The 225362-nt window shown below is 50.1% G+C and carries 275 protein-coding genes, 5 tRNA genes and 1 pseudogene (2 of these 281 cut by a window edge); 142 read left to right on the plus strand and 139 right to left on the minus strand.

The features are described from left to right. Nucleotides 1–2174, minus strand: the 5' portion of a protein-coding gene (locus ABI361_00985; GenBank protein MEO9319225.1) for a plastocyanin/azurin family copper-binding protein. The gene continues 979 nt to the left of window position 1, outside the view; only the first 2174 of its 3153 coding nucleotides appear in the window; it begins with the start codon at nucleotides 2172–2174; its stop codon lies beyond the left edge, outside the window. 1472 nt (nucleotides 2175–3646) lie between these two features. Here ABI361_00985 and ABI361_00990 point away from each other — a divergent pair. Next, the gene (locus ABI361_00990) at nucleotides 3647–3868 is read left to right on the plus strand and encodes a hypothetical protein (GenBank protein ID MEO9319226.1); all 222 of its coding nucleotides are present in this window, start codon (nucleotides 3647–3649) and stop codon (nucleotides 3866–3868) included. Nucleotides 3869–3894: 26 nt separating this feature from the next. Here the strand turns inward: ABI361_00990 and ABI361_00995 are convergent, their stop codons facing one another. The 7 genes from ABI361_00995 to ABI361_01025 all read right to left on the minus strand — a co-directional run bounded on the left by ABI361_00995 (nucleotide 3895) and on the right by ABI361_01025 (nucleotide 8641). Further along, nucleotides 3895–4221 carry a hypothetical protein gene (locus tag ABI361_00995; GenBank protein ID MEO9319227.1) on the minus strand — a complete coding sequence of 109 codons (327 nt, stop codon included), beginning with the start codon at nucleotides 4219–4221 and terminating at the stop codon, nucleotides 3895–3897. 466 nt (nucleotides 4222–4687) lie between these two features. Beyond that, nucleotides 4688–5854, minus strand: a complete 1167-nt coding sequence (locus ABI361_01000; protein MEO9319228.1) for a hypothetical protein — start codon at nucleotides 5852–5854, stop codon at nucleotides 4688–4690. 188 nt (nucleotides 5855–6042) lie between these two features. After that, nucleotides 6043–6261, minus strand: coding sequence for a hypothetical protein (locus ABI361_01005; GenBank protein MEO9319229.1), 219 nt, complete (start codon nucleotides 6259–6261; stop codon nucleotides 6043–6045). Between the two features lie 56 nt (nucleotides 6262–6317). Further along, nucleotides 6318–6473 carry a hypothetical protein gene (locus ABI361_01010; protein ID MEO9319230.1) on the minus strand — a complete coding sequence of 52 codons (156 nt, stop codon included), beginning with the start codon at nucleotides 6471–6473 and terminating at the stop codon, nucleotides 6318–6320. A 128-nt stretch (nucleotides 6474–6601) separates the two neighbouring features. Continuing rightward, nucleotides 6602–7948: a site-specific integrase gene (locus ABI361_01015; GenBank protein ID MEO9319231.1), complete on the minus strand. Its 1347-nt coding sequence runs from the start codon at nucleotides 7946–7948 to the stop codon at nucleotides 6602–6604. 63 nt (nucleotides 7949–8011) lie between these two features. Further along, nucleotides 8012–8086: transfer RNA gene (locus ABI361_01020), tRNA-Arg, on the minus strand. A 75-nt stretch (nucleotides 8087–8161) separates the two neighbouring features. Then, on the minus strand, nucleotides 8162–8641 hold the full coding sequence (locus tag ABI361_01025; GenBank protein MEO9319232.1) for a hypothetical protein: 480 nt from the start codon (nucleotides 8639–8641) through the stop codon (nucleotides 8162–8164). A gap of 254 nt (nucleotides 8642–8895) precedes the next feature. On the opposite strand from ABI361_01025, the gene ABI361_01030 reads away from it, so the two are divergent. The 6 genes from ABI361_01030 to ABI361_01055 all read left to right on the plus strand — a co-directional run bounded on the left by ABI361_01030 (nucleotide 8896) and on the right by ABI361_01055 (nucleotide 12578). Continuing rightward, nucleotides 8896–9672, plus strand: a complete 777-nt coding sequence (locus ABI361_01030) for a chromosome segregation protein ScpA (GenBank protein ID MEO9319233.1) — start codon at nucleotides 8896–8898, stop codon at nucleotides 9670–9672. 58 nt (nucleotides 9673–9730) lie between these two features. Then, nucleotides 9731–10273, plus strand: a complete 543-nt coding sequence (locus ABI361_01035; GenBank protein ID MEO9319234.1) for an SMC-Scp complex subunit ScpB — start codon at nucleotides 9731–9733, stop codon at nucleotides 10271–10273. A 25-nt stretch (nucleotides 10274–10298) separates the two neighbouring features. Beyond that, nucleotides 10299–10697, plus strand: coding sequence for a 30S ribosomal protein S8e (locus ABI361_01040; protein MEO9319235.1), 399 nt, complete (start codon nucleotides 10299–10301; stop codon nucleotides 10695–10697). A gap of 56 nt (nucleotides 10698–10753) precedes the next feature. After that, on the plus strand, nucleotides 10754–11077 hold the full coding sequence (locus ABI361_01045) for a signal recognition particle subunit SRP19/SEC65 family protein (protein ID MEO9319236.1): 324 nt from the start codon (nucleotides 10754–10756) through the stop codon (nucleotides 11075–11077). Nucleotides 11078–11202: 125 nt separating this feature from the next. Further along, nucleotides 11203–11481 (plus strand): Gar1/Naf1 family protein, encoded by a 279-nt coding sequence (locus ABI361_01050; GenBank protein ID MEO9319237.1) that lies wholly within the window; start codon nucleotides 11203–11205, stop codon nucleotides 11479–11481. Nucleotides 11482–11492: 11 nt separating this feature from the next. Beyond that, nucleotides 11493–12578: a TFIIB-type zinc ribbon-containing protein gene (locus tag ABI361_01055; GenBank protein ID MEO9319238.1), complete on the plus strand. Its 1086-nt coding sequence runs from the start codon at nucleotides 11493–11495 to the stop codon at nucleotides 12576–12578. A 63-nt stretch (nucleotides 12579–12641) separates the two neighbouring features. On the opposite strand, the gene ABI361_01060 is transcribed toward ABI361_01055, so the two are convergent. Continuing rightward, nucleotides 12642–12848 carry a hypothetical protein gene (locus tag ABI361_01060; GenBank protein MEO9319239.1) on the minus strand — a complete coding sequence of 69 codons (207 nt, stop codon included), beginning with the start codon at nucleotides 12846–12848 and terminating at the stop codon, nucleotides 12642–12644. Nucleotides 12849–13016: 168 nt separating this feature from the next. Between ABI361_01060 and ABI361_01065 the strand changes: the two genes are divergently transcribed. The 5 genes from ABI361_01065 (at nucleotide 13017) to ABI361_01085 (ending at nucleotide 17813) form a co-directional block, all read left to right on the plus strand. After that, the gene (locus ABI361_01065; GenBank protein MEO9319240.1) at nucleotides 13017–13277 is read left to right on the plus strand and encodes a winged helix-turn-helix domain-containing protein; all 261 of its coding nucleotides are present in this window, start codon (nucleotides 13017–13019) and stop codon (nucleotides 13275–13277) included. Between the two features lie 162 nt (nucleotides 13278–13439). Beyond that, nucleotides 13440–14732 (plus strand): alkaline phosphatase family protein, encoded by a 1293-nt coding sequence (locus tag ABI361_01070; protein ID MEO9319241.1) that lies wholly within the window; start codon nucleotides 13440–13442, stop codon nucleotides 14730–14732. 81 nt (nucleotides 14733–14813) lie between these two features. Next, nucleotides 14814–15845: a DUF4921 family protein gene (locus tag ABI361_01075; GenBank protein MEO9319242.1), complete on the plus strand. Its 1032-nt coding sequence runs from the start codon at nucleotides 14814–14816 to the stop codon at nucleotides 15843–15845. 58 nt (nucleotides 15846–15903) lie between these two features. Then, nucleotides 15904–16350 carry a hypothetical protein gene (locus tag ABI361_01080; protein MEO9319243.1) on the plus strand — a complete coding sequence of 149 codons (447 nt, stop codon included), beginning with the start codon at nucleotides 15904–15906 and terminating at the stop codon, nucleotides 16348–16350. Then, on the plus strand, nucleotides 16347–17813 hold the full coding sequence (locus ABI361_01085) for a UDP-N-acetylglucosamine 2-epimerase (GenBank protein ID MEO9319244.1): 1467 nt from the start codon (nucleotides 16347–16349) through the stop codon (nucleotides 17811–17813). The genes ABI361_01080 and ABI361_01085 overlap by 4 nt, the downstream gene beginning before the upstream one ends. A 33-nt stretch (nucleotides 17814–17846) precedes the next feature. Here ABI361_01085 and ABI361_01090 read toward each other — a convergent pair whose 3' ends face one another. From ABI361_01090 to ABI361_01105, 4 genes are read right to left on the minus strand one after another with little or no spacing between them, the layout of a single operon-like run. Beyond that, nucleotides 17847–19157, minus strand: coding sequence for a putative sugar nucleotidyl transferase (locus tag ABI361_01090; GenBank protein ID MEO9319245.1), 1311 nt, complete (start codon nucleotides 19155–19157; stop codon nucleotides 17847–17849). After that, nucleotides 19154–19858: a nucleotidyltransferase family protein gene (locus tag ABI361_01095; protein MEO9319246.1), complete on the minus strand. Its 705-nt coding sequence runs from the start codon at nucleotides 19856–19858 to the stop codon at nucleotides 19154–19156. The genes ABI361_01090 and ABI361_01095 overlap by 4 nt, the downstream gene beginning before the upstream one ends. A gap of 50 nt (nucleotides 19859–19908) precedes the next feature. Further along, nucleotides 19909–21249, minus strand: a complete 1341-nt coding sequence (gene thiD, locus ABI361_01100; GenBank protein ID MEO9319247.1) for a bifunctional hydroxymethylpyrimidine kinase/phosphomethylpyrimidine kinase — start codon at nucleotides 21247–21249, stop codon at nucleotides 19909–19911. A 39-nt stretch (nucleotides 21250–21288) separates the two neighbouring features. Continuing rightward, nucleotides 21289–21438 carry a hypothetical protein gene (locus ABI361_01105; GenBank protein ID MEO9319248.1) on the minus strand — a complete coding sequence of 50 codons (150 nt, stop codon included), beginning with the start codon at nucleotides 21436–21438 and terminating at the stop codon, nucleotides 21289–21291. 160 nt (nucleotides 21439–21598) lie between these two features. Here ABI361_01105 and ABI361_01110 point away from each other — a divergent pair, with 160 nt between their 5' ends. The 4 genes from ABI361_01110 to ABI361_01125 all read left to right on the plus strand — a co-directional run bounded on the left by ABI361_01110 (nucleotide 21599) and on the right by ABI361_01125 (nucleotide 26183). Beyond that, nucleotides 21599–22891 carry a cytosine permease gene (locus ABI361_01110; protein MEO9319249.1) on the plus strand — a complete coding sequence of 431 codons (1293 nt, stop codon included), beginning with the start codon at nucleotides 21599–21601 and terminating at the stop codon, nucleotides 22889–22891. Nucleotides 22892–22979: 88 nt separating this feature from the next. Continuing rightward, nucleotides 22980–24083 (plus strand): ATP-grasp domain-containing protein, encoded by a 1104-nt coding sequence (locus ABI361_01115; GenBank protein ID MEO9319250.1) that lies wholly within the window; start codon nucleotides 22980–22982, stop codon nucleotides 24081–24083. Nucleotides 24084–24093: 10 nt separating this feature from the next. Further along, nucleotides 24094–25023 carry a succinate--CoA ligase subunit alpha gene (sucD, locus tag ABI361_01120; GenBank protein MEO9319251.1) on the plus strand — a complete coding sequence of 310 codons (930 nt, stop codon included), beginning with the start codon at nucleotides 24094–24096 and terminating at the stop codon, nucleotides 25021–25023. A 314-nt stretch (nucleotides 25024–25337) separates the two neighbouring features. Then, entirely contained in the window at nucleotides 25338–26183 is an 846-nt protein-coding gene (locus ABI361_01125) for a hypothetical protein (protein ID MEO9319252.1), read from the plus strand. Here ABI361_01125 and ABI361_01130 read toward each other — a convergent pair. Beyond that, on the minus strand, nucleotides 26164–27378 hold the full coding sequence (locus ABI361_01130; protein ID MEO9319253.1) for a glycosyltransferase: 1215 nt from the start codon (nucleotides 27376–27378) through the stop codon (nucleotides 26164–26166). The genes ABI361_01125 and ABI361_01130 overlap by 20 nt on opposite strands. A 138-nt stretch (nucleotides 27379–27516) precedes the next feature. On the opposite strand from ABI361_01130, the gene ABI361_01135 reads away from it, so the two are divergent. Then, on the plus strand, nucleotides 27517–28566 hold the full coding sequence (locus ABI361_01135; protein MEO9319254.1) for a hypothetical protein: 1050 nt from the start codon (nucleotides 27517–27519) through the stop codon (nucleotides 28564–28566). Nucleotides 28567–28660: 94 nt separating this feature from the next. On the opposite strand, the gene ABI361_01140 is transcribed toward ABI361_01135, so the two are convergent. After that, nucleotides 28661–28855 carry a hypothetical protein gene (locus ABI361_01140; GenBank protein MEO9319255.1) on the minus strand — a complete coding sequence of 65 codons (195 nt, stop codon included), beginning with the start codon at nucleotides 28853–28855 and terminating at the stop codon, nucleotides 28661–28663. 238 nt (nucleotides 28856–29093) lie between these two features. On the opposite strand from ABI361_01140, the gene ABI361_01145 reads away from it, so the two are divergent. Then, entirely contained in the window at nucleotides 29094–29384 is a 291-nt protein-coding gene (locus ABI361_01145) for a UPF0147 family protein (protein ID MEO9319256.1), read from the plus strand. Between the two features lie 247 nt (nucleotides 29385–29631). Here the strand turns inward: ABI361_01145 and ABI361_01150 are convergent, their stop codons facing one another. The 3 genes from ABI361_01150 to ABI361_01160 form a co-directional block, all read right to left on the minus strand. Then, entirely contained in the window at nucleotides 29632–31698 is a 2067-nt protein-coding gene (locus tag ABI361_01150; protein ID MEO9319257.1) for a beta-CASP ribonuclease aCPSF1, read from the minus strand. Nucleotides 31699–31860: 162 nt separating this feature from the next. Next, the gene (locus ABI361_01155; protein MEO9319258.1) at nucleotides 31861–33087 is read right to left on the minus strand and encodes a site-2 protease family protein; all 1227 of its coding nucleotides are present in this window, start codon (nucleotides 33085–33087) and stop codon (nucleotides 31861–31863) included. A 53-nt stretch (nucleotides 33088–33140) separates the two neighbouring features. Continuing rightward, complete coding sequence (locus ABI361_01160) at nucleotides 33141–33461, minus strand: hypothetical protein (GenBank protein MEO9319259.1); 321 nt, start codon at nucleotides 33459–33461, stop codon at nucleotides 33141–33143. Nucleotides 33462–33581: 120 nt separating this feature from the next. Here ABI361_01160 and ABI361_01165 point away from each other — a divergent pair, with 120 nt between their 5' ends. Both ABI361_01165 and ABI361_01170 read left to right on the plus strand, forming a co-directional pair. Then, nucleotides 33582–34532, plus strand: coding sequence for an ABC transporter ATP-binding protein (locus tag ABI361_01165; GenBank protein ID MEO9319260.1), 951 nt, complete (start codon nucleotides 33582–33584; stop codon nucleotides 34530–34532). Beyond that, complete coding sequence (locus tag ABI361_01170; protein ID MEO9319261.1) at nucleotides 34525–35283, plus strand: ABC transporter permease; 759 nt, start codon at nucleotides 34525–34527, stop codon at nucleotides 35281–35283. The genes ABI361_01165 and ABI361_01170 overlap by 8 nt, the downstream gene beginning before the upstream one ends. On the opposite strand, the gene ABI361_01175 is transcribed toward ABI361_01170, so the two are convergent. After that, nucleotides 35284–35374: transfer RNA gene (locus tag ABI361_01175), tRNA-Thr, on the minus strand. Between the two features lie 147 nt (nucleotides 35375–35521). Here ABI361_01175 and purS point away from each other — a divergent pair. Continuing rightward, complete coding sequence (purS, locus tag ABI361_01180) at nucleotides 35522–35797, plus strand: phosphoribosylformylglycinamidine synthase subunit PurS (protein ID MEO9319262.1); 276 nt, start codon at nucleotides 35522–35524, stop codon at nucleotides 35795–35797. A 33-nt stretch (nucleotides 35798–35830) separates the two neighbouring features. Here purS and ABI361_01185 read toward each other — a convergent pair whose 3' ends face one another. Beyond that, nucleotides 35831–36286 carry a CBS domain-containing protein gene (locus ABI361_01185; GenBank protein ID MEO9319263.1) on the minus strand — a complete coding sequence of 152 codons (456 nt, stop codon included), beginning with the start codon at nucleotides 36284–36286 and terminating at the stop codon, nucleotides 35831–35833. 140 nt (nucleotides 36287–36426) lie between these two features. On the opposite strand from ABI361_01185, the gene purQ reads away from it, so the two are divergent. The 8 genes from purQ (at nucleotide 36427) to ABI361_01225 (ending at nucleotide 43875) form a co-directional block, all read left to right on the plus strand. Next, nucleotides 36427–37116: a phosphoribosylformylglycinamidine synthase subunit PurQ gene (gene purQ, locus ABI361_01190; protein MEO9319264.1), complete on the plus strand. Its 690-nt coding sequence runs from the start codon at nucleotides 36427–36429 to the stop codon at nucleotides 37114–37116. Nucleotides 37117–37118: 2 nt separating this feature from the next. Next, complete coding sequence (purL, locus tag ABI361_01195; protein MEO9319265.1) at nucleotides 37119–39287, plus strand: phosphoribosylformylglycinamidine synthase subunit PurL; 2169 nt, start codon at nucleotides 37119–37121, stop codon at nucleotides 39285–39287. Between the two features lie 153 nt (nucleotides 39288–39440). Next, a complete protein-coding gene (gene purF / locus ABI361_01200) occupies nucleotides 39441–40877 on the plus strand; it encodes an amidophosphoribosyltransferase (GenBank protein ID MEO9319266.1) in 1437 nt (478 codons plus the stop codon). Nucleotides 40878–40930: 53 nt separating this feature from the next. Then, nucleotides 40931–41302, plus strand: coding sequence for a hypothetical protein (locus ABI361_01205; protein MEO9319267.1), 372 nt, complete (start codon nucleotides 40931–40933; stop codon nucleotides 41300–41302). 148 nt (nucleotides 41303–41450) lie between these two features. Beyond that, nucleotides 41451–41879 (plus strand): CoA-binding protein, encoded by a 429-nt coding sequence (locus ABI361_01210; protein MEO9319268.1) that lies wholly within the window; start codon nucleotides 41451–41453, stop codon nucleotides 41877–41879. 51 nt (nucleotides 41880–41930) lie between these two features. Next, on the plus strand, nucleotides 41931–42278 hold the full coding sequence (locus ABI361_01215) for a hypothetical protein (protein ID MEO9319269.1): 348 nt from the start codon (nucleotides 41931–41933) through the stop codon (nucleotides 42276–42278). Between the two features lie 120 nt (nucleotides 42279–42398). After that, nucleotides 42399–43610, plus strand: coding sequence for a redox-regulated ATPase YchF (locus ABI361_01220; GenBank protein MEO9319270.1), 1212 nt, complete (start codon nucleotides 42399–42401; stop codon nucleotides 43608–43610). A gap of 94 nt (nucleotides 43611–43704) precedes the next feature. Continuing rightward, on the plus strand, nucleotides 43705–43875 hold the full coding sequence (locus ABI361_01225) for a hypothetical protein (GenBank protein ID MEO9319271.1): 171 nt from the start codon (nucleotides 43705–43707) through the stop codon (nucleotides 43873–43875). A gap of 7 nt (nucleotides 43876–43882) precedes the next feature. On the opposite strand, the gene ABI361_01230 is transcribed toward ABI361_01225, so the two are convergent. Further along, nucleotides 43883–44149 carry a winged helix-turn-helix domain-containing protein gene (locus ABI361_01230; GenBank protein MEO9319272.1) on the minus strand — a complete coding sequence of 89 codons (267 nt, stop codon included), beginning with the start codon at nucleotides 44147–44149 and terminating at the stop codon, nucleotides 43883–43885. A gap of 140 nt (nucleotides 44150–44289) precedes the next feature. On the opposite strand from ABI361_01230, the gene ABI361_01235 reads away from it, so the two are divergent. Continuing rightward, entirely contained in the window at nucleotides 44290–45303 is a 1014-nt protein-coding gene (locus tag ABI361_01235) for a biotin--[acetyl-CoA-carboxylase] ligase (GenBank protein MEO9319273.1), read from the plus strand. Here ABI361_01235 and ABI361_01240 read toward each other — a convergent pair. Then, nucleotides 45275–46747: a DUF4147 domain-containing protein gene (locus ABI361_01240; GenBank protein MEO9319274.1), complete on the minus strand. Its 1473-nt coding sequence runs from the start codon at nucleotides 46745–46747 to the stop codon at nucleotides 45275–45277. The genes ABI361_01235 and ABI361_01240 overlap by 29 nt on opposite strands. Before the next feature lie 345 nt (nucleotides 46748–47092). On the opposite strand from ABI361_01240, the gene ABI361_01245 reads away from it, so the two are divergent. The 5 genes from ABI361_01245 (at nucleotide 47093) to ABI361_01265 (ending at nucleotide 50657) form a co-directional block, all read left to right on the plus strand. Beyond that, nucleotides 47093–47446, plus strand: coding sequence for a hypothetical protein (locus ABI361_01245; protein MEO9319275.1), 354 nt, complete (start codon nucleotides 47093–47095; stop codon nucleotides 47444–47446). A 124-nt stretch (nucleotides 47447–47570) separates the two neighbouring features. Further along, a complete protein-coding gene (locus ABI361_01250; protein MEO9319276.1) occupies nucleotides 47571–47987 on the plus strand; it encodes a DUF2203 domain-containing protein in 417 nt (138 codons plus the stop codon). Between the two features lie 93 nt (nucleotides 47988–48080). Beyond that, entirely contained in the window at nucleotides 48081–48359 is a 279-nt protein-coding gene (locus ABI361_01255; GenBank protein MEO9319277.1) for a hypothetical protein, read from the plus strand. 151 nt (nucleotides 48360–48510) lie between these two features. Beyond that, complete coding sequence (locus ABI361_01260; protein MEO9319278.1) at nucleotides 48511–49392, plus strand: prenyltransferase; 882 nt, start codon at nucleotides 48511–48513, stop codon at nucleotides 49390–49392. Nucleotides 49393–49505: 113 nt separating this feature from the next. Continuing rightward, nucleotides 49506–50657 (plus strand): aldo/keto reductase, encoded by a 1152-nt coding sequence (locus ABI361_01265; protein MEO9319279.1) that lies wholly within the window; start codon nucleotides 49506–49508, stop codon nucleotides 50655–50657. Between the two features lie 6 nt (nucleotides 50658–50663). On the opposite strand, the gene ABI361_01270 is transcribed toward ABI361_01265, so the two are convergent. The 5 genes from ABI361_01270 to ABI361_01290 form a co-directional block, all read right to left on the minus strand. After that, nucleotides 50664–51554: a tetratricopeptide repeat protein gene (locus ABI361_01270; protein ID MEO9319280.1), complete on the minus strand. Its 891-nt coding sequence runs from the start codon at nucleotides 51552–51554 to the stop codon at nucleotides 50664–50666. Nucleotides 51555–51735: 181 nt separating this feature from the next. Next, nucleotides 51736–52311, minus strand: a complete 576-nt coding sequence (locus ABI361_01275; GenBank protein ID MEO9319281.1) for a gamma-glutamyl-gamma-aminobutyrate hydrolase family protein — start codon at nucleotides 52309–52311, stop codon at nucleotides 51736–51738. Then, nucleotides 52308–55112 (minus strand): UPF0182 family protein, encoded by a 2805-nt coding sequence (locus ABI361_01280; protein ID MEO9319282.1) that lies wholly within the window; start codon nucleotides 55110–55112, stop codon nucleotides 52308–52310. Before ABI361_01280 ends, ABI361_01275 begins: the two co-directional genes overlap by 4 nt. Nucleotides 55113–55533: 421 nt before the next feature. Continuing rightward, entirely contained in the window at nucleotides 55534–56709 is a 1176-nt protein-coding gene (locus tag ABI361_01285; GenBank protein MEO9319283.1) for a DNA primase small subunit domain-containing protein, read from the minus strand. Next, nucleotides 56706–57725, minus strand: coding sequence for a DNA primase (locus tag ABI361_01290; protein MEO9319284.1), 1020 nt, complete (start codon nucleotides 57723–57725; stop codon nucleotides 56706–56708). Before ABI361_01290 ends, ABI361_01285 begins: the two co-directional genes overlap by 4 nt. Before the next feature lie 76 nt (nucleotides 57726–57801). Between ABI361_01290 and ABI361_01295 the strand changes: the two genes are divergently transcribed. Next, nucleotides 57802–58668 (plus strand): deoxyribonuclease IV, encoded by an 867-nt coding sequence (locus ABI361_01295; GenBank protein ID MEO9319285.1) that lies wholly within the window; start codon nucleotides 57802–57804, stop codon nucleotides 58666–58668. A gap of 31 nt (nucleotides 58669–58699) precedes the next feature. Here ABI361_01295 and ABI361_01300 read toward each other — a convergent pair whose 3' ends face one another. Further along, nucleotides 58700–59017 carry a hypothetical protein gene (locus ABI361_01300; protein ID MEO9319286.1) on the minus strand — a complete coding sequence of 106 codons (318 nt, stop codon included), beginning with the start codon at nucleotides 59015–59017 and terminating at the stop codon, nucleotides 58700–58702. 473 nt (nucleotides 59018–59490) lie between these two features. Here ABI361_01300 and ABI361_01305 point away from each other — a divergent pair, with 473 nt between their 5' ends. Continuing rightward, nucleotides 59491–60273: a 2-amino-3,7-dideoxy-D-threo-hept-6-ulosonate synthase gene (locus ABI361_01305; protein ID MEO9319287.1), complete on the plus strand. Its 783-nt coding sequence runs from the start codon at nucleotides 59491–59493 to the stop codon at nucleotides 60271–60273. Next, a complete protein-coding gene (locus tag ABI361_01310) occupies nucleotides 60266–61333 on the plus strand; it encodes a 3-dehydroquinate synthase II (GenBank protein MEO9319288.1) in 1068 nt (355 codons plus the stop codon). The genes ABI361_01305 and ABI361_01310 overlap by 8 nt, the downstream gene beginning before the upstream one ends. A 39-nt stretch (nucleotides 61334–61372) precedes the next feature. Here ABI361_01310 and ABI361_01315 read toward each other — a convergent pair whose 3' ends face one another. Next, nucleotides 61373–61603 carry a hypothetical protein gene (locus tag ABI361_01315; GenBank protein MEO9319289.1) on the minus strand — a complete coding sequence of 77 codons (231 nt, stop codon included), beginning with the start codon at nucleotides 61601–61603 and terminating at the stop codon, nucleotides 61373–61375. 489 nt (nucleotides 61604–62092) lie between these two features. Further along, complete coding sequence (locus ABI361_01320; GenBank protein MEO9319290.1) at nucleotides 62093–62647, minus strand: dihydrofolate reductase family protein; 555 nt, start codon at nucleotides 62645–62647, stop codon at nucleotides 62093–62095. 478 nt (nucleotides 62648–63125) lie between these two features. Here ABI361_01320 and ABI361_01325 point away from each other — a divergent pair, with 478 nt between their 5' ends. Continuing rightward, a complete protein-coding gene (locus ABI361_01325; GenBank protein MEO9319291.1) occupies nucleotides 63126–63971 on the plus strand; it encodes a site-specific DNA-methyltransferase in 846 nt (281 codons plus the stop codon). 100 nt (nucleotides 63972–64071) lie between these two features. Here ABI361_01325 and ABI361_01330 read toward each other — a convergent pair whose 3' ends face one another. After that, on the minus strand, nucleotides 64072–64416 hold the full coding sequence (locus tag ABI361_01330) for a hypothetical protein (GenBank protein MEO9319292.1): 345 nt from the start codon (nucleotides 64414–64416) through the stop codon (nucleotides 64072–64074). A gap of 119 nt (nucleotides 64417–64535) precedes the next feature. Continuing rightward, nucleotides 64536–64751 carry a hypothetical protein gene (locus ABI361_01335; protein MEO9319293.1) on the minus strand — a complete coding sequence of 72 codons (216 nt, stop codon included), beginning with the start codon at nucleotides 64749–64751 and terminating at the stop codon, nucleotides 64536–64538. A 273-nt stretch (nucleotides 64752–65024) separates the two neighbouring features. On the opposite strand from ABI361_01335, the gene aroD reads away from it, so the two are divergent. The 8 genes from aroD to ABI361_01375 are packed head-to-tail and all read left to right on the plus strand — an operon-like array spanning nucleotide 65025 to nucleotide 72546. Next, on the plus strand, nucleotides 65025–65726 hold the full coding sequence (aroD, locus tag ABI361_01340) for a type I 3-dehydroquinate dehydratase (GenBank protein MEO9319294.1): 702 nt from the start codon (nucleotides 65025–65027) through the stop codon (nucleotides 65724–65726). Between the two features lie 10 nt (nucleotides 65727–65736). Continuing rightward, nucleotides 65737–66630, plus strand: coding sequence for a shikimate dehydrogenase (aroE, locus tag ABI361_01345; protein ID MEO9319295.1), 894 nt, complete (start codon nucleotides 65737–65739; stop codon nucleotides 66628–66630). Next, on the plus strand, nucleotides 66627–67496 hold the full coding sequence (locus ABI361_01350; protein ID MEO9319296.1) for a shikimate kinase: 870 nt from the start codon (nucleotides 66627–66629) through the stop codon (nucleotides 67494–67496). Before aroE ends, ABI361_01350 begins: the two co-directional genes overlap by 4 nt. Further along, nucleotides 67489–68793 (plus strand): 3-phosphoshikimate 1-carboxyvinyltransferase, encoded by a 1305-nt coding sequence (gene aroA / locus ABI361_01355; protein ID MEO9319297.1) that lies wholly within the window; start codon nucleotides 67489–67491, stop codon nucleotides 68791–68793. Before ABI361_01350 ends, aroA begins: the two co-directional genes overlap by 8 nt. A gap of 59 nt (nucleotides 68794–68852) precedes the next feature. Next, a complete protein-coding gene (gene aroC, locus ABI361_01360) occupies nucleotides 68853–69950 on the plus strand; it encodes a chorismate synthase (GenBank protein MEO9319298.1) in 1098 nt (365 codons plus the stop codon). A 29-nt stretch (nucleotides 69951–69979) separates the two neighbouring features. Continuing rightward, nucleotides 69980–71374 (plus strand): aminotransferase class I/II-fold pyridoxal phosphate-dependent enzyme, encoded by a 1395-nt coding sequence (locus ABI361_01365; GenBank protein MEO9319299.1) that lies wholly within the window; start codon nucleotides 69980–69982, stop codon nucleotides 71372–71374. Nucleotides 71375–71383: 9 nt separating this feature from the next. Continuing rightward, nucleotides 71384–72274, plus strand: a complete 891-nt coding sequence (locus ABI361_01370; GenBank protein ID MEO9319300.1) for a prephenate dehydrogenase/arogenate dehydrogenase family protein — start codon at nucleotides 71384–71386, stop codon at nucleotides 72272–72274. A 23-nt stretch (nucleotides 72275–72297) separates the two neighbouring features. Next, nucleotides 72298–72546, plus strand: coding sequence for a hypothetical protein (locus tag ABI361_01375; GenBank protein MEO9319301.1), 249 nt, complete (start codon nucleotides 72298–72300; stop codon nucleotides 72544–72546). Here the strand turns inward: ABI361_01375 and ABI361_01380 are convergent. Beyond that, nucleotides 72540–72866, minus strand: a complete 327-nt coding sequence (locus ABI361_01380) for a hypothetical protein (protein MEO9319302.1) — start codon at nucleotides 72864–72866, stop codon at nucleotides 72540–72542. The genes ABI361_01375 and ABI361_01380 overlap by 7 nt on opposite strands. Before the next feature lie 55 nt (nucleotides 72867–72921). On the opposite strand from ABI361_01380, the gene ABI361_01385 reads away from it, so the two are divergent. Together ABI361_01385 and ABI361_01390 are read left to right on the plus strand one after the other, a co-directional pair. Continuing rightward, nucleotides 72922–73554 carry a hypothetical protein gene (locus ABI361_01385; protein ID MEO9319303.1) on the plus strand — a complete coding sequence of 211 codons (633 nt, stop codon included), beginning with the start codon at nucleotides 72922–72924 and terminating at the stop codon, nucleotides 73552–73554. 39 nt (nucleotides 73555–73593) lie between these two features. After that, the gene (locus ABI361_01390) at nucleotides 73594–73761 is read left to right on the plus strand and encodes a hypothetical protein (GenBank protein MEO9319304.1); all 168 of its coding nucleotides are present in this window, start codon (nucleotides 73594–73596) and stop codon (nucleotides 73759–73761) included. Nucleotides 73762–73839: 78 nt separating this feature from the next. Here the strand turns inward: ABI361_01390 and ABI361_01395 are convergent, their stop codons facing one another. Continuing rightward, complete coding sequence (locus ABI361_01395) at nucleotides 73840–74376, minus strand: hypothetical protein (GenBank protein MEO9319305.1); 537 nt, start codon at nucleotides 74374–74376, stop codon at nucleotides 73840–73842. A 121-nt stretch (nucleotides 74377–74497) separates the two neighbouring features. On the opposite strand from ABI361_01395, the gene ABI361_01400 reads away from it, so the two are divergent. Both ABI361_01400 and ABI361_01405 read left to right on the plus strand, forming a co-directional pair. Further along, a complete protein-coding gene (locus ABI361_01400; protein ID MEO9319306.1) occupies nucleotides 74498–74923 on the plus strand; it encodes a J domain-containing protein in 426 nt (141 codons plus the stop codon). Nucleotides 74924–75263: 340 nt separating this feature from the next. Then, nucleotides 75264–75560, plus strand: a complete 297-nt coding sequence (locus tag ABI361_01405) for a V-type ATP synthase subunit F (GenBank protein ID MEO9319307.1) — start codon at nucleotides 75264–75266, stop codon at nucleotides 75558–75560. 4 nt (nucleotides 75561–75564) lie between these two features. On the opposite strand, the gene ABI361_01410 is transcribed toward ABI361_01405, so the two are convergent. From ABI361_01410 to ABI361_01435, 6 genes are all read right to left on the minus strand, one after another. Continuing rightward, entirely contained in the window at nucleotides 75565–75897 is a 333-nt protein-coding gene (locus ABI361_01410) for a hypothetical protein (protein MEO9319308.1), read from the minus strand. Between the two features lie 134 nt (nucleotides 75898–76031). After that, the gene (wecB, locus tag ABI361_01415) at nucleotides 76032–77093 is read right to left on the minus strand and encodes a UDP-N-acetylglucosamine 2-epimerase (non-hydrolyzing) (GenBank protein MEO9319309.1); all 1062 of its coding nucleotides are present in this window, start codon (nucleotides 77091–77093) and stop codon (nucleotides 76032–76034) included. Nucleotides 77094–77140: 47 nt separating this feature from the next. Continuing rightward, the gene (locus tag ABI361_01420) at nucleotides 77141–78514 is read right to left on the minus strand and encodes a glycosyltransferase (GenBank protein MEO9319310.1); all 1374 of its coding nucleotides are present in this window, start codon (nucleotides 78512–78514) and stop codon (nucleotides 77141–77143) included. Nucleotides 78515–78672: 158 nt separating this feature from the next. Further along, nucleotides 78673–79119: a hypothetical protein gene (locus tag ABI361_01425; GenBank protein ID MEO9319311.1), complete on the minus strand. Its 447-nt coding sequence runs from the start codon at nucleotides 79117–79119 to the stop codon at nucleotides 78673–78675. 127 nt (nucleotides 79120–79246) lie between these two features. Continuing rightward, nucleotides 79247–80137, minus strand: a complete 891-nt coding sequence (locus ABI361_01430) for an LpxD N-terminal domain-containing protein (protein ID MEO9319312.1) — start codon at nucleotides 80135–80137, stop codon at nucleotides 79247–79249. A gap of 207 nt (nucleotides 80138–80344) precedes the next feature. Further along, complete coding sequence (locus tag ABI361_01435; protein MEO9319313.1) at nucleotides 80345–81025, minus strand: hypothetical protein; 681 nt, start codon at nucleotides 81023–81025, stop codon at nucleotides 80345–80347. A 187-nt stretch (nucleotides 81026–81212) separates the two neighbouring features. Between ABI361_01435 and ABI361_01440 the strand changes: the two genes are divergently transcribed. Further along, nucleotides 81213–81809 (plus strand): CDP-alcohol phosphatidyltransferase family protein, encoded by a 597-nt coding sequence (locus ABI361_01440; protein MEO9319314.1) that lies wholly within the window; start codon nucleotides 81213–81215, stop codon nucleotides 81807–81809. On the opposite strand, the gene ABI361_01445 is transcribed toward ABI361_01440, so the two are convergent. Further along, nucleotides 81802–82089: a 30S ribosomal protein S26e gene (locus ABI361_01445; GenBank protein MEO9319315.1), complete on the minus strand. Its 288-nt coding sequence runs from the start codon at nucleotides 82087–82089 to the stop codon at nucleotides 81802–81804. The genes ABI361_01440 and ABI361_01445 overlap by 8 nt on opposite strands. A 436-nt stretch (nucleotides 82090–82525) precedes the next feature. Between ABI361_01445 and ABI361_01450 the strand changes: the two genes are divergently transcribed. Then, nucleotides 82526–83440: a PfkB family carbohydrate kinase gene (locus ABI361_01450; GenBank protein ID MEO9319316.1), complete on the plus strand. Its 915-nt coding sequence runs from the start codon at nucleotides 82526–82528 to the stop codon at nucleotides 83438–83440. Between the two features lie 43 nt (nucleotides 83441–83483). After that, a complete protein-coding gene (locus ABI361_01455; protein ID MEO9319317.1) occupies nucleotides 83484–84488 on the plus strand; it encodes a sugar kinase in 1005 nt (334 codons plus the stop codon). Here ABI361_01455 and ABI361_01460 read toward each other — a convergent pair. Continuing rightward, on the minus strand, nucleotides 84485–86164 hold the full coding sequence (locus ABI361_01460; protein ID MEO9319318.1) for a CTP synthase: 1680 nt from the start codon (nucleotides 86162–86164) through the stop codon (nucleotides 84485–84487). The two genes, ABI361_01455 and ABI361_01460, sit on opposite strands and share 4 nt — an antisense overlap. 91 nt (nucleotides 86165–86255) lie before the next feature. Between ABI361_01460 and ABI361_01465 the strand changes: the two genes are divergently transcribed. After that, on the plus strand, nucleotides 86256–86633 hold the full coding sequence (locus ABI361_01465; protein ID MEO9319319.1) for a hypothetical protein: 378 nt from the start codon (nucleotides 86256–86258) through the stop codon (nucleotides 86631–86633). Here ABI361_01465 and ABI361_01470 read toward each other — a convergent pair. Next, complete coding sequence (locus ABI361_01470; GenBank protein MEO9319320.1) at nucleotides 86624–86911, minus strand: hypothetical protein; 288 nt, start codon at nucleotides 86909–86911, stop codon at nucleotides 86624–86626. The genes ABI361_01465 and ABI361_01470 overlap by 10 nt on opposite strands. Next, on the minus strand, nucleotides 86901–88118 hold the full coding sequence (locus tag ABI361_01475) for an AAA family ATPase (protein MEO9319321.1): 1218 nt from the start codon (nucleotides 88116–88118) through the stop codon (nucleotides 86901–86903). The genes ABI361_01470 and ABI361_01475 overlap by 11 nt, the downstream gene beginning before the upstream one ends. A gap of 68 nt (nucleotides 88119–88186) precedes the next feature. On the opposite strand from ABI361_01475, the gene ABI361_01480 reads away from it, so the two are divergent. The 6 genes from ABI361_01480 (at nucleotide 88187) to ABI361_01505 (ending at nucleotide 92415) form a co-directional block, all read left to right on the plus strand. Then, on the plus strand, nucleotides 88187–88987 hold the full coding sequence (locus ABI361_01480) for an indole-3-glycerol-phosphate synthase (protein MEO9319322.1): 801 nt from the start codon (nucleotides 88187–88189) through the stop codon (nucleotides 88985–88987). Between the two features lie 34 nt (nucleotides 88988–89021). Further along, complete coding sequence (gene trpB / locus ABI361_01485) at nucleotides 89022–90245, plus strand: tryptophan synthase subunit beta (protein MEO9319323.1); 1224 nt, start codon at nucleotides 89022–89024, stop codon at nucleotides 90243–90245. 7 nt (nucleotides 90246–90252) lie between these two features. Then, nucleotides 90253–91050, plus strand: a complete 798-nt coding sequence (gene trpA / locus ABI361_01490) for a tryptophan synthase subunit alpha (protein MEO9319324.1) — start codon at nucleotides 90253–90255, stop codon at nucleotides 91048–91050. A 65-nt stretch (nucleotides 91051–91115) separates the two neighbouring features. After that, nucleotides 91116–91934 carry a hypothetical protein gene (locus ABI361_01495; GenBank protein ID MEO9319325.1) on the plus strand — a complete coding sequence of 273 codons (819 nt, stop codon included), beginning with the start codon at nucleotides 91116–91118 and terminating at the stop codon, nucleotides 91932–91934. A 60-nt stretch (nucleotides 91935–91994) separates the two neighbouring features. Next, nucleotides 91995–92144 (plus strand): hypothetical protein, encoded by a 150-nt coding sequence (locus tag ABI361_01500; GenBank protein ID MEO9319326.1) that lies wholly within the window; start codon nucleotides 91995–91997, stop codon nucleotides 92142–92144. After that, nucleotides 92128–92415 (plus strand): hypothetical protein, encoded by a 288-nt coding sequence (locus tag ABI361_01505; protein ID MEO9319327.1) that lies wholly within the window; start codon nucleotides 92128–92130, stop codon nucleotides 92413–92415. Before ABI361_01500 ends, ABI361_01505 begins: the two co-directional genes overlap by 17 nt. Before the next feature lie 45 nt (nucleotides 92416–92460). Here ABI361_01505 and ABI361_01510 read toward each other — a convergent pair whose 3' ends face one another. Then, nucleotides 92461–92790, minus strand: coding sequence for a hypothetical protein (locus ABI361_01510; protein MEO9319328.1), 330 nt, complete (start codon nucleotides 92788–92790; stop codon nucleotides 92461–92463). 64 nt (nucleotides 92791–92854) lie between these two features. After that, nucleotides 92855–93709 (minus strand): hypothetical protein, encoded by an 855-nt coding sequence (locus ABI361_01515; protein MEO9319329.1) that lies wholly within the window; start codon nucleotides 93707–93709, stop codon nucleotides 92855–92857. A 303-nt stretch (nucleotides 93710–94012) separates the two neighbouring features. On the opposite strand from ABI361_01515, the pseudogene ABI361_01520 reads away from it, so the two are divergent. After that, nucleotides 94013–94150: pseudogene (locus ABI361_01520) on the plus strand (DUF5679 domain-containing protein). A gap of 203 nt (nucleotides 94151–94353) precedes the next feature. Then, nucleotides 94354–95376: a DNA repair and recombination protein RadA gene (gene radA / locus ABI361_01525; GenBank protein MEO9319330.1), complete on the plus strand. Its 1023-nt coding sequence runs from the start codon at nucleotides 94354–94356 to the stop codon at nucleotides 95374–95376. Here the strand turns inward: radA and trpD are convergent. Continuing rightward, nucleotides 95373–96452: an anthranilate phosphoribosyltransferase gene (gene trpD, locus ABI361_01530; GenBank protein MEO9319331.1), complete on the minus strand. Its 1080-nt coding sequence runs from the start codon at nucleotides 96450–96452 to the stop codon at nucleotides 95373–95375. The two genes, radA and trpD, sit on opposite strands and share 4 nt — an antisense overlap. Further along, nucleotides 96449–97036, minus strand: coding sequence for an aminodeoxychorismate/anthranilate synthase component II (locus ABI361_01535; protein MEO9319332.1), 588 nt, complete (start codon nucleotides 97034–97036; stop codon nucleotides 96449–96451). The genes trpD and ABI361_01535 overlap by 4 nt, the downstream gene beginning before the upstream one ends. Nucleotides 97037–97231: 195 nt before the next feature. On the opposite strand from ABI361_01535, the gene ABI361_01540 reads away from it, so the two are divergent. Together ABI361_01540 and ABI361_01545 are read left to right on the plus strand one after the other, a co-directional pair. Further along, nucleotides 97232–98275 carry a type II glyceraldehyde-3-phosphate dehydrogenase gene (locus ABI361_01540; GenBank protein MEO9319333.1) on the plus strand — a complete coding sequence of 348 codons (1044 nt, stop codon included), beginning with the start codon at nucleotides 97232–97234 and terminating at the stop codon, nucleotides 98273–98275. A gap of 94 nt (nucleotides 98276–98369) precedes the next feature. Then, nucleotides 98370–98507, plus strand: coding sequence for a hypothetical protein (locus tag ABI361_01545; GenBank protein ID MEO9319334.1), 138 nt, complete (start codon nucleotides 98370–98372; stop codon nucleotides 98505–98507). A 4-nt stretch (nucleotides 98508–98511) separates the two neighbouring features. Here the strand turns inward: ABI361_01545 and ABI361_01550 are convergent, their stop codons facing one another. Then, complete coding sequence (locus ABI361_01550; GenBank protein ID MEO9319335.1) at nucleotides 98512–99063, minus strand: CBS domain-containing protein; 552 nt, start codon at nucleotides 99061–99063, stop codon at nucleotides 98512–98514. 173 nt (nucleotides 99064–99236) lie between these two features. On the opposite strand from ABI361_01550, the gene prf1 reads away from it, so the two are divergent. The 3 genes from prf1 (at nucleotide 99237) to ABI361_01565 (ending at nucleotide 103035) form a co-directional block, all read left to right on the plus strand. Further along, the gene (prf1, locus tag ABI361_01555) at nucleotides 99237–100514 is read left to right on the plus strand and encodes a peptide chain release factor aRF-1 (GenBank protein ID MEO9319336.1); all 1278 of its coding nucleotides are present in this window, start codon (nucleotides 99237–99239) and stop codon (nucleotides 100512–100514) included. Nucleotides 100515–100748: 234 nt separating this feature from the next. After that, the gene (locus ABI361_01560) at nucleotides 100749–102335 is read left to right on the plus strand and encodes an ATP-binding protein (protein ID MEO9319337.1); all 1587 of its coding nucleotides are present in this window, start codon (nucleotides 100749–100751) and stop codon (nucleotides 102333–102335) included. Nucleotides 102336–102429: 94 nt separating this feature from the next. Continuing rightward, the gene (locus ABI361_01565; GenBank protein ID MEO9319338.1) at nucleotides 102430–103035 is read left to right on the plus strand and encodes a proteasome subunit beta; all 606 of its coding nucleotides are present in this window, start codon (nucleotides 102430–102432) and stop codon (nucleotides 103033–103035) included. Here the strand turns inward: ABI361_01565 and ABI361_01570 are convergent. Next, nucleotides 103022–103513, minus strand: a complete 492-nt coding sequence (locus tag ABI361_01570) for a PUA domain-containing protein (protein MEO9319339.1) — start codon at nucleotides 103511–103513, stop codon at nucleotides 103022–103024. The genes ABI361_01565 and ABI361_01570 overlap by 14 nt on opposite strands. A gap of 88 nt (nucleotides 103514–103601) precedes the next feature. Continuing rightward, nucleotides 103602–104615 carry a homoserine dehydrogenase gene (locus ABI361_01575; GenBank protein MEO9319340.1) on the minus strand — a complete coding sequence of 338 codons (1014 nt, stop codon included), beginning with the start codon at nucleotides 104613–104615 and terminating at the stop codon, nucleotides 103602–103604. A gap of 167 nt (nucleotides 104616–104782) precedes the next feature. On the opposite strand from ABI361_01575, the gene ABI361_01580 reads away from it, so the two are divergent. Then, nucleotides 104783–105544, plus strand: coding sequence for a sulfite exporter TauE/SafE family protein (locus ABI361_01580; protein ID MEO9319341.1), 762 nt, complete (start codon nucleotides 104783–104785; stop codon nucleotides 105542–105544). A gap of 69 nt (nucleotides 105545–105613) precedes the next feature. Here ABI361_01580 and ABI361_01585 read toward each other — a convergent pair whose 3' ends face one another. From ABI361_01585 to purK, 5 genes are read right to left on the minus strand one after another with little or no spacing between them, the layout of a single operon-like run. Continuing rightward, nucleotides 105614–107428, minus strand: coding sequence for an SDR family NAD(P)-dependent oxidoreductase (locus ABI361_01585; protein ID MEO9319342.1), 1815 nt, complete (start codon nucleotides 107426–107428; stop codon nucleotides 105614–105616). A 53-nt stretch (nucleotides 107429–107481) separates the two neighbouring features. After that, nucleotides 107482–107883, minus strand: a complete 402-nt coding sequence (locus tag ABI361_01590) for a hypothetical protein (GenBank protein MEO9319343.1) — start codon at nucleotides 107881–107883, stop codon at nucleotides 107482–107484. Between the two features lie 6 nt (nucleotides 107884–107889). Next, a complete protein-coding gene (locus ABI361_01595; GenBank protein ID MEO9319344.1) occupies nucleotides 107890–108192 on the minus strand; it encodes a hypothetical protein in 303 nt (100 codons plus the stop codon). Between the two features lie 33 nt (nucleotides 108193–108225). Further along, on the minus strand, nucleotides 108226–108753 hold the full coding sequence (gene purE, locus ABI361_01600) for a 5-(carboxyamino)imidazole ribonucleotide mutase (protein ID MEO9319345.1): 528 nt from the start codon (nucleotides 108751–108753) through the stop codon (nucleotides 108226–108228). Between the two features lies 1 nt (nucleotide 108754). After that, nucleotides 108755–109948 (minus strand): 5-(carboxyamino)imidazole ribonucleotide synthase, encoded by a 1194-nt coding sequence (purK, locus tag ABI361_01605; protein MEO9319346.1) that lies wholly within the window; start codon nucleotides 109946–109948, stop codon nucleotides 108755–108757. A 133-nt stretch (nucleotides 109949–110081) separates the two neighbouring features. Between purK and purC the strand changes: the two genes are divergently transcribed. Together purC and ABI361_01615 are read left to right on the plus strand one after the other, a co-directional pair. Further along, a complete protein-coding gene (gene purC, locus ABI361_01610) occupies nucleotides 110082–110915 on the plus strand; it encodes a phosphoribosylaminoimidazolesuccinocarboxamide synthase (protein MEO9319347.1) in 834 nt (277 codons plus the stop codon). A 284-nt stretch (nucleotides 110916–111199) separates the two neighbouring features. Next, nucleotides 111200–111793, plus strand: coding sequence for a winged helix-turn-helix domain-containing protein (locus tag ABI361_01615; protein MEO9319348.1), 594 nt, complete (start codon nucleotides 111200–111202; stop codon nucleotides 111791–111793). Nucleotides 111794–112092: 299 nt separating this feature from the next. Here ABI361_01615 and ABI361_01620 read toward each other — a convergent pair whose 3' ends face one another. Next, nucleotides 112093–112512: a DUF371 domain-containing protein gene (locus ABI361_01620; GenBank protein MEO9319349.1), complete on the minus strand. Its 420-nt coding sequence runs from the start codon at nucleotides 112510–112512 to the stop codon at nucleotides 112093–112095. A gap of 98 nt (nucleotides 112513–112610) precedes the next feature. Between ABI361_01620 and psmA the strand changes: the two genes are divergently transcribed. The 20 genes from psmA (at nucleotide 112611) to ABI361_01720 (ending at nucleotide 123692) form a co-directional block, all read left to right on the plus strand. Continuing rightward, nucleotides 112611–113348, plus strand: coding sequence for an archaeal proteasome endopeptidase complex subunit alpha (gene psmA / locus ABI361_01625; GenBank protein ID MEO9319350.1), 738 nt, complete (start codon nucleotides 112611–112613; stop codon nucleotides 113346–113348). Nucleotides 113349–113493: 145 nt separating this feature from the next. Next, nucleotides 113494–114156 (plus strand): TlpA family protein disulfide reductase, encoded by a 663-nt coding sequence (locus ABI361_01630; protein MEO9319351.1) that lies wholly within the window; start codon nucleotides 113494–113496, stop codon nucleotides 114154–114156. 2 nt (nucleotides 114157–114158) lie between these two features. Next, entirely contained in the window at nucleotides 114159–115037 is an 879-nt protein-coding gene (locus ABI361_01635; protein ID MEO9319352.1) for an RNA methyltransferase, read from the plus strand. A 42-nt stretch (nucleotides 115038–115079) separates the two neighbouring features. Then, nucleotides 115080–116084, plus strand: a complete 1005-nt coding sequence (locus tag ABI361_01640) for a 50S ribosomal protein L3 (protein ID MEO9319353.1) — start codon at nucleotides 115080–115082, stop codon at nucleotides 116082–116084. After that, nucleotides 116081–116905 carry a 50S ribosomal protein L4 gene (rplD, locus tag ABI361_01645; GenBank protein ID MEO9319354.1) on the plus strand — a complete coding sequence of 275 codons (825 nt, stop codon included), beginning with the start codon at nucleotides 116081–116083 and terminating at the stop codon, nucleotides 116903–116905. The genes ABI361_01640 and rplD overlap by 4 nt, the downstream gene beginning before the upstream one ends. Further along, nucleotides 116902–117240, plus strand: coding sequence for a 50S ribosomal protein L23 (gene rplW / locus ABI361_01650; GenBank protein MEO9319355.1), 339 nt, complete (start codon nucleotides 116902–116904; stop codon nucleotides 117238–117240). Before rplD ends, rplW begins: the two co-directional genes overlap by 4 nt. A gap of 63 nt (nucleotides 117241–117303) precedes the next feature. After that, entirely contained in the window at nucleotides 117304–117711 is a 408-nt protein-coding gene (locus tag ABI361_01655) for a 30S ribosomal protein S19 (protein ID MEO9319356.1), read from the plus strand. Nucleotides 117712–117716: 5 nt separating this feature from the next. Beyond that, nucleotides 117717–118193 (plus strand): 50S ribosomal protein L22, encoded by a 477-nt coding sequence (locus ABI361_01660; GenBank protein MEO9319357.1) that lies wholly within the window; start codon nucleotides 117717–117719, stop codon nucleotides 118191–118193. Continuing rightward, nucleotides 118190–118897 carry a 30S ribosomal protein S3 gene (locus ABI361_01665; GenBank protein MEO9319358.1) on the plus strand — a complete coding sequence of 236 codons (708 nt, stop codon included), beginning with the start codon at nucleotides 118190–118192 and terminating at the stop codon, nucleotides 118895–118897. Before ABI361_01660 ends, ABI361_01665 begins: the two co-directional genes overlap by 4 nt. Continuing rightward, nucleotides 118884–119093 carry a 50S ribosomal protein L29 gene (gene rpmC / locus ABI361_01670; GenBank protein ID MEO9319359.1) on the plus strand — a complete coding sequence of 70 codons (210 nt, stop codon included), beginning with the start codon at nucleotides 118884–118886 and terminating at the stop codon, nucleotides 119091–119093. The genes ABI361_01665 and rpmC overlap by 14 nt, the downstream gene beginning before the upstream one ends. A 301-nt stretch (nucleotides 119094–119394) precedes the next feature. Next, on the plus strand, nucleotides 119395–119736 hold the full coding sequence (locus ABI361_01675; GenBank protein ID MEO9319360.1) for a 30S ribosomal protein S17: 342 nt from the start codon (nucleotides 119395–119397) through the stop codon (nucleotides 119734–119736). Further along, the gene (locus ABI361_01680; protein MEO9319361.1) at nucleotides 119720–120160 is read left to right on the plus strand and encodes a 50S ribosomal protein L14; all 441 of its coding nucleotides are present in this window, start codon (nucleotides 119720–119722) and stop codon (nucleotides 120158–120160) included. Before ABI361_01675 ends, ABI361_01680 begins: the two co-directional genes overlap by 17 nt. Nucleotides 120161–120172: 12 nt before the next feature. Beyond that, the gene (gene rplX / locus ABI361_01685; GenBank protein MEO9319362.1) at nucleotides 120173–120556 is read left to right on the plus strand and encodes a 50S ribosomal protein L24; all 384 of its coding nucleotides are present in this window, start codon (nucleotides 120173–120175) and stop codon (nucleotides 120554–120556) included. Nucleotides 120557–120558: 2 nt separating this feature from the next. Continuing rightward, entirely contained in the window at nucleotides 120559–121272 is a 714-nt protein-coding gene (locus ABI361_01690; protein ID MEO9319363.1) for a S4 domain-containing protein, read from the plus strand. 4 nt (nucleotides 121273–121276) lie between these two features. Further along, nucleotides 121277–121816, plus strand: coding sequence for a 50S ribosomal protein L5 (locus tag ABI361_01695; GenBank protein ID MEO9319364.1), 540 nt, complete (start codon nucleotides 121277–121279; stop codon nucleotides 121814–121816). Continuing rightward, on the plus strand, nucleotides 121816–121995 hold the full coding sequence (locus ABI361_01700) for a 30S ribosomal protein S14 (protein ID MEO9319365.1): 180 nt from the start codon (nucleotides 121816–121818) through the stop codon (nucleotides 121993–121995). The genes ABI361_01695 and ABI361_01700 overlap by 1 nt, the downstream gene beginning before the upstream one ends. 14 nt (nucleotides 121996–122009) lie before the next feature. After that, nucleotides 122010–122402: a 30S ribosomal protein S8 gene (locus ABI361_01705; GenBank protein ID MEO9319366.1), complete on the plus strand. Its 393-nt coding sequence runs from the start codon at nucleotides 122010–122012 to the stop codon at nucleotides 122400–122402. Then, on the plus strand, nucleotides 122386–122949 hold the full coding sequence (locus ABI361_01710) for a 50S ribosomal protein L6 (protein ID MEO9319367.1): 564 nt from the start codon (nucleotides 122386–122388) through the stop codon (nucleotides 122947–122949). Before ABI361_01705 ends, ABI361_01710 begins: the two co-directional genes overlap by 17 nt. A gap of 68 nt (nucleotides 122950–123017) precedes the next feature. Continuing rightward, a tRNA-Asn gene (locus ABI361_01715) sits at nucleotides 123018–123126 on the plus strand. A gap of 104 nt (nucleotides 123127–123230) precedes the next feature. Further along, nucleotides 123231–123692 (plus strand): hypothetical protein, encoded by a 462-nt coding sequence (locus ABI361_01720; protein ID MEO9319368.1) that lies wholly within the window; start codon nucleotides 123231–123233, stop codon nucleotides 123690–123692. Between the two features lie 57 nt (nucleotides 123693–123749). Here the strand turns inward: ABI361_01720 and ABI361_01725 are convergent, their stop codons facing one another. The 6 genes from ABI361_01725 to ABI361_01750 form a co-directional block, all read right to left on the minus strand. Continuing rightward, nucleotides 123750–124109, minus strand: a complete 360-nt coding sequence (locus tag ABI361_01725) for a hypothetical protein (protein ID MEO9319369.1) — start codon at nucleotides 124107–124109, stop codon at nucleotides 123750–123752. Nucleotides 124110–124142: 33 nt separating this feature from the next. Then, nucleotides 124143–124379, minus strand: a complete 237-nt coding sequence (locus tag ABI361_01730; GenBank protein ID MEO9319370.1) for a hypothetical protein — start codon at nucleotides 124377–124379, stop codon at nucleotides 124143–124145. A 121-nt stretch (nucleotides 124380–124500) separates the two neighbouring features. After that, a complete protein-coding gene (locus ABI361_01735) occupies nucleotides 124501–125607 on the minus strand; it encodes a thiolase family protein (protein ID MEO9319371.1) in 1107 nt (368 codons plus the stop codon). Next, nucleotides 125595–126584, minus strand: a complete 990-nt coding sequence (locus ABI361_01740) for an LLM class flavin-dependent oxidoreductase (protein MEO9319372.1) — start codon at nucleotides 126582–126584, stop codon at nucleotides 125595–125597. Before ABI361_01740 ends, ABI361_01735 begins: the two co-directional genes overlap by 13 nt. Then, complete coding sequence (locus tag ABI361_01745; GenBank protein MEO9319373.1) at nucleotides 126581–127264, minus strand: nucleotidyltransferase family protein; 684 nt, start codon at nucleotides 127262–127264, stop codon at nucleotides 126581–126583. The genes ABI361_01740 and ABI361_01745 overlap by 4 nt, the downstream gene beginning before the upstream one ends. Nucleotides 127265–127451: 187 nt before the next feature. After that, nucleotides 127452–127883: a hypothetical protein gene (locus tag ABI361_01750; protein ID MEO9319374.1), complete on the minus strand. Its 432-nt coding sequence runs from the start codon at nucleotides 127881–127883 to the stop codon at nucleotides 127452–127454. A 60-nt stretch (nucleotides 127884–127943) separates the two neighbouring features. Between ABI361_01750 and ABI361_01755 the strand changes: the two genes are divergently transcribed. After that, nucleotides 127944–128486 carry a hypothetical protein gene (locus ABI361_01755; protein ID MEO9319375.1) on the plus strand — a complete coding sequence of 181 codons (543 nt, stop codon included), beginning with the start codon at nucleotides 127944–127946 and terminating at the stop codon, nucleotides 128484–128486. Here the strand turns inward: ABI361_01755 and bioD are convergent. Continuing rightward, complete coding sequence (gene bioD, locus ABI361_01760) at nucleotides 128466–129170, minus strand: dethiobiotin synthase (GenBank protein MEO9319376.1); 705 nt, start codon at nucleotides 129168–129170, stop codon at nucleotides 128466–128468. The two genes, ABI361_01755 and bioD, sit on opposite strands and share 21 nt — an antisense overlap. A 40-nt stretch (nucleotides 129171–129210) precedes the next feature. On the opposite strand from bioD, the gene bioA reads away from it, so the two are divergent. Next, nucleotides 129211–130557, plus strand: coding sequence for an adenosylmethionine--8-amino-7-oxononanoate transaminase (bioA, locus tag ABI361_01765; protein MEO9319377.1), 1347 nt, complete (start codon nucleotides 129211–129213; stop codon nucleotides 130555–130557). A 2-nt stretch (nucleotides 130558–130559) separates the two neighbouring features. Here the strand turns inward: bioA and ABI361_01770 are convergent, their stop codons facing one another. After that, the gene (locus ABI361_01770; protein ID MEO9319378.1) at nucleotides 130560–131261 is read right to left on the minus strand and encodes a recombinase family protein; all 702 of its coding nucleotides are present in this window, start codon (nucleotides 131259–131261) and stop codon (nucleotides 130560–130562) included. A 326-nt stretch (nucleotides 131262–131587) separates the two neighbouring features. Here ABI361_01770 and bioB point away from each other — a divergent pair, with 326 nt between their 5' ends. The 3 genes from bioB to ABI361_01785 all read left to right on the plus strand — a co-directional run bounded on the left by bioB (nucleotide 131588) and on the right by ABI361_01785 (nucleotide 134115). Continuing rightward, nucleotides 131588–132562 (plus strand): biotin synthase BioB, encoded by a 975-nt coding sequence (gene bioB / locus ABI361_01775; protein MEO9319379.1) that lies wholly within the window; start codon nucleotides 131588–131590, stop codon nucleotides 132560–132562. Then, on the plus strand, nucleotides 132543–133712 hold the full coding sequence (locus ABI361_01780; protein ID MEO9319380.1) for an 8-amino-7-oxononanoate synthase: 1170 nt from the start codon (nucleotides 132543–132545) through the stop codon (nucleotides 133710–133712). Before bioB ends, ABI361_01780 begins: the two co-directional genes overlap by 20 nt. 70 nt (nucleotides 133713–133782) lie before the next feature. Continuing rightward, nucleotides 133783–134115, plus strand: coding sequence for a hypothetical protein (locus ABI361_01785; GenBank protein MEO9319381.1), 333 nt, complete (start codon nucleotides 133783–133785; stop codon nucleotides 134113–134115). Between the two features lie 6 nt (nucleotides 134116–134121). Here ABI361_01785 and ABI361_01790 read toward each other — a convergent pair whose 3' ends face one another. Further along, nucleotides 134122–134766, minus strand: a complete 645-nt coding sequence (locus ABI361_01790) for a Snf7 family protein (GenBank protein ID MEO9319382.1) — start codon at nucleotides 134764–134766, stop codon at nucleotides 134122–134124. A 202-nt stretch (nucleotides 134767–134968) separates the two neighbouring features. On the opposite strand from ABI361_01790, the gene ABI361_01795 reads away from it, so the two are divergent. Both ABI361_01795 and thrC read left to right on the plus strand, forming a co-directional pair. After that, nucleotides 134969–135235, plus strand: coding sequence for a hypothetical protein (locus tag ABI361_01795; protein ID MEO9319383.1), 267 nt, complete (start codon nucleotides 134969–134971; stop codon nucleotides 135233–135235). Between the two features lie 49 nt (nucleotides 135236–135284). Then, on the plus strand, nucleotides 135285–136625 hold the full coding sequence (gene thrC / locus ABI361_01800) for a threonine synthase (GenBank protein MEO9319384.1): 1341 nt from the start codon (nucleotides 135285–135287) through the stop codon (nucleotides 136623–136625). 247 nt (nucleotides 136626–136872) lie between these two features. On the opposite strand, the gene ABI361_01805 is transcribed toward thrC, so the two are convergent. The 3 genes from ABI361_01805 to ABI361_01815 form a co-directional block, all read right to left on the minus strand. Further along, nucleotides 136873–138279 carry an anthranilate synthase component I family protein gene (locus tag ABI361_01805; protein ID MEO9319385.1) on the minus strand — a complete coding sequence of 469 codons (1407 nt, stop codon included), beginning with the start codon at nucleotides 138277–138279 and terminating at the stop codon, nucleotides 136873–136875. Nucleotides 138280–138603: 324 nt separating this feature from the next. Continuing rightward, on the minus strand, nucleotides 138604–140292 hold the full coding sequence (gene ilvD, locus ABI361_01810) for a dihydroxy-acid dehydratase (GenBank protein ID MEO9319386.1): 1689 nt from the start codon (nucleotides 140290–140292) through the stop codon (nucleotides 138604–138606). 49 nt (nucleotides 140293–140341) lie between these two features. Continuing rightward, nucleotides 140342–140530, minus strand: a complete 189-nt coding sequence (locus tag ABI361_01815) for a hypothetical protein (GenBank protein MEO9319387.1) — start codon at nucleotides 140528–140530, stop codon at nucleotides 140342–140344. A gap of 106 nt (nucleotides 140531–140636) precedes the next feature. On the opposite strand from ABI361_01815, the gene ABI361_01820 reads away from it, so the two are divergent. After that, complete coding sequence (locus ABI361_01820) at nucleotides 140637–141071, plus strand: HIT family protein (protein MEO9319388.1); 435 nt, start codon at nucleotides 140637–140639, stop codon at nucleotides 141069–141071. Nucleotides 141072–141393: 322 nt separating this feature from the next. Beyond that, nucleotides 141394–141723: a hypothetical protein gene (locus tag ABI361_01825; GenBank protein ID MEO9319389.1), complete on the plus strand. Its 330-nt coding sequence runs from the start codon at nucleotides 141394–141396 to the stop codon at nucleotides 141721–141723. 30 nt (nucleotides 141724–141753) lie between these two features. On the opposite strand, the gene ABI361_01830 is transcribed toward ABI361_01825, so the two are convergent. The 8 genes from ABI361_01830 to ABI361_01865 form a co-directional block, all read right to left on the minus strand. Next, nucleotides 141754–141996, minus strand: coding sequence for a hypothetical protein (locus ABI361_01830; GenBank protein MEO9319390.1), 243 nt, complete (start codon nucleotides 141994–141996; stop codon nucleotides 141754–141756). A gap of 115 nt (nucleotides 141997–142111) precedes the next feature. Further along, entirely contained in the window at nucleotides 142112–142654 is a 543-nt protein-coding gene (endA, locus tag ABI361_01835) for a tRNA-intron lyase (GenBank protein ID MEO9319391.1), read from the minus strand. Between the two features lie 3 nt (nucleotides 142655–142657). Then, on the minus strand, nucleotides 142658–143311 hold the full coding sequence (locus ABI361_01840; protein ID MEO9319392.1) for a DUF47 family protein: 654 nt from the start codon (nucleotides 143309–143311) through the stop codon (nucleotides 142658–142660). 72 nt (nucleotides 143312–143383) lie between these two features. Continuing rightward, nucleotides 143384–144265, minus strand: coding sequence for a radical SAM protein (locus ABI361_01845; GenBank protein MEO9319393.1), 882 nt, complete (start codon nucleotides 144263–144265; stop codon nucleotides 143384–143386). A gap of 234 nt (nucleotides 144266–144499) precedes the next feature. Continuing rightward, on the minus strand, nucleotides 144500–144817 hold the full coding sequence (locus ABI361_01850; protein MEO9319394.1) for a hypothetical protein: 318 nt from the start codon (nucleotides 144815–144817) through the stop codon (nucleotides 144500–144502). Beyond that, nucleotides 144807–145208, minus strand: a complete 402-nt coding sequence (locus ABI361_01855; GenBank protein ID MEO9319395.1) for a hypothetical protein — start codon at nucleotides 145206–145208, stop codon at nucleotides 144807–144809. The genes ABI361_01850 and ABI361_01855 overlap by 11 nt, the downstream gene beginning before the upstream one ends. Before the next feature lie 158 nt (nucleotides 145209–145366). Beyond that, a complete protein-coding gene (locus ABI361_01860) occupies nucleotides 145367–145813 on the minus strand; it encodes an RNA-binding domain-containing protein (GenBank protein ID MEO9319396.1) in 447 nt (148 codons plus the stop codon). Between the two features lie 46 nt (nucleotides 145814–145859). Next, a complete protein-coding gene (locus tag ABI361_01865) occupies nucleotides 145860–146579 on the minus strand; it encodes a 40S ribosomal protein S3a/S1 (protein ID MEO9319397.1) in 720 nt (239 codons plus the stop codon). A gap of 163 nt (nucleotides 146580–146742) precedes the next feature. On the opposite strand from ABI361_01865, the gene ABI361_01870 reads away from it, so the two are divergent. Next, complete coding sequence (locus ABI361_01870; GenBank protein MEO9319398.1) at nucleotides 146743–147171, plus strand: hypothetical protein; 429 nt, start codon at nucleotides 146743–146745, stop codon at nucleotides 147169–147171. Between the two features lie 239 nt (nucleotides 147172–147410). Here ABI361_01870 and serS read toward each other — a convergent pair whose 3' ends face one another. From serS to ABI361_01885, 3 genes are all read right to left on the minus strand, one after another. Next, nucleotides 147411–148691: a serine--tRNA ligase gene (gene serS / locus ABI361_01875; protein MEO9319399.1), complete on the minus strand. Its 1281-nt coding sequence runs from the start codon at nucleotides 148689–148691 to the stop codon at nucleotides 147411–147413. 243 nt (nucleotides 148692–148934) lie between these two features. Then, entirely contained in the window at nucleotides 148935–150320 is a 1386-nt protein-coding gene (locus ABI361_01880; protein MEO9319400.1) for a DHH family phosphoesterase, read from the minus strand. A 72-nt stretch (nucleotides 150321–150392) separates the two neighbouring features. After that, nucleotides 150393–150842 carry a 30S ribosomal protein S15 gene (locus ABI361_01885; GenBank protein ID MEO9319401.1) on the minus strand — a complete coding sequence of 150 codons (450 nt, stop codon included), beginning with the start codon at nucleotides 150840–150842 and terminating at the stop codon, nucleotides 150393–150395. A gap of 168 nt (nucleotides 150843–151010) precedes the next feature. On the opposite strand from ABI361_01885, the gene ABI361_01890 reads away from it, so the two are divergent. Then, nucleotides 151011–151388 carry a hypothetical protein gene (locus ABI361_01890; GenBank protein MEO9319402.1) on the plus strand — a complete coding sequence of 126 codons (378 nt, stop codon included), beginning with the start codon at nucleotides 151011–151013 and terminating at the stop codon, nucleotides 151386–151388. A gap of 96 nt (nucleotides 151389–151484) precedes the next feature. Continuing rightward, complete coding sequence (locus ABI361_01895; GenBank protein MEO9319403.1) at nucleotides 151485–151730, plus strand: hypothetical protein; 246 nt, start codon at nucleotides 151485–151487, stop codon at nucleotides 151728–151730. Nucleotides 151731–151785: 55 nt separating this feature from the next. Here the strand turns inward: ABI361_01895 and ABI361_01900 are convergent, their stop codons facing one another. Then, nucleotides 151786–152955, minus strand: coding sequence for a glycosyltransferase (locus tag ABI361_01900; protein MEO9319404.1), 1170 nt, complete (start codon nucleotides 152953–152955; stop codon nucleotides 151786–151788). A gap of 25 nt (nucleotides 152956–152980) precedes the next feature. Continuing rightward, nucleotides 152981–153622, minus strand: a complete 642-nt coding sequence (locus tag ABI361_01905) for a TIGR00296 family protein (GenBank protein MEO9319405.1) — start codon at nucleotides 153620–153622, stop codon at nucleotides 152981–152983. A 360-nt stretch (nucleotides 153623–153982) separates the two neighbouring features. On the opposite strand from ABI361_01905, the gene ABI361_01910 reads away from it, so the two are divergent. Continuing rightward, nucleotides 153983–154843 (plus strand): oxaloacetate decarboxylase, encoded by an 861-nt coding sequence (locus tag ABI361_01910; GenBank protein ID MEO9319406.1) that lies wholly within the window; start codon nucleotides 153983–153985, stop codon nucleotides 154841–154843. Nucleotides 154844–154865: 22 nt separating this feature from the next. On the opposite strand, the gene ABI361_01915 is transcribed toward ABI361_01910, so the two are convergent. After that, nucleotides 154866–156287 (minus strand): hypothetical protein, encoded by a 1422-nt coding sequence (locus tag ABI361_01915; GenBank protein ID MEO9319407.1) that lies wholly within the window; start codon nucleotides 156285–156287, stop codon nucleotides 154866–154868. A 133-nt stretch (nucleotides 156288–156420) separates the two neighbouring features. On the opposite strand from ABI361_01915, the gene ABI361_01920 reads away from it, so the two are divergent. Then, nucleotides 156421–156603, plus strand: a complete 183-nt coding sequence (locus tag ABI361_01920; protein ID MEO9319408.1) for a hypothetical protein — start codon at nucleotides 156421–156423, stop codon at nucleotides 156601–156603. 7 nt (nucleotides 156604–156610) lie between these two features. On the opposite strand, the gene ABI361_01925 is transcribed toward ABI361_01920, so the two are convergent. The 4 genes from ABI361_01925 to cobO all read right to left on the minus strand — a co-directional run bounded on the left by ABI361_01925 (nucleotide 156611) and on the right by cobO (nucleotide 159081). Further along, nucleotides 156611–157099, minus strand: coding sequence for an acyl-CoA thioesterase (locus ABI361_01925; GenBank protein MEO9319409.1), 489 nt, complete (start codon nucleotides 157097–157099; stop codon nucleotides 156611–156613). A 23-nt stretch (nucleotides 157100–157122) separates the two neighbouring features. Beyond that, nucleotides 157123–158100, minus strand: a complete 978-nt coding sequence (locus ABI361_01930; protein ID MEO9319410.1) for an NAD(P)/FAD-dependent oxidoreductase — start codon at nucleotides 158098–158100, stop codon at nucleotides 157123–157125. A 92-nt stretch (nucleotides 158101–158192) separates the two neighbouring features. Next, nucleotides 158193–158366 (minus strand): RNA-protein complex protein Nop10, encoded by a 174-nt coding sequence (locus ABI361_01935; GenBank protein MEO9319411.1) that lies wholly within the window; start codon nucleotides 158364–158366, stop codon nucleotides 158193–158195. A gap of 172 nt (nucleotides 158367–158538) precedes the next feature. Further along, a complete protein-coding gene (cobO, locus tag ABI361_01940) occupies nucleotides 158539–159081 on the minus strand; it encodes a cob(I)yrinic acid a,c-diamide adenosyltransferase (protein ID MEO9319412.1) in 543 nt (180 codons plus the stop codon). An 82-nt stretch (nucleotides 159082–159163) separates the two neighbouring features. Between cobO and ABI361_01945 the strand changes: the two genes are divergently transcribed. Then, entirely contained in the window at nucleotides 159164–160561 is a 1398-nt protein-coding gene (locus tag ABI361_01945) for a cobyrinate a,c-diamide synthase (protein ID MEO9319413.1), read from the plus strand. Between the two features lie 10 nt (nucleotides 160562–160571). Here the strand turns inward: ABI361_01945 and ABI361_01950 are convergent, their stop codons facing one another. The 6 genes from ABI361_01950 to ABI361_01975 all read right to left on the minus strand — a co-directional run bounded on the left by ABI361_01950 (nucleotide 160572) and on the right by ABI361_01975 (nucleotide 165886). After that, nucleotides 160572–161249 (minus strand): precorrin-8X methylmutase, encoded by a 678-nt coding sequence (locus tag ABI361_01950; GenBank protein ID MEO9319414.1) that lies wholly within the window; start codon nucleotides 161247–161249, stop codon nucleotides 160572–160574. After that, nucleotides 161233–161997, minus strand: a complete 765-nt coding sequence (locus ABI361_01955; protein MEO9319415.1) for a CbiX/SirB N-terminal domain-containing protein — start codon at nucleotides 161995–161997, stop codon at nucleotides 161233–161235. The genes ABI361_01950 and ABI361_01955 overlap by 17 nt, the downstream gene beginning before the upstream one ends. 49 nt (nucleotides 161998–162046) lie before the next feature. Beyond that, entirely contained in the window at nucleotides 162047–163051 is a 1005-nt protein-coding gene (locus tag ABI361_01960; protein ID MEO9319416.1) for a cobalamin biosynthesis protein, read from the minus strand. A gap of 140 nt (nucleotides 163052–163191) precedes the next feature. Next, nucleotides 163192–164355 (minus strand): cobalt-precorrin-5B (C(1))-methyltransferase, encoded by a 1164-nt coding sequence (locus ABI361_01965; protein ID MEO9319417.1) that lies wholly within the window; start codon nucleotides 164353–164355, stop codon nucleotides 163192–163194. A gap of 102 nt (nucleotides 164356–164457) precedes the next feature. Continuing rightward, nucleotides 164458–165612, minus strand: a complete 1155-nt coding sequence (gene metK / locus ABI361_01970) for a methionine adenosyltransferase (GenBank protein ID MEO9319418.1) — start codon at nucleotides 165610–165612, stop codon at nucleotides 164458–164460. Between the two features lie 25 nt (nucleotides 165613–165637). Next, on the minus strand, nucleotides 165638–165886 hold the full coding sequence (locus tag ABI361_01975) for a U6 snRNA-associated Sm-like protein LSm6 (GenBank protein MEO9319419.1): 249 nt from the start codon (nucleotides 165884–165886) through the stop codon (nucleotides 165638–165640). Nucleotides 165887–165987: 101 nt separating this feature from the next. Here ABI361_01975 and ABI361_01980 point away from each other — a divergent pair, with 101 nt between their 5' ends. Continuing rightward, on the plus strand, nucleotides 165988–166668 hold the full coding sequence (locus ABI361_01980; protein MEO9319420.1) for a hypothetical protein: 681 nt from the start codon (nucleotides 165988–165990) through the stop codon (nucleotides 166666–166668). Between the two features lie 31 nt (nucleotides 166669–166699). Continuing rightward, entirely contained in the window at nucleotides 166700–167875 is a 1176-nt protein-coding gene (locus ABI361_01985; GenBank protein MEO9319421.1) for a glycosyltransferase family 2 protein, read from the plus strand. A gap of 60 nt (nucleotides 167876–167935) precedes the next feature. On the opposite strand, the gene ABI361_01990 is transcribed toward ABI361_01985, so the two are convergent. Beyond that, complete coding sequence (locus ABI361_01990; GenBank protein MEO9319422.1) at nucleotides 167936–168922, minus strand: hypothetical protein; 987 nt, start codon at nucleotides 168920–168922, stop codon at nucleotides 167936–167938. 115 nt (nucleotides 168923–169037) lie between these two features. Between ABI361_01990 and ABI361_01995 the strand changes: the two genes are divergently transcribed. Then, nucleotides 169038–169367 (plus strand): dUTPase, encoded by a 330-nt coding sequence (locus tag ABI361_01995; protein ID MEO9319423.1) that lies wholly within the window; start codon nucleotides 169038–169040, stop codon nucleotides 169365–169367. Here ABI361_01995 and ABI361_02000 read toward each other — a convergent pair. Together ABI361_02000 and ABI361_02005 are read right to left on the minus strand one after the other, a co-directional pair. Further along, on the minus strand, nucleotides 169356–169781 hold the full coding sequence (locus ABI361_02000; GenBank protein MEO9319424.1) for a tetrahydromethanopterin S-methyltransferase subunit A: 426 nt from the start codon (nucleotides 169779–169781) through the stop codon (nucleotides 169356–169358). The two genes, ABI361_01995 and ABI361_02000, sit on opposite strands and share 12 nt — an antisense overlap. A gap of 65 nt (nucleotides 169782–169846) precedes the next feature. Continuing rightward, nucleotides 169847–170245, minus strand: coding sequence for a pyridoxamine 5'-phosphate oxidase family protein (locus tag ABI361_02005; GenBank protein MEO9319425.1), 399 nt, complete (start codon nucleotides 170243–170245; stop codon nucleotides 169847–169849). A 77-nt stretch (nucleotides 170246–170322) separates the two neighbouring features. Here ABI361_02005 and ABI361_02010 point away from each other — a divergent pair, with 77 nt between their 5' ends. Beyond that, a complete protein-coding gene (locus tag ABI361_02010) occupies nucleotides 170323–170463 on the plus strand; it encodes a hypothetical protein (GenBank protein ID MEO9319426.1) in 141 nt (46 codons plus the stop codon). A 141-nt stretch (nucleotides 170464–170604) separates the two neighbouring features. Next, nucleotides 170605–170796, plus strand: a complete 192-nt coding sequence (locus ABI361_02015) for a hypothetical protein (protein ID MEO9319427.1) — start codon at nucleotides 170605–170607, stop codon at nucleotides 170794–170796. Here the strand turns inward: ABI361_02015 and ABI361_02020 are convergent. Then, nucleotides 170793–171392, minus strand: a complete 600-nt coding sequence (locus ABI361_02020; protein ID MEO9319428.1) for a hypothetical protein — start codon at nucleotides 171390–171392, stop codon at nucleotides 170793–170795. The genes ABI361_02015 and ABI361_02020 overlap by 4 nt on opposite strands. A gap of 695 nt (nucleotides 171393–172087) precedes the next feature. Here ABI361_02020 and ABI361_02025 point away from each other — a divergent pair. Further along, nucleotides 172088–172306: a hypothetical protein gene (locus ABI361_02025; protein ID MEO9319429.1), complete on the plus strand. Its 219-nt coding sequence runs from the start codon at nucleotides 172088–172090 to the stop codon at nucleotides 172304–172306. A gap of 380 nt (nucleotides 172307–172686) precedes the next feature. On the opposite strand, the gene ABI361_02030 is transcribed toward ABI361_02025, so the two are convergent. Genes ABI361_02030 through ABI361_02045 form a run of 4 tightly spaced genes read right to left on the minus strand, consistent with a single transcriptional unit; the run spans nucleotide 172687 to nucleotide 173884 of the window. Continuing rightward, the gene (locus tag ABI361_02030; protein MEO9319430.1) at nucleotides 172687–173049 is read right to left on the minus strand and encodes a hypothetical protein; all 363 of its coding nucleotides are present in this window, start codon (nucleotides 173047–173049) and stop codon (nucleotides 172687–172689) included. Nucleotides 173050–173054: 5 nt separating this feature from the next. Then, the gene (locus ABI361_02035; GenBank protein ID MEO9319431.1) at nucleotides 173055–173525 is read right to left on the minus strand and encodes a hypothetical protein; all 471 of its coding nucleotides are present in this window, start codon (nucleotides 173523–173525) and stop codon (nucleotides 173055–173057) included. After that, a complete protein-coding gene (locus ABI361_02040; GenBank protein ID MEO9319432.1) occupies nucleotides 173522–173674 on the minus strand; it encodes a hypothetical protein in 153 nt (50 codons plus the stop codon). Before ABI361_02040 ends, ABI361_02035 begins: the two co-directional genes overlap by 4 nt. Next, nucleotides 173675–173884, minus strand: a complete 210-nt coding sequence (locus tag ABI361_02045) for a hypothetical protein (GenBank protein ID MEO9319433.1) — start codon at nucleotides 173882–173884, stop codon at nucleotides 173675–173677. Nucleotides 173885–173939: 55 nt separating this feature from the next. Between ABI361_02045 and ABI361_02050 the strand changes: the two genes are divergently transcribed. Continuing rightward, nucleotides 173940–174164 (plus strand): DUF2080 family transposase-associated protein, encoded by a 225-nt coding sequence (locus ABI361_02050; protein ID MEO9319434.1) that lies wholly within the window; start codon nucleotides 173940–173942, stop codon nucleotides 174162–174164. Between the two features lie 7 nt (nucleotides 174165–174171). Beyond that, a complete protein-coding gene (locus ABI361_02055; GenBank protein ID MEO9319435.1) occupies nucleotides 174172–174765 on the plus strand; it encodes a hypothetical protein in 594 nt (197 codons plus the stop codon). Nucleotides 174766–174833: 68 nt separating this feature from the next. Here the strand turns inward: ABI361_02055 and ABI361_02060 are convergent. The 15 genes from ABI361_02060 to ABI361_02130 form a co-directional block, all read right to left on the minus strand. Next, a tRNA-Phe gene (locus ABI361_02060) sits at nucleotides 174834–174940 on the minus strand. A 437-nt stretch (nucleotides 174941–175377) separates the two neighbouring features. Then, a complete protein-coding gene (locus tag ABI361_02065) occupies nucleotides 175378–175713 on the minus strand; it encodes a hypothetical protein (protein MEO9319436.1) in 336 nt (111 codons plus the stop codon). A 9-nt stretch (nucleotides 175714–175722) separates the two neighbouring features. Then, a complete protein-coding gene (locus ABI361_02070; GenBank protein ID MEO9319437.1) occupies nucleotides 175723–176166 on the minus strand; it encodes a hypothetical protein in 444 nt (147 codons plus the stop codon). An 8-nt stretch (nucleotides 176167–176174) separates the two neighbouring features. Beyond that, nucleotides 176175–176633 (minus strand): hypothetical protein, encoded by a 459-nt coding sequence (locus ABI361_02075; GenBank protein ID MEO9319438.1) that lies wholly within the window; start codon nucleotides 176631–176633, stop codon nucleotides 176175–176177. After that, nucleotides 176634–176996, minus strand: a complete 363-nt coding sequence (locus ABI361_02080) for a hypothetical protein (GenBank protein MEO9319439.1) — start codon at nucleotides 176994–176996, stop codon at nucleotides 176634–176636. After that, nucleotides 176993–177214: a hypothetical protein gene (locus ABI361_02085; GenBank protein ID MEO9319440.1), complete on the minus strand. Its 222-nt coding sequence runs from the start codon at nucleotides 177212–177214 to the stop codon at nucleotides 176993–176995. The genes ABI361_02080 and ABI361_02085 overlap by 4 nt, the downstream gene beginning before the upstream one ends. A 3-nt stretch (nucleotides 177215–177217) precedes the next feature. Further along, nucleotides 177218–177835, minus strand: coding sequence for a hypothetical protein (locus ABI361_02090; GenBank protein ID MEO9319441.1), 618 nt, complete (start codon nucleotides 177833–177835; stop codon nucleotides 177218–177220). Between the two features lie 55 nt (nucleotides 177836–177890). Further along, the gene (locus ABI361_02095; GenBank protein ID MEO9319442.1) at nucleotides 177891–178265 is read right to left on the minus strand and encodes a hypothetical protein; all 375 of its coding nucleotides are present in this window, start codon (nucleotides 178263–178265) and stop codon (nucleotides 177891–177893) included. Continuing rightward, nucleotides 178265–178771, minus strand: coding sequence for a hypothetical protein (locus ABI361_02100; GenBank protein ID MEO9319443.1), 507 nt, complete (start codon nucleotides 178769–178771; stop codon nucleotides 178265–178267). The genes ABI361_02095 and ABI361_02100 overlap by 1 nt, the downstream gene beginning before the upstream one ends. Next, entirely contained in the window at nucleotides 178753–179850 is a 1098-nt protein-coding gene (locus ABI361_02105; GenBank protein MEO9319444.1) for a hypothetical protein, read from the minus strand. The genes ABI361_02100 and ABI361_02105 overlap by 19 nt, the downstream gene beginning before the upstream one ends. Then, a complete protein-coding gene (locus ABI361_02110) occupies nucleotides 179847–180278 on the minus strand; it encodes a hypothetical protein (protein ID MEO9319445.1) in 432 nt (143 codons plus the stop codon). Before ABI361_02110 ends, ABI361_02105 begins: the two co-directional genes overlap by 4 nt. Beyond that, nucleotides 180275–180502 (minus strand): UBP-type zinc finger domain-containing protein, encoded by a 228-nt coding sequence (locus ABI361_02115; protein MEO9319446.1) that lies wholly within the window; start codon nucleotides 180500–180502, stop codon nucleotides 180275–180277. The genes ABI361_02110 and ABI361_02115 overlap by 4 nt, the downstream gene beginning before the upstream one ends. Next, nucleotides 180502–182154, minus strand: a complete 1653-nt coding sequence (locus ABI361_02120; GenBank protein MEO9319447.1) for a hypothetical protein — start codon at nucleotides 182152–182154, stop codon at nucleotides 180502–180504. Before ABI361_02120 ends, ABI361_02115 begins: the two co-directional genes overlap by 1 nt. Next, entirely contained in the window at nucleotides 182154–182480 is a 327-nt protein-coding gene (locus ABI361_02125) for a hypothetical protein (GenBank protein MEO9319448.1), read from the minus strand. Before ABI361_02125 ends, ABI361_02120 begins: the two co-directional genes overlap by 1 nt. A gap of 181 nt (nucleotides 182481–182661) precedes the next feature. After that, the gene (locus ABI361_02130) at nucleotides 182662–183102 is read right to left on the minus strand and encodes a hypothetical protein (GenBank protein MEO9319449.1); all 441 of its coding nucleotides are present in this window, start codon (nucleotides 183100–183102) and stop codon (nucleotides 182662–182664) included. A gap of 217 nt (nucleotides 183103–183319) precedes the next feature. Between ABI361_02130 and ABI361_02135 the strand changes: the two genes are divergently transcribed. Continuing rightward, nucleotides 183320–183982, plus strand: coding sequence for a hypothetical protein (locus ABI361_02135; GenBank protein ID MEO9319450.1), 663 nt, complete (start codon nucleotides 183320–183322; stop codon nucleotides 183980–183982). 233 nt (nucleotides 183983–184215) lie between these two features. On the opposite strand, the gene ABI361_02140 is transcribed toward ABI361_02135, so the two are convergent. The 3 genes from ABI361_02140 to ABI361_02150 form a co-directional block, all read right to left on the minus strand. Further along, complete coding sequence (locus tag ABI361_02140) at nucleotides 184216–184818, minus strand: hypothetical protein (GenBank protein MEO9319451.1); 603 nt, start codon at nucleotides 184816–184818, stop codon at nucleotides 184216–184218. A gap of 61 nt (nucleotides 184819–184879) precedes the next feature. Next, nucleotides 184880–185062 (minus strand): hypothetical protein, encoded by a 183-nt coding sequence (locus ABI361_02145; protein MEO9319452.1) that lies wholly within the window; start codon nucleotides 185060–185062, stop codon nucleotides 184880–184882. Nucleotides 185063–185122: 60 nt separating this feature from the next. Next, complete coding sequence (locus ABI361_02150; protein ID MEO9319453.1) at nucleotides 185123–186547, minus strand: site-specific integrase; 1425 nt, start codon at nucleotides 186545–186547, stop codon at nucleotides 185123–185125. Nucleotides 186548–186644: 97 nt separating this feature from the next. Between ABI361_02150 and ABI361_02155 the strand changes: the two genes are divergently transcribed. After that, complete coding sequence (locus ABI361_02155; protein MEO9319454.1) at nucleotides 186645–187046, plus strand: VOC family protein; 402 nt, start codon at nucleotides 186645–186647, stop codon at nucleotides 187044–187046. Nucleotides 187047–187064: 18 nt separating this feature from the next. On the opposite strand, the gene ABI361_02160 is transcribed toward ABI361_02155, so the two are convergent. The 5 genes from ABI361_02160 to ABI361_02180 form a co-directional block, all read right to left on the minus strand. Then, nucleotides 187065–187850: a methyltransferase gene (locus ABI361_02160; GenBank protein ID MEO9319455.1), complete on the minus strand. Its 786-nt coding sequence runs from the start codon at nucleotides 187848–187850 to the stop codon at nucleotides 187065–187067. A 992-nt stretch (nucleotides 187851–188842) separates the two neighbouring features. Beyond that, nucleotides 188843–189109, minus strand: a complete 267-nt coding sequence (locus ABI361_02165) for a hypothetical protein (protein ID MEO9319456.1) — start codon at nucleotides 189107–189109, stop codon at nucleotides 188843–188845. Nucleotides 189110–189160: 51 nt separating this feature from the next. Beyond that, nucleotides 189161–189667: a DUF359 domain-containing protein gene (locus ABI361_02170; GenBank protein MEO9319457.1), complete on the minus strand. Its 507-nt coding sequence runs from the start codon at nucleotides 189665–189667 to the stop codon at nucleotides 189161–189163. Between the two features lie 17 nt (nucleotides 189668–189684). After that, a complete protein-coding gene (locus ABI361_02175; protein ID MEO9319458.1) occupies nucleotides 189685–190785 on the minus strand; it encodes an Mrp/NBP35 family ATP-binding protein in 1101 nt (366 codons plus the stop codon). A gap of 123 nt (nucleotides 190786–190908) precedes the next feature. Beyond that, on the minus strand, nucleotides 190909–191838 hold the full coding sequence (locus tag ABI361_02180) for a TFIIB-type zinc ribbon-containing protein (protein MEO9319459.1): 930 nt from the start codon (nucleotides 191836–191838) through the stop codon (nucleotides 190909–190911). Nucleotides 191839–191981: 143 nt separating this feature from the next. Between ABI361_02180 and ABI361_02185 the strand changes: the two genes are divergently transcribed. The 4 genes from ABI361_02185 (at nucleotide 191982) to nadC (ending at nucleotide 194289) form a co-directional block, all read left to right on the plus strand. After that, entirely contained in the window at nucleotides 191982–192533 is a 552-nt protein-coding gene (locus ABI361_02185; protein MEO9319460.1) for a hypothetical protein, read from the plus strand. 74 nt (nucleotides 192534–192607) lie between these two features. After that, nucleotides 192608–193231 (plus strand): DNA-directed RNA polymerase, encoded by a 624-nt coding sequence (locus tag ABI361_02190; GenBank protein ID MEO9319461.1) that lies wholly within the window; start codon nucleotides 192608–192610, stop codon nucleotides 193229–193231. Continuing rightward, on the plus strand, nucleotides 193231–193419 hold the full coding sequence (gene spt4, locus ABI361_02195) for a transcription elongation factor subunit Spt4 (GenBank protein MEO9319462.1): 189 nt from the start codon (nucleotides 193231–193233) through the stop codon (nucleotides 193417–193419). The genes ABI361_02190 and spt4 overlap by 1 nt, the downstream gene beginning before the upstream one ends. Nucleotides 193420–193440: 21 nt before the next feature. Further along, on the plus strand, nucleotides 193441–194289 hold the full coding sequence (gene nadC, locus ABI361_02200; protein ID MEO9319463.1) for a carboxylating nicotinate-nucleotide diphosphorylase: 849 nt from the start codon (nucleotides 193441–193443) through the stop codon (nucleotides 194287–194289). Here nadC and nadA read toward each other — a convergent pair. After that, nucleotides 194286–195236, minus strand: a complete 951-nt coding sequence (gene nadA / locus ABI361_02205; GenBank protein MEO9319464.1) for a quinolinate synthase NadA — start codon at nucleotides 195234–195236, stop codon at nucleotides 194286–194288. The two genes, nadC and nadA, sit on opposite strands and share 4 nt — an antisense overlap. A 183-nt stretch (nucleotides 195237–195419) precedes the next feature. On the opposite strand from nadA, the gene ABI361_02210 reads away from it, so the two are divergent. The 3 genes from ABI361_02210 to ABI361_02220 all read left to right on the plus strand — a co-directional run bounded on the left by ABI361_02210 (nucleotide 195420) and on the right by ABI361_02220 (nucleotide 197243). Then, entirely contained in the window at nucleotides 195420–195605 is a 186-nt protein-coding gene (locus ABI361_02210; protein ID MEO9319465.1) for a 30S ribosomal protein S30e, read from the plus strand. A 27-nt stretch (nucleotides 195606–195632) separates the two neighbouring features. After that, nucleotides 195633–196460 (plus strand): aspartate dehydrogenase, encoded by an 828-nt coding sequence (locus ABI361_02215; GenBank protein ID MEO9319466.1) that lies wholly within the window; start codon nucleotides 195633–195635, stop codon nucleotides 196458–196460. 468 nt (nucleotides 196461–196928) lie between these two features. Continuing rightward, the gene (locus ABI361_02220; GenBank protein MEO9319467.1) at nucleotides 196929–197243 is read left to right on the plus strand and encodes a cupredoxin domain-containing protein; all 315 of its coding nucleotides are present in this window, start codon (nucleotides 196929–196931) and stop codon (nucleotides 197241–197243) included. A gap of 24 nt (nucleotides 197244–197267) precedes the next feature. Here the strand turns inward: ABI361_02220 and ABI361_02225 are convergent, their stop codons facing one another. Then, entirely contained in the window at nucleotides 197268–198389 is a 1122-nt protein-coding gene (locus tag ABI361_02225; GenBank protein MEO9319468.1) for a GTP-binding protein, read from the minus strand. A 112-nt stretch (nucleotides 198390–198501) separates the two neighbouring features. Here ABI361_02225 and ABI361_02230 point away from each other — a divergent pair. Continuing rightward, nucleotides 198502–198577: transfer RNA gene (locus ABI361_02230), tRNA-Glu, on the plus strand. A 460-nt stretch (nucleotides 198578–199037) separates the two neighbouring features. On the opposite strand, the gene ABI361_02235 is transcribed toward ABI361_02230, so the two are convergent. Then, the gene (locus ABI361_02235) at nucleotides 199038–199442 is read right to left on the minus strand and encodes a DUF6659 family protein (GenBank protein MEO9319469.1); all 405 of its coding nucleotides are present in this window, start codon (nucleotides 199440–199442) and stop codon (nucleotides 199038–199040) included. Between the two features lie 237 nt (nucleotides 199443–199679). Next, complete coding sequence (gene endA / locus ABI361_02240) at nucleotides 199680–200279, minus strand: tRNA-intron lyase (protein MEO9319470.1); 600 nt, start codon at nucleotides 200277–200279, stop codon at nucleotides 199680–199682. 56 nt (nucleotides 200280–200335) lie between these two features. Between endA (ABI361_02240) and ABI361_02245 the strand changes: the two genes are divergently transcribed. Further along, a complete protein-coding gene (locus tag ABI361_02245; GenBank protein ID MEO9319471.1) occupies nucleotides 200336–200857 on the plus strand; it encodes a 50S ribosomal protein L16 in 522 nt (173 codons plus the stop codon). On the opposite strand, the gene ABI361_02250 is transcribed toward ABI361_02245, so the two are convergent. Continuing rightward, the gene (locus ABI361_02250; GenBank protein MEO9319472.1) at nucleotides 200858–201472 is read right to left on the minus strand and encodes a DUF929 family protein; all 615 of its coding nucleotides are present in this window, start codon (nucleotides 201470–201472) and stop codon (nucleotides 200858–200860) included. It abuts the gene before it with no gap. A 40-nt stretch (nucleotides 201473–201512) separates the two neighbouring features. Beyond that, complete coding sequence (locus tag ABI361_02255; GenBank protein ID MEO9319473.1) at nucleotides 201513–202187, minus strand: hypothetical protein; 675 nt, start codon at nucleotides 202185–202187, stop codon at nucleotides 201513–201515. A 99-nt stretch (nucleotides 202188–202286) separates the two neighbouring features. Here ABI361_02255 and ABI361_02260 point away from each other — a divergent pair, with 99 nt between their 5' ends. Further along, the gene (locus ABI361_02260; GenBank protein MEO9319474.1) at nucleotides 202287–203486 is read left to right on the plus strand and encodes a phosphoglycerate kinase; all 1200 of its coding nucleotides are present in this window, start codon (nucleotides 202287–202289) and stop codon (nucleotides 203484–203486) included. On the opposite strand, the gene ABI361_02265 is transcribed toward ABI361_02260, so the two are convergent. Next, entirely contained in the window at nucleotides 203483–205108 is a 1626-nt protein-coding gene (locus tag ABI361_02265; GenBank protein ID MEO9319475.1) for a hypothetical protein, read from the minus strand. The genes ABI361_02260 and ABI361_02265 overlap by 4 nt on opposite strands. 120 nt (nucleotides 205109–205228) lie before the next feature. On the opposite strand from ABI361_02265, the gene ABI361_02270 reads away from it, so the two are divergent. Continuing rightward, a complete protein-coding gene (locus ABI361_02270) occupies nucleotides 205229–206128 on the plus strand; it encodes a DMT family transporter (GenBank protein ID MEO9319476.1) in 900 nt (299 codons plus the stop codon). Here the strand turns inward: ABI361_02270 and pth2 are convergent. Next, nucleotides 206125–206478 (minus strand): peptidyl-tRNA hydrolase Pth2, encoded by a 354-nt coding sequence (gene pth2, locus ABI361_02275; protein ID MEO9319477.1) that lies wholly within the window; start codon nucleotides 206476–206478, stop codon nucleotides 206125–206127. The genes ABI361_02270 and pth2 overlap by 4 nt on opposite strands. A gap of 10 nt (nucleotides 206479–206488) precedes the next feature. Here pth2 and ABI361_02280 point away from each other — a divergent pair, with 10 nt between their 5' ends. Genes ABI361_02280 through ABI361_02295 form a run of 4 tightly spaced genes read left to right on the plus strand, consistent with a single transcriptional unit; the run spans nucleotide 206489 to nucleotide 210443 of the window. After that, nucleotides 206489–207733 carry an NAD(P)/FAD-dependent oxidoreductase gene (locus ABI361_02280; GenBank protein ID MEO9319478.1) on the plus strand — a complete coding sequence of 415 codons (1245 nt, stop codon included), beginning with the start codon at nucleotides 206489–206491 and terminating at the stop codon, nucleotides 207731–207733. A gap of 5 nt (nucleotides 207734–207738) precedes the next feature. Continuing rightward, nucleotides 207739–207918, plus strand: coding sequence for a zinc finger domain-containing protein (locus ABI361_02285; GenBank protein ID MEO9319479.1), 180 nt, complete (start codon nucleotides 207739–207741; stop codon nucleotides 207916–207918). 2 nt (nucleotides 207919–207920) lie between these two features. Then, a complete protein-coding gene (locus tag ABI361_02290) occupies nucleotides 207921–208202 on the plus strand; it encodes an elongation factor 1-beta (protein MEO9319480.1) in 282 nt (93 codons plus the stop codon). A gap of 45 nt (nucleotides 208203–208247) precedes the next feature. Then, the gene (locus ABI361_02295) at nucleotides 208248–210443 is read left to right on the plus strand and encodes a CDC48 family AAA ATPase (protein ID MEO9319481.1); all 2196 of its coding nucleotides are present in this window, start codon (nucleotides 208248–208250) and stop codon (nucleotides 210441–210443) included. 453 nt (nucleotides 210444–210896) lie between these two features. Here the strand turns inward: ABI361_02295 and ABI361_02300 are convergent, their stop codons facing one another. After that, nucleotides 210897–211781 carry a pentapeptide repeat-containing protein gene (locus tag ABI361_02300; GenBank protein MEO9319482.1) on the minus strand — a complete coding sequence of 295 codons (885 nt, stop codon included), beginning with the start codon at nucleotides 211779–211781 and terminating at the stop codon, nucleotides 210897–210899. 184 nt (nucleotides 211782–211965) lie between these two features. Between ABI361_02300 and ABI361_02305 the strand changes: the two genes are divergently transcribed. The 3 genes from ABI361_02305 (at nucleotide 211966) to ABI361_02315 (ending at nucleotide 213189) form a co-directional block, all read left to right on the plus strand. Next, nucleotides 211966–212238 (plus strand): hypothetical protein, encoded by a 273-nt coding sequence (locus ABI361_02305; protein MEO9319483.1) that lies wholly within the window; start codon nucleotides 211966–211968, stop codon nucleotides 212236–212238. A gap of 2 nt (nucleotides 212239–212240) precedes the next feature. Further along, nucleotides 212241–212657, plus strand: a complete 417-nt coding sequence (locus ABI361_02310; GenBank protein MEO9319484.1) for a hypothetical protein — start codon at nucleotides 212241–212243, stop codon at nucleotides 212655–212657. Nucleotides 212658–212997: 340 nt separating this feature from the next. Further along, nucleotides 212998–213189, plus strand: a complete 192-nt coding sequence (locus ABI361_02315; protein MEO9319485.1) for a hypothetical protein — start codon at nucleotides 212998–213000, stop codon at nucleotides 213187–213189. Nucleotides 213190–213196: 7 nt separating this feature from the next. On the opposite strand, the gene ABI361_02320 is transcribed toward ABI361_02315, so the two are convergent. From ABI361_02320 to ABI361_02330, 3 genes are all read right to left on the minus strand, one after another. Further along, nucleotides 213197–214096, minus strand: a complete 900-nt coding sequence (locus ABI361_02320; GenBank protein ID MEO9319486.1) for a heme o synthase — start codon at nucleotides 214094–214096, stop codon at nucleotides 213197–213199. A 53-nt stretch (nucleotides 214097–214149) separates the two neighbouring features. Then, nucleotides 214150–214455: a hypothetical protein gene (locus ABI361_02325; GenBank protein ID MEO9319487.1), complete on the minus strand. Its 306-nt coding sequence runs from the start codon at nucleotides 214453–214455 to the stop codon at nucleotides 214150–214152. Between the two features lie 201 nt (nucleotides 214456–214656). Next, the gene (locus ABI361_02330) at nucleotides 214657–214926 is read right to left on the minus strand and encodes a hypothetical protein (protein ID MEO9319488.1); all 270 of its coding nucleotides are present in this window, start codon (nucleotides 214924–214926) and stop codon (nucleotides 214657–214659) included. Between the two features lie 294 nt (nucleotides 214927–215220). Here ABI361_02330 and ABI361_02335 point away from each other — a divergent pair, with 294 nt between their 5' ends. Both ABI361_02335 and ABI361_02340 read left to right on the plus strand, forming a co-directional pair. Then, a complete protein-coding gene (locus ABI361_02335) occupies nucleotides 215221–216204 on the plus strand; it encodes a plastocyanin/azurin family copper-binding protein (protein ID MEO9319489.1) in 984 nt (327 codons plus the stop codon). Nucleotides 216205–216267: 63 nt separating this feature from the next. Further along, a complete protein-coding gene (locus ABI361_02340; GenBank protein ID MEO9319490.1) occupies nucleotides 216268–216657 on the plus strand; it encodes a M67 family metallopeptidase in 390 nt (129 codons plus the stop codon). 15 nt (nucleotides 216658–216672) lie between these two features. Here ABI361_02340 and aspS read toward each other — a convergent pair whose 3' ends face one another. Further along, the gene (gene aspS / locus ABI361_02345; protein ID MEO9319491.1) at nucleotides 216673–217968 is read right to left on the minus strand and encodes an aspartate--tRNA(Asn) ligase; all 1296 of its coding nucleotides are present in this window, start codon (nucleotides 217966–217968) and stop codon (nucleotides 216673–216675) included. Further along, on the minus strand, nucleotides 217965–218471 hold the full coding sequence (locus ABI361_02350; protein ID MEO9319492.1) for a hypothetical protein: 507 nt from the start codon (nucleotides 218469–218471) through the stop codon (nucleotides 217965–217967). Before ABI361_02350 ends, aspS begins: the two co-directional genes overlap by 4 nt. 94 nt (nucleotides 218472–218565) lie before the next feature. On the opposite strand from ABI361_02350, the gene ABI361_02355 reads away from it, so the two are divergent. Genes ABI361_02355 through artG form a run of 3 tightly spaced genes read left to right on the plus strand, consistent with a single transcriptional unit; the run spans nucleotide 218566 to nucleotide 222401 of the window. Next, a complete protein-coding gene (locus tag ABI361_02355) occupies nucleotides 218566–219567 on the plus strand; it encodes an ABC transporter ATP-binding protein (protein MEO9319493.1) in 1002 nt (333 codons plus the stop codon). Between the two features lie 33 nt (nucleotides 219568–219600). Next, nucleotides 219601–221328 carry an ATP-dependent DNA helicase gene (locus ABI361_02360; GenBank protein ID MEO9319494.1) on the plus strand — a complete coding sequence of 576 codons (1728 nt, stop codon included), beginning with the start codon at nucleotides 219601–219603 and terminating at the stop codon, nucleotides 221326–221328. A gap of 38 nt (nucleotides 221329–221366) precedes the next feature. Continuing rightward, complete coding sequence (artG, locus tag ABI361_02365) at nucleotides 221367–222401, plus strand: thaumarchaeosortase (protein MEO9319495.1); 1035 nt, start codon at nucleotides 221367–221369, stop codon at nucleotides 222399–222401. Between the two features lie 5 nt (nucleotides 222402–222406). Here the strand turns inward: artG and ABI361_02370 are convergent, their stop codons facing one another. Beyond that, nucleotides 222407–223549, minus strand: a complete 1143-nt coding sequence (locus ABI361_02370; GenBank protein ID MEO9319496.1) for a DNA polymerase IV — start codon at nucleotides 223547–223549, stop codon at nucleotides 222407–222409. A gap of 74 nt (nucleotides 223550–223623) precedes the next feature. On the opposite strand from ABI361_02370, the gene ABI361_02375 reads away from it, so the two are divergent. The 3 genes from ABI361_02375 to ABI361_02385 all read left to right on the plus strand — a co-directional run. Further along, the gene (locus ABI361_02375) at nucleotides 223624–223869 is read left to right on the plus strand and encodes a hypothetical protein (protein MEO9319497.1); all 246 of its coding nucleotides are present in this window, start codon (nucleotides 223624–223626) and stop codon (nucleotides 223867–223869) included. A 60-nt stretch (nucleotides 223870–223929) separates the two neighbouring features. After that, a complete protein-coding gene (locus tag ABI361_02380) occupies nucleotides 223930–224241 on the plus strand; it encodes a DNA-binding protein (GenBank protein ID MEO9319498.1) in 312 nt (103 codons plus the stop codon). 135 nt (nucleotides 224242–224376) lie between these two features. Next, nucleotides 224377–225362 carry the 5' portion of a radical SAM protein gene (locus ABI361_02385; GenBank protein ID MEO9319499.1) on the plus strand. 88 nt of this gene lie beyond the right edge of the window, so only the first 986 of its 1074 coding nucleotides appear in the window; the start codon lies at nucleotides 224377–224379; the stop codon falls past the right edge of the window.

Consider the following 225362-nt stretch of genomic DNA (forward strand, 5'->3'; position numbering starts at 1 on the left):
CTCGCATTCACAGGGTTTGGCGAGAATGCACTGCTTCCGAGGTTTTGTGCATTTTGGACGATAGAGACGTTTATCGTGTTGGAAGTAAACATACTTCCATCAAACCAGATTGTTCGTGAGGCAAGCCCTATTCCGTTGCTATCGAAAAGGCTGCCCGATGAAACAAGCGTGCTGCCCCAAGGAACAGGCGACGTTGGTGTTATCGGATTCGTTGTAATTCTTGCACCCCGAACTGTAATGATGGCAGTGCTAGTACTTACCGGTGACTCCGAATGGTCATGATAAGTAAATTGCAATTGATCGCCCGCTCTTAGACCATGCAGTGCAATTGGCACGTAGGCTTGGTTAAATGTAGACATGTTTAGGTTAGGACCGTTAAAGATACCCGTGTTGGGCCCGGTCTCTACAAAAACCATGCTGAGAGGCTGCGATGCAAAGCTGACCGGAGTTCCTGCGACAAGCAATGTTAGTGATGCCAAGCTGCCAAAACTCTGGGAGGGCATGAACTGCCCAATGTTCTCGGCTCCGGAGTTTGCAGTTGAAAATGCAACTACAAAGCTGTCCGCAACATCAGGATTTGTGTTTAGGTCGTTATCTGAAATTGTGAGATGGAATTGACCATTAATTCCCACTGTCGCGGCAGACGAAGTTAAGGTTCCGGCAGTGTGTGAGACAGTTGTTATCAGTCTAAAGATCTTGCCGTGAATGTCCGGGCTACCTTGAGGGTCGGTGTATGTTATTACTACATTGTTGTTAGCAGCCAGCGTAGTTGCATTGATGAAGATGCCTGTCGGACCAAGCGAAGGGTTATTGTTGACAAAAGAATCGCCTAAGGTTAGTTGAATCGGAATTTTATTATCTGTTAGGTTTGGAACAAAAATTCCAGAGTTTGCTCCTGTTTCTACCATTGGCACTGACGCAAAGTAGCCGGTGGATATTGGGCCCTTTCCAAGTGTATTAATGGTAATATTGACAAGGCTATTGAAAGAGTCTATTGATTTCGTGCTGATGTTTCTGTCAGGGTCTGTAATTTGTAGCGCAATTCCGTTTGGAATGCTCACGGGATTGTTAAGTGCCAATACGCCATCAGAGTTTTGCAATGTGATTGTCTGACTTGAAGTAACTGACGGGTTTGGTATTATTGCATTGTACGGTGCAGTGGCACTCGCTGGAACGTTAGAATAGACGTCAAAGTCATGCAATGTCAATACAGAAGTACTTGGGAATAATGCGCCCCTCAGGGTTCCGCCATTTGTCGGATTGACCACGCCCAAGTTGGCGCTGGTCACATTCAAAGCAAGGTCAAACGACCCGGAATTCTGCCCCTCTTCCACAAACAGAGCTCCTGTTAGGTTAAGCGTCCCACCAGTTGCGGTAACTATTGAGGGTGTGGCAGCAAAGCTATCAACAGAGGTCGGATCTATGTTGGCATCTTGGTCGTTAAGTGTTAGAATAACTCTGTTGCCGTCACCTGCTGATGATCTGTCTACTGATGCAATCACATTGGATTTCGAAAATTGCACCACACTTGTTTGTCCGCCGTAAGTAATTGTGATCGTGTCGCCGTCTCTGAGCGGTGCAGAGCTTGCGCTCAGCGGGAAGGAATATTCAGCTGGAATGCTTCCAAAACCAGCGGCCGCTTCAGTGGTGCTGCTGATGACTGGGTTTTGGCTAATTCTCACCATAATTGGTGAGCCTGCTGTGAATGACGGACTTGCTGGTTTGAATGGGCTGTTTGAAGTGGTCAGATAGAACTCGAATGTGCCTGATGTTCCAATGATTGGAACTGTAATGTCTTGCTCAAAGAGAGATGTTGAACCGCGCTTTACTGCTACGTGTGGTACGACTGAATCCGTAGCTGTATTTTTTGAAGTGTCCGTAATCAGGACTCTCTCCAAAGCAGGGCCATAGAACTGGCTGCTGCTAGTGGTGATTGTTACCGGACTGTGCGGAATGCATGGATTGCTAAGTATGGTGCCGGTGTTGTACTGGTTCTCATTTCCAAAGTCATTGACCGTGCCAGTTCCAGAAATTGTGCCTGCAGGATATGAGTTTCCGAAAAGCATGACGCATGGATGGGAAATGTCAGACGGATATCCCGCTTGACTATAGAAAGGATAGAAATAGTCGGAGCCGCCGCAGCTTGAAGAGAAGCATGATTCCTCCGTCTTCAATTTCATTTGACTAAATCCTTGATTATAGACACCAATGCCCGAAACGTAACTTTCCGGCCCAATCCCGTTTAGGGTAGGAGAATTTATTATCAGACTAGAGGGAAAGTTAGGGCTGCCATTTGGCCAGTCTGCCTTGTATGATAGTCCGTCATGGTCTGCATCTCCGCCGTTTTCACACGTGAGATAAAGCTGGAAGCAGGATGAATCATCATTATCTTGGTCGCCTGCTGAACCTAATTCTGTATGCCCTATTTCGAATGCTAAATTTACGTTGACCGATTCTGCAGTCCATGGTACGTAGTTTCCGGCAGCGGCCGTATTAAACTCAGGATGAAAATCGTAACTGCTTGCTACACAAGTTGACGGATTCGTGTGCATAAATCCACTTAACCCGCTAGTGGTAACAGTCGCCGCTACTGCGGTATTTTTGTCTAGAATTGTAATTTGCAGACCTGATGTAGTATCCTTCATTGTGATGAGTAATTGATCTCCGGGCTGCATTAGCATTGGATTAACCGAGTTAGCAGGCGTGAAATATTGGCCGGTAAATGGTTCGTAACAATTCGAATTCTCAGTAAAGCTATCAATAGTAGCTGCTGCCTCCCAACCGGCTGCCGGATTAAAGCTAGAGCGATTCGATGGGACAAAGGCACCACCGGGTGGATAGAACTGCAGTTCAAGGAAGGCAGATCCAGCCGTCAAACCATTACTATCGCTATCTGGTGTGCACGACCCAAATGGGTATGAGAATGGGTCGCACATTGCTAGACCAAGCCATATCGCAGTATGGAGCTGATAATTTGCGACTACACTGCCTGACACGGTCGGTTGCGGGTCGGTGGACGGCAAGATTAATGACCACTGCAGGTTATTTGCGGAGTTGGGCGCATTCGAGTAGAACTGAACCGACGGCTCATCATGACCAACATAATGACCGCTATCATTTCCCGCAACTGGATCAGCGCAGACGAGCGGATCATCGGGAAGATCGCCCTGTTGATTGTATCCATTACAATCTGGATAATATTCTGCTCTCTGGTTTGGACTGTTAGCACGAGGTTGAATTTGATGATAATCGTGTGGTTTAAGATCATGTAGCAGGGTGTTTTCAGGAGCGATTGATGTTAATGTGGCGCTTGGGAGCACGCCATCAGGCATCACAAGAGAGTTCTTGCTGAATGCATAGATTGGGACACAAACAGTTGAAGGCGCCAAGAGAAGACTGGCGGCTAATAGCCCTATGGCAATAGAGAGGAATGACCTAGAGGAGAATTCTATAAACACTTTACATATTACTTTGATAGTGGTATTTCTATCTTACCATCTCAATGAGCTCTTCGTGCAAAAATAATTGATATGCTTCACTTGTCTGCCGGTGGTAGGCACTTTACGAATAGCCTAGGCATACGGCAACCTATTTTACATAATTCATCCGTGGGTCTTTTTATACTTCCTTCGTTCCAGACCTAGCCATGGCCCAAGAGTCAGACAGTCGACCGCCAAAAGTATGCAAGCGAGTTTCTGTTGTAGTAGCATCAGAAAAGGATGCGAAGGAAATCGGGAAATGTGTTCTTAAATCCGGTGCCGCAGACTTTTTCAGCACAGAACCGACTCTCGTCATAGGCAAAGACAAGAAGGGAAAAGCGCTAATCAGTGAGGCAACACTAATGGCAATGAATCTCTGTGAGATCTAGCCTGCCTCCCGTTTGGAAGAGTCGATTTATGGCGACATAATAGACTCCAGAGCCTCGGTCGTGAGCAGCTGCGCAATCGGAATTTCCTTAATGTTAAGAGCTCTTTCGAACGCATTTATTGAGAGGGCGAACTGTAAAACTTTCGCACCATTCCGCCTTGACCTTGCATTGTGGTAGCCTTTCAAGACCTTTCGTAGGCCACTCCAGTTGGCAGCGACCGACATGCCATTGTACATTATTTCGTCCGCCCTGTGCCTCACGCCATCTTTATCAACATAACTTGAACCGGGGTTTGCCCTGTGAACGCTCCTAGCATTGGACTTTTGAATGGCAAGAAATTTGCTGTAACACATCCTGCATCGCTTTGTACTCCCTCTGCTAGCAACCTTGCCGCAATCTACGCAGTGGATGCGAGCCTTGAGCGGACCAAATCTTATGTTTGTTTGAATCCGGGCGTTGCACCTTCGACAAAACATTGATCTCTTTAGAATCAGGGTTAGGCAAAATGGGCATGGGTGCTTTCGCTTGTTGCCGAAGCTTGAGCCACTGAACAAATGATGCATGAGCAATATACTGAAGTGAACTTTAAAGTCTTTCTAGCCTTTTCAGGAATCACAAGCACCTAACCAGTTTACAAGACAAATCCGGAGCTGCCAAATCGTGACGTTTCCCGGTTTAGCAGCGAACGGCATACCGGTCTAGTACTATGCTAGCAGCTACCAAGTGTCTCAACGTACTCCGTGGCTGAACACGTATGAAAAGTGAAAGTACTTCAGAATCCGTATCAGCGGCTGAGGTTAGAAAAAGTTGGAGCTGTGTTCAAAACGTCATGAATTCTCTAATATCTGACTGCCCGCATGAGACATGCTTAGTGTTACCGCCGCCACTGACGCCATAGTAAAGGCTCTCAAGGCGAGGTTGATCAAGTGCAGATAACATTTGACGGCAGAATTTCTGCAACTTTCTATCGGCGTCGTCCGCAGCTATTCCGATGGCGTCGGAGATTGGCAAGTTCCTCGCCCTCATAGTCTCTTCCACCTCGAGTCGGAATGTCTTGATATTGTAGGGCATTATCTTCCCGTAGACCTTGAAAGAGGCTCCTAAGTAACTGAACTTAGCACCACCGGATGTCCAGCCCTTCGTCAATACCGGAAACCTGCTTTGAAGTTCAGACACCGGAGTCTTGTCGGCATCGAACATTACAAGTTCCCATTCACATACGTCAGAAAGCACCGCAACTCGACATTGATGCCTAAATTCATAAGCAGCCACCCCACACGAAGCAAAGAAGTCGACACTGCCTTCGCCGGTGCCCATGTCAAACGGCTTCTTGGAGCATTCTATGTACACCATGCATGTACCATTGGGCGAGACTACAAACTGGACGTGCCGGAATTCGTCAAGCTCGAACCTGAATTTCTTTTGTCTGTCAGATTCGGGCCATTGGATGGATTCATACTCTCCACGTGCGAGAGTGGCTTTAATGTGCACGTTATGGAGCTTTGAGCCCTCAACCAAGAAGAATTGAAAAAGAGTGTGAAGAACAGCCAGCCGTTCCTCGTTGCTGGGTTGTGTGCTGGCGGCATTAGGTTGTGGTGTGGTTTCTGAAATAATGGCTTCTGATTGGCCTTTTGAAAGAAAGTATTGAGAGTGACGGCCGGTCTTTTTTCCCTGAGACACTAGCAGGCCCTTCGATTGGCCTTGGTAAAGCAGCTGTCTTGCAGAGGCACTCGACTTGCCCATCGCTACTACGTCCGTCGTGATAATTCCTCTTCCTTCAGAAATTTCCAGTTCTGCTGCTTTGACAGCGATGCTCCTCAGCCCGTGGCTCAATCTGATTCTCGGATTCAGGCGCTCCCAAGCCCGGACACGATCACTGGCAGCCTCAATTCTTGTTTTTGATGTTTCGACGGCTAGCCCGGATTCTCCTTCCTCATTGTCGTCGAGAAGAGTGAGGCTGGGCGAACCATCAGAGTTGCTCGACACGCTCTCCACCTGCTAGTTCATCGAACTGCACCTCATCCAGCGGAAGCTCACCGCTCAAGAGGCGAATTATGCATGGGACGCAAAAGCCGGCATCTAGGCCGATTTTCATTAGCCAAAGGTGAGCGGTGACGGGGTTTAGGCAGCCGATCGATGCGCAATTGCTTGAAAAGTTGGGACTCGGCAAATTGTTACTCGAGGTAGTGGTAGTCAAGATCAGGTTCCGCTCCTTGGATGGACGTGTGCTTCCTAAGCAAGATCCCTTCAGGCTTCTGTTCCACATCGTAGATTGCCCCGTGATTGATGTTCAGAAAGTCAGCTGCGCTTTTTTCGATTTCAAGCAGACAATGCTTCCCGACTCTAATTGCCACTGCAGGAACTGATCTGTTTTTATGCGAGCTAGTGGACATTAGGTCGAGCCTCCTGCTTCAGGCATAAGGTTCGGGGCGGCAAATGCTGTTTGCAACTACACTTTGCCCCCTTTCTTTTCTAACTCGTCTATGACTTCATTTATGGCTGCGTCAACGCTGATGCGCAGAGCTGGCTTTTGGCGACTCAAAAGACGTGCCACGGTGGCCGGTGTAAGCTGCGCACGGACGAATCTTTCTGTACGTTCTTCCATCTGACGGCGACGCCCAGCTACGAGTATTTAAGGTCTAACGTACAAAATTGTACAAAGTCGAAGACCTCAGAGACAGATCCACGAGGGAAAATCATGCAAATGTTTTCGGCCGTGGAATTCTTATGAGTTCAAGTGCGGCTGGAACGACTCCTTGGATGTTTACGCTCAACTGTTTGTTCCCCCTTAGTCAGGAGAGACTGTTTAATTGCGTCAATGTCCAAGCCGCCGTCCTGAATTAGCCTGTATGTTTCAAACGCATCTTGCAGGGTTTCGAGCTTCTTGTTAAAGTCTGACTTCATGGTCTCGAGCTGCGTATGATAATAATTACTCGCCTCTTCGGCCTTGACCAGTGCCTTCTGGTTCGCCCCGAGTTGCTCGGAAAGGTCTTGGACTTTCTGTTCAACAGCTGCCTGAATGCGACTGTCTACCGCTTGCTCGATGTCGAGCCTGAGCTTGCTCTCGATCAATATGCTGAGGCTATCGGACACTTTGACGTAGTCACTTAGCAGTTCGCTCTCGGCTGGGCGATAGTATGAGTCGCTTATGCCGACACTATGGCCCATGAGGGTTTCGACATTAATCGGCTTCATTCCAGCTAACTCTGCCTTTGTCTTGAAGTATTTTCTGAACCCATGAACGCTGAATTCGTGTCTCCTCTCAGACCTCTCCCGCAATCCCAGTTGCTTCAGTAATCGATTGTAATACTTCCTGATGGAGCTCGGGCTCATTGCGATGACTCTATCCTTGGCGTCCTTTCTCTGGTATCTGGGCCGAACCGGGTCAAACTTGTCTCTAAACAAGGGACTTTCTGGCTTTAACTGCTCACCATTGCGCTCTCTAAATGCAAGATAAGCGTCCAATGACTCACACGCCTCTGCAGAAATAAAGGCAATGTATTGTTCCTCGTCGCCCCGATACACGACTAGTCTGCCCGCAACTGTAACGCCTTCCCTATTGATTTTGCTATAATCTCGGAGCTCAAAACCGTCGACGGCGCCTTCCCTCACCCCTGAGCTTACAAAGACCAGCGTAAGGGCCTTGCCTCGAATGTCGCTGTGGTTGACTATCTGTCTTACTTCCTCAGCGGTCGGGATTCTGTCGAGGGCATAGCGTCGGGCACGGGGCAAAATGCGTCTAATCTTCTTCCAGTTTAGAGATACGTCGTTCATGTCTAGTAGCAAGCGTATTGACTTGAGGGAACCACCTATGGTGGCGCCCGTGATTTCTTTGCTGTCAACCCTCTGTTTCATCGCAATGACATAGTTCATGATGGCCTTCTCTGCAAAACCTGAGTCGTTCTTGGCAGCCTCCACGAACTGGTCTGGATTCATTTTCACAGTAGTCAGAAAAGCAACAAGTCGCCGCTCGTACGGGTCAAGTGTCCACTTTGATCTTACGGCTTGACGAAAATTCTCATAAGCGGGGCCATAAAGAATACTGCGGTCTACCGCATTCTTTCTAGACTTTGCTTCCACGGCAATCCATAGAAAGTTCCAGTATATAGCTTTTGAGTCCTCAAAAAGAGGACAAAATCGTAGCGGGCCCAGAGGGACTCGAACCCTCGACCAACTGCTTCGCAGGCAGCCATTCTATCCAAGCTGAACTATGGGCCCAGATGTCAGAAAAACCAGCTGACCTCAATTAAAACCTAGGCAATTTTGTCAGCCTGCCCTTCAAAATAAGCAGCACTACATCCCCGCGGCCCGCATCGCAGCATCATAGTCGCCGCTGTAAGCATAGGATTTTGCAAAAAGGTTGACCGATAACTCGTACTCAGACTTGTCGTTGTTCAACAGAGCAAGCCTGAGATGATCATTGCTATCCTTCTCAGTCTGGATGGCTTTAACAAGCGAGTCCAACGCGGTTTTGTATTTTTCAGGTGGCTTGATGGCGTTAGCCCTGTCTATGAGTGCCTGGTACTGGGGGTCATAATTTGCGATCACCCCTGCCATCGTAGTGTTGTCGTACTGCTTTGTTCGCCACTTGGCTTCTTCGGCCTGATAATTGTGGGTAAGCGTAATGGCATCATTCGCTACCCTGTCGATTGACTGGACCAAATCATTGTTGGCGGAAACTCCCGCCTGGTAGATAGCCATCGCAGCGATGGCAACCGCAATGATTCCAAGTGCTCCTATAGTGATGAGACGGCTCACCGTCTTCTTCTTCAATGACCGTACTAACGGTTCGCTGCGACAAAATAAACTAAACGGATGATACAGGGAAAACTCGGGTAGCCCAGCTAGTATTTACAAATGATGCCGCTTGTGGTGCCAACTATTACCTTCAAGGGGACTTCGGGCTGTATTTTTGCTTAGAAAATCAGCCTTTTTGCCGCCGTGTGTAATGGATTTTACCCCAGGGGAAGGACATTCGCTTGCTATGGTATTTTAGTGGCAATCGCCCCCGCTAGACGGGATAGGGTTTGGCAGAGCCGGTACAGGATTCTCAGCAACTTGACACAAAAAAAAGCATATCCGAGCCGCCTCTCAACCTACTGTTTAACCCCTCCCTTCTTGTCCGGCGGAACAAGGACATATGGAGCATCGACGTAGTCGAGCTCTTGCGGCTTTTCCTGAGGCTGCTTGAGGCAAGCGGAAATAAAGACCTCCGGATTTGCGGAGTGGCGGCCCTGTCTTCCTCTATGATATACAGGCTGCAGGTCGAAAGCATCTTCGCTCTAGAAAAAATCGCCATGCAAAAGCAGGTAAATCCCGTGCAGGAAGGTGACATGCCGGTGCCACAGCTAAACGCACTTGAGGTGCCTTTCAGAATTGAGCCTTCCTACCCAGTTTCGGTTGACGAACTCCTAAAAGTTCTGGAACGGATGATCACAGAACTTGCCAGCCCCAAGCAAAGAAAGAGGCAGGTCGAGCTGGAGCCTGTCCAAACTTTTGACTTTGACAAGTACCTCGTAAAATTCGAGCAAATAATCCAGGGCTATGAGGACATGATTTTCGACATTGTCAGTGCCGACCAGAGCGTCAGGTTCAGCGCGCTGGTTGAAAAAATGGATGCCATAGAGCGCGCACGCTCATTTATTGCAATTTTGTACCTCGCTCTCAAGGGCAAGGTCGACTTGGTGCAGGAGGAAACTCCAGAGGACATAATGGTGATTTTTCACAAAGACTCGGTTTCTGACGCATTGCCCAGTGCTGAGGGTTCTTCAGATTCTGCCGGAGAAAATCCTCCGCGCTCCTAGCCTGGCGAGGTAATCCACACTGAGAGAATCACTTCCTGAGGAAGAGGTCTCGGCGCGCATAGAAGCTGCTCTTTATTCGGCCGGCAGGCCGCTGTCACTTGACGAACTCATCCGCGCTTCAGGCACAAATTCAAAGGAAAAGACTACAAGAAGCCTGGGTGAACTGATAAAGAAGGTGCGCACTTCATTCAAGGCAATAGAGCTTGCAACCCTAGACGACGGATCGTATGTTCTTCAGCTAAAGCCCGCATACTCTCCGGTAGTGCGCAAGTTCGCCCAACATCCTCTTGTTTCGGCGGCCGCGCTCAAGACCCTTTCTTATATCGCGTACGAACAGCCCGTGACTTCGAAACGGCTGGTGCAGATACGCGGAAGCCAGGTCTATACCCACATCAAGGAGCTTGAACAGCTAATGTTCGTTCAGCACGAAAACGTGGGGAGGCTCAAGGTCTACAGTACTACCCAGAAATTTCAAGGATACTTTGGGATTACCGACATGGGCGCAATTAAGAGCCAGCTGGTTGCGGGATCCAACAAGCAACAGCCAAAGAAACCGCCCGAGACCCCGAGTCCAAACCCTACCTCTTCAGAAAAGCCTTAATAGAGTACTGGCATTACGATTTCAAATGCGCAAGTCTATCGAGAACCTTGCCGGCCGCAAACTCACGGGCGGACGCAAAATAGCCTCAAGGGGCAGAAGAAAATTTGAGATTGACAGATACCCTAACGAGGCCGTCGTGGGTTCTACCAGTATTGTTACTCGCCGGGTAAGGGGTAGCAACGTCAAGGCCGCCTTCAAGACCGCCGAGTTTGCAAATGTTATAGATCATGAAGCGAAAAAAGTGACCAAGGCAAAGATCCTCCGAGTCACCAAGAACCCTGCAAACAGGGACTATGAACGTCGTGGCGTGGTTAGCAAGGGTGCGATAATCGAAACTGAAAGTGGATCGGCACGTGTTGTCTCAAGGCCAGGACAGAACGGAGTGGTAAATGCCGTTCTTGTAAAACAGTCAAAGAGCACGTGAGCTGACGAACCTCTCAAAATATTAATAAGCGCCTTCTCAACTGATGTCGGCGCCACTTGAAGGATTACGACCACGTTATTCTTTGGATAGATTATTTCAACAAGAATCTGAAGAGGAGGCAGGGTCGCAAGGTTAAACGCGACCAGGCAGTTTTCGATCCGACGCTCCAAGAGTTAACAGAGGCTGCAAAGGCAGCCGGCTTTCAGCCCGCCGACGACGAAATAAACGACAAGGCACGCTATCCTCGCAGGTCCTTCGTAAAGTCCGGCTACGTCATGGTTGCCAAGAGAGAGGGGCTAAAGAAATCCCAGGTTATCTCACTTGTCGCCGACAAAATGCAGCAGAGAAAGGCAAAGCAGCAGAAACAATCTTCACGTTAGATTGTCTGGTCCGGCTCGGGAGCCGGGTAGTTCTGTAGAAAAGTGCTAGAACTTGTTAATCGAAATGCAAACGTTATTTGACAGAAGCTAATGATAGCAAGTATCTAGCAACTGGTGCTACTGCAGTGGGGGAGATTGGGGAGGTAATGCATCTGGCAAAAAGTGGTAGACTGATCGTAAAAATCAGCCGGGAAGCATCGCCAAGGCCGGGCGAGCTGCTCGTTGACGGAAATGGAAAAAGGGTTGGAAGAATCACTGAACTTATGGGACCGTTGAACGCACCATACGCGTCAGTGATTTCCATGACAGACAAGACGAGCAGACTCGTCGGGTCTAAGGTTTTCAGCGGCGGGTTTGCAGAAAGGCGTAAGGCTCAGGGTTCGCCAAAGCGAAGGGCAAGGTAGGTAGGAACACATTGACGTCAGCGGAATATCATACTCAGTGTCCCGAGTGCAGCGAAAGCCTGGTACAGGACTACAGCAAGGGTGAATACATTTGCCAAGGCTGCGGCTACGTAGTCATGGATCAAATAGACGACTTTGGGCGCGAATCAAATTCAACCGATTTTGAGGAAAAGTCCAAAAGCACAAGGGCAAGCGGCTCTACTAGTTTTGCACTTCATGACTTTGGACTTCGTACCGAAATTGCGTTTGGTTCAAAGGATTATGCCGGCAAGGCAATCAACTCTCAAATGGCAGAGCAGATGCACAGCATTCGCAAGTGGCACGTGCGGAGTCGGATAATCTCGTCGAAGGAGCGGAGGCTCTCAAACGTTCTTGCAAAAATAAACGAGATTTGCTCTTTGATGTCTCTTCCCAAGTTAATTCTTGAGACGGCAGCGTTGTTGTATCGTAACTTTGAGACGAAATTCGACGCCAAGGGCAAGTCAATCTCTTGCATGGCGGCGGCAACGATATATCTCGCATGCAAGAAATGTTCTGTCGTAAGGTCGCTTGATGAAATTGTCGGCCACGCGGGTGGCGCGGAGCCCGAGCGGGCAACGATAAAACTGGCATCCAAATACTATCGCATAATGGTTATGGAAATGGGAGTCTTTACTGTCCCATCATCTCCAGCCTTAACGAATGTCGATGGGGAGAAAGGGAATATGGCCATGATTGCTCCGCTACAAAGACAGGGTCTTGCTTCCACGTCGGTTCCTACAGGTCAGTCACAGCAGTCAATGACAAATGCAATAGATCACTACATCTCAAAACTTGCAAACATGGCAAAGATCGACACCAAGGTGATGTGGCTTGCGATTGACCTCGCGCACAAGACAAACGACCATCTTCTCGCCGATGGTAAAGCTCCAAATGGGCTGGCTGCGGCGTATATCTACATCGCCGCGACGTTTCTTGGGGTGAACATACTCCAGCGCGACGTTTCGAGCCTCTCCGGGGTCACCGAGGTTACCATCCGCAACAGGTGCAAGGACCTGCTTTCGTGCTTCAAACTAACAGTAACGGTGAAACCGCAGTCAAAGCAGGCTCACTCGTAGGAAGCAAAGTCCAAGAGAAGGCCGCTCAAATCCTGCCCTTTTTTGATGGGCAGGACCATCCAACTATTTCCCATTTTCTTCATCGCTATGCGGCGGCGCGTCACTGTCGTGCTCGTTAGCGTCTTCTCGTCTTCTCCTCAGGCGGAGGTAAATCGCCGCCCCTATAAAGGCCAGCAAGAGTATCAGCAGCAGGAAGAACGTCGACTCGTCTTTGACGGTCCCCTTCGGCAAAATGGCATCCACTCCAAAACTTGGAATGCCTCGTATCATTGACCTTGGACGCTTAGTGAACTCCCAAATATTAGGTGTCGCTATTCAACCGCGTCGCGACCCTCAAGGGGCATGCAGATTCGCCCGCTCGCAGGCATTAAAAGTTCTCAACAATTGCATTGCACTGCATTCCTGTCTGATTTATAGGATTAGAGTCAAGACAAAAAAGTGCCGAGACCAATAGATAATGGCGACGAGAACAATTCGGGCTATAGGTCAAGGGATGAAATTGTCAAGGCCATCTTGATGGCCGCTCTAAACGGCTATGAAACCAGAATGACGATTATGCATTCAGCGTTTGTGACGCATGAAGTTGCAACAAAAGCGCTTGAGGAGCTGGTTTCCAGAGGGCTGCTTTTCGTTGTACCAAGCGGTGGAAGTCGATACAAGATTACAGAGCTTGGGCGCAAAATGCTAGAATCGTCTTAGCCGCACTTGGTAGGGAATACGCACCAGCAGCTAAATTATGACGGTGAGATAAAAAGGCTTGAGGACATCACATTTCAATCTTTGTCCTTTTCCCGCTCGATGTAACTTGTTCGTGTAAAAACGATGCCAAAAATTAAATTGTCGCGCTATACGATTTGAAACGTGAGTAATTCTTCCGTTAGGATTGTCTACGTTTTGCTAGACGGTATTGGAGATCTTCCCAACCCGAGCCTGAACGACCTGACCCCGCTCGAAGCTGCGCTGACTCCAAACCTCGACAAACTTGCGAGAAACGGCGCGACAGGCCGCGTAATAAGCGTAGGTAAAGGAATAGCTCCTCAATCCGACATCGCAGTGTTTAACATGCTTGGCTATAACTTCAAAGACGGCAGCTACGTCGGCAGGGGAGTAATCGAGTCGATAGGTTGCGACATTGACTTTAGGGACGGCGACCTCGCGCTGCGAGGCAATTTTGCGACAATCGATAACAATCGTAAGATTATTGACCGGCGCGCCGGGCGCGCAATCACAAAGGAAGAAGCGTCCTCCGTATGCAAGACACTTACCGAAGAGATAAAATTTCAAGACGAATCGGCCTCCGTAGAGCTGGAACCAACGGTGTCCCATCGCGTCGTTATCCGCCTGAGGAACACCAGACTGCGACTCTCTGACAAAATCTCTAACTCCGATCCAGCATATGACAAGGTCGATGGGATGGGGATCGCAAAGGACAGTACAGGCGAAATGTATGTCCAGAAGTCCAGCCCCCAGGACAGTACAAAAGAGGCGGCAGTAGCCGCAAAGATGCTAAATGAATTCACGGACCAGACGATAAGGATATTGAAAAAGCACCCCGTCAATTTGAAGCGGGAGGCGGCTGGGAAGAAAGCCATGAACTGCATACTGGCCCGGGACTCTGGCAACAGATTTCCTAACGTGAAGCCAATCGCCGAAATGCTTGGAATACGCATCGGGTGCATCGTGGATATGCCTGTCGAAGTCGGCATTGCAAAGGTGCTCAATATGAAAATGTTCAGGGCCGGTGACATTAACGACTACGTTGAGAAAGCCAAGGTCGCAGCAGAAATCCTCGACAGCATGGACGCCGTATACGTCCACATCAAGGGCCCCGATGAATTCGGACATGACGGCGACGCGAAAGGCAAGAAAAAGAACATCGAGGATATCGACGAGCGGTTCTTTGGAACGCTCCTTGATTCGCTCAATGGTCGCGATACCACCATAGTTGTATGCGGGGACCATTCCACTCCCTGTGTAAAGAAGGGACACAGCGATGATCCTATACCACTCCTCGTGTCCGGTCCGAGAGTAAAGCAGGACGGCAGCGCCAGATATACCGAAAAGTATGCAGCCAAGGGCAGCCTTGGCCTACTCATGGGCGCTTCGGTCCTTCCCACAGTTATAGGAATGGTTTCAAAACAGCCTGTAAACTAACACTATCTGAAACGGGCGAAACGGATCATTTCTGATGCAGAATCTTTATCTAAAGGCTCAAGATCCTCTCAAAGAGAGGGCATGGGGGATCTCCGTAAGGATTATTTTCTAGACCGGTTTGTAGTCGTTCCGTCCGCAGAAGCCAAGACAGAAGTTGCCAATGGTGAGACCTGTCCCTTCTGCCCCGGCAACGAATCATTGACGCAACCAGCTATACTTGCCTTAGTTGTCAAAGACGGCATGCTGAAAAGACTTTCTGACAGCGATGATGCCATCGTCGACGACTGGTCGGTGCGAGTGTTTCCCAGTTCGTCCCCCGTGGTCGAGTTAAAATCTGCCACGTCATACAGCGACAAGCCACTATACAGCGAGCCTGCATATGGCTACCACCAGGTGGTAGTTGCAACTCCTGACCACGAGCTGAGCCTGGCCCAGATTTCGGTCGAGCAAATGTCGAACGTATTGGTAGTTCTTCAGGACAGGGTCAGAAATCTCTACAACCAGAAGGGCGTGACCTACGTTTCGGTATACGTGAACAGCGGCAAGGCAGCAGGGGCTGTTTATCCGCATTCGCATCTGGACATCGTTACCTTTTCCACGATTCCGCCAATTATTGAAGCCGAGGCAGAAGGGTCTTACCGCTATTCAAACGAAAACGGAACATGTCCAGCGTGTAACATGATAACCGTGGAATCTAGCGGGCCGCGCCAAGTTCTCGCAACGGACCACTTTATTGCGATCTGTCCATGGGCGCCGACATTTCCCTACGAGTTTTGGATCTACCCCAAAAAGCACGTCACCTCATTTGGTAAAATCACACAAAAAGACATTAACGACCTGGCGATGATGCTCCGGGCGACTCTAGGGGGTCTGTCAAGGGCTCTCAAGAACCCTCCATACAACCTTGTATTCCACCTCTCTCCTGAAAAGAAGCACAGCAAGGAGATTCATTGGCACATCGAGGTATATCCCCAACTTGCCAACATTTCGGGTCTGGAAAGGGGCTTCGGGGTATTTGTAAACAGCGTCAAGCCTGAAAAAGCCGCTGACATTCTTGGTTCTGCTTCCCGCAGGGAACTAGCAGACCAAGTGCTCCCGCCCTCGAGCAGCTGACATTACCGAATCATATAATATATAATCGACGCCGGCTTGAGCCTTACAGCAGGTAATTATGAAGCTCGAGACATGGGCAGCTATCGCGGCGCTTGGGCTTGCGGCAATGTCCGCGGCAATCATGGTCTCCTTCTATTCCTTCTTGGTTGGACCTGACCACAAAGGTCCCAGCACGCAGGTCGATGCCGCGTCGCTAGTCGTGCAGGAAGTATCCATTTCTGCCATTCCCTGTTCAGTAATAGCCATTTTCGTCTTTTTCATGGGAAGAGGATATGGCAATGCCGGAGCCGGCATCCTTTTAGTCGCCACGGGCGCTGTAATGGCTGCCGGAATGGCCGCTGCTAACAGCCTTGTACCCCAGATACAGCATCAATATCTGCTTGGGGGCGTCCCGTACTTCCCGATAATATTTGTCGCAGTCGGCATAGTCATCATGGGTCTGGGCGCATACTTGATAGTGCTGTCCAAGCGTCGAAGGGCCCAGAGTCTCGAGGATCTTCGTTGAGCAAGGCAAACATAAAGTACAGCGAGTTGCAGATATCGCATCCGCAGCTTCCCGTACAGATCGCAGACGAACTGCTTTCCTCTGTTTTCGCCGACGCGCGGGACAAGAACAGCCCAATCTTGGCAGTGGTAACGGGAACAAAGCCCGATTTCTACAAGCAGGCACCTCTCGTTGTCGAGGCGCAAAAGGCAGGAGTTCCCGTGTTTGTAATAAACACTGGCCAGCATTTTGATGACACGCTCGGTTTTGGCATTAAGGAGTTCAGACTCGACGATCACATTGCCTGCAATCTGCAGATAAGAGGCGATCTGATGGAGAAGGCAAGCGAGCTAATCTTAAAGTTCGGAGCTTTTGGGCGCTATTGCAGGAAACGATTTGGCACCGGTGCATTGCTGCCGGTCGTGCACGGGGACACGCTGGTTGCAGGCATAGCTCCGCTTGCGTGGGTGTTTGGCATGGGCCAGAAGGTGGGACAAAACGAGGCAGGGCTCCGCTCCATGAGTCCGCAAATAATACGCACAGGGAACCTGAAAAAAGAGCCGACTCGTGCGGCGGTTGAGAAAATTGTGACCCAGCAGCTTGAAGGGCGATGGTTTCTTGCAAGGGAGGAGCCCTTCCCCGAGCAGATCGACACGTGGATCTGCTCTGCAGGGACCCAATTTTTCTTCGCGCCCACTATGGTAAACAGAGAAAATCTGATCCGTGAGGGCTACCCTGAAGACTTTATCCACGTTGTCGGCAACTCTGTGGTCGACGCAATCTACCAGAAGAGAAAGGAAGCACCGACAAAGAGCATCTTCGAAGTGTTTCCCCAACTTGACTCTGATGGGTGGATAAGGGTGGACATCCACCGCAGGGAGAATCTCACAAGGACTCGATTTGAGGCAATTGTAGGGGGAATCGAGGACTTTGTCCGAAAGACAGACCACAAAATAGTCCTTGTCATGTTAAATGCCATGGCATCCGCGCTTGAACAGTACGGCTTGCGCCACAGGCTTGACCTGCTCGCAGACGAGATTCCGCAGAGGTTTCTGATTACTCCGCTGTGGAAGGAATATGCTAACGTCATAGAATTTCTTGACAGCGGCAGATGCATTGCAGAGATGACTGATTCAGGTTCGTTGCAGGAGGAGCTCCTGTATTTTGAGGGGGTAAATTCCATGACAGTCCGACTCAACACGGACCGGCCCGAGACAATTTTTCAGGCCAAAAGCAACATACTCGTGCCTCCACTCAGCAGGTCTTGGGTCTTTGAGGTTGCCAAGAGAGTAATCGACAGCGGAGATAGCCTTGGCATAAAAACAAAGAGGAAACCTCCTCTCTATGGTAAGCCGGGGTCGGTTTCGAGAAAAATCATTAGCACCGTCCAGAAGGAGTTCGAGAATGGTGATGCGAACTTTTATCCCTGGTTACACCAGAGACTTGGCCTGTGGAAGGAACGTCAAGAACTGGACTACATGTAGCACCCCGTAGGTTGGGCTCGCAGGTTTGAGCGCCTAGGGTGACGCAAATTTTGCCTTGCGTACGCCAGCATCGCGCCGCTCCGCCGCTGTGTCTCTGAAAACCCTTGTAATCATGGCTTCATATGCCATGCTCATTGCTATGCTCCTGCGCGCCATCATTTTGCGCTGCGTTTCAATAGCCGAATCCAGTCTCAGCTCAACATCACTGGCTCCGATGCTCTTGCCCGCAATGGTAAAGCTCGGCACGTCGCCTGAGACCAGTCCATGCAGATGCGACGAGACGCCAATCAGTGACCCGCTGTAGATCAAGCACCCGATGGAGGTTTTTACCATGTCACCAAAGAACGAACCGAGTTTGTTCATGCCGGTGTTTGTTTTTGCACCGGCGGAGGTCATCTTGATATCGCCGTAGGTCATCTTGAGATCTGACGTCGTAGTCATCGCCCCGATGTTTGTCCAAGACCCGACGTAGGAGTGGCCGAGAAATCCCGTGTGCGCCTTGTTTGAATAGTCGCAGACAATAGAGTCCTCGACCTCGCCTGCTATCCTGCATTCCCTCCCGACATAGCACGAGGCCAGTACTGAGAACTGCTTCACCTGGGTCCCCTCGGATATAAAGGCCGGGCCGACAATCCTGGACGGTGAGATCTTTGCGCCCTTCTGTATCAAGACCGGGCCCTTTGAGCAATCAAGAACCGTGCCCTCCTCTAGCACCGCGGAACGGGACACAAGCGCGCCCCTTTCGCCCCTGACAACTATGCCCCGCGCTTTTGCCGCATCCGGACCGTTGTACCAGTCATAATTGCTTTCTGGCCTTTCTACCAATGCGCCGAGTTGTGACGAAAGCCGGTGCTCAAGGTCTTTGATTAACTCCCACGGCCGGAGAAGAATTTTTGGGGGATTCTTGGAGCCTTCATGCGAAATCACCTTGTCCACGCGCAGGCTTTTGGGCTTGACCCTTTTCCCCGCCGAGGCCGACGCCGCGACCTTTTCTCGGTCGGATGCTGACAGCCTGGCAACAAGAACTCTGTCATCGGCAGCTATCGCAAAAGTCCCCCGCATCTCGTTCAGGTGGGAGGCTTCGATTGAAGATGGCAGGACAGCAGAATGAACAAAAATAGTATCGTCATCTATCTTGGCTGGATTAACCTCAAAGTCGGGATGGCGCTCGGCTGTGACATCTCTCAGCGAGTCTCTGACAAGGAGTGTACTCGGAGGCTCTTCGTAAGATTCGAGAATGGATCTGCATGCTGTCTTGATGTCAAATAAGGCCGCCGTGTAAGAGAGTGGGGCAAAAGCAGCCCAGAGGTCGTCTTCGAAAATTGCTATCTTGGCCGGCATCATATCTTGCCTAGCCTGCTTACATACTGCTTGTAAGCATCCAGATATGATTTCTTGTCGCCGATGTCGACAAAGCCTGAATCGATTTTGAATCCCTTCACCGTCTTGTTCTGTGAAAGAGCCGCTCGTACTGCATCGTCCATTCCAAATGCACTCGACTGGGGAATCATTGAGAGGAACTCTGGCTGCATTACGTAGCATCCGATGTTGATAAGACCTTTTATCTCCGGCTTTTCACGCCATTCGGTGACCCTGTTCTTATCGTTAACGTCTATAAAGCCGTACTTGAGCCTCGTTGAATACTCGAGGAGAGCCATGGATATGAACGCCTTGTCTGCAATGTGTTCGTCAATCATTTTCTTTAGGCTAAACTCGTAAACGGAATCGCCGTATACGCAGACAAAAGGCTCGTCAATAAGTTTAGAGGCCGTCTTCAACTGCCCCGCCGTCGCCAGCGGTCTTTCTGAGCGGGCATATTCGATTGAAACGCCATGTCTCTTGCCGTCCTCGAAATAGTCCTCGATTGTTCTGTGCAGGTAGCTGACGCAGAGCACTATTTCCTTTATCCCGCCTGACTCCTTCATCCATTCGATGATATACTCGAGAAGTGGTTTGTTGCCCAGAGGCAACATCGGCTTTGGGATAAAGAATGTGTATGGTTGAAGCCTCGTTCCTAAGCCGCCTGCCAAAATTACGCCTTTCATGGAATACCAGAATGCTTCTCCTATCCGGGCATATATAACCTAGAACGGTGTTACACCGAATACATGGTTGATATCCTTGTTACCTTATCGACAACCTCGGCAGGGTTACTGCCAAAGACCATAGTCATGGCTTCCTTCCCAACGTCCCCCGTATGGTAAATGACGTCTGCTGCCGGAGTATCCGACAGCGCCGACCTAATCCCCCACGGGACGCTCGAGCCTTCCGCAGACTTGACCTCTCTCGGCTCAAGCTGTCTATCGTAACTGGCAACCCTGCAAGATGCCATGCACGCGTTTAAGACCTTGGAGTCAAACTTCATGTTTATAGCAGATCTCATCGTCGGATCGAACTTCATGTACTCGACTATCGCCGCTGCGACGTGCCTTGACTCTGCGAAATCAACGTCGGATACTGCAATGACCTCGGATCCTGCTCTGACTATCCTGCCCCTGACAGCCGCTACTTCTTGAACTTTGCTGGCCCCGGGCAACGCATATGCAAAGTTTGTCTGCGTTTCTGGAACCAGGCTCCCAAAACCCCTGATTTTTACCAGATTTCTGACTGCCGCGCGCAAGTCCCGTATCACATTGTATTTTTGAGCGTCGAGGTAAAGCGCAGCGAGGGGGTTTGTTACCGGCAGGCCGCTGCCTACGCGGGTCAAGTTCAGAAGCGCATCGTGAACGTACGAGTTCGCCGCCTTGCACGCCTTTTCGAGTGGCATTCCGCCTGCAATGAAGGCTGTAAGCGCGGCGGAAAAATTGCAGCCTGAACCGTGCGTTTCTCCTACTTCAATCCGCGGGTTTGAGAACAAGACTCGCCTGTTTTCCGAGGTTAAGAGCAGGTCAACTGCGTGGTCCTGTTCAAAATGACCACCTTTTACAATAACATTCCTTGCGCCCAGTGCCATTATTCGTTCTGCCGCCTTGACCGTGTCATCCTCACCGGAAATCCTGACACCTGACAAGTATTCTGCCTCGGCTCGGTTCGGAGTGATAGCAAACGACATTGGAATAATCGATTTTATGAAATCGCCCACCGCATCGGGACGAAGAAGTGGCGCTCCTGTTCCTGCTGACAGTATGGGGTCAACGACGAGTGGAAACCCGGCTCCAGCCAGCCCGTCAACTACCGCAGCGATTATTTCCTTGCTGTAAAGCATGCCTAATTTTGCCGCAGCCGGCGGCATATCCGTCAAGATCGAGACTAGCTGGCTCTTGACTACCTCGCCGGGAATTTCAAATATGCGCGATACCGAGACTGTGTTTTGGGAAGTTAGGGCGGTTATGACGGTGCAGCCGTGAAGTCCGAGGGCGGCGAATGTCTTCAGGTCGGCTTGAATTCCGGCTCCGGCGCCGGAGTCGCTGCCCGCTATCGATAGCGCAGTCTTCATGAGAAAAAGTGTTCACTGGATTGCATATTATCCCTTCTGCTAGAGCGCGCAATCGCAGAGACAGACATACTTGCCGCAGCAAAAGCATTCTATCGACTCGGCGTTGATCCTGGAACGCCGGTTGTGGGTTTCGCACATTACCGTCCTACCTTCAAATGAGCCGTCCAGAATTTCCTGCTGATATGCCATAACCCGAAAGTTCCAAACCAATCGTTAATCATGGTGGCAAGCTAATTTAGACAATGAAGGCAAATCCAGCTAGTCTGGAGGGATTAACCTGAATTGATTTTGATGCCTCCTGGAATTCCCTATACAACGAATATTAACGGTGAGGCTGACCGGCGATCCAGTGACTCTGATTAATCCTCCCGAATGGGGGATAGAGCCGGTTCCTAATGAACAGAAAAAGCTCAGAGGGCGGGATTACTTTATCCTCTGGTCGAGTCTTGGCGTGGGCCTGCTGGTTCTTTCGGCGGGGTCGTTTCTGGCTGATGCATCCATCACCGATGCGATTCTTGCTATCGTCGTGGGTTCTCTCGTTGGCTCGGCACTGTTGGCCTTGGCCGGCAAAATTGGGAGCGACGGAGGAATTCCTTCGCTTATTAGCATGAGACCATCGCTTGGCCTTCGCGGCACATACGTGCCTGCAATCCTGAATGTAATCCAGCTGGTCGGCTGGACTACTTTTGAGATCATGATAATGTCAAGGGCGGCGGACATCCTTACCGGCAAGTCCCTGCCATACTTTGCGTGGACAGCTATCTTTGGCATCATCACTGCGTTTCTGGGTATTATCGGCCCCCTTGCGGTGGCGCGCCAGTGGCTTGGCAAATTCGCGGTGTGGATCGCCTATGGGAGTTCTGCAGTCATTATCGCGAGCCTTGTCATGTCGGGGGCACCTGAACGCTTACTTGCTCACACCTCTCACAGCCTCTCGTTTTTTTCCGCTCTCGACCTCGTAATAGCGATGCCAGTGTCCTGGATGCCCTTGGCGGCAGATTACAACCGTTTTTCAAAGAGGAGCAAGGGTGCGTTTATGGGGACTATGGTCGGATTCGCAGTCACCAACATCCTGTTCTACTTTGGGGGCCTTCTCATCGGAAGCTCCGATGTGGTCGCAATAATAGTCTCAATTCAAGCAATCTTTTCCGGCTTTCTGATGCTTTTGCTGTTGGTTGACGAGGCGGACAACGCTTTTGCCGATGTCTACTCGGCAGCTTTGTCTACGCAGAATATTTTCCCAAAGGTCCTCCAAAAATATCTGGTAATCGGTTTTACCGCGTTGAGCGCAGCGTTGGCGACAATAATCACAATTGAGAATTACGAGACATTTCTTTTGCTCATAAGCGCCGTATTTGTTCCGCTCTTCGGTGTAGTCCTGAGCGACTACTACATACTAAAAAGAAAGTATACTCCTGACGCGATATACACGCAGAAGGGTGCTCCTACAAACCCGCGAGCGCTGATTGCTTGGTCGACCGGCGCGCTCCTGAGCCTCGTCTTATCTCCGCTGTCACCAATTTATGTCCCACAGCTCCCGCCGATAGGTGCTACTATTCCGAGCTTGGTGTCGGCATCGCTCATCTATGTGGTACTGATGAAAGCCTCGTTTAGAGGGCAATCAAGAATTGCCGCGCGCTGAGCACTACCCATTATCCGGTCCTTATTATGGATGAATTACTGATATGAATTATAAATAACCGGGAACAGTCTTTCGATACTGAATATTTATGAGACTGCTAGAGTATCAAGGGAAGGAACTCTTTAGCCAATATGGAATTAGAGTCCCCCGATCTTACCTTGCGAATTCATACGATGAGGCCAAAATAGGTGCTTCGAAATTAGGATTTCCGCTCGTACTGAAATCACAGTTGACCGTCGGCGGCCGCGGCAAGGCAGGCGCGATAGTCAAGTGCAAGAGCGAGCCGGATATGGCGACAAAATTCCAGGAGCTCCTTCACAAGGAGGTCAAAGGTGAGCTGCCGCGAGGCATACTGCTGGAGGAGATGGCGGAAATCAAAAGGGAGCTTTACGTTTCACTCTTTCTCAACAGGTCCAAGCGATGCTACTCGTTGATTGCGTCGGCTGAGGGAGGCGTCGAAATTGAGAGCACCGAAAACAAAGTGGTTATCGATGTCCCGATAGACGGCCTTACCCACGAAATCGCAGAAAATACCTCGTCCTCGCTGGGGCTGAAGGGACAAGAGTCAATAGCGTTCATAGACATGATAATGAAGCTCTCGAAACTGGCCACTGAAAAGGAGGCGGAACTTGCGGAAATTAACCCGGTGGCTGTCCTAGGCGACGGTTCGATGATAGCGCTAGACGCCAAGGTGATAATCGATGACAACTCGATGTTCCGGCACCCAGAGCTGAGAAAGTACGAGCATGTCAACGCACTCGAAAAGCAGGCCGAGCTGAGCGGCTTTTCGCTCGTCGAGCTTGGCGGAAATATTGCCATTATTGGAAACGGGGCGGGGCTTGTGATGTCGACCTTGGACATGGTGGCCGACGCCGGTGGGCAGGCTGGTGCATTCCTTGACTTTGGAGGCCGTGCCACAACCGAGACCATCTATGAGGCGCTAAAAGTGATTAGTCAGATAAACCACGTTAAGGTCATACTCGTAAACCTTTTTGGTGGCATAGTAAAGACAAGTCTCGTCGCCCAGGCAATACTTGATGCTTACAAGAATAACCTTCTAAACGTGCCGGTCTTTGCACGAATATCCGGCGCGGAATCTGAAAGAGCCAAGGAGATGCTTCAGGGAAGTAGGGCCCAACTCTATAATACGGTCGACGAAGCCATAACCGCCGCGGTGGCGTCCGCAAAGTAGGTGAATTGCAATGACAGAAACCATGGAAAAATCATTCGATATCTTTGACATCTTGGTGGGCTCGGAGAACGACGCGGACTTTGGAAAAAAGCCGGTAATAATCCAGGGAATTACAGGAAGTTACGGGTCCACCCACACCAGGTTGATGAAAGCTTACGGGACGAACGTGGTTGCTGGGGTTACACCTGGGAAGGGCGGACAGGACTTTGAGGGCGTACCTGTCTTTAACAGCGTCGCTGACGCAGTCAAACAGTCTAGAGCTCAAATATCCGGGATATTTGTCCCCGCGCCATACTTTTTGGCAGCTGCAAAGGAGGCACTCGAAGCTGGCATTAAACTTCTAGTTGCGATTCCCGAGCACGTCCCGATCCGTGACTCGATTATCGTGCTTGAGCTGGCCCGACAAAAGGGTGCCCGCATGGTGGGACCAAATACACCCGGCGTTATCGTGCCGGGAACAATGAAAGTGGGTATCATGCCCGCCCAGCCCTTCAAGCCTGGAAGCACTGTGGTTTTCTCCCGCAGCGGAACGCTGATGTATGAGGTTTCTTACAACCTGACAAACAACGGGTTTGGGCAGAAGCTGTGCCTTGGAATTGGCGGAGATCCGATAAACGGCACGAACCTGATTGAAGCATTTGACCTTGTGCGCGACAGAAAGGACGTTGAGTCTGTTGTAGTAGTGGGTGAGATTGGCGGAGACGCAGAGGAGCAACTAGCCGAGTATATCGTTCGAACGGGTTTTGAAAAGCCTGTGGTGGCCTATGTCGCGGGTCGAGCCGCACCAAAAGAGAAGCGCATGGGCCACGCTGGAGCGATCGTCTATGGAAACTATGGTTCCGCAGATTCCAAGGTGGCTAGCTATGGCAAGGCAGGCGTCCCGGTTGCAAAGAAGCCTGGCGAGGTTCCACAATTACTCCGCCAAAAGTTGCGAAAGTGAGCCGAGCGTTGCGGCACTTTCCAACCCGAGAGAAGGCAAGTAGCGTTCAGTTGTAAAAGTGAAACGCCAAGCCCCGCAAATTCTTAATACAGCGTCGCCGCTCTCAGGTTCAGGTGTCATCGACTGAAAAGAGGTTCTGTGACCGGTGCATGATGCGTACGGTACACGTAATCAACGAGGACCCTGGTACGATATACACCTACAAACGCCGGAGACTTTACGTGTGCAAGGAATGCGGTCGGTCCAGCTACAAAAGGGGATTAAGGCCAAGCGCCGAGTCCGTATACTGACACAGCAAAAATCGGTGCCCGGGCTTGGATAACTCTTGCAGCGTTGTTTCAGAATCCGTCCTTCGCGATATAGTCCTGCTCAAGCAGGACATGAACAGCAAACACGCAGTCAGGTCGCTTTTGAGAGAGGCCCTTCCCGTGCCTTCGACACAGTTCGGAGGCTTTAGCCAACAATCTCTGGATTTGATGCACACATTCCTGAAGGAGAATCCGATTTATTTTAGGCGGCATGATACTTTTCTCGCGGGCAATCATGCGACGATTTACGAAGGCGACAGCACGAATTTTCTTTTGGACAGCAAAAGACATGACGCCAGCTACCAGCCGTTCTATTCAACCTGGATGATTTCGGCCGCCATGCTAGCCAGAACAGCATTGGAGCTAGGCTTCGGTCAGATAGTAGATATCGGCTCGGGAGACGGCAGGCTCGCATTTGCAGGTACCCTTCTTGGCATCGAGTCTTACGGAGTGGAAATTGACCCCGGTCTCGCAGAGTTACAGCGCACGATTATGGCCAAGACCGGCGTGAGGTTTCAATGCTTTAACGATGACGCCACGGTGTTTGACTACTCGAAATCGAAAATGACAACACCGATGTTCTTTATTTCCGCACTGCCGGAATCCGGAGAAATGCTTGCGGACGCGATAATTCCGAGAGTGAAAGAAGAAATGCGAAACACGAAGGCCGGAGTTTGCTTTATGGGCGCCAGTTCGATACGCGCGCTGGCAAGGGACCACTCGATGTGGGGCTGGGGAGCCATGCTGACCAAGCACGGATTGGCATGGCTGAAAACAATTAATCTTCCCACGCAATGGACGCTCGACCAGCCGACGGGGACACCATACGTCTTTACGATGACAGCGCCTTAACGACCGTGGTCAACTCGAGGCTCGCCAGGGGTTGCCGTATTTCCTGCAGTGGCCTAACCGACGTCTCGGGTTCGATGTCGTAAATCTTGCCGATTATCCCTTTTATCCTGCTTTCATACTTGTCGACAGAGAATCTTTCCGCCCGGATAGACAGGTTGTTACGTTCGGAAAGGGGAGCGCGTAGAGCCCTGTCGATCGCTTCGACCGCGGAACCGAAATCGTCAAACCAGTACCTCTGAGGGACAAATTCCGTGTGGCCCCCGATTTTGTGCACAACCGGAATCATGCCCGCGCTCATTGCCTCAACGGTTGCAATCCCAAATGGTTCCCCGGGCAAAGGGTGAAGATATACACTAGTCGTCTTCATGAGATGCACCAGCCGGCTAAATTCCACGTTGCAGCATATTTCAACAAAGTCTGCCAGATCATACTTGGAAATCAGATTTCTGATGTAATTGAAATAACCCAAGCCTGCGGCCGACAAGTTGCCAACGATCGACATACCTTCAGCTACCTTTTTCTGCTTCATGAGCGCGGCAATATGGATCGCATTTTCAAGCCTCTTTGAGGGATGGAATCTTGAAACCACCAAGACGCGGTTTAGCCTATGCGCATCAGGGTCGCTAAGGGATTGAAACGCTCTAACATCCACGGGAGGCGGAAGCACCTCTGCGTCGACCTGAAAGCGCTGCGAAAGTGCGTTCTTGCTATACTGTGAGTTGGTAATTACCTTGGAATTTTCCAGCATCTGCACGTACTCGGCCTGCAGTTTTTCCCGGTACTTTGCTTTTGCACGGGGGCTGCATACCATCATGTTGTTCCGCAGGAACCTGTCGTATTCCTTGTCTTCCGACGCAATCAGAGGGCCTGCTATCGGGAAATGACAGTAGGTTATTGAATTGGCCGGCGTCATACCATGCTTGAAGTACGGGATCATATCTCCGTGCGTATTGATGTAAAGGTCCTCTGGCAGTCGCGGGCCAAAGCCGGTTATTAGCCTCAGAGTCCTTTGTCTTGAAACCTTACTCGAAAGGTCAACCCCGGAGGAATCAAGAATCTTTTGAAAGTCCGGACGCTCAGCGGTTTCAAGTGTTAGGTTAAATCCCAAGGAATGGACTGCAACTATAGTTGCGAGCGCGAGCCGCTCGCTTCCGCCTCGAGCATTTAGGCTTGAATGTATGATCCTAGCCTGCAAAACGATATTGGTGAGGCACTATGATAATTAAAGCAAACATAACAACCTGCAATTAATTCAATGAGGTAGATTCGTGTTGAAGATTAGTCTCAACCACAGGCAGTTTATATTGAGCGGCGGTAAAGTTGGGTAGTCTAGTTGACTAGCAGCAATCTGCTCACCATGATTGCATGGCTTGTCGAGCTCGTTATTGCGAGTTACTTCCTTTCGTCTGGCGCGGAGGTCCTGTCCAAAAGATACGGAGCTCGGTTTATCGGGCGCACCCTTTTGAGCGTCGCAACCACGCTCCCTGAAATTGCGATAGTAATCTACGCGTCCTCACAGGGTTCTTATGGAACCGCCATCGGTGCGGGACTCGGCAGCAACCTGCTAATGATGACGCTAGGTCTGTCCCTTATGCTGTTTGTGGCCACAACGCGACTTTCAAAGGCTCCACTAAAGGCCATAGACGTTTCAGCTTTTAGGCTTGACAAGATATTTCTTGTGATTACAGCGGTTGCGAGCGCGGCGCTTTTCTACGACGGTTATCGTTTGGTCGACGGGATAATATTTGCCGGACTGTTTGCAGCCTACGTCATACTTGCATTTAGGGAGCAGAAAATCGAGAACAGGAAGCGCCTTGTCGCAAGCACTTCCTCCCACAATGCGTCCCATGCAAGCAGCTCATCAATTCATTCCAGTGCAGTTGATACTTCCCACCTGGTCAAAGGCTTGATCGCTTTTGTTGGAGGTACAATTGGGGTCTTTATCGGAGCCGGGCCGTTTATCCACTCTCTTCAGGGCTATGCAGTAGACATTGGTATATCTGCAGTTATCTTGTCTGTGATTATCAGCCCTATCGCCGGCGAAATGCCTGAAAAGATTTCAATGATCCTGCTTGCAAGAAAGGGCGCCGCGGGAGCCTCCATCGCAGTCGCAAATGTTCTCGGATCTAAAATCATGAACAATACTCTCCTGCTAGCCGTCGCTGTGTTCGGGGCTGTTTTGCACAGCGGGCTTTCAGGACACATTCCGAACACGCCGACACTGACATATCAAATCGCCCTGGTGACTGCGGTTACACTGATCGCGGTCGTCCCATTACTGAAGAAGGAAATTGGAATCAGGGTCGCTATTTTCCTGGCAGCCCTTTACGCGGTCAGTATAGGAATTGAATTTGCCTTGCCGCAGGACCCGAACATTCGTTAGGATATTGCGACAAAGCCGCTCTTTTTCATAAAGGGCTTGTTTGGGCGATTATGCTCTATCAGCGAGTTGAACCCTGCCACTAAAATTTCCTATCCTAATTGGTGTCGGCTTGCTCGCGCCATTCTGAGATTACCGATTTTTCGTTATCATATTTCCTTCTCGTGACGTTGCCAAGCTCAACGGCCAGCTCTGCTTTCCCGCGGTTGTGTTCCGGCGAATCTGAATGCGCCTTTGCTTGGATGTCCTCAACAGAATGGCCGCAAATGTTGCATCTCAGTACTTCGGGCAATGAAGCACTGTAAAGCCGTCGCGATTTAAAAAACCTGCCGGCCTACAGCCCGGAAATGAGTGTCCTGTCGGGGAATCGATTCAAAAGTAGCATCTTCTCACCGGCCTTAAGCATTACCTGGACTTTGGGAAGCGTTCAGTTGAGAACCATCAGCCGAACGACACAAGATCTACAAAAACATTCAAAAGCGACTGGTTTGCTAACCAACGCTCATCTTCTGGAAGGATAGATTCGGGCCATGACATCTTCAAAAAAGGAACTAAAGGAAAAGGAGAACCAGGAAAGGTTATCAAGAGCAATCGAAACTCTGGACTCGATTACAAAAAATAACGACGTGCAGAAAAGCATCAGAAACATGATGAAAGAAGTCTTGACCGCGCTACGGGACGAGAAGGGGGGGACAGTCTCAGTACGAGCTGCAAACGCCATCAGCCTTCTGGACAGTGCCACGCAAAGCCCTCAGATGCAATCGCATATCCGGACAATGCTTTGGCAGGTCGTCTCGACCTTGGAGAGCATTCGCGAGTAACGTTCCGCTAGCAGAGGACGTAAGAAAAGGGAGTAGTATGCGCTAAAGTCACTTAATGCTCGTATTTTTCACCGGCTTGACCGGTGGAGGCATTTTTTCGAGTTTGTGGCTGGGATTAGCGAGATAATGACGAGAGGCTCCTTCTCCACTCAGTACTACGTTACAATTGATACACCTATAACGTATTGCCATCTAGTATGGTAATACGTAAGCAGGACAAGGCTAAAAATGCTGTGGAACGAATGGATTATCTTAGCTTCATTATTTCGCGGTTGTCCGGCACACTCGACCTTATGTTCAGTCTTGAATAAATGGCGCTTGCCACGTTCTCAGACTTCGTACGTTCGCCGTGGTTTACAAGGACGCGCTTTGGCTTGATGCGCTGGACAAAGCCTAGGATCTGGTTAAAATCACTATGCCCCGAAAAGCCGTCTATTTTTTGCGTTTGGCACCGCACTGGGACCACTTTGAGTTTTCCAGTCTTGTCCATCATGCTGACCTCGGACATTGCGCCGTCAAGCACGCGCCGGCCAAGGGTGCCGTTTATCTGGTAGGATACGAACATTATCTTGTTTTTCGGGCTCTGGGCCATCTCCTTAAAATATTCAACGGAAGGCCCGCCTTCAAGCATACCGGAGGTGGCCATTACAATAGAGGGGTTCTCGTCGTTCAGGACATCGTCCCGTTTGCCGTACCCGTTTACCACTGTAAAATATTCTGACTGGAACGGATTTATGCCCTGCGCAACCGACTTGCGGACGTCAGCGCCGAGGTAGTGAGCGTAGGACATGTGAATGGCGCTTGCCTCTGATATCATGCCCTCGATATAGATTGGCGATTCTATCAGGCGTCCTTCCTTCATCTCTTTGGCCATGACTAGCATGATCTCTTGAGCTCTGCCGACCGCAGGAACTGGAATCAGAACCTTGCCACCTTCCTTCAGGGTATTGTTGATGGAATCGGAAAAGTTTCGATAGACTTGCGATTGCTCCGGCATGACATCACCGCTGTTTCCGTAAGTACTTTCTGTAATCAGCGTCTCCACCCTAGGATAAGTCGAAACAGCAGAGTCTAAAAGCTGGGTTTTGGCAAACTTGTAATCCCCGGAATAGAGGATATTGTGAGCCCCGGAAATATTCAGATGAACTGTAGCACTTCCCATTATGTGACCTGCATTGCTGAGCGTTATTGTGATGTCGGGCGAAATGTCAGTCGGTTTTCCGTAGGGAACTGTGATACAGTGCTTTATCACTTCGCTCACGTCGCGTGACTCGTACGGGAGGTACGTGCCGTTGCTGTTCGCAATCTTGACCGAGTCCATTTGAAGGAGCGTCATCAGCGGAAGCGTAGGCTCGGTGCAATATACAGGCCCTCTGTACCCGTACTTGAAAAGCGCGGGAAGAAAGCCCTGATGGTCGATGTGTGCGTGCCCGATTACGATGGCATCCAGATCGTCAAGGTCAAAATCCAGCCAATCAATCCTTGGGTAGGCATTCAGTCCGCTCATCTCACCCGGGTTGATGCCGCAGTCAAGCATTACCTTGCTTTCCGGAGTAACTACAACAAAGCACGACCTGCCGACCTGTTTTACGCCACCTAGACAGAAGAGCATTACCTCCTCGCGGTTAGGTGCCCACTGTCTTCCGTCTCTTGCAGTTTCAAGGACCGATGCCTGGCTAAAAGCCACAGCAGAACCCCCGTCGTACCTCTGAACATCGCCAGCACCGTTGCCCACAACAAGCGATCCCCGAAAAACTCGTTTGCCAAGCTTCTGCAGGAACTCCGACCGCTCCTTGGCCGAGGACTTTAGGGTCGAGTGGATGATGTCGATGCTGCTGGACTTGATGTGTGGAGAACGCCGGGTATGCGCTATCCAGCCCGTCGTGTCCGCTATCTTTACAATGATGTCTGCCTGGATAGCCTCGGTCTTGTCGACCTCCAGGACGACTTCACCCGTTGCGTCGTCGCAAAAAACCGCCGAAACCTGAACGTCCTTTGGCAATAGCTTGACTATTGACTGGCGAGTCTGATCCTCTCCTAATCGGACCGTGGGGTCGGTCCTGACAATGAATCTCTTTTTCAGACTTTTTGACAGTGACGAAAGAAAATACGTAAGGTCGGTGAGGGCGAATTTCGGGTTCTTCGTGTAAAGGGCGATGTTTGGACCTTCGAATCTGACGTTTGAAATCTTTGCCTCGGGAGGAATTCCCCGCATAATGAACTGCGCGACATCTTCTTCCTTCTCGGTGGTCACTCGCCCAAACTTGTCCTCGCTCCTAGAGGTCTTGTCTGATGATTCTTTTCTATTCTGCAACTTTCATTAACCAGTCAGCCATGGCACATATTTTGAGGCTGGAGATAGAATATAACAATAACCATCCGCCCCAGCAGTGCGCAGAAGCCATCAATTTATTCGCTTTTCGTCTATAAGAGCTTATCTCTCGATCCGGGCCCGCTCGATGTGGAGCAATTGCCCTCAGCGCAGAAGATAGGGTACGGCAAATGATGCAGCCAATATGCCAAGTATCGCGTATCCTACAAGCGACTTGACTGTATTGGCCATAGCTTCGGAACGCGCTCTGCTCTCTATGAAAAAGCCATAGAGCTGCCCGCCATCGAGCGGACCTATTGGTAGAGCGTTGAATATCCCGACGTTGAAGTTGATAAACCACATCCAGAAAAACAGGTTTGACAGAGGAACAAATGCTGCACCTAAGGTGGGCGAAGTGAACTTGGACGCTAGTTCAGGCGAGAACGGGGCAATCCCTTGGTTCATAGTCGGAGGAACAAGCAATCTCAAAGGGTTAGTTGTAAACAGTGACTTGTAATCATCGAGAACTTTCTGAGGAAGTTGCGACACCATGACTCCGAGTATTCCTTTGCTTGGATCCGACTCGGCCGGCAGTTGTGCATTCTTGGTGTGCTGGATACCGTTGCCGTCTACCCACTGGATCTGCACCGTCCTCCCTAGATTTTGGTGGAGGGAATCGCTGAGGTCCTGGAAGGATTGTACTTTCTGGTTGCCTACCTGCTGGATGACGGAACTGTTTGTCATCCCAAGGTTATACGCAAGTTGGTCCTTGTTAACTTGAATCACGACCACGCCATAGGTCGGTGATGCAGAATTCAGTGGTACGGGAATGAGGGTGGATGTCACGAGATACAGCCCTATAAGTGAAATGCCCGCCAGGATCATGTTATTCATAGGGCCGGCGGTGAGCACCGCGCTTTTTTGCGAAAGCTTCACCCTCTTGAGCTCCTCTCTATCGATATTCACGAAGGCGCCTACCGGAATCCCCAGGAACAGGACAATTCCTGTCGAGTCAACCCTGATATTGTAGACGCGAGCAACAATCCCGTGCCCAGCTTCGTGAATTAGCATTGTTACAACCAGGGCAATCCATCCTTCAACGAGAGGAATGTAGGGATTCAGAACAGGAATCAGAAGGTTTGCCTGCGGACCTATCGTCCTGACATCCTGCCTTACTAATGAACTTGAAAAGATTACTGCCACTGATCCGACAATAAGAAAAATTGCCATTACGGTTATCAGAGGCATCGTGTAAATGTTGAACTTGGCATACGCGTGAGCTATAGGCGACTTTGCAACCCTGTCAAAGAACTTGAGGCCATATGGGGTGTGAACCAAGAAGATTATGTTCTTGATCGACTGAACCCTGACCTGTCCTTTTTGTGGCAGCAATTTCCCCTTAATACTCCTCTTTCTTTGTTTTAAATCATTCTGCGATAACTGTTCTAAATTCCAGTGCCTTCAACTTTCTGGATCTCGATTGAGACTTTGTCACCGACTTTTATCCCCATGTCTTGGTACTCTCTCATGCTCAGTTTTATCGTTGGCGAGTCGGTCATACCGCCGCCAAATCCCGGAATAGTGGCCATGATTTTTGGAAAATTCTTGGTGAGGTCCTCAAGGGAATTGAAGCCCGCGACGCCTGAGCCGAAGGGATTAACGGGTCTGTCTGGCTTGTACTCCTTGGGATCGTTAAATGTCACGTAAACATACGGCGATTGATCTGGAGATGCCTCTATCCGTGAAACAATGAACTCTCTTCTCATCTGTGCATTAAATCAGTCGCAAGGGGCTTATTTGTATATCGTCGAGGTCTACTGATGTTTCGACGGGCGGTCCGGCTAGCCTCGCAGGAATAATTCCAAGCCAGCCTCCAAACAGTCTAATTGGAGATTTGCAACTTTCAGTCCGTGGTCTGGGCCATAAATGCTGAAGCGGTCTCCAAACTTTACGGGGCCGGGGGAAAGCCTGCCCTTGACGGCGTCTCGCTCAAGGTTGAGCGCGGCAAGGTTTTCACGCTGCTCGGCCGAAATGGCGCAGGCAAGACCACGTTTGTGAGGATATGTGCGACGCAGCTGATGCCTACAAAAGGGACAGTAGATGTTCTGGGCTACGACGTTGTCAAGGAGGCGAAAAAGGTGCGTGAGCTTGTATCAATAGTTCCCCAGGAAGGCAGACCCTTGCGAGCACTTACACCTTGGGATCACGTCTACAACTGGCTCAAAATCAGGGGGATGGGGTCAGCGGAGGCACGCGAAAGAGCCGAATCAATCCTGAAGAGGTTGGAGCTTTACGAATCAAAAGACAAGCCGGCAATGAACCTCTCAGGCGGCATGAAGCAAAAGATACTGGTGTCGATGGCAATGGCCGTTGACGCCCAGATTCTCTTCCTTGACGAGCCAACTATAGGTCTCGATCCTGTCTCCCGCAGGCAGGTATGGGCGGCGATTAACAACTGGAAGAAAGAAGGGGGCTCCGTATTTCTTACGACTCACTACATGGACGAAGCAGAAATGCTTTCTGACCACATTGCGATAGTTGACAGGGGGCGGGTTGTCGCAAACGGCACCCTTGCAGATCTCCGAAAGACCATCCCACACAACACGCGCATCGATATTTCCAAAGACGGGATCAGCCAAGAGGCGCTGAAGGAGTACGGCTCGGTTGTCGATGTCGGCACGGGTGTCCTTAGGATCTTTGCTTTCGAGTCTGCGGCCAGGGAGATATCTGAACTGGCTATCAAGAGGAATCTGCGAATCAACATTTCGCCCGTTACGCTTGACGACGTCTTTGTTTCCCTTGTGGGATCGATGGAGGATCAAAACGGCAATGATTGAACGACCTCACTCGGCAATCCTTCCAATAAAACAGGCGCTGATTATCGCGCACATGACCGGCGTGCTATGGCTTCAGCGAAATCCAGTATCGCTCTTTTTCACGGCAATTAGCCCTTTCTCTCTTCTGTTCGTGCTGTTTGTTGTAAGCAACGGCCAATTTGTGCATTATGCGGTCGGAGGAAGCTTGGTAATGGCACTCGTAGGCTATGGCTTGTCGCTAGGTCAGGATATTTCTTTTTACAAGACAGAATACAAAATTCAAGACATCTTTGTCGCGTCCGAAGTCTCTCCACTGACCTACATGCTTGGACTTGCGCTCTCTGAGCTGCTGTTCGGCTTGCCTGCCCTTCTGGTACTTGCAGGGCTGGTTGTCTACTTCAGCGCTTCAATTGCCGGCATACCTCTGCTGATCGCGACCATCTTGTTAGTTTGGGGCTCGATGTCTGCGATGGGATTCTTTCTGTCTTCCCATATGCTTCACATGCGGAACGCAACGCAGGTCATCTCATTTGTCAATGTCGTTGTTGCCGTACTTCCTCCTGTATTTTATTCGATCAACTCAGTGCCCGAAATATTGAGGCCCCTTGCGTATGCAGTCCCTACTACACATGCTTCACTCATAATTCAGATGATCATGGGTCGCCCCGTTCCTTCAGAGTGGTCACCGTTATGGGGCATTGCAGTCCAGCTTGCGTATCTGATTGGATTCGTAGCCTTGGCCAAGACAAAAGCAATCTGGAGAGAGATGTAAAGGTCATGGTGGGATTCGGACCCACGACCTGCTGATTTCCTGATTAAGGTTATACAAGTCAGCCGCTCTGACCAGGCTGAGCTACATGACCTCGAGCAGAATCTTTCCGGCAGCATAATTAATCCTTTTGGGAAGACGGCAACTAGGGATTCTGATCCGGGAAGACCGCCAGTCATCCGGCCCCCTGAAAGTCAGGCCTCTCTGAACGTTTTTATCCAGCACAGGTCGCCGGTTCGGCATGGCTCGACCAAGCTTTCGGGTTCAGGTCGTAATTCAGAATAAACCATACCTAAGCGATCCCGAAGGTGAGACAATTCACAAGAACCTGATAATAAAGGGCGGATACACTTCTGTCAAGTCGGTCAGGAGTGCGAAGTTACTAGAGCTTGTGATCAGTTCGTCTTCAGAGAGCGAAGCAAAGGAGAAGGTCTCTGAGCTTTGTGAAGAACTGCGGATTTTCAACCCAGTTGTCAGCACCTGCAAGGTCACAGTGACAGGCAAGGTCAAGAACTAAGCTTGCCTGGCACCGATGAGGACCTGCGGGAATCTACTTGTCGTGGCTCATAGCCGCAACTACGCTGTCAAAGCCTTCTGAATCATGAATCGCACCCTCCAGAAGCAACGTAGTGCGAAGGTGCTTTGCCAGGTCGGTTACCGTAATAATGCCCACAATTTTGCCAGCTTCGATTATCGGGAGCCTTCTGATTTTGTGGTTTATCATTCGCTGGACGGCAACTTCGATGGGCGTTTCGGGGTCTGCAGTGGTGAGGACCGACGACATTATTTCTGAAACCTTTACTTTGGTCACGTCTTGCTCCTGAGCGCAAATTTTCTTTACAAAGTCACGCTCTGTGACTATACCAATGGGAGTGTCATCTTTTGCTACAAAGAGAGAACTAATTCCCTTTTCGGCCATGACTCGAGCGGCGTCAAACGCAGTCTTGGACTCGTCAATTGTGACTATCTCCTTGGTCATAATGTCGCGAACGACACCTGCAGCCATCGGTACCCCATGCCAGAATTAAGATAAAAACTTTGTAACGACGTCGGTTTCATGTAATATGCAGTTTCACTTCTAGGCCGGGCGCTTTGCCCCTGCGAACAAGATATTAATAAGACTTGGGAGGACTTTGGCTTGAACCGATGAAAATTGGCATCGCGGTATTTCCGGGAAGTAACTGCGACCGCGACGTCCATCACGTGCTAAATAAGGTAGTCGGGGTAAATGCCGAATTTGTTTGGCACACGCAGGAATCGCTTGCAGGATATGACGCTTTTATCATTCCGGGCGGATTTGCATACGGCGACCGGCTTCGTGCAGGCGTAATAGCTGCACACAGCCCCATCATGACTTCAATTAAGAAACTCGCCAAAGACGGGGTTCCTGTGCTTGGAATCTGCAATGGATTTCAAATTCTGGTTGAAGCCGGGCTGCTCCCCGGCGCGCTTATGATGAATTCTAATTTGCGGTTTGTTTGTGGCTGGACCAAGGTTCAGGTCGAAAACACGAAAACTCCTTTCACGTCTGCATTTGCGCCCAGACAGCAGTTTCCAATTCCCATCGCTCATGGAGAAGGCAGGTACGTTGTCGATACGTCGACTCTTCAACGGCTCAAACGCAAAAATCAGGTGGTACTCAGGTACGTAAACGCTGATCCGAATGGCTCGACAGATCTCATCGCTGCTGTCTGTAATGAAGAAACTAATGTAGTAGGCATGATGCCGCACCCCGAGCGTTCAAGCGAGTCTATTCTCTCGCCTAGCAAGTCCACCGATCCAGCGCTCATCTTCCGATCACTCTGTTCTAACCTATTGCCTGAGGTGCAGGGGTAGCCGTGACGCTGACGCACGCGGAGATGCAGGCTTTAGAGGAAAGATTGGGCAGGCCGGCAAACAATGTCGAACTTGAAATAGTCGGAGCGGAATGGTCGGAGCACTGCTCATACAAATCGTCAAAAAAGCAGCTGCGGCGACTTCCAACATCGGGCAGCAACGTCCTCATCGGTCCCGGGTACGACGCAGGCGTCCTTGACGTTGGAAACGGCTACGTGATAACGGTCCATATAGAGAGCCATAATCACCCTTCGGCAATCGAGCCCTTCGGGGGAGCCGCTACCGGAGTAGGCGGAGTCCTTCGGGACATCATGTCAATGGGCACCCGGCCCATAGCACTGCTAAACGCGCTGCGCTTCGGCCAGATTACTGACGACGTTGCCGACAATCGTTCCAAGGCCAAATGGCTTTTCCGTAATGTGGTCAGGGGCATTGCCGACTATGGGAATTGTATGGGCATACCGACTGTGGGAGGCGAAGTGGAATTCGACATATCGTTTTCGGACTATTGCCTGGTAGATGTCGCAGCCATCGGTTTTGGAAAAAAGGAAGAACTGATTCGTAACGGAGCGGCTGAGGGTGACCTGTTGATTCTGGCTGGGGGATCAACGGGAAGAGATGGGATACACGGGGCGTCCTTTGCGTCAAAGAATCTGGAAGAGGAAAACCGCTCGGCAGTCCAGATTCCTGACCCTTTTCTTGAAAAACTCGTATTGGAAGCCACTATGGAGGCAGTCTCTCTTGGTATTATCAAAACCTGCAAAGACCTTGGCGGCGGCGGCCTTGCATGCTGCCTCTCTGAGACCTCGGACTCTGTTGGTCTGGGCTTTGAGGTGGATTTGGAAAACGTCCACACGAGGGAAGCAGGAATGTCGCCCGCAGAGCTCATGATCTCAGAATCACAGGAGAGGATGTTGTTTATCATTGCCCCCAAATCCCTGGAGTCTCTGAAGAGGATTTTTCGAAAGTATGAACTAAAGCACTCCGTTATCGGCGCGGTGGCAAGCCATAAAGATCTAGTGGTGAGGTACAATGGAATCATTGTCGCAAGGATGCCATCGTCTGTAGTGGCGCACGCCCCCCTGCTTGACAGGCCATCAAGTGTTCCTGCCAAGTTTGTAAATTCATCTCGCGGTGTGCCGGGCCAGCCATCGGACTTGTCAAAACCGCTCTTATCACTCTTGGGCTCACTCTCAATTTCCAGCAAAAAATGGGTTTACAATCAGTTCGACAACGAGGTGGGTCTCAGAACGGTCCTCAAACCTGGCCAGTCCGATGCATCGGTACTGAGGCTTGATAATGGCAAACTCCTCGCGGTGAAGCTGGACGGAAACTCGAAGCATTGCTTCCTTGATCCTTACATTGGGACTATGGGCTGCCTTTCTGAGGGTTGCAGGAACGTAATTTGCACCGGCGCCGAACCTATAGGCGTCGTGGATCATCTCCAATTTGCGAATCCGGAAGACTCGGAAATTTTCTGGTCATTTACCCGAGCAGTCGACGCAATTGTCGAGTTCTGCAATTTTACCAAGATTCCCGTGGTTGGGGGGAAGGTGAGCCTGTACAATGAAACTCACTCGGGCCCTATCAAGCCGTCACCGGTCATAGGAACGCTGGGTCTAATCTCCGATCCGAGTTTTGTCACCAGCTCCGGCCTAAAGTCAGGGGATGTGGTCTTTTTGATAGGCGAAACTCTACCGGAGATGGGGGGTTCGGAATATTACGAGTCATATCACAAGTTTACGGGAGGAAATGTACCGGCAGTTGACCTCTACAAGGACCGCCGGAATGGAGCCGCGGTCAAATCGCTCATAGAGGGGCGCCTTATCAACTCCGCTCATGACTGTTCCAAAGGGGGTCTGGCAGTCGCCCTTTGCGAAATGGCGATCCAAGGATGCACAGGGATCAGCGCAGAGCTGGATACCGTGGCCGTCCACACTGAGAAACCTGATGAGTTGTTTTTTTCCGAGTCAAATTCTCGCTATCTGGTAGGAACGTCCGAGCCGCAAGAGGTAAGGAGGATTCTTGAAGATTCGGGACTGGCGTTTGCAGAGCTGGGAACGGCCTCCGGCAAGCACATCCGGCTTCAGCTCAGAGGCAATGAGATAACTAGTATTTCATTGTCAAGGGCTCAGAAGGCTTATGACTCGCTAGAAAAACTTGTTTCTTGAGCTGGAGGATATGTTTTTTATGTCATCCGTCTACTTAGCTTTGGAGAAGCGCGAATAATGAGTCCGTATATTTTTCTCCGCATGCTAAAATTCTCAAACCTGTTCAATGCATTCTGCTCAAACCCCTCTCTGCACTTCGGGAGAAGATGATTCTTGGTTCATGAAAATTGCGGCGTGGTGGGAGCGTTTTCCCGAACGGGGCAGAATGTTGTCCCGCTAGTCATTGACATGCTCCGGGCCTTGCAGCACAGGGGGCAGGAGGCCTGGGGCTTTGCCGTGCCGGGCAAGCAGCCATTCAAAAAGTTGGGACTTGTTTCTCAGCATGCGAGCGAGTTTCCAAGCATCGTTAAGCGATTTAGGTCCCATGCCGCGATAGGCCATGTTCGCTACTCGACTTTCGGGAGAAGTTCAATTGACAATGCCCAACCCCTAAAAGTAAAGGATCTGTGCATTGCGCACAACGGAACCATCGCAAATGTCGAGGAGCTGTCAGGCATGGTGGGCGGTTGCACCTTTACACCGCAGACCATGAGCGACACGCTTGTTGCGGCGCAGAGACTGGTGATGCATCTTACGGCAAAGCCAGACATGGCTGAGGCGATCAACATCCTGAAAGGCGAAATGATCGGCTCATTTTGTTTTACCTTTTTGACTGATGAAGCATCAGTTTATGCGGCCCGAGACACAAGAGGCTTCAGACCGCTGGTGCTTGGATACCATAAAGAAACAGATTCGTTTATGGTTGCTTCCGAATCTTGCGCGTTTGCGGCTATCGGCGCCCAGTTACAGCGTGATGTCGAGCCCGGGGAATTGTTGAAGCTAAACGACAACGGTGTCGAGAGCCGAAAATTCGCCATCGAGAAACAGCACGCCCACTGTGCTTTTGAATATACCTACTTCGCGCATCCCTCCAGCATAATGGAAGGCATAAGCATTTACGCTGCAAGGAAAAGAATGGGCCAGTTTCTAGCGAACAAGTTTCCCATCATGGACGCAGATGTCGTTGTTCCTGTCCCTGACTCGGCGCGTCCTGCAGCATTTGGATATGCTCAGGAACTAGGGCTTGTATTTGAAGAGGGTCTGTTGAAGAACAGATACAGCAAGAGAGGCTCCATGAGGAGTTTTATCGAACCGTACCAGGATACTAGGATCGAAATTAACCGCGAGATAATACCGATAAAACAGGTAATCGAAGGCAAACACGTCGTGGTAGTTGACGATAGCATCGTCCGAGGGACTAGTTCAGCCTCAATAATCAGAACTCTCAGGGCCGTGGGAGCGAAAAAAATCAGCCTAGTCGTGACCTATCCGCCCGTAAGGTATCCTTGCTACGCGGGAATCGACTTTCCATCCCAGGAGGAACTAATAGCGTTCCACCCTCAAAATGAATCAGAATCCAATACAGTGCTTGCCTCAAGGGTGGCGGCGGCGATCAGCGCTGATTATGTCGCATACAACGATACCAGCAACCTGGCAAGAGCGATAGGGCTGCCCGAAGACGAGCTGTGTTTTACATGCTCTACAGGCAATTACACAACACTTGGGGTCAAGCCCTCGTTCAAGTCGAGGGTAGAGATGAAGGGCGAATGACGCCTTCTACGTAAGCTTTCAACCTTAAATAATCTCAGACCTTATTGATACACGTGCGGACGACTTATATCGCGATTATCGCCGGGGGCATTGTGGCCACTGCGATATTGCTGATGGTATTATCGAACGCTCCAACCAAAGATTATTCGATAAGCGTTGATGCGCTCAAGGACAAGCAGAGTCTTTTCACCAACGCCCGGGTTCTGGTCACGAACACTGGCAGACTCCCACTGACAAATATCCTGGTCAACTATGGGAACAAGACCGAGCCTGCGGTTTCAGTGTTAAATCCGGGCGAGCAGCGGACATTCTCGCCTCCCGACGGCGTGCCTCTGGAATCCGTTACTGTCACAGCTGACCCCGGGATAAAGATCGTTCAACCTTACAGAGAACCCATAAAGCTGCCCGGCATGATAGGGTCCTGATGGGATTCAGGTCCTTTGGTACTCTATTGGCGCAGCGACTGCGCGACCAAGGACGAAGCAAATCCATTCATTGGTCAATTCAGCCGATTCGAAGAATTGCGAACACTCGAACTTTAATACGTGAGAAGACCAATTTCCGACTGGAGCAATGAGAACTGATTCACACTCGGATGAACAACTGAAGAACATCTACAAATCATACAATCGCATAGCCGTGGTTGGAATGTCAAAGAACGAGGAAAAGGCTGCTGGTTATGTCCCCCGATACCTCATGGCACAGGGCTACGCAGTTACTCCCGTGAATCCGACCGCCGACCAGATAATGGGCCACAAGTCCTTTCAAAAGGTTAGCCAGATACAGGATCGGGTAGATATTGTGGACATCTTTAGACCTTCAGACGATGTTCTTGAGGTGGTAAAGGATGCCGTGACGAAGCCCGGGATCAAACTCATCTGGATGCAAGAAGGCATCTACAACGAAGAGGCGGAAAAACTCGCCAAAAGCCACTCGATAGATGTTATTTACAACAGGTGCATGATGGCAGAGCACAAGAGGTTGTTTGCCGACCACGCTTGACTGAGATTTGATTATTAAGTTAAATCTGTGCCTAACGCAATGACCGCCGGTTTGGAAAAATCACCTCGCGACATATTCGGAGCTGCCAGGGAAGTCCTTTCGAAATCTGCAATTTCAGAAAACATGAAAATCAGATACGATGAGGAGAAAAAGGTTATCCGTATCTACGCTGAGGGCTCATCGGCGCTGGACCGTGCCTCCTCGGGGCTCTCCGAGGTGCTAGAGTTGTCTTATACGACCGCAGAGCACCACCCTTACTGGGCAGTCCTGTACCACTCCGCCGAGATCTGCAAGAGTATCCTGGACTCATGGGACGTCGAGCTTTCAAAGAGCAATATCGAGGAGATGGAATGGAGGATAGAAGAAATCAAGATGGCACTCGAAAGGGCTAAGCACTAGTGCTTATAGAGAATCAGTCAGCAAGTCGCCGTCGCGCCTGCTGATCCTGGACAGTGCTGTGACCTTGCCCCTCCAAAGCAGAGCAGAGTCTATAAATAACAAAAAGGACTCAGGGCATTCATGATAAAGATAGGACTGATAGGAAAGACAAATACCGGCAAGACTACTTTCTTTAATTCAGCGACCCTATCTTCAGCAGAAATTTCAAATTATCCGTTTACGACAAAGCAGCCAAACATTGGCAATGCTAACGCGATCTCGTTGTGCGTTCACAAAGAATTTAACGTCCAAGACCAGCCGAGAAACTCGCGATGCATTGACGGCTGGCGGTTTATTCCAATAGAACTTGTAGACCTCCCAGGACTGATAAAGGGCGCATGGGAGGGTAAGGGGCTCGGCAACCAATTCCTTTCGATTGCATCACAGTCTGATGCCCTGCTTCACATAGTAGATGCCTCTGGAAGCATCGATGCATCTGGCAAAATCGCAGAACCGGGCTCTGGTGATCCGGTTGCGGACGTCGGGGACATCGAGGAGGAGTTGGTGATGTGGTACGTGAAGCTCTTCGAGGCAAATCGTGACAAGATTTCACGAGCAATCGGGTCGGGCTCAGAGCTTGACTTGGCCATCACGGAAGTCTTTAGAGGTATAGGAGTAAAAGAATGGCATGTTCGACAAGCGTTGTCGGAAAACAAGCTCGAAGACAAGAAATTCGACGAATTTGATCAGGATCAGACAAAGAACTTTTGCTGGAGCCTGCGAGACATCTCAAAACCGACCTTGATAGTGGCAAACAAGGTGGACCTGCCCACCGCTACTGAAAATTTCAAGCGGTTGCAGGAGGAGTACCGTGACATGATAATAGTTCCCTCTAGTGCCGACGCAGAGCTCACGTTGAGGAGGGCGGAAAGCAAGGGCATAATACGTTATGTGCCAGGCGACGAAAGGTTCGAAATCAATGATACAACTGGCTTGAACGACAAGCAGAAATGGGCTCTTAACTTTATTCGAAAGGATATACTGGGCGAATACCTCAGAACTGGCGTGCAATTTGCAATCAACGTCGCGGTGTTTAAATTGCTAAAAATGAATGTTGTATATCCCGTCGCTGACTTGCAAAAGCTATCTGATAAGCACGGAAACGTTCTGCCTGACGTGTACCTGATGCGCTCAGGCTCAACCGTGGAGGACCTTGCTCGGGAGATCCATACTGACCTTGCAAAAGGCCTGCTGTATGCGCTTGACGGGCGTGACGGTCTCCGCCTTCCAGCAAGCTATCACCTAAAGGACAGAGACGTGCTGTCCATAGTGTCCGCGAGGAAGAAGAAATAATGGGGACAGGGGAAGGGGAGAATCGGGAATAAGTCGGGCGAACGCCGAACTTTTGTCGAAAATCCACGATATCTTGAGAAAAGAGCCTGGACGGATGTACTCAAAGGAAGAGATTCTAAATCTGCTAGCAGGACTAAACCGGGATTCGGACATCGAATCTATACTCGGCGAGCTTGAAGTAGCCAGCTCTACCAATGAAGCGCAAGCAGCTGTTTATTCAAAATGCCGGGGCGGGACAGTATATTACAAGTGGAACAAAGTCTGAGGCTACGCTATTCCCTTGAAAAAACAGCAATACTTCGAAGTGACATGTATACGGCAAGGTATTTCATACCTTTTTCCGTGGTCCGGTAAGCGATGTGCCGGTGCGACTCGTCGGAAAGCTCAGTCAGCAGCTTTTTCGACGATAAAAGCTGGATATACTGGCGCAGCTGACCAGTCGTCAGGTTTGCCTTTGTGAGCAGGCGCGTTTTTGTAATCCCGCCGTTGGCAGATTCTAGAATCGTTGCGATAATGTCCGATCTGCTGCGGTTCTTCACGGGCTCTAATCGTCGCCTGAGGTATAAATGACGTTCGAAGTGTCGGAATAGACGAGATGGTGGATCAATATTGATCATACTCGACTGCGCTACAATTACAAGAAGTTATTTACCGTTGCAAGCGTAAATGGTTTTAGCCGTTGGACAAGGCCTATGACCATTACGCGAAACTTGCCAAGGTACTCTCGGAAAACCGAGGTAAGTTTGTAACTTCAGAATTGATTTCCTCAAAAACGGGGATAGCCCGAGAGCAGCTTGCGAAGGAAATCAGCTTCCTTAGACGATATGGATACAAGATAGGCTACAGGTCCGACAATGGTTACAAACTACAAGCGGCTACTGATGAGCCTGTGCCGTGGGAGCTCGACAAGCTGCTGCGCACTCACCAGTTTGGCCGGAGCCTGCTAATTTACAAACAGGCGACGGGTTCAACCCAATCAGTCGCCAAACATCTTGCCGAGAGCAAGAACGCCCCCCACGGAACCGTGGTAATTGCAAAGCGGCAGACTTTGTCAGTGGGCAGGATGGGAAGAACTTGGTTTTCGCCAGAAGGCGGTCTTTGGCTTTCAATTGTCGTTAGACCAAAATTCAACGTTCCGGATAGCACGTTTTTGTCGCTTATGGCACCGGTTTCGATTTGCGCGGCACTTCGACAGGCCACTCTTCTGGATGTGACGCTCAAGTGGCCCAACGATCTGCTGATAGGGGGAAGAAAAGTCGCGGGAATTCTTATTGATATCAATCTGATGGGCGACGAAATCTCTTACGCCATCATAGGAATTGGGATAAACCTCAACTTTGCCTCGTCGGAGTTGATAAAAAGAATTGACCTTTCAGACTCAACCCAACCTACAACAATCCTAGACGAATCACACAAGGATACCAGTTTGCTGACCCTTGCAGCATCAGTCTTGAACCAAATGGAGAATGACTATCTGGAGCTTGAGCGCGACCTTGCATCCGAAACCAAGCCCGCCGTCTTGGAAAAATGGAAGAGTTTTGACCATACTCTCGGCAGGCGCGTCGAAGTTTCATACGGCAACAAAAAGACAAAGGGACTGGCTTTCGAAATTTCAGAGCATGGGTCCTTGATAGTAAAGCTGGGTGACGGATCCCTTCGAGAATTCAATTCAGGCACCTTGCGATTCGTGTGATCTTATTGGATTTCAAGTCAACCCTGCCGCGGGAGGGGCGGCTTGGCAACAAAATGACAGCTATATCATTGACGTTTGTCCCAGTCAGACCGGCTAACACCGTCGAACTAGTCTGTGACAACGCATCGTAGCTCCTGTGCGATTCGAGCATTCCCTGAAGGTCTACAGAATTTTTTTCCGCCGCTTGGAGGGTTTTGGCAGAAACAACGGCCCCCGCAGCGGGAGAATTACCGTCCTTTCCATCGGTGCCTACAAAGGCGCTGATTCCTGTAAAAGAGGGCCCGGCGCGGATGCAAAAAGCCAAGGCCGCCTCCTGGTTTCTGCCCCCTTTAGCCGCCCCAAAGTTGGAATGCAGCGTCACCGTGGTTTCGCCGCCTCCTACCATAGCGGCAGCCCGTCTCTGACCTGAAGCGATTGTCTGAGCTTTAAAGGCAAGCGATCTGCCAAGCTCGGCGGCTTCTCCGGTAATCCGAAACCTGTGAACCTTCTTGATTCCCGACACCTTCAAGAAGTTAATCGCTGATTCCACAGCAATTTCGTTCGAGCCGATTATGATGTTCGTGACCCTGGAAAATGCTTTGTCACCGGGCTTGGGCGTCTCGGGTATTTTTTTGTCGAGTCCAAGCTGGATGTGCCTGTTAACCGCATGCAGCCTGATGTTGTATTTTCTCAAGATTTTGCTGGCATCCAGAAAAGTGGACGGGTCCGGTTCGGTGGGTCCTGAAGCAATGTCTTGAAGCCGGTTTCCGACCACGTCTGAAATAATCAATGAGATAATTGGAACATTCTGTCTGATGTAAGAAACGAGCTGTCCCCCTTTGATTGCGGATAGATGCTTTCGTACAACGTTCATTTCCCTTATGGTCGCTCCGCTTGACAGGAGAAGTTTTGTCACTTGCTGCTTGACGGCAAGCGAAATGCCGGTTGCCGGGAGAGGCATCAATGCCGAAGCGCCACCGGATATCAAGACGATAATAAGGTCGCCCGCATCGGCCTTACGCAGAGTATCTGTTATTCTTCGGGTCCCCTGGATCCCGGCCCTGTTTGGTACTGGATGGCTAGCGTAAGTAACTTGAATCGGCCCGATGTACTTGCCCGTTGACCCCTTGGGTACCGTTATAGAGGCCTCTTCAATCCTCGTACCTAGCACATCGTACGCGCCCCGGTACATTTCGGCGGCAGCCTTGCCAGCGCCAACTATGTAGACGCGGCGGGGAAGCGGAAAAATGCGCACACAACCTCGGAGGTCGGTTATTGCTATTGATTTAGCTGTCACCCTGAGCGCAGATTTGACAAGTATTGCAGGTCTGACAGCCATGATTGCCTGCGAGACGCACCGGAGCACGATATCGGCGTCTTCTCCGTGGAAATCGTTCAATTCCGCGAGGTTCTTTATGAGTGCCCCTAGTTGGAGAGACCTACCTCCAGAGCCCACAGGCGCCATGCCCGGGGGTAAAGTCGAATGCTTGAAAAGGTTTCTGTGACAATTGGGTGAAGTGCCGAATTTTATGTTCCTGCAGCCCCGTCTGCTCTGTCACGTACACGAGGACCTAAATACTCCATGCAAACGGCAGTTGTCGAGTAATAAGCTACTTGCAGGTCGGATTAATGCCCTGAGGATTACCCGATCATTTGTGGTAAATTAGAGCCGTCATCCGCGGAGTTTTAAATTATCCGGAAACGGCAGCCCGCACTCCTTGCAGATCTTTCATTTTCAGGGAATATCAAACCGATTTTGGGAGCAAGAAGCTTAATGTTGGCAATTGGAACTAACAAACCCGATCGCTTCATGGTGAGGGATCTAAGGCTTCGTGGGAAATCCGGAACAAACGGGCTGATGTTTGTACCATATTATGGCCGCGCTCCGCGCGTATTCATTGCGAATTACAAGTCCTGGCGAGAATACCATAATGAGGGCAGGATAGCGGAAGTCGCCAGCTCGCTACTTAGCCACGAGACCCTCCACCTAACTTTGAACAAGTTCTCGCTGACGGCGTCTGAAAGGCTCGATAATTTGTTCGGTAGGTCAAATAACTGGGAGGCTTATTTCCACGGGCTGGGGGATCTGGATGAACGTTATCCCCGGTCACCGTTTCGGTCAAAGGGCAAGAATGCACGTCGTTCGTCCGCCCGCCGCCGGTGACGCAGCTGTAAGATCCATGTACAAATCTATCCGTCCTTTGTGTCCAGATATTTGCCATAGTAAACCGGGCTTTTTCAGTAAAGAGATAAATTATCTGGAAATTCTCCCGAGGTTCCGGTGACTAATGTTCGCCTTGTATACTCCTGAGAGTGCGAACAAGGCACTGCCTGATGTCAGGCGCATATTTAACAGAATAGTTGACGAGAACAAGCGGGTTATCCTGCTCCATAATGAGCTCCAGTCCATAATCGAATCGGGTAGCAAATTTGATCTGTTTCTTAAAAAGAAGGCAGAAATTAACAGCTCTATGAAGGCCCTCTACTCTGCCATCGAGGAGTTAGAAGGAAAAGGGGTGCTGATAAAGAGCATAGAGCAGGGTCTTGTCGACTTTCCATCTGTAAGGTTTGGTGAGGAAGTATGGCTATGCTGGAAATCAGGGGAAGAGTCAGTAAAATTCTGGCACGGCAAGGATGAGGGCTTTATGGGACGCAAGCCGCTTGGGAACAGCGGTTACTCTGACGACTTGGAAAAACTGCGGTAGCATAACATGCGTAGTACTTCAAACTGAACTTTGGTCGGGCCGAGCGGATATTCTATCGCTTCATATACCCGCCGCTACTATAGCTCGCATAATTTGGCTCCGCCCGTTGATGCCGCGGAATTTGACGCTCACAAGGAACCTACAGAAATCATTGTCCAGTTCCTTTGCAAGAACAGTGACAAGGGCTACTCTGCACAGGAAATTGCAGACGTCCTCGGTCTCGCCGAATCCGATGTTAGCAACTGCATGGTAAAGCTGGGTTTCAGCGACCTCGTCTCCAAAGTGACCGGGAGAAAGTTAGGCGCAAGAATTCAGGATGCGACGATCAACGGAACGATCTACTATAGATGCGTGACGACGAGCAAGAAATAACTCCTCGCCTTTTTGTACCGCAGATGCCCGACACGCCCCATCACAAATATGGGTTTCTGTTTTTGCTCCAAGACGCAATGATGGACCTTCCGCCAACTGGCGGATTAGACCGCAAAAGAAATACAAAGCATGAACAATATCGCGTAAGGAATTGCTGTCAAGCTGGCTCAGGGCAATACGGGTGCGGTTCCTTCTCGCCTCCATCATTGCCGTGGGCAACGGAATAGCGATCAGCTACTGGAAGACCGGTCACGTTGACCCTCTAAATGCAGCTCTTACGTTCGGTGGAGTAATGTGCCTTCACGCCAGCGTAGACCTGTTAAACGACTACTGGGACTATCGGCGGGGTATCGATCAGTTAACGACAAGAACCAAGTTTAGCGGAGGAACAGGGGTCCTGCCAGAAAAAATCCTGAGTCCCCGTTCAGTTTACTTGGCCGGCGTAGCCTTTCTGGTGCTTGGAGTCTTGGTAGGTGCATACTTTGTAATAATTAGAGGGCCTCTCGTAGCGATAATTCTGGCCTTTGCGGTTGTCTCTATCTACTTTTATTCCTCTAGCATCGTCAATGCTGGACTTGGTGAACTGTTTGTAGGGATAAAGGGCGCTCTAATCGTTATTGGAAGTTATTTTGTCCAGACTGGACACGTTGAGCCTGTATCAGTATTTGTTGGCGCGATTATCGGGCTGTTATCTTCCACGGTCCTGTTCATGAACTCTATACCCGATGCCAGTGCAGACAAAGCGAAGGGCCGACGCACATTGGTAATACTCGTGGGAACACAGAGGGCCACCTTATCGCTCCCCCTGTTCTTCATTCTGGTATATGTCCTCATAACGGCCGGCGTCCTGCTGGGGATTATGAAACCCTCTTCCGTAGTGGCGCTCGCATCATCCCCGATTGCCATTCTGGCCATCAAGAGACTGCGGCAGGCACGCATTGGAGACGCGGCGACTCTTGAGCCTGCAATGGCCTCGACTATCGCCTTTTCTCGTCTTACAGGGGTCCTACTGGCTGCCTCCTTTTTGATTTAACACGCTCGGACGCGACAGGCAATTCTTGAAAAGTTTATAGTCAGACGGCCGATATTTGCAACCACCAATCAAGCTTGCTTGATCGGAATAGTAACTGAGCTCTGGAAAATGAAATGACCAACTTTGTTTTGTTGAAAGGCGCGGCGTCTCCAACCGCCACCGTCCGGTTCGCGCGTGATGCGACGCAGAAAGGGATAGAGCCATCGCATTTCAGGCTGTTCGAAGGACTAACCCTGTCTTCCACCGGCGTCGGGACTTACCTTGGGGGAATGAGCAGTAGCGTCGACGAGCAGATGGAAAATGCCATCTTTGATTCTGTAAAGAGTGGCGCCTTCAATGTCATCGACACGGCAATAAATTATCGGGCAATGAAGTCAGAGAAGAGTATTGGCCGTGCGCTCGTTCGTCTAGCGGAGGCGGGAATAAGCCGAGACCAATTATTCATCTCAACAAAAAATGGCTACATCACAAATGACGCAGATTACGCATCAATCGGCCTGGACGAATATATCCGCAAGATGTACGTCGATAGCGAAGTCATTCACGAGGAAGACATAAGCCCGAGCTATCATGTAATGAAGCCGGAGTATATCGCAAGGTGCATCGACAAATCCTTGGCCAACCTTCACCTCGAATCGCTAGACCTTGTTTACATTCATAATTCGTTTGAGAGTTGGTCTGGCCATGTAGACAAGGAGACTTACTTTGACATGTTGACCGAGGTGTTTGAGTTACACGAGAAATATCGAGACGCGGGCAGGATAAGGTACTACGGCATGGCAACCTGGACATGCTTCAGGGTGCCTCGGTCATCGCAACAGTTCATTTCGATGGAAGAAGTAGTCCATGCTGCTCGCTCTGCTGGGGGCGAAAATCATGGTTTCAGATGCATCCAGCTGCCTTACAATCTCCTCTATAACGAAGCAGCGACTCTGCAGAACCAACCAGTGACCGGTGAAAACGAACTGCTCACGCCGCTGGATGCCGCAAAAAAACTTGGAATCGGATTGTTTGCCAGCGTACCTCTGATGCAGGGCAAGCTGCTTGAAGTCCCGCTCCCTGCCGACCCCCGGATGTTTCCTGCTTCTCCTGCCAGCGCGAAACTCGTACAGTTTGTACGCTCCAGCCCGGGTATAGTGTCCGCGCTCATTGGTCAAAAGAGCCCACAGCACGTTCAGGACAATTCTCAGATTGCGCGGCTCGCCCCGCTAGACGCGGGCGAATTTGCCAGGGCGCTCAAAATCGTTGGGGACAGCCGGGGATAGCCTTGACTATAATTGAGCGATGCTTGAGGTTACGGCAGCGGCGTCCCTGGCGTTGGGCAAATACTCCAGATACAACAACAGGTCTTTCTTCGCACCTTGGGCCTCACCCAACTCGATTTCACAGATGGCTCTGTTCTTGTATATCGGCGCGTATCGAGCAGGATTTATCGCGATTGCCTTTGAGTAGCTCTCCTCAGCCTTTCGATACTGTTTGTTCTTTAGGAAATAGTTGCCAAGCGCTCTGTAAGCCAGATAGTATCTAGGATTCATCTGGACTGCAGATTCGAAACAACTCACGGCTTCACTTGATCCATTTTGACTGTGAATAGAGCCTAGCAGGTACCAAATCAGCGGGTGGTCTTCGGTGCGCCCCTTTTCCAGCTTGGCCTTGGCCTCTTCTATGCTACCCCTCTGTAACATACTATCACATTCAAAGTAGAGGCTGCAGGAACCCGCGTATGGCAAATCGTCGCGCTCTACGATATTTCGGAGCTCATCCGGGATAATGATTATTGCTATATGGTTTTCCTGGGCCCACATATCCTCAAACTTTGACTCGGGAATTGCTCCATAGGTGTCGGGCTCCGGCACATACGTTAGTATCCTGCGGTCTGCGCTACTAAAACCCGAAATAACGTTGGCATGCTGGGCAGTATCCTGTATCCCTGGAAGGATAGCGATGGGAGGGATGCGCTGGTCTATCCGCTTTTTAAGGTTGGTCATGGAGCTCTCATAGATGTACCACCTCAGTCCGAGCGACTTGAGGTATTTCAGTCCAGAAAAAATATCATTCCTCTGCTCAGCCGCGGCCGCTTCGCCTATCTGCAAATCATAGCCCCAGTAGCTCGCCAACACCGTCAACACCAATGGCATCGGATCGCTTTCACTGGAGCTCACGATTGGTAACGAAAGAGTTTCACTTTGATGCGGCAATCCATGGGAAGAAATTCAACATCAAAATAAAATGCTTGTCATGCTGAGCCGCATTTCAGGCGATGAAAAGTCACTTACTTTTTCAAAAAATGGTTCGAATGCGGTCTGTGCCGCGAAGATCAGTCTCCAAGTGGGCACGGCCACTTTAGCCTGGCGCGTCAAGGGCTAGAAAATTCCGCATAAGTGCTTCGCCAACTACACCACTTTTTTCGGGATGAAACTGTGTGCCCCACATTGCCATGCGCTCGTCACAGAATATTTCGTATGGTGTCTGGTTTGAATTGGCAACTTGCATGAACCCCTGAGGCAGACGGGCCACACGAAATGCGTGGCTCTGGTATACACTGATGCTTTTTTCCATTCCGCGGGTTATAGGCGTGTCTGACGCGATGTTTATCTGCTCCAGCCCTCGAGACGGAGCGGGCATTCTAGTTACTGTCCCGCCCAAAGAGAGAGCAATAATTTCAGCACCGTAGCAGATTCCAAGGAGGCATTTCCGTCCCTCCTTGCACTGGCGGATGAAGCGGGAGTTGTGGGCATTAGTTTGAGCCGAACCAGACCTTCTCCCGGACAGGATAACTCGTTCGGCATACTCTATATGATTTGCTTGTACAAGATCGTACCGCATGCAATCTGCTTTTGCGCCAAGCTGATTCAGGAGCGACAATATATTCGGCGTAAAGGGAGAAAGATTGTCGACCACAAGGACGCCGCTACTCACCTGGCCAGAATCACCGTTACGTAATGGATTTCAGAAACGCCCTGGATCTCGGTTATCACTCCAAAATTTACGACCGTATCGCTGGTTTTCCACTCGTACACCCGTTTGGAGCCGAACTCTGATATGAAACTTGAGACCGTTGAGTTCAAATGTTCGAGTTCCTGCGTCGACCCGACATCAAGAGTGACGCGTGCCTCCTGGAACTGCGCAGGCGAAACGATTGCCGTAGGCTTGACCAACGTGACATTATCAGCCGCAAACAAATGTTCAACCAGCAGCAGCCGCGCTTGAACGGCCGACTCGTTGTTTGATGCGGGGATCGGCATGGAAGGCGTGGCGGCTGAACTGGGCGCTGACTTGTTCAAGAAATTCCGGAGCGCGTCGTCCAGAGTTTGGCCGATACCAACAATATTGGCAAACTGGGAAGTTGGAGCGCTTACAATGGCAACGCCTGCCAGCTGCTCTGCAGCCCCGGCTTGGCTGTCGCTTGTATATATGGGAAGGACATATGCGTAGAGGTTTTCCGACTTATACAGGGTGGCGTCGCCTACTTTTGGAGAGCCGGGAAGCTGGGACTTGAAGAGCTGGAAGTCCTTATCCTTGCCGAGCATCTGGCGTGCAGAATCCGGACTTATCAACGTCGAGTTGGATAAAGACGTGCTATTTGAATCGGAATAGAAGGTGAGGGTACCGAGACTGCTCAAATCACTAGAAACAGTGGCATATCCAACCACTCCCGAAGTGGGGGCGCTGCGTGATTGAACTAATTGTACCCCGACATATTTCGTTGAGTTTTGGCCGCCTGACAAGTCCATATAGTAATAAGAAGGCTGTTCGATACCGCCTGTTTCTTTCGGAATATCGTAGAATTGCTTTGAATCGACAAAGTCCTGTGGGTTGGTAACATGGAAAGTGTCGAACTTGCCCATTCGCCAGATAAACATCTCGGGAGGATACCGCAATTGCTTAGAAAGCCAGGCCGGCATTGATTGCTCGACGATTCCCGTGTCCTTATAGGTCTCGTAGAAAACATTAGAGTATTCGTCATTACCGGTTACGTATATCTTGATGCTGCCGCTATAAGCGTCGATTACTCCATATCCTATCAGACGGAGAGCAAAGCTTGATGCCCACGGGACGCGCGAGGTGTCGATGGGCATTATTAACGGCACAAGCCAATAGCTTTTAGAACCGTCTGTTACCGGGGTTACATCGATTTTCCTGAACTGGCTGCTGAGCGTGTCACCTATCTGGAACTCATAGATAAAGTAAGGAAACAATGTATCCATTCGTTGAAAGATATCCTTGTACCGAGTTATGTGGACGGTCTGTCCGGGGTAAGATAGAAGGAAATTGGGATCAAAGATCCATGTGAGGGGAGGAGACAGGTCTACCCCGCCGTTTGGATTGTACTGCACGCTGTCAGCTGCTGGTCCAGCGGACTGCGCAATCGGATATGCGGACCATGCTCTGCTAAAGATTCCGGAGTCCCCGCTCGGACCAAAGTAGACTTCCTTCTGCGGTGAAAGCTGCTCGGGACTTTCAGATCCTGTTCCGTTTGCCAAAGTGGCGCTGATTATGGGGATGCCTGCGTCGGAATGAGTGAGAGCTATATGATCGCTATACCACTTGTTTGGAAGATTGCTTTCCGAGGGTCTGACAGGCGTCGTGACCCCTGCCCAGAAGAGCGAGTTATTATTCCTTATAAGTTCGGAATCAATTACGGCTAGGTCTGCTCTCTGGCTCAGCGGTTCCTTCAATCGAGATAACGCCGCTTCCTTGTCCCAGAGAATTACCTTGCCCACTGTTGAAGCGAGGCTTCCGTTTGCTGCGGTTAGCATCGGATATGATGGCTGCGTGACGTTAGGATGAATTGACACCTGGTTAACGCCGTCCAGCTCTGCAAGGTACCTGTTAACGGAGATTTGTTGTGCTGCGTAAGGAACCCGTAGTGTTGAACTGTTTGCCCCCAGAAAAGAATCATTGACCACGACAATTATTCCCGCAACTGCAGTAATCGCTACCGCCGTTACAAATCTGGCGTACAGTTGGCGCCTGTCCGGATAAATAATTACGCGTGACCTTCTGGTGTCCAAAAGTCCAAAGGAGATAAATGCAATGCCTAACGCCAAGAATGCTGTAATGACGAAACGGGAGCTGGCGTCGAGATTGGTAGAGAATACAAGATTGAACATAATCCATAGAAAGGTAACTCCCGCAATCAGTTCTATTTTGGAGATATAGCCCAGGTACCTCGGCTTTCCCTGCGATGAGTCCACCAGGTATCGAGTGAACAAGTCAAGCGCCCCTCCGAGGCCCAGGTAGATCAACAGTCGAACTCCGAGTGCCGAGAAGACCAGCGGCAGGATCATGGTCAGCGGAAGCATCGCAGGGACGACCAGTGATCTACCAAGGTCAGATCCGTCCTGCACATCTGCAAATGGAAGGGAAAAAATCGGAACAAGGGCGTCTAGGTGTAACTCAGCTCCCTGAGAGGCGGCCTGGATAACCATTCCAAAGGCCGCATTTGCAAAGAGCGGTGCGAGCAGAATTATCTTTGTGACCTGCCACACCGCAAAACCCATTGGAGACATGGTGTACTCCGAGTACGTTCCCCTCCTCGTCTTTTCGAAATCGTTCCTCTTTAGGAAAGAAACTGCTACAAACAGGACGTACCATGTTATGGAGCGTCGATTACGCACGTCTAGCCGTACCAGCGCAATGGCCGCAAGGATGAGGCCGGAAATCAGCAAGAAGAAGAGGGGTTTTAGAAATAGAGCCCCAAATTCCTGAATATTCATGGCGAGATTTAGTGCTTGGGCGCTGACTGTGGCAAATATCAGAGAGCATATAGCAAGAATAGCAGCTATTCTGATTAGTCTGCCAAAACCGATCCGGTGTGACCGGTCCTCGCTATAGTTATCCCACAAATAATTGTCATGATCTTAAACTCCCTTTATTTCTTTCAGATGTCATCAGTGCCGGGCACATGAGCGCCTTGTTGAAGGAAAAAAAGTAGGCGCCTTCGCCTACTTCTTTACGGATTTCTTCTTTTTTGACGCGGCCATTTCTTCAAAGACTTCTACACCGTGGGGAAAACAAATACGAATATCACAAATGATTGACAAGGTGGTGGAATTTTGCATAGGAAAGCGAAGTTGAATAATCGTTGACTGGTACTAACATTGTGATTTATCATGTGCTGTTGCACAGTTTTACTTTCTAGGCTTCCAGCGTTGCAAGACCCTTGCAAATCAGGTAACATGCAGCGAACGCCGGGACCTCGGCCTTTTCTTTGCCGAGCTTGAAAGACATCCCCTTCAGCTTGAGTTTTACCGGTGCCCTTACCTGGATCCCTATTTTCGCGTCGCCTATTACGCAGGCCTTGGTGAAGGGATCAAAATCGGATAAATTGTCGCATCGAACCTTCGCTAGGCTGCTTTTGCTGTTAATGGATCCTGGCAGGCGAAAGATCCTATGAATGTCGGATGTCACTTGAGGGTCAATAATGGCTCTCTGTTTGTTGGCAGCTTCCTCAACACGGGTCTTCAGTCCTTCGTAACCCCCAAGATCCGTTATCCTGTGGGTGGTCTCCTTTGAGGATGCTTTGACGACTTTGAGCAACGCGTTAATACGCGCGGCCCAGCCGTATTGCATTTCGGGGGCAGATTGCCTGACTATGAAGCCTCTCTCGTCCCTCTTGGACTTTCTGACGCCCAGCACTTCGGGCATTAATCCGGTAGCCGAGATGTAGCCTGCAATTTCCATCCTTGCACGTGAGTCCAGGGTTTCAAAGTCCTGGCCTCCAGAAAGATGAACGTGGAAGCCATTGTTTCCTGAAAAGTAAACTGCAATATCATCTTCCGAGAAGCCAAATTCGCCGGTTAGAAAGTCTGTCAGTCTCCTAACGTGCGCTAGTGAGCCTCCGATGCATTTCGAGCAGGGAATCGACACTTTTTCTATACGACCCCCCGAACAGCTGACGCATGCTTGATCTGCTTTTTCCCCCGAAGGCGTCTCTTGAAATGTATCGCAGGCGGTGCAGTGGGTATAGGTATGGCTTTCCACACAGGGAAGATTCAGGTCTTTTCCGTCAATATCGAAAATTAGCGATGCCGAAATCCAGCCCTTTTGATCCATCGGTTGAGTCGGATGCAGGTAGCAAGAGTTAGAACAATAGATGTCCGAAGGAACCTCTCTTACAAGATACGCCTGCAGCTCACCCGCACTCCCAAAGGAAAGATGCCGCTTCATGCCGGGGCTTCCAAAGCCCGTAAAACCGAATTCCCTCTGTTGGAGCATTGACGGCAGTTCAAACTTACTAAATCCGCGGAAATAATACTCTCGGAATGCCGACCTGAGGAACTGCAAAATGTCCCGCGACTTATCTTGAGTCATGATTTTCTCCGTCCAAATTGGACCGGATTGATTATGCCGTCGCATGCAGGAATCGCAAAACACAGTGCTTCAATACGCAGCTTGTCGCACGACGGCACCGAGTACTTGGTACCGCTCCCCCTGGCTCCCGCAAGATGCTCGACCTGATAGCGGGTAATCTTTTCGTTGAAATCAGGAGCGTTTTGAAAAAGCTGCACTATCTCGTCCGTACCTCTTCCAATTGCCAGCATGTACGTGGCAAGCATCACTCGGGCCGCGTGCGATAGGTTTTCGCCTCTTCCCAGCGTCTCTACCGCGTGTTTTATGCAGGGAGGATAATCTACGACGGGGGATAACTTGTACTCGAAGCGAGGGGCAAAACGCTGGCGAAGCTCCGATGCCACTTGGCGAACATGGTCTGAGACTCCGCTGACATCCATTGCCCTTATGCGGTCGGCAATCAGCCCTATGAGCTCGGTTCGAATTATTCTGACAGCATCCTCGGCATCCAAAAGGACCATTCCCTTGGAGACGGGCCTGTTCACCAGTTTCCATTCGGGTTCGTGAAAGTGCGATGCGCGGCCAAGGTATGCGGGGATGGAAACAGCAAACAACTTCAGAGACGGCTCGAATGAAATTTTCAGATGAAACAAGTCTTCGAAAATCTTTGAAAGCAATGCCAACCTCAGGTCTTTATCGCTTTTCTTGATATCGGATACAAGAAATTCTTCGGCACGCCTTGCCTCTGCCAGCGCATACTTTTTCATCAGCGAGTCAATGCCTATCGCTCTGACAAGTATCAGCGAAATAAGAAACGAGGTAATTTCGACTTCATGCCTGTCCAGCTCTCTGAAAACTTCGCCGTCAGCCGCAGCCTCTATCCTTTTAACAGCTCTTGGCAAGATCTGTGAAATTTCAGGCCTATCGAGTTCTTCCCAGTTGAAGCCCGACTCCCGAATATAGGATCCTGCCTCGTCAATAAATGGGTATTTTGCAAGGTCTCCTGTACCCAGGCGCAACTGCGGCCGGCGTGACATGCCCAATTCTGACGCGCACGACTGCAATAAAACGCAATCGAAAGGATTTAAGAATTGCCCGAATAAGGCATCTCGATTGGGGAACCTGACAAAACTGGGCGTTCATGTCTCGGCCGCAGGTGGAATTTACAATTCGGTGGAAAAAGCAAAATCCTTAGGTTGTACTGCTTTTCAAATATTTACTAGAAGTCCGCGCGGCTGGCAGGCAAAAGACCTGGCACGCGCCGATATCGACCAGTTCAAATCGAGCCTCTCTGCCAGCGGGATCAGACGAGATGCGGTGGTCATACACATGCCGTATCTTCCGAACCTCTCGGCCCCCAGGGGGGACATTTATGAGAAGTCGGCATTGTCTCTGAAGCAGGAAGCGCAGCGGGCAAGCGAACTGGGGATTCCAAATCTAGTCATACATCTTGGCAGCCACATGGGCGCTGGAGAAAAGCAGGGAGTGAGCCAGTTGGTCGATGCCCTAAAGTCCGCAGCTGATTTTGTCTCTTCTAGGAGCGACCTTATATTCGTTTTAGAAAACGGTGCCGGACAGAAGAACAGGTTAGGATCGAGTTTTGAGGAACTGCGGTCGCTTCTGGACGCCCTTGGCGAACCGGGAAGGTTTGGCGTTTGCCTTGATACGTGCCATGCTTTCGCGGCCGGCTATGACCTCCGAACCCAAGAATCCGTCGAAAGAGTGATGGAGGAGTTCGACAGGACGGTTGGTCTTGACGCGATAAGGGTAATCCATCTTAACGACTCCAAGGGTGGCCTGGGTTCAAAACTCGATCGCCACGAGGATATCGGAAAAGGCAATATTGGATCCGAGGGGCTGGCAGCCTTTCTCGGCCACAAGGTCTGCGGATCCATACCAGTCATACTCGAGACTCCAAAACAAAATGAAGCAGATGATCGCCGAAATCTTACTGCAGTACTGAGACTAGCCGAATCATAGACCAAAATACGATTAGCAGATCTGCCGCCCCTTACTTTGGCGCAAGTTTATGCGAAATTATTGCCGCTGATGAGGGGTTGTATGTTATTGTGACGTTATCGCCCACGGAATACGTGCAGCCCTGAATCTGTCGTGGCCGCTCGTCCGACGGGGTTACGAGACATGTCTGGTCCGACTTCGAGGAAACTACGACTACTTCGCTCTTGGCCGACTGGAACAAGTCCTTGATTGGAAAGCCTTGGATAAATTGGATAAAGAAAATTGCTGCTGCAAACATCAGGCCAAACATGATCGCTAGTTTTCTCGTCGATATGCGCTCAAAACCGGACGAATCCGCGTCGTATGACATACGCCGGACAATCTAGGCTCTTCAGACTTGTAAAAACCTATTCACCGCTTTTCCTGCGATCGATTACAATGAACAATGCTATTCAACTGAGTGAATTTATAAGGTGATTGATTCTGCTAGTCTACGGGTAGCTATGGACCAGCAAGACGACAAACTTGTTCGTATCCAATCCTTGGTATTGGAGCAGCAACAGAATTCTTGCTCCAATTGCGGGATCGATTTTTCTAGCGACGATGTACCCCGGTTCCGCTACGTTCTCCCTCCTGACCAAGGTGGCGAAGTATCGGAGGACAACGTGGAAGCAGTCTGCTCAACTTGTTTTGAGGAGTCCGCAAGCGAACCACTGTAACGTGCCATCAGGATTTAACATTGGTTTTCAGAGCTATCTCCCGCCGGGCAATGCGAGCAGGGCTCTTCCCAAAATTGAAGAAAACAAGTTATAAGTAGGTGGAAGAAAAGTCCCCTTACACTTTATGGTTTTTGGAAGAGACGTTCGGCTCAGCAGGATTACTAGAAATGGCAAGATGTTATGCATTCCGATGGATCATGGCATAAGCAACGGCCCAATACGTGGAATCGAGGATGTTCATTCCATGATCGAACAATGTGTTCCTGCTGGCCTTACATCGATCCTCGTCAACAAGGGGATACTGAAGTCAATGCCAAGAGTTCCAGAAACCGGGCTCATTGTCCATTTCTCTGGGAGCACCTCATTGGGACCCGCGCCGAACAGGAAAGTTCTGATGGGCTCAGTCGAAGAGGCGATCAGGCTTGGCGCAGACGCCGTTTCGCTTCACATCAACATCGGTGCTAAGGAAGAGCCTGAAATGCTACAAAAGCTCGGCATGGTAGCTGACAAGTGTGATGAGTGGAGCGTACCGCTGGTTGCGATGATGTATCCTCGCGGTGAGAACATCAAGAACCCTCATGATCCAGAGATCGTAGCCCACACCGCCCGAATTGGGGCAGAATCCGGTGCAGATATCGTGAAGACCGTGTATACCGGCGACATAGAGTCATTTAAGAAGGTCATAAAGGGATGCCCTGTGCCTATCGTCATTGCGGGCGGTCCAAAAGCATCCACGGACAAGGAAATTCTGGAAATGTGCTTTGGAGCAATGTCGGCAGGGGCAAAGGGAGTTACTTTTGGCCGGAACATATTCCAGCATAAAAGACCACCCGCTATGGTCCGGGCGCTGTACCGAGTGATAATTGAGGGCAAGTCGGTAAGAGAAGGTATGAAGGAACTTGACTGATATCAGAAATCGTGAGCTAATCATACGACCAACGGTCTCAAAAGCAAGCCTGCCAAAATTTCTGGAAAGCATCAAGGCAAGGGGCATTGAGACTGTTCAGGCGGAGCCGAAGGTAGCATCCGCTGCAGGCCTCAAGAGCGTTTATGAGTCAAACGATGCGGACCTCATAATATGCAAGTCTGTCGACCAGGTCAAGCAGGCTCGGACACAGACAAAGATTCTGGGATACCTCAAAAAGGTGCTCAGCAACTCCGATATTGACGAGATTGACATGGCCGCATCGGCGGGGGCCCAGTTTATCATTGTTGACGCATCAGATTGGAAGATAATCCCGCTCGAAAACATTATCGCAAAACTTCACCGCTCCAAGACCAAAGTCTACACAACTGCCAGGAGTGCTACCGAAGTGGCAACAATGTTTGCCGTCCTTGAACTGGGCGTGGACGGCGTAATACTTGCGACCGATAGCGAAGACGAAATCGAGCGCGCACAGCAACAGATGACCAATGTCATCTTTCCTATCAAGCCTGCCAAGATAGTAGAGATCAAGGATGTTGGAACCGGCGAACGAGTCTGTGTTGACACTGCGTCCATGATGTCGATGGGCGAAGGTATGCTTGTCGGCAGCAAATCGAATTTCATGCTCCTTGTTCATAATGAGTCGGTAGGTTCTTCTTTTACTTCCCCTCGTCCTTTTCGTGTCAACGCCGGAGCGGTATACTGCTACACTATCACACCCGACGGCAAGACTCATTATCTTTCCGAGATCGAGTCTGGAAGCGAGGTGTGGATCGTAAATGCAGCTGGAGTTAGCCGAAAAGCAGTAGTAGGCAGGTCGAAAATAGAAACACGGCCATTGCGCCTTATAAGGGCGGAGATTGACGGCCAGTCAGGCACCGTGATTCTTCAGAATGCAGAGACTATCAGGCTCATGACAAAGGATGGCAAATTGCTCTCCGTCACGGAGCTAAAAGTGGGCGACACCGTGCTTGGCTATTCAAAGCCGGCTACCGGAAGGCACTTTGGCATGGAAGTCGACGAGTACATCGTCGAGAAATGAGTGTTCCACTCTACTCCGACGACCGGATTTGCATTCTCGCTAGTAGCCTCCTCTGGCAATGTTGGCATTTCTTATCTTGCGGTAATTGATTTTGCCGAGGAATAATTCAGAGAACCCAGAAGAAGGATCCTTTGGGATCGTGCTGTCGGCCTCGTATATCTCGAGCCTGATTTTCGCCCCTGACTCTCGGCACTTGTAGCATAATGTAAACTCCTCCGAGTCTGCATCAAGGGCGCTTCCACAAAGAGGGCATCTCCTCTGCGCTACCATCTCAACTTCACTTCCGTCTGAGCGAACCAGCTTAAAACAAGCGGCATGTAATATTAGCGTCATACGCGCTGTACTTTGAGGCTGTCACATAGCGCTTTTTTGCAGCGCAGCAGCTTATGCTAAGAGACGAGTTTAGCTGGTTCCTGACCCAGGAATGTAGTCCTCCTGAGGGTAACTTTCTCTTGGCAAAACCGCCGCTGCCAAAAGAAAAACACCCCCGGAGAAAGTATATGATTGTCCAGGGGGCTGCAACGTTTTTGCGACTATTAGGCAACTTAGGCTGCATATCGAAGAGGTCCATGAGCAGGATTCTTCGAAGGATGCTTCTGCTTGAAAAAAGCGGCCACTGCGCCCTCAACTGACTGCGAGACACCAGTCATTCTGGCAGGGGTTCGAAATGGAGTTCTGTCGAGAACGTGGGGTTTACCACCAAGGGCACTCTGCAGGTTAGAAGTCGCCAAGCTCTTGCGTGTAACAGCGCGACCATGTTCACTTGCGGCGGTAATGAAGAATGACTGACCCTGTGTCCAGCGGCAGCGCCTGTATGAGCTCGAGCTCGGTTCTGGCGACTCCAGCGCCAAACAGCCGTTTTCCATTGCCAAGCAGGTTAGACGTCACCATCAGATAATACTCATCAACCAAACCTTGGCGCATGAAACTTTTAGCCAGGCCCGCACCGCCGAAACTGTAAATCTCACCCTGTGTGACCGACTGCTTGAGCCCGCCTACAACTGCAGCAAGGTCGCCAGTGGCGACCTTGGCGTTCCATCCCAGGTCACCGGACATTGACCGGGAAACCACCGTCTTTGGCAGCCGATTCATTGCCTCAGTCTCTGGCCGGCCTGCTGCCGCCGATGATGTCCAATATGCCTTGTTAAACTCGAAGTTTATCCTGCCGTAGATCAGGTGACCAGCGTTCTTCAGATTATGGTCGATCCAAGCCCTAACCACCTCCGCCGACAACGGCGGCGGCACGAACTCGCCGTTCGGGCCCGTGGTATAACCATCGAGACTGATGAACATCGCCAAAACAAGTTTAGCCATGATGTATTCTCATTGCCAAATTGATTGTATAGCGCAACCAATTGCTGCTCGTGACTGCATTATTTAAGAGTACATTTCCCGCCTTGATTCCAATAGAATAACCGAATACAAGAATTTCATGCGAAGCCTTGCGAATGCACCGCACAGAACGAAATTACGCTCGGAATCACCAGTGTCCTGTGAACTGGTAACTCCCGAATGCAGCGCCCGAACACCCTAATGTATCCATTGCATTTCACCCGGTTTTTCTGCGGTGTAACAGAACTTAACGTTTGTTTGACAAGCAGCTTTGCTCTATATCGGCCGTCATTTCGGCTCCGATGGGGCCTCATGCTGGAACCAAAGGCGCGTCGCAACCAATATTTGCTAAAATCTATTTCCATGGGTTGTATATTACTTTAGAGTCACCAGAATATGGAGACGACCTACGACCATTCGCAAGAATACCATGCTAGCGCGGGAACAGGCAGTGAACCAATTGATTGTCGGAAATTGCAATGAAGTGCTGGGCCAACTTGAAGAAAACTCGGTTCAGCTCACAATTACCTCGCCTCCTTACCGGAACGCGATTGATTACCAATTGCATGCTTCCGGAAGCGGCGGATATTATCGGGGCAAATTGAAACTTGAGACCAATGATTATCTGGAAAATATGACAGAAATTTTTGGGGATTCGATTTACCGTGTCACGAAGCCAGGAGGCTACTGCTGCATAGTTATCGCCAATGAGGTTGTCAATGGGACCATCTTGCCCTTGCCTCACATGCTGCTATCCCGGCTGGTAGAGCCTTTCGGTAAATGGCAGCTCCATGAGGAGATTATTTGGCACAAGGTGACCGGCGGAACGAACAGGTATGGATCTTTTGTCATAAACCCATACCCAAAATATTACCGCGCAAACATTATGCATGAATTCATTTTAATCCTCAGAAAAGGGGAGGCGAGCACAGGGCGAACCCTTAGACAGGACGCACTTCCCGCTACCCATGAAGAGTGGACAAAAGAGATTGCCAATTCCGTGTGGCATATCGCGCCAGTCCCGCCGGGTTTCATCAAGCACCCCTGTCCCTTCCCTGAGGAAATACCCTACCGCCTAATGACACTCTACTCCTATGAAGGGGACGTTGTCCTCGATCCGTTCAACGGCAGTGGGCAAACGACAAAGGTGGCCCACCACATGGGCAGGAATTACCTGGGTATTGATGTTGTTCCCGAGTATGTAGAGTTGGCAAGGTCAAGGACCATGACGGAGCCGCTTCATATCCGAGGCGAGGCGCTGATTGCAAACTGGAAGAAGATTCGCTCACACTTTCACAACGGCTAGTCAATATGGTGGACACTCCTCGTAAAGTCAAAGGCTCTTATGAACACGTACCTCGTAAGTCAGGAGGACCGGGCAGGACAGTCTATGAACGGGCGGGTATTCATGTGGGTCGAGTATTGCGCTCACGGAGCAGCCTCCCAAGAGCCTTCTGCCTGAGGGCTGCCTCGATATAGATTGAATCGCAAGAATCGCAGACAGAATAAATGGCTGCGCTGTCCATGCTCGGAGTGGTTACCTCATGCCATCGGAGCTTCGACGAGCTCTTTGAGCATATTATGCATGCCGCCTTTCCTTCTAGCAGGCTTCCTGCAGGGCCGGTGTACATGCCGTACACCTCATAACCATCGCCCTCAAATCTCTTCCAGCTTTTGTCAAACTCGGATATTAAATTCGGACCGAACCCAAGTGAACTGAGACGGGCAACATGGTCATTTAGAGAGTCCAACCACGATCGGCTCTCATAAGGGCACTAATAACGATTCTGCAGGCAAGAAAACCATGCTACATACGTTTCCTTAAATTTCGGAATCGCAAATCAAGCAATGCCGTTGGAATGAAGCGGACCTACATGATCGCGCTAATAACGGTGGCAATCCTCGGTTCGACATTGATTATCCCCACCTTTGTAATCCCCGTGTCCTTGAAATTAGAAAAACTCGGGGCATGTTCGGGTTTTGGCTGTGCAGAAGATTCTTTTAAAAAGTGCGAGGATACCTGGTCAAAGAATTCCACGACGGCCTTTGATTTTGTGTCAAACGGACTTGGGGGACTGACGTGCATGTGGGGTCAATCCCGTCAATAGTGAGCGGCAAGAAGACTTGTCACATTTAATTATCCCGCATACAGCACGGTAGAGTAAATGTCTGCAGCAAGCAGCGGGTCGAAATCGCCACGCCAGTTTAAGTGCAGCACCTGTGGTAGAGTATTTAATTCTGCAGAGCAGCTCGAGTCCCACAAAAGGATGGACCATGGCTCCGCGAGTTCGCCGCCAGCGGGCGTCGGTTAGGATGAACTTGGCCTTCGTTGTGAATTGTATTTTGGTGCCATCGTAGCTTGTTTAAATTTGGAATCTGCGCTTCACTCGCTCCACAAACAATTGAGCAGCTCGAACGAGACAGTGCTCTGGCGCTTAGAACAGGTGCTGATTTTATTGAGATTCGGTTTGATTATCTGGACAGGGCGGAATTTGAGGCCTCCTTGAAACTGACGGAGTCATTCAAGTCAAGGTCTGTTTTTACCTTGAGGTCAAAAGCGCAGGGCGGGAGGTTCGAAGGGGACGAGGAAGAGCGCATTTCAATGCTTCAGGCAATGGCAGGCGTAAAGCCAATGCTGCTTGACATCGAACTTGATGCCCTGGAATCAAGCGATATTCTTGCTGACCTGGCGGAAAAATCTAACACCAGGATACTGGTTTCGTGGCATGATTTTGAAAAAACTCCAGCGGCCGAATCGCTCTTTAACGTGCTGACGAGGATGCGCGTCTTTGGCAACCATGTAAAGATAGTGACGATGGCGCAGAGCACCGAAGACTCGCTAAGTCTGCTTAGGCTGTATGACGTCGCTTCCGGACTATACCCAATATTCTTTGCCATGGGAGTACACGGCGTTTTGTCAAGAGTCCTGTGCACAATCATAGGATATGCGCCCTTCACCTATGCAAGCCTTGGTGATGCTGTTGCCCCCGGCCAGCTAACCGTGAAGCAAATGCGCGAGATTTACCTGAAAATAGAGAATGGAATGGCTAGACTTACGTAGATAAATTATATTGGCGGTATTCCGTGTCCCAACAGGCGGAGACAGCACGACATCAAAGTCAACTACTATCGCCAAGACATACTGCATTATTGGTGATCCAATAGATCACTCTCTGTCGCCAGGAATGCAAAACGCTGCATTTGCAGCACTTAACCTCAACTGCGTTTATATCGCATTTCGAGTCCCTGCGACAGAGCTAGCAGAATCTGTAGCGTCACTGCGTGCCTCCGGCATTGCGGGATTCAATATTACAATACCTCACAAGGTCGCGGTGGTAAAGTATCTCGATGCGCTTGACGACAGCGCGAAAAGCGCGGGCGCTGTTAATACTGTCAAGAGCAATTCAGGAGCATTTACCGGATACAATACTGACATTGACGGGTTTATCAAACCACTGCATGCCCGCCAGGTTGACTTTTCGGGCATGCGGATACTTCTTCTCGGGGCAGGGGGCGCAGCTAGGGCTGTAGTGGCTTCGTTGTCAAGGGAACAAAAAATAGCAGAACTCGCCATCGCGAACAGAGATCCGGACAAGGCTGAAAAGCTTGCCGAGTTTGGATCAAATTCTGGATTGCGCACGACAACATTGTCACTGCAGCAGGCCGGCCTGATGGCGCGAAATTCTGACCTCATAGTAAATGCAACAAGTATCGGCCTGAAAAACGAAAAAAGTTTGATAGAAGCACAGGATATCAGGAAGGGCTCAATAGTTTACGATATCGTTTATCGACCTGTTACCACGTCGCTGCTAGAAAACGCAAAAAAGGCGCAGGCCATAGTGGTGTATGGCTACGAGATGCTTATAGAGCAGGGTGCTCTGGCGTTTGAAATCTGGACGGGTCTTACCGCGCCAAGAAGCGTAATGAAGAAGAACCTGCTAGGCATTTTTGGGGAACCTGCATGAACAGAATCTCGGCGCAGGCGACGATGCACGGCGCCGTTTCCATCGTAAATGCCATTGGGGCAGGAAAAGGTTCGGCTCTTGGGATTTCTCTGCAAACTGTTGCAGAGGTCGCGGTGGAATTCGGAAAGGGACACTCGATTCGATTCCTTTCCGGAAAAACTAGCGATTTGCTCATAAATGCAATTGTGCGAAAGATCCTGCCACCTAGGCTGTTGAACGAAGGGGCAGTCACGGTGAGGGTGACATCTGAGATCCCAATAGGTTTTGGTCTCAAAAGTTCAAGCGCTGTGTCCAATGCGGTTGCACTTGCCTGTAGCAGACTTGCAAGCGATCAAACTGACGATTCTGCCGTTCTTGACGCAGCTGTGAGTGCCTCGCTTGAGGCCAAAGTCTCGATTACGGGCGCATACGATGACGCCTGTGCATGCTATTATGGAGGCATTGTCACGACCGATAATAGCAAGAGGGAGCTAATTCACCATTCTGACGGCCCGGACGATCTGTATGCGGTTATCCTGCTGCCCCGCAAAGCCAGCCGGGGCGAAGTTGCTAAACTGAAGGTTTTTTCAGATTTGTTTGAAGTTGCATCCGATCTTGCCATTGGAGGGGAATACTGGAAGGCGATGAGGCTGAACGGTACCCTCGTATCCGCAGCTCTGTCTACGGACTATTCTCCGACACTCAGGGCCCTTGAAGCGGGCGCACTTTCGGCCTCCGTCTCGGGCAACGGGCCCTCAACCGCGGCTATCGTCGATGCACAGACTCTGCCCGCGGTTAAGGCCGCCCTCTCGGAATTTGACGGCAGGGTTATCACCTCCAAAGTTAATAACCAGAAGGCGTCGGTTGAGCTGGTAGACAATGGTTAGCGTCCAGGTCTCGAGATCAAGCCTGAAAGGAAGCGTCAGGTGCCCTTCCAGCAAAAGCTACAGCCACAGGGCGATCGCCGTTGCCTCGCTTTGCCCCGGGAAATCGACCATACAAAATGCATTGCTTGCGCGAGACACGCTCGCAACGCTTGCGGGCTGCCGTTCATTTGGCGCTAGCATAACCCATAGTGATACGACTGTTACCGTGCAAGGTCATGAACGCCTCGACCTTCCTGAGAATGTGATTAATGCCGAAAATTCGGGGACCACGATTCGAATCCTTGCCGCAATGTCAGGATTGGCCTTGCCCGCTGGATATACCGTTCTCACAGGCGATGAAAGTCTGAGAAAAAGGCCGATGCTTCCGATTCTTCAGGCCCTAAATGAGCTTGGAGTGGAAGCATTTTCAACAAAGATGAATGGGCGACCGCCGTTGGTAATCAAGGGAGGCGGAATAAGAGGCGGCCATGCCGTAATTGATGGGAGCATATCCAGCCAGTTCATATCCGGGCTTTTAATCGCAGGCATCTACGCGGAACGGGAAATCGCTCTGGACATTGCGGGGAATTTAGTGTCGAGGCCCTATGTCCTGGCCACGATCGCCACTATGAAACGGTTCGGAGTAAGTATTGATGCAAGTGACGACCTGCTCCACTATAAGATAAAAAGCGGCAGATACAAGCCGACCTCGTTTGAAGTCCCGAGCGACTTTTCAACCGCAGCACTCCTTTTGGCCGCAGGCGCATTGGTTAGCGAAAGCCTCGTCATAGAGGGGCTTAATTTTGAACTGCCGCAAGGCGATGCGGCCATAATTGACATTCTTCAGAAGATGGGTTCGAATCTGAGAGTTGACAGGGCCAAAGGCAGAGTGTCTATTGAAAAGTCTGAGAAACTCGAAGGAGGGGAGTTTGACCTCGGCGATACCCCCGACCTTTTACCGGTGGTTTCAGTTCTCGCTCTAAAGTCAAGGTCTCCAGTGGCGATAAGAGGAGTTGCCCATGCTCGCGTGAAGGAGACTGACCGGGTCGCAAACATAGCGTTGGAACTTGCCAAACTCGGAGCGGATGTTTCGGAATACCCCGACGGGCTCTCCATCAAGGCACCCCCGACGCTCAGAAATGCCTCTCTAGAAGCTTATAACGATCACCGACTATTCATGGCGTTTACGATTGCTTCCATGCTCACCGACAAGTCGGTCGTGGCCGGCGCCGAATCCGTAGACGTGTCGTATCCAAACTTTATTTCCGACATGCATGAGCTTGGAGCAAATATCTCGCCCATGCCCGACCGAGAATAGCTTTTTGGGTAACACCCAAAGAGCCAAATACAGTTCAGGAGGACGGACAGAAGGAAGTCATGGTAACAGGGAGCATCATCGGCGAACGCTTTGTGACGCTCAGCTTTGGGGAGTCCCATGGCCGATGTGTCGGTGCAGTGGTTGATGGATGTCCCGCCGGCCTTCAGCTCTCCGCGAATGACATTCAAACTAACCTTGACCTGCGAAAGCCCGGGCAATCGGTTATTACAACCCAAAGAAAAGAAGAGGACCGAGTCGAAATACTTTCAGGGGTTTTTAAAGACCGAACCACTGGCGCTCCGATCTGCATGGTTATCTGGAACAAAGACGCCGATTCCCGTTCATACGAGCTCATTCGCGACACTCCTAGACCTGGACATGCCGACTATCCTGCTGAGGTCAAGTTTGGAGGTTTTGCCGATTATCGCGGTTCAGGCAGGTTCTCCGGAAGGCTTACTGCGACAATTGTGATGGGTGGTTCTATCGCAGCAAAACTTCTCAAAGACTCGCTTGGCATTCAGACTTTCGCATACACGACACAGATCGGAAAAATAAGAGCTGACAATATCACTGAAAACGGAATAGCGTCAAGATACTCAAACGAGGTAAGGTGTGCCGATCCTGAGGCGGCCGAGAAGATGAGGTCTGCTATACTTGAAGCGCGGCAAGAAGGGGATTCCCTTGGCGGCGTGATCGAATGCACAAGTACTGGTCTCCCGGTGGGTCTGGGTGAGCCTATCTTTTCCTCGCTTGAGGCCGACTTGAGCAAGGCATTGTTTGGCATTCCCGCTGTAAAAGCCGTGGAATTTGGCACTGGATTTGATGGTTCGGCCCGCAAGGGTTCCGAAAACAATGACACTTACTATATGCAAAAAGGCAGGGTTCTGACCCAAACTAACCACTCAGGAGGCATCCTGGGAGGGCTGTCAAACGGGATGCCATTGGTTCTCAGGGTCGGTTTCAAGCCTGCAGCCTCAATCGCCAAGAGCCAGCGCACGCTCAACACTAAGACAATGGAGCAGACGGAACTTAGAGTGCCCGGCCGTCACGATCCGTGCGTGGTTCCTCGTGCGCCTCCGGTGGTCGAGGCCGCAGTCTCCATGGTTCTCGCCGACCACGCACTCAGAGGAGGTTTCATCCCTCCAGTCCTAAAGTGAGAAATTATGAAGGTGTCGGTGTAGTCAGAGTGGCGAACCAGGAAAAAGAGGACGAACTCGAGCAATTGCGCCTGGAGATGAAAAGGGTTACCGAGGAAATACTCCACAAAGTCTCCCGGCGGATGAAGATAGCCGCGGAAATAGGAGCCGTCAAGGCGAAGCGGGGACTTGAAATCAAGGACGAGAAAGCGGAGGGCGAGATGAGGCAAGTTGTCAACAAGGTGGCCGACGAAATCGGCCTGGAGAGGACCTTTGCAAGCCGACTGCTCAACATTTTATTGACAGAATCAGAAGCCGTCCAATTTTCAAACCGGGCCCAAAGGAACGCTCCTAAACAGACTCACCTTGGCGTCTTCGCCCGGGCTAAGGCATTGGAGGCTGATGGCAGGAAAATCATCCATTTGGAAGTCGGCGAGCCTGACTTTGCGGCACCGGCTTCTGTTGGAGTAGCCCTTGGGGATTCCTTCAATTCAAGGCAATATCATTACACAGACGTCCAAGGAATCCCTAAACTCCGACGCGCCCTGGCTGACAAAATAAAAAGGCAAGAAGACCAGCTCATAATTACGCCGGGTGGGAGGTTTGCAGTCTTTGCTGCAATTGCCGGGCTTCTTCGGGAAGGAGACGAACTCATAATTACCGAGCCTGCATGGCCGGCCTATCGCGAGTGCGCGGAATTTGTCGGAGCCACGGTAAGATCGGTCAGGTCAAGTCTCGAGGACTGCTGGGCGCCGGACCCCGAGAAGATCGTCCAGCTAGTAAATCCCGCGACTAGAATGATCGTATTGAATTACCCAAACAATCCTACTGGCAAGGTACTCGATTCGGGATTGATGGATCGGCTCGTGTCCTTGGCCAGAAAGCATGGCCTGTATCTATTGAGCGATGAGGTCTACTCGGAGTACTCCTTCCGCCCGTTTGTCAGCGCACTGGACTATGATTACGATCGCATAATTGCAGTGTCTTCTTTCTCGAAGACCTATGCCATGACAGGATTTAGAATCGGCTACGCCTGCTCAAGCAGAGACGTTATTGCAGCCATGAAAAAAGTCCAGGCAATAGGGATAACCAGCGTGGCTGAGCCCATTCAAATTGCCGCCGCGGCAGCACTAAAGGAGGACGTCTCGCAAAATGCCAAGATTATGAAGCAGAGGCTGGATTATGTCTGCGAGCGTCTGGAAGGAATGAGGCTGAAGTTTGCAAAGCCCGAAGGCGGGATGTATGTATATGCCAAGCTTCCAGCCGGCCTCCGCGATGCTGATTTTGTTGAAATGCTTCTTGAAAATGGAGTGGCAGTAGCCCCAGGAAGTGGGTTTGGAGACGCATATGGCAATTTTATACGCATTTCAGCTTGTGCACCAATCGACGCGCTCAAGGGCGGGATGGACAAGCTGAACGATGTGCTTGAAACGGCGCACAATTGAGACAATGATATGAGCATCACTACTCGGAAGGGACAAATTTCCAAGGTTGCAGTAATCGGCGCCGCAGGCAGGATGGGCAAGTGGTTTGTCAGGTACCACGCCAACAGGGCTGCGGTCGTAAGTGCATTTGACATCAGAACCCCCGGTGGCTTTGATGCTTTTTCTAATGTCAGAGTGGCAACGCAGCTTGACAGATGCATTGAGGATTCTGATGCGATTGTAATTTGCGCCCCGGTGACCGCTATGCCGGAACTAATTCGAGAATGCGCGATGCTCGCCAAGAAAGGCGCCGTGCTCGCCGAAATTTCATCCGTAAAAAGACAGTCACATCTGGCTTTGAAGAAAATAAGGGGCGACATTGTGCCCCTTTGCTTGCATCCCATGTTCGGTCCGGCTGCAGGTGAAGCGGACCTGAAATGGATTCTAGTCCCGGTCAGAAATGGGCAAACTGAGATCCAGGTGGCAAGGAGCCTTTATCCTTCAATGAATATCGCACAGGTAAATACTTGGAAGGATCACGACCGAGCGATGGGCATCATTCTCGGCCTGACATACGCTGTCAACCTAGCCTTTGCCGATACCATCTCGAAGAGCGATCTCGGCCTCTTAAAGAGCCTCTCTGGAACCACCTTTGCAGTTCAGTCCATGCTGGCCGAGAGCATCGTGGCCGAAGAACCCGGGTTAATCGGTGCAGTCGTATCCTCGAATCCCGAGACACTGAAATATGTGAAGCAATTCTCAATGGCATTTGATGAGCTAAAAAGACATGTCGGGGACAGCGACCAAATCGTGTCAAGAGCAACCGCTCTCAACAAGAGGTTGAGTGAGTCACACTCACTTGAAAAGTCCTATGAACTCCTCTACAAAGTGGTTTCATTGCTCAAGCAAGCGAAAAATTAGCCTTGCAATCTTATTCAAGACCGATGACAGTCCGCTTTATGTACCGGGATCCATGGCTGAAACCGCTAGATGGATACACCGTCGAGTCGCAAAATTGCCCTTACTGTTCGAGCCTGTTCAAGGGAACAGAATTTGTAACGACCTGCGAGTTCTGCTCGATTGGCTACCTTCACACGCCATGCGCCGATTCACACATTGCTGATTCTCACAAGAAGGAGCTTTCAGAAAAGTGGAAGGACCACAGGGATAGGGCTTTGCACGATTTTCAATGACCTCTGTGTGCCCTTTCCGCAACCAGGACAAGCCGGTTATCATATTCAAACGCCAGGCTTTGCTGTTTCAGGAGCAGCCTAATCTCGTTTGCATGCTTTTCCATAATGGCAACGTTAATTTTGTTTACATGAATCTCTACCCTGACGTACTTTACGGGCTCATACTTGCCCTCAAAGAAGCCGTCAAACTCGATCAGTGACATACCACTGTACTGCGTCGCCATTTGCCTTATCACTTCAAGGTAGCCTTCAACCCTCGGCAGGTAGAATTTGACAGAGTGTCTTAGGGTCTTGACTCTGTATCCGCTTGATCGTCTCATTGTGTCAACTTTGTTTGCGCATCGACATTTTTAATCGTTGGATGGAATCTGCTCCATGGATGCATGCCAAAGGCAAAAAACCTTCTCGTTTAATGCGGGTTCATTCGAGCTCGACGACGGCACCGAACAGTTCTTGCGAGAACAAGAGGCCATAAGTTCCGATTTTGGTTCAGTAATTTACGTGGACGCAGAGCGCGCAGCTGCACTTTTCACCAGTCTTGTTACCGGCAGAAAGGAAACCGTCTCCCTCCACCATGAGAACGAATCTGCCGTCCGGGAACTGGAATTGCGAATTGCCGCGCTAACGGGTGAAAAAGCCGAGCTCGGAAACGATATTGCAGCATCTGAAGAACGACTAAAGCTCGCCAACAAGGAACTTGCAGCTCTTTCAACCATTGTACAAGAAAATGCCAATTCAATCCAGGCACTCAAAGACGAGATTGCCGCGCTGAAATTGCAGTCTAAAAGGCCGACCGAGAGTGCCAGTCCCCCTGTCGCCTCGTCGCCGGCAGACTCTTCCGGAAGACTACGCTTAGAACTGCAGTCTCTGCGCGTGCAGCATGCTGAAGCTATTTCGGCGCTCAAAGTTCTGGAGGGGGAGAATAATGAGCTTTACAAGGAGCTTGAGATACTCAGAAAACAGAACGTGGTGCCCCAAAAGGGCATGGCCTCTGTGGAACAACGTTAGCTTTTAAGACTTATATATCGAATAAAAAAATGTTGGAATATGGTCCAGAAAATGACAGCTGTTTGGCTAATCATTCTCACCATAATGGTGTGCGCTGCTGTCCCGGGCGTGTTAATTTTGTTGACCACTACGCCCCCTGCGACGCCTGCCAAGCTAATAGATGGCTACCTTATGGCCAAGGTCATCGCGCACTCGTTTCTGAACTGAGTGAATCCTATATTCGCCGACCGACCTTGACATTTGCCTCGGCATACCGAGGAGGCCTCATGAAAGACTGATCGGGATTCAGGTAGAGACAAAAAAGGACGCTAAAGACATGGCAACAATCGCGAGATTTGTCGCAAAGTGTAATGCGTACGAGTAGTTGACCCCGCTTTTAAGAAAAATCCTCTGATACAGAAATCCAATCGGCAGCAGCACGAGAGCGACATGGACCGCTACTCCCATTGCGATATGAAGAAATGCCCAAGCAACAACAAGTTTCTTTGATTTACGGAAATAGAGTTCTTCGAAATAGTTTACGTGTATCAGCATGTAGACCAGAGGCGGAACAAAAGGAAGTATTCCCATGATGCCTGCATCCGCATAGGGACCAAGGGCGATATTCCAGCCGAGCCAAGACCATCCTAGAACAGGAAGGCTGGCCAAGTACTGGGCCCCAAAAAGTACGTAGAGCGCCAAACCACCCACCGTCAGAGGAAGAAACTTCAGTGATTTCAAGCCCGATTTCATATTCTGGAGCCGTATCTTGGTCTCCTTTGCGAGGAAAACGGAAGGAACAACCGTAACCGCGTATATCGCGATCAGCAGAAGGGAATCCAATAAGGCCAAAACTACTCGGTCAAGCCCATATTAAATACAAACCCGGCTCCACTAGCCGCATCACACGCGAACGGCCTACCATCGAAAATCAATTAATATCTCGCCTATGCAAAGTACCGCGTTGCCCGATTACTATGCGGTACTCGGTCTCACCCCGGAGGCGACGTCGGATGACATCAAGAAGTCATTTAGGAGCTTGGCAATGAAGCATCACCCCGACAAAAACGGAAACTCTGAAGAATCGAGGCAGACATTCATGAAAATCGTGGAGGCTTATGAGGTGCTATCCGACGAAAACGCGCGAAAGAAATATGACAGCAAATCGAACAGATCCTGCGAACAACCGGCCTCAACGGCATGGGTGCCCCCTGCGGATTTCAACAGGGTTTATAGTTATGACCACATCAAGCGCCACCGCGTAGATTCTTCGGTTAAAGGAGGCATGTGGGATATTTCGGATGAGGCCAACTCGGGCATGTGGAAGGCCACCATGCTTTTGTTCGCGTGTCTTGGTGCAATCGTGCTTTACATAATATTGGTTCACTGACGCCTACGTCGATTTCTTTTGTGCTCTTCCTGACGCTGCTCCGCCTTGCCAAAAGTTGCATATTTCAATGCAAAAAAACCTCCAACGGCAAACCCCGGGATGGAAATAAAAATCATGGAGGTGCTCCTCGTCCCCAATGCCAAAAGAATTGCCAGCGCGGCGGAGACTAGACTGGCGACCATAAGAATCAGAACCTGTCCTTTTGTCGCTACCAACCAATTGTGGGTACCTGTCGCTGTATAATTCGCTTTCTGTCATACCTTGGTCTCCTTCCAACGGGGTAATGGCCGCACTTTGGATCTTCGCAAGAATTAATAGTCATGCTCGATCAACAGCACCCGTGCGTATTGTCGCTATTGGTAGCAGGGTCTTCGTTACCAGTTTTCAATTAGCGGGCGTCAAAGGGATAAAGGTGGAGTCCTCAAACGAAGCGCTCTCCGAGATCAATAAATTTGGTGAAAATAGTGGCGTTGGACTCGTGCTCCTAAGCGATGATATTGGCAAAGAGATCCGTCCTTCTTTGACTGCCCTTCGAACCAAGCGCCCAATTCCACTTATCTTCGAGCTGCCTGCTCCGGGAAGCAAGAAGGAAAAAGTGGATTATAGGGCCCTTCTGAAACAAATACTTGGGGTCTAGTCGTTTATTTCCATCCTTCAAAGAGGTCCAGAATTGAGCGACCCCTTTCGGTTATGACAAACGCGACCCGGGGTATCTGGTGCTGGTCTCTGATTATGCACTCTTTAATCATCTGACACTGTACTAGTTTGTTGATGACCCCTGACGCGTCCCGATAGCTTCCAAACCGTTTGCGGGTGAGCTTGTTCAGGGTGGTGCCGCCAGGCTCGTTTGCCACGCTCAGAACGTACAGAATGCTCTCTATTGTAATCCTTTTTCCCCGTAAAGGTCGAGCCCGGATGGACTTTGGGGTGGAGTGCGTGTCCTTGTCCGGAGTGGTAGATTGGCCTAATCCCAAACGAAACGAACTGAATGCGAACTGCTAGGCGGAAAAACCATCCGCCAATAAGAACTGAAAGATTCCTACAGTTTCGACCCCGGGGTCTAGGCCTCGACGATAAAGAAACGGAGCGAGCTCCGTACCAACTGCGTTCAGGCTACAAGACTCCTGATGACGGAGTGCATTTTGCGGGCCACCTCGTTGCCGTATGGGTGTGATGTTATCCTAACGTCCTTCATTCTGTCGACAACATGTGCAAGCGAGTCCCTCCGGTGAGGTGGGAACAGGACGTTTGCCTTCAGCAAAAGCGTTTCCCATCGCTCCGAAACGTGCCTCAAAGTGATACACGGTTTTCCGAGGACCACTGCCTCCTCCTGCACCCCTCCCGAGTCGGTCAGAACTAGCCGGGAATTCCGAAGCACGTGAAGAAATTCGGTGTAGCCTAATGACTCTATCGGTATGATATTTTCGGGAAGACTCAAGCCAAACCTGGAAAGACTCGACCTGGTTCGAGGGTGGACAGGAAACACAACCTTGTACTGCTTTATTCCTTCAAGATGCCGCAGCAACCTTACGAGAGTTTCGGGGTCGTCTACGTTCTCCTGCCTGTGAAGAGTGAGAAGAATATACTCGCTCGGCAGACTCTGGAGGGCATTGGTTTTGCCAGCGTCTGTCTCGGACAATTTCTTGCAAACGTCAACAATGAGATTTCCGCAGACCTGTACGTTCTCATTAATCCCTTCATACTGCAAGAACAATTTGGAAAGATCGGTAGGCGGCAAAAGGTGGTCTGAGAGCGAATCTATTTCTATCCTGGCTCGCTCTTCTGGGACTTGAAGGTCAAAGCACCTCAGCCCTGCCTCGATGTGGACTATCTTGCATCCAGCTTCAGCTGCGGCCCGCGCGCCGGCCAAGCTCGAATTGGTGTCACCATAAACTAGGACAAACCGCGGACGCGCATATCTGAAAAACTTTGTCATCTCAGCGGCAAGGGTAGGTATGTCGGACGTATCGAGGCGAAGGTCAAAGTCGGGCTTGACCCCAAGTTCCCTGAAAAATACATCTTTCATTTGCCCCGAAAAGTGCTGGCCGGTGTACAGCAATGCGTGTCCGATGTCGTCATTTCCAAGTGAACTGAGCAGTTCAGAAAGCTTGATAATTTCCGGCCTTGTGCCAGCCACGGTTACCACGTTGACGTTTTGTTCGACTTGCATGGCTTATCCCTAGCACTGCCAAAAGCAGGTATTGTATATCTGCGATATCATGCTACATCCCGCGCTATGTTCTGCACCTCTTCAGTTACAAACCCGTGCGAAGTCTTTGTGTTTGACCACGATTTTACACCAAAGGCTTTGATGAAACTCACGTACCAGTAGTTCGAGAAGGGGATAAGGAAAAGCGTTTGAGCAACAAGCGGCAGGCCCTTGCGACCATAGGACCTAAGCAGTGCAGCAGCCTGCAAAGAAATCGCCGTTATTGTCAACGCGGTCCATGTCTCTAGTGATAAAAATGAGTACGTGAATGGAAAGTATCCGAACAAGGCGTTGTAAAAGGCTGCAATGCCCGGAATCAAAAGCATCGCAAGTCCTGTAAAAGCTGACACGGGGCTGAGCCAGTAAACGAAGCCTATGATATCGCGCCGATCAGTAATCCGCATCTTCAGTAGCTGCAAGAAACCTTTTCCCCAGCGAGCCCTCTGTCTAAACATGATGTCAAGAGACGGGGGTTTTTCGTCGTAGTTGATGCACAGAGGAGCGAAGGAAATTCGATAACCGCTTCGAAGCAGCCTGAAGGTGAGCTCATAGTCGTCAACTAGGTGGTTCGCAAACATTCCAACCTTCAAAAGAGCAAGGCGCTTGATTATGTATCCAGTGCCTCCGAGTGGGGTCCTGCGTCCGAAAAAGTCCCTCAAGGTCATGTATGGGGTAGACCACAAGTCGCCTTCTAGGGACAACAACCTAGTCAGCAGGTTAAACCCGCGGTTGCTTGGGACGTACCTGCCCTGAACTGCAGCTGTCTTTTTGTCATTCTCCAGTAGCGGTATTGCATTTGCAATAAAATCGGCTGACAGAATGCCGTCCCCGTCCAGCACTAGAATGTATTCGCCTCTCGATTTCTGGACGCCGAAATTCAATGCGATTCCTTTACCTGCTTCGGCGGTGTCAAGTCGATAAGCGTGAACCCTGCCATCATTGACCGACTTGGCCTGCTCGAAAGTGAGGTCCGTACAGTTATGGCAAACCACTATGAGTTCAAGATTGTGATAGGTTTGGTCGAGGCAGTTGTTGATGGTGCGCTTTATGACACTTGCCTCGTTGCGCGCAGGTATGACTATCGTGCATAGAGGCCTGCGGATGAGATTAAGCGGGTTTGAATTGTACTCGCTTATTGCTCGCGCCTGGCGATTCTTTGTTTTGCCGTACACTGCCAGGTACACGATGAAAACGAAGATCAGCATTCCAAAATATAGCATATTGAAAGCGAGTAATGGTAGCGTGACAAGGGTGAGGTTTATTGTAGGATCTACAAGTGGCTGATCGCCTGAAATCTTGGGGTAAATTGTTGATCCCAGTACAGCAGCCCAAACGCATACAAGGGCAACGAGCAGCAAGGTCCATTTGTTTTCTGAAGCCATCTAGCAATTCGTTCCTGGAAGAAATTCCAAATTATTCAGAACGACTTTCTCGATTTTTGTATTAATGAGTTGGGAAGGAAAACTACTTGGAGATTTGATGTACTCCGGATCGAATAAGCGTTAAATAATTTGCCTTTGTTTCTTAGATTCTCCACACTCTACATTCCCAGCTTCGACCAGAGATAACCAGCAAATGATGCAAGCTGGGTGACTAGTCGGTCCCAGATCGATGGGGCCGCACTTACTACATAGTCCTTTTGCAGTGATGCATGCATGTTTGCAAAATTGGACGCATAAATTAAAATAGTGACGTTGCCGGTCTCGAGGTGCAGAAGTGCCTTGAAACCATCCTTGTTACTCCGAGCAATTGGTGCGTGAGTCGTAATACCATTTTGGGTATAATTCATGCTCAGGCGATAGATTGCAGAAACCGGCTTTACCACAAAGTTGACAATATTGTCGCCGGAATGCAGCTGCTGAGAAGGCAATTCTATGCTCGGGACCTCGCCGTTGTTTTGCAGAGCAAGATTCGGATCCGGGTTGAACTCCGACGTGCCGGGAGGCGGCAGGGGTAATTGCTCAAAAGAAAGCTCCGGCTGGGCCAAGACAGCAATTAAAAGAAAGGTCGCAAGCGCTAGTGTTACAGTGGGCTGTAATTTCAGTAATTGAGAAATGACACAATTGAATAAAACAGTAGTCTTGGGTGCCGGCGCGCGTTCCGATGCAAGCTATCTAACCGGCTGCCGCTTGAGCGGGCCGCTGCCCTGCCATCAGAAATAGTTCTTCCGTGCGAACCTTGTTCTTTATCGACTTGGCTGGGACTCCCGCGACGATATCATTGTCATCGACATCATGAATTACTGATGCCCCGGAGGCAATGATCACGTTATTGCCAATTTTGATTTTGTTCTTAAGAGTCGAGTTGAGGCCCAGCCAGCAACTGTTTCCAATGATGGTACTGCCTCCTACCACGGAGCCAGCGGTGAGCTCGCAGTTTTTGCCGATCACCACGTTATGCGCAACATGCACCAGAGCATCAATCTTGGTTCCCGAGCCTATTATTGTGTTTGAAAGCGAGCCACGCGCAATTGACGCGTTGGCACATATCTCGACGTCATCGCCGATTATTACCTGTCCTAGATGCGCAAAGCGCTCAAGACTGCCATCAGCGTGTCTTTCAAAGGCAAAACCATCCGATCCTACAACTACCCCTGACTGAATGGTACATTTGTTACCAACAACGGTTTTTTGCGCAAGTATTGAATGCGGGCCGATAGAGACGTCATCGCCTACCGTGCATTCATCGCCTATAAAGGCAAATTCTCCTATGTTGCAACCCCTTCCAATCGAGCTGTTTTTTGAAATTACAGCGGTCGCTGCCACGCCGGAAGCCCGATTTGAGTGGAGCATCAAGTTGAGGACCCTCACAAAGCTCAGTCGCGGGTTGTCTGTGAAGAGAAGCAACTGGCCGGGGTTAGGTCGGACAAAAGAGGCAAGGCTGCTGTTGCAAATGACTACACCTGCCCTTGAACTTGTAATTGCGGCGACTGCTTTCTGTCCCGAGTAGGAGCAGAATGAGAGCTGATTTTCGTTAGCGGCTTCTAGCGCTCCTGCAGAATCCACGCACCTCTCTCGACCGGTTGACACGTGCGGGATTTCCAATTTCAACAACAGGCTTGGTATATCCCATGATTCCATAGCCTTACTCGAAGGTCGAATTCGAACTTTGGTTATATCTGGATTAGGAAACAAGCATTCTACCAATCTGCCTAGGCGATTAGATGGTAATCTTTCAGCTAAGATTTCATGCGCACAGACCAGTACCTCGCGCTAGTCTCGTCTTACATCGGAGCCCTTCGTCCCCTGAAACTTGGAAATCACCCCAAGTATGTCGATGAGCTCCTGCTCCCTTATTTTGGGCTGCGCTGCATCAACGGACCTGACTTCTTTTTCGGGCTCCTGCAACATCGGGCTCGTAGCGATTTGTGAAATAATCTCAAGTATCTCGTTGGATTCATTTATCGAACGGAGGATCCTGTTTGAAAGCGCTTCGAGTTGCGAACTAGTCTGGTCAAATTCTACTCGACAAACCTGGTCTCTTCTTACTTCGCGCAACTGCGTCGATAGCTGATCTCTTGTCATGTCGAGGGTGGCCTGTATACTCTGGAGGCTCTCGTTCACAGATTCGTAGCGCCTCGAAATGTCTGCTTCAACCTGCTGTATCTTTGCCTCGAGCAGCTGGCTCAATGAATCCATAAGTTTTGCAATAATTCGTTCTTCCAGAACGGTCGCGGATTTTTCAACTGATTCCTTTAATAATGTAAAATCACTTCGCATGCCCTGAATCTCAGTTTGCGATGATGACTCTTGAGAAAGGCCTCCCTTTTCCTGAGATACCTCGGGGTTTTTTCGCCTCGCTAATTTCTGATCCTCGATCGCCTTTAGTTTTTTCTCAAGTTCCCTGAGGCGTTCCTTGTTTTTCTTCTTGTCCTTGAGCTTGCCGATGTCCAAACAGGCTCCAGATAACTACGCAATCTTGTGCAAACGATTTATACCTATAGCTCGTGCCCGGAGCGCCATAAAGTTACTATTGCGTTCAAAACCGTTTTCACCCTATTATTCGGTTGGTATCATTACTCAGATCCTGACTTTTCAAGCTATCTTCATATGTGAAGCGTTTTCAGAATAGTTTTGACGATTGCTCAATAGGCTGAGGGAATCGCTGCAGCCCGCCATGGAGAGGCTCGGGGAATCCTTTGCATCGACAGGCCTCTCTGCGGATTTTTGGACGGCATTTGGGCTGGCGGTCTCCTTTGCGGCAAGTGTTGCTTATGCTTCGGCCGCTTTAGGGTTCAATCAGTACCTTGCACTCGTTGCGGGCGGCGCATTACTCCTGCTTTCAGGTTTTTTCGACGTGGTAGACGGGAGTGTAGCACGGATTACCAAGCGCACCTCGAACAGGGGTGCTTTTCTGGATTCAACATTTGACAAGATTGCCGAGGTCTCAATTTTTGTTGGCATCTCCTTCGGACGGCTTGCTGATCCGATATTGTGCATGCTGGCGCTTGGCCTCTCATTGCTTGTAAGTTATACCCGGTCAAGGGCTGAGACTCTAGGTGTGCGCCTTCAGGGAATTGGAATAGGGGAGAGAGCGGAACGGATCTTGATAATCGCCATACTGGGAATGCTTCCGTTTTCAGGAGCAATGCAGTGGGCTGTCTTACTAGTCATCATTGTGGCAGGGATAACCCTCTGCCAGCGAATAGTTTTTACGGCAAAAAAATTGTCTACCTAAGCCTGCCGGCTGTTCTTCTGTCAGACTCGGAGCGGACCTTGACGATTCCTCTGTGAACGGCGCATGAGACGCAGTAGAACTTGACATCAGTTGACTGCGGGATAATTGCGCCCTGAGCCTTTAGCTCCTTGGCAAGAGTGGGCTCGACAAGCGTTATTCTGCCCGTAACTTTCTTCGCTTTGTCCCTAGGCACCAAGGCCCCGCACTGGCTGCAGTGTACTGTGCCTGAACTCCCCTTTCCGCCCTTTGAGCGTCCTCTGCTGGCTCGTTTCTTTGGCATTAATTCATTTAAAAACTCCTGATTCCATCCTTTAAATCTTGTGGACAAGCCTGTTAGCCGCTTTTAATCCAGCAATATGCCTGTTGGCGATTCAATACCGCTAGGCCGTCTTTCTTCAGTTGTTGAAAATTTCTGAAGTTATGATACCACAACATTAACGAAAAAGCTTATAGCTGGGAGCCGCCCAATATGGGGTAGAAGGGGCAGGTGCAACTTGCATTTCGACCGCCATCCCAAAAAGGTTCGAGATGCGCGCCGATTCCCCTTTACGTCTTCATGCCTGTAATTTAGCTTCCTTCAGAAGCGTTTTCACTCCACCCTGCGAAATCCCACGGGTGCCGCTACATGGCCTGAAACCAAAAAGCCCCGGCAGAAATTTCCTTTAGAACGACCATTTTACGTTATACTATTATTCTGACCTTTCGACTTCACCTGTATGAGACTAGGGATCGTGTCCAACGTGGTTATCGATGAGATAGCCACCGAGGACGGGAATGCGGTATGGGATCTCGGCGGTCCCCCTTGCTACTGCGGGCTGACTGCCCGGCGCTTCAAACTTCAAGTTAGCCTGGCGACGCGGGTCGGGCACGATTTTTCGGATGAATATGTTAAATTTTTCGAGAATTCCGGGCTTGAACTGGCCGACTTTAGAACAGCTGAAAGCAGGACAACAAGCTTCAAGCTGCAATACGACGCAGATGGAGAACGACAACTTTATCTCAAGAGCAATTGCGGCCAAGTCCGACCTCGCGATATTGACAGCTTAAAAGCGGACGCATGGCTCGTGTCGCCTGTCTACGATGAAGTGCCCAATCAGACCTTGTCCAGAGTGAAGGAGGCAAGCAAGGCCGTCGACGGCTCGGTGATGCTTGATCCGCAAGGATATTTGCGGTCAGCAGACAGCGATGGACGCATTACAATGGCTTCAGCCACAAACCTCGATTTGGCCGGCATCGACATCGTCAAGGCGGATCAAACGGAGCTACGAATTTTGACGGGCGGACTTTGCGGGCTTGAGGGCATGGAGTCTCTCAGGTCTAAAGGGATCGGCACCGTTCTTGCAACGGAGCACAGGCAGGTCAGCCTTTTGCACGAAGAGACGCTGTATTGGGTGAAAATTCGCGACATCAAGGCCTCCGACACTACCGGAGCCGGCGACATACTTTCATCGGCTTTTATCTGTGCCCTCTTGAAAGAAGACGACCCGCTTTGGGCGCTATGTTTTGGTGCCGGGGCTCTGACGGCGGCGCTTGAGTCGGGAAGAAAGGGGATAGACAAGATTCCTGAAATGGCAAAAATTGAGCAGAATGCATCTTATTTTTACAATTCGGTGGGCTTCAAAAAGCTGTGACTTAGCTTTAAATCCGAGCGCATACGCCGTTACCCTGCGGAAAATGAAGGTAGCCTTAGCAGGCGTGGATTCCGCAGACAGCGCGCTGCTGCTTCAGGCACGAAAGACGCTTGAGGAACATGGAATCCGCACAATGTACATGAAGGGTGACGATTTTGAGACGGCCCGCGAGGTTGACGCAGTCATTGTCGCCGGCGGTGATCGAGGAATCCTCAATTATTTCCACAGAGTCGTTACGCAGTCCGCGCCGGTCCTTGGAATTTATGAAACTGACGCGACGGGGTTTCTGGCCCAGCTCGAATTAAGCGGTTTGGCGTCGGCTGCAAGAAAGCTCAGGCAGCAGGAGTTCGGAATAGACGAGGTGGTTCGCCTTGCAGTCAGCGTCGATGGCAAGGAGGTCGAGCCGGTCCTCAACGACGTGGCCGTCTTTCCGAACAAAAGTGCAACTCTGATGGAGCACGCACTCAAGATAGACAGCTCTGATGTCTGGAACGACAAGAGCGACGGCGTAATAATTGCAACCCCTGCCGGATCAACCGCTTACTCGATGTCAGCTGGCGGACCTATGGTACTACGTAAGTCGCAGGTCTTCGTTGTGGTTTCGGTGAACTCGCTTGATAACACAAGGCGACCTCTGATTGTGTCCAACTCCAGCTATGTCGAGATTACTGACATCACCAGCCGATATCATTGCGAGGTTGTGCTCGATGGCGGCGTTAGGATGCGCGTCCGCAATCGACTTGCTGCAAGCAAGCATCAGATTCCTGCGCGGCTTCTGAGGCTGGAAGGAGACTCGTCGGCTACGTCTTTGATTGCCAAGAAGGTTCAGCTATCGGAGGACATGCTCAAGATGCCCCCAAGCGCCAAATTGATTCTAAAAACGCTTGAATACGAGGGTCCCCTCAGCCAGCGCGACCTTGCCTCAAGAACGATGCTTCCTGAGCGAACCATACGACTTTCAATAAGCCATCTTTTGAATGGTGGTTATGTGCGCAGAAAGACTTCTCTGAGAGACGCGAGGCAGCGGATTTATGAGCGAAAAATCTAGACACCGATGTCTTTTACCATGGGCTCTTTAGCTGAATTTGCCAGGAAGTGGGATCTCTCGATGGCCGCCCTCACGAATGCCGCAAATGACTGCTCTGGCTTGCCGGGTCTACTGCTGAATTCCGCATGGTATTGTACTGCAAAGTAAAACCTGTTGGCGGGGACCTCGAGTATTTCCGTTCGTCTTCCTCCGTCCGAGTGCGCAGAAAACACCATTCCCGCGCTGGTAAGCACTTGCTCAAAGTCGCGGTTGAATTCGTACCGATGCCTGTGGCGCCGGTTGATTTTTGACGAGATGTAAATTCTCTCGGCATTGCTCTTGGTCTTTATAAATACCTCATGGGATCCAAGCCGCATGGTGCCTCCCAGCTCACGAACTTCTCGTTGTTCGGGCAAAAGGTCGACAACCGGAAAGTCTGTCTTGCCGAGCTCGGTTGAATTTGCGCCGGCCATTTCGCATCGATAACGGGCGTAGGCCACGATCGCCAGCTGAAATCCAAAGCAAATCCCCAGGTATGGGATGTCCTTTTCGCAGGCATAGTTAGCCGCCTTGATAATGCCTTCGCTTCCCCGCGCGCCGAAACCACCCGGTACAAGTATGCCGTCGTAACTGGCCAAACTTGACAGAGCAGCCTCGCCGCTTGTGTTTTCAAATCTCTCGGAATCTATCCAGTCGATTTCCGCCTTGGCTTTCATGCTTGCCGCGGCGTGAGAAAGAGCATGGCTGACGCTGACGTAACTATCAGGCAGGGTCACGTACTTGCCGACGACCGCTATTCGCACAGACCCCTTGCTGTTGACAAAAGATGAGGCGATCGACTTCCAGTCACCCCATCGAAGACCAGCTTTTCGTAGGCCCAGTCTGCCCGCTAGAACCTCGTACGTTCCCTGCTGCTCGAGAATCTCTGGTACTTTGTAAATGGATTGTGCGTCGTGGCACGAAATAACGCAATTCTGATGCACACTTGCGAAAAGGGATATCTTTCGTGCTGCATCTGGGCTGAGCGGACTCTTGCAACGGATTGCAAGCAAATCAGGTTGAATGCCTATCCTGCGTAGCTCCTGAACACTGTGTTGAGTCGGTTTTGTCTTCTGCTCGCCGACTACGTCAAGGCTCGGAGCAAGCGTTACGTGGGCAAATAGACTGTTGCCTTCCCCGAGCTCAAGTTTCATTTGTCGGAGAGCCTCGAGAAATGGGAGGCTTTCAATGTCTCCCACCGTGCCTCCGCACTCGACAACTATGATATCCAGCTTTTCCCTCACCGCAATTTGCTTCAGCATATCCTTGATCGCATCGGTAACGTGCGGGATTATCTGAACACACTGACCAAGATACTTTCCCTCGCGCTCTCGCTTTATCACGTCCATGTATATCCTTCCAGTCGTAATGTTGTGATCGCGGGTCATGGCCCGGTCGATGAATCGCTCGTAATTGCCGATGTCCATGTCGCACTCACCGCCGTCGTCAGTAACAAAAACTTCGCCATGTGCTACAGGGTTCATTGTTCCCGCGTCGTAGTTGACATACGGATCGATCTTGATGCAGGAAACCCGATAGCCGCCCAGCTGGAGCAGTTTGGCGATGGATGATGTGACCACGCCTTTACCCAGCCCCGACATCACACCGCCTGTAACAAAGATGAACTTTGGAATGATACTTGGGGATCTCGTCTGCACATTGCCGTTTAGGTAATCGGCTTTTTAATCGTTATCGGATGGACGACGGATTAGGTTAATAAGATTAAAACGCCGAACTAAAAGCAAATAGATGAATAACGAACGAAAACTACGAGGCAGAGCAGCCATCGAGGAGGCTCACCAAAGTGTATGGGGTCCAGACGAAGTAAGGCTGGACACCAAGATCTCTGACATGTACGGCGTAGAGATCGAAGAGGCTCTGGATATTCACGCAAACTATCATGCCGAGAGAATTTTTCGGCTGGTAGAAAAGCGGGCTTTCGCTGCTGGCATGACACGAGAAAGGCTGAGTGCACACTTGGCGCAGCTGGAATTCGCTGAACTCTCCCGCCAGGTTGCCAAAGGCGCGCTTGCAGAGCCGGCCGCGGCAGACATCATCTACCGCTCGCTTGAGAAGCTCGAGAGCAAGTCCAAACCCGAGGATAGGTACGTCAATTTTTACGGCTGATCCAGATAGCCGGCTTGCGAGAACAACTGCAAGACAAGCTGTAGCGTTAAGTCATCACGGTTGAGTCCGTAAACTACGTTCGCCAGCTTGTTCTGTTTGACCCATCCAATTTCTATCAGGTCGTCGAGGTTACTCTTGATGTCGTCGCGCTTTAATCGCGTTTTTTTATGGAGCGAGTATATCGTTGCAAGTTTTCTGTCCTCTGCAAGAGCTCGGAGGATCTTAAGTTTTCCTACGCTTCCAATGCCCTGTTCGAGCACGTTTTTCTTATCCTCCATTCTTATCTGTCTCTAATCTTTTCAGAAGGAGCGATTCGACCTCGCTAAGGGATGCGCCGTGCAACCCGATTTCTCGGAAGGATCTTATGTCTATCGTGCGCCTGGACTTCAGGTCATCTAGGTAGTCCTCAACGTCGATCCTCTTTGTGCCGATCTGGTCTGCCACTTCTGAGGCAAACGCTCTCACGTCTTTTAGTTCAACGAACGCCTTCTTCCTGCTCTTGAGCGCGCGGACAAGAGCCAAGAGCGCGACGATGTGATTCTTGCTCAGCTGCTCGATGTCCTCGGAAGTTACGCTGGGGCTCATCTGTCCGTGGACAGTCCTGATGTGCTCAAGGGTTACTCTGCTTGATCCGCTGGACTCGGCCAAATTCCCCGCGTACAGCAGAAGGTCAAGTGCAAAACGTATGTCACTCCTGACATCCGGCGATGCAGTAATTACGGACACCTGATCAATAACGTCCGAACCGAGGGCCTTTGGCGCGAACGCCTCAGAGCTGCGCGACTCGAGTATGTCTGCTATCTGCTCAATTGAGTAGGGCTCAAAAGCAACGGGGATGCGCCCCAGCGTGCTAAGCTCGGCAGCGTCAAGCCTACTGTGAAACTCTGTACTGCGAGCGATGAAAACGACTCCCTTCACGTTGCAGGGCTTGTCCGGCTCAAATTCATTAAGCCTGGTGAGGTCATAAATGATACTTGTCTCCTTGCTTATCTTGATAAGATAATCAATCTCGTCAAGAACAATGAGCGCATATCGGTTGTTCTCTCGCAAATACCGAAGCAGGTACCTCAACATGTCTTCCGCACTAAGACCCTGAGCAGGCAGTTCGGGCGCGACCCGGTCGAGCAGGGACCGATATATGGCGTACTTGTTTCCTCCCTGGAGCTTCAGGTTTACGTAGGCTACAGAGAGCTTCTGCCTGTTTCTTTGATACAACTCTTGGAGCCTCGTCGTAGCTCTCAGAACTGAGCTGGTCTTGCCTATCCCTGCAGGCCCTATCACCTGCAGTATTGTGAGTGGAAAGTGGTCGGGGTCGGTGGCAGACCTGGAATACACGTTCACTATCCCGGCAATCTCATTCTCGCGATGAGGCAACTGATCGGGAAAGTAGCGTGGAGACAGCTTGGACCTGTCCCGGAATACCGAGCTCATCGACTTGACGACACCGAGGTTGAGCGCCCCTAGACAATATATAGATGCGCTCAAAGCACTACATGAAGAGGCACCATCGCTCAATCATAGTTAATACAGTCCCACAAGACCACCATATTGTAGTGAGTAGGTTCTCAAAGCCGGCCGGTTATATTGAAAAATTGGCGGATAACGCATATAGGGCTATAGATGAGGGTGTTTACAGCGAATCCTTGGGGCTTGAACACGGCCCTATCAGTATGAGAAAATCGCTTTTATCCGCATCACATACGGCGCTGATAACAGAGGTAAAGTACTCATCGCCCTCTAAAGGCAGGATAAGAAATGCCACAAACGGGCCAGCTGAAATTGCCTCTGCTATGGTTAAGGGGGGCGCTGCAGGCCTATCCGTGCTTACACAACCGTACCTCTTCAACGGATCCCTGGGGAATCTGGCATCGGTGCGAAAGAACACAACAGTACCACTGATGATGAAAGACATCATTGTAAGCAGGGTTCAAATCGACGCAGGGAAGGGTGCGGGTGCGGATTGCATACTGTTAATCAAGTCGTTGTTCGACCGTGACCTTGCAGAGGAAAGCCTGGATTCGTTGGTCGATTACGCCCGAAGGCGGGAAATTGAAGTCCTTCCAGAGGCCTTCACCCCTCAAGAATATTCCGATCTCATCAGCTCAGCCTATCCGCTGGTTGGAATTAACAACCGCAACCTGGACACCCTGGAAATAGACCTGCGGAATACAGAGCTGCTCATCAAATCCTGCGGCAAAGGAAAAAGCCTGGTGATATCTGAGAGTGGCGTCGGCTCTGCAGAAGACGTAAGGCGACTCAACCGCGCAGGTGCTGATGCGTTCCTCGTAGGAACTTCAATAATGGCGAGCGATGACATCTCAAGCAAGGTGTCTGAGCTTTACCATGCACTCTGATCGCTTTTAATAGCCCTAATGCCAACGAAGGCTGGTGTTAACTTCCTATCCCATTGAGGGCAGATTTGGGAAGTACGGGGGCAGGTTTATCCCGGAAACACTCCTTCCCGCGGTCGAGGAGCTGGAATCGGCATACCTTAGACTCAAGGCAGATGTCGAGTTCAAGAAAGAGCTTGACTATTTACTCAGTCGTTTTGCAGGCAGGCCTACTCCTCTCTACGCCGCAAAAAATCTGACCGAGAAGATTGGCGGTGCGAGCATACTTCTCAAGCGCGAAGACCTTCTGCATGGCGGAGCTCACAAAATAAACAACACGCTTGGTCAAGCCTTGCTTGCAAAGAAAATGGGCAAAAAACGGATAATCGCGGAAACCGGCGCGGGCCAGCACGGGGTGGGCGCTGCAATCGCATGTGCTGCCCTTGGCATGAAGTCGGTCGTATACATGGGTTCAAAGGATGTAGAGAGGCAGAAATTGAATGTTTTTAGAATGAAGTTGCTCGGAGCCGAAGTCATTCCAGTTGAGTCTGGAAGCAAGACCCTCAAGGACGCGATAAACGAAGCACTTCGGGACTGGATAGCCAACATCCGCGATACATACTATCTTCTGGGCTCGGCGGTAGGCCCTCATCCCTATCCTATGATAGTCCGCGACTTTCAGAGCGTGATAGGAAGCGAAATTAAACTGCAATCAATGGAGTTTTTTGGACGGCTACCAGACTTTGTGGTCGCGTGCGTGGGCGGAGGCAGCAATGCAATCGGATCTTTTTACCCATTTCTCGATGATGCAGACGTGCGGCTGCACGGAGTCGAGGCGGAAGGTTCTGGCATTAAGACGGGAAAACATTCTGCTACCTTATGCACAGGTTCTGAAGGGGTTTTGCATGGCATGAGGACCTATCTCATGCAGGACAAGGACGGCCAGGTAATGGAAACCCACAGCATCTCCGCCGGCCTCGACTATCCAGGGGTCGGTCCAGAACACGCAATGTTGAAGGACATTGGCCGCGCGGAGTACTCTAGCTGTACCGATGATCAGGCTGTCGATGCGTTTCTCGCACTTTCAAGGTACGAGGGGATAATACCCGCGCTTGAATCTTCTCATGCGCTGGCGCACGCCATGGAGCTGGCCCGCACGCTCGACCCTTCAAAACGCATAGTTGTAACGATTTCCGGAAGGGGCGACAAGGACGTGCAGCTTATAGAGGATTACCTTTCACGCCAGCCGCGCAGAGGACGGCGAAAAAGAGCTGGCAAGTGACGGAAGGATTCAGCAGACATTCGCTGAGCTTCGAAAGAAGCGGGAATGCGGTTTGGTATGCTACATCATGGCAGGTTACCCAGACTCGCGTTCGTCGATAAGGATTGCCGATTCGCTAATACGAGGAGGCGCCGATGCAATTGAAATTGGGATTCCATTTTCCGACCCTGTCGCCGACGGACCAACTATCCAGAAAGCCTCAACCGCCTCACTACAGGCAGGCATGACGCCTTCAAAGGCCCTCGGAATCGCTCGCTCAATCAGGAGCGCTCACGCACGAACGCCCCTTCTTGCAATGACCTACTCGAATATAATTCTGAGAAATGGAATTTCTTCCTTTTTACATTCTGCCAAACTCTGCGGGATAGACGGATTTGTCATTCCAGACCTTCCGGTAGAGGAGGCCGGCGAGTTCATCGATGAGTCCAAAATCAAAAACCTTGATACTGTGTTCCTTGCCTCGCCCAACACCCCGAAAGAACGGATTGAGCGCATAGCAGGCAAGACTACTGGCTTCTTGTACTTGGTTTCCGTATATGGAACAACAGGCAGCAGGGCTCAATTCGAGCAGTACAGCGCGGATGCAATCGCCTCAGCCAAGGCTGCAGTGGCCGGCAAGGTGCCGGTTGCAGTCGGCTTTGGCATCTCTCGCCCCGCCCATGTAAAGTTCATGAAGGACGCAGGCGCCGATGCAGTCATTGTTGGAAGTGCAATCGTGGACATCATTACCCGGCGGAAAAAAATGGAAGACGGTCTTAGGGAATTGGAATCGTTCGCACGACGGCTAAAGCGCGCATGCAGGTAAACCATTTTTTTGCCGGGTGCCAAAGCGGCAAAGTACTTTAGACAGCCTGATTCAGAATTTAGAGCTTGAATGAGCGCGAACTCAAGTATAGGTTCTGGCAGGCAGTCTGCGATGGGTCGATAGGAAACAATGACCTGTTTACTATTCCTCGCCCGAGCGAGGCAACCAAGCTCCATGTGGTAGAAGAAGCCGAATTCCGCAACTTTGACCTGCTTATCGCCTCGATTGGAACTTCTGAAGGAGGTCTCACCACGCAAGCCGATGGCAGTCCTGCATTTGCATCGCAGACCTCGAGTCTATACTATCACTTTGCGATAAAGAATCGATGCAGAATAGACAAGTTAAGTTTCTTTCCGGTGGAGTTAAAATCCGATAATGACGTGCTGGACGAGCGGCTTGCAAGGCAGGTTGCAAATGCCCTTTTCGCGTTTGGAAACTCAATCGTGGTCTTTGACCAAAACCACTCAAAGAGAATCTCAAAGTCGCCTTTGGTCAAAGCCTTGCCCTCCACACTGGTAACCTATTCAGAGCCGGGCGGCTTTGAAGTGCTTTCGAAACCGATTCTGGATTCTCGATTACAGCGCAAGTCGATAGACAAGAGAAAACTGGCAGCTTTGCTGATGAGCTCTGATCCTCAGCTCAGTCACTCCAGAGTCTCAAAGCGACTCGAATTGATAGAGTTGATTCTGAACAAGGTCTTATTCAATCAACACTACTTTTTTTCACCCGGCTTTGGCCTATCAACAGACGAGATCGGTTTTCTAGCCTCAATCATGGGATGCAGCATACCGCGTCAGAGGCGCATGCTTGCTGACCTTATACGGGAGACGAGCAACAGCAAGCTGACTGATTATATCGACTGTCCTAATGTAGATCACGTTTAAGTTAGTGTTAAAGAACAATCTTGGCATCCCTTCTTATTCGATGTGAAAAAGTAGTCTATCATGAGTCTTCTAGTCGAACAGGAAGAAATCATCGAGGGAGTCCCGGTGTGCGGCGCCAACCTGTCCTCGCCAGTTGTAGACACAGCATACTACATCGACGAGATACACTACAGAATCGGCAGCAGGATGTACGTTGAAAATGCAGACTAAGCGAAACAGCACCAATCCGGTTCCTGAGCTGGATGAAGACAGGGACATGGAGCTGGAAAATATCATCGGAAATCTAATGATCGCCCAGTACCAAGTCGACAAGTTGCGATCGCGCCTCAGCGAGCGTGTAGGTGGCTATGGTTCGGCGAGCAACAAGAAAGCTTCGGCGCACATTTTCAAACACGCAGACAAATGGTACAAAGTCACCGTAAAAGTTGACGAAATGGCGATAGGACAACGCGACCTTTCCTCGAGCGAGGAAATCAAATAGCGCGTGGAACTGGACAATCCACGACAACACCTTTTTGTTTTTTAGCTAAGGAAAGACTATGCCCGAGTTATCTGAGGCATACGCGAGAATATTGATTGTAAGTTGAATCTTTCTTCCATGAAAGTCTACAATGATTACCTCGACGTCATCTAAGGATTCCGAAGTGTCTGGCCCCTCCAGGGCCTTTATGACTACGTGAAGCGATTCGTGCGATATGACAAGCGGCATGAATAGCTCGGTTCCAGTAAAACTCGTCAGGTTAGCCTTTGCCTCGGCTGCGGCTTGGACGATTATCATGGTGCTACCTTCATACGTAAAGTAGCCTGGAGACTCATCTACCGCGCAGGCAAATGCGAAATCGTCAATGGCACCCATATTGAATAGCTACTTCCTCGCAGTGTTTGAGTTCAGGAAGCGTAAAATTAGACTGCTCAACCGGTCATTCCTTGTCTTCATAAAGGAGTTTAAGTTCGTCTAAACTCAACTTTGAACCCGCTTCGAGCTTCTTTCGAGCCGATTCTTTCACTTTGAACAAGGCGTCGTCCGGAATAGAGTAGCCATACTGCTCACGCTGACGCTTCCGCATTTCTGCCATGGAATCCATTCTCAAGTTAACAGATTCAAACCTCTTTAGATTGTCCGTGTATTGTGAAAGAAGCGAATCTTTTTCGGAGGCAAGCCGGCGCTTTGAATCATAAAGCTCGTCTAACCTACCATTGATCTGACCAAGCAGACTCTTCTTTTGTTCAGATTCTGCCTCCAGACCCATAATGACATCTCGGATCTTTGTCGCCTGCTCTGTTAACTGCGCTAGCTGTTCTGAGACCATTCTAGTCGCCCTTATGGCTTCAAGTTTCATCGACGCGTCCTTGAGCCGAGAAAGCAGCTCGCTTTTTTCCCGTTCGTTTTTGTATTGGCCAGTGTCAAGTTGAGCCTGGATTGCCTGTACTTGCGCGCCTATCTCAGTCTCACTTTCCGAGGGTAGCCGGCTCTGCATTAATGACAAGAAGTTTCTTGACTGTGTTATTTTGTCGCTGACAGACAGCAGCAAGGCGTTCTGCTTGCCCACTAGGTCTTTGTTCTGTCGGGATTGCTCGAGGATGCCTTCCATCTCTGACCTGGCATTTCTAATCGATGATTGAATGGTCTGCGTTAATTCGCGATCAATCTGAACTAGCCTCCCAGACTGTTCCTTTAGTTCCAAGTTCAACCTTCGCCTGAGACCGACGAGTTCGTCCCAGCCTAGCGAGGCGACATTGTCAGTGGGCTCTGGTCCCTGCTGTTCTGAGTCCAACTCGATAGGAATCATTACAAGAAGATGATATAAAAATAATACTACCACTAAGTCAAAAGTGAGAATAGTTGGAAATCCCGCAAGCATACACCAACCAAATTGTGACACCCTTCGGTGATTGCGGCGCGCACAAGCTTGACTATGTTATTTCTGAAAAAAATCCTGATGTCCGTGAGTGTTACTGCGATTTTCATATCCGCAGAACCATAGCCTAAGCAGTTTGGTGCCAAATTTGAAGCTGATTATATAAATTAACACAGTGTGGAGCTATTCTTATATCCAAGCGTGCTCGACGTTAAGCTGTTGGCAACACAAGCATATTGTGTAAAGTGCAAAGCAAAGCGGGAAATGAAAGGAGAAAAACAGGTAACAATGAAAAACGGCCGCCCTGCAACGCAGGGAACATGTCCGGTCTGCGGAACAAAGATGTTCAAGATTGGCGGAGGCGCTTCGGCGGCCAAGCCCAAAAAGGCAGTCGCAAAGGCCAAGGCAAAGCCTAAGGCCAAGCCGAAGAAGTAGTTTAAGTTGTCTAGGAGTACCTAGACAACAACTTTTTCAATTTTCAGACTTATTATTGAACGAGGGACTCCCCCTCCCCGGGGTGCTTCATTGATTATATACTTGCGAGAAAAAGCATACTCGAAATGACTGAAACCCGCAACGTGGTCGAACTTGAGATAGAAGACATTGAGGGAGTCGGACCGACGACCGCCCGCAAAATGAAAGACGCCGGCATTACGTCGGTAATGGAGCTGGCCACTGCAGTAGCGGATGAGCTCGCAGCCGACCTTGGCGGCTCGAAAGAAACCGCGTCGACATTTATCATGGCAGCTCAAAAGCTACTTCGTGAAAGCGGTATTCTTGATAAGGAATTTACAACCGCAGATGTCGAGCTTGAAAAAAGAAAATCGCTCCTCCGGTGCACCACCGGTGCCAAAGCCCTAGATGACCTTCTGCTCGGAGGCATCGAGACCCAGGCTATCACTGAATTTTACGGAGAATTTGGAAGCGGCAAGAGCCAGGTGTGTCACACCCTGTGTGCCACTGCCCAGCAGCCTGTTGAAGAAGGCGGCCTAGGCGGAGGCGTCATTTTTATTGACACCGAGGGCACTTTCAGGCCTGAGAGGGTCGATCAGATCGCCCGTGCAAGAGGGCTCAACTCTGAGGAAGCGCTGAAAAAGATCGCAATTTGCAAAGCATACAATAGCAGCCACCTTGAGCTTATCGTGAAATCTATGGGCAAATACATTGACGACTTTAAAGCGAAAATCATAATCATTGATAGCATAATTTCGCTGCACAGGGCAGAATTCGCCGGGAGGGGAACGCTTGCCGACAGACAACAAAGGCTCAACGGCATCATGCACAAACTTGTAAGGATTGCCGAGATTTACAACGTGGCCATAATAGTCACCAACCAAGTGCAATCTACTCCAGATACCTTCTTTGGGGATCCTACAAAGCCCGCAGGCGGAAACGTAATAGGACACGCATCCACCTACAGAATCTACCTTCGCAAGGCAGGGAACGACAGAATAGCAAAGATGATCGACTCGCCGTACCATCCTTATCAGGACGTTCGGTTGACTGTAAATGAAAAGGGGATTGACGATGTCGATGCCGACAGCCCTAAAAAGAAGGGGGCAAAGGACAAGGAATCAGACTAAAGGCCGAGGTAATCTTTCTCGGCAGTTCCGAGTTTTTTCAAATCGCCGCAGCGCTCAACGAGTCCCGTCAGCTGTCGCCTCGCGGCGCCGGTGCTAATTGCCTCACGGGACCGTTTTACTCCCTCTTCAAAGCTGGCGCACGTTGCGGAGACTAGTAGTGCCGCGGCGGCATTTAGTACCACAACGTCTTCCTTCTGCCTCGAACCGATTCCGTAAATGACCTTCAACGTCTCTGTGACAGATTCCTCCTTGGATGCAACTTGCAGGTCTGTTATACCGGTCTCCTTCATACCCAGTTCGCCAGGCGAGACAACTGTACTCTCCTTGCCACTGTTACGAATCCAAGTAACCTTGCTGGAGCACGTAGTAGACAGTTCGTCCAGTCCATCGGAGCCGCTAACTATCATCACATTTGCTCCATGCTCTCCGAGGGCCTCAACTAATCTGGCTGCCAGCGACTCTGAATAGACACCGATTACCTGACCCGAAAGGTTTTCGCAAGGGTTGCACAGCGGGCCCGCGATGTTAAAGACGGACCTGACTCCCATCGCTTTCCTTGCCGAGGAGACATTCCGCATGAGAGGGTGAAACATCGGGGCAAAGAGAAATCCAAGACCTATTTCTTCAATTGACTTCTGTACACCAGAAGGAGGGCTGTCAAGCGCAAAACCAACTGCTTCCATAAAATCTGCACTTCCGCAAACTCCTGAAGAGGAGCGGTTGCCGTGCTTGGCGATAGTTGCGCCGGCAGCCGATGCCACAATACCGGCCACCGTGCTTATGTTGAAAGTTGACTTGGAGTCGCCGCCGGTACCGCAAGTATCAATAATTTTTCCGGCGCTTTTTGGAGAGATCGTTCTGGAATGTTTCTTGATGGACCGAACCGCAGCGCGGATTTCTGCAGGGCTCTCGCCCTTCATTGCTAGCGCAACTAGAAACGAGGCAATTTCAGCGTCGCCGAGCCTGCCAAGAAGCATGTCGTCAAATGCCTGTTCCGCTTCATGCTCTGTAAGGTCGCAGCGGTCTAGCATCCGTCGGATAAGTTGCCTGATTTCAGTCGACGTGCGCAGGATCACTTCTTTACCATTGCGACAAAGTTTGACAGGAGTCTCTTGCCCTCGTCTGTCAGCACTGACTCGGGATGGAACTGAACACCCTCAATCAGGTACTTGTTGTGGCGGATTGCCATAATCTCACCGTCGTCTAGCGCGGTCGCAGTCACTGTCAGGCAGGAAGGAACCGTGCCTTTTTCTGCGACTAAGGAGTGGTACCGGGTCGCCCTGAATGGATTTTTGAGGTTCTCAAACAAATTGTCCTTCGTATATCTTATGGTGCTTGTCTTTCCATGCCTGACCCTGCCTGCATTCACGACCTTTCCTCCGAAAGCATGTACTATTCCCTGGTGCCCGAGGCAAACGCCGAGAATGGGAATTTTCTCGCCGAGTTCAAGAATTACATCAGTGCAAACGCCAAAATAGTTCCTGTCTGCCGGATGGCCCGGTCCTGGAGAGATAACGATTGCATCAGGGTTAATTTGCGCTATTTGATTGACCGAAATTGCATCGTTGCGAACAACGGCAGGTTCCGTGCCAATCTCGCCAAGAAGCTGGGCTAGGTTGTACACGAATGAATCGTAATTGTCAATAATCAATATCCTCAGGCGAAGCAGCCTCCAAAGTCTGAAAAATTACTTACAAGCGTGGTTAAACGGTCGCCAAAAAAGATCGCCTCGATACATGCCTCTCTGATATTGGTCGGCCCAAACGCTATTTAAGTCTAGTGAAGTTTTTCAAAAACCAAGCAATCTATATAAAAGATGCGAACGATCCGCTGATCGTTACTGTAGTGAGTTTTCTTGGTCAAAGTCTTCATTAACGGATACGGCAACATTGGAAGGAGGCTGGCGACGGCACTGGCTGCAGACAAAGAATTCCAGCTTATGGGTGTAGCCAAGTACAGCCCGGACGAGAAGGTAAAAGAAGCTCTGGACAACCGCCTAGATGTTTTTGTCCCGGACGGGCAGGAGGATGCATTCAAGGAAAAAGGCTACGCGGTCACAGGCAAAGTCAGCGACGCGGTGAAGGCAAGCGACATTATTGTTGACGCCGCAAAAGAGGGCGGAGGTTTTGAGAACAAAAGAAGCCTATATCTTCCCATGAAGAAACGCGCCGTCTTTCAGGGCGGTGAGGAGAGGCATGGCGAATTCGCAGTCGCAGACATGATACACAATTCAAGAGTGAATTATCGTCAGGCGGCAGACAAGGACTATGTAATTCAAGGCAGCTGTAATGTCTCTGGGATGGGCAGAATCATGCAGCCACTTATCGAAAAATACGGCGACCGAATCTTGAGGTGGGACGTCGAGCTAATCCGCAGGTGGGCCGACCTCGAGGATGTCAAACCGGTAAAGGATTCAATCGAGTGGGACCGCGAGCCTCACCACCAGAATGATGTGAAGGACTTTATCCCTTCTGCCAATCTCTACGTCGATGCCTTCAAGGTTCCTTCTCGCATGATGCATCTTCACCAGATGTTCATCCGGTTCAAAGGCGCCGCGCCCTCGAAGGATGACATTTCAGAGTGTTACAAGAGCGAATTCGGAGTGTCTGTTCTTCGAAGCGCCAAAGGCACAGGCGATGTCCGCAAGAAGGCAATCGAGCTAGGTTTTGCACATGGCGACACTAACATGGTGCACATACACGAGGATATCATGAGAGTTCAGGGAGACGTCATAAAAATAGGATACTCGGACGACCAGACGGGTATGGTCATACCCGAAAATCATTTGCTACTGCAGTCCATGGCTTTCAAGCGTCCGCGGAATGAGGCACTGCTTCGCACTGACAATCTCTTTCGGCTCTCCGAGAAGAAGCGGATCATGGAACAGGAATTCAAGTGATCTCGCTTTTTGTCATTTAGCCGAAATGGATAAGAAGCAAAATGCACCAGCCGGAAACGTTCAAGTATGCTATAATATCATAGGAAAAGTACGCATGGTCAAGAATTCTTCCGTCGCTAAGGAATGTGCCCTGTGTGGCACGATGCTTGCCCCCGGAAGCGACGTGAGCATCTGCCGAGAATGCCTGAAGTGCGCTGACTGTTGCGTCGGCCTCGAAAAACTCGACAGCTAGAATACTACTCTACCATTTTGAGCGTATCCGTAATCGTGACTATGCCTATCACCTTACCCTTTTCACTGACGAGAATGGATTTGGCAAACCTGACGAGGGGTATGAGGGCCTTGGCGGGAGTTGAAACATCAACTATTGGGGGTGGGGGTTCCATTACCTCGGAGACGAGCAGGTTTTTTATGTCCTCACCCTTCTCGGCCACAGCCTTTGCGACCCCGTCCTCCGTCAGGATTCCTACCGCATGGGTCGCTTCAAAGACTGGAAGCTGACTTATGGAATTCTGCCTCATAGAATCGATTGCCCTGTGCAGTTTTTCTTTTTTCTGGACGGATATTAGCAGCCTGCTGCAGATATCTCCGGCTTTGGTGGAAGACTTGCCCTCAAGCGAAGCAAGGACCTCAAAGATTCTTCTAGCGGTCTCGTAGCTTGGCTTACACCTGCCTGACTCAACTTGGTTTAACATTGACGTGCTGATGTTTGCCATGTTGGCAAGCATGCGCTGAGAAACGCCAAGCCTCATGCGCGCCTGCTTGATGTAATCCAGCTTTGGAAGCAATCACGAGAAGTAAGTACCGCTGCAATTATACACCTTTCGAGCAACAAAGCGCGCCGCCAATAGAGCAGCCCGCGACGCGTTCTAGCCGTTCGCCTCTAGCGTTGCGAGACGGGCAAGCACCTACTAGATCACTTATATTATGTGCAAGGGGTTTTTTATTGTTATTAGAAATAATGGGCAGCGACAATGGGAAATGGAATTCTGTCGAAAGATACAAGCTTACCAAGATGATAAACGAGTTATCCAAGATCTCCGGCCATGGGACTGAGCTTGTATCAGTCTATGTTCCGCCGCGTCGGCCGCTTTACGACGTTATCTCGCAACTTCGCAACGAAGCCGGCACAGCGTCGAACATAAAGTCTGACCTTACACGGACTCACGTGCAGGACGCCCTGAGCAGGACTGTGGAGTTTCTCAAGACACTCCGAGATACGCCAAAAAATGGTCTCATAGTGTTTTGCGGCGCCATCCCCAATGACAAAGGGATAGGGAAGGAGAAAATAGAGATTTTTCCAATCCAGGATCCCCCCAAGGAAGTGAAAATAAGCCTTTACAGGTGCGACGACCACTTTTGGACCGACCATCTTAGAGACATGCTAAAGGACGACAAGGTCATGGCTGTTTTGGCCGTCGATACCCAGGAGGCAGGGTTTGGAATACTTACCGGCGATCGGTCCGAAACCGTCGACTCTATTACCTCGGGCGTAGCTGGAAAGCACCGCCAGGGCGGCCAGTCTGCCCGTAGATTCGAAAGGCTTCGCGAAAACGAGCTCAATGAATTCTACCACAGGATTGCAGCGCACGCAAAAAAGATATTCATCGATCAGTACAATGTAAAAGGCCTTATAGTCGGCGGGCCGGGCCCGACCAAGGAGAACTTCCTCAAAGAAGAGTATCTGGATTACCGACTTCAGAACAACATTATTGCAACTCTCGACACTTCATACTCAGGTGACGAGGGCGTCCGGGAAATTATCAATAAGGCACAGAACGAAGGAGTTCTTACAGAGTACAGGGTTATGGAGGAAAAGCAGCTCATAAAAAAGTTCATGGGCGAGGTACACTCGGGAAGAGGCCTAGGCATCTATGGATTGCAGGATGTCCTTTCTGCACTTCGGGCAGGCAGCGTCGATCTCGCGCTCGTGACCGATGACATTCCCTATGTAAAAATCGATTTCAGGTGCAAGAGCTGCAAGCGAGTTCAGGAAAAGGTCGTGGATAGAACTCAGGTTATAGCGACCAAGCAAGAATTTCTAGCAAAGCCCTGTCCTAATTGCGGTTCTGCCGACATTGAAGCGTCAGAAATCGATATTGTGGATTACTTGCAGGAGCTTAGCAGCGCGTCAGGTGCTAGACTCGAAGTTATTTCAGGCCAGACCGAGGAAGGCCAGCAACTTTCAAGTCTTGGAAGGATCGGCGCAATTTTGCGCTATAGGTTGGTTCAATCCTAGGGTTACGCACAACTGCAAATTTCCGGTTCGAGAGAGCAGCCCGAGCAGAGAACAAGAGGGCCACATCCGGCAGGCGTGCATGCCTCAATTGTTCGGGCATCCTTTCCGCATCGACACTTCATAAAGTGAGACCCGCATTCAAATTCAATATTTATGTTACGGGCTTGCTCAGGGCGCCCACGCTTGAACTTGACAATCCATAAATAAAGGCAGCCGAATACGGGAATTATTACGATGCCAACCGAGCTGAAGGTTCATCCGTCCTTTTTTAAGGAATTCGCCACAAAAACATGGGTCTCACCGACCGAGATTGTAAAGGAGCTTGTTGAAAATGCGTTTGACGAAGACGCAACGCGAGTGCTCATTACTATTTTGAAAGACGGTTCGCTTGCAGTCGAAGACGATGCGGGAATGGATCAGGTCGGCATGGAAAAGTTCCTGCTGCTCGGATCTCCCCACAAGCGAGTTGAGACGGTTTCTCCGAAACTCAGGCGCATAAGGACTGGCAGATACGGAACTGGTAGGCTTTCATTCCTTACCTCTTTCGAGAAGATGAAAATCAGAACCAAGCGCGGATCCTTTAGCAAGTCAATAGTGATAGATAGCAACGTTCTCGACCAGTTGTTTGCAGGAAATGCAAAACTTCAAGAGCTGCGCGAGCCAGCACTCGGGAGAAACGGGACCGAACTTGTCATGAGCGGCTCGAAAGGCGAGGTCGACCTTTTCAGAATCATGAAAGAGGTGCGCAAGTTGGCAGTGCTGCGCCACCCGATGTTTGAGGTAGGCATCAAGACTGCAGATTCATTCAAAGAATGGGACTCTAGCGGTGCCCAGCTAATCAGGGCCCCGGAGATTCAAGGGCATAAAGTGCCTGTCAACCTCGATAACGGAAGGATTACGGGCGAGATAATTATCGCCAGGCGTCCACTATCCGAGGATGAGAGGGGCATAGCAGTTATGGTGGGCAGTCATATTGTCATACGGACGAACTTTGGATTTGACGCACGAATGAGCAGGGTCACCGGCCAGGTGCGATGCGACGCCCTGACAACTCGGTTCGCCGACAAATCAGCTATCATTGAAGACGAGGAATTTGCAAAATTCAACCAGCAAATGAGGGCTTTTGTGACGAGTTCTGTTATTCCGGCACTTAGCGAATATGAGGACGTGCTGATAACCCGCGAAGAGTCGAGAATATACCGAGAAATCGATAAAGTCCTAGGTCAGGCGCTGGTCGATACGTTGGAGACTACGGAGGAAGTGCAAGGCTACGAAATGGTGGATGTCAAGGAGGTTGTCAAGGCCGACGAAAAGCCTTCAGCTCGCAAGCCTGCGCGGTCCAAAGAAATCGAGGATTATGATGAGCCATCGCCATTTTCTCAGACGGCTGAAAGCGAAAGGTCAAGAAACCCATCATCAATGGACTCACAGTCCATCGCAGCAGGGCAGGAGCTGGTTGACGTTGTCGACGAGCGTCAGGCTGATGGCACTATAGTCAGGACGAGAAAGATTCGCAAGCCGATCCTAAAGAAAACCTTTGCCCTCAAGAGAATAGGCTACAAGGTGATACCTTACGAGGACGAATCCGATTCAAGGTACAGCTTCACAAACGAGGGCGTCGTTTTCGTTAACAAGGCCAATTCAACGTACAAAGCGGAAGCTGCCAGAGGAGATGAGTTTTTGCTTCGGCACATTATCGGCCTGGTCGCGGAGGCCGTCGCCCAGTCAAAGCACCCGGAGGGGAAGGACGCTCTGGAGCTTCAAAACCGCCTCGTTTCTGAAGCGATTCGTATTCACGACTACTCCGTGATGCGAAAGTAACGCCTCGGGAATCTGGCTTATGCCGGAGCGACTCATACCGCAACAGTCTGAGAGAAACGACTAAATCTAACTGCCGCTGGCAAATGGATAGAAAATGGCATTTGAATTCATGCCGGGCGCTACGGTCGTAGGGATTTCTTATAGCGATGGCGTTATTTTGGCAGCAGAGAAACGAGTTTCTTTTGGAACATTTGTGGTTAACAAGAACATAAAAAAGACTTTTCCTGTCACCAAGTACGTAGGCGCGGCATGCGCCGGGATGGTTGCAGACATGCAGGTACTGGTAAGACAGGTTGAAGCGCTGTCCAAGATAAGGAAACTTGAGACTCGCCGTAACGTGCCGCCGAACTCTGTGGCGAAACTAATGTCCGTGATCATGTTCGAGCGCAGGTATTTTCCTTTGTTGACTCAGGTAATTGTCGGCGGGATCGATACCAAGCCTGAAATTTACACGCTTGACCCGTTAGGTTCGGTGCTACCTGACGAGTACGCCGCCGTTGGGACTGGGGCCGAAATGGCGCTTGGCATCATGGACGCAGAGTACAAGCCGGCAATGACCGAAGAAAAAGCCCGAGAGTTGGCAATACGCGCAATCAAGTCTGCCACTCAACGAGATGCTGCAAGCGGCGACGGCATCGATGTCCTCTACATTACCAAATCGGGAACAAGAGAAGAAACGCTGGCGCTCAAGAACGCGTAACTTTTACTTCTTTTGCGGCTTCCCATATCTTGTCGCTGATATAGTGCAAGTTCTCCACTACGTACCCTTTGGTCATACTAGCGGCTGCCTGCGAATCATCCAGGGCTAACCCGACCGCGAGAACCTTGCCATGCTGCTGGTCTCTTACTGTCACGATGCTTCCTTTCTTAAATTCGTCAAATCTGGTAACCCCGGGCCTCATTACATTAGCTCCATTGCAGACAAACTTTACTGCCCCCATGTCGACCGTCACAGTCGGAAATTTTTGCAGCAACTCGGCCTCCCCAAGGAACGGGATTATTTTGTCTTCAGAAACCTTTGCGCAAACAACCTCGTCTGATACCAAAAGCGATTTCTGGGCGTCAATTTCGTACGATTTGAAGTTCTTTACTCGAGGCACGCTTCCTTGTGGCCACGAGGATCTCATCGTGTCCAGGAGCGATGATGTGTCAGATTTTGAAAGTACCGCTACTTTCACACTTGTCCGGGTCTCCAGGCACCCGGGGACCGGATCCTACAATTAATTTATTCGAATCACGAGCGACTGTGGAGGCCAGTCTGGGTCCTTACTTGTTGCTAAAGACGCTATCGCGGATCTCTATCATGTCTCTCAGGATAGCACTCGCGGTCTCCATTCCGCCTGCCCCCTTTCCTATTATAGTCTGCGTGCCCGAGTGCTCGGAGGAAAATGAAACGGCATTTAGCGTTCCGTTGACGCAGATTGGATCGGAGTTCGGAACCTGTCCCGGGGATACCTCAAGTCGCTTGCCGTCGCACGTTGCAAGCAGCTTCAAGGCGGACCCTGACTTTATTGCCCGCCGGATGTCAGCCTCAGTTACTTCCGTAATGCCTGACCTTCTGACATCGCGGAGTGTGACCTTCATTCCCATTATCCAGTTTGCCATAATGACAAGTTTCGCAGCGGCGTCAAAACCCTCTACGTCAAGCGTGGGATCGGCCTCTGCGTATCCCTTCTTGCTGGCATCACCAAGGGCCTCTCGATAACTCATTCCCTCTGCCATCAGGCTGAGGATGTAGTTTGTAGTCCCATTCAAAATTCCGCGAAATGACGTGATTCTGTCTCCCTTAAGGCAGCGCTTGGCAAACTCGAGGATTGGAGTCCCGCCTCCTACCGTACCGCTGAACCGCAGCATTACCCCATTATAGCTGGCCAGCTCGAGAAGTGAGGGAAAGGCCAAGGCCAATGGGCCCTTGTTGACGCTTATTACGTGCTTGCCGGTCCTCATGGCAGAAATGATATGCGACATTCCCGGCTCGCCATCCTTCAGGTTGGTTGCGGTGCATTCGATTACGATTTCAGCCTCGACGTTTTCGATTACCTGATTGGCATCGAAATTCGCGCCCTTGGCCTTGCCGGCGACGCTTCCAGTCTCCTTCTTGTTCTCCAACAACCTTTTCAGGTCTACCCCCGCAGGAGAGACAATCGCAGTCTTGGCATCCACGCAAGCGACAATTCGTGGCTTCATACCGTATTCAGTGTACAGGTCGGCAGAGCGAGATACAAGTAGCTTGGCCAGACTCTGTCCGACGACGCCAAAGCCGACAAGAATTATTCGCACCGCCGTACGCTTGGCGTCAGGTACTAATAAGAATAACATAACTGACGCGCATTATTGCATTCCGGACACGCAGCGGCTTGCTAGTCAATGATACCTTACCCGGATAGCAAATGTTTTATCAGGACAGACAACAGCTAATTGCGCAGGTTCGTCCTTTAGTGTATGAAATGTTTCCGATTCTCGTGCTTATAGGGTTCGCGGCAGGCACGCTAGGATCGATGATTGGAGTCGGGGGCGGCATAATTATCGTACCGTTCCTGACTTTTTTTGGGATGCAGCCTGCACAGATTGCCAGTACGAGTCTGTTTGCAGTAACTTCCACGAGTGTGTCTTCGAGCATCGAGTACTCCAGGCAAAAGAGAATAGACTACAAACTTGCGATCTCGATGGCGGCGGCCGCTCTACCCGGCACCGTGCTTGGCGCCGTGCTATCGCACAGCATCTCTCTTGAGTCATTCAGGTTGTACTTTGCCATCTTGCTCGCCATAGCAGGGCTTTACGTTCTCTACAAGACGCGCATCCTGAGAGAGCCCCAGACCAAGAGTCCGACCTTTTCAACCAAGTTGGCGGTGGTTGCCCTGAGCTTCGTGGCCGGAGTGATTTCAAGCCTGTTTGGTGTTGGAGGCGGTATTATCTTCGTGCCGGCGATGCTTTTGCTTCTGGGCATTGCCATGCAGCGCGCAGCGCCGACTTCGCAGATGATTCTGCTGATAACCTCCATAGGCGGGCTTGTGGCACATATTGCACTAGGGCATCCGGATTACGTGTCCGGCATTTTGCTTGCCGCCGGCGCGGTCATTGGAGGCCAGGTTGGTGCTCGGTTATCAAAGAGAGTGCGAGATTACTATTTGCAGGCCGCCCTGGGAATTGTGCTGATTGGCGTATCTGCGAAACTTATCTACGACTGGATGGTTCAGAGCAGGTTATAAGCGGCTTTGTAATGCTCAAAGCGTCCCAGCGATTCTGTTGGGCCACACCTTTGGAAGGCAGACTCGGAGCTATTGACGGCCCTCGTCGATGTAGTATATCGCCTCGTTTCCGCCACCTGATATTCCCGAGGCCAGAGTCAGCACTGACTCGCTGAGGTTCTTCGGGTCGGGTTGACTGCCTTCGGCTGTGCCTGCGAGAACTAAATACAGTCGTATTTGCGATCCCAATACATCGCCAAGTTCCTGGTTTACAGTCGCCGTGTAAGGACGCAAAGCTGCTCGGAAAACGTCCGCTCTGGCGCGCACTTCGCCAGAGATTTTCTTGCCAACTGGAGAATCGGGACCCACGATTACGAGGCGGCCATGTGCACCTTTGTATTTTGAAGGCTCCTGCACAGCCCCTTCTGGAGCCATAGCGTTGACCGCTTCCTTTACAAGAAGGCCCGGCACGTGGATGTAGTTGGAAACGAGTGCGTCCCATTCTGCTCTAGAAAGAGTGCCCATTTGCTTTCCATAATCATAGTCACCTGTAAAGTGAATTAGTGCATTGACTTGACCGAATTTAGATTTGGCCGTGTGCAAAATCCGCCTGACAGAATCTTCTTCAGCCAAATTCAGCGCATGACTGTGAAAGTCTTTATACTTGTCGCTGTCCTTTGGATTGCCGTACAGGATAATCACCTGCTTTGCACCGAGCGAGTTAGCCATTTTTGCAACCTCTTTGACCCTCTCGATGTCTTTGGAGGCTGAGGAGGTGGTTGTGAGAATTATGACCTTGCCCGAAACCCGGGGGTCTCCTTCTCTTATCACGGAGGTTCCCACAATGGGCTTAACGGGGTAGAAGACCCTGTCGTTTGGTATGACCCTGCCGTTTATCAGCCTGCCAATCTTTTCCCCGCAAAGATTGACAACCATCTCGGCCACGTCATCTTGTGACAGGAACTCCCCGTCTACAATCATCTTGCTCGTATTGGACTGGATCTTTTCGGCGATTTCCTGAATCTTGCTCAGTGCGCTTGAGACAAGGTCTACTGCCTTTTGCATTTCCTCGTCTGCAGTGCGCCCTCGCGCTTTTTGGATGCCTTCTGCCACTTTCAACACGCCCGCCTTGACCACCTGTTCGTCCTCCCCCAGTAATGGCAGAGCATCCGCAGTCACCTTTTCAATTTCAGCCGCGCTCAAGCCGGGAAAGCCCCCTATGCGCAGAAATTCTGCCGCCGCTTTTGGATAGACCGTCTTGTATATCCTGTCCGAATGAACCGGCCCCGGGTTAGTCGCAATGGAGCGAATTTCTCTAGAGGCCATTTCCCATGCAAGTGCCTCCGCAAGCCTGTTCTTGGCACCTTGTGACGCGGTATAAGGCGTTCTAAACCTGTAGGGTCTTTGCTCGTACCTGTTCTCCTCAGAAAAGAAAGTTGAAATGGTCAGAATGGTTGACCCGGGCTGCATCACGCGAAGGGCACAGGCAGAGGTCCAAAAAGTGCCTGTTAGATGGATTGTCACGCAATCCCGAAATTCCTGGACCGATGCATTCGTAAAGGCTTTCACGGGACCGGAAACGCCTGCGTTGTTCACAACTATGTCCACCTTTCCAAATTGTTCTTTTAGCTGCTCAAACATTGCGGAGATTCCAGACTCGTCGGAAACGTCCACACCCGGAAACGCTGTTACGGAGGCAGACGAACCAACCGACGAAATGATGTCTTTGAGAATCTTTGAAGTCTGATCCAATGGTTCCTTTCGCCTGCCCATGATAACGATATTAGCACCTCCCTGAGCAAATCTGCGCGCTATAGCCTGACCAATTCCGGTTCCGCTACCCGTGATAACCACAACCTTACCTGCAAAATCAAGGGGCCGACTGAGAGATTGATTCTGCGTCACGCTCTTGAGAGCCCGATGAAGGTCTATTAAATTTAGCGAGGTTACACTTGTCGTTACGGGGCTTTCGAAATCTGACCGGTTACCATCCTGACATGCATGGCGATCCGGTCTGCGATCTCTGCCATAGTATGGCTAAAGTGCGTGTCGTATTCGCTGTGCCACTTGCCATAAATTCTAACAAGGGATCCGACGGGGTCCACGCGGATTTCACCTTCGAATAATAAAACTTCCTTCAACATTGCACTCAGTTGAGCATCGTTCTGGAGGGTGTCGGCAAAACTACTCGAGCCAGTCCAACGCACGTCGATTACCTGCTTGCTACCGAATCTACCTTTGGTAATCGGCTCACATTTGGCGAGAAGCCGCTCGTTATCATCGGAATTGCACTCGACGATAAAATGGAGCTGATATGAGTCGAGCGCCCCATATGGCAGCGGAGAAGGATCGTTAGACACGATCGTCTAGCTCCTCTGGATTACTTGAACATAACTGAAGTTCCTGCCGCTTACCCTCACTAGTCCTCTGTTTGTAACTACCCTTGGCCCAAATCCGAACATCTGGCTAGAAGCCTGTAATGATTCAATCTTTGTGGACCCGACGGGAAGTGCCTGCGCCTCGTACCCTTCGCGTTGCATTTCTTCGGCAATCTGTTCATTTAATGTCCTTAGTTTTATTGTCACTGGCTCAATTTCGCCGTGATCTTCCTCGTGAACTAACTCGCTAGAATGGGATTGCTTTTCTAAAGGCTGATCGCGCGGGCTCACTGGGATACATAATCTTTTGTGGCTAAATAAATTCTACTGCCTTCTTATGGAGTCTAGGTACTGATCGGCCCCTATTTGTTCAAGGCGTTCGCCCTTCTTGCGCACCTCTTTCTTGAGATTGTTCTTGAAACGCTCTAGTTTTGCTGCCAGCTCGGGGTCGGCGGTAGCAAGAATCTGGCAGGCAAGAATTCCCGCATTCTTGGCCCCGTTGATGGCGACCGTGGCGACGGGTACTCCGACGGGCATTTGCGCGATGGAAAGAAGCGAGTCAAGGCCGTCCAAGCTCGAGGTCTTGATCGGGACGCCGATGACTGGAAGCGTCGTCATGGAAGCAACCATTCCGGGTAAATGGGCAGCCCCGCCAGCACCAGCGATTATAACCTTGATGCCTCTTGCCTTCGCAGATTTGGCATATCGTGACATAAAATCTGCGGAACGGTGGGCAGAGACTATTTTGACTTCGTGAGTCACCTTGAAAGATTCAAGCAAGTCTGCGGCCGCCTTCATTACCGAGAGGTCAGAGTCGCTACCCATAATGATTCCAACTCGGATGGTGGGCAACTTATCCGGCCTCCTGAATACCAATTATTTTCAGAGCTGCACGGGCGTTGCTTGCTCGAGTGCTGGCCTCCCGTACTGTTTTGCCCAGGGCCGTGATATGGCCTAACTTGCGCCGGGGCCTCGAGGTGCTCTTGCCGTAGATATAAAGCGAAGTTTGTGGTACGGCTAGCGATTTTTGCAGTCCTGTGACAGAATATGACCCGTCGACACCCTCTGGCCCCAAAATATTTACCATGGCCGCCGGCGAGAGGAGCTTTGGCTTTGCCAGTGGCAGGTTCAGGACGCAGCGGAGGTGCTGCTCGAACTGAGATACAGAACAGGCCTCGTTAGCATAGTGGCCGGAATTGTGAGGACGCGGAGCGACTTCGTTTACGAGGATCTCACCCGCATATGACCAAAACATTTCCACGCCGAAAATACCTGCACTTCCAAAGGCGGCCATAGTCCTTCTGGCAATGAGGTCTGCCTTCCGTGCGACAGGCGGCGGCACGCCCGCAGGGGCTAACGTAGTATCAAGTATGCTGTTCTCGTGGATGTTGTGAGCAAGTGGAAAACATTCTATCTGGCCAGCAGGATTCCGTGCCACCATTATCGAAAGCTCCTTTCGGAACTTGACGAACTTTTCCACAAAGCACTCCTTTTCTCCAAAATAATCAATCGCATCTGGAATCTGGCGCGCAGATCGAATGAGAAAGTTTCCCCTACCGTCGTACGAGTCTTCGGCAGCCTTCATCATTAGCGGGTACCCGAATTGATCGCATAGCTGTCTCAACTCTTCCGAGGACTTGACAGGGGCAAAATCAGTCACGGGAATATTGTTTTGACGCAAAAAGTTCTTTTGCCTCAGCTTGTTCTGGATGGTCAAAAGTGCTGCAGGACGGGGTCTAACCGGGAAGCCGCTGGCTTCAAGTTCATGAAGCGCTTTAGAATTTGCCAGTTCGATTTCGAAGGTTATAAAATCGACTTTTCTTCCAAGCTCTCTAATAGCCTCATCGTTCTTAAAGTCAGCTACAATTTGCTCGTCGGCAACGCCAGAGGCAGGGCAGTCGGGAGAGGGGTCAATGATAACAACGTGAATTGCCATCCGCTTGGCCTCGGCTGCTATCATTTTACCGAGCTGCCCGCCTCCAATGATCCCGATGCGGACCTTGCGGTTCAATGAAAAGCTGTCTATCTTTTCTTCAAGAGCAGGCAAACTGAAGCGGAGTTCTATCCTGCACACTAAAATTCCTATCTAAGGCCACAGAGTAAGCGATTCTGAAAAAAACAGCTTCACATAGCCCACATTACCTACACTTTTTATTATATTCGTCGCCTCAGCAGTTCCGTTGAAGCTGCTGCATCAGGGCAAGGTGAAGGACGTTTACGCTGCAGAAGACGGCAACCTCCTTTTCCATTTCACGGACAGAATTTCTGCCTTTGACGTGAGGTTTCCAACGCCCGTTCCTCGCAAGGGCGAGGTGCTGTGCAGGTTTGCCGAGTACTGGTTCACGACCCTCTATGCTCCAAATCACATGATACGAGTCGTCGATCGGGATAAAATGCTGGTAAGGCCGCTCAAAATGATTGGCTTGGAATGCGTGGTGAGAGGTTACTTCTATGGCAGCCTTGCGGAGAGGTTCAATTCCGGTCTGCCCACGCCGTTAAGTGCAAAAACAAGGCCAGAGCTGGCCTCGCGGCTGGATCACCCTATATTTGACCCCACGACCAAATCTGAGGAGCACGACCGGCCCGTCACCACTCAAGAGGCTATCGAAATCGCCTCGATTACGCATAAACAATACGACTATCTGTCAGAGACCTCCGTCAGACTATACCAAGAGATGTCTGACCGCGCCTCCGCGGCGGGCTATATAATGTCGGATGTCAAGTTTGAATTCGGTTTTGATGCGGCCGGCGACATTGTCCTTGCTGATTCCCTAGGACCAGACGAATTCAGGCTCTGGAAGGCGAGCGATTATTCTCCAGGCAAGATCCAGGACAGCTACGACAAGCAAATCCTAAGGGATTGGTTAGTAGAAACCGGCTTCAAGAGGCAAGTAGACATGCTCGCGGCAGAAGGGAAGAAGCCAACGGCCCCCGCGATACCTCAGAACATATTACAAAAGCTTAGCGAGCGATATATCGCTGCCTACGAGTCGGTAACGGGTCGAGATCTGTAGCATTTTGCTCAGTTTTCGACCACGTATTTTTACCGATTGGCCAGAAGGTGGGGCCTATTCTTGGATTTTCTTCTTGATTGCAAAGGTATCATTTACCAAGCTGATATTCGTCGCCCCGCCAGTAGTGCCATGCGTGCGTTACTAGTATGCTGCGTACGCGCTATTAGTACGTAGACAGTACGCATATTGGTCATTGCGTGTCAATGGCGGTAATACTGGTTTATCCATTTGCCAACGAATTATGATTTATGCATTTTTTACCCCCTGCAAATAAGATAACAAAATTGGCAAACAGCATTTTTACAAAGGGCGTTACAAAGAAAAAATTGATTGTACTTAACGAAAAAACTGCCCTGGCACTCTCCGATCCTGTTCGCGCGAAAATCCTTCTTGCTCTGACCCACAGACCCATGAATGCGGAGGAAATTGCCGCCGCGCTGAAGCCCTTAGGAATGGACAAAGCGACAAGCACAATCAGACATCACTTGGATGTGCTCAAGGGCTGCAATCTGGTAGAGGTCTCGCGAATTGACGAAGTACGCGGCGCTGTGACAAAATACTACTCTCCTCGCGCAAAGCTGATGGAGGAACAGACCTCGGACGATATTGAGCTAAATGCAAAGCTGGTTGATGAAACCTGCAGAAAACTCGCAAAGCTAATGGCAGCAGCTGTCAAAAACTTGGGATTAACCGAAACCAAAGAAGGGCTGCCAGCCTGTTCGCTTTGCAGCTCGAGCCATGCAAGGGAGCTGTCGTTGATCACCCTGCTCAACTATTGCACTCTCAGAGTGCTGGAGGACGAAACCTTCCAGAAGGCATTGGCCGTGCCCGCCGCCGCGCCAAGAGACGCGCGGCCTTCCCGGTCAAAAGGATCCTAACGACGCCTGGAAGTCGCTTTGCTCAGGGCTTTCTGAACGCCTTCTTGTTGGTCAAGCCAGTCGTCAAAATAGGTCAAGAGCAGATGGGCGGCAAGTTCCTCTTTCGAATGGTCTACCTTCAAATGAATCGGCATGTAATCTGCAGACAGGTAAAGATTGCATATATAGCAGAAAGGATTCAGCTCGTGCTTCTGGATTGTCTTGCGACGTGCTCGCATCACCACTTTCAGTTTTTTGATCAGGCAATTACAGTATATAACGACTAATGCGTCGCTGTACCTACACTGGCTGAACTCGAGCTATTCAACTATAATTCGGAGTAGGCCCCGCGTCTGAGTGCTCTGTAGCTTCTGAACAAGCCTCCTTGGAATGCTAGCGGACCCGCTGTCGCATGCGATGCAGAGGGTTCGTGGACAGATGAAGCTGCTTGTCCGAGTGACTATGTCTGCAGTGTGCTCCAATGAAAGCTCCCTGTGTCCCTTACCCCCCACAAGCCAAACCTCGTTTTCCACAACCAATTCTAATTTCACGAATGATTCGTCCCGCCTCAGGCGGTTTTTGAGTTGATCACTTAAATCCGAACATGCCTTGTTTGCGCGCACACCCGCAATGCAGTCGCCGCGCAGGCTAAGGTGTTCATGCTTTGTTATTTCAATCGTCCTTGCATGAAAGCAGCGGACATTTGGATGACCAAAAAAGACGACCTCATCTTCTACCAATGGGACCGGGTCGCGCATGATGATATAAAATGTATGAACCCTGATCATTGCAAAAAGTGAGGTAAACTTAAATTGTCGGTTACAAAAAAATAGCTGAATTGTTACCAGCAGCAGCGGGCTATGACCGAGCAATTACTGTATTCTCCCCTGACGGCAGGCTTTACCAGGTTGAATATGCAATCGAAACTGTCCGAAGGGGAACTCTTGCCATTGGAATTAAGAGCAGGGACGGTGTGATTCTTGCAGTTGAAGAGAAGGCAAGGAAGTTGCAGATTTCTAATGTCACCCAGAAGATTTTCCAAGTAGATGATCACATAGGCGTCGCAGCTGCTGGATACATCCCTGACGCTAGGACTCAGGTAGACCACGCCAGATTTTTTGCCCAGAGCAACCGTTTGATCTATGACGAGCCGGTCGACGTTGAGGGCGTGGCAAAGAACCTCGCAGATATGGCACAACAGTTCACGCAATATGCAGGTGTGAGGCCGTTTGGTGTTGCATTAATCTTGGCAGGGGTAGACAAGAACGGTTCTGAGCTCTTCTTGACTGATCCGAGTGGCACTTACATAGGATACGATGCCGTTGCCATCGGAGCCGGCAGTGATCAGGTGACCGATTTCCTTGAAAAGTCATACAAGGCAGACATTCCAATGGAAGACGCGGCAACTCTGGCGATTGAGTCGATTTACCTTGTCAGCGAGGAGAAGAGTGGTACTCGTCATCTAAAGATGGCCATAATCGACGAAAATACACGAGCCATGCGCAAGGTCGAGGATCAGGAAATCGAAAAGTACGCCACAAAGGCAAAAGAGAACGCTACAAAGCGCGGTGCCTGATTTCAGGCGGCACTTCTGTTCTTCTTTTTCCTGAACCAAGCTGCTACTCACTGACCGCTTGTATCCAGATTTTTCTTTTCCAGCTTTTTAAGAATCTGCAGAGGTGAGAAGATTAAATTAAGGAAATAGAGTGATTTCAGGAAGTTTGGCTGTCAAGATAGGTGCACCCTGTCCGAATCTCCAGGTCTCCAAGTGGGTCCAAGGAAAACCCACCAATATTGACTCGGAAAAAGGAAATGTGGTGTTGGTGGAGGTTTTCCAGGTTAACTGTCCTGGCTGTTTTCTTTATGGGATTCCCGAAGCCATCGATATTTACAAGAAGCACAAGGACAGAGGTCTGACAGTGATAGGCATGGCAACAGCGTTTGAGGACTATGACAAGAATACCATTGAGAATTTGGAAAAGCTCGTGGCTACTGGCGAGGTCATCGGGGAGACGTATAAGGCACTTGCACAATATGGCCAGCTCAAAGGTGAGTCAAAGCTCCCCTACTCGATCCCGTTTCCTTTGGCAATGGACAAACTGGTGAAGGAATCGGCACAAATTTCAGAGGGCAAGGTAATGGATTTTATCGAGGCGAACGTCCCAGATTTTCGGACGCTCACCGAAAGGGAGCGCCAGGTCCTTATGAAGCGCGTCCGCGAATACCTTTCGAGAAAGGAATTCTCCGCAAAGACATTTGAGGACTTTATGCTTCGGGGAACACCGTCATCAATTCTGGTCGATCGCAAAGGAATTCTGAGGCATACGGCATTTGGCTCAAACGGCATGCTGGAACAGTCTGTCGAAGCATTGCTTAGCGAGTAGATTTGCATCGATTATCTGTTGCACTGCCTGACTCGGCGCTTTCCGACGAGCAGACAAAGCGAGAAAAGACGGTGAAAATCGGCCAGTTCGCTCGCTCTTGCTCTATATTCAGGGTAAATAGGATATACATTTACCACGACTCACTCTCAAGGTTCGACGCCTCTGATGCTAAGTTGATGTCGACTGTGCTGAGGTACTTGGACACTCCGCAATATCTCCGGAAGCGGCTCTTTCCGCGGATTAGTGAGCTTGAATATGCCGGCATCCTGCACCCAATTAAGGCACCCCATCACAAACCCGCTCAGACACTAAAGGAAATCCGGCGGGGAGACGTAAGATCAGGAGTGCTGGTCGAGGAAAAAGGGACTCTCTTTGTCGATGTCGGCCTTGGGACCCTATTGCCTTTCAAAGGTCAAGGACGCGACGGCCAGAAGGTGGACGTAGTCTTCGTTTCTGAATACCCCCGGCTTAACGTGAGACAGGCGCAATCCCACGAGATAAAAGATTATTGGGGGTTTGATGTCCAAGAGCAACCCTCGTTAACTTCGCTTCTATCGGCAGAACGAACTTCTCTAGTTTTGCTTACATCGCGCAAAGGGCCTTTCTATACAAAGTTGCTTACCCAGATTGAACAACGTCTGCGAGAAATTGAGAGCGTTTTGCTGGTATTTGGATCGCCGAAATACGGCATCCAGGAAATACTCGCCCGGGAGAATTTGCGCGGGGCAGATCGAGCTCGAACAACTGACGATCATATCACAGTCAACATGTTTCCCAACCAAGCGACAGAAACTATCCGGCTCGAGGAAGCAGTTCTTGGCACGCTAGCTATTCTGAATCTATCAATAAACCGTGCGACTTTCGCAGAAAAATTCGTATAGAGTTTAACTTATTAAAGGGAACTGAAGTGTGATGCAGTATCAATGGGCCATCGTAAGTATAGCGCTCCAAGAAGAGGCAGTATTGCCTTTAGGCCACGCGCTAGGGCGCAGAGTTTAGAGGCCAGAATTAGAACCTGGCCCGAGTTTACCAGTGACAAGGTCTCACTCGCAGGATTTGCCGGTTTCAAGGCAGGATGTCTTCATGTATTGAGCATTGATGATAGGGAAAAGACCCCGAACTTTGGCAAGCAGTTGCTTAATTCTTCAACAGTAATCGTCACGCCGCCCTTGAGAATAATAGGGATAAGGGGGTACAGGAAAGACCTCTACGGTTTACATGCGGTTTTTGATTTATACGCAAAAGACCTTCCAAAGGAACTTTCAAGGAGGTTTGAAGCCAAGTTCAACGAGGAATCTCTAACGAAATCAGAATCAAGGCTCAACGAACTTGAAGAAGTCATGGCAATAGTGGCCGTCGAGCCTTCGCAGATCAATCTATCGCAGAAAAAGCCGTTTGTCTTTGAAATGCCTGTAACTGCGAAGGATGTAAAGTCGGCGTTTGATTATTTAAAAGGCAGCCTGGGCAAGGTCGTCAGAATCGGCGACGTATTTCAGGCAGGCCAGAATCTCGATGTCTTTGGAATAACTCGAGGAAAGGGCGTCGAAGGCCCTATCACGCGGTTCGGAGTCAAGAGAAAGCAGCACAAGTCAAGAAAGAGCGTGCGCGCAGTTGGAACCCTTGGGCCGATTTCTCCTGCAGTCGTTATGTACACAGTCGCAAGGCAAGGACAGCGAGGCTTCCACCAAAGGACCGAATATAACAAAAGAATTTTGGTTGTTTCAAACACAGAGAAAGATTCCCAGTCTTCCAGCGCGATTAACCCACCGGGCGGGTTCAAGCACTTTGGCCTGGTCTCAGGCGATTACATTATTGTGAGAGGCTCAGTTCCTGGCGTTCCAAAGCGTCTGATCAAGATGAGGCATCCCATTCGAAACCTTCCCAAGAAAGTAATGGAACCGAAGATACTGGAGATCATTGCACATTGACAAAGGCTAGCATTTTATCAGTACAGGGAAAAGTTCAAGGAGATTTGGAGCTTCCACAGGTCTTTGAAACCCCGTACCGACCGGAAGTTATACACAAAGTCTATGTTAACGTGATGTCTCATTCGTACCAGAGGCAGGGCAGATATCCAGCAGCCGGCGAGATGGTTAGCGCCGAGTCTCGGAACACGGGTCTTGGCATCGCGAGACTCGCCAGAGCCCGTGGCGAAGGATTCCAGCGAGCTGGGCAAGCTGCGAGCGTTGCAGGCGTGCGGCACGGCAGAGTGGCGCATCCTCCAGAATCATGGAAAACAATCTACAAAAAGATTAATGAAAAGGAGAGACGCCTTGGCCTCAGTTCAGCCATAGCCGCGACGAGCAATAGAGAACTCGTAGCGCAAAGGGGTCACAAAGTTCCCGAAAATATACAGCTCCCCATTGTTGTTTCTAACGAAATTGAATCAATTCGCAAAGCTAAAGAGGTTCAGAATCTGCTGTCTGCCTTGGGAATGGATGCTGACTTGAAGCGGGCGCGCGGTTCTCACAAGGTCAATTCTGGAACCGCTAGAAGGCGTGGCAGGTCAGCAAGATCGGGGCTGAGCGCTCTTATCGTCGTTGGCAACGAATCAAAGATGACAACTTTGTCCACGTCTATCCCGGGCATCGATATCAAACGCGCAGAGGAGATAAGTGTGTTGGACCTCGCACCGGGCTCAAGGCCGGCGAGGCTTACGATCTATTCGGAAAATGCAGTGAAGCACTTTGAGGGGCTTAAAACCCGGGTAAACAACGTAATGGAAATTGCGACGAGGTCATCAAAGTGAGCAAGAGAGAAACCGAGAAAAAACCTGCCCCTGCTGCAAAAGAATCAGAAGTCATGGTTGCATCGTCGATGAGCCCAGAGGAGGCTTCCAGAATTATCTATGCACCTTACGTTACAGAAAAAACCTTTAATCAAATCGAAAAGGAGAATAAACTCGCATTTATGGTCTCCGTAGAATCAAGCAAGACGCAGATAATTGAGGCAATAAGGGTTTTGTACGAGGCCGAGGCACTTAACGCAAACACCGCTATCACTATTCATGGGAAAAAGGCTTTTGTCACATTCAAGGCGCCCGAAGGCGCAAGGGATCTGGCTACTAAGCTCGGCTTGGTGTAAATATTGTTGGCCTGGCTCGCTAGATTTAAAAGTAGTAGGTGCGTCGCGGGAGAGTTGATCTGATTGGTTCGAGAGTTCAAGTTCAAAGGTTATACTCCAGAGCAGCTCCAATCTCTATCAATTGAAACGGTTTTGCCGCTCCTTAATGCCCGGCAGAGGCGTTCTCTTGATAAGCGCGTCAGCTATTACATGAACGACGACAAGCGGAAACTCAGGGAAAAAGTCAAGCTTGCACGCGAAGGCAAGCTAAAGGGCAAGCTGCGCACACATGTCAGAGACATGATAATTCTCCCCGACATGGTGGGATTAACGATTCATGTTCACAACGGGAAGGAATTTGTTCAAGTTGCAATTAGGGCAGAAATGATAGGCCATTACCTTGGCGAGTATGCGATTACAAACAAGAGAGTCCAGCACGGCGCACCAGGAGTAGGTGCTTCAAGGTCTAGCCTCTACGTCCCATTGAAGTGATTTAGATGCCTGAATTCAAATACGCATTTCAGAATTTTGACAAGGCTCGACACGTCCGAGCTTCGCTGAGAGAAAAGTCGATATCGCATAAACACTCGCGCGAAATAGCCGTTGCTATCAAGGGCATGTCAATCGAGAAGGCCCGCGAATTTCTCGAAAATGTCGTTTCTCGAAAAATCGCCGTTCCGTACAGGCGCTACAACAACGAGGTTGCCCACAGAACCAACATTCGTGACGGCTTTTCTTCCGGCAGGTATCCAAAGAAGGCAGCCAATGAGTTCCTTCGATTGCTTGATAATCTCGAATCGAACGCAGAGTACAAGGGCATGGATCTCGACAGGCTACGCATAATAAGTGCAGTAGTCCACAAGGGTACTAAACTCGAAAGATTTACCCCGAGAGCAATGGGTCGGTCAAGCCCGAAAATCGATACACTAGTCCACGTGGAGCTGGTAGCTCAAGAGGCGAGGGTTGAAGAATGAGCGCTGTAAAGAACGTGCTGAAAAATAGCTTTCGAAATATGGAACTCAACGAGTTCCTCACCGAACAGCTGAAAGACGCAGGTTACGCGGGAGTCGAGGTGCAGAAAACGCCGGTCGGTGCAAAGCTGACTGTCTTTGTTACCAGACCCGGACTGGTAATCGGCAGGAAAGGCACCGGCATTAAAGATCTCATGGCAAGACTCGAGCAAAAGTTCGGGCTCCAGAACCCGCAGATTTCTGTAATGGAAGTGACTACGCCTGAGCTCAATCCTCAGATAATGTGCAACAGGATCGCGCAGTTAATCGAGCGCGGCACTGCATTTAGAAGAGCCTCAATGTGGTCCATGAACACCATCATGAGCGCGGGTGCACTGGGAGTAGAGGTGACTATTTCCGGCAAGCTTCGCACGGAGCGCGCTCATTTTGAAAAACACACGCTTGGAGTCGTTCCAAAGAGCGGCGATGTTGCAGGTAAAATTGTCCGCCTCGGGATCACACACGTTCTTACCAAGATGGGACTTATGGGAATCCAGCTCAGAATCGCGTCTAAATCAAGCGTTCCTCAAGAGTTTGAATACAAGGATGCATCTGGGACAACTTCTGGCCCATTGTCGCAAGCGACAGACGGGCAGAATCCATCTTTGCCACAAACTGACCAGACTACTGCTTCGAATCAGGGAGGGAGTGCGGATGGCTCGGCTTAAAGTCAAGACATTACGCGAAATGAATGATACCGACCTGGCAGACAAGCTGCTGGAGCTTCAGACAGATCTTGCGAAATTGAGGGCAGAGAAGACAAAGGGAACGCTGAAAAAATCAAGCGGCGATGTGCGTTGGGTACGAAGGGATATTGCTCGAATGATGACCATTATTAATGAAAGGAAGGTCGCGACCAAGTGAGCAATATCTCAGAGATAGAACTTGTCTCACCGTTAGCTCACGAGATCGTGGGCTCAAGACTAACTGTTTGTGACTCGGGTTGTCGTGCGCTAGTGGGTACGAGTGGCCAGGTAGTTCTCGAGACCAGGAACATGGTTCACATTCGAACAGACAGCGGCATTAAGAAAATCGTCAAGGAGGCTGTGAAGAAATTTTACCTAAAGAACGAATTTGGCGGTTGCTTTATAAGTGGTTCATCTTTGATAGGGAGACCTGAAGAAAGAGTTTCACGAACGAATTGAAATTGGTAGATTGATGACAATTGGTTAGAAATATTGGAGTATCTGTCGTTTCGCCGCGCAAAACTTGTGAGGACGAAATTTGCCCATTCCATGGGAACCTTTCAGTCCGAGGAAAGCTTATTCGCGGAATAGTGGCTAGTGCCAAGGCAAAGAAGATGATAGTCGTATCCAGGGAGTATCCGCGCCCCGTACCCAAGTACAAGAGGTATGAGAGGAGCAGATCAAAAGTGCATGCATACCTGCCTGAATGCATCGAAGTCAAAGAAGGTGAGGAAGTGGTCGTTGCAGAGTGCCGTCCGCTGTCAAAAACCGTTTCCTTCGTCGTGGTGGAGGTAAGTACCAAGGATGGCGGCGGGAACTAAGTCTAGGGCAGTCTCGGCGAAAGGCGTCGAGGAATTTAGGCCATATATCACTCGGGCTCTCCCTGTTACGGCTAATTTGGTGTGTGCCGACAATACAGGGGCCAAGATTCTCAGGATAGCCCAAGTTACTCGATACAAGGGCCGCCATTCAAGGCAGCCCTCAGCGGCAGTCGGAGACTTTGTCACCGTAACCGTTAAGAAAGGCCCTGCCGAGCTTCGAAAGCAGATTTTCGGCGCGGTGATTGTCAGACAAAAGTATCCCATTAGGAGGCCGAATGGTGTAAGGGTTGTGTTTGAAGATAATGCGGCTGTCCTGGTAACGCCCGAGGGCGAAATCAAGGGGACAGACATTAAGGGCCCGGTGGCATCAGAGGCAGCGGAGAAGTGGCCAAGAATAGCAAACCTTGCTGGGATGATCATTTAGAGGAGATTCATGATGGCTAAAGTAAACCCAAAACTTATCCACGTGCCAAAACACCAGAGAGATAAACGGATAGGCGCCACGCTAGATGATGCACTCAGGCAACAGTACGGGCGAAGAGGGACGCGTGTGGTCCAGGGCGATTCGGTACGCGTTTTGCGTGGAGAATACAAAGGTGTTGAAGGTAAAGTGGAAGAAGTAATCACAAAATCAGGGAGCTTGTATATCGAGGGAGTAAAAAGAGAAAAAATTCGTGGCGGCACTGTCAAGGTGCCAATTCACGCGTCAAACGTCATGATCACCTCGCTCAAGCTCGACGACAAGTTCAGAACGGCACGCTTGCAGAGGAAATCGGGCACGAGCGAGCAGTCCAGCCAATCAGAGGAGCGGTCTCAATAGAAATGGGCAAAAGAGGAGGAGACTCGAGGATGAAGAGGCAGTTGGCGCCTGTCTTTTGGAATATTAGAAGAAAAGAGAGCCAGTTCGTAGTAAGCGTTAAACCGGGGCCTCACCCAAAGCGGCTATCCTACCCGCTGGGCATGGTCCTCCGCGACGTTCTTGGCGTAGCTGCAACGATGCTTGAGGCGCAGCGCATACTGGTAGCCGGCAAGGTCAAAGTCGACAATATTGTTAGGAGGTCACCCAACTTCGCCGTTGGGCTAATGGACACTATTGAACTCTCAACAGGGCAAACTTACAGAATGGTGCCAAAAGACTCTACGCTATTGGTGCCTGTTTCTATTGACGAGTCGGAAAAGACCGTGAAACTATCCAAGGTCACCAGCAAGACCTCAGTACGCGGTAAAAAGATACAATACGGATTCCATGACGGCAAGACAAAGATATCAGACAAGGTTCTTCGAGTTGGCGATACTTGCCTAATTGAGCTGCCGCAGGCCGAAATTAAGGATCATTTAAAGTTCGAGAAGGGATGCACAGTACTTATCATTACAGGTGAAAACGCCGGCAAGATAGGCAAGGTCGAAGACATCAGGGACGGCATATTTTCTCTTCCAAAGAGGGCCTTGGTCACATTCGAGCAGAGGTCCGTCGAGCTACCCGTGGAAATGGTAATGGCGGTGGGCGCGGAAAAGCCCATAATTAGGGTGAACTAATTAAATGAGTGAACAAGCACAAACAGAACAAATCGGCTCGACCGACATGAAACGCATTCGCGTAGATAAGGTTGTAATAAACATCGGCGTGGGAAAATCCGGCGACCCTATTGAAAAGGCAAAAAAAGCACTCCTTGAACTTACGGGTCATCAGCCGGCCGTAAGAGGCGCCAAAAAGTCCGTCAGAGATTTTGGAATTCACAAAGGTGAGCCGATTGGCGCGATGGTAACGCTCAGAAGGGATCCCGCCAATGACTTTCTCAAACGCATCGTTGCGGCCAAGCGCAATACTCTGAAGGCCAGTTCATTCGACAACTTTGGCAACATCTCGGTTGGAATACACGAGCACATCGACATACCCGGCACCAAATATAATCCCGAAATCGGCATCTTTGGAATGGATGTCAGCGCCGTTCTTGTAAGACCAGGTTATCGCATCGCACGAAAAAGCAGAAAGAGCGCCAAGATCGGAAAAAGCCACAGGATAAATAGGGAAGAAGCAATGGACTTTTTCAGGCAGCAGTTTGGAGCGGAGATTGAATAATGCCAAAACCTAGAGGTTATGAAGAGACGGGAAGGAAGAAACTTGCTCACGGCAAGGGTACCAGATGGTGTCGCAGGTGCGGCGCATTCAACGGAATGATTCAAAAATACAACTTGATGCTTTGCAGGCAGTGCTTTAGAGAAGTGGCCGCGAGTCTAGGATTCGTCAAGTACGAATGAGAGGGTGTGGTTAGATGCCAGCGTTAAATGTCATATCGAACCTTTTCACTACAATTTATAACAACGAGTCCCGGCGAAAGAAAGAGTGTGTCGTACTTCCCGCTTCAAGGTTTGCAAGTGAAATCCTCCGGGTAATGCAGAAGCACCGGTATATCGGGGAATTCGAGCAGGTAGACGACGGGAGGGCAGGCAAATTCAAGATCCAGTTGCTGGCCAAGATTAACAAATGCGGCATAATTACACCGCATTTTTCGGTTAAGAAAGATCAGTACTTCAACTGGGAAAGGCAATTTCTGCCTGCATACAGCATGGGATTACTACTGGTTTCTACTAGCAGGGGGATAATGTCTCACCACGAGGCTCAGTCCCAAAATCTGGGAGGCGTTCTTGTTGGCTACGTCTACTGAAGAAGCGATCGTCGGGGAGGTTGAAATCCCCGATTCTGTAAAAGTTACACAGGAGCGAAACACCATTGTTGCAAAGGGAAAGGCCGGCACCGTGAAGAAAGACTTTACGAAACTGCCTGCGACAATCTCGATTGACGGAAACAAGGTGGTGATAAAGCCGCATGGCAAGCGCAAAAAGGACCTTGCAGTCACAAACACCGGAGCCAGCATAATTAGAAGCATGATAAAAGGTGCGGAAAAGGGCTTTACATACAAACTCAAGGTCATCTTTGCTCACTTTCCTATTTCGGTAAAAGTAAAGGACGGCCAGGTTCTCGTCGAGAACTTTTTCGGCGAGCGTTCACCTCGGGTTTCTACCATTGTGGGAGAGGGCACCAAGGTTACGGTCGCAGGTGAGGACATTCTAGTTCAGGGTCCGAGCCTGGAAGATGTCTCGCAGACAGCCGCGAACATAGAACTCTCTACAAAGATAAAAGACAAGGACCAGCGGGTCTTCCTTGACGGCCTATATGTCTACGCGCGCGAAGATGGAATGCAGCGCGGGTAGATATTTCTACCATTTGCATCTAGCCTTCAAGAAAGATTTATTTTGTGCTTGACTTTGCTAATGGTTGCGCCGCTGTAGCTCAGCATGGTAGAGCAAATTCGTAGCGCGACATGTGCTTTGAAGCTCAACTGGCTGTTAACCAGTGGGTCATCAGTTCGAGTCTGATCAGCGGCGCCATACTTTTACTTCAATAACCATTTTCTGTTCGCGACCAAGTTACGATAGCTTTATACTGTAATCTGCGGTCAAATCCATTGCAATTCTCCAGCCAGGTTCTACAGATGACAAAGAATGCAGATAGCGCAGATTCTAACGAGAAGAGAGGGCAGCTAGAAGACATCCTTCGCGGCAAAACACTAATGGTTTACTCGTACATGATAAAGAGGAAGGAGCCAATCGGCGTAAGGGAGCTGCAGCGAGACCTCGGTTTCTCATCTCCTAGCGTAGCTACGTACCATATCGAAAAGCTACTCGGGCTGTCGCTGGTCGGACAGGACGAATACGGGAGATACTTTGTTGCGCAAAAGGTTCAAGTCGGGGTACTCCAGGCATTTGTAAATCTCGGCGGCTTTACCTTTCCTCGGTTGACTTTTTTTGCAGCTTTTTTCACAACCATGCTCCTGGCTTATATAGCGTTCAATTTGGAGCACCTAGACGTCTACGCAGTCGCATTTGCCGTCGCTGGAGCAGGGGCATTCTGGTACGAAACAGTTCGAGTTTGGACGAGACGCCGGATCGCCTGACGGATTTCAGGCCTGCAGCCTTGTCACGATATTTCAAAACTCGAGTATTGAAATATTCTATATTTCGATGATGTCAAGCGCTATTGCATCGGCGAGCAGATCAAGATGGCGGCTCGCAACGATATAGCCATTCTTTATCTCGGAGGAAGATATCCACCTATTTGATGAGCTAAAAAGCCGTTCCTTTTTCATGCGCGACTCGACCTGTTCTACATCAAGCTCTTTCTCTTCAACCTCTTCTGTTTTGGTATGTTTTATCGTAAGCAAGACCTTTTTGACCAGAACTCGTCTGCCGAATCGCTGCGAAAAATCGCGAGCATTTTCGTCTATCTCGAGCATCTTGACCTTAATCTGAAACCTATTCAATGCGTCACGCGTTGTCAGCAGCCGTTCGTCGACGAACCTGTCGTAGCTCATCAATACCTGACATGCTCCTTGACTATATTAACGTCAAGTATTATTCGGTATGCAACTGAACTTGTAGTAAGGCATCCCGTCAATCACGCCGCACGAGACCAGCCTCACAGGAGAGCCCACCTTTGCTATCGCAGGATCTGCTATCGATCCGACAAGTCGCAACTCTCCAATTTCAACCAGACCAAAGGCATCGGCTCTGCTTCCCAGTTTACTTTCTGACAGTTCAATTATTTTTCCGACCTTGCGACGATAGGGCTTGAGTTTGGTCATGCGGGAGCAAGTCTTGCAGAATTGGGACACGGGCCAGCTGAACTTCGAGCATGACTCGCAGTAGCTGGCACACAATTTGCCCGACGCAACTAATTTCAAAAACTCGGCGCTTGTCAAGTCGCTAATTAGCACTCATAATCATAACGGTCGCCGAAGAGCCTGCGGCTGCTAGGTTGTGGACCAGACCGCACTTTAATGTTGATGAGACCTGCCTTTCACCAGCCTTATGAGAGAGTTGTGAAAAAATCTCGGCGACCTGAGCTATACCTGTTGCCCCTACAGGATGGCCACAGCCTAGGATGCCACCGCGTGGGTTCAACACTGTGTCGCCGGTCTCAAGAAACCGGCTCCCCTTTCCTGCCACAGCAAGGCCCAGGTCCTCAAGCGCCATTATTTCAAGAATCGAGAACGCGTCGTGCAGCTCGGCAACATCCACGTCTGAAGGCCTTAACCCCGCCATTTCAAACGCATCACGGCCAGCGTGAATGGCAGAATCTATCCGAGAGAGTTCAGGTGTAGACCCCGCAAGACTGGCCGAATTCGTCCTCTGTCCTATTCCAGAAATCCATACGGGAGTTGAAGGTACCTGCCGTGCAAGTTTTTCAGACAAGAGCATGACTGCCGAGGCGCCATCGCATGCTGAAGAGCATTCTAAGAGCTTGAGCGGTTCAACAATCTTTCTCGAATTCATTACCTGGTCTACTGTGACCTCACTTGGGAAAAGCGCCTTTGGATTCTTGGCAGAATTCTTTCGGTTGAGAACTGGGACCATCGCCAGCTTTTCTTCGGCAAGTTGGTATTTCCTCATGTACGATTTTGCGAATAGGGCCGCCCAATGGACTGGAAGAAAGTATGACCCGCGCGTAATGTCTGAAGTCAATCTGTAGCCGGTGCTTTCCCTTTTCTCCGCCCCCGTAACCAAGACAGCACTGCAGAGTCCCGAGGCGATGAGGGAAAAGCCAGTTGCAATCGAGTTGGTACCTGAATTGCAGAGGTTATCTATGCGCTGAGCCAATTTTGGCTGAATTCCAAGCATCTCCGACACTACTGGACCCAAGTACTGCTCGTTCGAGCAGCTAGAGACCAATACGCAGTCTACGAGTTCTCTAAGCACGGGGTTTGACCGAAGGATCTCCGCACAGGGGCCTGCGGCCAGTTCCGCTACTGACTGGTCCGATTGCTTTACAAAAGCAGAAGTCGCAGACGCGACAACCGCTACGCGCGCCACCCAAAACAGTCGATGAGTTCCCTAAATGAACTTTCTGCGTCATCTATAGGATTTACCTGCAGTATGGCCCTTGTTATTCCAGTCTGCGCAAGGCAGTTCAGTTGTTCTCTGCATTGCTCAAAGCTCCCGGATACTGCCAGTGAATCCAGCATTTTGTCAGGCACATGTTTTGCAGCTGCATCGCTGCCCGAAACTGTAAAGGCATTCTGTATGGCCTCAACTTCGGCTCTGTATCCTGTCTCTGCCAGGAACTTGCTGTAATACCTGCCGGCACCGACATAGAAGGCCAGCGTCTTTCTCGCCCTCCGACGTGCTTCATCAGGACGTGTATCGGACGCGGCGCATATTATCGACAGAGCAATTTCAAAGTCATCATTTTTTCGAAGAGACCTGACTTTTTCAACAGCCGAGGCCAGTTCATGGACCGGTCTCAGATAAAATAAGACCCCGTCTGCAAGTTCAGAGGCAAGCGAGACCATTCGGGTGTTTATAGCCGCGACGTATATCGGGATTGTCGGCCGGACTGGCTTTTCAAGAATTCGGAAATTGCGGATTTTAAAAAATGTGCCATCGTGGTTAACTTTTTCCCCGGAAAGCATTTTCCGCAGGCACAGAATATATTCTCGCATCCTCTCCAGGGGCTTTTCAAATGATATTCCGTGCCAGCCTTCGACTATTTCAGCAGTGCTCGCTCCCAGCCCGATGACCATTCTTCCGCTAGACATAGAGTCGATGGTAACTGCGCCCATAGCCACAGTTGCGGGAGTCCTGGAGTAGATACTCATGATAGAGGTACCCAGCTTGACGGCTTTGGTGACCTGACTGAGCGCTCCTAGAGTGCCGAATGATTCTCGCCCCCAGGATTCGGGCACCCATATGGAATCCGCGTTTGCGCTATCAGCCATCATCGCGCATTTCAGCAAGTCCGAAGCGGATAGCAGCGGGCCAAGGCTGTAGCCTATTCTTGTACCGGTCATGCTATCTTGGCAGAAGGGAGCTCTCTTGAAGCTTCCTCTATGTCCTTGTGCGAGTCAATCGACCTCCAAAAGATATGATCATACTTTACCGCCCGCAATTCTCCGTTCTTTGCGAGTGCGGGTAGGGCCGTGACCTCAATATTCCCGCTGTCTGGAAGGTAGTCAAAGACTTTTTGAGTGAAGTAGTATACGCCTGCATTTATCCACCTGTCAGGTATCTGAGGCTTTTCCACAAATCCCGTAACGCGTTCTTGACCGTCCACCTCGACCACGCCGAAAGGACTTCTCAGTTGGACAAGCGCTATTCCTTGTGATGGGCCATCATGAAGCTTGTTCGGGTCCAGCTCGGTCAAGATGTCTCCGTTCACAAGGAAAAAGCCACTCTGCCCGGACAGCAGACTTTGTGCGTTCTTTAATGCGCCTCCTGTACCCAAAGGGTCGTCTTCCACTGCGTATCCAACTTTTACTCCCAGCTTGTTACCGCTGCCTATGTATTCGATAATGCGTTCCTTCATGTATCCGACGCATATTATAATCTCAGAAACTCCAAAACTCTTTAGCCACCTGATCTGCCATTCAATTATTGGAGCATTTCTTACTTCAATCATTGGCTTTGGCCTCTCATCGGTGAGAGGCTTCAGTCGCTTGCCATAGCCACCAGCGAGAATAACTGCTTTCATCCAACCAACTAATCTGGCGAATTTTATAAAACGTTATGCCACACAGTTCTCGCCTTTTTGCAATTAGAATGACAAATTCAAATCGACCTTTCATCAGAGCTAGTACATTTCACCCGAGCATGATTTGCAACATCGTAAAGGATCCAAGAAATATGCTCGGTTTGCATTAGTTTTTGCTATAGCAATGCTACTTCGAGGCCTGTTGACTGCGGGCCAGAACTCGCTTGTCTGCTACGGATTTCCAGATCCCAAGACCGATCAAGATTCCGCCGAGCAAGACCGTCGAGCCGACGGTCCCTGCAGCGCCGGCCTTACTTAGTGCGCCCTGCGCGATCAAGCCCACCATTCCTGCAGTGATAATTCCGCCATTGACAATAAGGAGGACCGCGACAGGAGTTGATGGCTTCCTTCTGCTTATTACGAACCCGATAATTGACATAATTACTGCTCCTCCGCCAAAGACCCCGCCACGAATAGCTACGTTGAATGGCAAAAAGCCTGAGTCGCTCGGTGCACCCGAACTTGATTTGGATGACGCCACCATAACGTCTGCTCCATAGATTATCAAAAGCGCAAGGGATGCAAGCAACAGCCCAAGTGCAACCTGCGTACTGGACATCAATCTGCTCAAGCTCGAACAGAATTAATAAACGTACCCGCCTTGATAGTGTGCCCCCCAATGGACGCCAAGACTCTGCTCTACTCTGCGATCGACAGGATAGGAAAAGACACTATTAGGTCAGACCTCGTGATGGATTTCAGACTTTCTGACAAGTACATTTCAAGAATAATCGAAGAATGTCTTGCTCGAATGGATGCTGAAGGCGTAGACGCGCTGAGCGAAGATATCTGTGAGGGGCTGCTTCATTTCTTGTTGACGGCGCTTTCAATACCTTCTGAGAGAAAGATTTCTGTTGAGGGAGTTGACGTCGATATCGTAATTCCTTCGGCTAAGGTTCTCAGAAAGAGCCCGGACAAGGCGTTAATAATTCAAGTTTTGAGGAGCCACGAGCCCCAAAGCAAAGAAACCGCTCGCCTCGCCGCAAAAATACAGCCAGTCGCGGAGAATATCTGGTACGTTGAGAACCATCCCAAAAGAACCGATGGATTCAGAACCTATTCGATATACCCTGGCCACCATCGATTCTCCAGAATAATAATCGATATAATGGCATTCCTTGATGAAAAAGGCGTTTCAGGGCTAAAGCTGGTCCACGGGTAGAAACCCCGGCTTTACGGACTTTTGCAGCGAGTTTGCCACCTCCGCGAGGTCGAGTCTGTGCTTTTTTTGCAAAGTTGCAATAACTTCAATACCGCTTAGTTCCTCGATACATCGGGGGGCCTCTCGTTCTACAATGGAGGGTCTCAAGGGCATCATATTTACTACTATTCCTAGGATTTTGATGTGATATGCACGGCATGCCATAATCGTAAGCAATGTGTGGTTGAGAGAACCGAGAAAGGGCGTGGTCACGATTATTACAGGCAATCCCAGCCGCTTCACGAAATCGGCCAACGTCTTTCGGCGAGTGATTGGAACCATTATTCCCCCGATTCCCTCGACTACCGCAAAGTCATGTTTTGCAGCCAGAGCTAAGGTTGATTTGCATACGATTTCAAGACTAGGTGCCTTCATTCCTAGCACCCTTGATGCCATGTATGGTGAGGCGCCGAGGGGATAGTAGGACGGATTTAGCACCCGGTCGGTTTCTGCCGAGCCAGATGCTTTTGCAAGCAGCGCCGTATCTTCAGAGTTAAAGCGCTTGGAGAAAGGACGGTCAGACGAGGCAAACGGCTTGCAGGCCACAACGTCAAGCCCTTTGCGTGCCAAGAGCAAAGTCAATCCGGCAGTGACCACGGTCTTTCCCACACCCGTGCTAGTCCCGGTGATAAAGACTCCCTGCATCAGCTATTATAACTGACTTTTGTAGGGAAATTTAACCGAATTGGACTACCAAAGTGTCGATCGAGAATTTGTTTGGCATCCCTATACCCAAATGAGAGACTGGATGGCCGACCGCGGGCGTTTGAAGACAATATCTTCAGGCAGGGCGTTTGAACTTGTGGACACAGACGGCAGAGCCTACCTCGATGGGATCGCTAACATGTGGTGCAATGTATGGGGACACGGTCAAAACGCTGTGACACAGGCAATGATCCGTCAAATAGGTAAAATTCCGCACTCCACACTTTTTGGTCTCGGCAGCGAGTCGGCAGCGAGACTGTCCAGGACCCTGACTGGTATCGCCAGAGGAATGAAGCGATCCTTCTACACCGACAACGGGTCCTCTGCAATTGAGGCATCGCTCAAGATGGCTCTACAATACTGGAAGAATCTTGGATACAGCCATAAAACGCGATTTGTCTCACTAAGGCACGGATACCATGGCGACACAGCAGGCGCAATGTCCGTCGGATATATCGAACAGTTCTTTGGGGCATACAGGCCAATTCTTCGACCGGCTAGGCAGCTTCCGACGCCCTCTTGTCCGGGAAGCAGCTCGAAAAAAGAGATGGCAATGACCCGAGCGCTGGAGGCGGCGGAAAACGCTCTTGCAAAAAGTGCTGAAAGAATAGCAGCGATCGTGATGGAGAGCGGCGCCCAGATAGCGGGGGGCGCTATCATTTATCCCCGAGGGTATCAGGAACAAATAGCCAAGCTGTGTAAGCAGCATAACGTACTCTTGATTCTTGACGAGATAGCTACGGGCTTTGGAAGGCTCGGAAATATGGCCGAATATGTTGAGCAGGAGTCGCCGCCGGACATAGCCTGCTTTGGAAAAGCGCTTACCGGTGGCTACTTCCCACTGGCTGTTACAATGACGACGGAAAAGGTTTTCCAAGCGTTTCTGGGTGACTACTCAGAGGGGAAGCAGCTGTACCATGGACATACATTTACGGGGCATGCCGTTGGCTGCGCGGCGGCTCTGGCAAACATTGAGCAGTACGAGAAACGTGACCTGATAGGCAGAATCAGGACTAACGCCTCGTATATTGGCTTAAGGTTGCAAGAATTTGACAGGTTCAACATAGTTTCGGATATCCGTCACAAGGGAATGTTAGCTGCGGTGGAGCTTGGTAGGAATCGCCGATCAGTGCCCCGGCTGAAAGACGGAAATCTGCTCGGTTACTATGTCATGAAAAGAGGCTTGGAGCTGGGCGTATTCCTGAGGCCGCTTGGCAACAACCTGTTGATTATCCCGCCGCTTGCGATGCCGAGGAGCAAAATAGGCCAAGTAATCGACGCCGCCGAACGAATTGTCTCCGAAGTTGACAAGATAGGGATAGAGTGAACCTACCTAGTATGAGCAGAAATTTGGCGCAGTTCCTTGTAAAGCGTGGCCTTCGATACACCCATAATTTTTGCAATATTCGACTTTGGCCTGTTCTCTGCAAGCATGCTTATCAGGCGGTCCTTGTCCAGCATCTTTCTTGGTCTACCCAGATTCTTGCCCGCGACTCTTGCCCTTTCCATCCCATCCTTGGTTCGCTGGACCAGCATTTCTCTTTCCCTTTCCGCAACCCAGGTCAGAATTCCGATCATCAGTTTTCTTATGCTGGGCTCAGTAGTCTGAAGGAAGGACTCTCTAGGAGAACAAGAAATCAAAGGAGAATACTCCTCTATCGCCTTGATAGCCTCCAGGGTATCCCAGAAGGTCCTGCCGACGCGAGATAGTTCATACACCAGCACCGCGTCGACGGATGCAGACCTTACCAGATCCATTAACTCGACAAACCCTCTGCGCTGCGAAGCGGGTATCTTTCCGCTCGTTGCCGAATCTTCAAAAAAGTCAAGAATTTGGAAGTCATGGGACGCGGCCCACCTTTCAAGAGCAAGCCTTTGGTTCTGCACGGTTTGCTCCTCGGTACTGACGCGAAGATAAGCAAAAGCATACCGCACAATTTCTTTTCGTCTACAACTCGGATAATCCGCGGTGTCAACAAGATCAGACTTGATTCGTCCAAAAATGGTACTTGCCGTTTTTGGGCTGCCCAAGATGGCAAAAGGAAAATTGAAGGTAAAATAAAGGTCGGTCAAAAAGTCGGTCTAGAAAAGGACCCCTTTTTGAACACTGGAAGCCTGACGCCGCGACGGCGGATTTCGCATTTACAATAGATCATGGACACCGGAAAAAGTACTAGTGCCGGATCGCATTTTTGCTCGCTAAACCCCTAGCCGGGAGCCTCGCGATACTGCATGTAGGGCAGGCGTGCTTCTTTACTGCTAATCGACAATATTTCAAAATTCGAGTTTTGCAATATTGGTTAAAATCAAATACCGCCAAGACTTAAGTACAGGCCCGGGAGACTGATTGTTAAAACTTGAATTCACACGATCAGATTGAGGCTCTTGCGAGAAGGGTAATTGACGGCGGCAAGATTACCATCCAAGAGGCTCAGTTTTTACTTAACTACCCTGACCTGCGGGTCCTAGCTTCGTTTGCCAACGATATAACTCGTGCGCTCCACAGAGATGTCGTCGATGTCGAGGCCCTTCTTAATGCCAAGTCTGGACGGTGTCCGGAAGACTGCTCCTTCTGTGCGCAATCGTCATTCTACGACACCGGGATAAACAAGTACCCGCTGTTGCCTACAACGGCGATTATCGAAAACGCTGTCAAGGCTAAGGAAGCGGGGGCTTCGAACTTTTGCCTGGTCTGTGCTTACCGTGAGCCGCCACAGGCAGACTTTGAGCAGATCTGCTCGACAATTGTGAAACTGAAGGAAGAACTGCAAATGGAAGTAAACGTGAGCCTTGGCTTCATGACGCTGGAACGCGCCAAGCGCCTAAAGGAAATCGGTGTCAAGAGATACAACCACAACCTTGAAGCTGCGCCAAGCATGTTTTCACGCATCTGTCGAACTCACGATTTCAGTGACAGGGTATCAACCGCCAAGATCGTCAAACAGGCAGGCTTGGAATTATGCAGCGGGGGCATTATCGGAATGGGCGAAAATGCGCTGCAGCGCCTTGAGCTTGCTTTTGCGCTAGCAGAACTGGAGCCTGAAGAAGTACCGATTAACTTTTTGATAGCAAGAGAAGGCACGCCCCTCCAAGGCGCAGAAGCCATCGACCAGGAAGACGCAATCCGCACGATCGCAGTCTGGCGCTTCATCCTCCCCAAGTCGATAATAAAGATCGCGGGAGGCAGAGAGGTTCACCTTAAGGACAAGGACGGATTTGCGCTTAAGGCCGGCGCCAACGGCATTATTATCGGAGGCTACCTGACGACAGGCGGGAACGAATCGGAACGAGACCTTGCGATGATAAAACAGATTGGCCTCTCCCCAAGCTGATACGACGTTTGTCAAGGTAAGGCTTGACTCGCTCAGATCGTCGCATCTCCTTAGGCGACTTCGCAAAGTCGAGGTTCTTGGACCCGCGGATATCATTGTAGACGGGCGCAAGGCGATCCATCTTTGTTCAAATGACTACCTCGGTTTATCCACTCATCGGAAGGTTGTTGCCGCCTCCATCCCGCGGGGACCCATTTCGCCGTGCAGTTCTCGGCTGGTCGCTGGGAATACGCCTGCATTTTCTCAGTTAGAGTCAGCATTGGCCGACCACAGGCAGACCCAGTCGGCTCTCGTCTTTCCCACGGGCTATGCGGCATGTCTTGGTGCCATATCTGCGATTGCCGACAAGAAAACAATCATCTACAGCGATGAACTGAATCATTCGAGCATAATTGACGCATGCCGGCTTTCCGCTGCTGCCATTCGCATTTTTCCTCACAACGACGCAGAAGCCCTGGAGCGTTTGATGTCGGAACAAAAGTCCGACGGTCGAAAAGTCGTCGTAACCGAGGGAATTTTTAGCATGGACGGAGATATTTCGCCGCTTGCCAGAATAGCAAAGATAGCCCACGAACATCGCGCGTTAGTCGCAGTCGATGACGCCCACGGTGATTTCGTTTTAGGTCCTCACGGACGTGGAACGGCAGCAAGATCAAAGGCTCTGGTAGACATTCATATCGGCAGCCTCAGCAAGGCGCTCGGCTGTTTTGGAGGGTATGTCGCTGCATCGACGGAAATTATTGAGTTCTTTGTAAATACCTCGCGCCAATTCATTTACACCTCCGCTCTGCCCGACCACTTATGCAGAGCTGCAATTGCGGCACTAGGAATCGCAGATACTGGATTGCTTCAGCGCCGCCTCTTGTCAAACGCCAAGCGGCTCAAAAAGAATCTCGAGGAAGAAGGATTCCAACTCGGCTCATCTCCCACTCAAATTCTGCCAGTAATCATGGGCGACGAAGAGCGCGCCCTTGAATTTTCAAGCGAATTACTGAACCAGGGCGTCTTTGCGCCGGCAATCAGGTATCCTACAGTCCGCAGAGGCGCGGCTAGGGTAAGGGTTTCCGTCACGGCGCTCCATGACCAGAAAATGTGCACCAGAATCGTCGACGCGTTTAGGACCGCAGGAAAAAAAACATCGTTGTTTTAAGGTTCTTAACAGAATGTTGCAGAACTCGAGTTTAGCAATATTCATAAATATGCACGCTATGGAAAGACTGGTGCAGGAGAAGGAGCTCAGGGTCGTGCTCAAAGTTCCAGTAGACAGGTACGACGAGCTGAAGAGCTATTTTGAATTGCTTGCGGTGGAGGACCTGCTTTTCGGAATGCGATTCTCGTACAATCGCAAAGCAGCGGAGGAGGGCGGCTATCTGTTGCCTGGTCGGAAGAGCTTTGTTACTGCAGAGACGAAAGGCCTGAGTCAGAGCCAAGCCCAATGGAGGCTAACCCATTGGAAGGCAATGATCCGAAGTTATAGAGAAAAAGGATACAGTTATCCAACGATTTCAAGAATAAAGAAAAAGGTAAGAACGATAGCCGCGACGGGCGGCTAACGCAGCTCAGTAACCCGCAGCTTCGGGGGTCTTTTGTACGCCGCCTGTCGGCAAGTCGGGGAATTTACTCTTCATGTTGAGCTCCACGACAGCACTTGCCTCTTCCATGATTCTCATGGTGTCATCATTTGCAGCGCTGAATGACCCAATCTCGCTGTTCGGTAGCTGGCCAGAGTCGGTTATTATATTGCCCAAAAGTTCTGATATCTGCCCGAACGACGAATCGGCTTCCGGCATCATTCCGGCCAATCCTCCCTGGATTCCCTTTATTACTGACATCGCAGGGCTGAGAGTAACAACCACATCGCCTAGTTCTGTTATAGTATTGAGCCGCAGTTGAATCTGTTCCAGCGCAAGTTTTGCAGACGTCACCATCTTGTTCATCTTTCTGATCTGAGATAGCTCGCCTGATAGCACCCTCGCGTGCTGACTGTCATGGCTCTGCATCGCCAAAACCACCCGCTTGAATATCAGCTGGTCTTTTTCCTGCATCCTGCCTGAGATTGAGTCCAGTTTTGAAATCTGCATTTGCAGCTTTTTCTGTGCTTCCTCGATCTTGGGTTTTAGGGGTGTTTGAGGTTTTATCCCTTCAATCAACCTGTGGCCCATGCTTTCTCCTTGTGGCTTTACCCACTTGTTACCAAACGACATGCTTACTATTATGGCACCTAGAGGCTTAACATTCCTACAAAACTTAAACTGCAATGTAGCCGCCTGAACTGTCACCGCGGTGACAGCCGTTTGCGGTTAATCTGAAAATTTCTCTCTCAAAACGCCAGCGCGATTGCAAATCATCAGGCAGTTTAGCCATTAGACAGGTTTTTTAATAGGCCGCTCACCGGTTTATTCTCATATGCTAAAGGAAAAAATCAAGGTCAATAATCGCAATTATAGTATCACAATTAATGAACAGACTCAAATGTACGCGATGAGGCTAAAGAGGTTATATCAGCAAGGCTACAGCGATATGGACAGTTTTGACGAGGTGAGCTCAGAGATCTCCACCACTGTGAACAATCTATTGAAACTTGCAGTCTCCCCGGAAGTGCGCGAGGACGACATGGATGGCGTCATTGAGCAGGTATTGAAGATGTACGAAAAAACATCTGGCAAGAAATGAATCTCATGGACAACATCTAAATATCAATCTCCAAAGTTCTTCTCTGTTTATGGACGATTACGCTAACAAGAAGTGCATAAATCCGTCTTGTGGCCTTACCTATGAGATTCTTTCAGACGTTTACAGATGCAAATGCGGCTCGCTACTCGATGTAAAGTATCGCGACAGGCCTGACAAATCTCTAGTACAGACGTTCTATCAGCGGCGCAATCACGGCGGGAACATTTACAACGAAAGCGGCGTGTGGCGTTTCAGGGACCTCATAAACTTCTCGGGAATCGACACCGAGGACTTTGGCGAATGCGCAAGAGTCCTTGTTTCCCTCGACGGCTCCGAAGGCAGACTGTCAAAGCCGTACAACATGAGCAAGGCTGCAGACTACGCAGACATGGAGCACGCTTCTTTTTTCCTTCAGCCAGAAGGTTACAACCCGAGCGGCTCGTTCAAGGACAACGGCATGTCGACGGCGGTTACACATTCAAAAATGCTTGGCGTAAAGAAAATAATATGCGCGTCCACCGGCAATACTTCAGCGTCCGCGGCGATGTATGCCGCCAACGAGGACATGGAGTGTGACGTTTACATCCCAAGGGGTGAAATCGCGCCCGGCAAACTGGGTCAAGCATTTCAGTTTGGGGCCCAGGTAATCCAGGTCGACGGGAATTTTGACGACGCATTGGCAGCTTCTCTCAAATACGCCAAGGAATCGAAGGGCTATACCGTAAACTCCGTCAATCCATTCCGCCTTGAGGGCCAAAAGACGATTGTTTACAGAGTGCTTGAACACCTTGATTGGAACCCGCCTGACTGGATAGTGTATCCGGGCGGAGCCCTGGGAAACACATCGAGCTGCGGCAAGTGTTTGATGGAGCTTTCAGAGTGGGGCTGGATCAAAAAGATACCCCGACTCGCTATCGTAAATGCGGAGGGCGCAAATACGTTTTACGAGCTCTACAATGGATTATTCGAAAACAAGCCTTTGAGGTGGAACGGAGGACGACCAGACGTCGCAATGATAGAGAGGTACTATTCTCACCTCGATGCAAATAACATTCGTCCCAAGACGCATGCGACTGCCATCCAGATCGGGAGGCCCGCCAATCTCATCAAGGCGCTGCGAGCACTGGACTTTACGAGCGGGGTAGTAATTCAAGTCAGCGATAAGGACATGGGCGATGCCATGTCAATCGTAGGCCTGAATGGTTTTGACTGCGAAATGGCCTCCGGTGCCGTCCCTGCAGGCGTGAAGAAATTGCGCGAAGAGGGTCTGATAAAGCGGGATGATACTGTTGTAGGAATTCTCACCGGTAGGCAAAAGGACCCGGGACTTGCAGTCGAGTACCACTTGAATGCAAACAATCTGTTTTCAAGGCCACCAAAATCGCGATAGCCGCATATAATTGAATACGCGCCAGTCCCTATCACAATGTATGCATGCCGTTGCTACTATGCGCATCCCGATGCACACAATGCATCACGCACCCCTACAATAGCATACACGCCGTGTCGGCACCATGAGCGTACACATTTTGCCCTTTTTTCTGGCAACTACCGTCGATGACATGAATTATAGTCTAGTCTGTTCATGGCAACGAGCCCAGGTGCATTAGCAGGGACTGTTATATTGAGCAGATTTTTTATGTTCTTGCTCTTCGAAGGGCTTCAAGAACGGCATTTGCCTTAAACTCTGTTTCTTTCCACTCGCTCACAGGGTCAGAGTCCATGACTATTCCAGCGCCAGATTGAACGTAGGCTTCGCCATTCCGGTCGACAAAAAGGGACCGTATCGTGATTGCAAAGTCTGCACACCCGTTGAGTGAAAAGTATCCCAGCGCGCCTGCATAAGGGCCCCGCGGCGAACCCTCGAGCTCGTTAATAATCTGCATGGCGCGAACCTTAGGAGCGCCACTGACCGTACCTGCAGGGAAAACTGCCCTAGTCGCGGAAAACGCATCAGCATCAGACCTCAGCGTTCCTTCGACATGCGACACAATGTGCTGTACGTGGCTGAATCGCTTTATTTTCATTAGTTCCTTAACTCTGACAGTTCCAAATTCACATACCCTGCCTATGTCGTTGCGAGCAAGGTCTACCAGCATGGTGTGTTCGGCCAACTCTTTTTCGTCTTTCATAAGGTCTTGGGCAAGCCTGTCGTTTTCCTTCTCGTCTTGTCCTACTGGCCGAGTTCCTGCAATGGGGAAAGACTCGATGTGCTTGCCGGTTATTCGGATGAGCATCTCCGGGCTTGATCCGAGTATGCTGCCTCCCGGCGCACGCAGGAAGTACATGTAGGGCGAAGGATTCACCTCTCTCAAGCGATCGTAAACTGCAAGTAAATTTCCTCTCGTTTTAAACGAGATTCGCTTTGAAAGCACCACTTGGAAAACGTCCCCATCATAGACGTAGCCCTTCGCCTGTCTTATCTTTCGGATGAACTGAGCCCTACTCATATTTCGGACTGGCCGCGAGTATGAAAACGCAATGTGTTCGGCGGCGGCAGGGGTGCCTTCGAACTTCGCATTAAGCTCGCCCAGCCTTGACGGGCCAAGGCAGAAGTAAAATGACCGGTTCTGGACGTGATCGTAGATTATTCCGTCTCTGTAAAGCCCGAATTGCATAATGGAAAATCCCTTCTGCTTATGCAGGGCAGGCAGTTTCTCCCAGAATCGTACCGCCTCATAGCTTATGTAGCCCACCGCTCCGCCGACAAACCTGAAGCGGTCATCCTTTATGGACGGGAGGAGGCGCTTGAGCTGAGAAAGAGGCTCGGTAATGTCCTCGTTTATCACGACCCTGCGCTTCTTCTTGTCAACTACCCTGAAGCGTCTTGTATCACAACTGACAATGAATTCAGGCTCAAAGCCAATCACGGAAATCTCGGAAAGTTCCTTTGGACCGACGAGCGACTCAAGGATAAAGACGTGGTCAAATATGCCATAGAGCCGTTTGAAAAGGTCAAAGGGGCTTTTCTGAAAATCTACTGGTGTAACCTGAAGTGCTGGCGGACTAGAATAATTGAAAATTCCAAAAGTGATCGCCTTCAGACATTTTTCAACTACCTACAGTGGAGGCCGTTTTCTTCTCATTTAAACTTAATGCACTGTCTGGAGGTTTTTCAGCGCGTGTTGTAGCCACTGCGACACAATCTGGTTTAACTTTAGCAGGCACCGCATATCAATTTGAATGGCGGCTTCATCAGTCATTGAAAACAAACTTGATTGTGGATGTATCGTCGTAGCATTTCCGAACGGCAAGAACTACCAGAGTGGTTGCATGTCGCACAGAAGCAAATATAGCTATTCCTGTCCCACGTGCGGAGAAGTATTCAAGGTGTCAAAGTTATTGCTTGAGCACCGATGGGCTCACGCTTACTGAGCCCCTAAAGTTGAAGGCACTGTTATGGCTCCTTGTGACGCAGACTGAACAAGGCTTGCATATTTAGCCAGTGCGCCAGTCTTGTAGTGGGGCCGGATAGGTTTCCATTTTCTTTTGCGCTTGTTTAATTCAGTGCTTGACACTACCAGATCGATCTTGCCGCGAACCGCATCGATGGCAATTTCGTCGTTCTCTCGCACCAGGGCGATGGGGCCTCCAACCATTGCCTCGGGCGCGACGTGGCCTATCATAAAGCCCCGTGTCGCGCCGGAAAACCTTCCATCTGTAACCATGGCCACTTTTTCCCCTAGGCCTTGCCCAACAAGCGCTGCAGTGACTGCGAGCATTTCACGCATGCCCGGCCCTCCCTTTGGACCCTCATAGCGGATAACCACGACATCGCCTTCATGAATTCGCCTCTTTGATACAGCATCAAAGGCATCTTCCTCTGCGTTAAAGACTCTGGCTTTTCCAACGAACTTTTGACTATGAACTCCAGCCAGCTTGACGACCGCTCCTTCCGGAGCAAGCGTACCCTTGAGTATCTTCAGGGTTCCCTCGGGCTTGATCGGATTGTCAATCCTGCGCACTATTTTCTCGTCCTCCAACGTCGGGATCGCAATCGACTCGATGTTCTGCCGCATGGTCCGCCCAGTAACCGTAGGGACTTCACCGTTTAGCAGGTTCCTTTTGAGAAGTGCTTTGAGGATTACCGGCACGCCGCCAACTCTATCCAAGTCAAGCATTACGTAATTTCCACCAGGTCTCATGTCCGCAATATGAGGCACCTTCTTTCTCATTCGCTCAAAGTCAGAAAGCGTCAACTTCACCCCCGCTTCACGAGCAATAGCCAAAAGGTGAAGGACAGCGTTAGTCGAACCACCGATGGCGTTTGCGACCGCTATTGCATTTTCAAAGGCCTCAAATGTCATGATGTCTCTCGGTCGCAAATTGGATTCGATGAGAGGCATGATAGCCTTTCCGGTCATGAAGCAGATTTCCCTCCTCCTCTCGCTTTCCGCCGGAGGAGAAGCACTCCCCGGAAGCGACATGCCAATAGCCTCGCTTATTGATGCCATGGTGTTGGCGGTGTACATACCTGCGCAAGACCCCGCGGACGGGCAAGCGACATTCTCAAGGCTAACCAGCTCCTGCAGCGTCATTTTCCCGGCGTCATAAGCGCCCACACCCTCGTAAACGTCCTGAATTGTGACCTGCTTCCCATTCCAGTCTCCGGGCATAATGGTTCCTCCGTATACAAAGATGGAAGGAAGGTTCAACCGTGCCATGCCCATCAAAGTTCCTGGAAGACTTTTGTCGCAACCCGAAATACCGACTACGCCGTCATACTGGTGAGCCCTGACCATAATTTCAATGGAATCGGCTATGATTTCGCGGCTGACAAGCGACGCCTTCATCCCTTCGTGTCCCATGGCGATCCCATCGGATACCGCAATGGCCGTAAACTCACGAGGAGTGCATCCGCACGCACTCACTCCCTGCTTTGCGCTCTGGGCAAGTTGGCCTAGATGAATGTTGCAGGGGGTTGCTTCATTGCATGTCGAAGAAACGGCTATGAATGGCTTGGACAGATCACCATCATCAAGGCCCATTGCCTTGTACATCGCACGGTGGGGAGCTCTTGCTGGACCTTCAAGCGCTCGTCTGCTGGGAAGATGCATCAATCAATAATCGGGCAGCAAAACAGCATATTTTAAGATTGAGAGATCTTCAATCGAGTGTCGCCGTGACTTTTAACGCATCCAGACCCTCTGCCTTGAAGACTGTCTCGCACATGCCGCACTGCGCGTTTCCGGTCGAGAGGTCCTCTGATGAGACCTCCTCGTTGCGATAGTCGCATTTTGGACAGCGAAACGAAAAACTGACCTTGAAATCCTCAAGTTCGACTGTTTCGGCCATCTGATAACTAACTCAGCAGAACGTCTGAATTTAGTCATATTTAAAATTGGCTCTTTTTCAGGGCAGGAAGAAATAAAGACGGCCATTCATAAGTTCCTGCGGAAAAATGACAAAGGCGGATACCTGCACCTTTTGTGCAATCATTAGAGGGGAGTTGTCATCAGCGCAGGTATACCGCAACGATCAGTTAATTGTAATCATGGACAAGTACCCCATCAACTCGGGGCATACGTTAGTTATCCCTGTGCATCACTACGACACGCTCTTGCAAATGCCTGTCAACGAAGTAAGTTCACTCTATTCTGCGGTTCCGGATATAGCGCGTGCGGTTGTATCAGCCGTAAAAGCAGATGGATTCAATGTCGGACAGAACAACGGAATCGCTGCCAATCAGATTGTGCCACACGTGCACGTCCACATCGTACCGCGCTTCAATCGGGATAGCCCTGATGGCAGATGGCCTGCGCGCCGGGTCGCACCTCATAATGAGCTGGAGCAGGTTGCTAGGACTATAAAGCAGAATTTGGCCATGCCCAAGTAATTTAGGAGTCGTATACTCTACGGTATACCAGAGTAATATGCGATCAGCAATCGTGGCCGTGGGCGGTCAAGACGTGGCTGTTGCAATCGGGACATTCCTCCAAACAAAGACGACCGTCATTTTCAACGGCTAGAACGAGGGCGGTCCCTTTACATGTCCTGCATACAAACAACCTAAACCACGCTCTTTCTTGTGCCTCGCCCTTTAAGTCTTTTTTGTTTCTTGTTTATATACTCTCAGGGGTTGCTCTGCTCTCAATTGCGGTTTGAAGGAAAGCCAGCCGAAAACAGGTATATAAGGAAACCATAACAAGACGACGTTCATGTTAGTCGCCGAGCTTCTCGGCTGGGGCTGCATTCCAGAACTGGCAAAGGATTGCCAGGACATGACAAACACCTCCAGCACATACTTTTCCATAGTCGTCGGTGCGCTCATTGGAGCCGTAATCAGCTGCTGGATATATTGGCGGCAAACCATGTTGGCGAAAGCGCAGGATTGGACCATCAGGAGAATTGCGGCGCTAGATGAGCGTCATAACGAACTATTAAAAAGAATAGAGGAGATTGAGCGGCATCATCAGAGGAATCTTGAAGTTCTATTGGAAATCAGCAAAAACATGGAGCGATTCCTTGAGGCCTACCGGGACAAGTAGGCCATCTCTGTCGCCATAGTTCGAAAGGCCCTAGGGTTTCCTGCTGTCGGTAGCTGCCCCCGTTTTCGGTTCATCCTTGAAGACTTTGAGTGCGGGTTTGCCGTCAATCATTGCGCTTGCAGGGTTTCGCAGCCTTTTGATATAGACTGCCATGTAACGCTCGGCTTCCTGTTTCGTCTCAAACCTTGCCTCGCCGCGGAAAGAACCATTATCATCAATAAGGCTCACTGCATTCCACATGCCGTTTTTTCCCAGCTTCTTGACAGTGTACACCGTCGCAGGAGTACTGCTTCGCGTATTTAAGAGAGCGGATAAAATTGTCACGGCTGTTTCATGCTATTGCAACTTCAAAAGCCGGTAGGTCGTTAGTCGAATCGGATCCGGCGTCTCATGCCTTCCACCAGTCGAAGGCGACGTATTCCACCGTCTTTTCTTTCATTGTGGGCATTGCAAGTACGAACTGCTTCTTTACCGTAGTCGCAAGCCTGCCGGCCAAAACAATGCCGGTTGCTGACACCGAGTCATTCTGGCGGAACACCTGGACCAGAAAAGGGGCATGATCAATGCCCGGCCCGTGTTCGTATACTGCGAAGTCGCAGCCGAACTTTATGCCCGGTGTCACCACATAACCCTTGTCTCGAAGGTTCTGAAAGACAAGATATTTTGCCTCAAAATCCGCATAAAGTCCCTTGCACATCTTCCTAATATCGCCCGATGAAACCACCCTTCCGTCGGTGTTGAGGATCCTAATTACGCGCTTTTCAAGCAAAAAGCAGCCTTCGATAAGGTCCAGAATCAGAGGGGCGTCAAAATCTGTTCCCTTTGGCTTCGCTATTCCCAGAGGCTTGCCATAGTATCCTGCGCCAAACAGAGTACGCGCGTCGGCAGAGTCCCAAATAATAATCCTGTCTCTGATTAGCCTAGCGTCTATCATTTACATGCTGAGGGCCAAGATTGTAAAAGAGTCCGCGGCTTCTTGACACTTATCGGTCACTCCCTCTATCCCCTCCACTGCGTCCTTAAGAAGCAAGAGGTCTTTCGTCACGCTAATCTCATTCAATGCTTTGACAATGACTGCCCTGTACTTTGCGTCAACCTGACGTTCTAGTTTCTGAACGTCCTGCGCCAGGTCAATCGTATTTGCAGGATTGATGCTAAGAGCCCTACCCATTTCATTAAGTTTGAAAATAGAGTCGACGACCATCCCGACAAGCGCTTTGAGGTCATCGTCAAATTGTGCCTTTCTTAAAGCGGCGACTTTGATGTTTGCCAATCGAAATGCTATCCCGCTGATATAGCCTGCTATGTCGTCGATGACATACGCTGTTCTCAGTATATCCTCTCGGTTTGACATCAGGCTCCCAATCTCGGCTACTTCGCGAGTTATTTTACGCCGGAGGTTCTCCACTTCTTCTTCAGTATTGCGCATACGTTCGAGGCAGGCTTGGACGTCCTTCGCATCCTCCTTGAATAGCGAGGAGGTCAAGTTTGCAAGGTCTCTTGATGAGTTCAAAATGCGCGTGATTTCGTCTTGAAGAACCGCGAGAGCCTTTCGTTTGGCTTGAACTTCGAGTTCCCCGCTGTACATCGTATGTCCAGACGAAGTGTGCTATCTCGCTATTAATCCTTTGGAATATGGCACAATCCCAGTTTGGATCGGTTAGAATCTACGAATTTCCTTCGGCTTCCAAAGTTCCGGCCTAGACTTGAGATCCTGAATCTGCGCTACGAGCCTTGTACTGTCTGCGGGCAAAGTTCCTCCGACCGAGTAGACATTGGAAGCATGATTGGCCCGGAAAATTATAGGCGAATTTGGGCGAGTCTGGAGCAGAAGCCTTTCAATCTCATCCAAGACTTCCACATCGTCGAGGGGAGTGAACTGCTCCCCGTACTTTTCCAGGAATTCTTGTCTGATCCCGTCCTCAAGATGGAGGGTAAGTGCACCAACATAGTCTGGTGCAATCTCATTCAAGATTTTGGCAGTGTCAGAAATATGCTCAGTGGTATATTTTTTCCCTCCAAGGCCCAAGATTATCATGCAAGAAAGAATTAAGCCGTGCGAGCGTGCCTTACTGCAGGCCGCTATGATTGTTCTTTGCGTCGCACCTTTGGTCACCTTTCTGAGAACGACATCATTACCGCTCTCTATGCCAACATAGAACATCCCCAGTCCTGCACTTCTCAGCAATTCTAGGTCCTTGTCTGATTTTCGAAGTATATTGGAAGGCATTGCATAGCACGATACACGTTCCAGATGGGGAAATTTTTGCTTCAGGTATTCCAGAATTTCAACCAGCTTGCTCGTCGGGGCGTTAATCGCATCCCCATCTGCCAGAAATACCCTTCTGGTGTCGGAATAGTATTTGGAAGCTACATCTATCTCCGACTTTAATTCATCCATGGGCCTTTCATAGTACTCTTTTGAGCGGTACATGTTGCAAAAAGAGCATTTGTTGAACGAGCATCCGAGTGTGACTTGAAATATCATAGAGTCAGCCTCTGAGGGCGGCCTGTACAGGGGGTAATCGTAGGTTAGCTCCAAGTGGTAATATTGAGAGGCCGCAGTAATAATTATAGCTTTATTGATAAAAATGGGTCGGTTCGTCGCGAGGTCTTCATAGCATTTGCTCAGTCTGGAGCAGCGAACTCACCTCATTCCCGGTATTACGTAGTGGAAATTAGGCGTAAAAAGCTTTTGAATACGACTGTTTACAAAATGACTTGTTTCAGATCATTAGTGGAGCTCTTTCTGAAGACGGATGAGGTAACGCCATCATTAACTAACGTTTACTGCGCTTGCTTCGCTCTTTAGTTTATGCAACGAGCCAGAAGATCCCATGGTCAGGACCGGTGGATTGGAGAGGGCAATGGTCACCAAAACTGAGTCAAGCGCTGAAAGCGAACAGCGAATAATGCACTTCGCGCCATACTGTGCAACAATTTTTATCGACGCTTGGGTCGCATTAATCGTGCCGTAAAGTTCGGAGTATCGCTCGCACAACTTTGCTATCGCTTCTTTGCATTTTATCGAATCAACGTCCGATTCGGCGATTAATAGCACGATGTATCGCTTTTTTGGCTTTCTACGCAGCAACGCCGACTATCCTCTTTGCCAGGGTCTCGTCAAGCCAATCGGCCGACCGGCGCCAGTGGCGCTTTGGGTTTATGCCGCATCGTACAAGAACCGCATCCATGCACTGGCCAGACACCATCTCGTGCAGCGAAGTCGCACCGCTCGAGAGGATAAATTGGTCACCTCGGAGGTTGCAAAAGTCGTAAAGTTCGCCAGCCTGAGCAAACCAATCACCAAGCGCTCTGCCTGCAAGCCGGCGAGCGTCAGATATGAGAAGCTCAATTGCTATTCCTTTGCGATTGTTTTTCTTCAGGTGATCCTTTTCGCGGCGGAAATTCCTAATGGTAACAAGCTCTGTTTGCTCTGCAACGGGGTTCTCAGCCGGGCCGCATGAAGCAACAAGATACTCCATCTTCGCCCCATTTGACGCATCGCGGCCTATATTGAGGATCAGGCGGTGACTATTTTCCCCCGCAGTCTCTGTCGTCCCACAAGCAGATGCATACCGCTCAAAGCCCAGCCGGTCGCTTACCTGCAGGATATCCTTGAAATCGACCGAAACATTGAGGTCTATTCTATTGTAGATGACAAAAGACCCCTGTAACTTTCCAAATTGCCGGAGGGCTTGAATCTTCGAACGGGCTTGAACCTTATCCGTATCGAGTCGGACTCAGAAAGTATGACTCTTCCCTTGCAGAGAGCCTGCTTGTCGATGCGGATATACAGGTTGCCTCTCTCATCCGAATGCTGAGAGAGGTTCCTTGACAACTCCTCCTTATCACTGCTTCTGAGCAGAGAAATGACTCTGGTTGCAAATTCGTTCGCATCACCGCTTGCAAGGTTACATGAAGCAAGCCTGATTTGGTTTTTGAAATGGCCTTCAGCCTCAGAAAGCGAAAAGTTGGTCTTGGGAACACTCAGAGTTGATTCTATCGAATCGAGAATCCGCTCGCTGTTCTCGGTAGCGTGAATGACAAAACCAATCTCCGCACTGGAAAACCGGTGTTCCAATCCCATAGAATGCTTTTGGGCTCCAATGACGAAAGATGGTAAGCGGGGATTCCTATGAGGATTGGGATGCTTCCGATGCAGCTTCCGTGACTACTTCGACTGGCTTTGCCTCTTCGATGGCGCGTGATTCTGGCGTAGAGATAAGTTTGGTCTTCTTGATCCCGATGTGCCGAATATTAGCAACTTTGCGAGCATCTTCGAGGATTAGCGCGCCAAGCCTGCTTGATGTTTCTCTCGACTCGCCGTCCTCCTTATTGCCGGTCACTTCTTGGACAAAACGATCGACAGTGAGTTTAGGGATCTGTTCGCTTAGAATCCGGTGGGCCACCATTCTAATTTCGTGCTTCTTGGACGCGTTCAGGCGCCTCTGGCTGAATGCGACAACCGCCACTCGGAAAGTATAGCCGTCCATAGTGGTAAAATCATGAACATAATTAATCATCGAGCTGCCACGCCTGACAAGGCTTCTCAGGAACTCCTTGGCATACTCGTGGCCCTTGAAAATAGTCGTCGCTTTGCCGTCTGAAATCTTGTCAATGGCAATAAACACTTTGATTTGGTGCTGGTCCATTGTTTGTCGCTCAGGGTTGCCTTTCATCATGTCATGTAGCGTATTTTCTATTACCCGTCCTCTCGCTTCTTCGATGTCTGTAATAGGAACGTAATTGATTGGAACCGGAGGCTCAAAGCCTGATGGCTTCTCAACAAGAACCCATTGCTTGTCGCGCCACTTGTCGCGAACCCTGCCTCCTTTTTTTGCGCCCTTGGCCATGAGTAACTTGTCTCTAAATTGAATATATAATCTATGTTGCTCCCCCGCTTGACCGAGGTCGACATTTCGGGAGTTTTGGCAATGACTTCGAGGAATGCGAGCGGGTTTATTTCTAAAAATCCGCAGTCGCCTTTATTAGCGATACTTGCGCGTCGTTTTGGCCATGAGTGACAAAGAGGAGATTATTGCCGCAATGGAGCAGCTGGAGGCGGTTCAGCAAAAGTATCTTCCAAAAGTTGACCGCAAGTTATTTGTCGACTTGTTCATGCGCCTCAGGGATAACCCAGAAGAAAAACCCATGTACACTATCGAGGCGTTTCTAAAGAGGAGCGAAGGTCAGGAAGAAGTCAGAGCCGAGGCCATCAGGCAGCAGATAATGGATTTGACAGGCATGGCACCTGAAATATTTGACAACGCAACCCATGTTGTCGTTAACTACAAACTCGACTATGAATTGCTGAAAGAGATCCAGAACCGACCTGAGGTAGAAGAGGTGACGGGCTCGTACATGGGCAGTATGGCTTCTATAGGTGCAGCCCACGAGCGCTCGACCCAAGCCGGCAGAAGAGATAGCGAATACAGGTACTACTAAAGTACAGGTTCTGCGCATCGTACCAAGCGCGTGAGTCCCAGGAAGGGCGACGGCAATCAAGGATGGTTCCGGATATTGCGAGGCTCATGACCGCTTTTGGTCAATGCAATCTCTAATAGACTGTTCAGGCGTTGGAAGTGCCTTGTTGGGTGGGAATGTTTAACATCAAACATTCGCCAAATCTCACTTCTGGCAATTATCTTTTTTAGAAAGCTTTCAATTCAACCAGGCGACAAGAGTCATTTTGGATTCCCAATCAGAGTTTTTCCGCCCATATACTTCTGAAGCGCTTCAGGCACTGCAAATGTTCCGTCGCTTTTTTGATAATTCTCCATTATAGCGACAAGGGTCCTCTCTGTAGCTACCAGCGTACTGTTTAGGGTATGCAACAACCGGGTATCTTCGTTGGTCCTATCGCGGAACCTGATTGATAATCTTCGAGCTTGATAGTCCAGACAGTTGGAACATGAGATTATTTCTCTGTATGCGCCCTGCCCGGGCATCCATGCCTCGATATCATAAGTCTTGCATGATATTTTTCCTGTGTCGCCTGAAGACAGCAGTATGAGCCTGTACGGTATGCCCAAGAGCTGAACGAATTTCTCTGCTAGTCCCAGCATTCGTTCGTGTTCCTCCCAAGACTCTTCTGGTCTGCAAAAAGTAAATTGCTCAACCTTTTCAAACTGATGCACCCTGAAGATTCCTTTCATGTCCTTCCCGTGGGCGCCCGCCTCCTTGCGGAAGCAGGAGCTGTATCCAGCGTACCTTATTGGAAGTCGCGTCCCCTCAAGGATCTCGTCCATATGCATGGATGCGATTGCATGTTCGGAAGTGCCAATAAGGTAGAGGTCTTCGTCGGCGATTTTGTATATGACATCCTTGAAGTCACTCAGAATCACCGCGCCTTCCATTGCCTTCTGCCTAATCATGTACGGAGGCTGTACCGGCGAGCAGCCGTTTTCCGAAAGAAAATCGAGTGCAAGGTTTATCAGCGCTTGATTGAGCCGAACCAGGTCGTTCTTCAGATAATAGAATCTCGCGCCTGAAACCTTGGCTGCCCTTTCGAAGTCGACAAGGTCTTGGCTGATGCTAATCTCCACATGGTCTCTCGGAGTAAACATGAACGTAGGGGCAGACCCGACCTGCCTTACGATGACATTCGCTTTTTCATCTATACCTACAGGAACGGACTCGTCCAGGAGGTTGGGCAGTCTTAACATAAGTTCGTTGAATTTCTGCTCGGCCACTGCCAGGGCGTCTTCAGTTACTTTCATTTCACTCCCTGTAACCTTCATTTCTTCCAGTTCCTGCGCCGCGTCCTGTCTGTTTTTTTTCTTGCTGGCTATTTTCTCGGAAAGTTGGTTCTTCCTCTTTCGCAGCTCCTGGGAATTAGACATTAACTGTCGTCTTTGCTTGTCAAGAGTTATCAGTTCGTCAAGTGGATAATCTGCCAGGTTGCGCCTTTCAAGCATGGTACGGATGGCATCGGGACTGTCTCTTAGCAGCTTTGGGTCAAGCACTAGTCCTCTACCACTTTACTAGCTACAGAAATATGCTCCAGCACTTCGTCCAATGTATTTGCCAGGGAAGCTGAGAGATAATCAGGGCCTGAGCTTTTTATCGAGATGACTGCGGTGTTTCGCGTAGCAGAGACCTGGAGCAATAGACCGTTCGGGATTTTTACGTTATCGGGTATTAATGCGTTCACAATTGATTTGCATGCCTTTGCAGAACTGAATTCAATTTCGACAGACACACTGAATTCAATCTGTCTTCGCAAACCTTGAATCTCCGATTGATTCCCTAACTAGTTTGCTAAATTCTGCAACTGAATTAGAGGGAATCCTGCAACCTGCCGCCGCGGGATGGCCGCCGCCCGTTCCCCCTGCTCTGGCCGCACAATGACGCATAATCAAACCCAAATTGACCCGCGGCGCGTTCGACCCCCCTTTCCTGCATGAAAACTTGAAGTACTCTGGGTCGTCAGAAGATACGGTTCTCAGGAAAATTAGTTTTCCCGCCATTAACGCAGATCCGCTAAGCACTGACGAGACCGCGCCTAGCATGTCGCTTGCCACCAAGCCATCGCCGTGCACAAACACTTGATCCGGAGAATCGGTAATCCGCCATTTGTCAGCAAATATCGCTGTCAGGTAGCTCTTCAGAGTACTTCTATACGATTGGGATGCTCTTTCAGCCTCGCTTAGCATGTTATTCCTGTCACCAAGGCATACGGCCACGCCCACGCCCGCTTTTCCTATCCGGCCACACGCGTTTAGCAGCGTTCCGAATTCGCGAGCATCGCGCAACTGTGTCCGTGCATCCTCATTGTTGAGCGTGTAAACCCTTCCGATAAGCTCGTTAATGATCCCGCCCGCTTCGGCGCCGGAGACACCAATGTGTCTTGCTATTGCATCAATGAACGCGCTTTTTTCCTCCTGCGAAAGCTCTGAGGGGGTGCGCCATCTGCTTCCGTCGCGTAGCTTGATGCCAGCCTTTGTGAGCAAGTTGTAGCAGGCATCGGGGTGCCATGTTAGCCCGTGGATGTAGGGAAAGCTTGTGTATGCTAACGACTCGTGACAGGGTCGGGTCTCTCTGCCTGCAACCAGTATGTCAAGATCTGCATTTACAAGACCGCTCGATTGCGCTTGCTTCAATATCTCTTCGTTAATTCCAAGTAGCGACCTTTTTTCCCCCTGGTCTTGCCTGTCTGCGACTGCGGTCACGATGGCGAGAGGCGACAGGTCGCGGTTAATCTGATCCAGCCTCGTGGCAACTAGGTAACAAAGCCCGCCAGAAGAGATTTCCACAGAACCATCAATATCCACCTTCCAGGGGTTGAAAATCATATTTTCATCGTCCGTCAACTTCTCTTCTTCAGATATCTGGTGGTGGTCAAAGATCAGGCAGTTTCCCGAAAAGGCATTTCTTATCTCGCCCGACCAACCTCCCCCCAGGTCAGTAACTATGACAAAATCATGCGATTCGTTTTTGATGCTAGCAAGAAGATTCGCGTTCATGTCTGAGGCAATTCTAACGCAGAATTTTGCGCCCAGCCTTGCTAATGAGGAAGCGAGAATGCTGCCTGCTCCTATGCCGTCTGCATCAAGATGTGTCAGTATGCAAATTTCTGAATCCGATTCCGACACTTGATGTAGCTTGTCGCAAAAAGGCTGAGCGGCTCGTGCGAGTGTAGCAAAGTCGCCCATCCAACTGGAACCCTATTCCAGCTGGGCAACCACGGTAGAGTATTTCCAGTTTTGGGCTAGTTTTCCGGTCCGCTTATAGTACTTGGACAACCGGTGAATCTTAGCCTCGACAAGCTCCATGGACCGCACGTTACGATGGTCGCTGTTGTGTGCCTTTAGATGCCTCTGGAGTCCGACGGCTTTTTGGACCAGTTTGTCCAGGTCTTCAGGCATCGGGTACGAAATATTATTCTCGGCAAGTATCTCGCTTATGCTCTTTCCCGTGACTGGTTTTACGAGCGGCACCGAATGCTCGTCTCTCAATTTAAGACCAATCATGCTTGGTGATACGCCGTCATTAGCCATACTTACAATAAGGGATGTGACTTGCTCGGCAGATTGCGTCACCCACCCCGGCCTGCTTTTTGAGGTCGGCCGCGTAGAGTGTGACTTGCCCCTTGCGTGAACGTGAATACGCGCCATATGCTAGTTAGCATTTTAGTGGACATAAATAGCTATATTCGTTCAACGCTCGATGATATCAGAGTTGTTTGCCCCTCATCTGTCCTTTCATGATATTGTAGCAGGACTGACTCTTCTCCCGGCTAGAGCTCATAAAGGATAAATAGAAGATGCCTAAAAAGGTAGTTAATGAACAAGCCAATCATCGTTGCGCTAGCTGCATTAGCGGTATTGAGCGTGACGGTCATAGGAAATGTTCCGATTGCACGGGCGCAGTATGGCGTTCAGGGCAATCCCACATCAGCTCCGACTCAGGACCAGCTTAACGAGTGCGCTTCATACACCCCTCCAATTCCACAGCAACAATGCAATGAGCAGGCCATTTTGGCGCACAGAAAGGTTACTTACGCGGAGCAGAATGCACAGAGCTCAGCCAAAGGTTCAGGAACACCCTACTTCCAATCGACAAACTTCATCGTGTTCATTGGTGTTCTGGGCGCGATTTTTGGCGGAGTAGCTGCGGCCTTCTTCATTAAGGGACGAGGCTCGAAGCCAGTCACGACCTAAAAACTCCCTTTCCTCCTTTACTTTTTCTTCTGAAGTTATTTCCCGTTTAAAAGCCAACCAAAATGTATATATCATTGAGCGAATTTGCATTAGGTGATGATAGGCTTTCAAAGTCTAGTTGGGCAAATCGGTCCGAACTACGACCCCCTTTTCTACGACGTCATGGTCTACATCTTCGGGACCATGCTGTTCGCAGTGTTCCTTCTGGGCGTCATAGCCTTCTGGCTGAGAAGAAAGGGACTTGGTGGCGGTTCAGCGAAGGAAAAGTGGGCACAAGAGCTGGAAAGATACTTCGAGCGCGAACAGATCGGCCTAATACCAGACGAGAAGCACCACTGGTAAGACAGACGGGGCTAGAGCCCATTTCTTATTTATTTTCATTTTTGAAAAAACCTAATCAAAGATAAGTTTTTACGATATCCGCGATATTCTTAGTTCCGTCGAGACTTTCGGCCCGATCCATCATCTCCAGGGCTCTCTGCTTGAACGATGGTCCCTCAATCCCTTTCTGAATCGCCGCCTTCAACTCTGCGGCCGTAAGTCTTTTTGGAGATAGCATTATCCCTGCACCAAGTTCAGATATCTTCTCCGCATTTCCCAGCTGTTCTCCATGATTTTCAATCGGAATAGTAACGACGGGCTTTCCAAACTGGATGGCCTGAGAAAGGGCCGTGTGTCCCCCTCGCATAACTATGAGACTGGCCATGGCAAACAACTCGTCGCGGATAGGACACCACTCATAGTACCAGCCATTGTGGCCAAGCCTTGAGGGTTCGACGGAGCCGCGGGCTAAGCCTCCCGAGATAACTATCTGGGTTTCTGGAAGCATCCTTGAGGCTTCCATCGCGAGCCGGACAAGCGGCTCACGCGTCCCTTTCGGCCCGCTAATATGAACAAAAACTATGGGCTTCGCAGGGTCAAAGAGTAGCATACTCGCCACTTTGTGCATCTGCTCCAAAGTCACCGACGGTCTGCGTGATGTAAACCCCACGTACTCCAGCCTTGACCTTGAGGCGTCGATTCCCCAAAGATTATGCGCCGAAATCGTATAGGGAGGCGGGAGGTCGGGCACAAGAATTCTCCCTGCCCGGTCCCACATAAGCCCGAGAAATTCGCCAACCATCTGTTCAAAGAATCGTGCAATAGCAAAGTCACGTAGCCGAGGCGACAGTAGCAATTTGATCTGGTTAAGCACTACAAGAGAAGGCACGTTCAAGAAAGATGCTGCTAGGATAGGCGATAGGCGTGAGTCGGACAAAACAACGTCGGGAGAATAGGAGACAATCGTGGATGTCTCCCTGCCAAACTGCCTTGCGAAGTTTAGAAACCAGGAGGGGATCTTGGACAGGCTGTGCTTTATAGAAAAGCCTCCTTCCATGCTCCACGAAAATTCAACCGGTGGCACCGTTTCACACACGAAGCCATGCCTCTTGACATAGTCGGCCGCCTCACCAAACGAGGAAAATCTGACCTCACACCCCGAGTCGCGTAGTTGCTCTGCGACGAGCGTCATCCGACTAGCGTGACCGAGGCCTACGCCATAGGGCGTCACATAGGCAAGCGCCAACGAGGGGCTTTGTGTTGGACAGTATTTATTTCAATGACGGCGGAAACTCAATCCTTGCAGCCGGGCCTGCAGGAGACTTTTCCTTGTACACGAGCGCCTGAAAGCGGTAAAGCTCGGCGCGGGGGTCCATCCACTTGTCTGGCGGTAGCCCTGCCTTGTGGCATATGCCTGCCAGAAAATCGTCCACGTTCCAACCCTGCTCGTAAGGCACCTGCGGAAGCAGCAATCCCGCGCATTCTTTGTATTTTATCACAAGCCCATCGGTGCCAACTCGCACGTACTGCTTGCGATCTACTGGCCTCTCAGCCATGATTCGCTCAAGTGGCGTCAGGACACTGACTTCGAAAATAATAGTTGCCAATTCGGCAGGAGTGACTGTCTCAAACCTCGGATCTTCAGTAGCCGCCGCAATTGCGGCCCGCACGACTCCATCGTACAGCCTTTCCTGACCCAATGGATAACCAATGCAGCCCCTGAGGTTCTCCTCGCCTTCGTTTGACAAAGCATGAATAGTAACAAAGACTCCCATCCTAGGCGATTCAAGAGAAATTGTTCGATGGAAGTTGCCAGTCTGCAAGTACTCCGTGACTGCCTGCCGCGCAACTTCAACAAGGCGCTGCCCATCGGCGTCAGAAATCATGGGATTTTTTATCGGCTTTGCCCCCATTTCTTCCTAACACCCTACCGAAGAATTAATTATCCGCGGCACGGAGATCCGGTTGTTATGATGAACTGTCCGTCCTGTGGGGCTGTAATGGTTTGGCTAAATGGCTCCGTATTACACGATCCGCCCACAAAGTATTATCACTGCAGAATATGCGGATTGGACGTGGTCAAGTATTCGGATGGAACATACGATTGGAAATCGGCGCAGCCCGCCGGCGAAGACGTGTCGCTGTAGGCCCAAAAAGTTGAAGCACTGGGGGTCCGCAGCCTGAAAGATGCAGGAAGACAATAATATCACGCCCTTTGATTTCACGCTGTCTTGAACAATAACCCGGAACGATTACGCCGTCTAAGACACCTCATTGAGGACAAGAATAGCATTTTGGTTCTGCCGGGGGTGTTTGACGCCCTCAGCGCCCGGATTGCCCAGTACTCGGGTTTTGATGCCATGTTCCAAACAGGATATGGCTCTTCCGCGGCTCTGCTGGGGATGCCAGACTTTGGCTTTCTAAATGCTGGAGAGACTCTTGAAAACGCCCGCCGAATAACAAGGGCCGTTGAAGTGCCGGTGATGGTGGACGCCGATACAGGGTACGGAAACCCTCTTACGGTGTGGCGGACGGTCAGAGACCTTGAAGACGCTGGAGCAGCCGGTATTTTCCTCGAGGATCAGGTTTGGCCAAAAAGGTGCGGCCACATGCTAGGAAAGGAAGTCATACCGAAGGAGGACTACCTATTTAAACTCCAAGCAGCACTGGACGCGAGACGTAGCAAGGACTTTCTGATAGTCGCACGGACAGATGCCCGTGCTCCGCTCGGCCTTGAGGAGGCTATCGAACGCGGCAAACAGTACAGAAAAGCTGGAGCGGACGTGATATTCGTCGAAGCCCCCCGGAGCGTCGAGGAGCTGAGGCAGGTTGCTCGAGAAATCGACGCCCCGCTGGTTGCGAACATGATTGAAGGCGGGGCTACTCCCATCCTCACTTCGGACCAGCTCCTTGAACTTGGCTACAGGATTGCGGTGTTTCCCCTATCGGCATTGTACGCTTCCATGTTTGCCATGAAGCAGGTTCTCTCAGAGCTGAGAAGAACGGGGACTACAAAGGAATCTCGTAAGGCAATGGTGACCTTTCAGGAGTTCAATGATTTTGTCAACCTTCAAAAATATATGGAATTGGAAAGGCAATACGGAGGAGACAAATCAGAAGGAGGTTCGCTGTAACCTGGGAGGCCATTGCACGCCTCTACTTGAACCGGACCAGAAAATCGTTTTGCCCGAAATTGAAAAAGTAGATTGGCACCTTATCACGGTAGGGCGTCAGACCGTCTAGCATGGAATCAACGTCGTTAAAGTATAGAAACGTCCTGTTTCCTTTTAAGGACATTTCCATAAAGCCCTTCAGGGTTTTATCGCCGACGATTATGGCGTTTGGCTCAGTCGAGCTGTTTATAGTATTTATCTCGGACAGCAGTGCGCCGTTTTTCTGAACATCTATTGTGCTGAATTGCATTGTTGTGGGAACGAACGACTGCACCTTCGTTCGTAGGAGTGCAAGCGAAGGAAAAGGATGTTCATACGGGAGGATAGAGTACCCGATTGCAAATACGAGAGATAATATCAGACAAGCTAGTGGTAGAGTAACTCTAGCCGATTTTAGGCGGACGCGCCGGGCAACATCAACAATACAATAGGAAGCTTGAATGGAGAGGAATATGCCTGAAAGGATAATCCACCTGTCCGCAGCAAGCTGGACGGCTGTGGGGAGAATTATCCAAGTGAGGGCTCCGGCCATTGAAACCAGTGTGCCTATCGTGATTACGGCGTTCCTCGACCTGTACATACCATAAATGGCAGGAGCCAGTAGTAGGCCGTCTATTTCAACAAAAGTCATTTTTAGGTTTTCGAAATTATACGGGCTTCCGCTTACTTGAGAGCCGCCGGAACTTACGCCAAGCTCGCCCACCAGATTTCCGTAAAGCGTTCCGTAGGAGCTCAGTGAAAGCAGTATAACTGTACCCGCAGCTACGCCAGCAGGAAAAACGAGTTTCCTTTCGCGCCGTACGATTAGCCATACAACGAGGGTCAAGGCAAAATAAGTGCCTATCATCCTATCGGAAGCCGAAGCAACAAGGCATAGCCCTATGGCACCTGCTCGCCAATTTTTAGAGCGTTCAGAGCGATACACGAAAGTGATTGCAAGAAACATTGCTGTAAGGGCCAGCATATCCCTGTGCAGGTCCCAGGTTGTCCTCAGTACTGCAAGCTGCAATGAAACAAAGATGGATACAACGATGGCTTCGCGATGCTTGAAGTGAAAGATTGTGCGGGCTAGCGAATACAACGAAACGGCAAACGCGCAGTAGACTGCGACTGCCATAGTGGATACTGTCTGTACAGCATTCCCTCCAATAGTGGAATAAATTCCTCTGAGAAGTATTGCATACAATGGGAATTGCGTCGCAACTGATTGCCAGTGCTGCTCAAAATGCTCAGTCACCGGGATGTAGTAGTTGACAACGTCATACCCCAACGGATACGGGCCGGCCCAGATTAGCGGGATGATTCGGATAATAACTGCGCATGCAATTACCAGAATAATTGACTGGATTTCTTTCCTTCTATGCGATGCATATTTTAGAAAGCGGTCAGCAGGCAGTTGCTGCAAACTAGACTGTATCAGTCAAATTCACATTAAAGTAGGTCAGCTAATCAATCAGTAACGTTCTACAATAAGATGTAATCTTCGCAAGAGGGATTTGCGCGCCGTTTAATATGTAGCAGATGGGAAAGTTGGTTGATTGGTCAGGCGAGCGCGCAAAGCGGATCCGCATGAAACTTCCGAGACTGCAGAGCTGTTAAAGCTTATACTCGAGGAATTGCGAAAGATTAACAAGAATCTGACTAGCGGCCAGAACAAATCTATCCAAGAAAGAGGCGCGCCTGAAATCGAGGACGACGATGAGCTGGATGGCTATGAGTAATTCGAAACTAGTTTCTTCCCGCTTCCTTTAGACGGGCCATCATTCGCTCTTCGCCTTCTTTGAAGGATTTCTTGTCCTGGTCATTTTCTAGCAGGAGATGTGGTACTTCGGTGGGTTTGCCATATTTGTCCAGGGCGACCATCGTTACAAAAGCCGTCCCAGTGTGCGTCCTAGTGCCGTCATCAAGGTCCTCCGATTCAATCATGACTTCAACTTCCATCGATGATCTGCGCACGTAGTTGAGTCTGGCGCGAAGGATAAGCGCGTTTCCTATAAAGACCGGTCTTAGAAAGGTGACTCTATCGATACTTGCGGTGACAGCGTTTGCGTGACCTGCGTGCCTTTTCGCTACAAGACCGGCGATTAGGTCGACATGCTTGAGGATAACGCCCCCAAAGACGTTGCCTTTTGGATTTGCATCTGATGGCAGCATCATGACCGTCATCTCGGCGGCAGATTCTGCGGGGCGCTTGCTTCTCTTGGTCTGCGCGTTCAAACGCCTGCTATCATTGGGCCTTGTTATAAAGCGTTTACGAGGCGCGTCATCTTATCAAAACTGACTTCAAAGCCAAATCGGCTTTCTTCCTTTTTCATATTCCGGTACATGCTCATCATCAAATTAAGGTGTTTGACCGTGCTCAGCTTGCCTTCCATCTTCAGTCGAACTATTCTGTACACATCGTCATAATAGGCGAATCGCTTTAGGACTTTTTCGGTGTAGAGTTCGGAATCAAAGGGATGTCCCTTGTCAAGCACTTCCAGAAACAAATCGCAGCATATCAGCGAGGGAATAATCCCCTCACCCAGCATCGGGAATACGCATCCTATGGACTCTCCGACTCCGATAATGTTGCCGTCAGTAAACGGCTTCATCCGTTTGGGCGGCGCCAACCTTATGGGGCGCCCAATCTTTCGTGCCATCTTGGCTTCAGGATGCTTCACAAAGAATTCGTCCACGCCCTCATAACGTCTGTCGACATCCCCCGCTCCCATGAATCCCCTTCCATTTCCTAGCGGAAAGTACCAAAAGTAGCCCCTCGCGCCACGGTAGCCAATGACGTAAAAATCGTCCTCGCCTTCCACATTTTCAACAAGATACTCGTATGCGGGAATAAGGAAATCCTCTTTGGACTTTGGAAGGAGGCTTCGATGGAGGCCCGTGCAGTCAATGACATAGTCAAAAGAGTCCATGGGAAATGAGCCTCTGGCGACCTTCTGGCCATATTTTACAGGGATATCTTTCAAAAGAGCCCGCTCCCAAGCGTTCTTGTCGTACGTGACAAGTCCTTTAAGATCCAGGTTTTCTTTCTTGTCGTCTGGGAGATCCATTCTGAGGTTCAGTCCGACATGCAGGATAAACTCTTCAAATTCAAGCCCGGCGTTCGATGAGAACCTTTCCAGCATGTGCCTTGATGCCCCCCATGCGCATACCGGCCAATGGTTTTCCTGTTTTGAGGATTCGAATAATTCAATGTCGTGGCCCCTCCTCACCAGCATGTTGGCAAGATAACTTCCTACTACGCCTGCCCCTGCTAGTGCGAAGCGCGTTATCCTAAACCTCCTGTAACAAATCCTCGACTGCTTGCCATTTAATCCTTGTCAGCAGGCTCTGCGTACCGTTCTTGTATCCTGTATCTCACGTACTTGTCATCAGGAGAGTAACGGGCCGGGTGTGGGTCAACAGTATGACCGCCGCATTTTGGGCAAGTTAATTTCAATGTATAAGTTAGGCAAGCTTCGCACCTGCGGATTAAGTGTTTCATGGTTTCAATCCAGGTGTCCTATTAAACGGGTGTTCCAAGATTGCCGCGCGCAGTCTGCAAAAAGAGAAGTCGCCAGATTGCATGAGAACCGAATGTAGAAAATCCGAGAGGTAATTTAAGGATGATAATCCGCTTTCATACGACTCGGGCTTCTGGCAGTGTATGCGCAAGCTCAAAAGTCAATGCCCTTCTTTGCCTTTATCCCCACTTGATAGGGATGTTTAACCTCCTTCATTTCGGTAACGAGGTCCGCCATCCCGATTATTTTGTCGGTTGCATAGTTTCCAGTCAGAACAACGCTGGTTTTTTCCGGTTTCGCGCTGAGGATATCAATAATGTCCTGTTCTGTGATAAGTTGAAGCTTGGCGGCATAGTTTATCTCGTCGAGAATCATCACGTCAAACTCGCCAGAAGCCAGTTTGTCCTTCGCAAGCGCAATTGCCTGTTTTGCTGCCTTCTGATGGTCCTCGATGTGGTGATCATCGTCAATAATGCCTACAAATCCCTTACCGGCAGCTATCAAGTCAAACTCTGGCTCAAGCCTCTTGGAACTTGTCAGTTCACCATAATACCACTCACCTTTGATAAACTGTATCATCCCGACCCTAAGCCCATGTCCAACAGCGCGCAATGCTAATCCCAAAGCGGCTGTGGTCTTGCCCTTTCCTTTCCCGGTGTAGACGATTATCAAGCCGCGGTCATGGGGTTGTGGCATCTTTACTGCATAAATTTCGCGCAGCATAAAAATGAATCTGAAAGCTTAAAATCCAGTCCAATGTTGAGCTTTCATTCAGTAATTGGGCCTGTCGAAGGGAGTAATAGTTGCCGGCGTGAGCAGCGGCGTCGGCAAGACTACCGTCTCACTCGCCATTATGCAGGGACTTCGCGTAAGAGGCTTTGCAGTGCAGCCCTTCAAGGTGGGTCCGGATTTTATTGACCCGAGCTACCACGAGCTCGCGTGTGGCAGACCGTCCCGAAACCTGGACCCGTGGCTTATGGGAAAACGAGGGTTGGTCGATTGCTACCTTGGCAATTCGCGCGACGCTGATATTTCTGTCGTTGAAGGAGTAATGGGGCTCTACGACGGAATGTCGGGTGCAAATGACTATGCGAGCACGGCATACACGGCGAAATTGCTCGGCCTACCCGTCATATTGGTGATAGACGCCTCCAAATCCGCCCGATCGGTAGCTGCTGTAGCCCTTGGATTTATCCGCCTGGACAGGAGGGTAAAGATCGCCGGACTGGTAATAAACAACGTCGCGGGACCGCGGCACGCCGGCTTTGTAATCGAAGCCATCCGCTCCACTGTCAAACTCCCGATTTTTGGAATCATTTCCAGGTTCTCTTCAGAGCAGAAAGTCCTCACGCAGCGTCACCTTGGCCTGATACCAGTGCGGGAATTAAGACGAAAGCACAAGCAAAGACTCAGATTAATCGCTCGAGCTGTCGGTGACCAAATTGATTATGACGCCATTGTAAAGCATTCGTCAGAACCTTCAAAATCGCTTAACGGCCCGGTCTCGGATGCAGGCGGTATCGTGAATACAGCTTCGAAGACTAAGGTCGTGGTCGCCCTGGACGAATCCTTTAACTTCTATTACCAGGACAATCTAGAAGCGCTTCGGAAACAAGGTGCGGAACTCGAGTTTTTTAGTCCCGTAAATGACAAAATGATTCCAGCGGGCTGCCATGGACTTGTCCTAGGCGGCGGTTTTCCCGAGGTGCTGGCTGACAGGCTGCAGGAAAACAAGGCGATGAGAGAATCTATCCGAAAATACATCCAAGACGGAATGCCCGTTTACGCGGAATGTGGTGGTTTGATGTATTTAAGCAGGTCAATCTCGGGTTACGATGGAAGCCGGCGACACTTGAGGATGGTCGGGGCCGTAGACGCCGATACCGTCATGAAGGGACGCTTGACTCTCGGATACACTTCCGGGGAATGCATTGAAGGGATGTTTGCAGGCATCGATCTTCGAGGCCATGAATTTCATTACTCGGCAATTGAAAACGTCAGTTCAGATTCAAGACTGGTTTATAAATTGAAAAAAGGGGTGGGAGTCCGCGATAATATGGATGGTTTTTCGGTCAATGAGTTTGGAATCGCCTCGTACACCCATGTCCATTTTCGCGGCGCCCCCAAGATTGCCGTCAGATTCGTTCAAGCCTGCAAGCAATATTCAAAAAAGTGACCGAAAGCCCTCAATGTTGGGCGGATTTGTAAAGGAGCATCAGTGCGTTTATCACCGACGCAGCCGCAGCGCTGCCGCCCTTTCTACCGCGGTTTGTAATGCACGACATGCTCGTTGCGGCCAACGCCTCTTTCGACTCTGCTGCAGAGACAAAGCCAACGGGCAGCCCAACGACAAGCAGTGGTCGCATTTGCTTTTCTACGGCGAGTTTGATAACTTCAAGGAGAGCGGTAGGAGCATTACCAATCGCGATGATTCCCACCGGGCCAGCTTGGGATGCGATTTGCATCGCTGCTTCAGACCGAGTCATCTGTTTCTTTGAAGACAGCGTGGCTGCACGGGGGTCCGAAATGTAACAGCCGGCCTTGAGACCCAGGTCGCCTAGCGACTTCTTGTTTATTGCCGCTAGGACCATCTCGACATCGGTGATAATCGGCAGGTGGTTTCGAAAAGCGTCAAACGCCGCGCTGATGGGACTGTTTTGAAACAGCATCCTGCACGAGCCGCAGTAGTCAAAATCTGCTGTCGAGTGGATTACCCTCTTTACGACGGTCCACTCAGGTTCGCCATATCCGTGGTTGCCCGCTTCGGAATCAATAATTTCAAAGCTCTTCTTTTCAATGTCAAAGGCACGCTGCGTCATTGAGCGACTGGCAGCCGAGCCAATACTGTCATTTCTTGAAGACATTCGCCCGGGCCTCCGCTTCTGATGACCGTTCGATTACAAGATTCACGACCTTCTCGTCAACGCCCAACGGGCCTGTAATAATGTGCTTAACGTGGTACTTTGACATGGCTCCGTCCAGATCCTTTAGGATGTCTGATTTTACGTGAGCGCCCCGATGGAGGAAGTATGGCATGACAATGAGAAGCTGCGGGGCTGATTCTGTTGCGAGCCTTACTCCTTGTTCGATATTTGGATGGTCAAGCTCCAGGAAGCAAGGAGTCACCTTCCTATAATGGCGCGAGATTCTCCGAGCAGCAAACAAGAACGCCTCTCTGGCGGAGGGGTCGCTGCTCCCATGGCCTATCAGAAGAACGTCGCACTGCTTGTCTGGCAATCCGATTCCATGGGTTGACTTAGACTCGGTTATTCGCTGGACTGCCAAATCTATCAGCGATGTATGATAACTGAGGGGCTTTGTGATTACCATTGATAGCCCTTGAGCATGCATAAGTGTCGCGCAGCTTTTGACTGCATCCTTGAGTTTCTTCCCTGGATACAGGAAGTAAGGCACCACGGTCAAGAGGTCGCAGCCTTGACGTAAACACTTGGCTATTGCTTCCTGAATATACGGCGGCCTGACTTCTAAAAAGCAAAAGGTGGAAAAATCGTAATTCCCCACGGCCTTTGCTCGATTGCATATTTCTTGGAGCTCGAGTGGTACTTCGGGCTCCCTGCTCCCCCGGTCCACGACAAGCAATGCTCGTTGCATTTTCGCTATCCTAAGAGGCTGATTTTAGCAATCATTAAACCTATTGCTCTCACTTTGTTTCCCCAAAAGCAAATCGCGAAACAGCGACTGTCAAGTTTGGGGGAAACTTTTGCTTTTGCACGATCAGCGAGCCGGATTGTGAGCCCAGGATTGACGCAGCCTCAGATACGCTTGCAGTTGACTCGAACTTGCGGACGACTTCAGAGGGGTTAGGAACCTCGACTGAATTAAGGGACTCCTTCGAGAAATAATTTACCGGCAAATTCCATAGTTTTCCGAATTCCTCCAGCCCCTTGACCTTGGCCCCCCTGTCGGCTGTGCAGATGGTTCGTATGCATTTTACCGAAAGGTTTTCTCTTTCGAAAACTTGCCGGATTCCTGCCTCTATGGTATCTGCTCCGGTGTCCCAGTGCAGGCCTACTCCAACCACAAGGCTTTTTGGCCGATAGATCACCGCCTTGTTGAGAATCCGAGAGTCCTTGAAGATTCTGTCGGAAATGACAAGTGCTCCCTTGAATTCTCCCGCGACTGCGTCCTCAAGCGAGTTTACCAGCGTAACGTTTTTCGGCAGTTTGGATGTCCACCAGGTCTTCTCGCCCGCCTCTTGATATACTGCGATACTTTCTTCGTTGACCATCAGGGCGCTTGTGGAGGTAACGTTTGCAAAATCCTCAATGGTCCAGCCAAATTGCCTGCCGACCAGGTCGACAGGAATGGTCTCGTTGACGTCCGCTGCCGTAGTTATCACGGGGGAAGCGTCCAGTATTGCGCCGATGGTTCGAGCAAGAGCATTGGCACCCCCAAGATGGCCCGAAAGGGCGCTGATGACGTACGTTGCCTTGTCGTCTATCACAAGTACTGCAGGATCTGTCTTTTTGTCCCGCAATACCGGGGCAATAAGGCGTATGACAGCGCCGAGTGAAAATATACACACCATAGATTCGCATGTTTTGAAGAGCTCTTCGACTACCTTGGCTGTTTGATCGGAGAACCAAAGAATGTCTCCGCCGCCGTCGGAGAGCTTTGCAGGAGCATGGATCTGTGCATCCGCCATTGAGTTTTTGATCCTCCTCGCGATTTCTATTCCATGCTTTGTTATTGCAATGACCGCAATCCCCGGCACTGTAGCCGGTTTTTTTTCGGCAAATAAGAATGAATTGCTCGGGGCTCAATTGCAGCGGGACTTGGAGAACTTTACAGAGAAGGGTATCTTCCGAGCAACTGCCCGTCAAACTCAAACATCACAATTCTGAGTTCCAAGTTTGATTCTGCATAAGCCGACATTTCATCATGGACCTTCCTGCAAATTTCGTTAAAGAATCCAGACAACCCCGACCGAAGCACTATCTCTGAGACGTGCCTTGCAGTGTTTGCAGACCTGATCTCACTAATTGTCTGTGCGGTTGCTCCGCAACTAGCCGCTAATTCCGCGAGAAACCCCATGTCAACATGTGATCCGGCCACGTGTGTCTGCTTGACACCTTTGGCCATCTTGGAGAGTTTGCCCACAAATGCTGCAATGGTGGCCCTGCTCAACTCTTTCTTGGCACACTGCTTGACAGCATATCCGGTAAAGTCTCCGACTTGGATGAAGCAATGGTCCGGGAGGGAAGTAAAAATGGCTTTTGCAAAGTCCTCGCTTCTCCCCCCTGTAGTCAGGACGACCTCATCTGCCCCCATTGCAATAGCAACATCAAGGCTCTGCCGGATAGAAGCTGCAAATGACGCGGTCGAGTAAGGTAGAACTATGCCTGTAGTACCGAGGATCGATATGCCTCCAAGTATCCCTAGTCTTGGATTATCGGTTTTAGCAGCGATTCGTTCGCCTTCCGGCACGCTTATGATCACGCTGATTCCCCTTTCCCGAAGAATCAGAGATGCTAACTCCTCGACGACGCCCCGTATCATCTGGGTCGGAACGGGGTTTATTGCAGGACCACCAATCTGAAGTCCAAGGCCGGGTTTTGTGACGCGCCCAACACCCCTTCCGCCCTCGAGAACAATCTTGCCCGCCTGATCATGGTATGAGACCGTTGAGCATATTTCAGCCCCGTTTGTAACATCCGGATCATCTCCTCCGTCCTTGGTTACAGCAGATGTGACCACCCCTTGGCTGATTTTTGACGTGTCAGTCCACTTTATTTGCAGCCTTGCGATCTTGCCTTTTGGCAGCGTAACCTCGACGCTCGCAACTGGAGCAGAGCCTAATAATGGCAAGAGCGCCGCCTTGGTAGCTGCAGCCGCACTAGCTCCGGTAGTATAACCTGTTCTGAGCCGACCCTCCTGCTTCTTTTGCCGAATCTCGGACGGCAAATCTTGTTCCTTTTCAGCAAGGTCGATATCGTCGTCTGAACTCAAGGACATCCTATCTACCCCGGGATCTGGAAGGAGTAAACAGAAACTGGTCCCTAGATCCTATCGTAGTTTGAATCTTATCAGACACTGATAAAACGTGCCCTATCACACTTCCAAGTGCGAAGTGAGAAGTGCTACCTTGTCTGTTTTCTCCCACGGAAACCCGTCCTTTCTTCCAAAGTGTCCATATACAGAAGTCTTACGATAAATCGGCCTCTTGAGATCTAGCGACTGAATTATGCCTGCCGGACGCATGTCAAACACCTTCCGAGCTCGCCCCTCAATCTCCTCTTCAGGGATCCTGCCAGTTCCAAACGTTTCAACCATGACAGACACTGGTTCAGCTACACCGATGGCATAGGCGAGTTGTATCTCACACTTGTCCGCCAGTCCGGCTGAGACTATATTCTTGGCCACATACCGTGCCATGTAACATGCTGACCTGTCAACCTTCGACGGATCTTTTCCGGAAAACGCCCCTCCGCCGTGCCGTCCCATTCCGCCATAAGTGTCGGCAATAATTTTTCTGCCAGTTAGGCCAGTGTCTCCGGGAGGGCCGCCTATTACGAATCGGCCTGTAGGGTTAACGAGGAATTTGGTCTTGTCGTCGATCCACGAGCCGCAAGTTGGCTTTATAACATTCTCGATAACTGATTCCCTGATCTGAGGCAGGCTGATGTCCGGCGAGTGCTGCGTAGAGACAACAACCGTGTCAATTCGTTTTGGAACGCCGTCTTCGTATACCACAGTCACCTGGGACTTGCCATCCGGCCGGACCCAATCGAGCTCTTTCTTCTTGCGAACGCTTGCGAGTTTCATGGACAGCTGGTGCGCCATCGTTATTGGAAGAGGCATCAACTCGGGTGTTTCCCGCGTCGCGTAGCCAAACATCAATCCCTGATCACCTGCGCCCTGGTCCTTACCGCCTTGCGGCGTCACGCCGATCGAGATATCCGGCGACTGCTCGTGCAATGCAATCAAGACGGCGCACGAGTCGCAGTCAAACCCTAGTTCCGGCCGATCATAACCAATTTGTCTGATAGTATCGCGGACTATTTCTTGAGCGTCTACGCGCGCCTTTGAGGTGACCTCGCCAGCCACAAATACGATTCCCGTCGTCGTCATTGTCTCGACAGCAACGCGCGAATCCGGGTCCTGTCTCAGGAACTCGTCCAAGATTGCGTCGGAGACCTGGTCGCAAACCTTGTCTGGATGACCTTCAGTTACACTTTCGGATGTAAATAACCATCTTCTTACCATTGTGAAACCCCGTCACCGGACATCGTCAGAGTTCTTTTTCCAACTTGATAAAAAGGACGTTGTTCCCTCTAATAACGACCTTGCCGTAGTTTGCGATAACGTCTGCCCCGTCAAATTCTTCGGCATCAGTCAAAATCAGGTTCATATAAGAATCAACATTGTTCATTCGGCCCTTGTATTCTATTTCGCTCTTCAGCCTGACAGCAACTTTTCTATTGATCGCACGCTGCAAAGTTGACAATGGTCTTTTTGGCTGCTGTGCGGATGATGACAAGCTAGATAACCACTTTGCAATTGGAGACTATGCGGCTCGCATAAAAAGGTTGCCTTGAGCAAATCCAAACTCATAATTGCGCGTCAATTTTGACGACATGCATGAAGATCTCCACAGGCTCGAGTGATTTTGATAGACTCCTTGGTGGAGGTGTTGCCGAGGGAATTCTGTACGATATTTACGGAGAGGCAGGGTCAGGCAAGACCCAGCTCTGCTTCAGTCTGTGCGCAAATTGTGCAAGGGCGGGGGATGACATTTTCTTTATTGACACGTCGGGCACATTCAGGCCTGAGAGGATAGTAGAAGTCGCCGGCTCGGAGAATGTACTTGGAAGAATCAAGTACCAGCGCGTTTTTTCAACTGCCGAGCAATACTCTGCTCTGTCCAAGGCATATGAAATTTCACCCCGACTGATTATCGTTGACTCCACCACGTCTTTGTTCTCGGCCGAATTCACGGGATTTATGCGCCACTTGAAGTTGGCCGAATACCTGCACAATCTTGCAAGCGCAGCTGTTACCTGCAGATGGTCGGTAGTGGCTACCAACATGATAAGAGCGTCCCTGCCGCAAGCAAACGATGCTGCGCTACCTGAGCCGACTCGGGTAGTTGGACAGCGGGAATTTCTTACAAGAACCGTCTCCACTTTTGCTCACGTAAAGATAGGCCTCAAAGTCCTGGATCCTTCTGGCGGCGGAAGGGAAGCGCGAATGACACAGCCTGAACGCCGCAAGTGCGTTTTTGTCGTGACTAACAAAGGCATCGTAGATCTTCAGAACTAATTAATAGTAGCATTATGGTTTGATTAACTGGTTGGAGGCTCCACTTCGAGGGGAACTGCTAAAGCGCGACACGCTTCCCCTTTCCATCATTGTTCCAACGTATAATGAATCCGAGAATATCTCATTGCTTCTTGATTCCATTTTAGAATCCGTGCCCGCCCACCTTCTTGGCGAAATCATCATCGTCGACGACAATTCCCCGGATGGGACAGGGGATATCGCGGACGAATATGCATCTAGGCATATCGGTTCGCGGATGGCGGTGCGGGTAATAAGGCGCCCCGGAAAGTTGGGCCTGAGCTCGGCGATTTTGGAAGGATTTAGGAACGCATTGGGGCGAATTATTCTGGTGATGGATTCCGACATGTCTCACCCGCCGCAGACAATCCCTTCGCTCCTGCGCGAGTTTCAGAATCACGACTGCGACATAGTTGTGGCCTCAAGGTACCTGAAGGGTGGTTCCGTAATCGGCTGGCCCTTCAAGCGCAGGCTGCTCAGCAAAGGGGCGACTAAGATTGCCAAGTACGGGCTCGGAATCAGGATAACCGATCCAATGTCAGGATTTTTCGCCTTCAGGCGAGACGTCATTCAGGACATTACTTTCGATCCTATCGGGTACAAGATGCTACTCGAGATGATTGTAAAAGCCAAAACTGCCAGAATTAAAGAGGTTCCCTATATCTTTCGCAACCGGACGATCGGTTCCAGCAAATTAGAGTTCTCGGTAATCATAGACTATATGAGATCTGTCTGGTCTCTCTACAGGTACGGAAAGGGAAAGTCTCACGAGAGCAGGACGTCTGTCAACTTTCTGTCCAAGGCGGGAAGATTCTACACTGTCGGCGCATCGGGGCTGCTGGTCAATTATGTCGTCTCGTTGCTATTTCAGAATTTACTCCCTGAAATATGGTTTCTTCATGCTACCATAGTCGGCATCCTATTTTCGGTTGGCACGAATTTTGTCCTCAACAAACTCTGGACATTCGAGGACAGGGATTTCCGGAGGAAAAGGACTGCGATCCAGTTCGGCCTGTTTGCCGGTTTTAGTTCAGTAGGCGCGGTTCTTCAGCTGTCCCTGGTTTACGCGCTCGTCCAGGTTTACCATGTCGCATATGCCCCATCGCTCATAGTCGCGGTAGCCGCTGCCTCGGTTGGCAACTTCTTGCTTAACAAGAAGTGGACTTTCAGAGAAAAGATTTGGAGCTAAGTTTTGCTCACAATCCGGCCCCTGCCTGCCGGGGGGCCATAGCAAGCTAGATGCGCGGACTCAATTAGCCCTTCTTTTGCGGGGCTCCATGAGCCCCATCAGCTGGTAGCCATACTCAAGATTATGCTTGACGTGATTGATTCCATGCGTGCCGTGGGGCAGAAATTTGTTGTCCAGGATATTTTCAATATACATGTGAACTTTGCGGATTGAGTTCGAGGCATGCTGGAGTTGGTTGTCACTCAACGATTTTCCAAGATCCTTTTCCGCCTCTTTCTTGAAAACTGTGGGGTTTGAAATTTTGCTGTACTTTTGCAGGCGTGAGAAATTTGCCGACAGGTCGGAAATTTTTCGTACATCCGCCTGCTGGAGGCGAGAAAGAGATCTTTCAACATCTTTTTTCGATCTTCCAGTAATTTGAGCAAGGCTATCGACTAGGTCCTCAGCATATACAGGGAGAGCATCGCTTTTTGGGATTTCGACTTTAGCGGGAGCGGAGTATGCTGCCTCGGGGTTCTCGGTTATCGCGGTGTTCTTGCGTGCCTGGTAGTATCTTTCCAGCCCGTACACACCAACCGAAACGCCCCGGGTGTCTACGCCCCTGTCCAATGCCGAGATTGCATCGACGATAATTCGAGGATAGTGAATTTTGCGCGACTCGTCTTCTTTCGCGTAATTCTCCATAATGTCAACATAAATCTGAAATGTGGAGTCGCTAACGGCTTTTGGACCTACGCGCTTCGGGTCGATGCCGCTCGCCGCGACCGTTAGAAAATCGCAAACTTGTGATTGCGAAAAGACAGCCTGCTCTACAGCGCATGCGTCGGCGATTGCTTTGAGCGCCGTGGTGCGCTTGCCAAAGGTGTTCACCGTAGCAGTAGGCACGCTGCTTACAAACTCGACCGCCTTCTTTCTTACTGACTCGTCTTCAATTTTTAGCAAGTCCAAACAACTTGTGAGCACGTTTCCGAGAGAGCTAGAATCGGTTGCCTGCGACGCGGCAGGAGTCTGCTCGACTGTCCGTCGGCCGGAACCGGAAGAGACCATCCGGAAAAGTTAACAAGCCATCATGCCTTAAAGCTTTCGCAAAGCCGACTATTAGTCCCGAATGTCAAAATATCTTGGCAAAACGATTGAATAACTGGTTTCCGACACAAGCCTCGTGGACTCCCTTGAAAAGATATTTGCCATGCAGAAATTGCTAACGCAGAACATGGACCTCAGCAGGTACCCGCTTTCCGTCGAGGGAAGGGTCTCCGCCCTTTCGACCGCGATAATCCATGAAGCGGTAGAACTGCAGAGGCTCACAAATTGGAAGTGGTGGAAAAAGTCTTCTGAGTTTGACGAAAAGTCAGCCAGAGAGGAGCTTATCGACATCTGGCACTTTGTGATTCAGGCCTCGATCGAACTAGGGATGGATGCGTCGGCAGTGGTCGAGGAATATGAAAAAAAGAACAAAGTCAACCACAAAAGACAGCAGTCAGGGTACTGAGCGAGCAATCGTTTCGTAGTCGACTTCGCCTATCAGGTCTACCAATTCAATCCGCTCTACGATCTCTTTGACTTCAGAGCGTTCCATGCTCAGGACCGGTCTGTGACCTTCAGCGCCTATTATTCTGCCGTCCTTGTCTATTCCATTCTGGAACAGTGATACGAGCGCCTGACCGGGCATGTGTCCTTGCACTTCACGACCGCAAACAATCAGGGTGCGAAGATCCCGCTGGGCCTGGGCTGAGCGCAGCATTTGGTCGATTCCGGCATTTTCGGAGAGCAGCCTCCCTGCAATACAAATTCTATCCATCAGGGCCGAGCGAGATATTTGCCTCAATAGATCCATGCTCCCCAGCGTGCAAATAGCGATCTCTGACCCTTTTCCGACATAGAGCGTCTCTCTTACTGGTAGCACCAGTCGGCAAATCTCCCCGGCAATATCCTCGAATCTTTCCCTACTGGCAAAATGAGACAGCTATCTCAAATCCCCCAGCTGATCTTGTTTGTAGCCAGGATCTGGACAAAGGGTGCTTCGCCCTCTCCCCAAGGCTCGCGCCTGACCCATTCAAACCGTGACTCAAAGATTTTGTAAAGCAACCTGAACTTATCTCCCTTCTCGATAAGGAACGCGCTTCCCTGGATGCACACGGCTTTATTAGAAACCGACGAATACTCGTCGACTACCGCAGATATCCTGTTGTTCCCTTTCAGGTTCGAGAATTTTCGCGTTTCATAGTCAGTCGCAAAACAAATGCAGTCGTCATAAAAAATGTACGAGACAGGAACAACATGAGGGATGTTATCGTGGCAGGTTGCAACTCTACATGCTTCGTGGCTTTGGAGGAACCGCCTCTCCGCGTCTGTGTAGGCGACCTTCATATGCCCTCTTAGGCGTCCGCCGTATTTATGTTCCAAGCTGTAGCGCTGTTAAATAGAATGTTAGCGTAGTGTTGGTAATGGCAGCGTCAACCACCAAAGCTGACACGACGCGCGTGACGTGCAAGACATGTTCCATGACGTTTCTTACCCAAGCCGAGCTTGAGAAGCACAACAAGCTGGAACATGTCGAACACAAGATTCCCGCGGGAGTATCTTAAACTCGACTCCCTGTTTTTTTGGCTTCGCGCCATGTCGTAAGTCTGATAAGAAAGACTCCCGCAGCGATTAGCGAGAGCGATATCGCAAGGAACCCTGGTTTAACTATGGGTTGGAGGGATTCTGGCGCTGTCGAATAGAACTTGCAATTACCTCCATTCCCGGGTTCGCACTTTTGGACAACTGGAAAGACAAGAAGAACCAACGTGAAGGTAACGAACGCGGCCACTCCGCAGACAGAAATGACTGCTCCGATCCGCGTCATGGAAATGAGGCTGCTAGTTCGGGCAGGCATTGTCATAGCACCCCGCCCGGTCGGTGCGGATTCATGCTAAATGGCATCGGGATCGATGGTTGCAAATTTGAACTGGCTGTCCTTTCGGGTCCGGTGGAACTGGCTGTCGAAATAAATGAACGGCAAGTCTTTGAACAGGTGCTTGTCCCACAGCTCATGGACGTTCCCAAAGTAGTCAGTCTTGGTCCTGCCTTTTAGTCTTAGGAGATGGTGGGCAAGTACGTGTGAAATGCGCGGGCAATTATCAGAGGCAAACAACTCCCTTCTCGCGAAATCCTCCACCTCTTTACCGTCTTGTGTACGTTTCCAGTAAGCCTGTGCGAAACCCTCGCCGTAATACCCTTCTGTCTTGCAATCGGTCCATAGTGGCTTGAAGTAGGTCAAGTAAAAGTGAAAGACCGAAGGGTCCCTGCCCTTATGGTCCCGGGCAAGATATGCAATTCCAACCCTGTCGAATAACTTGCCAGGGATTACAGGAAGGATATCGGCGCTAAAATCCAAGTCCAAGTCAAAGAACCTGTTGGACCACCACTTGAAAAATCGAACCATTGAGGAGACGTACTCCCAATCTTCCGACTCTAGTTTTTGCCATTGGTCATTCTTTGCTACATAGATTACGAAGAGTTTCTTTTGCACTATGAGATACACTCAGCTTCTGTACCGCTCAGTTCTCCGGATTTCGCTTCATGCTCGCGTCAGGGGCAAAATGACCGCATGAGCACTCTCCTTCGCCGTGAATCTCGTTGCTCATCCACCCTCCGGCCGGTGAAGTGCGGGGATGACGGACGCTCAAATGCTTCTGGAGGCCATACTCGGAATCGAAAGAATCGCCACAAATTTCACACTGGCGAATCGTTCTAAAGTGCTTCAATAAAGTAAATTCGCCCCATACTCGATAAAAATCTTGTCTGAAGCGTCCCTAAACATGTTTCGTCAATTTCTTGACATTTCAGGCCGAGAGATAGTATGTATATCAGAACCTGCAGCTGGTACCCGCTGGCAAACAACAGGAAAGTGATTTTGTTTGCAGGGATTGCCCTTGTGTCTGCAGGAGTAATACTAGTCATTCTGATGTATTTTTTGTACTACTTGCCGGCCGCCAGAGTTCTGTTATCTGACCGCCTAGCGGCAGACACCAGCCCGTTTCCGCCTGCTATAACGCATTCCTGGTCCATTCTAGAATCACGGCTAACGATAAGTTCTTAATTTTAGACCTAGTTGTAAACCTAAACCAACTAAATGAGAGAGGCTGTTTGCCTGCTCAAGCCTTTTATCTCACCGTCAGAGTTTAGCTGCTAGTGCGTATTCCCTACCAGGTGCGGCAGGCGTCATTGGTAAACGTAGCACGCGAAGGCAAGGACTTTAGAGGTATATGCTTTCATTGTGGCAGCCGAGCGACCAAGGAGCTGCTATTCAAAGAAGAGCACTGCACCGTAATTGAGAGGTACTGCGACCCTTGCTCCGAGAAGGCTGCACGCGGCGAAGCGTTCTTTTTCATAAGGACGCTAGACACGGAGCCCGGAGACTATGCGCGCTTTGCGACTTTGTGACGGACTCCCTCCCCCTTAGGTGCTCTATAGCTTAAGACCGCCCGCGGGCCGCTTGTAAATATGGAGCACGTTCATTCGTTCTTGCGAAAGCCGTCTGAAACTTATCGTTCATGTACGGAGTGTAACAAGAGAACGGCTCACGTCTGCATTAAGTGCGGCTATTGCTATTCATGTCATTGGAAAGTTGAAAGAAGGTTTAGGCAGCTGCGTTTGGCTGAGGCGTAACCTTTGGCCTTGCATTCCTGAGCTGCTGGCCGCAGCAAGGGCACCTGTTAGATTCAGGCAGCCAGAAACACTCGCACCTTGAGCAGTAGGCAAAGCCGCGGCTGTAAGTGCCGCCGCGGATGCCTTGCCTTGAGCAGAGGTTACTGCAGACCATTTCAAACCCTGAAATGAAAGTTAGCCTCGCCAAAGCTGCGCTGCGTATGCCTGCATGCAGGATGTACAAGCCATGATCCTGTGAAAGGGCCGTTGCTGTACTGTACCAAGGTGCCTTCCTCGCCAAAGCATACGATGCACCTTCTCAGGCTCGGCCTGTTCTTTGGCGGCCAGTCCAGTTTTGCGCGGGCCTGCTTGTACGGCTCGTCCTGCGGAGATAGTGCAATGTCAAGGTCAGAGTCCAGGGAAGAGAGGACGGCGCTTGTGACATAAGCCTGAATGTCTTCATTCTGGTGCCTGGCAATGTCCTGCAAGACTTCGTACTGGCCTTCCGTCAGGTGCAACTCGATAGGAATGCGCTTCATTCAGACTAACCCCTCCCAAAGAGGTTCGACTTGTGCTCTTTCATTTCCTGCCTTATCCGCTCCAGCCGCGCTTCGCTGAGTGAATTTCCCCGGTCGATCAGCCGAAACATCAGCCTGCCAAAGATAGCGGGGTCGTTGATTGCCAGCTCGAAGTAGTGGTTCAGCGCCTCTTCGACTACTCCATTGATGCTCTGATAATTAGAGTATCGTACAAGGTTTTCAAGTTCATTGAACAGCCCTCTTGAAACGTGGACTGTGGCCTCAAATCCGATTGTATCGTCGTACTCGTTTTGTTCAGGATACCCCATCTTTTCAGCGTCGTTTTCAGAGTTGAGCAATAGATGGTGCGAACGCAGGAGAGCGCTGCCATCCTTCATTGATTCCTTTTCGTACTTGGCGAGCTTGAGGGCTCGCAGCTGCTGGTAACGTGAGCCGCTATCACGCTCTTCTGGCTTTTTCTGCTCGGTCCTGGTCAAGCTGCAACGCCTCCCCTTGGAGTGTAAACGTCCGTCCATCCGCAATTACTGCATTCTAACAGGCCGCTTCCGTCACTCTCGCACCTTCTGCCGCAGGTCCTGCAAAAGAAATCCTGCTCATCGGTTGACCAGTACGCCGGCGATGGCATTCAGAGCTCAACTCCGTATTTGCTCAGCAGTTCGGGATCCATGCCTGCATCGGTGAACGTCTCGGTCCTGATGCAGACCGCGTTGGCCGTAAAGTCCACCCAGACTATTTCGCATTTCTTTTGAACAAACTGACCTGATAGGAAGGTTTCAAGCTCTGCCGCGCTGCTGAATTGTCGGATGCTCGTACTGCTTTTGACAAAGGTTGTCATTTGCATGTATATGTAATGTATATGGCATGTTGATAAAGCCGACTTGTCAAACCTTATGAGCAAATCTTATATCTATGTCATATACATGCTATCTACATCTTATGAAGGCGAGCTTAAATTGAAGGACCAGCTCACGAGCCGTATGCCCCGAAGGATGGAGTTACCGCCGGTTAAAGAAATCACTACCACGGTTAGTAAGAGCGGTACTGGAGCTCATGTCTTTGTTCCAAAAGAATGGCTTGACAAGAAGGTCAAAGTAACTCTAATTGAAGACGAGTAGAAAGTCAATGAGCTCCAAAACTCTTGATCCGGTCTCACACCGACCAAGACTAGATACACTCCAAAGATTCGCTAATGGTTACTTCAGTCGAAATCCTCCGAAGGTTCAATGGTGCAAGCTTGAGAAAGGCGTGTTAGGTCAGGCAGACTTCCCTGCAAATACCATTAGAATTTCACCAAATATAACAGCCGCAGATAGGGGCTGCATTGTCGGGTATGAGATACCATACATAGCAAAGAAACAGTTCAGGTTTAAGCCCTGCGAGTCGTATTTTCTCACGTTACTGCACGAAATTGCTCACTTTAAAATCACAAAGCGTCGAAAAATAAAGCCGCCGCAGGAATGGAAGCGACTGAAGCGCCAGATAATAAGAGAGTGGCCTGCCAATCGACAAATGCAATCCTATGTCGCACAAGATTTTATGACTCAAAAGAAAGGCGAAACCGAAGAAGAATATCTAGGTCGTTTATGGGAATTTCAATGCTACCTCATGACCGGAGATTCTATCAAGGACCATGGTGCTGTTGAGGAATGGGCAAGAACTGAGTTTGAAAGGCGTCGTAAGGAAATAGCTGGTTTGATTGCTAAGTCGTCAAGATAACAAGGGGCGATTGAATGACTGAGCGCGAAGACCATATCGAATACTGCCGCTCATTTGCCGGAGATTAGTGCCGCCGGTAAGATTTGAACTTACGACAGCTCGGTCTTCAGCTTCACTCCTTCCTTCTCTTTGTTTAAGAAAGGTCGAGTGCTCTCCCGGGCTGAGCTACAGCGGCTTGTCTATGAATGAACGAATACCATAAAATGATTAGCTCACTCGCGCTTGGAATACGCTCAATCATATTCCCTTCTGCGGCGCGGTTGATAGTGTACCATTGATACGAGCTTCTAAAAGAACACACATTCAAGGCCGTGTTTTGAATCAGAAGGCTATGTAAATTTCTGCTTTGGGCCTATCGGTATTCTTGAAATTGCTTCCTTCTTGCACTGAGGACATGCTTCAAACCTATAAGGTGAGCCACCCAGCAGGGAAACCGTCCAGAAACAATCCTCACAAATAAGAAATTCGGTTTGGCGGTTTTGTGTAATGTTTTGTGGGAAAAATTCTAGCCCAACGGACGACATCTTTTGTGCTTCGAAGACCATCTATTAAAGAGAGCTGATGATGTGTTCGCGTATTGGCTCCTGTATGATGATTCTAGAAGTAAATACTTTAACTCGCTTGCATCTTCTCAATGACCTTCAATAGACCAGCACACCGGCCGATTTCCTTCCTCAGTCCAGCCATGTCCGACGCGCCAAGCTGCTGGCTTATTGCCTTTACCTCAAGAACCAGATCAACGTGATAATGCGCAAGCGCAGCCTTGACTATCGGGTCTTTGAATGTCTCCGGATTGTCCAGCCTTGACATGATTGCCACAGTCTGAACGCGCATTTCTGCCAGGTCCTGCTTTAGCGCAGCGCTTCCCGGCTGTTCAAGCATACGGCCTATCTTCGAAATGCGATGCTCTAGTGCTATCTTGATTATTTGCAGATGTTCTGTATCCATGCAATCCACCTATGACGGGTTGGTTCCTACGACAAACTGCATGGTACAGCGGAAGGTTATAGGGGCGTCTGACGTCATGACCGGCGTGATTTTTCCAATCAGACCGTTCTTTACAAACGTCTTGCCGCCGCCAAAGTCAAAAGTGAATGTGTAGTTGTCTCGAACGTCGATAGACTCTAGCGTGCTGAATAGATAGAGAAATTGGTCGATTGCGGTACTGACCGGGGAGCCTGTACCGGTGACGACACTGGATGCCTCGTCCTGAATGTTGTAAGTGAGGGTGATGTTCATTGTGGCGCCAAGTATCTTGATTAGTATCGCCTTGTCCTCGTTATCCTGAATGCTCGCAACCACGTCAGCCGGAGTGTTGAGGTCGACGGTCAGGTCGTAAAAGTTTCTGATTGTGTAAACTGTAGAGCCGCTGTTCTTGTCTATGGTAATGCTGTTTGCCATCTAATCACCTAGTGAGGCACGTCACCAACGGCCAGCTGTATTGTACATCTGAAAGTTATCGGCGCGTCGGATGTCATGACAGGAGTAATCCTCGCTATCTTGCCGTTCTTTGAAAATGGCGTCCCGTCTCCAAAATCAAACGTAAATGTATAGTTGTCAAAGATGTCCGTCGCTTCAAGGTAGCCGAACAGATAGCGGAATTGCTCTGTCGCTGTCTTGACTGTACCACCAGCGCCAGAGACTACGCTGTTTGTTTCATCATGTATAATGTAATTGAAAGTGATGGTCATGGTAGGGCCGATTGTACTGATAACGGTGGCCTGGTCCTCGGTGCTCTGCAGCACGTCAATTACCTCTGCGGGCGTGTTTAGATCGACTGTCAGGTCAGTGAAATTATTGATGGTGTAAGTGGTGTTTCTGCTAGGGTTGGATGCGTTGGTTTTTGCTATTGTGAGATTGTTAGCCATCTAGGCAATCTCCTTCAATGCGTCAGCTGCAGCCTTTTCGCGCTCCCTTCGCTCCACGTGGTCGCGGTAAACATATGCAAGTATGCCCGAAGTATTGCCAGAGTTTGCCCCGTCTGTCATCCAGGTGTACCTGTCGTCTTTGAAAAAGCTCAGCCTGTCCAGCTCGTCATAAAGCAAATCGTCCTGGTATCTTTCAAGGTCGATTTCGTTTCTATCTGCAAACTCGGTAATTGCCTTGACGTAGGGCCAGTATTCGAGAGGATAGCAGTAGCCGCCGAGCTGTGACTGTGCTATCTCGTCGCGGTTGACAAACCTTGGCAGCTTGAAGAACCTGCTCTGAGTCGTCGCTGTGCGGTTAATCATTTTCTGCTTGCCCTCAATACCGCCTTTCGAGCCTGCGGATCCACAAGGCCTAGGTGCTGCGCCATCAAGGAAGCAAGTGCGGCAGACCTGTCACCAGTAGGATAGCGCCTGCACCATTCCTCCCAGATGTAAAGCGGAATCGCATAATTGCAAGAGATGGCACGCATCCCGTTCTCAAGTGTAGGCATCCTGTCTTCTTTTACTGCCAAGGCTGACACTATCTAGGACCTCGGTATGTCGTGGAAGACTGCCTGCTGCTGTGGTACGAGTACGTCTCTTGTCTGCGCTGCTACCGTGGCAGCTCTTAGCTCCAGAGCCCGGTGCATCTCTATCAAGGCGTCAAACTTGGCAGATTCAAGTTCTGCAAGCGTGATTGGATACTTGCGCTGCTGCGCGTCGTCTACGATATAGAAATTCGGCCTCTTTATCAGATTCTTTTTCAGTCTGGCGATGTTTTCCTTGGTGTAAGGAATAGTGTATTTCGTGGTAAAGCCGTCCAGTTCGGGGACCAGTCGGTCATTGCTTGGATCTGAGTCGACCCGGTGCGGCATCATGCTGATGTTCGGAACTTTCTCGATGCCTACCTCAGAGGTTGTACACTCGATCTTTTTGTTATAGCGCGTCTTTGACTTTAGAATCGCGTGGTAATACAGAAACTCGTTGTTATCGTCGTCTCTGACTCGATAAACGCTAGAGATTTCTTCCTTTATCGGCTGCTGCTCGTGCTTTGCCAGCCGCTGGAACCTCTCATAGTTCTCTGTCTCTACTGAACCCTGATAGTCTTCGTAGCTCAGGTTTGCCTCTTTGTACATCTTGCGGATGTATTCCGGTACTATCATTAACTAGGCGAAAAATTGATTCTCAATCTTTTAAGGCCTTGTTGCCGTCTTGATTTTACGGATTGTACTGGTCTATGCTCCTTATCGTCACGCCTTTCTTTTCAAGTTCCTGTCGAGTCTTTTGGACTAGCGGCGATTCCTTGTCGATGCCGGGGCCAGATTCAAAGAACTTTACCAACGGGTCCCCTTCGCCTTCGCTGACCAGGATGTCAACGTCTGTATCCTTGATTAGCTCCGAGATGTCAAAGTCTGCAGTACATGAGACGCATACCATTTTCTCAGCGTCGGTCGATTTGTAAATTAGTTTCTCACTTTCGCAGATAGGGCAGGTTATGTCGATGTTGTAATTGTCTGCAATGACCTGTACCTCTCGCTTGCTTCCTAGCTTGCGCCTTAGTGCATCAGTCATAGTATCGTTAATGTCTACCATTAGTCGCGCCTCCGCTTGTCCAGTTTGAAATTAAACAACGCTAGCCTAAAGTCGTCAAAGCAGTTATCGTATAAAGTTGATTCCTTATCCAGCGCGCCGTCTTTAGATGTGGCCGTACGGCAGGAGTCTATTAGTTTAGTGAATCTTGGCGATATAGCAACCAGGCCCTTTTGCATTAAAAGCTGAGCGTGGCCTAGCATCTCTTTGTGGTATTTGTTGAAAGGTATAGGCTTTATCGTGCAGCCGCTGAGCTCTTGCTCTGTCAGGTTTTCATAGTCTGTACGCTCGCGATGCCTTAGCTTCAAGTCTCTAATCAGCGCGGCATTGGCACCGTCGATCATTGCGCGGCTGATATTCCAAGCTCTCATTTTGGTATAGATTTCCTGCACCTTATCAACTCGATTCCTAAAGCCGCTGTCTTCCTTCCATGTCTCGCTTGGATGCTTGAGGTCCACTTCATCAGCTAAGAGAACTTGTAGAACGCCGTCTACCTGCTGAATATGCATTCGCCAAAGGCAGAGCTGCCAAAGCCCGGGTCTATGCCGTATGCTTTTGAAGCGTCCTTGTTAACGAAATGTACGCCGTACTTGTCGTCTAATGCCTTGCCGAGCTCTAGTGCCTTGTCAATGTCTGCTATAGAAAAGACGTTTCCGCCGGTGCTTGCAAACTCGGCCATGTACAGACGCCTATAAGCCTGCGGGTCGTGTTCTCGCTCGCCTTCTAGGGTTTGCTTGTCGATAATACCAGCTGCTACAGCCTGGTCTGCAGTCACTACTTTAACGAAAAAGTCTCCTTGCTTGAGCTGGCCTGTTACGGTTGGCGTTAGATACCTCTGGTACATATCGAATATGGCGCCTTTCGGGTTGCCCGGTACAGTCTCAATTAGGCAGCTGCCGGCGTTGTTGACAAGCCTTGAAAGTGCAAGGTCTAGCGCCTCGTGAATGTCCCCGATTGCCATTGTTGCGTCTGAGATGTGGATATTTCGAACGTTTTTCCAGGATGCCAAAGCTCCGGGGTTGTCCAATGAGAGACCGATAATCCTGCTTGGCTGCCGCTCATCTGTAGGATTTCGGATAAAGATAACACTAACCTTGCTTTGCTCGCTTCTAAGCAAGGACTTCATGGATGGGTTGTCGGGGTCTATTTCCTGCGGGCTGTCGATAAGCCATCCTGCATACTTTGACGATGCTATCAGCTTCCTAAGAGTACGGATATGCTCCCTGCTATGCGGCAGGCTTTGCGAGATAATCAATTGGTCGTAGCCTCTGCAGCTCATTGGGTGGCTGCTTGGCAGGACCGCTAGGTGAAAGTCATTGATCAGACTCGCGGTAGTCTGGCCGCATTTGTTCGACTTGATTTCAAGGACTCGCTTGTACTGGAATAGCGCCTCGCTGACCTCATACTGATAGCCTGCTAACTCGCCTACCGGCTCCTTGGTCCGGGGATGCAGGATAACAGCCCCGAAATCATGATAGAATGACCTGGGCGTCAGCGGTATCTTGCTGTCTGGCTGCAGCGGTATTGCCTGAGACAGGTCAAGGCTATCTAGTGCCTGCTTTAATCCTCTGCCTAGTGCTGATGTCAATTCTCTATCGGCCCCGATTCAGTTGTTACTTGTAGAATTTCAGCCTTAATGCGGCTTACAGTTTTCAGTGCACGTTGAATCTGCTCCGGGTCGCCTAGCAGGATTTGTCGCTTTATGACGACTTCGGCGATTGAATCTAGAATCTCCCGCTTGCGTTTGGCGTCCTGTTCTTTCTCATACAATCTCCAGAGCTCGGTATGGGCCTTGGTGATCGATGCAATCGACATCAGGTGCTCAAAAGGCAGGTTCTCGATGTATTCTGATTGCTTGGATATTGCCTGTCTTCGCATCCTTGCGATGTCACGGCTCACCGTGCTAATGTCGACCTTGAGCGCCTCGGAGATTGCCGTCATACTCTTGCCCGATGCAAATAGCTCGAGGACCTGGGAGCGCCGCCATTCTTTCAGGCTTTGCTTGGTCGAGTTCAAACTTTGCAGTCCTCCTTATATCCAGATGTAGAGTTTTGCAGTTCTCTCTTTACGACTCTATGATTAGCATCTTTTTCATGTTTCTCTGCTATCTTGGCACTCCCTCTGCCTTGAAAGACAGCTCCGCAGTCCCGGCAAGTCCTCGTGGTCTGGGCGCGCTTCCATGAATTGATTCGCTCCCACCTTGCAGGCTTGTTTTCAAGGATTTCGTAAACGAGGCTCATTACGTCGCCCTCCGATAACGACCCGGAAGAAATTCATAGATGACATTCTCCGATAGGCAGTCTTTGACTACTTGGTAAGCCTCGCCGGCGTCGAACTTGCCTGACGTTATGAGTTCGCGCTTTAAGGCTTCAGAGTCAACTTCATTGTCAGAACTGGCCTTTGACATCGTGTCAAAGATTTGCCAAAAGACCGGCAGCTTGCTTTTGTTCTTGGCTCGTGCGACTATGCTATCGCCAGCGCCCTCTTCTGAGGGGGGTGTTTTTCTTTCAAGCTGCTTGAAAGAAATTTCCCCCCGTCTAATAGCGCTAAATTCCTCTGTCAGAAACCACTTAAAATCGTCTTTTAACGTAATCTGCAGCTCTTCAGTTTGGCTCGAAGGCTCGGACATATCGACCAGCTCTAAGGCTTTGAGCTCGACCATCGTTCGCCTTGCAGTCGGGTTTGTGGTGTTCATGCCTCTAGTGATGTCTGAGGTCTTGAGCGTTCCTTTGTGGGCTAGCAGAAGGTCAAAGACGACAACCCGTTCAACCGGCGCCGTGCTGAGCATGACATTCGCCAGTATCGCAAGGTCCTTGTCATTGATTGTCTTGCGTCCCTCTGCCAGGGCGTGGCCTCTTGCAAGGTTTCGAAGTTGTGTTATTGCCCTGCTTGGATCCTCTATGGTTGCAACCGAATAGGCATAATGGCTGCCCTGCGTATCGTCGCTTTCCCAGGTAGGAACAGAACCGCGCAGGTGTGCAAGGAGTTTTGCAAAGCGGATCACCTTCAGCGCGACTTCCTTGTCCTCTTTTTCCATCCTGAACTTGTGCACGTTGCCGTCGAGTTCCATCGAGGGGCAATAACTGAACCATTCAAGGTACTGGGTCAGCGCACTTTGGATTTCCTGCCTTTTTTCCTTGAAATTGTCGGCCTCCATCTGCTCATAGTACCCGTTTTCGTCTTTTTCCTGCACATGCAGCCTGAAGAAATACAGTTTTGGACCGAGTGAACTTAGCAGTTTATGTACACGCCGCGGAATTTCAACGGCTGCCCCTATCCATGTAAACATGAACTCGCCGGAATAGCCGCGGTGTCCTTGCGCGCCTGAGTCGCTTTCAAAGCCGTGGCCGTCAAGGAGTCGTGTGATTATGCCCAGTATGTTTGTCAGGTCTTCCTCCCGCGCTGAAAATGTTGGGCTCAGCTCCGGCGTCAGGAATACCTTGTTCTTGATTTTTGGCAGCAGGTCGATTTCCTTGAGCTTTTCTTCGTCGACGCCGTTTATGTGAGAGACGAATGACTTGGCGGTAAACTGGTCCGTGTAGATCGTGCCCGGAATACCGCGTAAAAGCTCGATACCAAATGTTTTGAATGAGCTCGGCTTGCCTAGAATTATTCCCATAAATGGAAGGCTGCAGTCCTTGATGTTGAGGATTCGCGATATCGAAATGACAAATTCTAAGGCCGGCCAGACTGTCGGAAAGTTCTCCTTTGTAATTCGCTGCAAGTTCTCATAGTGAAACGCCAGTCTTTTCTGCCAATCTTCAAAGGAGATATCGAGCTTGATTCTTGGCGTCTCGGCTATCTGAGGGGTGGTTTTTTCTTTCAGCTGCTTGCCGTCTTCTTTTGCTGCGGTATTCTGGCCATACTTCTTTCCTACTAGTGAGCTGGCCATTATTCGACCAGCTCCACTTGCAGGTTACGCATGATCGAGTTGTGGAAATAGAAATAGTCGATGTTTTCAAAGACACGCCCCGCAGCTTTCAGAAGCACGTACTTTCTCGCGGATGGCTTGCACTTTTCGAGCTCGACTATAACGCGATTCCATAAATCCTGAATCCTGATTTGAAATGCCGGCGCTGCATTTCCGCCGCGCGGAATCCGGTAAAGCAGTTCTCGCGCTTGCTCATAGTATGAAGGATAAACGGCAAGATTGCAGAATGTTTGATCCACTAAATATTCTGTGGTCCAGATGTCGCTTTCGGTGCATAGAGCTGTCATGCCTCAGCACCTTTTTTTGCGTTGGCCCGCGCCCAAAGTTCAGAATCGATCCAAAACGGGCCGACAGGAAAGCAGCGGCGGGGCTTCCGTTTCAAAAAGTTGTTAAGATTTTCTTGCGACTGAGAGGTAGACTTTTCTGTAAGTGCGTCGGAAGTCAAGATGCCTATACTTCCTTTTTCTTTTAGCCTAGCCCTGGCGCGTAATACGACGGGGATAGTTTTCGCGGTTCGGTCTTTGCCTGCTTGAAGTCCTTCTCCAGGTTTGCAATTCGGACGCCTAACTGCTTTTGCTGCTCGGCTAAAAGGTAAGCCTCGCCCACTATTTGCGCCGTGGATTTGTTCTCGCGTCTTGCAGGCTTTATCGAAACTTCCGGCCTGTTAGCTCTTGAAGTGTCAAGGTTCTTGTCTGTGTTCAGTGTGGTACCGGTGACGCTGACCTGCATGTCCATGAGCGCATTGAGAAGCGAATTGGCGATTGTATCGACCTGTTGAACCGTCACGCCAGCCGCAACCGCCGCGGTCATCTGGCTCTTGATCTGCTCAGTTTTCTGATTGAAATAACTCAGTAGGTCCCAGCCGATTGAGCTTGAGGTTACTGGTGTTTCGGCAAATTGGGAGGACAATTACGCTCTGCCTCCAGGCGGTTCCTGTTTTTCGATTGCACTTTCGAGAATACGATAGACAAACTTTGAGCGTGGTACGTCCCCGCGCACTATGTCTATTCTCTCGATTACGGTTCTAGGCAATGAAATGCCTATTGAAACGCTTTCTTGCATTCTATTAGCTCTCACAAACTTCATATACTTAAGAGCCTCCTATTTTTGGTAGGATAAAATAGGAATGGCTGAAGGTAAAGGCTATGGATTTATCGACTCATTGAGGAAGGACAAGGCAACATTTACGGGTCTGAGAGGCAAATATCAGAACTTTAGCGATACATGGCGAGACGTAGAGAACGGCGCGACCGAAACAAGAGAGCGTCTTTTCGCCCTTCTGGAAAAGTGTCCCGACGATTACTTTAAGAAAATACTATCGCCGCTAGAGGCCCAGAGATTCATCAAGGCTATATTTTCGGATGCTCCGATAGTGCTTAGAACAAAAGAGATAATCGAGGAGATTAAAGAGATTGACGAAGCACTAGCCAAGCCAGGTAATCATGAAAAGAGTGTTTTGGAACGTTGGAAAAGCCAGAAACACAGGCTTGCCTCTGAACTTGAATACGCGCTGAATTTCATAAGTGTGTACAGGATGGAATTGGCTGAATACGCCATAGATTCAGGACTAAGATATCTCCTTGCACAATACGAAAAAGTCGAAAAGAATCTCGGTGCTCAAAGAATCTATGGACTAAAAGTCGAGGAAATAAGAGGCATTGTTGAATACCTGAAATCACATACCCTAGGCGAGTACGAACATCAAAAGGAGTTTGAGGCTTTGAAAAAGGAGAATCAAGAGCTCAGGGAGAAAATCCATCACTTAAGCCCAGGCGCTTTAGACCAGTAAGTTCAGTGGATTTCGTTTCAGAAGATCGTGAACATCAAAAACACCGAATTGAGCTCCTCTTTGCTAACGGGGCTGTTTTCTGCTAGATTGATTCTCGCAGAACTATCATAATCTGTAACACATCGTGTTACACTACACGGTAGAACAATCCCGGAATTACGTATTACATTGTACAACGTGTTACAGTACAGCCTTTCTTTCGTTTTATGATGTAACACATTGTGTTACAGAAATTAGGCAGATTCGTGGGTTATGATTGGCGTCAGTCTGTAAACACCTTCGGTAATCCTTTCGATTCGACCTTTATCGAGGTATTCCGGAATAAGTGATTGTACAATCCAATCATATGGCGCGATTTCCCCGGTTGCGGTTCTTATCGCGCTAATTAACTTGCTACCAAGAAGTTTTGTCGTAACGGCTTTCATGTCATATGCCATCTTGAGGTCAGCCGGGAGTTTGTGATTCTTCTTTTTGAGCTCAGCGCCTACATCTGACATTATCGACTGGTACGCAGCCAAGTATGCATCGGACAAGGCCCGAGCTTTCTGATCGTCCGAAAGAACGGGATAGATTTTTGGCTTATCGACAGCCTTCTTTGCTATGTCGTCGATTTTACGCATCTTGAACCCCTCTTTTTCTTCGACCTGTCTCTGTACCTGATCCAACTGCTCCGGTGCCAACGTTTCGACAAAGGTCTGATAACCCTTTGCAGGGGTGATAGTTGCCATCACGGTGTCCGGGCCATACTCTTCAATCCGTTTGGTGGTTACATACGAGATAGTTCTAATTGCAAACATCACGGCCTCGGTCTTGTCGTTCGTTCCCAGGTTAAGCATTAGCTGCCAAAGTGCAGCTCTATCTTTGTCTTTCAGCCTGCAGTTTAGCTGGTCTGAAAGGCTAGGCTCTTTGAACCCTGCTCGCCTCGGTGGTAATTCCAGCCGGCTTATCTAGATCGAATTGCTTTCGCAAGACATCATTGTAAGACTCGCCAGCGCGGCCTCGCGTCCCAATTGCATTTTTGACTTCAAGGTCTACGGTTATTGTGGTTGTCGGCTTTCTAGCAGACTTTGGCTTTTTCATTGAACCCATAGGTTCCATACTGAAAAGCTAGTAACTTAAGGTGCGGCAGAAGGCGCTAAATCATCTAGTTTTCGCGCTGTATTGACGGTCCCAGGCTGCGATTTCCTCATCGCTCACCTTAATTCCCTTTGCTGAAAGGCTGATAACTGTAAGTACCTTCGCAAGCTGTCTCTCAATCATATCCTTGTCTTCCTCTAGTTTCTGTAAGCGGCTGCGCTCGTCGCTTGTGAGTTGTGCCTGCTGGACATATGCCTTGTAGCTCAGAACGTGGTTGCAGCCTTCGCAAAAAGGCGCGTCGGGCTTGTTTTCATATTTACAGTTCGGGCAGACTACCGGAGCTAGCCTATTGTCAGCCTCGCCGGGTTTTGGAATGAAGCCCCTGGCCTGCAATATCGCTCTGGAGCTCTCGCCGCCCAGGTCATGAGTGTAGATTTCCACCATCTGGCTAGTCTTGGTCCAGCCTGAATGCTGCCGCAACTCATGCTCGTTAAGCATGTGTGCGAGCTTTGTAATCGAAGTATGGCGGCGCGTGTAAGGATTCCATCGCCTCTTGAGCATGTCCTGAATAACTCGCTTGTCATCTGCGGGTACGTCTTGACGTTCAAGCAGCTGCGGGAAAATCTCGTTTCGAAGGTTACGGTAAATGGACCTCAGTGTGGGCGTTTTGATTGGCCTGTTCTGATACTTGCCCTTGAAGTCAAGAGTGCGGAAGACGAACGCCTTTTGATTGCTTGGCTCTGGATGCTCTCTTAGCCATGCCTTGTAATATGGCAGAGAATCAATCAAGGGGACGGTCCTGCTCTTTGTCTTGCCTCCTCTGCCAATCTCCACTTCGGCGTAAACCTTGTTTCCGGTGTTCTTTATCTGCACGTCTTCGATTCGTATAGCCAGAATCTCGTGGGGCCTTCCGCTTGTCTCAATTGACATGATATGGTAAAGCTGCATGCGTTTGTCCTGGCAATACTTGACAAAAACGGCGTCCTCTTCAGGTGTCCAGAGGTCTTTTGCCTTGACATGCGTTTTTTCCTTCCGCCTTAAAAGCGGCAAGTCACGCACAACGTCAGGCATTGGTCTTTCTCTTGATGCAAACTCCGGATAGTACAGCCACTTGAAGAATTTCTGATAGATCACCACCCTGTTATTATGTGTGTTAATCCATTTTTGGTCCGGGTCTTCCGTGGAGCTCTTCCTTAACGTCTGCAGATAGGCCAGGATTTCCTCACGATTAACCTCTGACAAAAGCTTGTTGTTCAGGTGTCTGCAGAGATAGAGCAGGTTGTTTACATAGACAGTCTTTGTTCCTGGCTTGATGTTGTCATAGTCTTCAAAATGCAGGAGTGCATCGACAACAAGCGTTCGGTTTTCTGGGCTAAAACCCTCAGATAGCTGCCTCTGCTCGGCCATAGGCATCCCTCTCTTCGCCCTCTCAAGTCGAATGTCTGAAATCGGGCTGTTTGCTGCAATCTGCACGTCCTGCCTGCTCATAGGTTTCATAGGTCGTATGGAAGTTAATTAAGGGTAGCAGTTAAGCAGTAAAGTTCTTAATTTAGGGAATCAGACTCATTTGTGGGGATTCAATACTGTGTCATTCAGCAAAGTCGGCGCCGTAATCCTGCTGGTTTCGGACATGGAGCGATCTGTCAAGTTTTATCGAGACACGCTCGGCCTTCCATTAAAGAACAAGTCGAAGGATTGGACAGAATTTTTCAAGAGCGATACCGTTCTGGCCCTTCACCCGGCAAAGAACAAAGGAAACATCAAAACAGGTTCAGCGATGCTGGTTGGATTTGAAGTCAGCGATCTTGATTCAACAGTGAAGACGCTTAAAGACAAGAAGGTAAAGTTCTTCAAAAAGCTTACAAATGAACCATTTGGCAAGCACGCAATCATCAAGGATCCGGACGGCCACCTGATTTCAATAGCAGAGATTAAGGAAAAGACAGCCGAAGGCTTTGACCTCATAGGCTTCATCGGTGCCGAGTAGGAAAGATGCGCCGGCTCGCTATTTGCGGGCTGTAATAAGGTACAGCCTTCCTCCGAGATTTGTCAATCTGATACTTCCAAAGGCTGCCCGACTTAATAGGCCGGAAATTTCGTCGGTCCGAAGAAAGCGGGCGCCCTGAAGCGCAAAGTCTAATTGCATCCCAAAGATCAAAAGGTCTTCCGGCCCTGCAGGATTCCTCGGCCTGGCTGGAATCAGCCCTTCAACAATCACGATGCTCCCGCCGGGCGAAAGGGCCTCACGACACCTCGACAAGAACTTGTCCTTTTCACTGACAGAGTAAAGCACCTCGCCGCAGTATATCAAATCAAACTCCTCGGAAAAGGCCATGTCACAACCAGAAAGAGGGTAGAGAGAAGCCGTGCCACCCAAGCGCTTCCGGGCTAATTCAATGGCTTTCTCTGAAGGGTCGATTCCGGTGAATTGTGTCTTTGGATACATTCTAACGAGCTTTTGAAGGAGACCGCCGGAGCCGCAGCCCACATCAAGGAACTTGCAGCCCCTTTCAAGCAACGTGCCTATCTGTCTGTTCCTTTTGATTAGTCGCAGGAAAGCTTCGTGGTCCCACTCGGTAGCCGCATCGATTGCCTCAAAGGATCCGGTGGCAGATGAAGCTTTCCCTGTGTGAAAGAGTTCGTCCATCTTGCCGTACTCTAGGCTTCTTAGTGTCAGATAGGAAAACTGACCACCTAGGAATTCATGACTGCTCTTGTCGAGTAGAACTTCTCCCAACTTGCTTCTTAACAAAAAGTTGTCGCCACTTCTCTTCAGGTATCCAAACGCCACTGCAGCAGATAACCAGCTATTCACGGAAGGTTGGTCGAGCCGCAGTCTGTCGCCAAGTTCGACGGCCGAGCAAGGATGCCGCCTCAACTCTTCAAAAATCCCGAATCGAAGGCCGATATGAGCTAGCCAGACCCCATAAAAGCCAACAGAGAATTTCCAAAGCCGCTTGAATTCAGGAGATCTTTTGATCCAGGCCGTCAAACGTGAATAGGGCGGACGGACAGGTTTTAACCATTGCGACGAGCGATGAGGCAACTTGTCAAAGGGGCTTTTGATGAGGGTCGGATGAGCTACCCTTAAGGAGGCTGGTACCGCCGCGCAGGGATTAATTCCGGATATTCCTTTCCTAAGAGTAAGCAATTATTATATTATAGTAGCTTCAAAGGTAGCAGAGTATGGCTCAGACGGATGTACAGAACTGCCCTGTTTGCTCGGGTAAGGGCTCTATTGAGATTACCGATTCAGGATGTCCTTTCTGCAACGGCACTGGCGAGTTTACGCGCGCCGCAGAAAGCTACATGAAATCGCACATTTGCCAGTGTGTATTCTTGGACAGGAAAAATTGTCCGTTGTGCGGCAAGAAATGCCATCACAATACGCCGAATCGGCCAAAAATACTAGTCGCTCCGATGTAAGTAAGGGAGCATAGTTTAAGAACTGGCATCTCGGAATTGATTGCAGTACATTGAAGTCTGACGTTGATAATTCTGCTTCATGTGCATTCTGCGGGGCTTCCATCACGTACGGTCAAAGTGTTTGCTCGAAGTGCAGAGTGAAATATGGAATCCATGCAGGCGATCAGTCAAACGACGGCTGCGGTTGCGATCCCTAGTCCAATAAAATTACTTTTATGAATCTATGGGGTCAGAAATTGGTATGATCATCAGATCGGATATCAGACAGCCACCACTTCATCATTCCCCATTGACTGCATTTCAGCCCGATAAATATTGATTCTCTCCCTGAAGTTACGACGAAAGCGCGGCAGCGGTCTAGACAGGTCTGTCCGGTTTTGAGAATAGATGTCTCCCAAACACTTTCACGTAAAGAAGAATCGTGGCCATGGAGGGCGGTATCAGACCAGCCATGAACAGGTCAGGCCCGTAGTCAGGCGAGACGCCTTCCTTGTAAATGAGGTATATGATTACAAAGAACGAGACGAGTAAAGTCACTACGAAAAATAGCATCGCCATAACCAGAAATACTAGAACTTTGGCATCCTCCCTGCTCGATAACACTTCTTCAGAAATGCCTCCCAAGTTTGTCTGGCTGCGTGGTCACACATAAATCCGTCGGACTAGACAGCGCTATCACTTGTTCTCGTGTATTACCCTGTCCATGAGCAGCGCAGCCCGGCGTTTGTTTTCTTCAGACAGTTTTACAGCAACGAGTCCCTCATGAGGTTGCCCGTATAGGACGACAAACCCTTCAGGTGCCAACGCGCAGACTGCAAGCGCGAGCAGGTCCTCCTCGCCCCGAACAACAATCCGTGCAGGAAGCGATTCGAGCGACTCGTTGATTGTTTTGATCGCCTCATCAGTTATCGTACCGGCAGGATTCGAGCAGTTAAACAATGCAACCTTACCGGTTAGCTGGGGGATTGCCCTGGAGAAACGCCTTTCTTTACCGTCAACTATGCTCAAATCCGCGAACAAACCAAACTCGTTCATGCGGTCTAGCGTTGCATCGCCCACCGTAATGCTGCCACTGCTGCCGTCAAGCTCCTCTAGCAGGCGCTCTTTTGTAACCTCAGTGTCAAGAATTAGTTTGCCAAATGGCTTTTTTAGTTCCAGTAAAAGGTCATTTGATATCGGCATGGCGTCTGCTTTTAGGCCTAAGTGTTGCCCACCGCTGGCGCAGCGGGGGCCGCGGCACCCTCGCTTTCTGAACTCATTTCCGAGGCTATGACGCTTATCCTTCCGGCAATAGCTTTTGCGGCCTTGCTGAAGGCCTGGGCCTGCGTTGATTCGGGTTCAGAAAGAACTGCGGGTTTGCCGGTGTCGCTTCCAAGGCTTATTTGGGGATGAAGCGGAATTTCGCCGATAAACGGGACATTGAATTCTTCGCTGATACGTCTGCCGCCTCCCTTTCCAAACAGGTATATCTGTTCGTCACAGTTCGGGCATTTCAGGTAGCTCATGTTTTCAACTACCCCGATTATAGGGACGTTTAACTTGTTGAACATTCCAATCGCCTTGACGGCCACATTCATTGCGACGTCTTGAGGGGTAGTTACGATTAGAATGCCTGTGATAGGAATCGTCTGGGCAATAGTCAACGGCGCGTCCCCGGTCCCGGGGGGCAAATCAATTATCAGGTAATCCAGCTCTCCCCAGTTCACATCTGTCAAGAATTGCTTGACTATGCCGGAGACTATTGGCCCCCGGTAAATGCCGGCCTGCTGAGACTTCTCGTAAAAAAAGCCCATAGAGATGACCTTCACTCCATCAGCCACCGGAGGCTGGATTTTGTTTTCGTGGACCTCAGGCGATGCGGTGAGGCCAAGCATGAGAGGAACGCTTGGTCCATAGATGTCGGCATCAAGGAGCCCGACCTTCGCACCAGACTTGCCCAGCGAAAGCGCAAGATTCACGGCCACGGTGGTCTTGCCGACGCCACCTTTACCGCTTGCAACAGCTATGATGTTCTTTACTGAAGGCAGCAGCTCATCCATACTTACAGCGCGTCCTTCCATTACCCGCGCAGTCACTTTCATGTCAAGATCGTTTATTCCCAGGCTCGAGATAGCATTTCGAGCGTCGCGTTCAATGTCACTATTGAAGGGGCATGCGGGCGTGGTCAGTTCAAGAGTGAATGCGACCTTTTCACCGTCTATCTTTAGGTCCTTTATCATGTTCATAGAAACAATGTCCTTGTGAAGCTCGGGATCCACAACTTTTCTAAGCGACCCCAATACTTGGTCGACAGTTACCATGATTGAAAACGCGCCGCCTCGGTATTTAAACCCTCAGCCGCTTCAAAATAGGTTTCAATGCAGAAAGGGGGAAGAATTCCATAGCGACTCTGCTCGCATGGAAACAGCCGGTTCTGAAGGTGGCTATGGAAACTCGGTAGGAAAGACCCGCCTCACGTCTTGGAACCGCTTCCGCAGCGTGACGATGCTGATGTCACCTGCAACAGCAATCTGAGCTTGGCTAACGCTTTCTCCTTCTCTCATACACGCCGCATACAGCACGGCAACTGCAAGAGCGTTTGGATCTTTGCCGTGCGAAACCGGGTTGTTTTTCATAACGGAGAGCATTTCAAGTGCCCTCCTGTATGTGCGCTCGCCTATCTTGGCCTTGTTTGCAATTCTGGCAAGGTACTTGTTTGAATCAATTACAGGAAGCTGGAGCTCCAGATTCTGCACTAGCAACCTGTAGCATTTGCCCGCAAATATCGGGTCTGTGTTGGCAGCGGTCGCGATTTCTTCTAGTGTTCTTGGCACCGCGAGGTCACGACAGGAGGCATACACCGATGCCACGATGAGTGCCCTAATTGACCTGCCCTTGATGATGTGCTTGTCGAGTGCCTTTCTGTAGTTGTAGGCAGCTTTTTCTATCAAAATTTCATTCAGCGATAACTTGTCCTTAACCGTGGAGAGTATTGCAAACGCGTTTTTCAGGTTCCTGTGGTAGCTGCGGTTGTTGCTCGAAATTTTGTTCCAGCGACGCATTCGCTGAACCTTGCTTCGCTGCTCCGCGCTGATTGCAACTCCGTTTGCGTCCACGTTTGAGTATGAGATAAAGGTCGAGAGACCCATATCGTGAAATGCAAGAGACGAGGGCATACCGGTTCTGCTTTTGCTCTGTATGTCTTCTGTGGTATAGGAACGCCATTCTGGGCCCATTGATTCGACGTTGTCGCGTACTACCATTCCGCAGGACGAGCAGATGGCCTCGGTTGTTTCAGAGTCGTATACGATTGACGTTCCGCTGCAAAGCTGACACTTTTCAGGTGTTTCGTTTGCAGATAGTCTGTAAGCCATGCAAGGACTGAGAAAAGATTTCTATTAAGGGGCAGGTACGCAGTGCAACTTGTTGTAGCGAACTGCAGCGAAATCTGTTACTCTATAGTTTTTCATAACCAAGCCGCGCTCCCCTTAAAGGTCATGTCCAATCTATCGTTTCATTGGCGACACTTGAAGCGGAATCGGACTCGAGCTCGGTCACACGCTCGTTTAGGTTCGATTCCCAGATGCTAAGGGTACTGGAAGAAGAAGCGGACAGCATGGGAATCTCAATCAACGCATTGGTAAATATCATTTTGAGGAGATTCTCGGAATTCAACAGGTATCTAGCAAAGGTGGACATGATAGTCATAAACCGCGAGACATTAACCTCCCTTATCGAATCCATGAATGAGACGCAGTTGTCGGCCGTTGGAAAGAAACTTGGTTCGAGCATTATGCCGGACACCATAATCTTTTGGAAAAAAGAACTGAGTCAGGGCGCCGTTCGGGAGTACGTGGAGAAGGCGATATGCAGATACGGGCAACTTGGAACGTACGACGAAATGGTCTCTCACAATGTACGTACGGTAGTCATAAGGCACAGGCTTGGAAAGAAAGGTTCTGTTTTCCTGGAGTCTTATCTAAAATCGGGAATCCAGCACCTTCTTGGGATAACACCGGCTTTCGAAAGCACTGATTCTTCCATCAAATACGAAATGGTGGCGGCCTAAAAGATCGACAATTTGGAAGAATCAAAGAAAAACCCAAAAGTTCATAATGACGTCTGAGTAGATTTCACTATATCATGTTTTCAATCGTGCACATGAGCGACGTGGTTAGGATACCTCCCAACCGGTTAACAAACTCACTCAAAGATGCAGCGATCCAGATTCTCAAAGAGAAATATGAGAGCATGATCAGCCCGGACGTCGGTTACGTGATCATGATAACTGATGCGCAAACCAGCTCGACCGGCAAGCTGGTTGCTGGCGACGGCGCAACCTACCACAAAGTGTTGTTTAAGGCTTTGACTTTTTTCCCGAAATTGCAAGAGATAGTCGAAGGCGAAGTAGTTGAAATCACCGACTTTGGTGCGTTCGTAAGGATTGGTCCAACTGACGCACTGCTGCATCTCTCGCAGATTACAGACGACTACCTGAAGAGCGATGTCAAGCAGGGAGTTATACTTGCCAACCAGTCCGCCCGGTCGCTGAAGATAGGCTCAAAAATCCGCGCGAGGATTACGGCGGTGAGCCTGGGCAAGGGATCAGGAATGGGCAAGATAGGCATCACATGCCGTCAGCCGTTCCTGGGCGCTCTTGAATGGGTTCAGGAAGAGATCAAGAAGGCAAAGGCGGGCGCAGCCACAGGCAGCCCTCCCGCCGCTCCTGCTGCAAAGTCAAAGAAAGGTAGCGAGGCGAAGGCCTGATGGCAAAGGAAAAGGCATGCCGCAAGTGCAAAGTTATCACTACAGGCAAGGTCTGCCCAAACTGCAAGTCGACCGATCTTAGTCCTGACTGGTCAGGGATTATCCTGGTATTTGACCCAGCTAGGTCGCTGGTCGCAAAAACCCTAGAGATTACAACCCCGAACAAATATGCCTTGAAGGTATCCTAGTCGTTGAATGGCCTATATTCATTGCTTCAGCTTAGAAGTACACTTGAGGGTTTTCTCCGCGAGGACATTGGAGCAGGAGACATCACAAGCCAAGCCCTACTTCCTCCCGACCTTAATTCCGAGGCTTTCATAATCTGCAAGGCCGAGCGGAGGCAGAAGCCGGTCCTTTCCGGCCTCCTTGAGGCTCGGCTCATTTTTGAAATCTGTGGCTGCAAGTGCACAACTAGGTTTTCCGACGGAGCCGAGCTTTCGACTGGAGACAGGGTACTCGAAATTTTCGGTCCGGCTTCAGCCATCCTCAAGGCTGAGCGCACAGCCCTCAACCTCGTGATGCGAATGAGTGGCATTGCAACCGAGACACGCAGGCTCAAGAGCCGGCTGGGCAGAAATTCAAAGGTAGAAATCCTCGCCACCCGAAAGACGGCGCCGGGGCTTCGTTATTTTGACAAGAAGGCGGTGCTGGCCGGCGGAGGCGGCACTCACAGGATGAGGCTGGACGATATGGTCCTTATCAAGGACAACCATTTGCAGGCAGTCGGCTCTGTCAGTGAGTCCATCCAAAGGGCGCGGTCGGCTGTCGGCAGGTCTATCAAGGTCGAATGCGAAGCGAGGACTCAGGAGGAGGCACTCTCTGCGGTCGAGTCGGGCGCCGATATTGTCATGCTCGACAACTTTACCCCGTCGCAGTGCAGGGCAACAATCCGTGCGATCACAAAGCTCGGGCTGCGTAATAAGGTGCAAATTGAACTGTCCGGCGGAATCAACGCCGGCAATGCGCGACTCTTTGCAGCGTCAAAGCCCGATTACATATCAGCAGGCTACCTGACGCATTCCGCGCCGGCAGTTGACTTTAGTCTAGAGATCCCCTAAGATATAGCCAGCATACGATCGATTGCGCTGCGTGCACGTTTAGCCGTTTCCTCTGGCACCTTGACCTCGTAGCGGTCCTCAAGAAGCGAATGGTAGACCTTTTCGAGGGTTATCTTTTTCATGTACTTGCAGACAGCATCTCTGCGGATGGGGATGAACTCCTTGTCTGGATTCTCCTTTGACATTCGGTGCAAAATGCCAGTCTCAGTCGCAACGACAAACTGCTTTGATTCCGAAGAGCGAGCGTATTTCATCATTCCCTCTGTAGAAAGTATGTGTCCTGTCTTGGCGAGGTCTCCCTTTGAAATATGATACATGGTCGATGAGGTGCAACTGCATTCGGGATGAACCAAGAATTCGGCGTTTCTGAACGTAGATAGCATGGCGTTGATGTCTTCGGCCTTGATCCCTGCATGGACATGGCATTCACCTGGCCAGATGTACATGTTCTTCCTGCCAGTGGTCTCGGCGACGTACGCACCGAGGAAAAGGTCTGGCAGAAACAGGACCTTTCTATCAGCAGGAATAGAATTCACAACCTTGACGGCGTTTGCAGATGTGCAGCAATAGTCCGATAACGCCTTAACCTCGGCGGAAGTATTGACATAACTCACCACCACAGCATCGGGGTGCTCGGCTTTCCAGGCAGCAAGTTCGTGAGCATTTATAGTTGAAGCAAGGGAGCATCCCGCCTCCAGGTCAGGAATGAGGACTTTCTTTTTGGGTGAGATTATCGATGCAGTCTCTGCCATGAAATGCACGCCGCAGAAAATTATCAAATCTGCCTCAGTCCCCGACGCATTTTTCGAAAGCGCCAGTGAATCGCCGACGTAGTCAGCGATGTCTTGGACCTCTGGGAGCTGGTAGTTGTGCGCGAGAATAACTGCGTTTTTTTCACGCTTCAGTTCCAGGATACGGCTTTTGTAATCAACAGCGAGCATCGTCATACGGTATTTCTAATCACTCAGTATTCGAGATGTCTTCATTTAAACTAGTACAATCGCGGAGAGCGCTGCCAGAAATCTCAACAATTCAGGCAATACTTGCCTCTTGTGACGCCCGGAGTGTCAATCAGAGTATTTCATCCATAAGAATATAAGTATTCAAGACAAACTGAATTTGAGTATAGATTGCCAACACACGGCTCGCTTACAAAGGCCGGCAAGGTTAGAGGTCAGACTCCTAAGATCCAGGCAAAGCCTCGTACAAGTCCAACGGCAAAACTGAGAAACAAGGACAATTTCATAAAGAGATTTGAAAAAAAGAGACAGCCGGGGCAGAAGAAGCCTGAGCGACGAGGCGGCGGAAGAAGGTAATCGTCGCAAATCCTTTGAGTGCAAAGATTGAAGGCTAGACGTATAGGCGTTTTTGGTTGCGGCACCATTGGTTCAGAATTAGCGCGAGTGGTTGACTCTGGCAGCATCCGCAATGCTCAACTTGACTCGCTTTTTGACATAAATAAAGACACGGCTGCTCGGCTAAAGTCCTCGTTGGCGTCCAAGCCGGCAGTTCCACATACGGAAGATGGATTCTTTCGGGGAAATTTCGATCTTGTGATCGAGGCCGCTTCTCAGCAGGCTGCCCGGTCTATCGTGGTTCGATGCCTTGAAGAGGAAAGGGATGTGATGTTAATGAGCGCGGGAGCTCTTGCTGATGCAGAATTTCTTGAACTCGTTTCGACTGCCTCCAGCAAATCAGGCGCGCGCGTGTATATTCCGTCTGGAGCAGTTGGAGGAATAGATGCGATAAGGTCTGTTCGCCACCTTATTGATTCGATAACCATCACTAGCACAAAGAACCCAAGGGCCCTTTCCGGGGCTCCTTATTTTGAAAAGTCAAACACCAAGGCTGAATCGATAAGTGGCACTACTCTCCTCTATGAAGGCAGCGCAGAAGATGCCGTGAAACTGTTTCCTGCCAACGTAAACATCGCGGCCGTCGTCAGCCTTGCGGGAATCGGAGCTAGGCGAACCATGGTGAGAGTCATTGCGGACCCTTCGTCGTCTCGAAATACTCACGAGATAAGACTCACGGGGGGCTTTGGAGAGATCAACTTGCTAATGAACAATGTTCCAAGCCCTTCAAATCCCAAAACGAGCTACCTGGCAGTCCTTTCTGCGATAGAATGCCTCAGGTCCATATGCGAAGGCGGAATAAAGGTAGGTTCGTGAGCAAAGCACTTCGCTCCTCGATGGAGCGGCGGGATACTAGATAGAGCGATCTATGCAGAATCCCAGATATCGTGCCGGTTCGGGCAACGCCCGGCGAAGCCGCTTACTCTATTTTGACGCGCTCTACGGGCCGGGCCTTACGCAAGTGCAAGAATCTAAACAGAAATGCCAAAATTTGAACGAGTCTAATCAGAATAGGAGAGCGAAAGTCTCTTCTCGGAGCGTTTTTCGATTCATCGCTTTGTTTCAGATAAAGCATGTACCGTTTGCGGGCAAGCCGTTCATAATCCACTTGAGTCAAATTGAACTTTTTCCTTTGGGCGGTACAGCTATATAAGTAACACCCAGGCCACAAAACGCATTTAGGATGTTTCGCCGCAAGAAAGTCAGGGTTTGCGGAATAACATTATCGCCATAATTGCAGTTTGTTTTATCATTGTAGGCACCCTGTGGGGTGTCGGGAATTTAATGAGCAACACTGGCAATGCAGCCAGCCCCGGAGGAAGCGATTTCAATGGAATCTTGCTGGTCGCGGAAAACAATGCCTTTAACGATACCAACCCCGATATCCATGCCCACGCAGGGGTGCCACTCAAAGTTGTAATATCAAATAAGGACTTTGTACGGCATGATTTTATCGTCGACAAGCTAAACATCAATACGGCCTATCTTCGGACCGACCAGGAATTTACAACAGCCATCGCATCGCAAAGTCCGGGAGTTTTTGAATATTACTGTTCGCTGCACCCCGCTCAGATGCGCGGCAAGGTAATCATTAGCTGAGAAAGAGGCAGCCCGGTCGAGTGCTTATGCTGCTCCTGCATTCTTGACGATAGTTAGGACATCTTCGTCCTGCAGTATGTGGTCAAGCCCCACCTTCTGGCCCGCGAATTTTGCGCTTGAACCCCACACAAGACCATACCTGAAGTTCTTGGCCATGTTGCGGTGTATCTTGTTACAGACATCCTGAATGGTTGCCCCGTTTTTCATAATCATGGGTTCCTTGTAATCAGTCTCGCCGCCCTTGGGCCTCATGTAAATTCGGATGAAATCGAGTTTGTTGTAAATGACCTCTTTTAGTGCATCGACATTCACGTTGGCGTCTGCAGATATCGGGATGAAACTGTTCCCGATTTTAGACTGTATCTCCTGTATGAAGCCCTTGTTCACCAGGTCTATCTTGTTGAGCACAATGAGGGACGGTACATACACCCTATTACCGTTAAGCACGTCAATTAACTGCTCATCAGTCAGTCCGGGTTCTCGGATTATAATCCTCCCATTGTGGACGCCATAGATCCTAGCGATTTCCCTGACAAGTCTTTCCGAAACATTGGTCGGAACCTGGAGGTTGACTGAAATCCCGCCAATGGACGTCTTTTCGATCACAATGTCGGGCGGTTTCTGGTCGACTTTTATTCCTGCTTCGGCAAGTTCGCGTTTTAGAACCTCAAGCAGGTTGGGCTGGAAGACATCGAGAACTATCAGCACGAGATCGGCGTTTCTCGCCACTGAGAGAACTCGCTTTCCAAATCCCTTGCCCGTGGACGCACCCTCAATTATTCCGGGCAAGTCGAGAACCTGAATCCTGGCACCCCTGTACTCCATCATTCCTGGCACGGCGGTGAGCGTCGTGAACTGGTATGAAGCAACACGAGACTTTGCATTAGTAAGCCTGTTCAAGAGGGTGGACTTGCCCACGCTTGGGAGCCCTATCAGGACGACAGTGGCGTCGCCTGCTTTCTTGACGTCAAAGCCTACGTTTTCGCCACCCGAGTGGACTGTTTTGCCATGGGTGTTGTCTTCTTGCTCCCGCTTTAGCTTTGCAATTTTGGCCTTCAGTAATCCGATGTGGAATTCGGTGGCCTTGTTGATCTGGGTCCTGTGAATTTGATCCTGGATTTCCTTGATCTTCTCCGGTATCCCCATCGGTCTGCTTTTTACACTTCTGGGCGTCGCGCTAAAAAGTCTTTGTAAGGCGGATCCCGAGATATATTAATATGAAGTTGATTTTCATTCAGTCCACCAAAGACACCATCGTGCTCCGGTGGTGTAGTCCGGTTAAGCATCTCGCCCTCTCAAGGCGAAGACCACGGGTTCAAATCCCGTCCGGAGCACTTTAATCTCGTAAACCGAATCTAGGATTCATTCGCTGACAGTCTGCAAAATACAACTATGCGACGGCTGGCCGCCAAATTTCATGGGCACGCGGCGAGAGGAGACGCTTTTATTGTCAGATAGCGGCCACGGCGATTCAGAAGTCCGGTTATCTCTTCATCTGTTTCCACGCAACCGGCGTGGATAATAGGGGGACTGTTCATAGTCGTCATCATCTTCCGCAGCCTATGACGAATTGGAATAAAGGGTAAAAAATCTATTCGATTACGTGGACGCTGTGAAAACTCGCTTTGCATTGAGGGCACATAGAGTGGACGCTCATGCAATCTATGCAGAAATCTGAGGCTCTCAAAAACTCGACATCTTCGCCACGATAGAAGCACGTCTCGCAGAACCTCTTGGGCATGCTATCAGCCTTAGCCTAGGCACAATAGCATTTAACCCTTTGGATATAGTTCACTACTTGAGGGCTTTTCTCGTCTTCCGTTTCCCAGAAGCGCCTGAATGCGAACCGCGGATTGCCCGGTTGACCTTGCCCTTTATGGTTTCAAGCTTTGCGCGTGGTGTAACCGAAATGCAGAGTATGCTCCCGTCGGCCATTGGAAACGTCATGAGTGTAACCTTTTCATGCTCCGTCATGCTGAATTTTAGGCTACCAAGCTGTGCCTTGTAGCCCTCTAGTGCTTTGACGTGGGTGAGTGAATTAAGATACATTTGCTGCTCATCCGTGTCTGCCAAGAGCGGGTCTACCCCCTCCTGAAAACCGCCCTGGATGACTTCTCCCCGCTCGGTCACGATTCCCGCGAAGCGTATGTTGCGATCGAGCTGTATGATCTTGTCGCAAATGTTCGAGCTAGACACCATCAGATAATGAGCTGCATATCCCTGGGTATATAAAAATAGTTTAAGATGTTTGAGTGACGATTCTTGTTTGCATTGCGTGGCCCGACTTTACATGCCAGGAGTGATGTAAATGGATAAGCTCAGCTATATCTGCTTCGGAGAAGTATTTCGAGGAGTACCTAGCAAGTACCTTCGCGCAGTCCCTGCAGTAAATTTCTTTGAACTGAAATCGGGATTGGTCCTTTCCTTCGTCGGACATCAGAATTTATCCTCATCGCGTGATTTTCTACCAAGTGGGTTGAAGCGCATGCTCGATGTCTTGTAGTAAATGACCTCGCCCCTTCGTTCAATTACCGCGATTATAGCTTCTTTTCCCATCTTCTCCACTTGCAGGATGGAAGAAGCAAACTGCCTTACTTTCATATCATTTCCCTCGCTGATACCAAATACAACATACTTGGCAGGCTTGCTTTGATAGTCGCCGCGTTCGTAAACTCGAAAGTCAATCCCGAATCCAAAGCCCTCTTTCGCAACATATCCCCTGCTTCGAAGGTCTCTGTAAATCAAAAACTTTGTCAGCACCGAAGAATCATCTTTGAGCAGGAGCTCGAACAAATTTTCGAAGGTAATCGCAGGATGACCTGTAACCGCAAGTCTTTCAGTATGCTTCAGGTATAGTGCCTCAAACGATTTTAGAACATAGCTGCCTGCTTCGACCTCTCCGAATCCGCGGCCTCGAAGCTCGTCCTGCATTCTTGGATCGTCTACGATCATCCTCCCATCCTGCATTCTCGCCTCGACTTGAGTCGTTACTTCGCCAGCTGTCTGGACAACCGGTTCGGAGCCGCTTCTGTTCATAACGATTAAATCAGACCAGATTGATTGATTGAAGCATTAAAGTTTAGTGTTATGATATGAAAGGAGTAAATTATAGAGAAACTCGGGGAATGCCCTATGTAAGAAGGGAATATATCGCTGGCAAGCCCCAGATAAAAATTGCAAGGTTTGCCTCTGGTCAGGCGGGGAGCAACTATGATTACAAGTTAGAATTGCTTGCGACTGAGAAGATCCAGATCAGACATAATGCCTTAGAGGCGGCAAGGCTTGCAGCTAACAAACGCATGGCCACAGCCGGCGAAACCAGCTTTTTCTCCATGCTGAGGGTGTATCCGCATGTCATCCTGCGGGAAAACAAAATGATTGCGACTGCAGGAGCAGACCGTTTGCAGGAAGGCATGAGGCGTGCTTTTGGTAAGGCTACAGGTCTGGCCGCGCGTGTAAAGCCGGATCAGGTGCTATTTGAGGCATACGTTACCGCTGGAAACCTGAATCTGGCTAAAGAAGGGTTCAAGGTCGCATCAAGCAAACTGGGCTGCCCGACCTATGTGCGCGTCACGCCGCTAAGAGAGCAGGCCGCCGTTTCAGAAGATGACTGATCAGAGTCTCGCCATTAGCTGCTTTATCGCTGCGTCCTGACAGGCAGGCGCGCCGACGCCCACGCTCGCACAGACTAGAGCGATAATGTTATCTATTTCAGTCCTGATCGCCTTTCCGACGACCGAGCTCGGATCTGCGATGCTCTTGCGAATTTCTTCATGGCTAAGTCCTTCGATCAATTGGGGACTGAAGCCTGACCCTACCTGGATGTATTGACCGTCGACTAGGGTGAACGGAATTATCTGATCTGGATTGTACGTGTCGAGGATCTCATAATCAGAGTCACCAAGCTCCTGCAGAGGTTCAAAATTCCTATCGGTTGTCTCTCGACCGATAAACTCCACAGACCCGCTTTCATACTTGGCGCGTGCGAAGCTGACGGTCGATATGTTCAGATACTTCTCGTCGTGGCCGGCGCTTTTTTCATCGAGAAGGCCTGTCCACTTGCCAAAACGACCCAGCGCTTCAACGATCGCCCAGCGCTCAGCAGCACAAAAAGGACAAAACCCTGCGCCCATAAAGTAAACGAGCACTTTTGAGCCCGGCCTTTTCAGAGGCACATCGGTAACGTGCATAAACTTGCCGAGGACCTTTCGCGGTACGAATTGCGACAACCTGTGCAGCTAGGTCGAGCGTGTGCTATTAAACTTATGACTAAGAAGTGCTGGAGGCCAGCTGGCCACCAGAGGGCTGGATCTGTTGGGATATCGTTTTAAGTTTCGCAGCATGCCACATCTTTTCGTGAGCCTCTCTGTCCTCTTCCGCGAAATATCTCAGGCGGCAGAAGTGGCATTGAAGATGCGGTCTGATTCTTTTTTGGGTTTCTCTTTGAACCTTCAGAATGAGCATTTGCTCGACGCCACCTCGGCTCGGCTGCTGGACCACATCTCCGAGCTTGCTTTCAGCGAGCTGAGAATGATGCAGATGGGCTTCAGCACTGGCCAGCCATTGAGATGAGAATTTCTCCAACATGTAGTTCCATCCAGAGGTATTCAGTTTGCATATTTCAAGCTCATTAGCAAGATTGTTGTAATCTGCACCAAGATCGGACGCAGCTCTAAACACGCCTTGCGGGTCTATTGAGAGGCGTATCGCAAACTCTTTCGCATTCTCGTCAGTCCATAGTTGGACCGTCGGTTTTGCAGTTTTCGGGTGACCGCTATCGTGAATTCGCGAAATCGAATGTCTTCGATCAGACAGCCGAGCATGGGACATATTCTTGACTGCTAGCAATGCATAGTATTTCTCCACTCTATCCATGCAGCAAAACGACGCGGGAAGGATGACCCGTTTCTTGGCGATTTTTCGGATAGTATCAATGGCGCCCAAAAGACGTCTCCAAGCGAAAGGAGCGAGTAGCGATGGTCGCTTTCTACATCCCAAGTAGGAATAAATTATTCCAAGCTAAACGTACCGACGCTTAAGCATTTGACAGTTAAATCTATTTCAGATGTCGATTCTCAGGCGTTTTATGGCAAACGTGTGTTCATTAGGGTTGATTTCAACGTCAGCGTTTCCGGGGGAGTGGTTGGCGAGGACTATAGGATAAGAATGGCAATCCCTACGATCGAGTACCTTACAAAGCGTGGCGCTAGAGTAATCCTGGCTTCACACCTCGGTAGGCCGGACGGGAAGGATCCGGATTACTCTCTGTCGCCTGTGGCAAACAGGCTTTCTGAGATTATCGGTGGTTCAAAGATTCTCTTTGCCAACGACTGCGTCGGGCCGCAGGTGTCTGACCAAGTGAACGGGATGGCAAATGGCGACGTGCTTTTGCTTGAAAACCTCCGGTTTCACAAGCAGGAAGAAGAAAACAATGCCGAGTTCTGTGAGAAGCTGGCGTCGCTCGCGGATATTTACGTCAACGACGCGTTTAGCACCTCTCACCGCAAGCACGCCTCAACCTATGGCGCCGCAAAGCTGTTTGACCTGAAGCTGGCCGGCTTTAACCTTCGCAAGGAAATCGAGTACCTATCAATGATTCGGGACTCTCCTTCAAAGCCGTTTACGCTTGTTGTCGGCGGCGTAAAGATAAAGGACAAGATAGGCGCCCTCGAACATCTTTTGCCCAAGGCAGACAGAGTCATTATTGGCGGTGCGGCTGCATACACTTTCCTGAAGGCAAGAGGAGGCAAGACCGGCAAGTCCCTCATTGATTATGATCATCTAAATTGGGTGACGAAAGCCTTGTCGTCCTACGGTGACAAGATCATGCTCCCTGTCGACCACGTGGTGGCAGAGACTCCGAATGACACATCATTTTCCATGGTCAAGGGCGACATCCCGGATGGGCTAGCAGGATTCGACATTGGAAACGAAACCATTGAAAAGTACTCGGCAGCTGTCAGCGGAATTGACGGGCAGGGAACTATATTTTGGAATGGCCCGATGGGACTGTTTGAAGTCAGGGCCTTTGCAAACGGGACCATCAACATAGCAAAAAGCATGGCATTAGCATACTGGCGCGGGTCCAAGACATTGATAGGCGGGGGCGACACTCTAGAGGCGATGAAAAAAGCAGGGGTTACCGAAAACGAGGTCAGTCACGTCTCCACGGGCGGGGGCGCAACGCTAAGATATCTGGCTGGTGACGAGATGCCTGGAATTTCAGTGCTAACCCGCAGTTAGGATGCCGTTAGCGTTACGTGCACTGCTTTTAGATAAGATATTTGGTCGTTTGCCGTCCCAAGCATAAGCGTATAGTTGCCCGGTTTGAGGTTAGGTGACGGTTCGAATACGTAGGACAATTGCTTCGAGTCCCCTTTAGCTATATTTACGGAAGGTTCACTGAATGTGCCGGTAGAATTGCCGAGACTGCCAGTCGGCGTGAGCGTACCTGAACTAATCATGTTGCCTTTAAAATCAGAATTGGCATTGACGTTCAGTCGTATTTCCAGGCTGCCGCCCCTCTGAACTTTATAGTCGGTTTTCTCGGTTGTTACAGAAACCGGCGCTTGCTTTCCCGCATCCAGTTCGGCTATGTTGTTCTGAGTCCATTCTGAGAACCAAACCTCCCCGCTCTGACCAATCGCTAGTTGCAGGGCATTGGCCAGTCCGCACTGAGTACAGCCCTCTTTGCCTGACCAAATCGGATTTTGAGTAGGGATCCAGTATTCGGTCAAGGTTTCATTCGATGGATTGAATTTGGCAATTTGATTTCCTTCATGCTCGTTGAACCATAACGCACCGTCGCCAGTTGGTGATGCCTTGATCCAGTAAGGAAGAGTGTATGCATTGGGGACAGTCTGGCCGTCAAAGAGCCGCGGAGACGCGGTCGAAGTAACATAGGACGTAATAGATTTTGTAGAAGGATCAAGACTGAAAAAGGTGCTTGTTGCATGGTCGGTAACCCAGAGCCTGCCCGACGAATCCAGAGCAGTGCTTGAAGGAGATTTTAGTTCAGGGGGCAGCGTATAATTGTCTACGTGCTTTGTAGCAGCGTCGTAGTGGTATATCACGCCCTTCTGGTCAAAAGCAAGAACAGGTAACCATACTGCGTTGTGAGCACGGTCGATAGTTATCGAGCCGGAGCCGAGCGTAGCATTGAGGCCTTTGAAGGCATCGAGGGGCAACGGAATCTCCGAAATGCCTTCAGATGTCCCGTTCTTTAACTTTGACACATCAGCATACCAAAGTGATTTTGCAAAGAATCCGGTGAAATAGATGTTGCCGTTATTATCAAAGTCAAAGGACGAAGGGTAGATTTCAGGGGTCTTGTATACGTAGAATTTCTCGGTCGACCTGTCAAATTTCCATATGGCATTTCCTTCGGTCACAAGCCACATGTTTCCCGATTTATCGGGCTTCAGATCCCAGACCATTTCTGGTGCGCCGACGAGATGGTTCCTAGGCTGCCAGGATGGGATCTTGTATTCTTTTCCAAAGGTACCCGCGGCAGTATTGAAAGAGCCGAGAGCGCCGTCCTTGGTGGAAACATACCACACAGTGTTGTTGTTATCAACATAAACGGCCAGCGGCACTTCGCATTGGGAAGGCAATGAAATCTCTCGGATAAAATCGGTTGACTTTGGAGTAAAGCCTAGGCCACAGAATTGCTGGCGGTACTCCTGTTCCTGCGCGGCAGCTGTTTGGTTTGTGTCCGGCGGGTTCCCGGTGGTCGCCTGTTTAGAGAACACAGACACAGATACGGCCGCGACGGCCAAGACGCCGATCAGTGCGTAGAGAATAATCTTCCTGTTCGAAGAGCGCGTTGGAGATTTGCCTGCCGCGTCACTGCCCTTCGACGACAATTATAATGAATTTGAAATTTCCACATATATCTCTTATCGGGTCTTCGGGTAATTCACATTCACTTATCATAATCCATTCGCTGAATAGGAACAAATAGTCTCCAAACAGTGATCATGAGGTTGAAAACCGGCACGGCAGAGAAGTCGGAACAGCGGCTCGGTTATGCCTCCATAATCGCCGCTGCCGCGCTGTTTGGATCGGTTTTCACAATTGCAAGATCAATCCTGGTCACCATCGACCCTTTGACGCTTTCCGCGCTCACTTACGTGATCTCCGGTCTGGCGCTTGTTCCTTTTGGCAGGGCGTCATTCAGGCTAGGGAGTTCCAAGGAATATGCGTACATCATTATTGTTTCGCTCCTTGGAGCAGCCGCTGCTCCGGCTCTACTGCTTTACGGGCTGAGCATGAGCAGCTCCTCAGACGCATCGATACTGTCCAATGCGGAGATGATATTCACCATCATTCTTTCGGCAGTTTTCTTTGGCGAGAGACCGAAGGGGCACGGAGGCATCGCGGGAGTCATAATAGTAATAATCGGCCTTACTATCGCAACGACAGACCTCAAGTTTTCAGGCACTTTATTTGAACTCAAGATCGGGAATCTCTTGGTCCTTGCATCCATGCTGATGTGGGCAGTTGACAATAATTTCAGCCGAAAGTTGACCATTTCCAGTACTGCAAGCCCGGCCAAAATTGCAATGATGAAATCCCTGATAGGCGGAGCTATTCTGCTATCGGTAGCACTCGCGCTCGGGGCCGGGCCCCGAATTGTTTCCATCAGCCCAAAAGATTGGGTGGTAATTGTCCTCATGTCAGTGTCCGGATTTGGAGCAGCTCTTCTCCTTTTCCTCACCGCGCTCAAGCGCATAGGCACGGTGAGAACAATGACAGGATTTTCCATGACGCCCGTCTTTGGAATCGCGATAGCCGTGATCCTCGGTGGCGAATCGATTAGCGCCTTTCAGGTATCGGCCACAGCAATGATAATCGGAGGCATTTACCTCGCCAGCCGACGTTAGAGCAACTTTAGTTTGCTAGTTACCTTGTCGACCAGGTTTTCAGGAGCGGGACCTATCCCGATACAAGTGATCGTGCCGGCAGGTATCTGGGTCAATCCCCTATCTTCTATCTGGACGACAGGGAGCTCCATTCTTTCAGCATCCTTACGAACCTGCATCAGTTCCGAAAGACTCTGAACCTTCACGACCACTTTTGCCTGTCCCCCGACTGCCCACGATTCAAACCACTGAGGATGCCTCGACTTGGCCCTGTCAACTGCCATTACTGCCGCATGTGCGACCTGCGCGGCGATTTTTCCACATCCCATCCCAAGGTCCTTTCTTACCACCAAGACCTGCTTGTATTCCACTTTTCTACATATGTTAATTAGCAGGCTGAAAAATAGGTTTCTCGCAGTTACTCACATGGACGCGGTCGACGTTGTGGTTGTTGGGGGCAGCATCTCCGGACTTTTGGCAGCACGGGAGATAGCTGCTGCTGGATGCAGCGTTATCGTGCTTGAGGAAGACCCTGAAATTGGAACTCCGGAGCATTGTGGCGGCCTTGTCAGCATCAAAGGGATAGAACAGCTCGGGATTGTACCAGACTATCGAGCGTTCGAAAACGATCGGATTTCGCGTGCGCGTGTCTCGTCTCCTTCCTCGCACTTTGAAATAGATGCGCGCAACCAAAAGGTCGTAGTGCTCGATAGGCGCGCACTGGATAAGCAAGCCGCAATGCAAGCACAGCAGCAGGGCGCTCAGATTCGGGTTAGGTGCAGGATGCTGTCATGCTCTGATGCCGCAGGTACCAGCAGGCGGTATGAGATCAAGACGTCGGAGGGAATCATGCAAGCTGATTTTATCGTTGACGCCGCTGGCGTATCCTCCATCATTAAGAGACAAAGAACAGGGGTGCTTCAGTCTGCACAGTATGAGGTGTACGCTCCATGGATCACGCCAGAGACAATAGAAGTGGACTTTGACCAAGACAAATTTCCGGGGTTCTTTGGTTGGGTTATCCCTACCTCCGATGGCGCCGCCAAGATAGGCGTGGCAGGCCAAGGCATAAACTCTGCATCCGCGCTAGAATCGTACATCGATTCCAAGGGGAAATCAGCCGTAGTTCGCAAAGTATATGCCCCGATCTGGGTTGGAGGGCCAATTCGGGAATTTGTCGAGGGACGCACCGTCAAGATAGGCGACGCGGCAGGTCAGAGCAAACCCACGACTGCTGGCGGAATCTATACTTGCGGTATGGGAGGTATTATTGCGGGCAGGTCGATTGCCAAGGCTATCATGACCGGAGACGAAAAAGCGCTGGAAGAATATCAGGCTGGCTGGGAACGCACCTTCAAGTCCGAATTTGACAGGATGCTTTTAGCACGCAGGCTGCTGCAGCGACTAGACAATAAGGCCCTAGATGAGATCATATCCGCTGTCCCGGCAGATAAGATTCAGCAGGCCTCCGAATCGGGGGATTTTGACTTCCACTCGTCTGCCATCACCAAGATTCTTTCAACAAAAAGCGCTCTGAAATTCGCAAGCGCGCTTCTCGGAAACGAATTGCGCAGGTTTTTCGACAAGGCCGATAAGCAAGAATTAAATTCGGATTCCGGCGTTTGAGCACCGTGTCAAAACCGCTTCAGCTCCCGGTATGCACCTCGTGCAGCCGTCCCATAATGCCCAATGACGAGTGTGTAAAGTACTATTGCCCTAATTGTGGTTATGTACTGATGTGGCGCTGCGAAAGTTGCAGAGAATTTGCACGGCCTTACAAGTGCGTCGGCTGCGGTTTTGAGGGACCATAGCAATGGCACGCCTTGTTGTAAGAATTAGGATACTTCCAGCCGACGCGGACGTAAATCCAGACAACGTTGCAAAGTCAATAAAGGGAGCTATTCCGCAAGGCATGGAGCTCAAGGCTCACGCCAAAGAACCGATTGCCTTCGGCCTGCAGGCGCTCGTCGGAGATTTCTTACTGGACGATGCAGAGGGTCAGATGGACCGCTTGGAAGAATCGTTAAAAACAGTTGAGGGAGTCGGAGAAATCGAAGTCGTGAACATTAGCAGGGAATCGGTCAAGATGAAATAGGTGCCCCCTGTGTCATTGCTTTCTAGATAACGCGAGGTTTCTCGGTTGAAAAAGTCCCGCTCAGGAAGTGAGTCATCGCCCCCACTCCAGCTCAGGGTGGCAGAAGCAAAGCACCGTGATGTGGGTAAGCGCAGAGCTAGGATAAACCCAGAACAAATGAGCCTTATGAATATCCAGGCAGGAGAAGTGGTTGGGCTTGCAGGAAAGAGGACAACTGCTGTCACCGCCTGGCCTTCAGACGAGGAAGAGAAAGAGCAGGACATAATCCGAATTGACGGTCAGACGAGGAAGAACGCCGGGGTAGGCCTCAACGACCTGGTGGCTGTAAAAAAGATAGACTGCAAGCAGGCGAGGACGATCTCGCTTGTGCCAATCGCAGAGACTGGCATAACAGTTGACAAGGAGTTCTGCGAATTTGTCAAGAACCGGTTGCGCGGTTTCCCCGTAGGAGAAGGCGACGAAATTTCAGTCGTGATCCTCGGCAACCAGATCGATTTCATGGTCCACAAGACCAACCCCCAGTCGATCGTGAGGATTGAAAGGACTACAAAGCTGCACATTATGGCAGAGTCTGCCAATGACCGCAAGCCCCGCGTCACCTACGAAGAAATCGGGGGCATGAAGGAGCAGATAAAGAGGCTGCGGGAAATTGTAGAGCTCCCTATGCGGCATCCTGAAGTGTTTGCCCGCCTCGGAATTGAGCCCCACAGCGGGATTCTGATGTACGGCTCGCCCGGCTGCGGAAAGACGCTTATAGCCAAGGCGCTTGCATCAGAGTCGGAAGCAAACTTCTTCATTATTAACGGCCCGGAGATAATGAACAAATACTACGGCGAGACCGAGGCACGCTTGAGGGACATTTTCAAGGATGCCCGCGACTCGTCTCCGAGCATTATCTTTATCGACGAAATTGATGCCATAGCCCCGAAAAGAGAGGAGGCCTTTGGCGACGTAGAAAAGCGCGTTGTCGCACAGCTTCTGGCGCTCATGGACGGCATGTCAGAGAGGGGTCAGGTTATCGTGCTCGGGGCGACCAACAGGCCGGAGAGTCTCGACCCTGCTCTTAGGAGGCCGGGGAGATTCGACAGAGAGATCGAGATCGGCGTGCCAAACGCGGAAGGCAGGCTCGAAATATTGCAGATTCACACCCGGGGCATGCCGCTATCGCAGGACATAAGCCTCCAGTCGCTGGCGGCAGAATTGCACGGATACACAGGGGCAGATATCAAGGCGCTCTGCAGGGAAGCAGCGATGAAGGCTCTCAGGAGGTACATACCCGAAATAGACCTGGAGGGTGACAAGATATCTCCCGAAATCCTGGAATCGATGGTAATTACCAGCAAGGACTTCAGGGACGGCATGAAAGAAATCATTCCGACGGCGATGCGTGAATTTTATGTCGAAGTCGCCGAGGTCAAGTGGGCAGACATCGGCGGGCTTTATGATGCAAAACGGACGCTGCATGATAACCTGATAATGGCAATCAAAGAACCCGACAACTTTGAGAAGATGGGGATAAAGCCCCCAAGAGGCGCATTGCTTTACGGGCCGCCGGGCACGGGTAAATCGCTTATCGCCAAGGCACTTGCCACCGAGAGCAACGCAAACATCATCATGGTTCGCGGGCCGGAGGTATTGTCAAAGTGGGTTGGTGAATCAGAGAAGGCTGTCAGGGAAATATTTCGCAAAGCAAAAGCCTCGTCACCCTGCATTGTTGTTTTTGATGAAATCGACTCGCTTGCCAGGCCACGGGGGCAGGAAGAGGACGGGTCTGGCAATGAGCGGGTACTGAGTCAGATTCTCACTGAAATGGATGATTCCGGGAGCGCTGGAGTTGTCGTGATCGGAATTACAAACAGGCCGGATCTTATCGATACCTCTTTGATGCGTCCTGGGAGGCTTGACCTGATAATTGGCGTCGGCCCGCCAGACGAGAAGGCAAGACTGGAAATACTAAGGATTCTGACCCGGCCTATGCCTCTATCTTCTGACGTTGGCCTTGAGAACATTGCAAGCGCAAGCAAGAGCTTCAGCGGAGCAGACCTTGTGGCACTTTGCAGGGAGGCCGCCGTTAATGCGATGCAAAGGAAGGCAAGGGAGGTCACTGCAATAGATTTCGGAAAGGCTCTACGGCTTGTCAGGCCTTCCATAACAAAGGAAGTGGAAGACTGGTACGAGTCCATCAGGAAAAGCTTGACCTATGCGTTGCCAAAGCAAGTAGACAAGACATTCTATGGCTGAATTATAGCCCATAAAATCAGCCATATTTGATACTACAGTCCTTTTGTCCCACCGTCAGAAAACAGCTGCTGATGCCTGACCCCTACCGGGTGCGATCGGCGTCTGTAATCGCCGACAGAGCAAGCAGGCTCGGCCACAAGTCAAACTTCCTAACGGGCAATTGCAACCCTTGTGGCATCCGAGCGACCTAGGAACTGCTATTCAAAGAAAGAATGGCATTATCAGTTAGAGGTATTGTGATAAACGCCAGCCGTTAATGTCGAGTTACTTTTGTAAAAGAGGCAGGAGGCACCCTTGGCGAGAAGGCAACGATATGCGACTGGAATGCAGCCCTCTCCGTTTCTTGCTCAGGGGCGTCTAAAGATAATAGTGGCTTATTCTTGTCAGCGCCGTGTTTGTACAAATTGCCGCCGAGATTAACCTTCTAATGCAATCGAAAAAAAGGAGAGAGAGTCAGCAGACAGGTAGTGTTCCAGCGGACGGTACCCCAGTTGGAGTACCTGTACATTTTGCGAATGTAGTGCCCGTGAGGTTGGCGCTGTTAAAGTTCGTGCCTTGAAGGTTTGCATTATCAAAGTTGGCAAACTGAAGTTTTGCAAACTCGAATTTCGCGTTTGTAAGGTCAGAGGCCTGAAAGCTCGAGTATTGCAGGTCGGAGTATCCAAGGTATGTTTGGGTCGCGTTTGTATTTTTGAATATTGCATGCTCTCCACTTACGGCTTTCATATCATCGCCTTGTACGTAGGCGCCGGTAAGATTTGCACGAATCAGGGTGGTTCCACTAAAGAAAGAGTTCTTCACAGAAGCATGTGCAAATGTAGAGTCCGTCAGATCCGTGGCGCTAAAACTTGTTTTGTCGAGATAGCAATTTGAGTAGTTTACCTGCGGATGAGGCCTAGGGCTAAGCTCGCTAGTGGCAACTACTATTCCGCTGTTATCTATGTCGATTGCTACGCACTGACTTCCGGGTATCCCCGTACTAGGTGCTAGTCCTGCAACTACGCTATCCACATGATTGTTTATTGCGTTCTGAGCTGCGGTAATAGCTGAATTGCTCGCAGGGTCTGCGGGAAGGTTGTCTGTCTTTGATTTTATCGCATTAGTTGCCGTCTGAAGGTTATTGACAGAGGTCTGGCTTGCCTTTGAATTGACATTGTTTTGAATTGCCGCGAGTCCGATTGACGGATCAGAGATTGCGGTTTGAATGTCGGTTACAATAGACAGCACATCTTTTGTACCGGCTGCGAAAGCCTGCGGTGCTACAAAGCCCGTGGCCAGTACGGCCATCAAGCCAAAGGATAGCAGTTTCCATTTGTTGCTTGTGAAAGAAGTAAACATCTCAGGCAGGCAAATAAGAATCTAATATAAAAAACCTACTGTTTCAATGGAATAGGCGCGTAGATCCCCTTGATCCGGCATATATGGCACCTGACGATGCCATCGGGCCGTTATCTGCCCGATTCTCCAAGGGGTCGCAAGCGAATAACCTGTTAAATGCAAGGTTGCGCTATCTGCAGCATAAATGAACGAGGATAAAACGAGCATCCAACAAAATAGTTCGCAGTGGGCGGAAATACTTGGCCAACTTTTTGACAGGCTTACGGGCAAAGGCGCTTCTGTGACTTATAGCTTTGACAACTTGGTTGTTGACATACCGAAGGCACAGGGCCCGGGCGGGCAGGATATGGGTAGCGCAAGGTGGACAGTTAACGGCAAGATTGTAATTACTGCCGAGGCATACGCGAGTCCCGAGCAGGCACAGCAGCCCAGGTCCACAATATCTACTGCGGCATAATAATGCTTGACGATAATCACTTGCACATCAACCGCGCCGACCCCCTTATTGACTGGTTGGCCGGCTCACTTCAATCGATTCAAAGCGGTACGGTTACGGTCGCGTTGGCAAATGAACCTGCCGCGAGGGTCACGTCAAACGCCGGAAGAATCGCAGTTGATTTATTGCGCCCGGACACTTTTCGAGATCCCGAGGACGATACGGGACTATTTGACAAGTTGAAAACTGCGGCAGAATTTGCCCAAAAGCTATCAGACAAGGGCATAACATTATCTTTTCTGCGCAAAGGCAAAGAGGCCGTCAGGCTGGGAAAGGACGCCAATCCCACTCTGTCAAAACTTGTTACAAGAAGCGATAACATCCAGCTAACGAGCATAGGACAGTTCGCCAAGCTCAGACGCGATTTCAAAGCCGGTTGAATTAGCGTTAGCTTGCTTGTACCGGATATCAGAATAACAACAAAGATCGGGTCGCAAAAAACCGCGCGGATTAGCGACGCAGGCAATGCGCCCTGCCATCCGCTTCAATGACATCTTTATTAGGCGTCCACCTATTGCTTCATAATAGATAAAGTTGTGGAGCTCCGCAAGGTTCGCTTCCCCGCCAAGGCTCGTAAATGCCAACCTATCAATACTGTATCATTTCGGGCGCGATGCTAGCCGAAATTTCAACAGCCCCGCTGGGGGTCCTTCGAGTGGAGGCGGCGTCTAGAATTTGAAGTATCCTCTTCGTAATTTAGTGTACGAGAAGATACGAAATTTGAAAACCACCACTGACGCTGACCTTTTGAACTCTATTTCAAAGGAAGGTATCGTGCTTCCAGAAGGCGAATTCAACAAGACGCTGCTGGACCTCGAGATTTTTGGCCTGATAAGGGTATCCTGGGAAACTAAAGAGAAACGCCGAGTCGAACTTGTGGCATCGGAAAACGAAGCCGGCCGAAACGAATAGGACTAGGTTAGACGGGCAGCTTGAAGTAAAACAGCGAGTCAACGGCCAGTGCAACAAAGATAACCACAAGGTAAGGCGCCGTGACCTTGTAGGCCTTCCAGGCAAATTGGGGAGTCGGGTTTTTTGTCAATTTATAATGATATAACAGCATGAGGCCACCGGAAGCCCCTGCGATTACCTCATACAGCAGGCCGGGGCCAGGGTTTAGAAAATACAGGGACAGAGAGTAGGGGAGCAGGATGGCAGTATTGAGCAGTATGTAACTTGCAGTCCGCTGGTTGCCAATTAGTACAGGCAACATGGGCACACGCACGCTAGCATACTCTTCCCTAGCCTTGATAGCCAAGCACCAAAAGTGAGGGGGCGTCCACATGAACACAAGCCATCCCACCATAAAGCCAAGAAGGTCGACAGAGCCGGTAGTCGTCGCCCAGCCAGCCATAGACGCTGCGCTCCCTGCAAATCCGCCGATGACGATATTTGATGCGTTGCTCCGCTTGAGCCAGGCAGTGTAGATTACTGTGTAAAAGAAGATTCCAAGAGCAATCATGCCCGTTGCGACGGGGTTCAAAGTGAACCACGCAATAACGACGGAAAGCACCGATATGCCAATGCCGTAATACAGGACGTTTCTTGCAGACAATCTGCCGGCAGGTATGGGGCGGTTAGCCGTTCGCTCCATTATCCTGTCTATGTCCCTGTCATAGTAGTGGTTTAGAGCGCTCGCACCCATGGAAGCAAGTGAACCGCTTAGGACAAGAAAGCCGAGCTTCCATGCCGAGACATCCCAGGCCACATTTGGGGTTGAATCATAACGAGTTGCAGCGAGCATAGAGGTCACAGCTGTAATAACGAGGACGACTACGATTCTTGGTTTTGAGACCTCTACGTAATCCTTAAAGCCCACAGAGCCGCCACGTGGCTGTACTGGTTTTCTTGCATTTAATTTATTCGCTAAGGCTAGCCTGAGACCAAATGCTTCAGATTTTCAACCTGCAGGCGAAAGAAGGTCAGAATCTTTCGCTTCAAGAGTGCATGTTCGGCGTTTGACAGGCCGCACCCGCAGTCCGATGAATCGTCGAGCATGTGGGCCTCGGCAGCTTCGAGTACCTTAGATGCATTCAGGCGCACCTGTCCCAAGTCACAGCCACTTTCCACTACACCGTTTGCCCTTTCAAGCATGTCGAGCAGATTAACAGTGGTTAGCCAGGCATCCTGGACGCTATCAGAGTCGCTAATTACAAAGAGGTCTGCAATCGAAGTCAATTACAGATTAGGACCTTGTGCGCCGACCTTAACAGAATACATCAGTTTTTTTTGACGGGCCGAACTAGACAAATAAAGCCCTTGGGACATTTCTGTGTCTGCAGCCTGAGGCAGCATTTACCCTTCGCCCCGACGAGAGCCATTGCAACCCTTGGAGATGTGGCAGGCTATGGCGGGAAATTAGCTAGCGACGCAGATAGGCTAGCTCACGCACAGCCCGAACCCCTTTGCATCAAGCTCGGCCCTGAGTCTTTCATCCACATAGGCGTTGTAAGAGGCAATATCGGGGAATACAATTCCCTTTGAAGCAATTTCCTGCTGGATTTTGGCTCTTATTTCGTGCATAATCCCCGGACACTCCTGCTTGAGGTAATTGTCGTATGCGACTGCTGTGACGTATACAGTCGCGACAACCACCAAAAAAAGGGAGACTGAACGCCAGACTAACAGCCGGGGAGTACTAGTAGTCAATAAACGAGCAATACCACATACTTCACTTAATTAAGGAATCTCCCGACAAGTTGTCCACAGAAAGAATCTGGAGGGTTCGGTGGGGGCTCGATGATACTATCCGTCCCGGACATGTCGCCATCCGTCTCTTACGAATCCGAACACGTGTCAAATTAGTTTTAAACCCCAGATGTTATGCAAATATTTCATCCCTGCAGGCAGGAGCCAGCGTCGATATCCGACTTGCAAAAGCCTTGAAGCAAAAATCCAGAAACGATTAAGTATGCCAGAATGAGGCTCAGTTATCAGGCTCAAATGACTGATTGGGATCTGCTGACCCCGGGCATAGGCCTTACGACCATTGGAATTGTCGGCGTCGGGTTATCACTTTCAGGGATTGCCAATACCTTTCTGGACGGCATGAATGCCGTCACCCTGCTAACGATGTACATCGGTCTCATATTCTTGACCTCGGGGTTATTCAAAGACGGCTTCCCTACCTCAGGCAAGGCAAAGTCGGCCACCTTTATCACCCTCGGATTTCTTGTCACATTTGGGGTGGCGGCAGCTGTGACGGTAAGCGTTCAGGTGCCGAGCATTTATGCTTACATTGGCCTGATGGCCATGATAGGGATTCCCGCTTCAGTACTTACAGTTGCAGCCTCGCGACAGAGTCCTTACCTCAAGGCACTCGCGATAATCTTCATTTCCGCAGCCGTCGTCGGCGGACTCACATTCTACCTATTCGGTCTGGCTACACCCAAGATAGCGACGCCATCGGCCCCTGCTCAAAACACCTCTTCAACGGCAAAGAACTCGACTAGCGCACAACCTGCAGTCAAACCCAGTATGGTGGTTGAAATACTGCCTGGCGCGTCGGCCCAAAATAACCCTGCTTTCAAGCCGGCCGACTTCAAGTCTGGCAGCGGAACCTTTGTCTGGATGAATAAAGACAACGTTCCTCACACTATAACAAGCTCGGCGGACAATGGAAAATCATTTGACTCGGGAATCATTTCTGCAGGAAAGAATTTCTCACTTGATGCATCGAAACTAAAGCCCGGCCAATACGGCTATTATTGCACAATCCATCCGTACATGAAGGGTTCGTTCACGCTATCCTCTTCAAACAGCACTGGAGCGGCGCCATCTAGCGCCAACACGACTCAGGTAAAGAACGCTAGCCTCACTTACGGCCAGGCGGGGTTACAAATGGTCACAGTCCCAACCTCTTTACAGCCGGGCAACAGCACCAGCTTCGCTGCCGCCGCAATCGATACCATTGCATTCAGACCTTAGATTTGTAGAATCGTTTGCAAGGGACAACATTGCCCGATAAAATCGCAAGTCGAATGAATCCACTTGAAAAGTATAATCATTTCTGCTAGCAACCTCCGGGCTCTCGAAGACCATGCAAATTGCTCCTTACCTTCCGAGTCGTGTGCACTGCTTTTGGGAGTCTTGAATACTGTCAAGGAAGTAAGGATCATGAAGAACTCGGACGGGGATTCGCCTCATAGTTTCAGCATTGATCCACAAGAGCTGCTTGCAGCATATTCCGATGCCGAGGCTGAGGGCCTGGACGTAGTTGGAATCTTCCACTCCCATCCCGGCCGCCCGAGTCCTTCCTCGACGGATGTCAAGTTTATGGAAATTAACGGCGTCGTATGGCTCATTTACTCGACAACCGAAAGATCCTTTGGAGCATACTTCCTGGATTCCGGCAGAATTGACCAAGTCAAAATCGAGTAAAAGTGACCTGCTGCTCTAGGGCGTGAGTCTGTCGGTGTCCCTTGGATACAGCACCACGTCTCGAACGTTCTGTGAGCCCGTAAGAACCATCATCAGGCGGTCATAGCCTAGCCCGCATCCGGCGTGCGGAGGCATGCCCCACTCAAATGCCTTGAGATGCTCGGCGAAACTTGCGGGATTGAGGCCCTGTTCGACAAGCCTAGTCTTGAGCTTGTTCTGGTCGTAAAGCCTGGTTCCGCCTGAAACTAGTTCAAGGTATCCAAACTGAAGGTCGAAGGATTCAGAAAGGCTCGGATTATCCTCTTTTTCATGAATGTAGAAAGGCTTTAGCTTCAGCGGCCAGTCTGTTATGAAGTAGAAACCGGGATGCTTTTCACCCAGCTTGCGAAGCGAGGCATCAGAGAGGTCGTCGCCCAGTTCGATTTTCTCATCCATCGAGTTAAGCTCATCGACACAGTCAGAATACGCAAGCCGGGGGATTGAGTCGAGAGCCAGGTCGTGTCCGGAGCCCGCTTTTTCAAGATCTGACGCGTGTTTTTCACGAAATTCATGGATAATGCTTTTCACAATTCTTTCGACTATTTCCATTACATCCCGGTAGTCGATAAAGGCAGCCTCAAGGTCGACGCTTGTAAACTCTGTCAGGTGCCTTACCGTATGGGAATTTTCTGCCCGAAAATATGGGCCGATTTCAAACACGCGGTCAAGTGCCAGCGTCAGCTGTTCCTTGTAAAGCTGGGGGCTTTGTGCGAGATAGGCTCTTTTCTTAAAGTAGTCAAAGCCAAAAAGGTTCGCACCGCCCTCACTGGCGCTTCCGATTATCTTGGGAGTGTTCACCTCGAGGAAACCCTCGGACCTGAGGGTGTTTCGTATCGACTGCAAGCCGGCGGATCTCAGCTTGAAAAGGGCTGCAACCTTGGGATTTCGGAGGTCGAGCGCGCGAGCATCAAGCCTCTTGTCAGGAGCGGACTCAACCCTGCCTGTAGGGTCTATAGGAAGCGGCTGAACGGCAGTGGCAAGCACGGTAAAATCGCTGACCTTGATTTCTACAGGAAAGTCTTTTGCTTTGCTTTTTTGGACAATTCCCGAGACAACAACCGAGCTCTGCCTAGGCGCCTGCAGAATCTCTTTGACCCGCTCGCCAGTCACAATCGCTTGGGCAGGTCCTGTAATGTCCCGGATAATGAGAAATGCGAGTTTGCCGATATCGCGTACATCCTCGATCCAGCCTCCAAGCGTAACCGGAGTTCCTATCAGCGACTCGCTTAACTGACTTGAATAATGTGTCCGGGTCGGTCTATCTGCGGTCACTTTTGCTCAAACTCGACAAGCAAATCCATGTTCCTAACCGCTTTTGCTATTTTAGCTATCTTGGAAGTATCGAGCCGAGCCCTTTGAGCATTTCCCTCGGCCATCACCTTTGTAAGCTTCGTTCCATCGGGCAGCCAGAAGAGATTAACGCTCAGAATGCGGACGGGATAGAAGAGATTTTCGACGAAACTGCGATCCGACGTGTCTGACTCGACGAACCAGACTTTGCGGTTGAACTCCCTTTCTATTCGCTGCGGTATCGATGCGTTTGACTTTGCGGCATTGACATCTGATGCCCGCACGACAAGGACGAGGTCTCCGTCGGCCGAAGCGGCCTTGAATAATGTGAACTTCGCAATTTCGGGGAACCGTTCAGCCAGGCGTGTCAGCTTTATCGATGCATCGATATCATCGGGAGTAAGGTCGCCTGCACGCAATTTTGCGTCGCACTTGGAACACAGTACGCCGGACTTGGCATCAAAGGCGCAAATAAGAGACTTCACCGACTATAAACTATCGCTAATCTACAGGTCGGTAATATATCCTAACTGGATTCACTCAGATAGTATTATTATAGACAGGAAACAACCCGCCTGCATGCCCTCGGATCCAAAGTTGGCAGTTGCCGGACTCAAGGCCTACTACTTTGGTGATAAACGTCCAATTCGCGCCGTTGATGACGTCAATTTTGTCGTTTCAAAGGGCGACTGCTTGGCGATAGTCGGCGAGTCAGGATGCGGCAAGAGTACGCTCGGCTCTGCGATCATGGGTTCCTTACAGTCTCCTGGCAGGATAGTTGAAGGAATGATCACCCTGGATGGAGCAAAGCTCAATGAACTGTCCTCCAAGGAATTTGACGAGAAGGTGAGGTGGAAAAAGATTTCAATGGTTTTTCAAGGAGCCATGAATTCCCTCGACCCCGTTTATTCTATTATGGATCAGATGACGGAACTGCTCAAGGTTCACGGCGCCAAGGGGCCATACGATGCTACGGTCATGCGGTCTCTCCAATCAGTCGGACTCGAGCCGGAGGTTGCCCGCCTCCACCCACATGAACTTTCGGGCGGCATGAAGCAGCGGGTGCTAATAGCGATGTCCCTTCTCCTTGAACCCGAACTGCTAATCGCAGACGAGCCGACGACAGCTCTTGACGTAATCGTCCAGCGCGAAATAATAGAACTGCTGCAGAGCAAGCGCCAAAATGACAGAATTGCCATCATTCTAATCACACATGACCTATCGCTTGTGTCGCTTATCGCTAACAAGATTGCCATCATGTATGCAGGGCAGATAGTGGAAATGGCGTCTGCCTCAGAAATTTACACCTCCCCAAAACACCCCTATACGCGTGCGCTGATTAGCGCAATTCCACGGCTCCGTTCGAACGAAAAGAAATTGCGATTCATCCCCGGGAGGCCTCCGGATTTGTCATCTCACATAGAGGGGTGTCGCTTCCGCGACAGGTGCCCTACACCTCGTGACATCTGTAGAAGGGAGCCCCCCGAATTCAAAACATCAAATGGAGGCTACGTCAGGTGCTGGCTCTACGATCCGGATTTGGCTGCAGGCACTGAGTCCGGGATCGCTTCCCAACATTAAAAAGCTAGATTGGTCACTGGCAATCAGCGCAACGTGTCGATTCTAGAATTTTTTCCCTTGCCGACTATTCGAGAGAGGCAAAAGGAGGTACTATTAGGATTTGAATCCGCGATAAAGAGCGGTTTTAAGCATATCTTCTTCGAGGCGCCAACGGGCTTTGGCAAGAGCCCCGTAGCTATTGCTCTTGCATTGTATATGGGAAATTCTCATATTTGCACCGCTACCAAGGACCTTCAGTCCCAGTACCTGCGCGACTTTCCGTTTATCTTTGATGTCAGGGGGAGGTCTAATTTTTCTTGCAACGTCAAGGAGGACATGGGATTGTCGGAGACTTGCGAGTACGGCCCGTGTGTCAGAGACGACGGCTACGATTGCTCATTCAAGACCCGCCTTGCGGACTACAGGGTACTTGGAAGTGGCACAAGAGAAGAGGCAGTCGTAATCGACAAGGTGGCTGAAAACCGGTACCGCGAGGACTTTGCAAAGAAATCCAGGCTGGTATCTCTCCACTGGAGGCCGTGTGAGTACTATGAACAAAAGTGGAAGGGGGCCAAGGCCAGCCACACTGTTTACAACTATCGCTACTTTCTCTCAGATTTTTTCTATGCAGGGAATACTCAAAAGAGAAACCTGCTAGTCTTTGACGAGGCGCACCAGCTAGAGTCAGAGGTCGGCGACTTTAGGAGTTTTACCATCCATCGGAACATGCTCAGGCTGGTTAAACTGCAAATGCCTACATCAAGAACCGATGAAATAGAAGTTTGGCTGGAATTTTGCAGAGAATACCGGGAAAAGCTCGACGAGTTTGCAGACAAGGCGGCAAGAATCCTCGAGCGGAGCGACCAGCGGGTATCCATGGAGCCTTATACTGAAAAAAATGTAATAGATGCGGTAGAACGCGCCAAGACCTTGGGCGATTTGCTCAACGATATAAGGGCTAACAAGGATAACTGGATTGTCTCATCTCTTCAAAAGGACGCCAGCACCGGCGAACTCACAAGAGTCACGGTTACGCCGCTGGACATTTCCTCTTATTTTGGGAGTGTCCTTGAGAAAGCTTCAGTCGCCTTGTTCATGAGCGCGACAATCCTCAGCAAAGAATACCTTTGCAAGACTGTCGGCTTGGCTCCGGATTCCGTAAAGTTTATTCGAATACCAGAGTCGGATTTCCCCGCCATAAACCGCCCGATTTACAATCAATCCGTCGCTTGGTTAAATGCAAGAACGATCGGTGAGAGCATGCCAAATATCATCCGCGCGGTAGACCAAATCATGAACAAGCACAAGGACGAGAAGGGCATTATACACACCACTTCGTATACGCAGGTTGAAGCCATAGCGAACGGCCTCAGTCAGACAAATTCTGCACGCTTAATCCAGACAGGATCAAAGATTGAAAGAGACGAGGTTTTGCGGAGGCACTTCAGGAGTAAAACCCCGAGCGTGTTGATTTCTCCGTCTCTCCACCAGGGCGTGGATCTTAAGGATGACCTTTCAAGGTTCCAGATAATCGTCAAGGTCCCGTATCCGGATTTGACCGATCGAAAGGTGGCCGCGCTTAAGCAGCGAAATCCAAGTTGGTACATGTGGGTAACGATACTCAGGCTTGTCCAGTCATACGGTCGTTCGGTTAGAAGCAAAGAGGATTTTGCGGCGACGTATATACTCGATAGCAGCTTCGATTACGTCCGGCGGAACTCGGGTGACATGTTCCCCCCTTGGTTTACCGAAGCAATTGTCCCGGCCGTGCGCTTGTCGTAGAACATTTTTATCTCGTTCTGAGTCAATCGCCTCCGGCATTGTCCCGCGATACCGCCGCTCCTCCGCGCCAGAGCCAGGGCCAGACAATATTCGGGATAAACACCAGCATTGCGGTGACGCTTGTGCTCATTTCGCCTGTAATATTCACGCTCATTGCTTACCCGGACTCCTTCAGCCTCTCCTGGAATCAGGGAAGAGGAGGCCTGCTGTTTGCTATGGCCTTTATCGCTGCGGAACTTGCAGGGATAAGATATCAGGTGAGCCAGAAGCGCTTTCTAATCGTTGTTGCGATGGCTGCCCTAACGATTGCCTACTTTGCGGCACTTCCATACGGTCTTTTGGCATGGATCAAGCATTCCGCCCCGTCTTTTGTTTCGCTTGCCGACAGCTGGCAGTGGATGTGGGACTTTGCCGTAATGTCCATCTTTGTCGTATCCTCACTCGTAGTGCTATTTGGAAGAAAATGGCATAAACTCGCAGCTGCAGGAGCGATCTACCTCATAGGAATGGCAGTAATCCTTTCACTGGACGCGTTCTTTCCATATGACAGCCTAGGGCCACTGCAGTACGTAGTTCCAATTTATTTGCAGATAGATAGCGCCGTAATCTCCTTCATAGATACTTACATCGTCAACGTTGGACCTGCGGACCCGGCGAGCCACGCACCGCCGTCAGTTGCGACAGGAAATCTAATAGTTCTCAACGGACTCCATGGCGGTATGGCTCTCAGAGTGTTCTGGCCATCTGCAGGCGTGCATAGCATGATAATCTACACGCTTGTAATGCTTGCCTTTTTACTAAAGATGGATATGCCCACGAAGCGCAAGTTGATTTACTTTGCCATAGGGACAATCGGGACCGCCGCTGTTAATGTGGTCAGGATCACATCATTGTCCCTTTACGCGCTGGTCGTAACCACAGACGTGAATCAATGGCAAGCATTTCATTCGGTTGCCGGAGAGATAATGTTCCTTCCGTGGCTGGGCATTTACCTTGCAATTATCATGTTCACAGAGAACAAGCGCATAAAGTATTCCAGAGGCGCGTCGACCAGCAAAGCCGCCGCAGTGTAGTCTTTTTAGCCTGCAAAATCCAGCAGGCTTTTCTCTCCCGACCTGCTGTGCAAATCGGACAGTTTGACTCCTACGCGGCGCACCTTCCTGTCCAGTCCGTCCTTGATCGATTCCCGGAGAAGATTCATACAATTAATTTTCAGCTCCTCATAACCCGAACAGCTGGTCTTTAGCATCCTCGAGCGCGTGAGGTTTCTCAGATTAGAAAGGATCAGAAGGAGGGTGACTGTCCTAAAGGAGATATCTTGTTCGGCGGTCTTTTGAAACAAGAACGCGCATATCTCTTCAACATAGGGGACCATTTCGGATTCTGACTCCGCGTCCCGCTTCAATGTAACGATGTGTGAGATTTGGCTGGTGCCTGCCCTAGATCCAATAACAGCCTCGTCCTCAACACCGCGCGCTGCTCTGAACAGGTACGCACCGGTTTTGTTGCCAAATGCACTTACCAATTCAAATGAGCTCAGCCTCCGAAGGTCGGCAATGTTTCTAACCGACATCTTCTCCGCAAGCATTGCGGCCGTCCTCGATCCGATTCCCGGGATAGCCCGTACATCAAGCTGGGAGACAAAGTCTGCCAAATCGGAAGGCCGTATTACTGTCAGGCCCTCAGGCTTTCGGTAATCTGATGCTATCTTTGCTGCGAGTTTGTTTGGGGCAACCCCGATCGAACACGTGAGACCAAGTTCGGACAGTACTTGGGCCTTAATCCTGCTTGCGAGCTCTGCGGCTTGGTCATAATCGCACTTCGTACGGGAAGAGACATCAAGATAACACTCGTCAATGCCCTTAAGTTCAAAGATATCAGCAGATTGTTTTAGAATCGCCATTGCTTTCGAGGAGATATCAAAGTAATACGTCCGGTCAATCGGCAGGAATGCGCCCTTAACCCCGGCACTAGAGAGTCGAGATATCGCGGTGGAGATTGGGATGCCGGATTTTACGCCGTATTTTCTGGCTAGATAGTTTGAGGTACTCACCACTCCGCTGGTTTCCGACCTGCCGGAATATGCGCAAACCACGACCGGCTCGCCTTTGAGTTCCGGCCTCCGCAGTTCCTCGCACTGCGCAAAAAAGTAATCAAAATCCACATGCATTACGATCCGCCGCGGACTGGCATCCGGCGCGATTTCCGGAGCAACAGACATGAGTGTCATTGGAGCTGATTTTTGATTAAACTTTTCGATAGACAAATAGGTCTGCACAAAGCCCGTATTACAAAATGGAAGGCTCCAGCGAGGAGTATCCTGTAAGCCTGCAGCCGGACGGAAACATCAAGCTGAAAACAGATAAAATGGCTGTTGACAAGCTTTATCACTGCATAGCCGAAGACAGGGTGTATCTGTTCTACAAGGACGAGAACGAACTTCTAAACTGTTACGAGATAGAGGATCAGAAGGTGGTCGACGAGATCAGGGCTAGGCCCCACGACCTTGAGGAGATCTTGAAGGCGTATTCTCGTCAGTAAAGCGGCTGCATAGATACTAGACAAACAATATAAGCTACCCCGTTGAATACGTCAATACGATTGTCCTCGAGCACAACCAACACAGCAAGGCCCAGCAAAGCCAGTAACGAGATTTTTATCGGCAAAAAACCGCTAATGACATACGTGACAGCAACGCTCGTCCAGCTCGCCAACGAACCCACCGTCATAATAAAGGCAAGGGGCAAGAGCATTACACGGGCAGTTGACGTAGCTCAAATCATTGTGAAGAGGATGGACACCATGGGATACAAGATCGGCCCGATAAGACTTGGTTCGGAAACTGTCCAGTCGGAAGACGGACGTGTCAGAAACGTATCCACCATAGAAGTGCCAATTGTCCGCGCCAAGTAAATTAGCGCGGCATTATTGTCGAATGCATAAAGGATGCTCCATACACACACATCAGTAATTTCGCGCCCAGATTTATCATGGAATAGATTCTTTCCCCTTCACAATTGCTAAATAGTTCAGAGCCGTCGTTCTGGCGTGGTTGACACAATTCGGACACTCAAGCTTCTGGGCAAGTGGTCTGGAAATCGGGCAATGGGCAGGAGGAGGCCGCTTGTTGCAGTGTTCAGCATGACGCATTATTGTAATTTCTACTGTCCGATGTGTCCGTTTGGCGACCCGGACAAAGATGGTCAGATAAAACTCGCCCGTTCCAAGGACCTCACAACGCAGCAGTGGAAGTTAATTTTTGAAAAGGTGTCCGAGTATTGTGTCTGGTCGATAATCGAGGGCGGTGAGCCGACCAGCAGGCCGGACTTCATGGAGCTCGTTAGCTATCTTCATTCACTTGGGATGCCGATAACGCTCATCACCAATTGTTCACTTTTGCACACTATTGACCTCGATGAACTGAAAAGGCAGATTCAGTTCATAACATGCAGCATTGACTCCGTCCACCAGGAATCGTATTGCAAAGTCAGGGGCGTTCCGGCCGAGATCTATCGCAGGGTGATGGACAATCTGATACTGCTAAAGGAACATGGGGTGCCTCATTATTTCAACAGTGTGATAACAAAATTCAACACAGACGAGTTCATTGACAAGAGTTATTTTGAAAAGGCGCTAGGGCTTGGTGCAGACGCCGTTTCATTTACATTCGTCGAGGACCGCTCAGATGTCGACTACTCTTTGCTTCCCGACAGACAAACAATGTCGAAAGTCAGCAGGAGCATTCTGGAGCATATCGACAGTAAAAAGCCGCCGTACGTAATGTTACCTCGTGAATATTTCGAACAGATAGCGGAGCATGGCAGAGGACATTTTGACGAGTGTGGTGTATGGAAGAGCATTTTTGTAAACGGGAATGGAACCGTGATGGTCCCCTGCTGGAAGTTCAGCTCACCAGAGAATACCTTCAACCTCTTGGAGAAAAGCGTCGGTGAGATATGGGATGCACCTCAGTGGGACATAGCACGGACTTGCCACGATTGCCAGGTACTTGGATGCATCTGGTATTCCTCCCA

Source organism: Nitrososphaera sp. (assembly GCA_039938515.1).
Lineage (GTDB): Archaea > Thermoproteota > Nitrososphaeria > Nitrososphaerales > Nitrososphaeraceae > Nitrososphaera.

Excerpts from the sequence above, each read along its gene's own strand:
- ABI361_00990 (MEO9319226.1), top strand. The coding sequence starts at position 3,647 with ATGGCCCAAGAGTCAGACAGTCGACCGCCAAAAGTATGCAAGCGAGTT.
- ABI361_00995 (MEO9319227.1), bottom strand. The coding sequence starts at position 4,221 with ATGTGTTACAGCAAATTTCTTGCCATTCAAAAGTCCAATGCTAGGAGC.
- ABI361_01005 (MEO9319229.1), bottom strand. The coding sequence starts at position 6,261 with ATGTCCACTAGCTCGCATAAAAACAGATCAGTTCCTGCAGTGGCAATT.
- ABI361_01010 (MEO9319230.1), bottom strand. The coding sequence starts at position 6,473 with ATGGAAGAACGTACAGAAAGATTCGTCCGTGCGCAGCTTACACCGGCC.
- ABI361_01040 (MEO9319235.1), top strand. The coding sequence starts at position 10,299 with ATGCGCAAGTCTATCGAGAACCTTGCCGGCCGCAAACTCACGGGCGGA.
- ABI361_01060 (MEO9319239.1), bottom strand. The coding sequence starts at position 12,848 with ATGATACGAGGCATTCCAAGTTTTGGAGTGGATGCCATTTTGCCGAAG.
- ABI361_01075 (MEO9319242.1), top strand. The coding sequence starts at position 14,814 with ATGGGGGATCTCCGTAAGGATTATTTTCTAGACCGGTTTGTAGTCGTT.
- ABI361_01080 (MEO9319243.1), top strand. The coding sequence starts at position 15,904 with ATGAAGCTCGAGACATGGGCAGCTATCGCGGCGCTTGGGCTTGCGGCA.
- ABI361_01090 (MEO9319245.1), bottom strand. The coding sequence starts at position 19,157 with ATGATGCCGGCCAAGATAGCAATTTTCGAAGACGACCTCTGGGCTGCT.
- ABI361_01095 (MEO9319246.1), bottom strand. The coding sequence starts at position 19,858 with ATGAAAGGCGTAATTTTGGCAGGCGGCTTAGGAACGAGGCTTCAACCA.
- thiD (MEO9319247.1), bottom strand. The coding sequence starts at position 21,249 with ATGAAGACTGCGCTATCGATAGCGGGCAGCGACTCCGGCGCCGGAGCC.
- ABI361_01105 (MEO9319248.1), bottom strand. The coding sequence starts at position 21,438 with ATGGCATATCAGCAGGAAATTCTGGACGGCTCATTTGAAGGTAGGACG.
- ABI361_01115 (MEO9319250.1), top strand. The coding sequence starts at position 22,980 with ATGAGACTGCTAGAGTATCAAGGGAAGGAACTCTTTAGCCAATATGGA.
- sucD (MEO9319251.1), top strand. The coding sequence starts at position 24,094 with ATGACAGAAACCATGGAAAAATCATTCGATATCTTTGACATCTTGGTG.
- ABI361_01145 (MEO9319256.1), top strand. The coding sequence starts at position 29,094 with ATGACATCTTCAAAAAAGGAACTAAAGGAAAAGGAGAACCAGGAAAGG.
- ABI361_01160 (MEO9319259.1), bottom strand. The coding sequence starts at position 33,461 with ATGAGAAGAGAGTTCATTGTTTCACGGATAGAGGCATCTCCAGATCAA.
- ABI361_01170 (MEO9319261.1), top strand. The coding sequence starts at position 34,525 with ATGATTGAACGACCTCACTCGGCAATCCTTCCAATAAAACAGGCGCTG.
- purS (MEO9319262.1), top strand. The coding sequence starts at position 35,522 with ATGGCTCGACCAAGCTTTCGGGTTCAGGTCGTAATTCAGAATAAACCA.
- ABI361_01185 (MEO9319263.1), bottom strand. The coding sequence starts at position 36,286 with ATGGCTGCAGGTGTCGTTCGCGACATTATGACCAAGGAGATAGTCACA.
- purQ (MEO9319264.1), top strand. The coding sequence starts at position 36,427 with ATGAAAATTGGCATCGCGGTATTTCCGGGAAGTAACTGCGACCGCGAC.
- ABI361_01210 (MEO9319268.1), top strand. The coding sequence starts at position 41,451 with ATGAGAACTGATTCACACTCGGATGAACAACTGAAGAACATCTACAAA.
- ABI361_01220 (MEO9319270.1), top strand. The coding sequence starts at position 42,399 with ATGATAAAGATAGGACTGATAGGAAAGACAAATACCGGCAAGACTACT.
- ABI361_01225 (MEO9319271.1), top strand. The coding sequence starts at position 43,705 with ATGTACTCAAAGGAAGAGATTCTAAATCTGCTAGCAGGACTAAACCGG.
- ABI361_01240 (MEO9319274.1), bottom strand. The coding sequence starts at position 46,747 with ATGGCGCCTGTGGGCTCTGGAGGTAGGTCTCTCCAACTAGGGGCACTC.
- ABI361_01245 (MEO9319275.1), top strand. The coding sequence starts at position 47,093 with ATGGTGAGGGATCTAAGGCTTCGTGGGAAATCCGGAACAAACGGGCTG.
- ABI361_01250 (MEO9319276.1), top strand. The coding sequence starts at position 47,571 with ATGTTCGCCTTGTATACTCCTGAGAGTGCGAACAAGGCACTGCCTGAT.
- ABI361_01265 (MEO9319279.1), top strand. The coding sequence starts at position 49,506 with ATGACCAACTTTGTTTTGTTGAAAGGCGCGGCGTCTCCAACCGCCACC.
- ABI361_01280 (MEO9319282.1), bottom strand. The coding sequence starts at position 55,112 with ATGAATATTCAGGAATTTGGGGCTCTATTTCTAAAACCCCTCTTCTTC.
- ABI361_01285 (MEO9319283.1), bottom strand. The coding sequence starts at position 56,709 with ATGACTCAAGATAAGTCGCGGGACATTTTGCAGTTCCTCAGGTCGGCA.
- ABI361_01290 (MEO9319284.1), bottom strand. The coding sequence starts at position 57,725 with ATGTCACGCCGGCCGCAGTTGCGCCTGGGTACAGGAGACCTTGCAAAA.
- ABI361_01300 (MEO9319286.1), bottom strand. The coding sequence starts at position 59,017 with ATGTCATACGACGCGGATTCGTCCGGTTTTGAGCGCATATCGACGAGA.
- ABI361_01305 (MEO9319287.1), top strand. The coding sequence starts at position 59,491 with ATGGTTTTTGGAAGAGACGTTCGGCTCAGCAGGATTACTAGAAATGGC.
- ABI361_01315 (MEO9319289.1), bottom strand. The coding sequence starts at position 61,603 with ATGGTAGCGCAGAGGAGATGCCCTCTTTGTGGAAGCGCCCTTGATGCA.
- ABI361_01320 (MEO9319290.1), bottom strand. The coding sequence starts at position 62,647 with ATGGCTAAACTTGTTTTGGCGATGTTCATCAGTCTCGATGGTTATACC.
- ABI361_01335 (MEO9319293.1), bottom strand. The coding sequence starts at position 64,751 with ATGCACGTCAGTCCCCCAAGTCCGTTTGACACAAAATCAAAGGCCGTC.
- ABI361_01350 (MEO9319296.1), top strand. The coding sequence starts at position 66,627 with ATGAACAGAATCTCGGCGCAGGCGACGATGCACGGCGCCGTTTCCATC.
- aroA (MEO9319297.1), top strand. The coding sequence starts at position 67,489 with ATGGTTAGCGTCCAGGTCTCGAGATCAAGCCTGAAAGGAAGCGTCAGG.
- aroC (MEO9319298.1), top strand. The coding sequence starts at position 68,853 with ATGGTAACAGGGAGCATCATCGGCGAACGCTTTGTGACGCTCAGCTTT.
- ABI361_01370 (MEO9319300.1), top strand. The coding sequence starts at position 71,384 with ATGAGCATCACTACTCGGAAGGGACAAATTTCCAAGGTTGCAGTAATC.
- ABI361_01375 (MEO9319301.1), top strand. The coding sequence starts at position 72,298 with ATGACAGTCCGCTTTATGTACCGGGATCCATGGCTGAAACCGCTAGAT.
- ABI361_01380 (MEO9319302.1), bottom strand. The coding sequence starts at position 72,866 with ATGAGACGATCAAGCGGATACAGAGTCAAGACCCTAAGACACTCTGTC.
- ABI361_01385 (MEO9319303.1), top strand. The coding sequence starts at position 72,922 with ATGGATGCATGCCAAAGGCAAAAAACCTTCTCGTTTAATGCGGGTTCA.
- ABI361_01390 (MEO9319304.1), top strand. The coding sequence starts at position 73,594 with ATGGTCCAGAAAATGACAGCTGTTTGGCTAATCATTCTCACCATAATG.
- wecB (MEO9319309.1), bottom strand. The coding sequence starts at position 77,093 with ATGCAAGTCGAACAAAACGTCAACGTGGTAACCGTGGCTGGCACAAGG.
- ABI361_01420 (MEO9319310.1), bottom strand. The coding sequence starts at position 78,514 with ATGGCTTCAGAAAACAAATGGACCTTGCTGCTCGTTGCCCTTGTATGC.
- ABI361_01445 (MEO9319315.1), bottom strand. The coding sequence starts at position 82,089 with ATGCCAAAGAAACGAGCCAGCAGAGGACGCTCAAAGGGCGGAAAGGGG.
- ABI361_01450 (MEO9319316.1), top strand. The coding sequence starts at position 82,526 with ATGAGACTAGGGATCGTGTCCAACGTGGTTATCGATGAGATAGCCACC.
- ABI361_01455 (MEO9319317.1), top strand. The coding sequence starts at position 83,484 with ATGAAGGTAGCCTTAGCAGGCGTGGATTCCGCAGACAGCGCGCTGCTG.
- ABI361_01465 (MEO9319319.1), top strand. The coding sequence starts at position 86,256 with ATGAATAACGAACGAAAACTACGAGGCAGAGCAGCCATCGAGGAGGCT.
- ABI361_01470 (MEO9319320.1), bottom strand. The coding sequence starts at position 86,911 with ATGGAGGATAAGAAAAACGTGCTCGAACAGGGCATTGGAAGCGTAGGA.
- ABI361_01500 (MEO9319326.1), top strand. The coding sequence starts at position 91,995 with ATGAGTCTTCTAGTCGAACAGGAAGAAATCATCGAGGGAGTCCCGGTG.
- ABI361_01510 (MEO9319328.1), bottom strand. The coding sequence starts at position 92,790 with ATGGGTGCCATTGACGATTTCGCATTTGCCTGCGCGGTAGATGAGTCT.
- radA (MEO9319330.1), top strand. The coding sequence starts at position 94,354 with ATGACTGAAACCCGCAACGTGGTCGAACTTGAGATAGAAGACATTGAG.
- ABI361_01545 (MEO9319334.1), top strand. The coding sequence starts at position 98,370 with ATGGTCAAGAATTCTTCCGTCGCTAAGGAATGTGCCCTGTGTGGCACG.
- prf1 (MEO9319336.1), top strand. The coding sequence starts at position 99,237 with ATGGGCAGCGACAATGGGAAATGGAATTCTGTCGAAAGATACAAGCTT.
- ABI361_01560 (MEO9319337.1), top strand. The coding sequence starts at position 100,749 with ATGCCAACCGAGCTGAAGGTTCATCCGTCCTTTTTTAAGGAATTCGCC.
- ABI361_01565 (MEO9319338.1), top strand. The coding sequence starts at position 102,430 with ATGGCATTTGAATTCATGCCGGGCGCTACGGTCGTAGGGATTTCTTAT.
- ABI361_01580 (MEO9319341.1), top strand. The coding sequence starts at position 104,783 with ATGTTTCCGATTCTCGTGCTTATAGGGTTCGCGGCAGGCACGCTAGGA.
- ABI361_01640 (MEO9319353.1), top strand. The coding sequence starts at position 115,080 with ATGGGCCATCGTAAGTATAGCGCTCCAAGAAGAGGCAGTATTGCCTTT.
- ABI361_01660 (MEO9319357.1), top strand. The coding sequence starts at position 117,717 with ATGCCTGAATTCAAATACGCATTTCAGAATTTTGACAAGGCTCGACAC.
- ABI361_01665 (MEO9319358.1), top strand. The coding sequence starts at position 118,190 with ATGAGCGCTGTAAAGAACGTGCTGAAAAATAGCTTTCGAAATATGGAA.
- rpmC (MEO9319359.1), top strand. The coding sequence starts at position 118,884 with ATGGCTCGGCTTAAAGTCAAGACATTACGCGAAATGAATGATACCGAC.
- ABI361_01680 (MEO9319361.1), top strand. The coding sequence starts at position 119,720 with ATGGCGGCGGGAACTAAGTCTAGGGCAGTCTCGGCGAAAGGCGTCGAG.
- rplX (MEO9319362.1), top strand. The coding sequence starts at position 120,173 with ATGGCTAAAGTAAACCCAAAACTTATCCACGTGCCAAAACACCAGAGA.
- ABI361_01690 (MEO9319363.1), top strand. The coding sequence starts at position 120,559 with ATGGGCAAAAGAGGAGGAGACTCGAGGATGAAGAGGCAGTTGGCGCCT.
- ABI361_01695 (MEO9319364.1), top strand. The coding sequence starts at position 121,277 with ATGAGTGAACAAGCACAAACAGAACAAATCGGCTCGACCGACATGAAA.
- ABI361_01700 (MEO9319365.1), top strand. The coding sequence starts at position 121,816 with ATGCCAAAACCTAGAGGTTATGAAGAGACGGGAAGGAAGAAACTTGCT.
- ABI361_01705 (MEO9319366.1), top strand. The coding sequence starts at position 122,010 with ATGCCAGCGTTAAATGTCATATCGAACCTTTTCACTACAATTTATAAC.
- ABI361_01720 (MEO9319368.1), top strand. The coding sequence starts at position 123,231 with ATGACAAAGAATGCAGATAGCGCAGATTCTAACGAGAAGAGAGGGCAG.
- ABI361_01725 (MEO9319369.1), bottom strand. The coding sequence starts at position 124,109 with ATGAGCTACGACAGGTTCGTCGACGAACGGCTGCTGACAACGCGTGAC.
- ABI361_01730 (MEO9319370.1), bottom strand. The coding sequence starts at position 124,379 with ATGACCAAACTCAAGCCCTATCGTCGCAAGGTCGGAAAAATAATTGAA.
- ABI361_01740 (MEO9319372.1), bottom strand. The coding sequence starts at position 126,584 with ATGACCGGTACAAGAATAGGCTACAGCCTTGGCCCGCTGCTATCCGCT.
- ABI361_01745 (MEO9319373.1), bottom strand. The coding sequence starts at position 127,264 with ATGAAAGCAGTTATTCTCGCTGGTGGCTATGGCAAGCGACTGAAGCCT.
- ABI361_01750 (MEO9319374.1), bottom strand. The coding sequence starts at position 127,883 with ATGTCCAGTACGCAGGTTGCACTTGGGCTGTTGCTTGCATCCCTTGCG.
- ABI361_01755 (MEO9319375.1), top strand. The coding sequence starts at position 127,944 with ATGGACGCCAAGACTCTGCTCTACTCTGCGATCGACAGGATAGGAAAA.
- bioD (MEO9319376.1), bottom strand. The coding sequence starts at position 129,170 with ATGCAGGGAGTCTTTATCACCGGGACTAGCACGGGTGTGGGAAAGACC.
- ABI361_01790 (MEO9319382.1), bottom strand. The coding sequence starts at position 134,766 with ATGTCGTTTGGTAACAAGTGGGTAAAGCCACAAGGAGAAAGCATGGGC.
- ABI361_01795 (MEO9319383.1), top strand. The coding sequence starts at position 134,969 with ATGCTAAAGGAAAAAATCAAGGTCAATAATCGCAATTATAGTATCACA.
- thrC (MEO9319384.1), top strand. The coding sequence starts at position 135,285 with ATGGACGATTACGCTAACAAGAAGTGCATAAATCCGTCTTGTGGCCTT.
- ilvD (MEO9319386.1), bottom strand. The coding sequence starts at position 140,292 with ATGCATCTTCCCAGCAGACGAGCGCTTGAAGGTCCAGCAAGAGCTCCC.
- ABI361_01815 (MEO9319387.1), bottom strand. The coding sequence starts at position 140,530 with ATGGCCGAAACAGTCGAACTTGAGGATTTCAAGGTCAGTTTTTCGTTT.
- ABI361_01820 (MEO9319388.1), top strand. The coding sequence starts at position 140,637 with ATGACAAAGGCGGATACCTGCACCTTTTGTGCAATCATTAGAGGGGAG.
- ABI361_01825 (MEO9319389.1), top strand. The coding sequence starts at position 141,394 with ATGTTAGTCGCCGAGCTTCTCGGCTGGGGCTGCATTCCAGAACTGGCA.
- ABI361_01840 (MEO9319392.1), bottom strand. The coding sequence starts at position 143,311 with ATGTACAGCGGGGAACTCGAAGTTCAAGCCAAACGAAAGGCTCTCGCG.
- ABI361_01855 (MEO9319395.1), bottom strand. The coding sequence starts at position 145,208 with ATGGAGTATCTTGTTGCTTCATGCGGCCCGGCTGAGAACCCCGTTGCA.
- ABI361_01860 (MEO9319396.1), bottom strand. The coding sequence starts at position 145,813 with ATGGGATTGGAACACCGGTTTTCCAGTGCGGAGATTGGTTTTGTCATT.
- ABI361_01865 (MEO9319397.1), bottom strand. The coding sequence starts at position 146,579 with ATGGCCAAGGGCGCAAAAAAAGGAGGCAGGGTTCGCGACAAGTGGCGC.
- ABI361_01870 (MEO9319398.1), top strand. The coding sequence starts at position 146,743 with ATGAGTGACAAAGAGGAGATTATTGCCGCAATGGAGCAGCTGGAGGCG.
- ABI361_01885 (MEO9319401.1), bottom strand. The coding sequence starts at position 150,842 with ATGGCGCGTATTCACGTTCACGCAAGGGGCAAGTCACACTCTACGCGG.
- ABI361_01890 (MEO9319402.1), top strand. The coding sequence starts at position 151,011 with ATGAACAAGCCAATCATCGTTGCGCTAGCTGCATTAGCGGTATTGAGC.
- ABI361_01895 (MEO9319403.1), top strand. The coding sequence starts at position 151,485 with ATGATAGGCTTTCAAAGTCTAGTTGGGCAAATCGGTCCGAACTACGAC.
- ABI361_01905 (MEO9319405.1), bottom strand. The coding sequence starts at position 153,622 with ATGGGGGCAAAGCCGATAAAAAATCCCATGATTTCTGACGCCGATGGG.
- ABI361_01930 (MEO9319410.1), bottom strand. The coding sequence starts at position 158,100 with ATGCTGGTGAGGAGGGGCCACGACATTGAATTATTCGAATCCTCAAAA.
- ABI361_01935 (MEO9319411.1), bottom strand. The coding sequence starts at position 158,366 with ATGAAACACTTAATCCGCAGGTGCGAAGCTTGCCTAACTTATACATTG.
- cobO (MEO9319412.1), bottom strand. The coding sequence starts at position 159,081 with ATGCCACAACCCCATGACCGCGGCTTGATAATCGTCTACACCGGGAAA.
- ABI361_01950 (MEO9319414.1), bottom strand. The coding sequence starts at position 161,249 with ATGTCTTCAAGAAATGACAGTATTGGCTCGGCTGCCAGTCGCTCAATG.
- ABI361_01955 (MEO9319415.1), bottom strand. The coding sequence starts at position 161,997 with ATGCAACGAGCATTGCTTGTCGTGGACCGGGGGAGCAGGGAGCCCGAA.
- ABI361_01960 (MEO9319416.1), bottom strand. The coding sequence starts at position 163,051 with ATGGCGGATGCACAGATCCATGCTCCTGCAAAGCTCTCCGACGGCGGC.
- metK (MEO9319418.1), bottom strand. The coding sequence starts at position 165,612 with ATGGTAAGAAGATGGTTATTTACATCCGAAAGTGTAACTGAAGGTCAT.
- ABI361_01980 (MEO9319420.1), top strand. The coding sequence starts at position 165,988 with ATGAAGATCTCCACAGGCTCGAGTGATTTTGATAGACTCCTTGGTGGA.
- ABI361_01990 (MEO9319422.1), bottom strand. The coding sequence starts at position 168,922 with ATGGTCTCTTCCGGTTCCGGCCGACGGACAGTCGAGCAGACTCCTGCC.
- ABI361_02005 (MEO9319425.1), bottom strand. The coding sequence starts at position 170,245 with ATGAAGGTCGCCTACACAGACGCGGAGAGGCGGTTCCTCCAAAGCCAC.
- ABI361_02010 (MEO9319426.1), top strand. The coding sequence starts at position 170,323 with ATGGCAGCGTCAACCACCAAAGCTGACACGACGCGCGTGACGTGCAAG.
- ABI361_02030 (MEO9319430.1), bottom strand. The coding sequence starts at position 173,049 with ATGAAGCGCATTCCTATCGAGTTGCACCTGACGGAAGGCCAGTACGAA.
- ABI361_02040 (MEO9319432.1), bottom strand. The coding sequence starts at position 173,674 with ATGCCATCGCCGGCGTACTGGTCAACCGATGAGCAGGATTTCTTTTGC.
- ABI361_02045 (MEO9319433.1), bottom strand. The coding sequence starts at position 173,884 with ATGACAACCTTTGTCAAAAGCAGTACGAGCATCCGACAATTCAGCAGC.
- ABI361_02050 (MEO9319434.1), top strand. The coding sequence starts at position 173,940 with ATGAGCAAATCTTATATCTATGTCATATACATGCTATCTACATCTTAT.
- ABI361_02055 (MEO9319435.1), top strand. The coding sequence starts at position 174,172 with ATGAGCTCCAAAACTCTTGATCCGGTCTCACACCGACCAAGACTAGAT.
- ABI361_02065 (MEO9319436.1), bottom strand. The coding sequence starts at position 175,713 with ATGGATACAGAACATCTGCAAATAATCAAGATAGCACTAGAGCATCGC.
- ABI361_02070 (MEO9319437.1), bottom strand. The coding sequence starts at position 176,166 with ATGGCAAACAGCATTACCATAGACAAGAACAGCGGCTCTACAGTTTAC.
- ABI361_02075 (MEO9319438.1), bottom strand. The coding sequence starts at position 176,633 with ATGGCTAACAATCTCACAATAGCAAAAACCAACGCATCCAACCCTAGC.
- ABI361_02080 (MEO9319439.1), bottom strand. The coding sequence starts at position 176,996 with ATGATTAACCGCACAGCGACGACTCAGAGCAGGTTCTTCAAGCTGCCA.
- ABI361_02090 (MEO9319441.1), bottom strand. The coding sequence starts at position 177,835 with ATGATAGTACCGGAATACATCCGCAAGATGTACAAAGAGGCAAACCTG.
- ABI361_02095 (MEO9319442.1), bottom strand. The coding sequence starts at position 178,265 with ATGGTAGACATTAACGATACTATGACTGATGCACTAAGGCGCAAGCTA.
- ABI361_02100 (MEO9319443.1), bottom strand. The coding sequence starts at position 178,771 with ATGCATATTCAGCAGGTAGACGGCGTTCTACAAGTTCTCTTAGCTGAT.
- ABI361_02115 (MEO9319446.1), bottom strand. The coding sequence starts at position 180,502 with ATGAGCCTCGTTTACGAAATCCTTGAAAACAAGCCTGCAAGGTGGGAG.
- ABI361_02120 (MEO9319447.1), bottom strand. The coding sequence starts at position 182,154 with ATGGCCAGCTCACTAGTAGGAAAGAAGTATGGCCAGAATACCGCAGCA.
- ABI361_02125 (MEO9319448.1), bottom strand. The coding sequence starts at position 182,480 with ATGACAGCTCTATGCACCGAAAGCGACATCTGGACCACAGAATATTTA.
- ABI361_02135 (MEO9319450.1), top strand. The coding sequence starts at position 183,320 with ATGGCTGAAGGTAAAGGCTATGGATTTATCGACTCATTGAGGAAGGAC.
- ABI361_02140 (MEO9319451.1), bottom strand. The coding sequence starts at position 184,818 with ATGCTTAACCTGGGAACGAACGACAAGACCGAGGCCGTGATGTTTGCA.
- ABI361_02145 (MEO9319452.1), bottom strand. The coding sequence starts at position 185,062 with ATGAAAAAGCCAAAGTCTGCTAGAAAGCCGACAACCACAATAACCGTA.
- ABI361_02150 (MEO9319453.1), bottom strand. The coding sequence starts at position 186,547 with ATGAGCAGGCAGGACGTGCAGATTGCAGCAAACAGCCCGATTTCAGAC.
- ABI361_02170 (MEO9319457.1), bottom strand. The coding sequence starts at position 189,667 with ATGCCGATATCAAATGACCTTTTACTGGAACTAAAAAAGCCATTTGGC.
- ABI361_02175 (MEO9319458.1), bottom strand. The coding sequence starts at position 190,785 with ATGGTAACTGTCGACCAAGTATTGGGGTCGCTTAGAAAAGTTGTGGAT.
- ABI361_02180 (MEO9319459.1), bottom strand. The coding sequence starts at position 191,838 with ATGGCTTACAGACTATCTGCAAACGAAACACCTGAAAAGTGTCAGCTT.
- ABI361_02190 (MEO9319461.1), top strand. The coding sequence starts at position 192,608 with ATGTTTTCAATCGTGCACATGAGCGACGTGGTTAGGATACCTCCCAAC.
- spt4 (MEO9319462.1), top strand. The coding sequence starts at position 193,231 with ATGGCAAAGGAAAAGGCATGCCGCAAGTGCAAAGTTATCACTACAGGC.
- nadA (MEO9319464.1), bottom strand. The coding sequence starts at position 195,236 with ATGACGATGCTCGCTGTTGATTACAAAAGCCGTATCCTGGAACTGAAG.
- ABI361_02220 (MEO9319467.1), top strand. The coding sequence starts at position 196,929 with ATGAGCAACACTGGCAATGCAGCCAGCCCCGGAGGAAGCGATTTCAAT.
- ABI361_02225 (MEO9319468.1), bottom strand. The coding sequence starts at position 198,389 with ATGGGGATACCGGAGAAGATCAAGGAAATCCAGGATCAAATTCACAGG.
- ABI361_02235 (MEO9319469.1), bottom strand. The coding sequence starts at position 199,442 with ATGGTGTCTAGCTCGAACATTTGCGACAAGATCATACAGCTCGATCGC.
- endA (MEO9319470.1), bottom strand. The coding sequence starts at position 200,279 with ATGAACAGAAGCGGCTCCGAACCGGTTGTCCAGACAGCTGGCGAAGTA.
- ABI361_02245 (MEO9319471.1), top strand. The coding sequence starts at position 200,336 with ATGAAAGGAGTAAATTATAGAGAAACTCGGGGAATGCCCTATGTAAGA.
- ABI361_02280 (MEO9319478.1), top strand. The coding sequence starts at position 206,489 with ATGTTAATTAGCAGGCTGAAAAATAGGTTTCTCGCAGTTACTCACATG.
- ABI361_02290 (MEO9319480.1), top strand. The coding sequence starts at position 207,921 with ATGGCACGCCTTGTTGTAAGAATTAGGATACTTCCAGCCGACGCGGAC.
- ABI361_02300 (MEO9319482.1), bottom strand. The coding sequence starts at position 211,781 with ATGTTTACTTCTTTCACAAGCAACAAATGGAAACTGCTATCCTTTGGC.
- ABI361_02305 (MEO9319483.1), top strand. The coding sequence starts at position 211,966 with ATGAACGAGGATAAAACGAGCATCCAACAAAATAGTTCGCAGTGGGCG.
- ABI361_02310 (MEO9319484.1), top strand. The coding sequence starts at position 212,241 with ATGCTTGACGATAATCACTTGCACATCAACCGCGCCGACCCCCTTATT.
- ABI361_02335 (MEO9319489.1), top strand. The coding sequence starts at position 215,221 with ATGACTGATTGGGATCTGCTGACCCCGGGCATAGGCCTTACGACCATT.
- ABI361_02355 (MEO9319493.1), top strand. The coding sequence starts at position 218,566 with ATGCCCTCGGATCCAAAGTTGGCAGTTGCCGGACTCAAGGCCTACTAC.
- ABI361_02370 (MEO9319496.1), bottom strand. The coding sequence starts at position 223,549 with ATGTCTGTTGCTCCGGAAATCGCGCCGGATGCCAGTCCGCGGCGGATC.
- ABI361_02375 (MEO9319497.1), top strand. The coding sequence starts at position 223,624 with ATGGAAGGCTCCAGCGAGGAGTATCCTGTAAGCCTGCAGCCGGACGGA.